The sequence below is a fragment of the Acinetobacter proteolyticus genome (assembly GCF_000367945.1).
GTDB classification, from domain to species: domain Bacteria; phylum Pseudomonadota; class Gammaproteobacteria; order Pseudomonadales; family Moraxellaceae; genus Acinetobacter; species Acinetobacter proteolyticus.
In genome coordinates this window covers 2,663,592-2,894,277 of record NZ_KB849179.1, presented here as the reverse complement: position 1 = coordinate 2,894,277, position 230,686 = coordinate 2,663,592, and the positions used below count along the sequence as shown (strand labels likewise).

General features: G+C 43.0%; 210 protein-coding genes, 9 tRNA genes, 3 rRNA genes, 1 pseudogene and 1 riboswitch. Of the genes and pseudogenes, 150 read left to right on the top strand and 73 right to left on the bottom strand.

The genetic code is table 11. The features are described from left to right. Positions 1–212: 212 nt before the first annotated feature. Positions 213–632, top strand: a complete 420-nt coding sequence (locus F993_RS03610) for a DoxX family protein (protein ID WP_004656582.1) — start codon at positions 213–215, stop codon at positions 630–632. 132 nt (positions 633–764) lie between these two features. Next, positions 765–1,136, top strand: a complete 372-nt coding sequence (locus F993_RS03615; protein WP_004656580.1) for a NirD/YgiW/YdeI family stress tolerance protein — start codon at positions 765–767, stop codon at positions 1,134–1,136. A gap of 52 nt (positions 1,137–1,188) precedes the next feature. On the opposite strand, the gene F993_RS03620 is transcribed toward F993_RS03615, so the two are convergent. Further along, a complete protein-coding gene (locus F993_RS03620) occupies positions 1,189–2,415 on the bottom strand; it encodes a DUF445 family protein (RefSeq protein WP_171061146.1) in 1,227 nt (408 codons plus the stop codon). 443 nt (positions 2,416–2,858) lie between these two features. On the opposite strand from F993_RS03620, the gene guaA reads away from it, so the two are divergent. From guaA to F993_RS03640, 4 genes are all read left to right on the top strand, one after another. Beyond that, on the top strand, positions 2,859–4,427 hold the full coding sequence (gene guaA / locus F993_RS03625) for a glutamine-hydrolyzing GMP synthase (RefSeq protein ID WP_004656576.1): 1,569 nt from the start codon (positions 2,859–2,861) through the stop codon (positions 4,425–4,427). A 58-nt stretch (positions 4,428–4,485) separates the two neighbouring features. Then, positions 4,486–5,268, top strand: coding sequence for an ANT(3'')-II family aminoglycoside nucleotidyltransferase (locus F993_RS03630; protein ID WP_004656575.1), 783 nt, complete (start codon positions 4,486–4,488; stop codon positions 5,266–5,268). Between the two features lie 127 nt (positions 5,269–5,395). After that, on the top strand, positions 5,396–6,325 hold the full coding sequence (locus F993_RS03635) for a LysR family transcriptional regulator (protein WP_004656573.1): 930 nt from the start codon (positions 5,396–5,398) through the stop codon (positions 6,323–6,325). A 348-nt stretch (positions 6,326–6,673) separates the two neighbouring features. Beyond that, complete coding sequence (locus F993_RS03640; protein ID WP_004656572.1) at positions 6,674–8,131, top strand: aldehyde dehydrogenase family protein; 1,458 nt, start codon at positions 6,674–6,676, stop codon at positions 8,129–8,131. 79 nt (positions 8,132–8,210) lie between these two features. On the opposite strand, the gene F993_RS03645 is transcribed toward F993_RS03640, so the two are convergent. Further along, on the bottom strand, positions 8,211–9,104 hold the full coding sequence (locus tag F993_RS03645; protein WP_004656570.1) for a LysR family transcriptional regulator: 894 nt from the start codon (positions 9,102–9,104) through the stop codon (positions 8,211–8,213). A 154-nt stretch (positions 9,105–9,258) separates the two neighbouring features. Between F993_RS03645 and F993_RS03650 the strand changes: the two genes are divergently transcribed. The 12 genes from F993_RS03650 to F993_RS03705 all read left to right on the top strand — a co-directional run bounded on the left by F993_RS03650 (position 9,259) and on the right by F993_RS03705 (position 18,482). Next, positions 9,259–10,320, top strand: coding sequence for a cupin domain-containing protein (locus F993_RS03650; protein ID WP_004656568.1), 1,062 nt, complete (start codon positions 9,259–9,261; stop codon positions 10,318–10,320). Beyond that, positions 10,317–10,952: a maleylacetoacetate isomerase gene (maiA, locus tag F993_RS03655; protein ID WP_004656567.1), complete on the top strand. Its 636-nt coding sequence runs from the start codon at positions 10,317–10,319 to the stop codon at positions 10,950–10,952. The genes F993_RS03650 and maiA overlap by 4 nt, the downstream gene beginning before the upstream one ends. 36 nt (positions 10,953–10,988) lie before the next feature. Beyond that, positions 10,989–11,690: a fumarylacetoacetate hydrolase family protein gene (locus tag F993_RS03660; RefSeq protein WP_004656565.1), complete on the top strand. Its 702-nt coding sequence runs from the start codon at positions 10,989–10,991 to the stop codon at positions 11,688–11,690. Positions 11,691–11,798: 108 nt separating this feature from the next. Then, positions 11,799–13,142 carry an MFS transporter gene (locus tag F993_RS03665; RefSeq protein ID WP_004656564.1) on the top strand — a complete coding sequence of 448 codons (1,344 nt, stop codon included), beginning with the start codon at positions 11,799–11,801 and terminating at the stop codon, positions 13,140–13,142. 77 nt (positions 13,143–13,219) lie between these two features. Beyond that, the gene (locus tag F993_RS03670; protein WP_004656561.1) at positions 13,220–14,476 is read left to right on the top strand and encodes an OprD family outer membrane porin; all 1,257 of its coding nucleotides are present in this window, start codon (positions 13,220–13,222) and stop codon (positions 14,474–14,476) included. 197 nt (positions 14,477–14,673) lie between these two features. Continuing rightward, positions 14,674–15,207: a PadR family transcriptional regulator gene (locus F993_RS03675; RefSeq protein WP_004656560.1), complete on the top strand. Its 534-nt coding sequence runs from the start codon at positions 14,674–14,676 to the stop codon at positions 15,205–15,207. Between the two features lie 14 nt (positions 15,208–15,221). Continuing rightward, positions 15,222–15,611 carry a Fur family transcriptional regulator gene (locus tag F993_RS03680; protein ID WP_004656558.1) on the top strand — a complete coding sequence of 130 codons (390 nt, stop codon included), beginning with the start codon at positions 15,222–15,224 and terminating at the stop codon, positions 15,609–15,611. A 20-nt stretch (positions 15,612–15,631) separates the two neighbouring features. Further along, positions 15,632–15,928: a DUF3861 domain-containing protein gene (locus F993_RS03685; protein ID WP_004656556.1), complete on the top strand. Its 297-nt coding sequence runs from the start codon at positions 15,632–15,634 to the stop codon at positions 15,926–15,928. Between the two features lie 17 nt (positions 15,929–15,945). After that, positions 15,946–16,215, top strand: a complete 270-nt coding sequence (locus F993_RS03690; RefSeq protein ID WP_032812564.1) for a DUF2798 domain-containing protein — start codon at positions 15,946–15,948, stop codon at positions 16,213–16,215. A gap of 173 nt (positions 16,216–16,388) precedes the next feature. After that, on the top strand, positions 16,389–17,336 hold the full coding sequence (locus F993_RS03695; protein WP_004656553.1) for a pirin family protein: 948 nt from the start codon (positions 16,389–16,391) through the stop codon (positions 17,334–17,336). Further along, positions 17,333–17,731, top strand: a complete 399-nt coding sequence (locus F993_RS03700) for an OsmC family protein (RefSeq protein WP_004656551.1) — start codon at positions 17,333–17,335, stop codon at positions 17,729–17,731. Before F993_RS03695 ends, F993_RS03700 begins: the two co-directional genes overlap by 4 nt. Before the next feature lie 97 nt (positions 17,732–17,828). Then, positions 17,829–18,482: a glutathione S-transferase family protein gene (locus tag F993_RS03705; protein ID WP_004656549.1), complete on the top strand. Its 654-nt coding sequence runs from the start codon at positions 17,829–17,831 to the stop codon at positions 18,480–18,482. Positions 18,483–18,536: 54 nt separating this feature from the next. On the opposite strand, the gene F993_RS03710 is transcribed toward F993_RS03705, so the two are convergent. The 3 genes from F993_RS03710 to F993_RS03720 all read right to left on the bottom strand — a co-directional run bounded on the left by F993_RS03710 (position 18,537) and on the right by F993_RS03720 (position 22,310). Beyond that, entirely contained in the window at positions 18,537–19,148 is a 612-nt protein-coding gene (locus F993_RS03710; protein WP_004656547.1) for an SPOR domain-containing protein, read from the bottom strand. A gap of 278 nt (positions 19,149–19,426) precedes the next feature. Next, the gene (gene argS / locus F993_RS03715) at positions 19,427–21,217 is read right to left on the bottom strand and encodes an arginine--tRNA ligase (protein ID WP_004656545.1); all 1,791 of its coding nucleotides are present in this window, start codon (positions 21,215–21,217) and stop codon (positions 19,427–19,429) included. A 172-nt stretch (positions 21,218–21,389) separates the two neighbouring features. Further along, positions 21,390–22,310, bottom strand: a complete 921-nt coding sequence (locus F993_RS03720; protein ID WP_004656542.1) for a Dyp-type peroxidase — start codon at positions 22,308–22,310, stop codon at positions 21,390–21,392. A 158-nt stretch (positions 22,311–22,468) separates the two neighbouring features. Between F993_RS03720 and F993_RS03725 the strand changes: the two genes are divergently transcribed. Beyond that, positions 22,469–23,095, top strand: coding sequence for a LysE family transporter (locus F993_RS03725; protein ID WP_004656541.1), 627 nt, complete (start codon positions 22,469–22,471; stop codon positions 23,093–23,095). 6 nt (positions 23,096–23,101) lie between these two features. On the opposite strand, the gene znuB is transcribed toward F993_RS03725, so the two are convergent. The 3 genes from znuB to F993_RS03740 are packed head-to-tail and all read right to left on the bottom strand — an operon-like array spanning position 23,102 to position 25,173. After that, on the bottom strand, positions 23,102–23,911 hold the full coding sequence (gene znuB / locus F993_RS03730) for a zinc ABC transporter permease subunit ZnuB (RefSeq protein ID WP_004656539.1): 810 nt from the start codon (positions 23,909–23,911) through the stop codon (positions 23,102–23,104). A gap of 3 nt (positions 23,912–23,914) precedes the next feature. After that, positions 23,915–24,703 (bottom strand): zinc ABC transporter ATP-binding protein ZnuC, encoded by a 789-nt coding sequence (gene znuC / locus F993_RS03735; protein WP_004656536.1) that lies wholly within the window; start codon positions 24,701–24,703, stop codon positions 23,915–23,917. Further along, positions 24,676–25,173: a transcriptional repressor gene (locus tag F993_RS03740; protein WP_004656533.1), complete on the bottom strand. Its 498-nt coding sequence runs from the start codon at positions 25,171–25,173 to the stop codon at positions 24,676–24,678. Before F993_RS03740 ends, znuC begins: the two co-directional genes overlap by 28 nt. A 221-nt stretch (positions 25,174–25,394) precedes the next feature. Between F993_RS03740 and F993_RS03745 the strand changes: the two genes are divergently transcribed. The 10 genes from F993_RS03745 to F993_RS03790 all read left to right on the top strand — a co-directional run bounded on the left by F993_RS03745 (position 25,395) and on the right by F993_RS03790 (position 33,572). Next, positions 25,395–26,234, top strand: a complete 840-nt coding sequence (locus tag F993_RS03745) for a metal ABC transporter substrate-binding protein (protein WP_004656532.1) — start codon at positions 25,395–25,397, stop codon at positions 26,232–26,234. 170 nt (positions 26,235–26,404) lie between these two features. Next, on the top strand, positions 26,405–26,803 hold the full coding sequence (locus F993_RS03750) for an ATP synthase subunit I (RefSeq protein WP_004656529.1): 399 nt from the start codon (positions 26,405–26,407) through the stop codon (positions 26,801–26,803). Positions 26,804–26,903: 100 nt separating this feature from the next. Beyond that, the gene (atpB, locus tag F993_RS03755; RefSeq protein WP_004656527.1) at positions 26,904–27,779 is read left to right on the top strand and encodes a F0F1 ATP synthase subunit A; all 876 of its coding nucleotides are present in this window, start codon (positions 26,904–26,906) and stop codon (positions 27,777–27,779) included. Between the two features lie 82 nt (positions 27,780–27,861). Then, a complete protein-coding gene (gene atpE / locus F993_RS03760; protein ID WP_000424060.1) occupies positions 27,862–28,107 on the top strand; it encodes a F0F1 ATP synthase subunit C in 246 nt (81 codons plus the stop codon). A 39-nt stretch (positions 28,108–28,146) separates the two neighbouring features. Continuing rightward, positions 28,147–28,617, top strand: coding sequence for a F0F1 ATP synthase subunit B (locus tag F993_RS03765; protein ID WP_004656525.1), 471 nt, complete (start codon positions 28,147–28,149; stop codon positions 28,615–28,617). Positions 28,618–28,628: 11 nt separating this feature from the next. After that, on the top strand, positions 28,629–29,165 hold the full coding sequence (locus F993_RS03770) for a F0F1 ATP synthase subunit delta (protein WP_004656524.1): 537 nt from the start codon (positions 28,629–28,631) through the stop codon (positions 29,163–29,165). Between the two features lie 42 nt (positions 29,166–29,207). Further along, a complete protein-coding gene (gene atpA / locus F993_RS03775) occupies positions 29,208–30,752 on the top strand; it encodes a F0F1 ATP synthase subunit alpha (RefSeq protein ID WP_004656522.1) in 1,545 nt (514 codons plus the stop codon). Positions 30,753–30,829: 77 nt separating this feature from the next. Then, positions 30,830–31,699 carry a F0F1 ATP synthase subunit gamma gene (gene atpG / locus F993_RS03780; RefSeq protein ID WP_004656519.1) on the top strand — a complete coding sequence of 290 codons (870 nt, stop codon included), beginning with the start codon at positions 30,830–30,832 and terminating at the stop codon, positions 31,697–31,699. Positions 31,700–31,729: 30 nt separating this feature from the next. Next, positions 31,730–33,124 carry a F0F1 ATP synthase subunit beta gene (gene atpD / locus F993_RS03785; protein WP_004656517.1) on the top strand — a complete coding sequence of 465 codons (1,395 nt, stop codon included), beginning with the start codon at positions 31,730–31,732 and terminating at the stop codon, positions 33,122–33,124. Positions 33,125–33,152: 28 nt separating this feature from the next. Further along, positions 33,153–33,572 (top strand): F0F1 ATP synthase subunit epsilon, encoded by a 420-nt coding sequence (locus tag F993_RS03790; RefSeq protein WP_004656515.1) that lies wholly within the window; start codon positions 33,153–33,155, stop codon positions 33,570–33,572. An 80-nt stretch (positions 33,573–33,652) separates the two neighbouring features. On the opposite strand, the gene F993_RS03795 is transcribed toward F993_RS03790, so the two are convergent. The 5 genes from F993_RS03795 to F993_RS03815 form a co-directional block, all read right to left on the bottom strand. Further along, the gene (locus F993_RS03795) at positions 33,653–34,249 is read right to left on the bottom strand and encodes a hypothetical protein (RefSeq protein ID WP_004656512.1); all 597 of its coding nucleotides are present in this window, start codon (positions 34,247–34,249) and stop codon (positions 33,653–33,655) included. 172 nt (positions 34,250–34,421) lie between these two features. Further along, positions 34,422–34,967, bottom strand: coding sequence for a glutathione peroxidase (locus F993_RS03800; protein WP_004656511.1), 546 nt, complete (start codon positions 34,965–34,967; stop codon positions 34,422–34,424). Positions 34,968–35,085: 118 nt separating this feature from the next. Next, complete coding sequence (locus F993_RS03805) at positions 35,086–35,859, bottom strand: AraC family transcriptional regulator (protein ID WP_004656509.1); 774 nt, start codon at positions 35,857–35,859, stop codon at positions 35,086–35,088. 14 nt (positions 35,860–35,873) lie between these two features. After that, entirely contained in the window at positions 35,874–37,088 is a 1,215-nt protein-coding gene (locus tag F993_RS03810) for an MFS transporter (RefSeq protein ID WP_004656507.1), read from the bottom strand. Positions 37,089–37,385: 297 nt separating this feature from the next. Then, positions 37,386–38,609, bottom strand: coding sequence for an MFS transporter (locus F993_RS03815; protein WP_004656506.1), 1,224 nt, complete (start codon positions 38,607–38,609; stop codon positions 37,386–37,388). 137 nt (positions 38,610–38,746) lie between these two features. Between F993_RS03815 and F993_RS03820 the strand changes: the two genes are divergently transcribed. The 12 genes from F993_RS03820 (at position 38,747) to F993_RS03875 (ending at position 50,820) form a co-directional block, all read left to right on the top strand. Next, positions 38,747–39,400 carry a TetR/AcrR family transcriptional regulator gene (locus tag F993_RS03820; protein WP_407637354.1) on the top strand — a complete coding sequence of 218 codons (654 nt, stop codon included), beginning with the start codon at positions 38,747–38,749 and terminating at the stop codon, positions 39,398–39,400. A 103-nt stretch (positions 39,401–39,503) separates the two neighbouring features. Continuing rightward, the gene (locus F993_RS03825) at positions 39,504–40,418 is read left to right on the top strand and encodes a DMT family transporter (RefSeq protein WP_004656501.1); all 915 of its coding nucleotides are present in this window, start codon (positions 39,504–39,506) and stop codon (positions 40,416–40,418) included. Positions 40,419–40,770: 352 nt separating this feature from the next. Continuing rightward, positions 40,771–41,949, top strand: a complete 1,179-nt coding sequence (locus F993_RS03830; protein WP_004656499.1) for a BMP family ABC transporter substrate-binding protein — start codon at positions 40,771–40,773, stop codon at positions 41,947–41,949. 42 nt (positions 41,950–41,991) lie between these two features. Further along, the gene (locus tag F993_RS03835; RefSeq protein ID WP_004656497.1) at positions 41,992–42,645 is read left to right on the top strand and encodes a Rieske 2Fe-2S domain-containing protein; all 654 of its coding nucleotides are present in this window, start codon (positions 41,992–41,994) and stop codon (positions 42,643–42,645) included. Then, complete coding sequence (locus tag F993_RS03840; protein ID WP_004656496.1) at positions 42,638–43,552, top strand: hypothetical protein; 915 nt, start codon at positions 42,638–42,640, stop codon at positions 43,550–43,552. The genes F993_RS03835 and F993_RS03840 overlap by 8 nt, the downstream gene beginning before the upstream one ends. Next, on the top strand, positions 43,549–44,166 hold the full coding sequence (locus tag F993_RS03845; RefSeq protein ID WP_004656494.1) for a glutathione S-transferase family protein: 618 nt from the start codon (positions 43,549–43,551) through the stop codon (positions 44,164–44,166). The genes F993_RS03840 and F993_RS03845 overlap by 4 nt, the downstream gene beginning before the upstream one ends. A gap of 117 nt (positions 44,167–44,283) precedes the next feature. Beyond that, positions 44,284–45,225: a LysR substrate-binding domain-containing protein gene (locus F993_RS03850; protein WP_004656492.1), complete on the top strand. Its 942-nt coding sequence runs from the start codon at positions 44,284–44,286 to the stop codon at positions 45,223–45,225. A gap of 314 nt (positions 45,226–45,539) precedes the next feature. Next, positions 45,540–46,448, top strand: coding sequence for a hypothetical protein (locus tag F993_RS03855; protein WP_004656490.1), 909 nt, complete (start codon positions 45,540–45,542; stop codon positions 46,446–46,448). A gap of 97 nt (positions 46,449–46,545) precedes the next feature. Next, complete coding sequence (locus F993_RS03860; protein WP_004656488.1) at positions 46,546–47,040, top strand: nucleoside deaminase; 495 nt, start codon at positions 46,546–46,548, stop codon at positions 47,038–47,040. Positions 47,041–47,150: 110 nt separating this feature from the next. Next, a complete protein-coding gene (locus F993_RS03865) occupies positions 47,151–48,758 on the top strand; it encodes an ABC transporter ATP-binding protein (protein ID WP_004656486.1) in 1,608 nt (535 codons plus the stop codon). Positions 48,759–48,786: 28 nt separating this feature from the next. Further along, positions 48,787–49,893, top strand: a complete 1,107-nt coding sequence (locus F993_RS03870; RefSeq protein WP_004656485.1) for an ABC transporter permease — start codon at positions 48,787–48,789, stop codon at positions 49,891–49,893. A 9-nt stretch (positions 49,894–49,902) separates the two neighbouring features. After that, positions 49,903–50,820, top strand: a complete 918-nt coding sequence (locus tag F993_RS03875; RefSeq protein ID WP_004656483.1) for an ABC transporter permease — start codon at positions 49,903–49,905, stop codon at positions 50,818–50,820. A 420-nt stretch (positions 50,821–51,240) separates the two neighbouring features. Here the strand turns inward: F993_RS03875 and F993_RS03880 are convergent, their stop codons facing one another. The 3 genes from F993_RS03880 to F993_RS03890 are packed head-to-tail and all read right to left on the bottom strand — an operon-like array spanning position 51,241 to position 54,142. Further along, positions 51,241–51,810, bottom strand: a complete 570-nt coding sequence (locus tag F993_RS03880) for an L-threonylcarbamoyladenylate synthase type 1 TsaC (RefSeq protein WP_004656482.1) — start codon at positions 51,808–51,810, stop codon at positions 51,241–51,243. A 36-nt stretch (positions 51,811–51,846) separates the two neighbouring features. Then, the gene (dprA, locus tag F993_RS03885) at positions 51,847–52,980 is read right to left on the bottom strand and encodes a DNA-processing protein DprA (RefSeq protein ID WP_004656481.1); all 1,134 of its coding nucleotides are present in this window, start codon (positions 52,978–52,980) and stop codon (positions 51,847–51,849) included. 10 nt (positions 52,981–52,990) lie between these two features. After that, positions 52,991–54,142, bottom strand: a complete 1,152-nt coding sequence (locus F993_RS03890) for a LysM peptidoglycan-binding domain-containing protein (protein WP_004656479.1) — start codon at positions 54,140–54,142, stop codon at positions 52,991–52,993. A 122-nt stretch (positions 54,143–54,264) separates the two neighbouring features. Between F993_RS03890 and def the strand changes: the two genes are divergently transcribed. From def to F993_RS03910, 4 genes are all read left to right on the top strand, one after another. After that, complete coding sequence (def, locus tag F993_RS03895; protein ID WP_004656477.1) at positions 54,265–54,795, top strand: peptide deformylase; 531 nt, start codon at positions 54,265–54,267, stop codon at positions 54,793–54,795. A 20-nt stretch (positions 54,796–54,815) separates the two neighbouring features. Then, positions 54,816–55,253 carry a DUF2946 family protein gene (locus F993_RS03900; protein ID WP_004656476.1) on the top strand — a complete coding sequence of 146 codons (438 nt, stop codon included), beginning with the start codon at positions 54,816–54,818 and terminating at the stop codon, positions 55,251–55,253. A gap of 74 nt (positions 55,254–55,327) precedes the next feature. Continuing rightward, the gene (locus tag F993_RS03905) at positions 55,328–57,439 is read left to right on the top strand and encodes a TonB-dependent copper receptor (protein ID WP_032812758.1); all 2,112 of its coding nucleotides are present in this window, start codon (positions 55,328–55,330) and stop codon (positions 57,437–57,439) included. Between the two features lie 66 nt (positions 57,440–57,505). Next, positions 57,506–58,693: a hypothetical protein gene (locus F993_RS03910; protein ID WP_004656472.1), complete on the top strand. Its 1,188-nt coding sequence runs from the start codon at positions 57,506–57,508 to the stop codon at positions 58,691–58,693. A gap of 47 nt (positions 58,694–58,740) precedes the next feature. Here the strand turns inward: F993_RS03910 and F993_RS03915 are convergent, their stop codons facing one another. Together F993_RS03915 and F993_RS03920 are read right to left on the bottom strand one after the other, a co-directional pair. Next, positions 58,741–59,502 (bottom strand): hypothetical protein, encoded by a 762-nt coding sequence (locus tag F993_RS03915; protein ID WP_004656471.1) that lies wholly within the window; start codon positions 59,500–59,502, stop codon positions 58,741–58,743. Positions 59,503–59,817: 315 nt separating this feature from the next. After that, positions 59,818–63,312 (bottom strand): PAS domain-containing hybrid sensor histidine kinase/response regulator, encoded by a 3,495-nt coding sequence (locus F993_RS03920; RefSeq protein WP_167353103.1) that lies wholly within the window; start codon positions 63,310–63,312, stop codon positions 59,818–59,820. A gap of 185 nt (positions 63,313–63,497) precedes the next feature. On the opposite strand from F993_RS03920, the gene F993_RS03925 reads away from it, so the two are divergent. The 3 genes from F993_RS03925 to F993_RS03935 all read left to right on the top strand — a co-directional run bounded on the left by F993_RS03925 (position 63,498) and on the right by F993_RS03935 (position 66,406). Then, entirely contained in the window at positions 63,498–63,830 is a 333-nt protein-coding gene (locus F993_RS03925) for a DUF485 domain-containing protein (protein ID WP_004656466.1), read from the top strand. A gap of 1 nt (position 63,831) precedes the next feature. Next, positions 63,832–65,547: a cation acetate symporter gene (locus tag F993_RS03930; RefSeq protein ID WP_032812560.1), complete on the top strand. Its 1,716-nt coding sequence runs from the start codon at positions 63,832–63,834 to the stop codon at positions 65,545–65,547. 202 nt (positions 65,548–65,749) lie between these two features. Beyond that, complete coding sequence (locus F993_RS03935) at positions 65,750–66,406, top strand: tetratricopeptide repeat protein (RefSeq protein WP_004656464.1); 657 nt, start codon at positions 65,750–65,752, stop codon at positions 66,404–66,406. Between the two features lie 206 nt (positions 66,407–66,612). Here the strand turns inward: F993_RS03935 and F993_RS03940 are convergent, their stop codons facing one another. After that, positions 66,613–67,821 (bottom strand): oxygenase MpaB family protein, encoded by a 1,209-nt coding sequence (locus F993_RS03940; RefSeq protein ID WP_004656461.1) that lies wholly within the window; start codon positions 67,819–67,821, stop codon positions 66,613–66,615. An 85-nt stretch (positions 67,822–67,906) separates the two neighbouring features. Between F993_RS03940 and F993_RS03945 the strand changes: the two genes are divergently transcribed. The 10 genes from F993_RS03945 to cysK all read left to right on the top strand — a co-directional run bounded on the left by F993_RS03945 (position 67,907) and on the right by cysK (position 79,457). Beyond that, on the top strand, positions 67,907–68,503 hold the full coding sequence (locus F993_RS03945) for a TetR/AcrR family transcriptional regulator (protein ID WP_004656458.1): 597 nt from the start codon (positions 67,907–67,909) through the stop codon (positions 68,501–68,503). Positions 68,504–68,548: 45 nt separating this feature from the next. Continuing rightward, positions 68,549–69,244, top strand: coding sequence for an ion channel (locus tag F993_RS03950; RefSeq protein ID WP_004656456.1), 696 nt, complete (start codon positions 68,549–68,551; stop codon positions 69,242–69,244). 151 nt (positions 69,245–69,395) lie between these two features. Continuing rightward, positions 69,396–71,372, top strand: a complete 1,977-nt coding sequence (locus F993_RS03955; RefSeq protein ID WP_004656454.1) for a BCCT family transporter — start codon at positions 69,396–69,398, stop codon at positions 71,370–71,372. A 705-nt stretch (positions 71,373–72,077) separates the two neighbouring features. Further along, positions 72,078–73,615, top strand: a 16S ribosomal RNA gene (locus F993_RS03960). A 59-nt stretch (positions 73,616–73,674) separates the two neighbouring features. Further along, positions 73,675–73,751, top strand: a tRNA-Ile gene (locus F993_RS03965). A gap of 55 nt (positions 73,752–73,806) precedes the next feature. Then, positions 73,807–73,882: transfer RNA gene (locus F993_RS03970), tRNA-Ala, on the top strand. Between the two features lie 394 nt (positions 73,883–74,276). Then, positions 74,277–77,168: ribosomal RNA gene (locus F993_RS03975) — 23S ribosomal RNA — on the top strand. Between the two features lie 159 nt (positions 77,169–77,327). After that, a 5S ribosomal RNA gene (gene rrf / locus F993_RS03980) occupies positions 77,328–77,442 on the top strand. Together the 16S, 23S and 5S rRNA genes with 2 tRNA genes alongside form the textbook arrangement of a ribosomal RNA operon. Positions 77,443–77,605: 163 nt before the next feature. Beyond that, positions 77,606–78,328: an AAA family ATPase gene (locus F993_RS03985; RefSeq protein WP_004656452.1), complete on the top strand. Its 723-nt coding sequence runs from the start codon at positions 77,606–77,608 to the stop codon at positions 78,326–78,328. Positions 78,329–78,455: 127 nt separating this feature from the next. After that, entirely contained in the window at positions 78,456–79,457 is a 1,002-nt protein-coding gene (gene cysK, locus F993_RS03990) for a cysteine synthase A (RefSeq protein ID WP_004656450.1), read from the top strand. Positions 79,458–79,513: 56 nt separating this feature from the next. Here cysK and F993_RS03995 read toward each other — a convergent pair whose 3' ends face one another. From F993_RS03995 to F993_RS04015, 5 genes are all read right to left on the bottom strand, one after another. Continuing rightward, complete coding sequence (locus F993_RS03995; protein ID WP_004656449.1) at positions 79,514–80,056, bottom strand: lytic transglycosylase domain-containing protein; 543 nt, start codon at positions 80,054–80,056, stop codon at positions 79,514–79,516. Positions 80,057–80,394: 338 nt separating this feature from the next. After that, positions 80,395–80,958, bottom strand: a complete 564-nt coding sequence (locus F993_RS04000; protein ID WP_004656447.1) for a lytic transglycosylase domain-containing protein — start codon at positions 80,956–80,958, stop codon at positions 80,395–80,397. Between the two features lie 315 nt (positions 80,959–81,273). Then, a complete protein-coding gene (locus F993_RS04005) occupies positions 81,274–81,492 on the bottom strand; it encodes a DUF2798 domain-containing protein (RefSeq protein WP_004656444.1) in 219 nt (72 codons plus the stop codon). Then, on the bottom strand, positions 81,489–82,064 hold the full coding sequence (locus F993_RS04010) for a flavodoxin family protein (protein ID WP_004656443.1): 576 nt from the start codon (positions 82,062–82,064) through the stop codon (positions 81,489–81,491). Before F993_RS04010 ends, F993_RS04005 begins: the two co-directional genes overlap by 4 nt. Positions 82,065–82,075: 11 nt before the next feature. After that, complete coding sequence (locus F993_RS04015) at positions 82,076–82,567, bottom strand: DUF2938 family protein (protein WP_004656441.1); 492 nt, start codon at positions 82,565–82,567, stop codon at positions 82,076–82,078. 82 nt (positions 82,568–82,649) lie between these two features. Between F993_RS04015 and F993_RS04020 the strand changes: the two genes are divergently transcribed. From F993_RS04020 to F993_RS04045, 6 genes are all read left to right on the top strand, one after another. After that, on the top strand, positions 82,650–83,057 hold the full coding sequence (locus F993_RS04020) for a helix-turn-helix domain-containing protein (RefSeq protein ID WP_004656440.1): 408 nt from the start codon (positions 82,650–82,652) through the stop codon (positions 83,055–83,057). A gap of 150 nt (positions 83,058–83,207) precedes the next feature. Beyond that, entirely contained in the window at positions 83,208–84,464 is a 1,257-nt protein-coding gene (locus tag F993_RS04025) for an esterase-like activity of phytase family protein (RefSeq protein ID WP_171066014.1), read from the top strand. A 78-nt stretch (positions 84,465–84,542) separates the two neighbouring features. After that, positions 84,543–85,766, top strand: coding sequence for an MFS transporter (locus tag F993_RS04030; protein WP_004656436.1), 1,224 nt, complete (start codon positions 84,543–84,545; stop codon positions 85,764–85,766). A gap of 84 nt (positions 85,767–85,850) precedes the next feature. Then, on the top strand, positions 85,851–86,360 hold the full coding sequence (locus F993_RS04035) for a hypothetical protein (RefSeq protein WP_004656434.1): 510 nt from the start codon (positions 85,851–85,853) through the stop codon (positions 86,358–86,360). 192 nt (positions 86,361–86,552) lie between these two features. Next, positions 86,553–88,934: a YgiQ family radical SAM protein gene (locus F993_RS04040; protein ID WP_004656431.1), complete on the top strand. Its 2,382-nt coding sequence runs from the start codon at positions 86,553–86,555 to the stop codon at positions 88,932–88,934. A gap of 301 nt (positions 88,935–89,235) precedes the next feature. Then, positions 89,236–89,775: a DUF2726 domain-containing protein gene (locus F993_RS04045; RefSeq protein ID WP_004656429.1), complete on the top strand. Its 540-nt coding sequence runs from the start codon at positions 89,236–89,238 to the stop codon at positions 89,773–89,775. On the opposite strand, the gene F993_RS04050 is transcribed toward F993_RS04045, so the two are convergent. The 9 genes from F993_RS04050 to mdtD form a co-directional block, all read right to left on the bottom strand. After that, positions 89,772–90,125: a RidA family protein gene (locus tag F993_RS04050; RefSeq protein WP_004656427.1), complete on the bottom strand. Its 354-nt coding sequence runs from the start codon at positions 90,123–90,125 to the stop codon at positions 89,772–89,774. The genes F993_RS04045 and F993_RS04050 overlap by 4 nt on opposite strands. A 75-nt stretch (positions 90,126–90,200) precedes the next feature. Further along, complete coding sequence (locus tag F993_RS04055; protein ID WP_004656424.1) at positions 90,201–90,404, bottom strand: hypothetical protein; 204 nt, start codon at positions 90,402–90,404, stop codon at positions 90,201–90,203. 62 nt (positions 90,405–90,466) lie between these two features. Next, positions 90,467–91,855 (bottom strand): cell envelope integrity protein CreD, encoded by a 1,389-nt coding sequence (gene creD / locus F993_RS04060; RefSeq protein ID WP_004656422.1) that lies wholly within the window; start codon positions 91,853–91,855, stop codon positions 90,467–90,469. Positions 91,856–91,930: 75 nt separating this feature from the next. After that, positions 91,931–93,397, bottom strand: coding sequence for a two-component system sensor histidine kinase CreC (creC, locus tag F993_RS04065; protein ID WP_004656419.1), 1,467 nt, complete (start codon positions 93,395–93,397; stop codon positions 91,931–91,933). 3 nt (positions 93,398–93,400) lie between these two features. Next, positions 93,401–94,120, bottom strand: a complete 720-nt coding sequence (gene creB / locus F993_RS04070; protein WP_004656417.1) for a two-component system response regulator CreB — start codon at positions 94,118–94,120, stop codon at positions 93,401–93,403. 305 nt (positions 94,121–94,425) lie between these two features. Then, the gene (gene dinB, locus F993_RS04075) at positions 94,426–95,493 is read right to left on the bottom strand and encodes a DNA polymerase IV (protein ID WP_004656415.1); all 1,068 of its coding nucleotides are present in this window, start codon (positions 95,491–95,493) and stop codon (positions 94,426–94,428) included. Continuing rightward, positions 95,483–96,244 carry a glycoside hydrolase family 25 protein gene (locus F993_RS04080; RefSeq protein ID WP_004656413.1) on the bottom strand — a complete coding sequence of 254 codons (762 nt, stop codon included), beginning with the start codon at positions 96,242–96,244 and terminating at the stop codon, positions 95,483–95,485. Before F993_RS04080 ends, dinB begins: the two co-directional genes overlap by 11 nt. A gap of 10 nt (positions 96,245–96,254) precedes the next feature. After that, positions 96,255–97,223: a hypothetical protein gene (locus F993_RS04085; RefSeq protein ID WP_004656411.1), complete on the bottom strand. Its 969-nt coding sequence runs from the start codon at positions 97,221–97,223 to the stop codon at positions 96,255–96,257. 51 nt (positions 97,224–97,274) lie between these two features. Next, positions 97,275–98,663: a multidrug transporter subunit MdtD gene (mdtD, locus tag F993_RS04090; protein WP_004656409.1), complete on the bottom strand. Its 1,389-nt coding sequence runs from the start codon at positions 98,661–98,663 to the stop codon at positions 97,275–97,277. A 164-nt stretch (positions 98,664–98,827) separates the two neighbouring features. On the opposite strand from mdtD, the gene F993_RS04095 reads away from it, so the two are divergent. Continuing rightward, entirely contained in the window at positions 98,828–100,615 is a 1,788-nt protein-coding gene (locus tag F993_RS04095; protein WP_004656407.1) for a choice-of-anchor I family protein, read from the top strand. Positions 100,616–100,673: 58 nt separating this feature from the next. Here F993_RS04095 and F993_RS04100 read toward each other — a convergent pair whose 3' ends face one another. Continuing rightward, a complete protein-coding gene (locus F993_RS04100) occupies positions 100,674–101,297 on the bottom strand; it encodes an LOG family protein (RefSeq protein ID WP_004656405.1) in 624 nt (207 codons plus the stop codon). A gap of 66 nt (positions 101,298–101,363) precedes the next feature. Here F993_RS04100 and F993_RS0119790 point away from each other — a divergent pair, with 66 nt between their 5' ends. The 7 genes from F993_RS0119790 to F993_RS04130 all read left to right on the top strand — a co-directional run bounded on the left by F993_RS0119790 (position 101,364) and on the right by F993_RS04130 (position 109,367). Continuing rightward, entirely contained in the window at positions 101,364–101,627 is a 264-nt protein-coding gene (locus tag F993_RS0119790) for a hypothetical protein (protein ID WP_228254119.1), read from the top strand. Further along, on the top strand, positions 101,624–103,207 hold the full coding sequence (locus F993_RS04105) for a TerC family protein (protein ID WP_004656404.1): 1,584 nt from the start codon (positions 101,624–101,626) through the stop codon (positions 103,205–103,207). The genes F993_RS0119790 and F993_RS04105 overlap by 4 nt, the downstream gene beginning before the upstream one ends. Before the next feature lie 82 nt (positions 103,208–103,289). Continuing rightward, on the top strand, positions 103,290–103,760 hold the full coding sequence (locus tag F993_RS04110) for a YchJ family protein (protein WP_004656402.1): 471 nt from the start codon (positions 103,290–103,292) through the stop codon (positions 103,758–103,760). A 52-nt stretch (positions 103,761–103,812) separates the two neighbouring features. Beyond that, positions 103,813–104,457: a trimeric intracellular cation channel family protein gene (locus F993_RS04115; protein ID WP_004656399.1), complete on the top strand. Its 645-nt coding sequence runs from the start codon at positions 103,813–103,815 to the stop codon at positions 104,455–104,457. A 100-nt stretch (positions 104,458–104,557) separates the two neighbouring features. Beyond that, entirely contained in the window at positions 104,558–105,196 is a 639-nt protein-coding gene (locus F993_RS04120; RefSeq protein ID WP_004656397.1) for a tetratricopeptide repeat protein, read from the top strand. 115 nt (positions 105,197–105,311) lie between these two features. Further along, the gene (gene parC, locus F993_RS04125; protein ID WP_004656396.1) at positions 105,312–107,531 is read left to right on the top strand and encodes a DNA topoisomerase IV subunit A; all 2,220 of its coding nucleotides are present in this window, start codon (positions 105,312–105,314) and stop codon (positions 107,529–107,531) included. 156 nt (positions 107,532–107,687) lie between these two features. After that, positions 107,688–109,367: a long-chain-fatty-acid--CoA ligase gene (locus F993_RS04130; protein WP_004656394.1), complete on the top strand. Its 1,680-nt coding sequence runs from the start codon at positions 107,688–107,690 to the stop codon at positions 109,365–109,367. 52 nt (positions 109,368–109,419) lie between these two features. On the opposite strand, the gene F993_RS04135 is transcribed toward F993_RS04130, so the two are convergent. Beyond that, a complete protein-coding gene (locus tag F993_RS04135; protein WP_004656392.1) occupies positions 109,420–109,812 on the bottom strand; it encodes a hypothetical protein in 393 nt (130 codons plus the stop codon). Positions 109,813–109,962: 150 nt separating this feature from the next. Here F993_RS04135 and F993_RS04140 point away from each other — a divergent pair, with 150 nt between their 5' ends. After that, a complete protein-coding gene (locus F993_RS04140; RefSeq protein ID WP_004656391.1) occupies positions 109,963–110,361 on the top strand; it encodes an MAPEG family protein in 399 nt (132 codons plus the stop codon). Between the two features lie 115 nt (positions 110,362–110,476). Then, positions 110,477–111,004 (top strand): inorganic diphosphatase, encoded by a 528-nt coding sequence (ppa, locus tag F993_RS04145; protein WP_004656389.1) that lies wholly within the window; start codon positions 110,477–110,479, stop codon positions 111,002–111,004. A 99-nt stretch (positions 111,005–111,103) separates the two neighbouring features. Here ppa and F993_RS04150 read toward each other — a convergent pair whose 3' ends face one another. Then, entirely contained in the window at positions 111,104–112,378 is a 1,275-nt protein-coding gene (locus F993_RS04150) for an OprD family outer membrane porin (protein ID WP_004656387.1), read from the bottom strand. A gap of 740 nt (positions 112,379–113,118) precedes the next feature. Between F993_RS04150 and F993_RS04155 the strand changes: the two genes are divergently transcribed. Next, a complete protein-coding gene (locus F993_RS04155) occupies positions 113,119–113,889 on the top strand; it encodes a TorF family putative porin (protein WP_004656385.1) in 771 nt (256 codons plus the stop codon). 113 nt (positions 113,890–114,002) lie between these two features. Here F993_RS04155 and F993_RS04160 read toward each other — a convergent pair whose 3' ends face one another. After that, positions 114,003–114,767 carry a sulfite exporter TauE/SafE family protein gene (locus tag F993_RS04160; RefSeq protein ID WP_004656384.1) on the bottom strand — a complete coding sequence of 255 codons (765 nt, stop codon included), beginning with the start codon at positions 114,765–114,767 and terminating at the stop codon, positions 114,003–114,005. Between the two features lie 398 nt (positions 114,768–115,165). Between F993_RS04160 and F993_RS04165 the strand changes: the two genes are divergently transcribed. After that, entirely contained in the window at positions 115,166–115,954 is a 789-nt protein-coding gene (locus F993_RS04165; protein WP_004656383.1) for a TorF family putative porin, read from the top strand. Between the two features lie 40 nt (positions 115,955–115,994). Here F993_RS04165 and F993_RS04170 read toward each other — a convergent pair whose 3' ends face one another. Then, the gene (locus F993_RS04170) at positions 115,995–117,482 is read right to left on the bottom strand and encodes a YifB family Mg chelatase-like AAA ATPase (RefSeq protein WP_004656381.1); all 1,488 of its coding nucleotides are present in this window, start codon (positions 117,480–117,482) and stop codon (positions 115,995–115,997) included. 69 nt (positions 117,483–117,551) lie between these two features. Further along, positions 117,552–117,779, bottom strand: coding sequence for an accessory factor UbiK family protein (locus F993_RS04175; protein WP_004656380.1), 228 nt, complete (start codon positions 117,777–117,779; stop codon positions 117,552–117,554). Positions 117,780–118,054: 275 nt separating this feature from the next. Here F993_RS04175 and glnK point away from each other — a divergent pair, with 275 nt between their 5' ends. From glnK to F993_RS04210, 7 genes are all read left to right on the top strand, one after another. Then, a complete protein-coding gene (glnK, locus tag F993_RS04180) occupies positions 118,055–118,393 on the top strand; it encodes a P-II family nitrogen regulator (protein ID WP_004656379.1) in 339 nt (112 codons plus the stop codon). Between the two features lie 67 nt (positions 118,394–118,460). Beyond that, the gene (locus tag F993_RS04185) at positions 118,461–119,870 is read left to right on the top strand and encodes an ammonium transporter (RefSeq protein ID WP_004656378.1); all 1,410 of its coding nucleotides are present in this window, start codon (positions 118,461–118,463) and stop codon (positions 119,868–119,870) included. Positions 119,871–119,995: 125 nt separating this feature from the next. Then, complete coding sequence (gene nrdR, locus F993_RS04190; protein ID WP_004656377.1) at positions 119,996–120,460, top strand: transcriptional regulator NrdR; 465 nt, start codon at positions 119,996–119,998, stop codon at positions 120,458–120,460. 12 nt (positions 120,461–120,472) lie between these two features. Then, positions 120,473–121,573, top strand: coding sequence for a bifunctional diaminohydroxyphosphoribosylaminopyrimidine deaminase/5-amino-6-(5-phosphoribosylamino)uracil reductase RibD (gene ribD / locus F993_RS04195; RefSeq protein ID WP_004656376.1), 1,101 nt, complete (start codon positions 120,473–120,475; stop codon positions 121,571–121,573). Beyond that, positions 121,570–122,862, top strand: coding sequence for a DNA adenine methylase (locus tag F993_RS04200; protein WP_004656375.1), 1,293 nt, complete (start codon positions 121,570–121,572; stop codon positions 122,860–122,862). The genes ribD and F993_RS04200 overlap by 4 nt, the downstream gene beginning before the upstream one ends. Before the next feature lie 399 nt (positions 122,863–123,261). Next, entirely contained in the window at positions 123,262–124,101 is an 840-nt protein-coding gene (locus tag F993_RS04205; RefSeq protein ID WP_004656374.1) for an MIP/aquaporin family protein, read from the top strand. A gap of 151 nt (positions 124,102–124,252) precedes the next feature. After that, complete coding sequence (locus tag F993_RS04210; RefSeq protein WP_004656373.1) at positions 124,253–124,912, top strand: riboflavin synthase; 660 nt, start codon at positions 124,253–124,255, stop codon at positions 124,910–124,912. A 309-nt stretch (positions 124,913–125,221) separates the two neighbouring features. Here the strand turns inward: F993_RS04210 and blhA are convergent, their stop codons facing one another. The 3 genes from blhA to F993_RS04225 are packed head-to-tail and all read right to left on the bottom strand — an operon-like array spanning position 125,222 to position 127,743. Beyond that, positions 125,222–125,848 (bottom strand): cell division protein BlhA, encoded by a 627-nt coding sequence (gene blhA / locus F993_RS04215; RefSeq protein WP_004656372.1) that lies wholly within the window; start codon positions 125,846–125,848, stop codon positions 125,222–125,224. Between the two features lie 35 nt (positions 125,849–125,883). Continuing rightward, positions 125,884–126,291 carry a DNA polymerase III subunit chi gene (locus F993_RS04220; RefSeq protein ID WP_004656371.1) on the bottom strand — a complete coding sequence of 136 codons (408 nt, stop codon included), beginning with the start codon at positions 126,289–126,291 and terminating at the stop codon, positions 125,884–125,886. Positions 126,292–126,294: 3 nt separating this feature from the next. Further along, entirely contained in the window at positions 126,295–127,743 is a 1,449-nt protein-coding gene (locus F993_RS04225; RefSeq protein ID WP_004656370.1) for a leucyl aminopeptidase, read from the bottom strand. 154 nt (positions 127,744–127,897) lie between these two features. On the opposite strand from F993_RS04225, the gene lptF reads away from it, so the two are divergent. The 4 genes from lptF (at position 127,898) to F993_RS04245 (ending at position 132,912) form a co-directional block, all read left to right on the top strand. Next, positions 127,898–128,998, top strand: a complete 1,101-nt coding sequence (gene lptF / locus F993_RS04230; protein WP_004656369.1) for an LPS export ABC transporter permease LptF — start codon at positions 127,898–127,900, stop codon at positions 128,996–128,998. Beyond that, on the top strand, positions 128,998–130,068 hold the full coding sequence (gene lptG, locus F993_RS04235; RefSeq protein WP_004656367.1) for an LPS export ABC transporter permease LptG: 1,071 nt from the start codon (positions 128,998–129,000) through the stop codon (positions 130,066–130,068). The genes lptF and lptG overlap by 1 nt, the downstream gene beginning before the upstream one ends. 114 nt (positions 130,069–130,182) lie before the next feature. Further along, positions 130,183–131,727: a 2,3-bisphosphoglycerate-independent phosphoglycerate mutase gene (gene gpmI / locus F993_RS04240; protein WP_004656366.1), complete on the top strand. Its 1,545-nt coding sequence runs from the start codon at positions 130,183–130,185 to the stop codon at positions 131,725–131,727. 9 nt (positions 131,728–131,736) lie between these two features. Continuing rightward, positions 131,737–132,912, top strand: coding sequence for a S41 family peptidase (locus F993_RS04245; RefSeq protein WP_004656364.1), 1,176 nt, complete (start codon positions 131,737–131,739; stop codon positions 132,910–132,912). Between the two features lie 39 nt (positions 132,913–132,951). Here the strand turns inward: F993_RS04245 and F993_RS04250 are convergent, their stop codons facing one another. The 3 genes from F993_RS04250 to gacA are packed head-to-tail and all read right to left on the bottom strand — an operon-like array spanning position 132,952 to position 136,629. Further along, positions 132,952–134,388 carry a sigma-54-dependent transcriptional regulator gene (locus F993_RS04250; protein WP_004656362.1) on the bottom strand — a complete coding sequence of 479 codons (1,437 nt, stop codon included), beginning with the start codon at positions 134,386–134,388 and terminating at the stop codon, positions 132,952–132,954. Between the two features lie 22 nt (positions 134,389–134,410). Further along, the gene (locus F993_RS04255) at positions 134,411–135,976 is read right to left on the bottom strand and encodes a sensor histidine kinase (RefSeq protein WP_004656361.1); all 1,566 of its coding nucleotides are present in this window, start codon (positions 135,974–135,976) and stop codon (positions 134,411–134,413) included. Between the two features lie 17 nt (positions 135,977–135,993). Continuing rightward, positions 135,994–136,629 (bottom strand): response regulator transcription factor GacA, encoded by a 636-nt coding sequence (gacA, locus tag F993_RS04260; RefSeq protein ID WP_004656359.1) that lies wholly within the window; start codon positions 136,627–136,629, stop codon positions 135,994–135,996. 210 nt (positions 136,630–136,839) lie between these two features. On the opposite strand from gacA, the gene pbpG reads away from it, so the two are divergent. Further along, a complete protein-coding gene (gene pbpG, locus F993_RS04265) occupies positions 136,840–137,904 on the top strand; it encodes a D-alanyl-D-alanine endopeptidase PBP7/8 (RefSeq protein ID WP_141738467.1) in 1,065 nt (354 codons plus the stop codon). A gap of 126 nt (positions 137,905–138,030) precedes the next feature. Here the strand turns inward: pbpG and thrC are convergent, their stop codons facing one another. From thrC to xerD, 4 genes are all read right to left on the bottom strand, one after another. Then, positions 138,031–139,170, bottom strand: coding sequence for a threonine synthase (gene thrC, locus F993_RS04270; RefSeq protein ID WP_004656353.1), 1,140 nt, complete (start codon positions 139,168–139,170; stop codon positions 138,031–138,033). A gap of 108 nt (positions 139,171–139,278) precedes the next feature. Beyond that, positions 139,279–140,580: a homoserine dehydrogenase gene (locus tag F993_RS04275; protein WP_004656352.1), complete on the bottom strand. Its 1,302-nt coding sequence runs from the start codon at positions 140,578–140,580 to the stop codon at positions 139,279–139,281. A 333-nt stretch (positions 140,581–140,913) separates the two neighbouring features. Further along, positions 140,914–141,729, bottom strand: coding sequence for a DsbC family protein (locus F993_RS04280; RefSeq protein ID WP_004656350.1), 816 nt, complete (start codon positions 141,727–141,729; stop codon positions 140,914–140,916). 134 nt (positions 141,730–141,863) lie between these two features. Beyond that, positions 141,864–142,784, bottom strand: a complete 921-nt coding sequence (gene xerD / locus F993_RS04285; RefSeq protein WP_004656348.1) for a site-specific tyrosine recombinase XerD — start codon at positions 142,782–142,784, stop codon at positions 141,864–141,866. A 203-nt stretch (positions 142,785–142,987) separates the two neighbouring features. Between xerD and F993_RS04290 the strand changes: the two genes are divergently transcribed. From F993_RS04290 to ftsW, 6 genes and pseudogenes are all read left to right on the top strand, one after another. Further along, positions 142,988–143,248, top strand: coding sequence for a FeoA family protein (locus F993_RS04290; RefSeq protein ID WP_004656347.1), 261 nt, complete (start codon positions 142,988–142,990; stop codon positions 143,246–143,248). Continuing rightward, positions 143,245–145,098 carry a ferrous iron transporter B gene (gene feoB, locus F993_RS04295; RefSeq protein WP_004656345.1) on the top strand — a complete coding sequence of 618 codons (1,854 nt, stop codon included), beginning with the start codon at positions 143,245–143,247 and terminating at the stop codon, positions 145,096–145,098. Before F993_RS04290 ends, feoB begins: the two co-directional genes overlap by 4 nt. Positions 145,099–145,152: 54 nt before the next feature. After that, complete coding sequence (locus tag F993_RS04300) at positions 145,153–145,404, top strand: DUF6587 family protein (RefSeq protein WP_004656343.1); 252 nt, start codon at positions 145,153–145,155, stop codon at positions 145,402–145,404. A 55-nt stretch (positions 145,405–145,459) separates the two neighbouring features. Beyond that, positions 145,460–145,745: pseudogene (locus F993_RS04305) on the top strand (hypothetical protein). A gap of 114 nt (positions 145,746–145,859) precedes the next feature. Next, positions 145,860–147,218: a UDP-N-acetylmuramoyl-L-alanine--D-glutamate ligase gene (gene murD / locus F993_RS04310; RefSeq protein ID WP_004656340.1), complete on the top strand. Its 1,359-nt coding sequence runs from the start codon at positions 145,860–145,862 to the stop codon at positions 147,216–147,218. A 10-nt stretch (positions 147,219–147,228) separates the two neighbouring features. Further along, entirely contained in the window at positions 147,229–148,422 is a 1,194-nt protein-coding gene (gene ftsW / locus F993_RS04315; RefSeq protein ID WP_004656339.1) for a putative lipid II flippase FtsW, read from the top strand. 50 nt (positions 148,423–148,472) lie between these two features. Here ftsW and gluQRS read toward each other — a convergent pair whose 3' ends face one another. From gluQRS to thiC, 5 genes are all read right to left on the bottom strand, one after another. After that, the gene (gene gluQRS, locus F993_RS04320) at positions 148,473–149,336 is read right to left on the bottom strand and encodes a tRNA glutamyl-Q(34) synthetase GluQRS (protein ID WP_004656337.1); all 864 of its coding nucleotides are present in this window, start codon (positions 149,334–149,336) and stop codon (positions 148,473–148,475) included. Positions 149,337–149,467: 131 nt separating this feature from the next. Continuing rightward, positions 149,468–149,998, bottom strand: a complete 531-nt coding sequence (gene dksA, locus F993_RS04325; RefSeq protein WP_004656335.1) for an RNA polymerase-binding protein DksA — start codon at positions 149,996–149,998, stop codon at positions 149,468–149,470. Between the two features lie 458 nt (positions 149,999–150,456). Continuing rightward, positions 150,457–151,272 carry a 3',5'-cyclic-AMP phosphodiesterase gene (gene cpdA / locus F993_RS04330; RefSeq protein ID WP_004656334.1) on the bottom strand — a complete coding sequence of 272 codons (816 nt, stop codon included), beginning with the start codon at positions 151,270–151,272 and terminating at the stop codon, positions 150,457–150,459. Positions 151,273–151,294: 22 nt separating this feature from the next. Next, the gene (locus F993_RS04335; protein WP_004656332.1) at positions 151,295–151,906 is read right to left on the bottom strand and encodes an NUDIX domain-containing protein; all 612 of its coding nucleotides are present in this window, start codon (positions 151,904–151,906) and stop codon (positions 151,295–151,297) included. 75 nt (positions 151,907–151,981) lie between these two features. Further along, positions 151,982–153,877: a phosphomethylpyrimidine synthase ThiC gene (gene thiC, locus F993_RS04340; protein WP_004656330.1), complete on the bottom strand. Its 1,896-nt coding sequence runs from the start codon at positions 153,875–153,877 to the stop codon at positions 151,982–151,984. An 84-nt stretch (positions 153,878–153,961) separates the two neighbouring features. Then, positions 153,962–154,082: riboswitch (TPP riboswitch) on the bottom strand. Positions 154,083–154,228: 146 nt separating this feature from the next. Here thiC and phoU point away from each other — a divergent pair. Then, complete coding sequence (phoU, locus tag F993_RS04345; RefSeq protein WP_004656328.1) at positions 154,229–154,951, top strand: phosphate signaling complex protein PhoU; 723 nt, start codon at positions 154,229–154,231, stop codon at positions 154,949–154,951. A gap of 293 nt (positions 154,952–155,244) precedes the next feature. Here phoU and F993_RS04350 read toward each other — a convergent pair whose 3' ends face one another. Together F993_RS04350 and argH are read right to left on the bottom strand one after the other, a co-directional pair. Beyond that, positions 155,245–155,517, bottom strand: coding sequence for an oxidative damage protection protein (locus tag F993_RS04350; protein ID WP_032812553.1), 273 nt, complete (start codon positions 155,515–155,517; stop codon positions 155,245–155,247). A 49-nt stretch (positions 155,518–155,566) separates the two neighbouring features. Continuing rightward, a complete protein-coding gene (gene argH, locus F993_RS04355; protein WP_032812552.1) occupies positions 155,567–156,997 on the bottom strand; it encodes an argininosuccinate lyase in 1,431 nt (476 codons plus the stop codon). Between argH and F993_RS04360 the strand changes: the two genes are divergently transcribed. From F993_RS04360 to F993_RS04505, 30 genes are all read left to right on the top strand, one after another. Beyond that, positions 156,988–158,130: a sensor histidine kinase gene (locus F993_RS04360; protein WP_004656324.1), complete on the top strand. Its 1,143-nt coding sequence runs from the start codon at positions 156,988–156,990 to the stop codon at positions 158,128–158,130. The two genes, argH and F993_RS04360, sit on opposite strands and share 10 nt — an antisense overlap. A 57-nt stretch (positions 158,131–158,187) precedes the next feature. Continuing rightward, on the top strand, positions 158,188–158,928 hold the full coding sequence (locus F993_RS04365) for a LytR/AlgR family response regulator transcription factor (protein WP_004656322.1): 741 nt from the start codon (positions 158,188–158,190) through the stop codon (positions 158,926–158,928). Between the two features lie 111 nt (positions 158,929–159,039). Next, complete coding sequence (gene hemC, locus F993_RS04370) at positions 159,040–159,957, top strand: hydroxymethylbilane synthase (RefSeq protein ID WP_032812550.1); 918 nt, start codon at positions 159,040–159,042, stop codon at positions 159,955–159,957. Further along, positions 159,957–160,733: a uroporphyrinogen-III synthase gene (locus F993_RS04375; protein WP_004656319.1), complete on the top strand. Its 777-nt coding sequence runs from the start codon at positions 159,957–159,959 to the stop codon at positions 160,731–160,733. The genes hemC and F993_RS04375 overlap by 1 nt, the downstream gene beginning before the upstream one ends. Next, a complete protein-coding gene (locus F993_RS04380; protein ID WP_004656317.1) occupies positions 160,730–161,557 on the top strand; it encodes a hypothetical protein in 828 nt (275 codons plus the stop codon). The genes F993_RS04375 and F993_RS04380 overlap by 4 nt, the downstream gene beginning before the upstream one ends. A 6-nt stretch (positions 161,558–161,563) precedes the next feature. Further along, entirely contained in the window at positions 161,564–162,757 is a 1,194-nt protein-coding gene (locus F993_RS04385) for a hypothetical protein (protein ID WP_004656315.1), read from the top strand. Between the two features lie 8 nt (positions 162,758–162,765). Next, positions 162,766–163,197 carry an acyl-CoA thioesterase gene (locus F993_RS04390; protein WP_004656313.1) on the top strand — a complete coding sequence of 144 codons (432 nt, stop codon included), beginning with the start codon at positions 162,766–162,768 and terminating at the stop codon, positions 163,195–163,197. A gap of 394 nt (positions 163,198–163,591) precedes the next feature. After that, the gene (locus F993_RS04395; protein WP_004656310.1) at positions 163,592–163,918 is read left to right on the top strand and encodes an H-NS histone family protein; all 327 of its coding nucleotides are present in this window, start codon (positions 163,592–163,594) and stop codon (positions 163,916–163,918) included. A gap of 177 nt (positions 163,919–164,095) precedes the next feature. After that, positions 164,096–164,839 carry a type II secretion system protein N gene (gene gspN / locus F993_RS04400; RefSeq protein WP_004656309.1) on the top strand — a complete coding sequence of 248 codons (744 nt, stop codon included), beginning with the start codon at positions 164,096–164,098 and terminating at the stop codon, positions 164,837–164,839. Beyond that, positions 164,839–165,678, top strand: a complete 840-nt coding sequence (locus F993_RS04405) for a type II secretion system protein N (RefSeq protein ID WP_004656307.1) — start codon at positions 164,839–164,841, stop codon at positions 165,676–165,678. Before gspN ends, F993_RS04405 begins: the two co-directional genes overlap by 1 nt. Positions 165,679–165,718: 40 nt before the next feature. Further along, positions 165,719–167,995 carry a type II secretion system secretin GspD gene (gene gspD / locus F993_RS04410; protein WP_004656304.1) on the top strand — a complete coding sequence of 759 codons (2,277 nt, stop codon included), beginning with the start codon at positions 165,719–165,721 and terminating at the stop codon, positions 167,993–167,995. Between the two features lie 63 nt (positions 167,996–168,058). Next, positions 168,059–168,676, top strand: a complete 618-nt coding sequence (locus tag F993_RS04415) for an FHA domain-containing protein (protein WP_004656301.1) — start codon at positions 168,059–168,061, stop codon at positions 168,674–168,676. A 73-nt stretch (positions 168,677–168,749) separates the two neighbouring features. Then, positions 168,750–169,442: a phosphoglycolate phosphatase gene (locus F993_RS04420; protein WP_032812549.1), complete on the top strand. Its 693-nt coding sequence runs from the start codon at positions 168,750–168,752 to the stop codon at positions 169,440–169,442. Positions 169,443–169,525: 83 nt separating this feature from the next. Next, positions 169,526–171,019: an anthranilate synthase component I gene (gene trpE, locus F993_RS04425; RefSeq protein WP_004656298.1), complete on the top strand. Its 1,494-nt coding sequence runs from the start codon at positions 169,526–169,528 to the stop codon at positions 171,017–171,019. Positions 171,020–171,118: 99 nt separating this feature from the next. Then, positions 171,119–171,194 (top strand) — tRNA-Thr (locus F993_RS04430). Positions 171,195–171,248: 54 nt separating this feature from the next. Beyond that, positions 171,249–171,332, top strand: a tRNA-Tyr gene (locus F993_RS04435). Positions 171,333–171,365: 33 nt separating this feature from the next. Further along, a tRNA-Gly gene (locus F993_RS04440) sits at positions 171,366–171,441 on the top strand. A gap of 11 nt (positions 171,442–171,452) precedes the next feature. Then, positions 171,453–171,527: transfer RNA gene (locus tag F993_RS04445), tRNA-Thr, on the top strand. A gap of 164 nt (positions 171,528–171,691) precedes the next feature. Then, positions 171,692–172,882 carry an elongation factor Tu gene (tuf, locus tag F993_RS04450; RefSeq protein ID WP_004656295.1) on the top strand — a complete coding sequence of 397 codons (1,191 nt, stop codon included), beginning with the start codon at positions 171,692–171,694 and terminating at the stop codon, positions 172,880–172,882. Positions 172,883–172,936: 54 nt separating this feature from the next. Beyond that, positions 172,937–173,012 (top strand) — tRNA-Trp (locus F993_RS04455). 76 nt (positions 173,013–173,088) lie between these two features. After that, the gene (gene secE, locus F993_RS04460) at positions 173,089–173,529 is read left to right on the top strand and encodes a preprotein translocase subunit SecE (RefSeq protein WP_004656293.1); all 441 of its coding nucleotides are present in this window, start codon (positions 173,089–173,091) and stop codon (positions 173,527–173,529) included. Between the two features lie 7 nt (positions 173,530–173,536). Further along, a complete protein-coding gene (gene nusG, locus F993_RS04465; protein WP_004656291.1) occupies positions 173,537–174,070 on the top strand; it encodes a transcription termination/antitermination protein NusG in 534 nt (177 codons plus the stop codon). A 112-nt stretch (positions 174,071–174,182) separates the two neighbouring features. Further along, positions 174,183–174,611: a 50S ribosomal protein L11 gene (rplK, locus tag F993_RS04470; protein WP_004637639.1), complete on the top strand. Its 429-nt coding sequence runs from the start codon at positions 174,183–174,185 to the stop codon at positions 174,609–174,611. A 3-nt stretch (positions 174,612–174,614) separates the two neighbouring features. Further along, complete coding sequence (gene rplA, locus F993_RS04475; protein WP_004656290.1) at positions 174,615–175,310, top strand: 50S ribosomal protein L1; 696 nt, start codon at positions 174,615–174,617, stop codon at positions 175,308–175,310. A 312-nt stretch (positions 175,311–175,622) separates the two neighbouring features. Further along, positions 175,623–176,129 (top strand): 50S ribosomal protein L10, encoded by a 507-nt coding sequence (gene rplJ, locus F993_RS04480; protein ID WP_004656288.1) that lies wholly within the window; start codon positions 175,623–175,625, stop codon positions 176,127–176,129. A gap of 42 nt (positions 176,130–176,171) precedes the next feature. Next, the gene (gene rplL / locus F993_RS04485; RefSeq protein WP_004656287.1) at positions 176,172–176,540 is read left to right on the top strand and encodes a 50S ribosomal protein L7/L12; all 369 of its coding nucleotides are present in this window, start codon (positions 176,172–176,174) and stop codon (positions 176,538–176,540) included. A gap of 309 nt (positions 176,541–176,849) precedes the next feature. Further along, a complete protein-coding gene (gene rpoB / locus F993_RS04490; RefSeq protein ID WP_004656286.1) occupies positions 176,850–180,938 on the top strand; it encodes a DNA-directed RNA polymerase subunit beta in 4,089 nt (1,362 codons plus the stop codon). Between the two features lie 141 nt (positions 180,939–181,079). Continuing rightward, on the top strand, positions 181,080–185,273 hold the full coding sequence (rpoC, locus tag F993_RS04495) for a DNA-directed RNA polymerase subunit beta' (protein WP_004656284.1): 4,194 nt from the start codon (positions 181,080–181,082) through the stop codon (positions 185,271–185,273). Positions 185,274–185,437: 164 nt separating this feature from the next. Continuing rightward, the gene (locus tag F993_RS04500; RefSeq protein WP_004656280.1) at positions 185,438–185,803 is read left to right on the top strand and encodes a hypothetical protein; all 366 of its coding nucleotides are present in this window, start codon (positions 185,438–185,440) and stop codon (positions 185,801–185,803) included. A gap of 392 nt (positions 185,804–186,195) precedes the next feature. Beyond that, complete coding sequence (locus tag F993_RS04505) at positions 186,196–186,555, top strand: hypothetical protein (RefSeq protein WP_004656279.1); 360 nt, start codon at positions 186,196–186,198, stop codon at positions 186,553–186,555. A gap of 64 nt (positions 186,556–186,619) precedes the next feature. Here the strand turns inward: F993_RS04505 and F993_RS04510 are convergent, their stop codons facing one another. Then, entirely contained in the window at positions 186,620–187,105 is a 486-nt protein-coding gene (locus F993_RS04510; protein ID WP_004656278.1) for a DUF4442 domain-containing protein, read from the bottom strand. Positions 187,106–187,217: 112 nt separating this feature from the next. Here F993_RS04510 and F993_RS04515 point away from each other — a divergent pair, with 112 nt between their 5' ends. The 5 genes from F993_RS04515 (at position 187,218) to htpG (ending at position 193,158) form a co-directional block, all read left to right on the top strand. Then, positions 187,218–188,093: an alpha/beta fold hydrolase gene (locus F993_RS04515; protein WP_004656277.1), complete on the top strand. Its 876-nt coding sequence runs from the start codon at positions 187,218–187,220 to the stop codon at positions 188,091–188,093. A 121-nt stretch (positions 188,094–188,214) separates the two neighbouring features. Beyond that, on the top strand, positions 188,215–189,636 hold the full coding sequence (locus F993_RS04520) for a Na+/H+ antiporter family protein (protein WP_004656275.1): 1,422 nt from the start codon (positions 188,215–188,217) through the stop codon (positions 189,634–189,636). A gap of 418 nt (positions 189,637–190,054) precedes the next feature. Continuing rightward, positions 190,055–190,639, top strand: coding sequence for an OmpW/AlkL family protein (locus tag F993_RS04525; RefSeq protein ID WP_004656274.1), 585 nt, complete (start codon positions 190,055–190,057; stop codon positions 190,637–190,639). Positions 190,640–190,774: 135 nt separating this feature from the next. Then, on the top strand, positions 190,775–191,125 hold the full coding sequence (locus F993_RS04530; RefSeq protein ID WP_004656272.1) for a lysozyme inhibitor LprI family protein: 351 nt from the start codon (positions 190,775–190,777) through the stop codon (positions 191,123–191,125). A 113-nt stretch (positions 191,126–191,238) separates the two neighbouring features. Next, a complete protein-coding gene (htpG, locus tag F993_RS04535; protein WP_004656270.1) occupies positions 191,239–193,158 on the top strand; it encodes a molecular chaperone HtpG in 1,920 nt (639 codons plus the stop codon). A gap of 87 nt (positions 193,159–193,245) precedes the next feature. On the opposite strand, the gene F993_RS04540 is transcribed toward htpG, so the two are convergent. From F993_RS04540 to F993_RS04555, 4 genes are all read right to left on the bottom strand, one after another. After that, positions 193,246–194,142 (bottom strand): hypothetical protein, encoded by an 897-nt coding sequence (locus tag F993_RS04540; protein WP_004656268.1) that lies wholly within the window; start codon positions 194,140–194,142, stop codon positions 193,246–193,248. A gap of 132 nt (positions 194,143–194,274) precedes the next feature. Next, positions 194,275–195,408, bottom strand: coding sequence for a hypothetical protein (locus F993_RS04545; RefSeq protein ID WP_004656267.1), 1,134 nt, complete (start codon positions 195,406–195,408; stop codon positions 194,275–194,277). Between the two features lie 207 nt (positions 195,409–195,615). Then, on the bottom strand, positions 195,616–197,037 hold the full coding sequence (locus F993_RS04550) for a hypothetical protein (protein WP_004656266.1): 1,422 nt from the start codon (positions 197,035–197,037) through the stop codon (positions 195,616–195,618). A gap of 557 nt (positions 197,038–197,594) precedes the next feature. Then, entirely contained in the window at positions 197,595–198,290 is a 696-nt protein-coding gene (locus F993_RS04555; protein ID WP_004656264.1) for a DsbA family oxidoreductase, read from the bottom strand. 176 nt (positions 198,291–198,466) lie between these two features. Here F993_RS04555 and F993_RS04560 point away from each other — a divergent pair, with 176 nt between their 5' ends. Further along, positions 198,467–199,216: a hypothetical protein gene (locus tag F993_RS04560; protein WP_004656262.1), complete on the top strand. Its 750-nt coding sequence runs from the start codon at positions 198,467–198,469 to the stop codon at positions 199,214–199,216. 56 nt (positions 199,217–199,272) lie between these two features. Then, on the top strand, positions 199,273–201,078 hold the full coding sequence (locus F993_RS04565) for an ABC transporter ATP-binding protein (RefSeq protein ID WP_004656260.1): 1,806 nt from the start codon (positions 199,273–199,275) through the stop codon (positions 201,076–201,078). 41 nt (positions 201,079–201,119) lie between these two features. On the opposite strand, the gene F993_RS04570 is transcribed toward F993_RS04565, so the two are convergent. Continuing rightward, positions 201,120–201,818, bottom strand: coding sequence for a YidX family protein (locus F993_RS04570; protein WP_004656258.1), 699 nt, complete (start codon positions 201,816–201,818; stop codon positions 201,120–201,122). 410 nt (positions 201,819–202,228) lie between these two features. Between F993_RS04570 and F993_RS04575 the strand changes: the two genes are divergently transcribed. Both F993_RS04575 and F993_RS04580 read left to right on the top strand, forming a co-directional pair. Then, positions 202,229–202,651, top strand: coding sequence for a lipocalin-like domain-containing protein (locus tag F993_RS04575; protein WP_004656257.1), 423 nt, complete (start codon positions 202,229–202,231; stop codon positions 202,649–202,651). Positions 202,652–202,959: 308 nt separating this feature from the next. Further along, positions 202,960–203,466 carry a hypothetical protein gene (locus tag F993_RS04580; RefSeq protein WP_004656255.1) on the top strand — a complete coding sequence of 169 codons (507 nt, stop codon included), beginning with the start codon at positions 202,960–202,962 and terminating at the stop codon, positions 203,464–203,466. 50 nt (positions 203,467–203,516) lie between these two features. Here the strand turns inward: F993_RS04580 and F993_RS04585 are convergent, their stop codons facing one another. The 3 genes from F993_RS04585 to fadB form a co-directional block, all read right to left on the bottom strand. After that, positions 203,517–204,140 carry a PH domain-containing protein gene (locus tag F993_RS04585; RefSeq protein WP_004656254.1) on the bottom strand — a complete coding sequence of 208 codons (624 nt, stop codon included), beginning with the start codon at positions 204,138–204,140 and terminating at the stop codon, positions 203,517–203,519. Between the two features lie 165 nt (positions 204,141–204,305). Further along, positions 204,306–205,478 carry an acetyl-CoA C-acyltransferase FadA gene (gene fadA / locus F993_RS04590; protein ID WP_004656252.1) on the bottom strand — a complete coding sequence of 391 codons (1,173 nt, stop codon included), beginning with the start codon at positions 205,476–205,478 and terminating at the stop codon, positions 204,306–204,308. Between the two features lie 12 nt (positions 205,479–205,490). Next, a complete protein-coding gene (fadB, locus tag F993_RS04595) occupies positions 205,491–207,644 on the bottom strand; it encodes a fatty acid oxidation complex subunit alpha FadB (RefSeq protein ID WP_004656250.1) in 2,154 nt (717 codons plus the stop codon). Positions 207,645–208,038: 394 nt separating this feature from the next. Between fadB and lpxO the strand changes: the two genes are divergently transcribed. From lpxO to F993_RS04625, 6 genes are all read left to right on the top strand, one after another. Beyond that, a complete protein-coding gene (gene lpxO / locus F993_RS04600; RefSeq protein WP_004656248.1) occupies positions 208,039–208,953 on the top strand; it encodes a lipid A hydroxylase LpxO in 915 nt (304 codons plus the stop codon). A gap of 90 nt (positions 208,954–209,043) precedes the next feature. Beyond that, complete coding sequence (locus F993_RS04605) at positions 209,044–209,463, top strand: PH domain-containing protein (protein WP_004656246.1); 420 nt, start codon at positions 209,044–209,046, stop codon at positions 209,461–209,463. Between the two features lie 103 nt (positions 209,464–209,566). Next, on the top strand, positions 209,567–211,366 hold the full coding sequence (gene uvrC, locus F993_RS04610; protein WP_004656245.1) for an excinuclease ABC subunit UvrC: 1,800 nt from the start codon (positions 209,567–209,569) through the stop codon (positions 211,364–211,366). Between the two features lie 104 nt (positions 211,367–211,470). After that, positions 211,471–212,268 (top strand): thioesterase family protein, encoded by a 798-nt coding sequence (locus F993_RS04615; RefSeq protein WP_004656242.1) that lies wholly within the window; start codon positions 211,471–211,473, stop codon positions 212,266–212,268. A 103-nt stretch (positions 212,269–212,371) separates the two neighbouring features. Further along, complete coding sequence (pgsA, locus tag F993_RS04620) at positions 212,372–212,959, top strand: CDP-diacylglycerol--glycerol-3-phosphate 3-phosphatidyltransferase (RefSeq protein WP_004656241.1); 588 nt, start codon at positions 212,372–212,374, stop codon at positions 212,957–212,959. 114 nt (positions 212,960–213,073) lie between these two features. Beyond that, positions 213,074–214,234, top strand: a complete 1,161-nt coding sequence (locus F993_RS04625; protein ID WP_004656239.1) for a hypothetical protein — start codon at positions 213,074–213,076, stop codon at positions 214,232–214,234. 208 nt (positions 214,235–214,442) lie between these two features. Here the strand turns inward: F993_RS04625 and F993_RS04630 are convergent, their stop codons facing one another. Then, complete coding sequence (locus tag F993_RS04630) at positions 214,443–215,222, bottom strand: IclR family transcriptional regulator (RefSeq protein WP_004656238.1); 780 nt, start codon at positions 215,220–215,222, stop codon at positions 214,443–214,445. Between the two features lie 430 nt (positions 215,223–215,652). On the opposite strand from F993_RS04630, the gene F993_RS04635 reads away from it, so the two are divergent. The 3 genes from F993_RS04635 to F993_RS04645 all read left to right on the top strand — a co-directional run bounded on the left by F993_RS04635 (position 215,653) and on the right by F993_RS04645 (position 219,012). Further along, entirely contained in the window at positions 215,653–217,746 is a 2,094-nt protein-coding gene (locus F993_RS04635) for an FUSC family protein (protein WP_004656237.1), read from the top strand. Next, on the top strand, positions 217,739–217,945 hold the full coding sequence (locus F993_RS04640) for a DUF1656 domain-containing protein (RefSeq protein ID WP_004656235.1): 207 nt from the start codon (positions 217,739–217,741) through the stop codon (positions 217,943–217,945). Before F993_RS04635 ends, F993_RS04640 begins: the two co-directional genes overlap by 8 nt. Before the next feature lie 65 nt (positions 217,946–218,010). Further along, on the top strand, positions 218,011–219,012 hold the full coding sequence (locus F993_RS04645; RefSeq protein WP_004656233.1) for an HlyD family secretion protein: 1,002 nt from the start codon (positions 218,011–218,013) through the stop codon (positions 219,010–219,012). A 55-nt stretch (positions 219,013–219,067) separates the two neighbouring features. Here the strand turns inward: F993_RS04645 and ruvX are convergent, their stop codons facing one another. The 3 genes from ruvX to recN form a co-directional block, all read right to left on the bottom strand. Then, positions 219,068–219,511: a Holliday junction resolvase RuvX gene (gene ruvX / locus F993_RS04650; RefSeq protein WP_004656230.1), complete on the bottom strand. Its 444-nt coding sequence runs from the start codon at positions 219,509–219,511 to the stop codon at positions 219,068–219,070. Then, a complete protein-coding gene (locus tag F993_RS04655; protein WP_004656229.1) occupies positions 219,504–220,058 on the bottom strand; it encodes a YqgE/AlgH family protein in 555 nt (184 codons plus the stop codon). Before F993_RS04655 ends, ruvX begins: the two co-directional genes overlap by 8 nt. 114 nt (positions 220,059–220,172) lie before the next feature. Beyond that, positions 220,173–221,831, bottom strand: a complete 1,659-nt coding sequence (gene recN, locus F993_RS04660; RefSeq protein ID WP_004656226.1) for a DNA repair protein RecN — start codon at positions 221,829–221,831, stop codon at positions 220,173–220,175. Between the two features lie 491 nt (positions 221,832–222,322). Here recN and ppnP point away from each other — a divergent pair, with 491 nt between their 5' ends. The 3 genes from ppnP (at position 222,323) to F993_RS04675 (ending at position 224,471) form a co-directional block, all read left to right on the top strand. Further along, positions 222,323–222,649, top strand: coding sequence for a pyrimidine/purine nucleoside phosphorylase (gene ppnP / locus F993_RS04665; RefSeq protein ID WP_004656225.1), 327 nt, complete (start codon positions 222,323–222,325; stop codon positions 222,647–222,649). 134 nt (positions 222,650–222,783) lie between these two features. After that, positions 222,784–223,530 (top strand): 23S rRNA (guanosine(2251)-2'-O)-methyltransferase RlmB, encoded by a 747-nt coding sequence (rlmB, locus tag F993_RS04670; protein WP_004656224.1) that lies wholly within the window; start codon positions 222,784–222,786, stop codon positions 223,528–223,530. Positions 223,531–223,559: 29 nt separating this feature from the next. Beyond that, a complete protein-coding gene (locus F993_RS04675; protein ID WP_004656221.1) occupies positions 223,560–224,471 on the top strand; it encodes a DMT family transporter in 912 nt (303 codons plus the stop codon). Here the strand turns inward: F993_RS04675 and coaE are convergent. Genes coaE through pilB form a run of 4 tightly spaced genes read right to left on the bottom strand, consistent with a single transcriptional unit; the run spans position 224,468 to position 228,904 of the window. Next, positions 224,468–225,073 (bottom strand): dephospho-CoA kinase, encoded by a 606-nt coding sequence (gene coaE, locus F993_RS04680; RefSeq protein WP_004656219.1) that lies wholly within the window; start codon positions 225,071–225,073, stop codon positions 224,468–224,470. The two genes, F993_RS04675 and coaE, sit on opposite strands and share 4 nt — an antisense overlap. A gap of 1 nt (position 225,074) precedes the next feature. Continuing rightward, positions 225,075–225,935, bottom strand: coding sequence for a prepilin peptidase (locus F993_RS04685; protein ID WP_004656217.1), 861 nt, complete (start codon positions 225,933–225,935; stop codon positions 225,075–225,077). Positions 225,936–225,940: 5 nt separating this feature from the next. Next, positions 225,941–227,167 carry a type II secretion system F family protein gene (locus F993_RS04690; RefSeq protein ID WP_004656216.1) on the bottom strand — a complete coding sequence of 409 codons (1,227 nt, stop codon included), beginning with the start codon at positions 227,165–227,167 and terminating at the stop codon, positions 225,941–225,943. A gap of 24 nt (positions 227,168–227,191) precedes the next feature. After that, positions 227,192–228,904 carry a type IV-A pilus assembly ATPase PilB gene (gene pilB, locus F993_RS04695; protein WP_004656215.1) on the bottom strand — a complete coding sequence of 571 codons (1,713 nt, stop codon included), beginning with the start codon at positions 228,902–228,904 and terminating at the stop codon, positions 227,192–227,194. A 372-nt stretch (positions 228,905–229,276) separates the two neighbouring features. Between pilB and tpiA the strand changes: the two genes are divergently transcribed. The 4 genes from tpiA to F993_RS04715 all read left to right on the top strand — a co-directional run bounded on the left by tpiA (position 229,277) and on the right by F993_RS04715 (position 230,673). Next, positions 229,277–230,068: a triose-phosphate isomerase gene (tpiA, locus tag F993_RS04700; RefSeq protein ID WP_004656214.1), complete on the top strand. Its 792-nt coding sequence runs from the start codon at positions 229,277–229,279 to the stop codon at positions 230,066–230,068. A gap of 12 nt (positions 230,069–230,080) precedes the next feature. Beyond that, positions 230,081–230,410 carry a preprotein translocase subunit SecG gene (gene secG, locus F993_RS04705; protein ID WP_004656213.1) on the top strand — a complete coding sequence of 110 codons (330 nt, stop codon included), beginning with the start codon at positions 230,081–230,083 and terminating at the stop codon, positions 230,408–230,410. A 56-nt stretch (positions 230,411–230,466) separates the two neighbouring features. Further along, a tRNA-Leu gene (locus F993_RS04710) sits at positions 230,467–230,551 on the top strand. A gap of 45 nt (positions 230,552–230,596) precedes the next feature. After that, positions 230,597–230,673: transfer RNA gene (locus F993_RS04715), tRNA-Met, on the top strand. Positions 230,674–230,686 lie beyond the last annotated feature (13 nt).

Sequence of the window (230,686 nt, the reverse complement as noted above, 5' to 3'; positions counted from 1 at the left end):
ACTAAATCCTAGCAGTGCCTCTTTAGAAAGTCAGTATAAAAAGCAAATTAATTGGTAACTTTTAAGGACAGATGAGCAGGGGAATTAAGCCAGAAAAATACTGTTATTGTTGCAAATAAGGAACGATATGTTAACTAAATTGGTGTTTATTGCAAAATTAAACATACATAAACTGCTAGCATGTTAAAAAACAAACAGTGTGGAAATTGATTATGTTTAATCCGAATGTTGTTGTAAAAAATATCGTAACACAGTCTGGCGTGGCGAATGTTGTCACTTTGATTGCTCGTTTGTTATTGGCTTATATTTTTCTTGTTGCAGGTTGGGGCAAGATTGTCGGCTATGCAGGTACGGTGGGTTATATGGAATCCATGGGTGTTCCGGGTGCTCTGTTACCCTTAGTGATTCTGGTTGAGTTTGGTGGCGGTCTGGCATTACTGTTTGGCTTCCAGACCCGCTTTGCATCATTGGGCTTAGGTATCTTTAGCATTCTCACTGCATTCATCTTCCATGGTGGGCCAGATGATGCGATTAACTTTATGAAGAACTTTGCGATGGCGGGCGGTTTCTTTATGTTGATGCTCTATGGTGCAGGTCGTATTAGCCTCGATCATCTGATTGAAAAACAATAAGCTCATCAGAGCTTGCCCCGCGCCCAGTCGCGGGGAATTCGTATGCCTCACTCGCTTACTTACAAACGGAAGCCGACAGCCGTGCTTATTTCTGTTTAGATCATAATGGGTTAAAACAAATAGGACATGAAAATGAAAAAAATGTTGATCGGTTGTGGCTTGGTGGTCGTTACAGGTTTATCGAGCCTAGCATGGGCAGGTAAGGATGATCATGTATTGGTACAGGAAGCGGCAAAGAATGTGGTGACCGTAAGCCAAGTCGCGAAATTGGCCGATGAAACTGGTGTTACTCTGACTGGCCAGATTAGCAAACACTTGCAAAGCGACCATTATGAGTTTAAAGATTCGAGTGGTACGATCAGCGTCGAAATTGATGATGATCTTTGGCGTCAAGCAGGACTAAAAGTGGGTGATCATGTGCGTTTGGTGGGCGAGGTGGATACCCATCGCTATAAACCAACCGATATCGAAGTGATCAAAATTGAAAAATATGTGCATCGATAAGTGCATAAAAAAGGAAGCATCTGCTTCCTTTTTTCTTTTCTAGATGAGTAGCTTAGAGCATGAAATGAATCTGCATTTCCCCGACGAGGAAACCCAATACAGCACCGACAATAATCAATGACCATTCATCTTCTTTGAAGGCGGGACGGAGCATGCCTTCAAACTCTTCTGGACTCAGTTTCTGCATACGTTCAACCAAGGTGTTACGCACATTCATGGCATCTTCAGCATAGGATTCCACATAGCGCATGGTGTCTGGAAGTTGCTTGAGAATACGTTCTGCGACTTCGGCTTTCAGGTTTTGGTATTTCTCTCCGCCAATCGCATAGACCACCAATGGACGCACAATACCCGCTTGTAAATCAATTTCCTGTTTGACTTGGCGGCTGACCAATTCAATGACTTTGTCTGAATGTGTCCCTGAAAAAAGCTCTTCCATCATGTTGCGTGAAGTCAGTAACTGTTTGGAAATGAGTGCGGCATAATCCGCAGCAACTTCATTTTGACGTTTAATAAACAACCCTTGCCAGGTATAGCCCATGATCTTTTTTGGGTACAGCGGTCGGAACATCATTTGCAAGGCCATCCAGTCGCTGAAGAAGCCGACAAAGCCACCAAACATCGGCAACATCCATGGGTATTTACCTTGGGTCACGATCCAGCACAGCATTTGTACCACACCAATCGCAAAACCAAACACGAAACCGACATTACTAAAGAATTTGAATTCCTGTTTACCCACTTTCTTAAAGATTTCATTGAGCAGGCGTTTGTCTTTGAGCAGGTTGTTGACCACCATATGTTTGATGTCGAAGTACTTGGCAACATCCTTTTGTACTTCACTCATAATATGTTCAACAATCTCTGGTGCTTTGGCTTGGACACGCTTAATCAGTTTTTGTCGTGCAAACTCAGGCATGCCTTCCCATAGGCCAGGTTGGTATTGTTGTGCCACTTCTCGGGTAATGTCCTCAGCCGCTGCCATCAATGGTTTTTCAATTTCTTGGGCAATCCGTTTGGGATCAAGTCGGGCAAAAATTTCTTCGGGTTTAATCAGCTTGGAGGTCATCAACTCCACTGCTGTGGTGGCCATCTTCTCTGCTTTACGGGGAACAATCCCTTGCCATCCGAGTGGAAGACCAAATAATCGCAATCCTTTAAACTCAAGTGGTGAAAACATCATTTGAATGGCAATGACTTTGGTCACATAGCCAATAAAGCCACTGATAAAGGGGATTGAAATATATAACCAGAAATTCTGTTGAAAATCCGCAATCATTTCTTGAAACATTATTTTATTGGTCCTTCAAGTCCTAATTGTTGCTCGTGGTCGGGCAAGCGCTAGATGATAGTGAAATATTTTCGGTCATTGGTGAAGCACCAAGACCCTTAATTTTTTGAGTTACCCTTTTATTTTCCTTTGAATCAGGACATCACAATCGTATAAAAAGGCAACGATGCTGTCGATTGAATACCTTTCCATGGTAATGCAGATCTTGACTTGCCATCTTAGCACCAATTTTTGCTTTGTGTTGAGCAGAATGGGCAAGAATTGTTGATTTAACTCTCCTTATTTTGTGCTTTGCGATGAAATTTTAGTTTAAATATCAGTGTCGATTGCTCAATCCAATGAAAAAACAAGATAGATGATGAATTGCGATGCGTCAAAGCGTGAAAAATGTTAGAATATGGCGCTTAATTCATTTGCCTTTATGATGAACCATGACGACCAATACTCAAATTACTGAAGATCGTATCCTTATTTTGGATTTCGGCTCTCAATATAGCCAGCTCATTGCACGTCGTGTACGTGAAGCGGGTGTCTATTCTGAAATGTATGCATTCGATATGTCGGAAGAAGACATTCGTGCGTTTAATCCAAACGGGATTATTTTATCAGGTGGCCCTGAGAGCGTACATGAAGAAGGAAGCCCACGCGCGCCACAAGTTGTATTTGAATTAGGCGTACCAGTATTGGGTATTTGCTATGGTTTACAAACCATGTCTGAACAACTTGGCGGTAAAGTAGAGCCAGGTACAGTGCATGAATTTGGTTATGCGGAAGTTGATATCCTTGTTCGTGATCATTTGATTGGCAACTTGCAAGACCGTGAAAACCAATTGCATGTTTGGATGAGTCATGGCGATAAAGTAAGTGCGATTCCAGAAGGTTTTCAAGTCACAGCAAGCACACCAAGCTGCCCATTTGCTGCGGTGAGTGATGAAACACGTCGTTTCTATGGCGTTCAGTTCCATCCAGAAGTAACGCACACAGCAAAGGGTGCTGAATTACTGTCTAACTTCGTACATCAGATTTGTGGTTGCCGCGGTTTGTGGACGCCTGAACACATTATCGACTTACGTGTAGAACAGTTACGCGAACAAATTGGTGATGAAAAAGTTCTTTTAGGTTTATCTGGTGGTGTGGATTCATCTGTAGTTGCTGCGCTATTGCATAAAGCCATTGGCGACCAGTTAACCTGCGTATTTGTAGACAATGGTTTACTTCGTTTAAACGAAGGTGATCAAGTGATGCAAATGTTCGCAGAAAACATGGGGATTCGTGTCATCCGTGCTGATGCTGAACAACGCTTCTTGACCGCATTGGCAGGCGAAGTTGATCCTGAGAAAAAACGTAAAATCATTGGTCGTGAGTTTATTGAAGTTTTTGCAGAAGAAGCGCGTAAACTTGATGGCGTGAAATTCTTGGCGCAAGGTACGATTTATCCAGACGTGATCGAATCTGCAGCAAGCAAACAAGGTAAAGCACACGTGATTAAATCACACCACAACGTGGGTGGTTTGCCTGATGACCTAGAATTTGAATTGGTTGAACCATTACGTGACTTGTTCAAAGACGAAGTACGTAAATTAGGTACAACCATTGGTTTACCGCATAGCATGATTTACCGTCATCCGTTCCCAGGTCCAGGTTTGGGGGTGCGTATTTTGGGTGAAGTGAAAAAAGAATATGCAGATATTCTTCGTCTTGCTGACGACATCTTTATGCAAGAACTGCGTGACAGTGGTTGGTACGACAAAACTGCACAAGCATTTGCGGTATTCCAACCTGTAAAATCAGTGGGTGTGGTGGGTGATGGTCGCCGTTATGCATGGGTGATTGCACTTCGTGCCGTAGAAACCGTTGACTTTATGACAGCACGCTTTGCACATTTACCATATGAATTGGTTGATAAAATTTCAACCCGTATCATGAACGAAATTAAAGATGTTTCTCGCGTTGTCTACGACGTGTCATCTAAACCACCAGCAACGATTGAGTGGGAATAAGATGAAGGGCAGGATGAAAATCCTGCCTTTTTTTATGCGATTGAAAAAGAGGTCCAGCATGTCCGAAACCTTGCAACTCGAACAATTAACAGGGTCTTTACAGCAGCTTTTGGGTGAATCGCTCTTTGCCATTTATTTGTATGGATCAGCCGTTGATGGCGGGCTAGGTCCAGAAAGTGATCTGGATGTTTTGGTTGTGGTGAGTCAAGCACTGACACTCCAGCAACGACAGCAACTGGCAGAAACCTTATTAAAAATTTCGTATCCAATTGGGGCTACACAGCGTGCACTTGAAGTCACCATTGTACTGAAAGCACAAATTCTTTCGGGAAGTTACCCACTCAGCTACGAACTGCAATTTGGGGAGTGGTTACGGGAGGAATTAAACCAAGGTGCCTTGCTTCGCGGCCATACAGACCCCGATCTGAGTATTTTGCTGAAGAAAGCACAACTACATCATCGTTGTTTGTTGGGGCCAAGTTTGACACAGTGGTCAACGGCAATTCCTGAACAGCAACTCTGGCAGGCAATGGCAGACACCTATCCCTCAATTGTGGCGCATTGGGATGAGGATGCTGATGAACGTAATCAGATTTTAGCCTTATGCCGTATTTATTTTAGCTTGATGACGAATGAGATTGTGCCTAAAGATCAAGCCGCACACTGGATAATGACTCAGTTACCGCCGCAGCATCAACCCGTTTTGCAGCGCATGATCCAAGAATATAAAGGTGAGATAGGCAAGCAAAACTGGCAACAACAGCATCAGGCTTTAGGCCCTGTTGTTGACTTCCTCAGTATGAATATAAAAGTGCTTTTAGAACAAAAAAGACATAAATAATAAACATTAAGGGACGGTACTTGAATTGTTGCATAGATGAGACCGAGTATTGCAAGAACAGACTATTCAAGTCGGCGTGATTAGACCTAACATTCGTCTATGATCAAACCCAGATAGGGAGTGCCTTTTGAATCAGATTGTTGAAATGCAGACATTCATTGCAGTGGTTGAGGCCGGTAGTATTACTCACGCTGCGAAACGTTTGGGCATTACTAAATCGGTGGTGAGTCAACGGATTCAGCAATTGGAACAGCGTTTATCTGCCGCACTGATTCATCGTGGTCGAAGCATGTTGCTCACCGAGGTTGGGCAGGAATTTTATCAGCAGTCCAGCAAGATTCTGGCTGAATTAAGTGACTTGGAAGAATCCATCAGCGCTCGGCATGAGCATTTAAGTGGCAGTTTTCGTTTGTCGGTACCGCAGGCGTTTAATATTCAATATCTTGCGCCTTATTTAGCCGAATTTATGCAACTGTATCCTGAACTCAAGCTAGATATTGAGTCGAGTGATCATTTCGTCAATCTGAATAATGGTCATTATGATGCGGCGATTCGGATGGGGGAGTTACCCGATTCCAATCTAATCAGTCAAACCATAGCACCGAATCATCATTATATTTGTGCAAGTCCAGACTACTTACAAGTATATGGAAGACCAACACATCCCAATGAACTGTTGCGACACCGTGGTCTGTTGTATTTGTCCCGAGAACCACATGCTATGTGGCAACTCCCTGTCGATGGTAAGAAGGCATTTTTTCGCATTTTACCTTATCTACGTACAGATAGTGGTCACCAATTGTTGGAAGCTGCCAGGCTTGGCTTAGGGATTGCGATTTTACCTGGCTTTCTCGCCGCAGAAGCCATTTGCCAGCAGCAACTTAAAGTGATCTTGCCTGAGTTTTCGCCTTCGGGAGGCAATATTTCAGTGGTTTACCGTATGTCGAATCGAGCCTCTCCTAAAATTCAAGCTTTGGTCGATTTTCTATCCAGAAAAATAGGCCATCCTACGCCTTGGGATAGCCAGATTCAGCGCATTTTGCAGCAGTCATCATAAAATGCTGTTCGGAAAAATCGAATCATGGTTTTGCATTTTGTGGTCTAGTGAACAAAAAACTTCATTTGGTAGGGTGTTTGCCTCACTTTAACCCCTGTTGAATCGGGTGATCTCAGGAGATCGCATGTTCAATCCGTATTTATGTTACCGATGTATTGTCTTAATCAGTCGAACCCATGAATCCAAAGTTACTTGCAAGTGTGGTTTAGAAATAGCTTGGGTTGCAGTCTGGCAATTGCTTAGATCGTCAATCTTGATGATGAAATATGACAGTGAATAGGGTGGTAAATAGGTATTTGATTGAGGACTCAACCGATCTTCGCTTATTTTCATTTTTAGGATGTGCAGATGAATAGATTAGCTAAAAACTGGATTAATGGTGAGTGGGTGGACTCTCATCAGCATATACAATCGATTAATCCAGCAACATATGAAGTGATTGGGCAATATGCCAATGCGACGGTAGAGCAGGCGCAGAGTGCCATATGGGCCGCAAAGACTGCATTTAAAAAAACCGATTGGAAGCGCGACCGTCGTTTACGCGCAAAAGTACTCAATGAAATGGCCGATGCTTTTGAACGCCATGCAGATGAATTGATTGAGATTCTGGCCACTGAAAATGGAAAAATTAAAGCAGAAGCCAGCTTTGAAGTGACGATGGTTCCCGCCAAATTACGTTATTACGCAGCATTGACGTTAACCGAGTACGGCCGAGCATTGGAACCAAAGCCAGGTAGTTACTCGATGGTTTTGCGTGAACCGATGGGGGTATCTGGAATTATCGTACCGTGGAATTCTCCAGTAGTTTTAATGATTCGTTCACTGGCACCTGCATTAGCCGCGGGCACCACAACAGTCATTAAGATGCCGGGTCAAACCGCACAAACCAATGCCGTGATCTCCCGAATTTTTTCTGAGCTTCCTTCATTACCACAAGGAGTGATCAATCTCTTTAGTGAGTCGACTGGAGGTGGATCGCGTTTACTGGTTGAATCTCCAGATGTCCCTGTGATTAGCTTTACCGGCAGCACGGCAACTGGGAAGGCCATTTCGGCAACAGGTGCACAACATCTGAAACGATTTGGCTTAGAGCTAGGGGGTAAAACCCCGATGATCGTGTTTAAAGATGCGGATCTTGATCTGGTATTACCTAAACTGGAAAAAGCCTTGACCATCTTCGCGGGCCAGTTCTGTATGACTGGTTCACGTTTGTTGGTGCAGCGTGAGTTGGCAGATGAACTAAAACAGAAACTGGCTCAGCGTTTGGAAGCGGTTAAAGTTGGTCCTGCTGCTGATCCAAGCAGTGATATGGGACCCTTGATCGATAAGGATAATGTGGCACGTGTTGATGCGGTGGTTGAAAAAGCGATTGCCGAAGGAGCCAAGGTTATTGTTCGTGGTGGGCCGATCACTGAGGGTGAGTTGGCGAAAGGCGCTTTCTATCGCCCAACCTTGCTCGAAGTGAATGATAATGCGATGGAAATCATTCAGGAAGAAACGTTTGGACCAGTGCTGACCTTGCAAGTATTTGATACTGAAGCGGAAGCGATTGCACTCGCCAATGACAACCAATATGGTTTAGCGGCTTCAATCTGGAGTCGTGATGTGGATTTACCATTGCGTGTGGCGACAGAAATGGAAGCGGGTACGGTTTGGATCAATGATTGGGCCGTGGTGTATGACGAGTTTGAAGAAGGTGGGTTCAAAAATTCTGGACTCGGCCGAATGAATGGTATGGCGGCCATGGATGACTTTATTGAATATAAGCACATTAGCATTTCAACCGGTGTTTCTAGAACGGACTAGATGTTTTGTCAGCCATGGAATGAGATATCAAATAGCGCATCAATTTCGATGCGCTATTTTATTTTAACCTTGCTCAGCATTAAGCCGAGAACAGTTTAAAGCAGATCTGCCTTAACCACTGATTACTTGGGTTCTGATGCATACGTGAATGCCAGTGTTGCTTGACGCTGAATTGAGGGAATTTATAAGGTGGGTCGAAGCTTTTCAGTCCGCCCTGTGTCATTAACACCTGCGCCAGATAATTTGGAATAGTGGCAATGACATCGGTATCACGGACAATCAGGCCGACCCCTAAATAGCTGGGTAAACGCACCAGAATATTTCGGCTGACGCCGTGTTTTTGCAGTTCATGCTCCACCACATAATGTCCCCCCGTTGCCAAGATATCGACATGTAATTCTTGAGCGAACTCCAAAGCAGACAGGCTGGTTCCGGTCAGTCTTGGATGCTGTTGACTGGCAATACAGGTGTAATGTTGCTGAAACAGGGTTTGTTGATAAAAACCAGCTTCCAACTGAGGGAGAAATCCAATGGCGAGATCAATATCTCCATTTGACATCATCGGTGCGGTTTGGCTGTCAATCGGTAAAATTTCCAGTCGAATTGAGGGGGCATGCTGACGCATGTAATTCATCAGACGTGGTAAAAACACCAAATGACTGATGTCGGTCATGCTGATACGGAATTGATAAGTCGAAGTCTGTGGATCAAAGTCAATATTGTAATTCTGGACCAATTTCAAGCGGTTTAAGATTTCCACCACCATCGGATAGATCTGTTGGGCGAGCTCGGTGGGCTGCATTTTATTTTCAATACGTACAAACAGCGGGTCTCCAAAATGGGCCCTGAGTTTATTTAGTGCAATACTCAAAGTGGGTTGACCGATACCCAACTGTTCTGCAGCTTTAGAAATACTTTTGTGTTGATAAATTTCAAAGAAAATTTTCAGCAGCCGTGTATCCAGATCAAACATTAACATCAACCACCGTATTGATTTTATCAATACAGCCTATTGTTTTTTGTGCATAGATTCAACACATCCTGATTGCTACATTGAGTCAATACCGAATATTGATGAAATTATCGTCATTAGTATTGTGCTCCATGGGCAGTAAAAGGAATGACATATGGAACAGCTAGGCACGCTCGAAGAGCTACCAGAGCGTTATCGTGAAGAACTGAATGCATCCAATCTGGTGCCATTGTGGCCCAATTTAAGAAGCTTTATTCCACCTCATAAACCAAGACCGCAAACGGTTGCCACTGCTTGGTATTTTCAGCAGATTAAGCCTCTGTTGCTTGAAGCTGGGGAGTTAACACCGATTGAAAAGGCCGAGCGTCGTGTGTTGGCACTCGTCAACCCTGGGCATGGTTTGGAGAATATGAAAGTCAGCCCAGCCATGTATCTCGGCATGCAATTACTGCTTCCGCAAGAGTGGGCGCCTGCACATCGACATGCACCGAATGCGGTACGGCTCATTGTTGAAGGACAGGGGGCCTATACCACGGTCGAAGGGCAAAAATGTTTGATGGAACATGGTGACATGATCCTGACGCCATCTGGGTTGTGGCATGAGCATGGACATGATGGCGATCAACCTGTGATCTGGATGGATATCCTTGATTTACCATTGGTTTATTACATGGAAGCCTCTTTTGTTGAAGAGGGGCGTCGTCAGGAAGTCGAACGAATTAATCAGGGGACTACCCTTCAGTATGCGGCGGGTATTGTGCCAACACCACATTTTAGTCGTGAAGATGCCCCTTATCCGATGATGCGTTATGCCTGGAAAGACACCAAAAAAGTACTGGATGCTTTGGCCGAAAAAGCTGGCTATCAGGACCCGTTACAAGTGGCATATGTCAATCCTGAAACGGGTCAAGATTGTCAGAACATTCTGGGTTATTCAGCTTTACTCCTGCGTCCGAATGAAACGCTGTCTTTACCTTTGCGTTCCACTGCACAGGTCTTTCATGTGATTGAAGGAGCTCTGACCATCCAGATTGATCAACAGGACTTCCATTTAACCCAAGCGGATACCGCATGTGCACCGTGTTTTGCTGCTATTGATTTAATCAATACATCTGCGCAGCCATGCTATGTTTTTGTTGCCGATGAGGCACCTTTGCAACGCAAATTAGGCCTGTATTCGATACGTGACCGCCATGCTGAAGGAGTGAGCCCATGAAACTGTATGGTTTTTTCCGTAGTGGCACATCGCACCGTACCCGCATTGTCCTAAATCTCAAAGGTTTGGATTATGAGGCGAGCTATGTATCGTTGGCGAAAAATGAGCATCATCAAGCGGCTTTTCAAAGGCTTAGTCCACAAGGTTTTGTTCCAGTGTTGGAAACGGAAGCAGGCAGGTTATTACAAAGCCCCGCCATAATCGAATGGTTAGAACAGCAATACCCTGAACCAGCCCTGTTGCCAGCAGATGCGTTGGGTAAAGAGAGGGTACGCGCCATTGCGGCCTTGATCGGTTGTGATATTCATCCCTTAAACAATAAGCGGGTACTGGAATACTTACGCCAGCTTGGGCTGGATCAGAACCAGATCAATGCGTGGTGTGCTAAGTGGATTCAGGATGGTTTTTCAGCCTTAGAGCACCTATTGGCTGAAGATTCAACTCGGGAAAAGTTCTGCTATGGCAAGCAAGTCAGCATTGCCGATGCGTATTTGATTCCGCAAGTGGTATCGGCACAACGCTTTCAGGTCGACCTGTCGGCGTATCCTCAAATTAATGAAATTTATCAGCATTGTATGACCCTCGACGCGTTCCAGAAAGCTGCCCCTGAACAGCAGGCCGATGCGTTTTAAGACTCTGATTTAACCTATATCAACAAGGAATATGCCATGACTTTTATTTTCCAGCCAATGACACCCGCGGGCCTGTTTATTCATGGCTCAGATCAGCAATTTCCAGTACGCCGTGTCTATTGTGTCGGGCGTAACTACGCTGCCCACGCACGTGAAATGGGCTTTGATCCCGATCGCGAGCCGCCATTTTTCTTTTGTAAACCTAACGATCTTGAGTCGATCGTACCGGTTAATCAGGATGCAGTAGAGATTCCTTATCCAACTGAAACCTCAAACTATCACTATGAAATTGAGTTGGTGGTGGCAATAGGGCGCGATGCTAAAAATGTTTCGGTCGAAGATGCCGCAAATTACATTTATGGCTATGCCGTTGGTTTGGACATGACTCGCCGTGACTTGCAAATGAGTATGCGTGAAAAAGGTCGTCCATGGGAAATTGGCAAAGCATTCGATTTTTCTGCGCCGATTGGCCCTATTCATCCAATGACTGAAACTGGTGAAATCAATCAGGCCGAGATTCATTTGACCGTGAATGGTGAAACTGTACAGCGTAGTGATATCACTCATTTGATCTGGTCCGTTGCTGAAACCATTGCCAATCTGTCGACCTTATTTGAACTTAAAGCGGGCGACTTGATCTTTACCGGTACGCCTGAAGGAGTCGGTGCTGTGGTACGAGGTGATGTCATGCGTGCCGAGATTGCAGGCTTAACAGGCATCACCGTGAATGTGAAATAACTCACTTGATCTGAGTGGTTTAAACAGGTGCTCAAACTGAACAATAAATAGAGTTGAGCACCTTTGCTAAGGATTGCACTGGCCAAAGTATTGGCAAAAGGAGTCGTTATGTCTCAGAAAACCATAGACGTACAAAGTTTCATTGATGAAATACCACTGTCGGCTTTGCAAAAGCTAATCATGTGGTTGTGCTTTTTGATTGTTGCAATTGATGGTTTTGATACCGCAGCAGTGGGTTTTATTGCTCCTGCATTGAAAGCCGAGTGGGGCTTACAACCCACTGATCTGGCACCGTTATTTGGCGCAGGCTTATTTGGCTTGATGGCAGGTGCTCTGATTTTTGGCCCGTTGTCCGATAAACTTGGGCGTAAGCCGATTCTGATCGGCTCGGTGATCATGTTTGGCTGTGCCAGCCTATTTGCCGCCTTTTCATCGGACTTGCAAACGCTGATTATTTGGCGTTTTCTCACTGGGCTGGGTTTAGGTGGTGCTTTACCGAATGCCATTACCTTAACGTCAGAATATGCACCGACGTCCCGCCGTTCCAATTTGGTCACCATGATGTTTTGTGGTTTTACCATTGGCTCTGCGCTGGGTGGGGTTCTGTCGGCACAACTGCTACCGCATATCGGTTGGCATGGCATTTTATTGATCGGGGGAATTGCACCTTTATGTACAGTGCCTTTGTTATATTATCTCTTGCCTGAATCGCTGCGTTTTCTGGTTTTGAAACAAAAAAGTGCTGAACACATTGAAAGCATCATTCGTCGTATGGCACCGCATATCACGCAGATTCCAAGCTTAGTCCCACCTGCCAATGAAGTGGCAAAATCTAGACTCAAAGACCTATTTAGCAAGGGACTTGCTTTGGGTACTTTTTTGATTTGGTTTACATTTTTTATGAGTCTGCTGATCATTTATATGATCTCGAGCTGGATGCCGACCTTACTCACCAATGCGGGTTTTAACTTATCCAATGCCTCTTGGCTCACCTCGATCTTTCAGATTGGCGGAACGATCGGTGCCATCGTCTTAGGTTTGCTGATGGATAAAATGGATGCAACTAAAATTCTAAGTGCAGCCTATGTCTTTGGTGGTTTGTTCCTGATCTGTCTAGGTCTCGGGATCGAACAGTCTAATACCGTATTGCTGATGTTCGCCATGTTTGGTGTGGGTGTGGGGATTAGTGGCTCACAAGTTGGCGCAAATGCCTTTTCATCCAGTTTTTATCCAACGCATTGCCGTGCAACTGGTGTGAGTTGGGCCAATGCGATTGGACGTGTAGGTTCGGTTGTCGGCTCTATCATGGGCGGCTGGTTGATGTCATTGCATCTTTCTAGTTTTGCCATTCTCAGCATTCTTGCCATTCCTGCTTTCTGTGCAGCCATTTCATTATTGCTGATTAAACGCCTTAAAAAAGAACAGCCTGTCGTTGTGACAACGCTAGGCTGAAATTAAAGATATTCCGCATAAAAATAGATGGCTGTGCCAATGGATGGCACAGCACCCAGCAATGGATGATTCCTTCTATGAACCATTTAAATACACAAACTTTAACGCTTACTACACTGTTATTGATGTTTGGAAGTAGTTCGATATTGTGGGCAGCAGATCCAACCCAAGCCATTCAAGATGAATGGAAATTTAACCTAAAGAATGCCTATCTATATCGGGATTATGACAATCCGAATGCCAAAAACTTTGGCAGTTGGTCGCAAGGGTTATCCTTATTTTATACCTCGAATTTACATGACACCCCTTTAGTGATCGCAGACAAACCACTTCGGATTGGGGCGGATGCTTCGCTGCAATATGCCGTACGTTTAAGTGCAGATCGGCATGTCAGTGATATGGTGTTACCCTTTGACTCACAAACTCAATCCCAAGCTGCTGATTATTCCAAATATGGGGCAACCTTAAAACTGGCTTATGACAAAACCTTGCTGAGTATCGGGGAGTTATGGCTGGATTTACCCGTCACCACTTCAGATGCGAGTCGGCAGCTGATTACCTCGTACTGGGGAACGAATTTAAAGTCACAGATTTCGGATCAGCTTTATGCTGAAATTGGTCGGGTTGAAAAAGTATCTCCACGCAATGAGGAGGATTTTCATCGCTTTTCCTTTACTGCCAATGGCAAAACGGTCTATTCCGATGGCTTGAATTATCTTGACCTACGTTACCAACTGACACCCGCGCTGAAAGCTGAATATTACTTTGGTACTTTGGAAGATTTATATAACAAGCACTATCTCGGTTTAGAGCATACTTGGAAACAGCCAACTTTTTCACTCAATTCCAAGTTGAAATATTTTAATGCCAAGAATGATGGCAATAATTTTAAGATCGATGCGCAAAATATTGGTGTATTGGAAATGCTGAAAGTAAACAATCACAGCTTTGGCTTGGGCTATCAACAGATTGTTGGTGAATCGGCCTATCCTTTACCTGATGGTTTTTTGCCTGAGTTGTATTTTATTAACTGGAATGCCACAGGCTTCTTTAAGCAGAATGAAAAGTCCTACCATGTGATGTATGGCTATGATTTTAAAGATTATGTACCTGGGCTAAATGCCATGCTGAAGTATGTTTATGGTCATGATTTTAAAACCGCCAATGGTGAGAAAAATCATGAAACTGAATCCAATGTCTTGATCAATTATGCCTTTCAGCAGCCTTATTTAAAGGGTTTTGCTGTTCAATATCTACGTGTTGATTACAAGGTCAAACATGGCAATGACTTTGGTGAAGACCGTCTATTTGTGAACTATACGAAGCGGTTTTAATTGAGATCAATGTTGTTAAAAAAAGAGCGCCTAGGTGCTCTTTTTTATTACTTAACTTTTTTAAAGTCCTTCCTTGGAAAAATAATTCTTTCAATATCAGAACACTAAAATTTTAAGATATAACTTAACTTGATAAAAGATATATTAAGATATATCTTAATAAGCGTAAATTAAGCAAATATAGAGAAAAATAACAGATGAAACATCAATCCGAGCATCCCCATGATGAAGCCGAGGCGGCTTTATTACATCGAGAACATCACCGTTCAGGCCGTCGTGGTCGCTTATTTGAATCAGGTCGCATGAAACTGTTGGTGCTGCATTTGATTCAGAAAAGCCCCAAACATGGCTATGAAATTATTAAAGAAATTAGTGATCTGGTAGGGGATGGCTATACCCCAAGTGCAGGAACGATTTATCCAACACTCACTGCGTTGGAAGAAATGAATTTGATCCGCGTGCTGGATGCCGAACGTAAGCAATACCAGATTACCGACTATGGCGACAGCTATTTAAAAGAGCAGCAAGATATGCTGTTGGCGCTTCTACAAAAGCTGCGACTAAGACGTGAAATTCATAATAATGATCAGCTGATTGATATCCATCGCGCGATGGAAAATCTGAAAACCGCATTGCGTTTAAAGCTGAATATTGCAGATTTGCAACAAGAGCAGATCCATCAAATTGCGGAACAAATTGATCAGGCCGCCATCGCCATCGGACGTTTATAAGTTGGGAGCGAAACATGTTAGAGCTACAACAGAAAATCAAGCAGGCGGGTCTAAGGGTGACGCATCCGCGTATGGCGGTGCTGTCTGTGTTGGAACAACAGACAGATGATCTTACGGTAAAGCAGATTTATCAACGGCTGAATCAACAGAAACAACAGCTGAGTTTGGCCACGGTGTATCGAGTGGTCAGTGATCTGGTGCAGGTTGGCTTAATTGCCAGTTACCAGTTTCATCGGGCAGAGACCAAGTTTAATTTGCCGTCAATCCCTAACAATCAAATGCTGCATATTCGTTGCGCCGATTTAACCAAGGCTAAACAGACCGCATTTTTACAGTCGTTGGCTGCAGTATTTCATCAATTTCAAGTCGACCTGATGCAGGTTGAAATTAAAGAGAGTGCTTAAAAGCCTCTTGGAGCAGAATCATGAAACAACATCAATATCATGTCACGGTACAGCATTTAAAGGATGCGAAAGGGCAGGTTTCAACCTATACCGAGCGTTTAGAGTTTTATACGGGCAACCATGACGATATTTTCGAGATTGTTGAACGGTTGAAGAAGGCCGATTTTTTTGACGATCAAACCACCAAGTCCTTTGCAGTAGGTTTAAAGCTGTTTAGTGAAGTGATGTTGGAAAATAAAGATCATCCTTTATTTGAGGAGTTTCTTCCGCAATTTGGTCAATTTATGAAAAATTTAAAACAACAGGTAAAGAAATAGTGAAAAACTTCAACGAAATGGAGTTGGCAGCTAAAAAGTGGTCGGTGAAAAAACTACCTGCAAAATATGCGGCGTGGATATTGCCCTTAATTTTATCTTTTTTTATGAGTGGGACTTTATCACTGGTTAATCTATGGATGAGAACAGGCTTTATTTCAGGATTTACCATGATCTGGTTGGAAACATGGATGTTTTCTTGGTTGATTGCTTATCCATTGGTCTTGATGCTATTGCCTGTGGTACGGCGTTTAACAGGCTTGATTGTGGATATGCAAGCTCAGCCCTAGGCTTGATAGCATCATATTTTATCGGAGGATAATGCTTCTAAGTTGTGTTGTATCAAGATTGTCTCATGAATAACACTCTGTGTATTACTAAAAGACTATATTGCTGAATGATTGTATTGTTAAGATCAAACTATCAACTCATTGCAATAGCATAGGTAAAAGAGAGCAATATCATGAGCAATAATAACGAATACGATATTTCTGATTCAAAAGACTGCGAAACGTATATCAATCAATTTATTCAAGAATTTACCATTCGTTCTGCTGAAATTGGCAAGGGAACTGTGATTAAACGTGCCTTGCCAAGTCGACAAAAACGCTTGGTTGGGGCATGGTGTTTTCTCGATCATGCTGGGCCTGTGAGTTTTCCAGCGGGCGATGGTCTGGATGTAGGACCGCATCCGCATATTGGTTTGCAGACATTTACCTGGATGATTGAAGGCACCATGATGCATACCGATAGTTTGGGTTCAAAACAATTAATCCGTCCGAAGCAGGTCAATTTGATGACCGCAGGTCACGGGATTTCACATACCGAAGTTGCACCCGATACCGAAACCAAAATGCATGCTGCACAGCTTTGGATTGCTTTACCAGATGACAAACTGAATATGTCGCCTAAGTTTGAGCACTATCCAGAATTACCAATCGTGAATAAGGATCAAGTTGAATTTACGGTGCTGGTTGGAGATTTCCTTGACACAACTTCACCTGTGCAAGTGCATACGCCTTTGGTAGGGGTAGATCTCACGGCACAAGCTGATACCAAAACCCGTATTCCACTCAATCCAAAGTTTGAATATGCTTTCATGGCACTTGAAGGTACCGCTCGCGTTAATGGGCATGAATTGACTGCCGATAATATGGTTGTTTTAGAAACTGGTTTAACTGAAATTGAAGTTGAGTTAACCCAAGGTCATCGTCTGTTATTGATTGGGGGCGAACCGTTTGAATCGCCGATTTTACTGTGGTGGAATTTTGTAGGGCGCACCATGGAAGAGCTAAAGCAAGCGCGTGAAGACTGGATTAATCACGATGCTCGTTTTGGGGAAATTCCAGATTACCAAGGCAAACGTTTAGAAGCACCCGTGTTACCTGATCAAATGAGGGCATCAAAATGAGTATTATAGCCAGCGCAACTGTCCAGACTTTGCCAGAACCTTGGAAGGGTGAGGTGAAGAGCGGTACACATCAATTCCTCACCGATAAGCCAGAGCAGTTTGGTGGACACGATACGGGTCCTGCACCTTATGATTTCCTCACTGCGAGTTTGGCATCCTGTACTATGATTACCTTACGTATGTACGCACAGCATAAGGAAATGGATTTAGGTGAATTTACAGTTGAAGTAGATTTTCATACCAATCGTGAACAGCAGGAACGGATCGAGCGCCGTGTAATATTTAAACAACCTGTTTCACAAGATTTAAAAGAAAAGCTTCTTAATGTCTGTAGCAAAACCCCTGTTACTAAAACTTTGTTACGTAGTTTAGACATTCAGACCATGATTCTTTAAGACTAAAGTGCTATTGTGCTTGGGCAAAACATAATTCTAAGCGTAACTATGAGAGGGACTAAAACCATAGTTACGCAGCTAAAAAGCAGGCACAAAAATGATTACCTTACATTACCTACAATGTTCACGTTCTTTCCGTATCTTGTGGGCATTAGAAGAACTTGGTGTGGATTGCCAAGTTGAGTATTATCAAAGGTTAGCCAATTTCTCAGCACCAGACAGCCTCAAACAGATTCACCCGCTCGGTAAAGCGCCGATTTTGGTGGATGGTGAAGATGTCATTGTTGAATCTGCTGTCATCCTTGATTACTTGCAACAACAGTATGATCTTCAACACCAGTTTAAACCGCAACAACCTGCTGAGCAGCGTCAATATTCGTATTGGATGCATTATGCCGAGGGCTCATTGATGCCTTTATTGGTCATGACCTTGGTGATGAATAATGTCAGCAAACACGTTCCATGGGTCATTCGCCCCATTGCTGAAAAAATTAGTGATGGTGTCAAAGCGGGTTTTGTACGTCCACGGGTGAAAGAACATATTTTGTATCTTGAAGATTATCTGGCAAAACATGATTATTTTGCAGGTGATTTTTCATTTGCCGATATTCAAATGGCTTTTCCACTTATTGCCATCCAAAATCGTTTACATGGTAAATATCCAAACATTCAAGCCTTTGTCCAACGGATTCAGCAACGCCCAGCCTTCCAACGTGCCGAGCAAAGAACTTTGCATTCTCAATGCGCATAAATTTTTGAGCATAAAAAAGGGAACAATCAGTTCCCTTTTTTATGCTGAATTGATTTAGCGCTTAATCACAATTGAATCAATACCACTGTGTTGCAGGGTTTGTTGTGCTGCCAATGCTGACTCTTGGCTGTCATAAGGGCCAGAGAATACACGATACCACGTTTGACCATTTTCAACACTTTTCACCACATCTGCAGATAAACCATTCAGGATGATTTCTGCACGACGTGCGTCGGCACTGTCTGGGTCAGGGTAGCTGCGTACTTGTAGAATATAAGTTGCATGTGCAGGTGCGGCAGCTTGTTCACTTGGGGTGATGTCACTTGGATCTTCTGTTGTGGTGGTCTCAGGTTTTGGTGACTCAATAATGACCACATTGCCTTGAGGTTTGGCCTCAGGCACGGCTTGCTCCGGAATAGGGGTCACTTGTTGCTGAGGAAGTAAGTCATAAAAACGATAGTCTTTATTGGTGTTTTCTTCTTCATAATGTTCAGAGGTGACCTGATTTTTCGCAGGCACAGGCTGCCAAGGTTGCCAAAGCATGAGCATCACGGCAGCACATAGGATCGCGAGAATTGCGACAAGCATTCCTAACCACTTTGGAATAAGCGGTTTTTTAGGCTTGTTTGGTCGTTCAGATACACCACGTTGCGTTTTTCCAAACACCGGAAAATTCCTCTTGATCCTATTAGGTTATTTGTAACTTGAATCTGCTTAAAAACAAAGCATTATGTTTAAAAATAATGCTTTGTTTACCATATTGTTTAACAATGATGGCTTAAGTTTACATGTGTTTAAGCTCTGATTTACTGGTTGCCGTTTTACCTCAGGCATAGCCTTCGGTCTTGCGACGATGTGCAAAGCGTTACTTTGCTGTTTTATAGCCCACCTCAAGCATAGCTTTCGGTCTTGCAGCCATGTGTGAAGCTTTCGCTTCACTTTTTTTACATGGTCTCAGGAGCGGATACACCGAGTAATTCTAAACCATTACGCAAAACTTGCTGTACGTTGATTGAAAGTAATAAACGTGCTTGTGTCAGTGCTACATCATCACCCAATACTTTATGTTCGTTGTACCAAGCGTGGAATAGGGCAGCCAACTCTTTCAGATAGTTACCAATTTGGTGTGGTTCATAGGCATTGGCTGCACGGACTAAAATATCTGGATAAGCAGCAAGCTTAGATAAGATCTCGGTTTCAGCATCAAGTTCTAAACGATTAGCTTGTTTACGCGCCGCAACTGCATCAAAATTGATCCCCGTAGAAGCTGCTTTTTCTAACATACGGCAAATACGTGCATGGGCATATTGAATGTAGTACACCGCATTGTCTTTGCTTTGTGAAACGGCAAGATCAAGGTCAAAGTCGATGTGCTGTTCAGACTTACGCATGACATAGTAGAAACGTGCAGCATCATTACCTACTTCTTTACGTAGATCACGTAAAGTCACGAATTGACCTGAACGAGATGACATTTGTACCATCTCGCCACCACGCCACAAGCTCACGAACTGAACCAAAAGCACGGTCAGTTTCTTCGAGTCGTAACCCATAGCATCAATCGCTGCTTTGACACGTGAAATATAACCGTGGTGGTCTGAACCCCAAATATCAATCAGGTCGGTATAGCCGCGTTGTAGTTTATTCAAGTGATAAGCAATGTCAGAAGCAAAGTAAGTGGTTTGACCATTACGACGTTTCACCACACGGTCTTTTTCGTCACCAAATTCAGTTGATTTAAACCAGATGTTACCGTCCTTTTCATAGAGGTAGCCACGTTGGTCCAGAGTCTCAAGTGCTTCGTCAATTTTGTCGGTCAAGGAGTCTTCACTAAACCATTTGTCAAAGGTCACGCCAAAGTCAGCCAAGTCATCTTTGATATCATCCAAGATGGCATGTAACGCTGCTTGATGGAAAACACGGTAGTCAGCACCCAAGTGTTGTTGTGAGTTTGCGATCAAACCATCAATGTGCTTTTCTTTGTCGCCAGAAAGGACAACTTTGTTACCTTCTGCATCGAGTTCTTCAGCATATTGAACATCTTCTGGTACATCTTTATAAATGTCAGCAACAGCACGAACATGTGCATTGCCATCTTTATCAATAATTTCTTGTGCGATTTCTTTAACGTAGTCGCCTTGGTACGCATTTTTAGGGAAAACTAAAGTTTGTCCCGTCAATTCTAAATAACGTAAGTAGGTTGAAGTCGCCAAAATGTCCATTTGACGGCCTGCGTCATTGACATAGTATTCGCGATCAACTGTTGCACCTGTTGCTTCTAATAGATTCGCAACCGTCATGCCATACGCTGCGCCACGCCCATGTCCGACATGCAGACTTGAGGTTGGGTTGGCAGAGACAAACTCGACTTGGATTTTCTTAGCTGCATTGGCTTGGCTACGACCATAGTCATTTTTTTGTGCTTGGATTTGATCAAGCACTGCAAAGCGTTGGTCTGCATTTAAAAAGAAGTTAATAAAACCTGGACCTGCAATTTCTGCTTTGGTAATGTCAGCCACTTCTGGGAGGGCTGCCAAGATTTTTTCAGCAAGATCGCGTGGTTTCATGCCAGCCGCTTTTGAGCCGATCATGGCAATATTTGAAGCAAAGTCTCCGTGACTTCGGTCTTTGGTACGGGTTAAATGGCTCGTGTTGGTCCAATCGGAAGGAAGTACATCTTGCTGTTGCAGGGTTTGTACCGCATGATCGAGAGCTGCTTGTATTGCCGTATTCATAGTTACCGAAAATAAATGTCGCGGAAAAACGAACAATATAGCAAACTTTATCGGCTTAGGGGGAGTGGGATTGATCTGGAATTAACATATTCCTATAAAACTTTTTAAGTTCACGCTTTGGAGTTGTGTATTGAAGATGCTATACCTTTGATAGATATAGCATCTTGTTGTTTCAGTCTTCTAAAATCTGTTCTAATAATTCATCACTTGGTGCAAAATAATAAGCACCATCAATTGCAGTGGTAAAGTGCAATAAACGGTCATGAATACCATCACCTGTGGTGCCAAACATGCGTTTCAGCATTTCATCGATAATGCTTAAATTGTTGGTGTAGGCAACAAAGAATAAGCCTTGCTCGCCTTTACCATCGCCATAAGGCAAGCTGTGGCGCAAGATTTCCATTTCCTCACCTTCATCATCTTCCACGACGGTACGGGCAACATGCGAGTTCTTTGGTTTGATGTCATCATCCAGTTCAATCGATTCCAGTTTGGTCCGACCAAACACATGCTCTTGCGCATCAACTTTGAGTTGCTGCCATTTTGCTAGATCATGGATATAGCGTTGGGCAAAGATAAAGCTGCCATCAGCAAACGCCTCTGCCTCTTCGGGGAGTAGAGCGGTTTCAGCACGGTCGTCAGGGAACTGTGGGTTTTCAGTGCCATCAATGAAGCCAGTCATATCACGGCCGTCAAAGAAACGGAAACATGCGCGTTCGTCCAAGACCTCTACTTTATTCTGGATACCACTAAAGAAGGCTTGGCTCATGGCAAAGCAGATATCAGCGCGGGCACTGGCAATATGAATAAATACATCAGCGGGTACCACGGGCATCTGAAACGCACCCTGTTGTGGGTCGAGTTGCTTAAAGCCCTCAGGGGTTTGGGTATAAAGTTGTGCCCACAGTTCAGGACCAAATGCGATCGCTGTTTTGATTTGGTCATTCGGGTGTTGCGTGATCAAGCGGTCACGCGTCGAAAGTAGTGATTCAATCTGTTGTTTTAATTCAGCAATGCTTAAATCTTTTAAACGTAAAACAATAAAGCGAGCATGGTCGGAAGGTAATGGAAGAATGACAGATTGCGCAGTCATTAAAATCTCCTTAGTTATTTTTAAGGGGCAAAAAGAATAATTGTGCCTGATGTTATGAGGGCTGAGTAGCTTATTTGTTAAATTTTCTTGCCTAAAATATCATCGCGAGGCATTGATAAAACGGTATAATTCACCTTTTATGGTTCGACGTTGTTGCTATGGCTGTGCAGGTTTGGTTTGCTTTTATGTTGGCGTGCTGGGTGATTAGTGTCTCACCAGGAGCTGGCGCAATTGCCTCAATGTCGAGTGGGCTGAACTATGGTTTTCGACATGGTTATTGGAATGCGATTGGTTTGCAAGTCGCGTTGATCATTCAAATCATGATTGTTGCAGCGGGTGTTGGCGTCCTGTTTGCGACCACCCCTTGGGCTTTTCAGGTGGTAAAATGGTTTGGGGTGATCTATTTACTGTACTTGGCTTATACACAGTGGAAAGCACCGATTCAGCACATTGAGCTTCAACAGGAGCAGAATGATAAATCTGCCTTGGCTTTGGTGTTTAAAGGCTTTGTGGTGAATATGAGCAACCCCAAAGCAATCGTGTTTTTATTGGCTGTTTTGCCACAGTTTTTGGACTTGAATCGACCGCAATGGCTGCAATACTTCATCATGGCGATGACGATGGTGACGATTGATCTGATTGTCATGGCGGGCTATACCGGACTGGCATCGAAAGTATTGAGGCTGCTTCGCTCGCCGACACAGCAAAAATACCTAAATCGTGGTTTTGCGGTGATGTTTAGTTGTGCAGCCTTATTATTGAGTGCGATTCAGCAATCGGCCTAAACCTCGTTAGGCAGATTGTGACTGGCTTTTGAGTTTCTGTACGATAAAAATGGCAGCAAAACACAGTGCCATGCATAACACAATGCTTAAGCCAGTTGAAATATTCAACGCAGCACTTGACCATAAACCAACCGTAACGCCGAATTGTGCCAACACAAATGCCCAAACCACCATCTGTTTGGGAGAGTGCGCCAATAAGCGTGCGCTGAGTGCTGGAATCACCAGTAAAGCGCCCATCAATAATGAACCCACCGCACGTAAAGCCAGTACCGTAAACAATGCCAACAACAACATAAAGATCAGGCGTTGCCAATTGGCACTGACACCCTCACTCATGGCGATATCTGGATCAATCGCAATTTGAATCTGTGCTGACCAAGAGCGATACAATACGATCAAGGCTGCAATGATGACCACGGCAAACATCGGTAAATCAGACCATTCGATACTGAGTAAATCACCGAATAAATAGCTGAGCAATTCTGGACGCAAACTTGGCACTTGTTGAATTAACAGCAAGCCTGAGCAGAGTAAGGTCGCTGAGCTTAACGCGAGCAGCGCATCATTGGGTAGCCTTGAATCATGCAGTACCCACAGCAGCGCCACCAATAACAGGGCCAGACAGGCAACACCCAACCAGAATGGCAAATTCAGAATACCTGCAACCGCGACACCGAGTAAGGTGCCGTGTGCCATGGTATCGGCAAAAAAAGACATTCTGCGCCACAACATCAGGCAACCGAGTGGAGCGGTCAGGAAAACCAGCAATGACCCCATGATCCAAGCAGGTAGGAGGAGTTGTAACCATTCCATCATGGCTTAGACCTTTGGCTCTGGGTGAATGTGTGGACGAGGATCGTGCGAACATGGTTCGGCATGATCACTATGCCCACAGTGGTTGTGATGGTGTTGATAGAACATCCGTTGGGTGCCAAAAATGGCTTGGTATTCGGGATGTTGTTGAATACTTTCAGGCAAACCGCTGCAACAGATATGTTTGTTGAGGCAAACCACACGATGCGTACCTTGCATGACCCATTGTAAATCATGAGATACCATCAGGACGGCACATCCATAGCGTTCAGGTAAGCTGCGTACATATTCATACAGCTCAGCTTCGGATTGGATGTCCAGACCTTGCATCGGTTCATCCAAGACTAAAATGTCAGGCTGACGTAATAAAGCACGTGCCAGTAAAACCCGTTGCCGTTCACCACCTGAGAGCTGCTGTACTTTGGATGCCTGTAATTTTTGGATGCCCGTGTCGCTGATAATCTCTGCACGTAAATCGGCGCTGCAGATTTCAAGATCCAGTAAATCTTGTACTCGTAGAGGCAGACTGGCAGAAGGATTAAATTTCTGCGGCACATAGGCCAGTTTTAATTTTTTTGAAAAATGCACCTTGCCTTTATTCGGTGACATGATGCCAAGTAATACTTTAATTAAGGTTGATTTGCCTGCACCATTGGGACCAATCAGCGTCACAATCTCTTTTGCCTGCAAAGCAAAATCTACATTTCTCAAAATATCCCGTTCGTCACGTCGAACCGAGATTTTCTCCAACTGTATAAGCGGAGTGTTTACTGGCGGGTGCTGCACTGATGACATTTTCCAGAAATTTCAATAATGCTGTGTTGCGCTAAAAACTGGTCTGAGGCGGCAAGTTGGTCGAGTTGTTGAATCAAGCCTTGCGCAGAAGCCTCTTTGACAGAATGACATTCCGTACAGATCAGAAAAGCAGCTTGATGTCCTTCACGTGGATGACAACAAGGAATATAGGCATTGATCGAGGTTAGTCTGTGAATGAGGCCTTTTTCTAATAAAAAGTCTAAACTGCGGTATACCGTCGGTGGGGCAGCAGGGCGGTCTGCTTGACCTTTGATTTTCGCCAATAAATCATAAGCACCCATCGGGCCAGAGGCATTTAAAATGAGTTCAAGCACTTCTTTACGCAAAGGTGTCAGACGAGCGCCAGTCGCAGTACATAATAGTTCTGCTTCAGCAAGTCGCGCTTTAATATCGTGATGACCGTGAACACCATGTAAAGCATTGTCATGTTCATGTGAACAAGAACTCATAGATTGACCTCATTGTTTTTGTAGAACCTATTGATCTTTTACCGCGTCATAAAGGCTTATGACCTTCCAATAGACTCGCTATCATAACACGCAATTCAGGATAACTATCTATATATAGTTAAAGCCACATCTGTTCAGGCGACGAATCTCAAAAAATAGACATAGGCATTTTTTAACTTTTGTTATATTATAACATGCTTCGCTTTTTGAGTAATGCTGTGATGTCTCGCCTAATTGTTTTTGTCTTGTTTTCGATGTTAAGCACATGGGGCTGGACACAAAGCTTGGTGGTTTCAACACATCCAATTTATTTGATTGCCAAACAAGTGACAGACGGGGTGGAACAGCCTGTTTTGTTATTGAAAGATCAAAGTGGGCATGATGTGCAACTCACACCCGCTCATCGTAAAGCGATTCAAGAGGCTTCCTTGGTGATTTGGCTGGGTAAAGCACATGAAGCACCCTTAGAAAAAATGCTGAGCCAAAACCGTAAAGCGATTGCTTTATTGGATTCAGGCATTTTAACCGCTTTGCCACTACGTAATTTACGTGGTGTATCTATGGCCAACACCGTAGATAGTCATGTGTGGTTAGATCCGAATAATGCGGTTCGGATTGCTTTCTTTATTGCAACTTTGCGTTCACAGCAATATCCAGAAAATAAAGCCAAATATATGGCCAACGCGAAAGAATTCTCACAGCAAATGTTGCAAGCTTCACAACAATATGAAAGCTCGAATAAAGCTAAAAACTATTGGTCTTATCATGATGCTTATCAGTATCTAGAACGTGCCTTAAACTTGAAATTTTCGGGCGCATTGACGGATGATCCACATATTGCCCCAACAGCAGCTCAAATTAAGTACTTAAGAGACAATCGTCCGCAAAATAAAATGTGTCTATTGGCCGAAACGACAGCAAGTGCCAGTCAGTACCAAAAAATGAACCCAGTAGTTTTCCAGTCGGTCGATGAAAGTATGCGTGGCGAAGACAATTTTGTAACAGCGTGGCAAAAATTGGCTTCAAAAACCGATAAATGCGTAATAAGTGCACAAAATTGATCAAAAAAATAAAAATCAATTGACTCTATCGTCAAAAAATATGGTAACGAAAAAAGCAGACTTAAGTCGAGAAAAGATTGCATGTTCAGGGGTGTAACTCTATAATGCCTGCGATTCGAAACGATCATGATTAAAACTTGTCAAGCAGTTCTGCTGTAAGTGGGTAAAAAATGAGCCAAACTAGTCGCATGATTGACCGACGATTAGCAAAAGCTTTGGTCTTCTTACAAGCATGTATGATTCCTGTTGCCGCTTTGCTGGCATGGGCAATGAAAGATACAACTGCTGCTTTGAGTGCTGCGCTTGGGGCTTTGGTATGTTGGTTGGCACATTGTTATTTTGCTTGGCAGTCGTTTAGAACGGCAGGCGCAAGAGCATCAAAACAAGTCATGCTGAATATGTACCGAGGAATGCTCGGTAAGTTTGCGATTGTGATCGTGGGTTTTATATTAATTTTGAGCAATGTTAAACCGTTGTCACCGGTTGCATTGTTTTGTGGATTTATTCTCGTACAAGCGATGTCGTGGGTCGCACCATTTTGGGTGGCGCGTCTACAAAAACGAGAATAAGGCACATTTTGAGATTTTTGGAAGTAGAGGCGGGATCTTTGCCATCCGCTTGATTCGTTTCTACTTCTTTTTAATGATTGACATTGACCAGGTGTGATTTATGGCTGCTGAAGAACATGCCCTGACTTCGACCGAGTATATCAAGCATCACTTGACCAATATGACCTATGGCAAAATGCCTGACGGTACATGGAAATTGGCTGAGACTGCTGAAGAAGCTCATTCGATGGGGTTCACTGCAATTCACTTGGATTCAATGGGTTGGTCTATCGGACTTGGTGTGATTTTCTGTTTGTTGTTTTGGACAGTTGCGAAAGCTGCGAATGCAGGTGTTCCAACTAAATTCCAATCAGCAATTGAAATGATTATCGAGTTTGTTGACTCAAGTGTTCGTGATACTTTCCACGGCAAATCACGCTTAATTGCACCCTTGGCATTAACCATTTTCGTGTGGATTTTCCTCATGAACGCAATGGACTTAATCCCAGTTGACTGGATTCCGTATACAGCTCAATTGATTGGTGCAAACGTATTTGGCATGGACCCTCACCACGTTTACTTCAAGGTTGTTCCTTCTACTGACCCGAACATTACCCTTGGTATGTCGTTGTCTGTATTTGTTCTCATCTTGTTCTATAGTATTCGCGAGAAAGGGATCGGCGGTTTCGTCGGTGAATTGGCACTTAACCCATTCAACCCAAGTAACCCAGTTGCAAAAGCGTTATTGATTCCAGTGAACTTAATTTTGGAATTAGTAACTTTCCTTGCTCGTCCAGTTTCGTTAGCTCTACGACTGTTCGGTAACATGTATGCGGGTGAGTTGATCTTCATCTTGATCGCATTATTGCCGTTCTGGATCCAGTGGGCGTTATCTGTGCCTTGGGCTATCTTCCACATTCTCGTAATCACGCTGCAAGCATTTATCTTTATGATGCTGACCATCGTTTACTTGAGCATGGCAAGCGAAAAGCATTAATGGTATTGCCTGATTGTCACCTGACAGTTGGGCTTAAATTTTAGTTTAATTTGGTAATAACCTAACCTCTGAGGAATTTTTCATGGAACTCACTTTAGGTCTAGTTGCAATTGCATCTGCTATCTTGATCGCTTTCGGTGCTTTAGGTACTGCGATTGGTTTCGGTCTTTTAGGCGGTCGCTTCTTAGAAGCTGTTGCTCGTCAACCAGAATTGGCTCCACAACTTCAAACTCGTATGTTCTTAATCGCGGGTCTTCTTGATGCTGTGCCTATGATCGGTGTTGGTATTGGCTTGTTCTTCATCTTCGCTAATCCATTTGTAGGTTAATAGCTTAATTCCTAAATCCACATATTGAGGAATAGCGAAATGAATATCAACCTCACATTGATTGGCCAAGCAATTGCATTTGCGATCTTTGTCGCATTCTGCATGAAGTTTGTATGGCCTCCACTAATCAATGCGATTAGTGAGCGTCAGCGTAAAATCGCTGATGGCTTAAATGCTGCTGAAAAAGCAAAAGCTGACCTTGCTGATGCGCAAGCACAAGTTAAGGCAGAATTAGATGCAGCAAAAGCACAAGCGGCTCAATTGATCGAACAAGCGAACCGTCGTGCAGCACAATTGATCGAAGAAGCGCGTACCCAAGCATCTGCTGAAGGTGAGCGTATTCGTCAACAGGCGAAAGAAACTGTTGATCAAGACATCAATTCTGCTCGCGAAGAATTACGTCAACAAGTTGCTGCTTTGGCAGTTGCTGGCGCAGAAAAAATTCTGAACCAACAAGTTGACGCAGAAGCTCATAATGCCATGCTGAATCAGCTGGCTGCTAAACTTTAAGCGAGGCGAATATGGCTGAACTCTTGACGTTAGCACGCCCGTACGCCAAAGCAGCATTTGCTTATGCATCTGAGCAGAATGCAACTGACGCTTGGTCAAATGCGTTACAACTGCTCAGTGCTGCGGTGCAAGACGAAGCATTTTCCGCTTATTTAAATCGCCCTGAGCTGACTCCTGCGGAACAAGTAGGTCTTTTTGCCAAGGTTTTAGGTGAAGATCAGTCTCAATCAGTGTCAAATTTCTTGACTTTGCTTGCAGACAACGATCGTTTGGTTTTATTGCCTGAAATCGCAGCAGAATACGAATTACTTAAATCGCAGAACAACAACACATTGGAAGTAGAGATTGAATCTGCTTTCCCAATGGATGCGACACAAGAGCATATTTTAGCTCACGCGCTTGAAAAGCGTTTTAACAGAACAGTTCATGTCTCTGTTAACGTTAATCCAGCGTTAATCGCAGGTGTTGTGATTCGTGCAGGCGACCAAGTGATAGATGACTCTGCGCTTAACAAGCTTGAAAAAATGCGGACTCGTCTTCTTGCCTAACAGCAATAAGACTGAACTTAAAAAAGATTGAGGAATAGCGCAATGCAACAACTGAATCCATCCGAGATCAGTGCGCTCATTAAACAGCGTATCGGCGATCTGGACACCAGCGCGACCGCGAAGAATGAAGGTACCATCGTCATGGTATCTGACGGTATCGTGCGTATTCACGGTCTTGCAGATGCAATGTACGGTGAAATGATCGAATTCGACGGCGGCTTATTTGGTATGGCACTGAACCTAGAACAGGATTCAGTGGGTGCCGTTGTTTTAGGTAACTACCTAAGCCTGCAAGAAGGTCAAAAAGCTCGTTGTACAGGTCGTGTATTAGAAGTTCCGGTTGGTCCTGAACTTCTTGGCCGTGTCGTAGATGCTTTGGGTAACCCAATTGATGGTAAAGGCCCGATTGATGCAAAACTAACTGATGCTGTTGAAAAAGTAGCACCAGGTGTAATTTGGCGTCAGTCTGTCGACGAACCTGTTCAAACTGGTTATAAATCAGTTGATACCATGATCCCTGTAGGTCGTGGTCAGCGTGAGTTGATTATTGGTGACCGTCAAACTGGTAAAACAGCAATGGCGATCGATGCGATCATCGCTCAGAAAAACTCTGGCATTAAATGTGTATATGTTGCGATTGGTCAAAAACAATCAACAATTGCAAACGTTGTACGTAAGCTAGAAGAAACTGGTGCTATGGCGTATACCACTGTTGTCGCAGCTGCGGCCGCTGATCCTGCAGCAATGCAGTATTTAGCTCCGTACTCTGGCTGTACAATGGGTGAATACTTCCGTGACCGCGGTGAAGATGCGTTAATCATTTATGATGATTTGTCTAAGCAAGCTGTTGCTTACCGTCAAATTTCATTATTGTTACGTCGTCCACCAGGTCGTGAAGCGTATCCAGGTGACGTATTCTATCTTCACTCGCGTCTTCTTGAACGTGCTTCGCGCGTTTCAGCTGATTATGTTGAGAAGTTCACGAACGGTGCAGTAACTGGTCAAACTGGTTCTTTAACTGCATTACCGATCATTGAAACTCAAGCTGGTGACGTATCTGCATTCGTACCAACCAACGTAATTTCGATTACTGACGGTCAGATCTTCTTAGAAACATCATTATTCAACGCAGGTATTCGTCCTGCTGTGAACGCGGGTATCTCGGTATCACGTGTTGGTGGTTCAGCTCAAACGAAGATCATCAAAAAATTGTCTGGTGGTATCCGTACCGCTCTAGCGCAATACCGTGAATTGGCTGCGTTTGCTCAGTTCGCTTCTGATCTTGATGAAGCAACGCGTAAGCAACTTGAGCATGGTCAACGTGTAACTGAGTTAATGAAGCAAAAACAATATGCTCCATACTCAATTGCTGACCAAGCTGTTTCTGTATATGCATCTAACGAAGGCTACATGGCTGACGTAGAAGTGAAGAAAATCGTAGACTTTGATGCTGCGTTAATCTCTTACTTCCGTTCTGAACATGCTGCGTTAATGCAACAGATCGATGAAACTGGTGATTACAACAAAGACATCGAAGCAGCGTTCAAAGCAGGTATTGAGAGCTTCAAAGCGACTCAAACTTACTAAGTTTATCTTTAGTTAAGTTTGGTTCACGGATCAACCTTCGGAAGCTCGAAAGAGCTTTCGAATACTAGGTTAAGCGTATGGCAAATTTAAAAGAAATTCGCGCCAAAGTAGCTAGTATCAAGAGCACGCAAAAGATTACTCGCGCGATGCAAATGGTAGCTGCTTCGAAAATGCGTCGTGCGCAAGAGCGCATGGCTCAGGGCCGTCCGTATGCCGATAATATGCGCCGTGTAATTGCTCACTTGGTCCAAGCAAACCCTGAATATAAACACCGTTATATGGTTGAACGCCCAGTTAAGCGCGTTGGCTATATCGTAGTGTCTTCAGATCGTGGTTTGGCAGGTGGCTTGAACATTAACTTGTTCAAGAAAGTTGTGCAGCATGTCAAAGCACAACAACAGCAGTCAATTGAAGTTGAATTTGCTTTGATTGGTCAAAAAGCGGTTTCGTTTTTTAAGAATTACGGCGGTAAAGTGCTTGGTGCAACGACCCAACTTGGCGATGCGCCGAGTTTGGAACAGTTAACAGGCTCAGTACAGGTTATGCTTGATGCATTTGATAAGGGCGAATTAGATCGTATCTACCTCGTGTCAAATGGCTTCGTCAATGCAATGACTCAGCAGCCTAAAGTTGAACAACTTGTTCCTTTAGCATCGGCAGAAGAAGGCGATGACCTCAACCGTACTTATGGTTGGGACTATCTCTACGAACCAGAAGCAGAAGAATTGTTAAATGGTTTGTTGGTTCGCTATATCGAGTCTATGGTTTATCAAGGTGTGATTGAAAACGTTGCATGTGAGCAGTCAGCTCGTATGGTCGCGATGAAAGCAGCGACAGACAACGCAGGACAATTGATTAAAGACCTACAGCTCATTTACAACAAGCTGCGTCAAGCCGCGATTACTCAGGAAATTTCCGAGATCGTTGGCGGTGCCGCTGCCGTTTAACATTATTAAGTTTGAATTGAGGAGACAGCAATGAGTAGCGGTCGTATCATTCAGATCATCGGCGCGGTTATCGACGTCGAGTTTGAGCGCAATAGCGTTCCTAAGATCTATGACGCTCTCCAAGTTGACGGTACTGAAACTACATTAGAAGTTCAGCAACAGCTTGGCGATGGTGTTGTTCGTACCATCGCAATGGGTTCTACAGAAGGTCTTAAACGTGGCCTAAATGTAACCAGCACAAATGCACCGATTTCTGTTCCAGTAGGTCCTGCTACGCTTGGTCGTATCATGGACGTTTTGGGTCGCCCAATTGATGAAGCGGGTCCTGTAGCGACTGAAGAGCGTTTGCCGATTCACCGTCAAGCACCTTCTTATGCTGAACAAGCAGCTTCGACTGATCTTTTAGAAACTGGTATTAAAGTCATCGACTTACTTTGCCCGTTCGCGAAAGGTGGTAAAGTTGGTCTGTTCGGTGGTGCCGGTGTTGGTAAAACCGTTAACATGATGGAGTTGATCAACAACATCGCGAAAGCTCACTCAGGTTTATCTGTGTTTGCTGGTGTTGGTGAGCGTACTCGTGAAGGTAACGACTTCTATCACGAAATGAAAGATTCTAACGTTCTTGACAAAGTAGCAATGGTCTACGGTCAGATGAACGAGCCACCAGGTAACCGTTTACGCGTAGCGTTGACTGGTTTGACCATGGCTGAATACTTCCGTGATCAAAAAGACGAAAATGGTAAAGGTCGTGACGTATTATTATTCGTCGACAACATCTACCGTTATACACTTGCAGGTACTGAAGTATCAGCATTGTTAGGTCGTATGCCATCTGCAGTAGGTTACCAACCGACACTTGCAGAGGAAATGGGTGTTCTTCAAGAGCGTATTACGTCGACTAAATCTGGTTCGATCACATCGATCCAAGCAGTATACGTACCTGCCGATGACTTAACAGATCCATCGCCTGCAACAACGTTTGCTCACTTAGATGCTACTGTTGTATTGAGCCGTGACATCGCATCTTCTGGTATTTATCCAGCGATCGATCCACTTGACTCAACTTCACGTCAGTTAGATCCATTGGTTGTTGGTGCTGAGCATTATGAAATTGCACGTTCTGTACAGAACGTATTGCAACGTTATAAAGAGCTTAAAGACATCATCGCAATCTTGGGTATGGACGAGTTAGCTGAAGAAGATAAATTGGTTGTTTACCGTGCGCGTAAAATCCAACGTTTCTTCTCTCAACCGTTCCACGTCGCTGAAGTATTTACGGGTGCGCCTGGTAAATTAGTACCACTTAAAGAAACGATTCGTGGCTTTAAAGGTCTATTAGCTGGTGAATACGACCACATTCCAGAACAAGCGTTCTATATGGTTGGTGGTATTGACGAAGTGATTGCTAAAGCCGAGAAACTTTAATTAGCAACTCTAATTTAAGGAGATTCTCATGGCGACGATGCAATGTGACGTTGTAAGTGTGAAAGAGTCGATTTACTCTGGACAAGTTACGATGTTAATCGCAAAAGGTGCGGGCGGTGAGCTTGGTATTTTACCAGGACATGCGCCACTCGTAACTTTACTCCAACCGGGTCCGATCCGTGTTCAGTTGGAAAATGGTACAGAAGAAATCGTGTATGTATCTGGCGGTGTGTTAGAAGTTCAGCCTCATGTTGTGACCGTGCTTGCAGATACTGCAATCCGTGCTGACAACTTAGATGAAGTGGCAATTATGGAAGCTCGTAAACAAGCTGAACAATTGCTCGCAAATCAAAAGAGTGATCTGGATTCTGCTGCTGCGCTTGCTTCGCTTGCAGAAACTGCAGCTCAGCTTGAAACGATTCGTAAAATCAAAAACCGCGCACTTTAATTATTGCAGGTTCGAGATTGAAAAAAGCCACCGTCAGGTGGCTTTTTTTATGATGAATCGAAAATTAGAATAAATGATCTTTAAGCATTTGAATCCGTTTTATCACCCAATACCAAGGTCGCCAGCTTGACCATATCCATTTGAATGCTATTAAACTGTTTCTCGATCTTGGCAAAATCAATTTTTGAAAGATCAGTTTGACCGTGTAATAAGGGCATATTTAACAGCTGTTGATTGGCAGCCAATAAGTTTTGACGAATTTGATCGACTTCATCACTTTTTAAATTCAAGGACAATAAAGCATCGTGCAGCTTATGCAGTTCTTGATTCAACTCACCCGTGGTGCTTTGTAGTTGTTGCACATTTTTATCTTGGATCGCCTGTTCCAAATTACTTTGTGATTGCTTGAGCAAGGTGACATAGTCATCGGTTTCAATCTGTAATTTGGCAATATCACGGGCGATATTCAACACATTGCCACGGCTTAGGGTTTGAGTGTCTGGAGGCGCTGCGGCTTCTAATTGCTCATCTTCGGTCTGGGTCAGGTTTTGTTCGACCTCAGCCGTTGATTCTGCTCCTTCATTGTCCTGAGGTGTTTGATCACAACCGGCCAGTATTAAAGCTGTGGCAAGTGTGGATACGGAAAGAATGGCTTTGATAGAGAATTTTTCCACCATGGCTGAACGACACCAGATTACAAGAAGAGGGTCACTATAATGAGAAACTATGGAGAAAAAACTGATTTTTGCAAATTAGCAACAGTTTGGATGAGGTACTGGAATTGAAAGCATTTTTTACTTTACATAGAAAAGAACAGATCAACTGCTCTTTTCTATTTGTTTAGCAAAATTATTTCGCTAATTCAGCTTCAATCGCATCGATGATACGTGCGTCATCGGCAGTGATATCCGGTGCAAAACGAGCAACAATTTCACCATTCTTATTCACCAAGAATTTTTCAAAATTCCATAACACTTCTGGTGGGTTATTTGGGGTTAAACCATAATCAACCAAGTCTTTCCACCATGGACCTTCACCAATACGCTCTGGAATAGCCTGCGTCAGGGTTTGATACAAGGCATGTTTGTCGTCGCCTGCAACCGAGATTTTGGCGAAAAGAGGGAAGTGCACATCATAATTCAGTGAACAGAACTGTTGAATCTCGTCATTGGTTCCTGGTTCTTGTTCTAAGAAGTTATTCGCTGGGAAGCCCAGAATTTCTAAGCCTTGGTCTTTCTTGGCTTGATACAGTTTTTCTAAACCTTCATATTGTGGTGTTAAACCACACTTTGATGCCACGTTAACGATAAGCAAAACTTTGCCTTGATATTGATCGAGATCGACTTCTTGACCTTGAATGTCCTTAACGGGAATGTGATAAACCGATTGGCTCATAAGATATGTCCTAATTTGTTGTTGTGACAAGACCTGTTTGTTTTAACTGCTATTGCGGTAGAGTGCAATGCTCTTGATATGAATCCATACAAATAATCAGAAAAACCAAGCCTTTATTTCAGAGAGAAGCATTTTTAAGTTGAATGGGGGTTTGTCCCGTATAGCGTTTAAAAAACTCAATAAAGCTGGAGCTGTGGTGATAGCCCAAAGCAAAAGACAACTGTTTAATGGTCATCCCTTGGCGGATTTGGTTGATGGCAAAAATAATCTTGGCGCGATTACGCCATTCTGACAGCGACAGTTGTAACTCTTGTTGACTCAGACGTAGAACGTGCCGCTCGCTCACCGTAAAATTCTGTAATACCTGCTGTAAACTGCTATTAAATAATTCAGGATCAGACAGCTTTTCTAAGATTGGCGCTAAAATCGGGTGGCTGCTTTGGGGCAAATAATGTGAATAGGCAGGTGCCTGCTTGAGTTGATCGAATAAAACTTGAAGCAGGTGTTCAAGGTATTCAGGTGCAGTAACCTGTTTTTGCTGCTCTAAGATTTGCAGCACTAAGACCCGAAAAAACGGTTCAATACTAAAACAGCGACAACTATCCCCTAAAAAATCACCAAACTTAGGATGCAGACGAATACAGATATAGTGAATTTCGTGCTCAACGGGCAATGATTGATGTTCGGTTCGTGGCGGTAACCACAACCCATAACTCGGTGGTGAGAGGTAGTATTGACCTTCAATATCAAATTCTAAAGTCCCATTCAAACTAAAATTGAAATCACCCCAAAGTGAAGAATGCGGTGTGACAATATCATCCTTTTGATATAGAAATTCATGGACTTCTATACCGTGTAAAAAGGGAAATTGTTCAGCAACATCATGCTTCATTTGAGGGGCCCATTTTAGTTTTCGTAGGTCACTTTAGGATTGTTTAGGCCTTTGGCCAAAGTAAAGATACTAATCAATGCCAAGGCAACAAAACTGATTACACCATAAATTAAGATATTTTCATTGAAATGATCAACCACATAACCACCGAGTAGTGAACCTGTGGCAATCATCACTTGGAACATCCCCACGAATAGAGGCATGCCTTTTTCCACCGCGTGAGGTGCATGCACAAACATCCAAATATTGGCTGAGGTCGGGAAAGCACCAAAAGCGAAGCCCCATAAAGCAGTCAATACAATTGCCCCAAACTGGTGAGTCGCGAAAATTGGGAAGCCGAAGAATACGATGGCAAAACAGATCCCAACAAAGGCGAGGGTATAGCGCACATTTAAATTGCCGCTATAGCCAGCAAAGGCATTACCAAAAATACCTGCAATACCATACAGTAACAGTAATGAACCAATGGTGGTGCCATCAAAGCCAGCAATATTCTTAAAGAACGGTGCTAAATAGCTATAGGCACAGAAGTGAGCAAGACCAATTAACAGAACAATCAGCATCCCACTACGTGCTTTGGGGGTACGGAGTAAGGCCGGTAGGTCACGTAAATGAATGGCTGACTCAGGTTTCAGCGCAGGTAAGAAAATCAGTTGCAGCACCAACACGACCAAACCGATTGCAGCGGTAATTCCAAAGGCACTGCGCCAACCATAGAATTCACTGAGCCAAGTGCCGATTGGAACCCCTAAAACAGTGGCAAAGGTCACCCCAGCCATCACAATGGCGGTCGCTTTGGCAATGGGTAAATGTGCTGGTGCAAGTTTGCCACTGAGCGCGATGGCGGTGGCCCAGAAACCACCAATTGAAATCCCGAGTACCAAACGGCTGAGCAATAATACATTGAAGCTATCTGCAAAAGCGGTAATGGTATTGGCAATCACCATAATTGCAGTCAACAGGATCAACACATAGCGACGATCCAGCTGTTTCACGGAAATTGGTAGTAAGGGTGCGGCAATCGCAGCCATCACCCCAGGTAGGGTAATGATTAAGCCTGCAGTCCCGACGGAAATATTTAAGTCCGCCGCGACACTATTGAGGACGCCCACAGGTAAGAATTCACTGGTAACTAATGCAAAGGCAGCAACAGCGACAGCTAAAATTGCATACCAGCTTCCTTGTGTGGTTTCAGTGGGTCGTGTGTCTGAAGAGGTGGATTGTTCCATAAGAATTTCCTTATTTGTCAGTTGGATGACAAAAGGGTGGAGAATAAATTAAATTTTTATAACGATCGCTATAAAATAAAATAGTAGATAAATATAACGCCGTCAAATATTTTTATAGTGATCATTATGAAAATATCTGTAAGGCTTATTATAAATTTGTATGGTTGGGATCATTGGTACTGGAACAGAAAGCGATCCATACGGTCGCCTTAACTTGTTGTTGTATAGCAGCGACCATTGATCACAGATGAAGCCCATCTCAACCTAAAATAGCTGTGTCGGTCATCTCGACTTGTATCATTGCTTTTGATCATGGCTTTTGGGATTGTTCAGACCGCGTGCCAGTGTAAAGATCAACACCAGAGAACAGAGGACCAATGGCAGCATGGCGAAAAATAACACCGTACCATTAAAATAATCCACGATAATGCCGCCAAACATACTGCCCAACGCAATCAGGATTAAAAAGGTCAATGTCACCATTGGCATACCTTTTTCAACAGCTTCAGGGGCATGGGTAAACATCCAGATGTTGACTGCGGTTGGGATAATGCCATAAGCGAAGCCCCATAAAGCCGTCAATATGATTGCAGAGCTGACCTGTGCTCCAGACAGCGGCAGGAACAAAAAAGCAAAGAAGAAGGTAATACCACTGACTGCGAAGGTATAACGAATATTCTTCTGACCCAGATAGCCTGCAAAAATATTGCCAAAAATCCCTGCAATCCCATAGACCAGCAGTAAGCGACTAATCAAACCGTCAGAGAAGTCCAATTGATGCTTAAAAAAGGCAGAAAAATAACTATACGCCGCAAAATGTGCAAAACCCATAAAAATAAAGATGATCAAGCCTTTACGTGCAGCAGGATGTTGCAATAGGATCGGGAGTTCTTTCCAGCGTAGCGAAGAAGCTGGCTTGAGCTGAGGCAGATATAGATACTGGAAGATAAACAGAACTATCCCCATCAATGAAATCGCCGTGAAAGAGGTTTGCCAACCATTATACTGAGCCAACCATGTGCCCATCGGAACACCCAATACACTGGCCAAGGTGACGCCGAAGGCCACCCAAGCCGTTGCCTTGGCAATCGGTAAATGAGGTGGCGCAAGACGACCGCTTAAGGCAACCGCAGTGGCCCAGAATCCGCCAACGGCAACGCCCAAAATGATACGTCCGACTAACAGCAGGATAAAGTTAGGCGCAAATGCTGTAAGCAGATTGGCAACAATCATCAGCAGCGTGAGCATCAGTAATAGAGTACGCCGATCCAGTGTCTTTGCCGAAATTGGAATCAGCACTGCAGCAAACATGCCGACGATTGCGGTCAATGAAACGGTTAGACCTGCTGTTCCTACAGAGACTTGAAAGTCCCGTGCGATGTCATTGAGTACACCAATCGCAAGAAACTCACCTGTGACCAAGGCAAAGGCGCTGAAGGTAACAGAGAGCAATGCGAGCCAGTTTCCTTGCGAACGGTTTGACTCCAGTGAGCTGATGTCAGTTGCAGATGGATTTTCCATAAAAATTCCCTTTATTGTTAGTTAGATAACAATAAAATTGAAAAATATTAATTTTTTATAACGATCGATATAAAATAAAATAGTTGATTAATGTTGCTGCGTCAATTAATTTGATAGTGATCGTTATGAAAATACCTGTGACTATTATGACAAATGCACCTGATCCTCTGCCAACACCCTGTGATGACAGCTTGAAAAAGAAGCGTGGTCGTCCGAAGTGTTTTGACGAGCAGCAGGCTTTGGAAAAAGCCATGTTGTTATTTTGGGAGCATGGTTATGAAGCCACGTCGATCAGTGATTTAACACAAGCGTTAGAGCTGACTGCGCCAAGCTTATATAGTAGCTTTGGTGATAAAGCGGGGCTGTTTTATAAATGCATCGATTATTATTTGGCGCATGAAGCTTGTCCGATTGTGCCTATTTTTTTAGAAGCCAAAACCGCCAAAGTTGCATTTGAGCTTTATTTATATGACAACGTCAAACGTTTAGCGCAACCCAATAAACCAGCAGGCTGTATGTTGGTGGTTGCCACCATGAACTGCTCGGACAATGCACAGGCGGTGCAACACAACATTCTGGAAAAGCGTTTGCAGACCAAGAAAAAACTGTTTGAGCGTTTAGAGCAGGGGGTTGCCAACGGGGATTTGCCAGCAACAGCGCCTTTACAAGAAATGACAGACTTCTATGCAACGGTTGTGCAAGGTTTGACTATTCAGGCACGAGATGGGGCAACGGTTGAACAATTGCATAAAGTGGTTGAACATGCGATGCGTGCTTGGGAGCTATTCTAAGCAGTGATGTCGTGACTGCGATATAAATGTCTGAAATACGATATTTCAATTATTTTGGACATCTACCACAATACTCCCATTGCTGAGATATGGTGAGGAAATGATGGGTCAGTTAAGTAAATACCAGAAATGGGCTTTTGTTTTGCCCTTGATTGCGGTATTGATTTGGTCGCTGAATATTGCCGTGACCCGCTATGTGGCGGACTATATTTCACCTGTTAGTATCAGTTTTTATCGCTGGTTTGTTGCCTTTCTTATTTTAACCCCGTTTATGCTACCGAAAGTATGGAAACAGCGCAGTTTAATTGTGCCATACCTGCCTAAATTAGCGGTGTTGAGTGCTTTTGGGATGGTGTTGTATCAAGGTCTTTCTTATACCGCAGCGCATTATACCACCGCAACCAATATGGGCATTGTGAATGCCTTTGTCCCGATATTTACCATTTTTATCTCTTATTTCATTTTAAAAGATGCACCAAACCGTTTTGCGATTTTTGGCAGTCTGTTGTCCTTTGCTGGCTTGATCTATGTCATGAGCCAAGGGCATATTTCCAGTTTGTTTGCACAGGGCGGACATTGGGGCGATGCGGTGATGGTACTCGCTGTCGGGTTCTATGCCTTTTATGGGGTTTTTCTAAAAAAATGGCAGCTGCAATTGCCATTGCTGACCAGTCTATATGTACAAATTGCGTTTGCATTGTTGTATCACCTCCCATTCTTGCTCTGGTTTGGCCTAGATGGGATTAATGCTGAAAATGCAGCCAGTGTTTTCTATGCAGGGGTGTTTCCATCGCTGATTGCACCTTTATTATGGATGGTGGCGGTACAGGCGATTGGCCCAAACCGTACCAGTATTTTTATGAATTTAATGCCTGTATTTACCGCAATTATTGCCAGCCTGTGGTTGTCGGAACATTGGACTGTTTATCACAGCATTGGTGGGATCATGATTCTGATCGGTATTGTCATGGCACAGAAGAAAACTCCTGCAAAGGTAGCGCAGTTACTTCGGAATTAGAAATACGATTTTGAAGCAGGTGTGGGTCCTAGATGTTCCACACTTGTGCAAAATAATTATCACGATCAAGAAATTACTTTTTGGAGCGATTATTGCGCCGTAAGAGAAAGTAGCGGTTGCTAAAAAATTTTATTTTAACAATTTGATTATTATGAATTTTATTTTTAATTTAAAGAATGATCTATTTTAATTTTTGTATAACCTTTATTTAAAAATGATCAATTAAAAATATTAAACTGAATGTTGGCGCAAACGTTGCATTTTACCTCTATGTATTCTGGAAAATAGATCATTGTGATTCGAGCAATTTTATTTTCTGGCGTTTATACCATAACAAAATTGGGGTAATGCGATGCCTATTGAAATGAACAAAAATCCAAATACGTTACACGATCAAAGCCCGCAGGGTTTATTTTCAAAATTATTCTCAAAATTTAAAAAGACCGCATTTTGTGCGGCTAGTAGTGGTTTACTCACCGTAGGGGCTCTATCGACAACAGCAACAATGGTGACTGCAGCTTATGCGGCTGATCCACTCAAAGCAGCTTTTGTTTATATTGGTCCGCCAGGTGATCATGGCTGGACATATGCACATGACCAATCTCGCATTCGCACCGAAAAAGATCTGAAAGGAGCAGTAAAAACGACCTTTGTTGCCAATGTGCCTGAAACAGGAGATGCGGAGCGAGTATTTCGTAATCTAGCACAGCAAGGCAATAAAGTGATCTTCGGAACGTCATTTGGCTATATGAATGCGATGGAAAAAGTTTCACGTACTTATCCGAATACCGTATTTATGCATGCGACGGGCTATAAGTCTGGTAAGAATATGGGTAACTACAATATCCGTACCTATCAAGGGGCGTATTTAATGGGTGTATTGGCGGGAAGCAAAAGTAAGACCAATAAAATTGGCTTTGTTGGTTCTTATCCCATTCCAGAAGTAGTGCGTAATATCAATGCATTTACCATTGGCGCGCGTAGTGTTAATCCAAAAATCACGACACAGGTGGTTTGGGTTAGTTCATGGTTTGATCCGGGTAAAGAACGTGATGCCGCATTGGCTTTGATTTCACAAGGCTGTGATGTGTTATTACAAAATACTGATTCGCCAGCAGTTGTTCAGGCAGCCAAACAAAAAGGTGTTTGGGGATTAGGTTGGAACTCAGATATGGGTAAATTTGGTGGCGATGCACAATTGGGTGCTGCGGTACTACATTGGGATCCGATTTACGACAAAGTGCTAAAAGATGTTGCTGCGAAAAAATGGAGAAATGCACCGATCTACTATGGTGTTAAAGAAGGTACGATCAATGTTGAAAATATTGGAACAGCGGTCTCTGCGGATGCCAAAAAGATGGTATTAGCTCGTCGTGATGCGATTAAAGCAGGCAAATTGAATCCATTTGCAGGCCCTTTATATACACAGGTAGGTAAAGAATTTGTCAAGGCGGGCAGTGTTTATACCGAAGCGCAACTCGACAAAATGAACTTCTATGTACAAGGTGTGCAAGGTGTATTGCCAAAATAAAAATTGGCTAAAGTGGTTTAAGTTATATTGAGGAAAATGGGCATGATTACAGGTCAATGGATTCCGTTAGTGCCTTCTATACTGATCGAAACAGGTGAGGTAGAGCAGGTTCTGGTGAGGGATAAAGATGTTGCTGTCTGGCGTTCCATGCAGGGTCATGTTCAAATCTGGGAAAACCGTTGTCCACATCGTAGTGTGCGTTTAAGTTTGGGGCAGGTACAGGGTGAAAGTCTGGTCTGTGCCTATCACGGTTGGCAGTTTGCCGCAGAAGATGGGCATTGTCAGCGTATTCCTGCTCAGCCTGAACAGCGCGCACCGAAAAGTGTATGTGCAAGATCTTATGCAGTCATGGAAAATTCAGGCCTGATTTGGTATGGCGAAGATGCTTTACCTGACATTGATCCTTTATTTGAGGAAATACAATTAGTCTATGCAGGGTCTGTCACTATCTCGGTCACACTGTCTCAAGTACAAGATTACTTATTGGCAGCGGGTTTGACTGAATGCGCTATGCACAATGGATTGAGTTGGCGAGATGATGCAGATCGTACATTGCGTATTTATCTCACGCCGACACAGACCAATGTTGTGACGGTACATGCCATGCTATTGCAAAGCGCAAAGCCTACTCAATGTCATCCTTTATTAAAACAGATGCGAGAAAATCTGGAGTCGGAGAAACTCAGCCATGCCTAATACACAGCAGTATTCTCAGATGATTTCATCTAGTTTGATGGGTGAATGGATCGTGGTTGCTTCAGAGCAGGAATTCCTTCAGTGCCAGCAGATAAAAACATGTCTGGATGGACAAACTTTAAATATCCATCGAGATATCATCGATGGTGTCCATGTTTATCAGGTGAAGTTCGATTCACTCGAGGCAGATATGTTGAATTTGGCTGTGCAAGTGGCTTTTGGTTTTGTATGGTTATGTGTCGGAACTGAGAAAAAACCATTATTTCAGCTTGATGAATATGAAATTGTAGAAGCACGCCGTGTGCCATGTGGTGCTTACGGGGTACGCACATCACCATTACGTGGCATAGAAAATTTTCTGGATATGGCACATTTCCCGTATGTGCATACAGGTATTTTGGGAGCTGAACCAGAAACTGCAGTCAAACCCTATCACGTTGAATGGCGTGAAGATGTCGATGAAATCTGGGCAACGGAATGTTTTTTTACTCAACCACTTGCCGCACCGAGTTCACCTCAGCCGCAGGAAACTGAATATATCTATCGCGTTGCTTCCCCCTTAAACGCAATTTTATATAAAGTGAATACTGCGGCTAAGGGGATTATTCCTGCTGATGTAGTGTGTCTTTTCATTCAACCCCTGAGTGAAACTCATATTCGGGCGCATTTACTGATGATTTTGGATGATCAGACGAGCAGCATGACCGATATGGTTTTATTTCAACAGAAAATTTTTACTCAGGACAAACCGATTCTGGAAAATCATCTGCCTTTAAAACTTCCTTTGGAAAAACTGGAAATTCCGACAAAAGCTGATGCACTAGCGACCGCATATCGCAAATGGCTGATCACCAAGAATTGGAGCTATGGAGTACATAAAAGCATGCAAACGGAGCAAGTGGTATGAATGTGAATCTATCAACATTGCCTCTAAATCTTGCCGATGATCCATTATCGACAGATTGCTATAGTGTACGTTTGTTACTTGAGTTTTTACAACTTCCTTACCAGTCTGTATATGCAGATGTTGAGCAATTCGATAATAAATTTGAATCGCCAGTTTTATTAGATTCTTCTTCAAACATATCTGGGCTGATGTTCATCTTTCAATATTTAATTGAATTAACAGGAACACAATCCCAATGGATACCAGTTTATTTGTCATCGCAAATACAGGATTGGCATGATTTTAATGAGAAACTCAAACTGAGTTTGGCACAATTACGTCAGGCCAGTCTGACAATGGATCAATTTTTGACAGATGAAAAAAGATTATTTAAGCAGGCAGCGCAGCAGCTCCGTGAGCTGGATGATCATTTATGTGAGCAAACCATTTGCGGACACCGTTATTTATTGGGTGGGCAACTGACGGCGGCTGACTTGATTGTATTTCCTCAAGTTGCATTGGCTTGGGATGCGGGTGTAAGTTTGCTGCCTTTTTTACACATCCGTCGTTGGATCAATCATATTCGCCATCAACCAAAATTTATTCCGATGGCTGGTTTATTGGCTATCAACTGAGATAAATCGTAAAACTGTTTTTATTTTAATCATTGTGAATTGTTATGTCTTATTGTAGGTCAGAGACGGTATAAATTTTGCGTATAGACTCGGGTCATCTTAGATAAGGACGAATTGGTGATTCATCCAACAAATAAATGGGAAGCATTAGACGCACATTTGCTGCAAGTTTTATATGTGCTTTTAACAGAAAAAAGTGTCTCTAATGCAGCCAAACGACTGAATCAATCACAACCTGCCATTAGTACCGCTTTAAAAAAATTAAGGGAAATCACAGGTGATCAGCTTTTGGTACGTAGCCGCAACGGCATGACCCCTACTGAACGTGGTTTATCCTTACTCGAGCCAGTGAGTCAGGTATTAAGTCAGCTTGAATTAATTGCCACCCAACAAGTTAATTTTGACCCAGCACAATCGCGTCAGGTATTTAATCTAGCAGCATCAGATTATTTAAACCCCATCGCGATTGGTGAAATTCTTCGTAGGATTCATGTAGAAGCACCCCATTGCACGGTTATTATGCATTCCATGGGACATAATGTAGATTATGCACACGCATTGGAAAGTGGTATGTACGATGCGGTGATTGGGAACTGGCCACAGCCTCCTGAATACTTACGTCTTGCTCCATTGTTCGAGGATGAAGTGGTCTGTTTGCTGCGTAAGTCGCATCCTCTGGCGCATAAGACTCTGTCGGTGGATGATTATCTTAATGCTGATCATATTGCTCCAACACCTTATACCGTAGGACAACGTGGAGTCATCGATTTACATTTATCCAAAGAGCGCTTAAAACGTAATATTGTGGCATTTATTCCGTACTTTGGAATGATTCCTTATATGCTGCTACAACTTGACGCGATTTTTTCTGCTCCGCGCTCATTTTCTCGCCATTATAGTGCATTATTGCCTTTGACTATTTCCGATGTGCCAATCCAGTTTCCCAAAATTTCTTATTATCTACTTTGGCATGAACGTCAGCATCGTTCTCCGGAGTTTCGCTGGTTCAGAGAACTGGTGATTTCTGTTCTGAGAAACGATAGTCATGTGGTCAATTAACGAATATCTAACCTCATTCTCTCAATCACTTAAGCTTAAGCATAGGAAGATAACATTCATTTTCCTGCGCTGAATTCTGTCTGTGATTTCATGACATCGGTTCAAAAACAATCATTTTATTGTTTATATCTGTTTTAACATAAGCAACATTGCACTTTTTTAATATGCCAATCTTTGGTAGGAAATTTGCCTTTATCACAGGGTCAGATCGTTTTGCATTGGGGCAAACGTGATTTTTGAAAAGCCATCATTATGAGTCTTGAGATGAATATTGTGAGCTTTGATCTTGAGAAAATGATAAGGGGAAATGTGCAATGAACGTATTACAACAAGGTAATGCATTAAAAACGCTAATGACTGCTATGGCGACTATTCTGGGGGGAATTGGAGTCATGCAATCTGCACAGGCTGCCACATGGAGCGATACGTCTATTGGGTGGCGTTACGGATCACAATTTGCAGAACCGTATAAAAACGATTCAGATGACAGTCGTACGGATATCACCAAACAAATTTTTAACCTGACCTATGCTAGTGGTGATAAGTACGGTTCAAACTTCTTTAATGTCGATTTACTTCAGTCAGATGATGAACCGAATAGCACTCAATCCAATGATAAAGGGACTCAGGAAGCTTATGTGGTCATTCGTCGTTATCTGGATGCTGGCGCCATTACTAAGACAAATTTATCTGTACCGGGCTACATTCGTGGTGCAGGTTTAACGTTGGGGCTGGACTGGAACACTAAAAATGATAGTTATGGTTCAAAAAAACGTATGTGGGTAGTAGGGCCAACTATTCAATTTGATGTGCCGGGTTTTCTAGATTTTAGCGTATTGGCATTATTTGAAAGTAATGATCCTTCATCAGATACCCCGCGATTTGGGTATTCTTCGGGGCGTTACACCTATGACACTCATGCTGCTGCACAGTTTACATGGGGCATTCCAATTGGAAAAACACCGCTATCTTTTGAGGGATATGCACTTTGGATTGATTCAAAAGGAAAAAATGAGTCTGGTGGTGATACAAAAGCTGAAACCCATATTGATGCACGTGTGATGTATGACTTGAGCCCAGTTATTGGGTTAAAAGGCAGCAAGTTACGCGCAGGTGCAGGCTATGAGTATTGGAAAAATAAATTTGGCAATGACACCGATGGTTTTGCAGGAAAAGGTGCCACGGCCAGCACACCAATGGTTCGGGTTGACTATCATTTTTAAAAATATCGTGAATGATGCAGATAGAGCATAAATAGAAAATTTTACTTACGCTCCGTCTTTATGATCAATCGTTATTAAATTAAAAGAGACATCAAAAATGACATTAAATGATCAGGCAACAGCACAAGATCTGTTTTTCCTAAGAAGAACGTTTGAATTGGCAGAACAAACTAAATTGCAAGGCCGACATCCCTTTGCTGCAATTGTGGTGAATGCACAAGGCGAGATTGTCACTCAGGCAGGCAATAATTCATTACCTCCGACAGGTGATCCCACCCGTCATGCTGAAACTGTTGCAGCAGGGCAGGCCGCACGACTTTTGTCATTGGAACAGTTGCGTAATTGTACTTTATATACCAATGCTGAACCCTGTGCGATGTGTTCTGGTGCGATTTATTGGACTGGCATTGGTCGGGTCGTCTATGGCATGAGTGAAACACAACTCCTAGAAATTACAGGGAATCACCCAGAAAACCCGACGTTATCTTTACCTTGTCGTCAGGTATTTGCTAGTGGACAACGAGAAATAAGGGTCATTGGGCCGTGTTTGAGTGAAGAAGCAGCGCAAGCACATCAAGCGTTTTGGACTTAATTAAGTCACTAAACAGATTTTTTATTTAAATATTATTCACAAAATAAAGTGATTGCAGCATGGCATGTCCCTTGCTTCTCTCTAATCACATGAGCTAAAGAGATGACCTGATGGCTTTACCTACCGATAAAATCTCTGTTGATCCAGACTTGAATATGAGCACCAGCAGACCTGCACCTATCTTGCAGAAAAATCGTCTGGAGTTGATCAATATAACGAAACAGTATGGCAGTTTAGTGGCCAATGACCATATTAATTTACAGGTCGCACCCGGTGAAATCCATGCAGTATTGGGTGAAAACGGCGCAGGCAAAAGTACTCTGATGAAAATTATTTATGGGGCAGTCAAGGCCGATGAAGGAGAAATTGTTTGGAATGGTCGCTCTGTCGCTATTGAAAGTCCTGCTGCGGCCCGACATTTGGGAATCGGTATGGTGTATCAACATTTTTCTTTATTTGAAACATTGACGGTAGTGGAAAATATTGCACTGGGCTTGGATGAAAAATTTGATTTAAACGTATTATCCAAACGCGTCATTGAAGTCTCTGAAAAGTATGGATTACCCATTGATCCGAAAAGAACCGTTTATAGTTTATCGGTTGGAGAGCGACAACGTGTTGAAATTGTACGTTGTTTATTGCAAAACCCATCATTGTTAATTTTAGATGAACCCACTTCGGTACTCACACCTCAAGCAGTATTAATCTTGTTTGAAACGTTACGCCGTTTAGCCAGTGAAGGGGTATCAATTTTATATATCAGCCATAAACTCAATGAGATACAGAGCTTATGCGATTGCGCTACTATTTTACGGGGTGGAACCGTGACAGGAACTGCCATTCCTAAACAGGAAAGTACCGCAAGTCTGGCTAAGATGATGATTGGGCGTGATCTTCCTGCTTATCAACATCCTGTTTATGTGGGCGAGAGTAAGCCTATATTTGAAGTGAAACAGCTCAATGTTCAGGCACCTGATCTTTTTGGAACCTCGCTCGAACATATTCAGCTTAGTGTGAAAACAGGAGAGATTCTGGGTATTGCAGGTATTTCTGGAAATGGTCAAGCCGAACTGTTGATGGCCTTATCTGGTGAAATTACGACTGCAAAAGGCTGCGTAATGTTAGAGGGACGGGCGATCGGCCATTTAAATGCGGGGCAGCGCCGCGCACTGGGTTTTGGTTTTGTGCCTGAAGAGCGTTTGGGACGTGGTGCTATTCCCGCGATGAGTTTAACTCAAAATGCTTTACTGACCGCATTTCGGCAAGGTTTTGTGCGTTATGGATTGGTCAATTACGAAAAAGCGCGTCATTTTGCACAAGACTGTATTCAGAAATTTGCGGTAAAAGCCTCTGGAACGGCGACTGTCGCGCGTTCTTTGTCGGGTGGCAACCTACAAAAATTCATCGTAGGCCGTGAAATCCTGCAACAGCCTAAAGTTATGGTGGTGGCCCAACCCACTTGGGGGGTCGATGTCGGTGCAGCCGCCTTTATTCGTCAAACACTAATTGATCTGTCGCGTCAGGGTGCCGCCATTATTGTAATTTCTGAAGAATTGGAAGAATTATTTGAGATCAGTGATCGAATTGCTGTTCTGGCCGCAGGTCGCCTAAGTGAAGCTCAATCTGTGAATGAAACCAATGCTGAAACAATTGGTTTGATGATGTCCGGATTGTATCGGCAATCGCAAAGCCCATGCGTTTTAGACGCATCTGCTTAGGTCTATATCATTTGAACTGGGGTTACATATGCATTTACTCGAACCGCGTGATCATCCATCGATTTTAATGAAGTGGATCTCTCCCTTAATTGCTTTGGTGGCAACGTTCTCTATTGGCGGCCTATTATTTATGATTTTAGGGAAAAATCCGCTTGAAGCTTTTCAGGTGTTTTTTATTGAACCCTTATCCAGTTGGTATGGCTGGAGTGAGTTGATTATTAAAGCTAGCCCCTTAATTTTAATTGCATTAGGACTATCTATTGGATTTAAAGCCCGTATTTTTAATATCGGTGCTGAAGGTCAGCTTATTATGGGGGCAATTTTTGGGGGTGGTTTAGCCATTGCCTGTCAGGGAATCTCCGCATTTTGGATATTACCTTCTATGGTGATTGCTGGTGCAATTGGCGGAGCCTTATGGGGGGCTATTCCTGCATTACTAAAAACCCATTTTAATGCGCAAGAAACTCTAACCACATTAATGCTGAATTATATTGCGACATTTATTTTACTGTATTTGATTAACGGGCCGTGGAAAGATCCCGAAGGCATGAATTTTCCACAATCGGTTATGTTCGACGATGGAACTTTATTTCCTATTTTATTTGAAGGCACACGAATCAATACTGTGATTGGGGTGACCATTTTTGCAGTGTTGGCATTCTGGCTGTTTAGTAAACGCAGTTTTCTTGCATATAAGCTCGAAGTCGGTGGTCAAGCACCTGATGCTGCACGTTACGCGGGGTTTTCTGCAAAGCAGGCTATCTGGTTTAGTCTTATGATCTCAGGTTTTATGGCAGGTATTGCAGGCATTGGTGAGGTTGCAGGTCCGGTTGGACAACTCAATCCAAATATTTCTCCAGGTTATGGTTATGCCGCAATTATTGTGGCGTATTTGGGACGATTAAACCCGATCGGGATTGTTTTGTCAGGATTTTTGATGGCCTTGCTCTACATTGGCGGAGAAACCGCACAGCTAAATCTACAACTTCCTGCGGCAATTACAGGATTATTTCAGGGAATGTTGTTGTTTTTCTTATTGGCTGCGGATGCTTTCATCGAAAATCGCTATCGGTTTGGTCGGTCTAAAACAATGAAAAAGCATACCTTTCCCATTGTATCCACTGAAACAGCTTAGGAGTTAGACATGATTGATTTAGTTCCAATTTTGGCGGGTACTCTGGCCGCGGGCACACCCCTGATTTTTGCAGGAATGGGTGAGTTGGTTGCAGAGCGAACAGGGGTGATTAATCTGGGTGTTGAAGGCATGATGTTGATTGGTGCCGTTGCGGGTTTTGCTTTTTGTGCAAGCACAGGTCTAGGGCCTGCGGCAGGACTTTTGGCAGGGGCCATTGCTGGTGCGGGTGCTGCACTCATTTTTGCAATTTTGGCACTTTCGCTCGCAGCTAATCAGGCCGCTTGTGGGCTTGCGTTAACCATTTTCGGTGTGGGGTTATCCGCTTTCGTGGGGCAACATTTTGTCAGTAACAGTTTGGAGGGTTTAAAGGCACTGGATATTCCCGTCCTGTCGGAGATCCCTTTTATTGGACCGATTTTATTTCACCAAAATTATGTGGTGTATTTATCGATTTTATCTTTTTTTGTCATTTGGTGGATTTTGGCACAAACCAAGCTGGGTTTATTGCTTAAAGCGGTGGGCGAGTCACCAGAGTCAGCACATGCCATGGGTTATCCAGTATTGTTGATTCGTTACGGTGCCGTGTTGTTCGGTGGAGCAATGGCTGGAATAGGTGGGGCATTTTTATCTACGATATATACGCCATTATGGGTTGAAAATATGGTCGCAGGCCGTGGTTGGATTGCCATTGCACTAGTGGTATTTGCAGTCTGGAAACCTGCACGATTGATGGTCGGCGCGTATTTATTTGGTGGTGTCACCATTTTACAATTCCATGCGCAAGCGTTGGGTCTTGATCTGCCTGTTGAATTACAGGCTGCGTTGCCGTATGTGGCTACGATTTTAGTTCTGGTCTTGATTTCACGTGATAAAAAACTATTGCAAATGAACTTACCTGCATCATTGGGGAAATCCTTTATTCCTTAATGTTTTTATGATGATGAATAGATGAATCAGGTTGGATCATCTATTTATCATCAGAGTTTAAGCATCTAAAATTAAGATTTTAATTTTTTTTGCCGTGTCTTCTATATGATTTGCAAATATATTTTTAAGATTTATTAAATTTATGATCAAAAAAAAGCTGAATAAAAATATAAATATAATTTTATTGAAAATGCAGAACTGACAAAATTGGTACGCTTTTCACACTTTTTGTTAGATAAATATTATATTTGTATAAATGTGATTATTCCCTCATAATAGCAAACATAGCGAGATGATTCATTTGAGAATGAATAAGTTGCTTATCAAATTTGCGAACCCTCTGGATGTGATTATACACATCCTTTTTATGCTCAGTTATCCCTATATAACTGAGCTTTTTTTTGTCCGCTATTCACCTAATTAGGCGCGAACCACTTCACCCGTGAAGGCATTTAAAATGCGACTTGGTTCGCTACTCAACCCTAAATCTCCTTGTAGGTAATTTAAGTTATTACCAAAATAAGCCTGAGCATCTTGCAATCGTTGCGCGGGTGCAAGACCTGCTGGGTTGGCGCTGGTCGAAACAATAAAGCCGCCAAAGTGCTGACATAATGCCATGCATAGTGGATGCGTGGTGACTCGAACTGCGACCAAGGGATGTTGGCCTTTGATCCATGTTGGAATACTTTGATCAGCGGGAAGTAGCCACGTTGTGGCACGTTCTGTTTCAAGGCGATTCGACCACGTCGCAATCACTTGCTGACGGATTGTTGTGTCTAAGTCCTGCAATAAATGTTGTACTTGTTGTATATGGCCAGCCAATAAAATCACCCCTTTTTCAACTGGGCGATGTTTCAGTTCCAGAATTTCCTGAAATGCCTGCTCATTGAAGGGATCACAACCCAATCCCCAAACTGCTTCTGTCGGATAAGCTAGAACTTGTCCTTGTTTTAAAAGTTGAGCTGCTTCAGAAATAGAGGAAGTAATCATGGGATGTATGTGAAAACAGGAGAGAGTATGACTAGTTTAATGCATTGGGCGACAACGTAAATAGCGTCCTGCTTGTTGTAGACATAAACCCAGTAATTCCAATTCCATTAATTGGGCGGTTAGCTCTGCAATCGTGATTGGATGGCGCAGCGCCAGTTGATCCAAATCTTGTCCAATCCAGTCCAGACTCTGATACAACGCAATCAAATGTGCGGGCAGGCTTGGTGGAGGAGCAGTACTGGCTTCATCCGTTGGGTGTTGTTGGGCTTGCCATTGCGTCGGTAGCGCTAAATCTTCGATGACCTGTTCGGGATGATCGACCAGAATCGCACCTTCACGAATCAGTTGATGACAGCCTTGATGGTGTTCACTATAAATATGCCCTGGAATCGCAAAGACCATTTTACCTTGATTGGCTGCTTCATTCGCGGTGATGAGAGAACCACTTTTCAGTGCTGCCTCAACCACCAATACACCCAGACTCAGACCACTGACAATTCGATTGCGTCTGGGGAAGTGTTGTTGTAGGGGCATCGTGGTTGGTAGAAACTCAGTCACGATGGCCCCAGATTGGGTAATTTGCTGTGCCAGTTGTTTGTGCTGAGCAGGGTAGACGCTATCTAGACCTGTACCTGTCACTGCAATGGTTCGTTGATGTGCCAATCCACCTTGATGTGCGGCTTGATCAATCCCATGTGCCAAACCACTGCTGATATAAAAGCCTTTTTCACTTAAATAATAGGCAAAATCATAAGCGACTTGGCGTCCATGTGGACTCGGTTTACGGCTGCCGACCATAGCAATCTGTGGTTGTAATAAGGCCTGTGCCTGACCTTGTCCAAATAAAATGGGTGGACGATCTGCATATGGCAAGAGCTGAGTGGGATAACCCAGATCTTCTGGCGTTAAAATAAAATCACTATATTTACAGACTAGATCAAGCAATTGTTGGAATTGGTGTTGACCCTGAGGGCTTTGAAATTCGGCTAAACGTTTTAAGTGATTGGCGTGTAAGCCCAATTGTGACCATTCTGGGAAACGATGTGGTTGTATTGCTTGTTCACAGCCACCAAAGTGCTGCTGAATTTTGCTGAAACTCGACAACGAATGCTGAACCAAGTACCACACCAACACAGTGTGATAGTGATGAGGTGATAATTGATTCAACATAGGCATTTACTTAATCATCTAAACGAGGTGGCTTAATATCCGAACCAAGCTTGATCGGTAGCTCGCTTTCAAGGATATAGGCATAGCTGATACGATCAAAGCTCTTAAAGATCATGGCGCTACCTAGATATTGTCCAGGGAGTTTCACTTTCTCTTTGGTCTTCGGATCTCGGACCACTTCACCATCTTGATAGACACTGAACACTTGACCAATTTCAACGCCGTCTGCGGTGCCACGATCAACGGTGACCACGCCATTTTTGGCTGCTGTGCCAATTGAACCCATCACACGAATGATTTTACCGCCGTCTTTTACCTGATTAGCATCAATTGGGTAGAATAAGGTTGGTAGCATGGCATCCTGTTCAGCCATAACCCGATCGCCACGACGAACTTCACCGTTGTAACTATCGGTGAGTTCAACTGTAGTGATGTCATTTTCATTGCGAATGGCAACAGCCGAAGCCACTTGCGTCAGCTCAACCCCAAGATTCTGTTTCTTGCCATTTTGATCCAATACGATGTACGGTTCACCTTCACGGAATACGCCATAACGTTGACCGTTTTCAAGGCCTTTACCACGTACGTAAACACTTTGGCCTTTACCTGCAAGTACGCGGTTGTCTGTTGTACCCAAGATATAAGGGGTATTGGCAATCGCATCTGCGGGTAGAACTGAAGTACGTTCTAGCCATTGCTGAATATGAGCCAAGGGAATCACAGGAACGCTATTATTCAAGGCCTCAACACGTACTTGAGGACGTAAATTAGAAGTATTGCCTGTATAGCGGCGAATGATACCGTCACAACCATCACCTTCATCTTTACCGATTAAAGGTTTACCGTTCAAACTACAAAGTAGTAAGCGATCTCCAGGATAAATCCAGTGCGGATTTTTCACATGTTTATTGCTTGCCCAAATTTCTGGCCAGCGCCAAGGCTTACTTAAAAACTTCCCTGAGATATCCCAAAGCGTATCGCCTTTTTTCACCACATAAACATGTGGCGCACCGACTTTCACTGAAGGAGGACTGACATTTGGGCTTGCTGCATGGGCGAAATTCACGCTCATCCCCAAACCTGCACAAATTGCTGCAGCAATCAGTTGTTTTTTTAACCCCAAGGCATGAAATGAGTGTATGCCGTTTAAAACCTTTTTCATTATCATAATTCCTAAAAATTATGTGTGTAGTTGCGCTATAATAACGACTTTACACACAATTTTTTGATCAAGCATTCCCTTCAGTTGGTTTTTTGATCAATGGCATAAGTGAGGACGACAGTATGGCCTTATTACCTATTTTAAGTTTTCCTGATCCCCGCCTTCGTACCATTGCCAAGCCAGTCGAAGAAGTCACTGATGATATTCGTCAGCTTGCAGCAGATATGTTTGAAACCATGTACGAGGCACCGGGTATAGGCTTAGCGGCAACTCAGGTTGATCATCATATTCAGCTTATTGTTATGGACATCTCTGAAGAGAAAAACCAACCGATGGTGTTCATTAACCCCAAAGTCATTCCACTGACCGAAGATACGCAGCCTTATGAAGAAGGCTGTCTCTCTGTGCCTCAAATATACGACAAAGTTGAGCGTCCGTCACGCGTAAAAATCGAGGCAATTAACCTTGAAGGTCAAGCATTTGAGTTAGAAGCTGACGAACTTCTCGCTGTTTGTATCCAACATGAAATGGATCACTTAAATGGCAAACTTTTTGTCGACTATTTATCGCCATTAAAGCGTCAACGTGCACGTGAGAAAGTGGAAAAAGTGGTTCGCCAACGTGAAAAAGAAAAAGTAAGCGTCAAACGTTAAGCGATAGACACTTTTTAAAGATGCTCTCTTTGTTTCGTTGTGGCTTGCTGCTGGCTTTAACCGCGGTCTGTTTGCAGATTGCGGTTTTCTTGCAGCCGCTACTTCCGAAGCAATATCAAATCGCGCCTGTCTGTGAAACTATTACTCAGGCGTTGCTGTTGCCTAAGCTACAAGCTTCGCATAGCCATTCGGTCCATGCATCTCAGCATCACGAGCATCAGCTTGAACATGTTCAAGTATCGATGCCACAACATGATCATCACGATCCTAACCACCAATGTCAGTACTGTACGGTCTATGCCAATCTGGTCTTGCCGCCTGAATTGGGGGTGAAAGAGGTTCTGGTCCGTATCCAAATCCGTTTAGTTGCGTATCAACAAGCCTTTAAGCATGTTTATTTTGCACTGCAACGGTTATTCTTGTTGCCTCAAGGGCGGGCTCCGCCACTCTTTGCATAAATTAAAACTTTCTTTTCGTTAGGGTTTTTTGGAACTCTGACTCTGTTTTATCTATGTTTTAAGAGAGACCGATGATGGCTCAACCTAAATTTTTATTACAACCGCTGACGGTTGCGATCTTGGCTGCTTCAAATACCGCAATGGCGTGGGCAGAACCTGTTCAGCATGAGCAGGCACATGTCTCAATGGCACCGATTGTGGTCACTGCACAACAACCGAATGAGAGCAATGGTTTGGTGGTACAAGCTGATCCTAAGAAACCGATTCAACCCATCCCTGCGACAGATGGTGCCGACTATCTACAAAGTATTATGGGTTTTAACTCAATACAAAGTGGTGGCACCAATGGAGATGTGACCTTTCGTGGTATGTTTGGTTCCCGCATCAAGATTTTAACCGATGGTACGGAGAACCTTGGTGCATGTCCTGCTCGTATGGATGCACCGACCTCTTATATCTCTCCTGAAAGCTATGATCGTATTTCAGTGATCAAAGGGCCACAAACGGTTCAATATGCCAATACTGGTTCAGCAGCAACGGTGATCTTTGAACGTGAACCTGAAAAACTCACCCAAGACAAACCCTATCGTGGACAGGCGAGTGTATTGTGGGGTTCATTTGGGCGCTTAGATCAGAATGTTGAAGCGGCGATTGGAGACGAGAAAAAATATATCCGCTTAAATGCCAACCGCTCTGAATCGAATAGTTATCAAGACGGCGATGGCAATACCATCCCGTCTTCATGGGAACGTTGGAATGCCGATGTTGCATTGGGCTGGACCCCAGATGAAAATACTTGGTTGGAATTGACCGGTGGTAAAGCGGATGGTGAAGCTGAATATGCTGGGCGTGGTATGGATGGGGCACAATTTGCCCGTGAAAGTTTAGGTTTACGGTTTGAAAAGAAAAATGTCACTGATGTAATCAAGAAAATTGAAGCTCAGGTGAACTATAGCTATAACGACCATATTATGGATAACTATAGTTTGCGTACACCGCCATTGGTTGAAATGAGCCATGATGGCATGACCATGCTGATGCCAAACCCGATGGCCATGCAAGTGACACGCCGTACCTTGAACTCGCGTTTGGCCATGACGTCTGAATGGAATCAATGGAGTTTAATTACTGGAGTTGATTCTCAGTTCAATAAACATGGTGGCAGTATGTCATCGCCGACCATGCCATCGATGAATGTACCCTTCCGTCAGGATATGCGCTTCCAGTCTTATGGTGCTTTCGGTGAGTTGACTTATCAATTGAACCCGCAGAATAAGATTGTGACAGGTGCTCGCGTAGACCAAGTCACTGTTGATGATGAGCGTGTTGATTCGAAAGCCAAAGGTTTTAACACTCAACTTGAAAAAACCTTACCTAGTGCTTTTGTTCGTTTGGAAAATCAAAATACCGAGCATGGCGTGAACAGTTATGTAGGCTTGGGTTATGTCGAACGTATGCCAGATTATTGGGAATTGTTTAGTCCTGAACATGGTAATGCTGGTTCAAGCAATACCTTTAATGGGGTACGCCCAGAGAAAACTTTGCAGTTAGATCTTGGTTTTACTCAGCAGCAGGGGGCATTTAACTCATGGGTGTCGGCATACGCAGGGCTAATTGATGACTATATTCTGATGAATTATCATGATCATAGCCATATGCATGCAGGTGGACATGGCGGGCATGGCAGTAGTGGCATTACCGCGGGTGCGAAGAATGTGGATGCAACCATTGCCGGTGCTGAGGCAGGCATTGGCTATCAGTTTACTGACCATATCCAAGCAGATGTGAGTGCGATGTATGCGTGGGGTAAAAATACCACGGACAATACACCCTTGCCACAAATTGCACCTTTGGAAGGACGTGTGAATCTACGTTATGTTGCTGATAAATATACACTTGGTATGTTGTGGCGTGTGGTGGATCAGCAAAATCGCATTAGCTTGCATCAAGGGAACATCGTGGGGTATGACTTGAAACCAAGTGCAGGTTTCTCAACGATTTCATTGAATGGTAGCTATAGTCTGAATCAAGATATTGATCTTTCGGTGGGAGTTGATAACGTCTTGGACAAGACTTATACCGAACACCTGAATAAAGCAGGCAGTTCAGGTTTTGGTTTTGCCAGCGAGGAGCAATTCAATAATACTGGCCGCAATTACTGGATGCGTATGAGCATGAAGTTCTAAGCTAGGTTAGAATCAATCAGCTCAATGACCTGCATTGGGCTGATTGAGATTTGAATCGAGGCCGGCATGCATTATCTTCAGGATCCAAAAACAATTATTCAGGAATTACAACAACAGGGTTATGCCCGTATCCAAGTCATAGAATGGACGGAACAGACCCGTGACAGTCTGGCCAAAATGTTGTTGCAGGCAGGTGTCCAAGATTATCAATTTCATAAAATCAAGAATGAGCCACACGATTATCTGGTCGTACTCAAAGGGAACACTTCTAAGCTTCCTTATCAGTTGGAAAAAGATTATCCCTCCAGAACTTCTTTTTTAAAGGTGTTACCTTTAATTTTGGCGGTGGGCCTGATCGCAGTGACAGTCCTTTTTAGCAGTTATTCTCAAGATCTGATGTCCTTTGTGATTGTCTTGATGATTCCCGCAATACTCGGAGCATTATTCGAATACTTTATGATTCGAAAACAGCCCAATCCTATTTTCCTCTCTAAGCTTTTCAAAATTCAACCGCTTGTTTTGGTGATCGTGATAGTGTTCTGTGTGATCGTGTTAAGAGAAGGTATTATTTGTCTGATCATGCTCTTGCCCATTCTACTGATCGGTTTACTGCTGGGCGCAGGTTTGATGCGATTGATTTGTCATTATCTATGGAAGCCCAGCGCCAAAATCTATTCTTTTGCACTTCTACCTTTGATTTTATGGTTGTTATTACCTGATTTTAGCCGTACTGAATATGGACAAACCCAGCGCTCGGTCGTGATTCATGCGCCCGCACAGCAAGTATTTCAGGCCATTAACCAGATTGGCAAGATTCAACCAGAGGAAGTCAAAGACAGCTTTATTTTTACCATGGGCTTTCCTAAACCTGTTTTTGGTATGACCGAGCAGCATGAGGGTGAGTTGATACGCACCATCCAGTGGGAGCGTGGTATTAAGTTTGAGGAAAAGGTGACTGCATCGCATGCGCCGTATTTATTGTCCTGGAAATATCAGTTTGCTCCAGATTCTTTTCCGAAGGGATCATTAGATGACCATCTGGAAATGGGCGGCAAGTATTTCGATTTGCTGAAAACAGATTATCAATTAGAACAAATCGATGCGCATACCACCAAGTTGATTCTAAGCATTGATTATCGTTTATCCACTGAATATAACTGGTATAGCCGTTTATGGGTCAATTATGTTTTAAATGAGTTTAGTGATGTGGTGATGCAGATTCATAAACAGCGTTTAGAAAAAGATCTTTCTTGAACTGAAAATCAAAGCGAAGCCACAATCTTGATTGTGGCTTCTGCTAGTTAAGCCAAGCAATCCTGTTTTGGCATTAAGCTATCGCAATACAATGGGTTTAACGCACATTGTAAATCATCAATCTGCTCTTGGGTCACATAGCCTTTGGCTTTGAGATATTCAGCCACGCGATCATCACGCAGACTTAAAAATGCAGCATCATACACGCCTAAATCAACAAATAAAGCCGCAGTTTCCAAGCTGTTAAAATGGTCTAAAAACACATCATTTTCATACATTAAGAAGATATGCGTCAAATCGGCATTGGCATCGACTTTTAAACGTTGGGCTAATTGTTCAGGACGTGTTTTGATAAACAATAAATCAGAAAGCTCATCAAATTGGGTTTTATCCAATTGGTTTTCGCCACCTTTAACATGACCTAGCCATGCTTTGAATACCAGTACCGCACCACCGCGTAGTAACATACTCCAGATTTGATGGCGGCTGTCATGGTCGAGATGAGCCGATTCGGTTTCGAGAGCGTCTAAAAATTTTTCTTCCTGCTGCGCCAGTTTTTCAAATAGACCCAAGCCTTGTGGGTGATAAGCGGCGGGTGCAAACACATCAAAATTGAGCTCATCAAATACATTAAGTGCTAGTGGAACAGCAGCTTGATAAAGCGTGTTCAGTGCACGTAAATGGGTGTCATCCAGTTTGCTGTGTACAAAGATGGTTTGCCAATCCAATTCTGGTAGCAGTGCATTGGCACTGTACTGGCGATAAAGCTGTTGTGAGCTATGGTCAGTTGTCGGGTTACTGTGATTCATGATCAATGTCCTTTTTGACAATTTGTGCTGAGAAACCCAACAAACATGGCGCTAGGCTTCGATTCAATTGATCAATTTATGCGGGATAGAGAAAGCAAGTAGAATACGACTAAAGTTGTAGATATGTTTTTTACCCTAAAATTAATTATTAAAAACAGTGATTTATTTAATTGTAAGTAAGTGTACAAACGTTCACTAATGTAAGTGAACGTTTTTGCCATAGCCAATAATGATTTGAGCACTTTGGTCAATTGATCATCGATAAAAGTGCTCCTTTTTGATGGTTTCTGCATGTGTTGCAAAATATTTTGCTAGTTATTGCATCGGCATGATTTTTAAACCCGATAACCATGCCCGTAATCCCGCAGGTTTAAGCGGTTTTTTCAGCAACACAATATTCTGCTGTTTTAAGTATTGGGGCAGTTCTGGGTCAGAATCTGCGGTAATCAGGGCCACTGGAATATGCGCCAGTCGATGCTGTTCGATAAAGTCTAGACCACGTTGATCATGGTTTAAGTGCTGGTCGATCAGCCAGACCTGAATGTCTTCTTGCTCAATCAATTGCAAGGCTTGCTCAGGTTCAGTCGCGGTGAAAATCTGATAGCCCCACTTGCTCAGTAAAGTACGCATCCCTTCCAAAATGGTTTCATCATTGTCTAAACACAATACTTTATAAGCCGTATGTTGTAAGGCCGTCACATGCGGGAGGGGTATTTGAATTTTGGGCGCTTCGGCAAGTGGTACTTCAATCATGAAGCAAGAGCCTTTGCCCAATTCCGAATAGACATGCACAGGAAAATCCAACAGGCTGGTCATACGTTGTACGATGGCCAGTCCGAGACCCAGACCCTGTTCACCCCAAGGCGAGGTGTGCCCACAGCGCTCAAACTCTTGGAACAGTTTCAGGCGTTGTTGTTCATGAATGCCGGGGCCAGTATCCCAAACCCCGATCCGAATATGGTTCGGGCGTTGTGCCGAACGTAACACGCCAACCACCACACGACCTTGTGCCGTATAGCGCAATGCATTGCTGACAAAGTTTTGAATAATCCGTCGCATCCATTGTGGGTCGGTATCGACCCAAAATTTAGTGTCGTGAACAGACAGTTGAATATTGCGTTGTGCCGCAATTGATTTAAATTGCAGCTCAAGATCATTTAACAGGTCATGCAGAGAATAGGCTTGACGTTTCGGTTGAATGGTACCACCTTCCAAACGGGCAATATCCAGGAGTGCCGAGAGCATACTTTCAGCCCCATACAGAGCACGATCCAACTGTTGCAAGGTTTGCTGATCTTCTGCTGAATGCACACTTTGCTCTAGCGCGGTACTAAATAAGCGAGCCGCATGCATCGGCTGTAATAGGTCATGACTGGCGGCTGCCAAGAAACGACTTTTCGATTGATTGGCTTTATCGGCTTGTTCCAGTGCGAGTTGTTGCTCGGTCAAGGCATTGGCAAGCTGTTGGGTGCGATCACTGACGCGTTCTTCCAACACCGCTTCGTTTTCACGGAAGGCAGTAATATCAGCGAAAGTGGTCACGAAGCCACCGCCTTCAATGGGATTACCGCGCATCTGAATCACCAGACCATCTTTACGAATGCGCTCGAACTCATGCGCGCTACCGACTTTCATCCAGTGCAGTCGTTTACGTACATGTTCTTCAACAGGACCAGGACCACATTCACCACGTTCGGCATTATAGCGAATCAAATCGGCAATCGGGCAGCCGACGTAGACCAGATCCTTAGGATAATCAAATAGTTTTAGGTATTGGTTGTTCCATGCCACCAGACACATATTTTTATCCACCACACTGACCCCTTGAGTCATATGGTCGATCATGGTCATGAGTAGGTTTTGGTTAAAACGTTGCCACTGTGAGGCTTGGTCAAGGATATTGGCCACTTGTCCTAAAGCGAGACCATTGTTAATCATGGCAGTGGTCAATAAGGTACGGGCAGAAGCGGCACCAATAATCCCTGCCAGATACTGCTCGGTAAAACGCCACCACATGCCATTGGCGACGTGATTTTCATTTAACACCACATGGTTTTGTTCACAAAACTGTTGGAAGGCTTGAAGGGTGGGCTTATCGCCTGTGACGCGTTTGGCTAAAGCCAGTAAGTCACCAACTTTCAGGCGTGCAGCATTCAGGTGTAGATCAGTGAGATCGGTATTGGATTGAGCTGATGGCAACGGTTTGCTTTCATAATAGAAAAAGCTTTCCGCCTGAATTTGCTCAGCAACACTTGGACGATACAGACGGGATACCCAGATATACAGCACCGCGTTAAGGCCGAGTGACCACAACACACCGTGGGTGAGAGGAGCAAAGGATTCAAATCCGAGTAGGGCCTCAGGACGTAGACCATTAATATCGAAAGGCCCAAACAATAATAGATGTTGTGCAAATTCTTGATAATGATCTGGCAGGCTGCGCAATACCGTTGGAAATAGAAGCGTATAGCTCCACATGGCAAAGCCCATGAGTAAGCCAACATAGACTCCTTGACGGCTTGCACCACGCCAATACAATCCCCCGATGAGAGCAGGGGCGAATTGAGCCACCGCGCTAAAGGCCAATAAGCCAAAAACTGAAAGCTGATTAATATCATTAAAAAAATGGAAGAATAAAAAACCGAGTAACATCACACTGATGATGCTAATGCGACGCGTCAATTTGAGCACACGAGGTAGGTGCTGATCATGGCGAGAAATGATTTTAAAGCGCCATAATGCAGGCATAATCAAGTCATTACTGAGCATGATCGACAGGGCCACCGAAGCCACCAACAGCATGCCCGTCGAAGCTGAAAAGCCTCCTAAAAAGGCCAATAAGGCAAGCCATTCTTGTTGATAGCTTAAAGGTAGCGCTAAGACCGCAATATCAGGGGTGCCGAGAGTCTCAGGCAGGGAGTGTAAAGCCCAACTGGCAATCGGAATGATCGCGATAACCGTTAAGATCAGATAGGCCGCGAACCAGCGTCGTGCACCGCGAATATGTTTTTCATCCCGTAATTCAACCACAGCCACATGAAATTGACGTGGCAAGCAAATCATGGCTAAACCTGCCAATAGCGTCTGTACCCAGAAGGTCTCGGGCACCCCCAGTTGTTGCAGGTCATGAAAATGTTGATTGACGTCGCTGCTGACCTGTTTGATATTGTCTGGCGATTGTAATAAGAAAAATGCCGCCACGCAGAGCAGTGCAAACAGTTTAACAAAGGACTCAAACGCCACTGCTAACATCAACCCGCCGTGCTGTTCGGTATGCGCAATATGACGGGTACCAAAAATCATCGCCAAAATCGCCAGCACCGCAGTCAGCACTAACACACTATTGGTGGTGGTATGAATATGTGCGTTTTGCTCAAGAATCACCGAGGCACTCAAAGCAATCGCGCGTAACTGCAAAGCCAGATAGGGCACAATGGCAATCACAGCAAGGATGGTCACCAGTGCTGCCAAGCTACCACTTTTGCCATAACGCGCCGCGACAAAATCGGCAATTGATGAAATGGCGTGATGTTGGCGAATCCGCCCTAAGCGCTTCCAGATGTCATAGCCAAACCAGATAAACAGCAAAGGACCCAAATAAATAGGCAGGAAAATGACGCCTTGGCGTACCGCAGCGCCGGTCGCGCCATAAAAGGTCCAAGATGAGCAATAAACCCCTAATGTCAAACTAAACAGCAGCATACGGCCGCGCGTACTTAATCGGCTAGCATGCTTTTCACCAAAAAAAGCACAGCCGAATAACAGTACGATATACAGGGCAAGCACACCAAGAATAAGCCAACTGTTCATATTGCTCACGGGATCAAATTCCATTTTTTATCATACCCGAAGCACGGGTAGAGCAAGGAGTAGAGATTGTCATTTAGAGACCAAAGTCTAAGTTACGAGTCAAGCCTAATCTTGTTACTTTGGATAATGAAAAATCCCATGTGAAAAAGGGGTCCACGGTTGGACACAAAAATAAGGAGTCAATTATGGATGATTCACAGGTAGATCGAATTCTACGAAATCCAAAGTTTCAAGAGATGGTCAGCAAAAAGCGCACATTAAGTTGGACATTAACAGCAATCATGCTGTTTATCTACGTTGGGTTCATGCTTTTGGTTGGCTATAACAAAGAATTTTTAGCAAGTTCATTTAGCGGTGGTGTGACCACATGGGGAATTCCCCTTGGTTTAGGCATTATCGTATTGTCATTTATCTTATGTGGTGTGTATTCCTATATTGCCAATACGAAACTTGATCAACTGAATGAAGCAGCCCTCAAGGAAGTTGAGGCTATTGCACATGAAAAAGGGATGCACTGAGATGAAAGGGACATCATTCAAAGCGATATTGTTCACGCTGCTAAGCTTTTGTTGCTCAAGTATTGCATTCGCGGGTCCAGACCTAGGTGCGGCTGAGCAGCAGGCGACCAACTGGCATGCGATCATTATGTTTACGATCTTTGTCGGTTTTACCTTGTTCATTACCAAATGGGCGGCAAAGCAAACGCAATCTGCGCAAGACTTTTATACCGCAGGTGGCGGAATCAGTGGTTTCCAAAATGGTTTGGCGATTGCAGGTGACTATATGTCAGCGGCATCGTTTCTCGGTATTTCGGCACTCGTATTCAGCTCGGGCTTCGATGGTTTACTCTATTCACTGGGTTTTATGGTAGGTTGGCCAATCGTACTTTTCCTGGTTGCGGAACGTTTACGTAACTTGGGTAAATATAATTTGTCCGACGTGGTGTCATTCCGTCTGGAAGAAAAGCCAGTGCGTACCTTGGCAGCTTTCAGCTCATTGGTTGTGGTTGCGTTCTACCTGATTGCACAGATGGTCGGTGCGGGTCAGTTGATCAAATTACTATTCGGTTTGAACTACAACATCGCAGTTGTGATCGTCGGTCTGTTGATGATGGCTTATGTGATCTTCGGTGGTATGTTGGCAACGACTTGGGTACAGATCATCAAAGCGGTAATGTTACTCAGTGGCGCAACTTTTATGGCCTTTATGGTGATGAAAGCGGTTGGCTTTAGCTTCACCAATATGTTTAACCAAGCCATTGGTGTATATAGCCAAGCGCACAACATGAGTTGGGAAGAAGCAGCCAAAATCATGGGGCCAGGTAAACTCGCGGCAAATCCAATCGATGCACTATCACTTGGTCTTGCGTTAATGTTTGGTACGGCAGGTTTACCGCATATCCTCATGCGTTTCTTTACCGTGAAAGATGCCAAAGAAGCACGTAAATCAGTTGTGGTGGCTACAGGCTTTATTGGCTACTTCTATCTGCTCACCTTCATTATCGGTTTCGGTGCAATCCTATTTGTTGCCAATAACCCGCAGTTCCTTGATGTTGCTAAAGCAGCAGTAACAGGCAAATTAGAGTTGGTCGGTGGTAACAATATGGCTGCCGTGCATTTAAGTGATGCTGTGGGTGGCGACCTGTTCATGGGCTTCATTTCAGCAGTCGCATTCGCAACAATTCTTGCCGTGGTTGCTGGTTTGACCCTGTCAGGTGCTTCAGCGATTTCACATGACCTTTATGCCAACGTATTCAAAAAAGGCAAAACGACCCCTGAATCTGAATTAAAGATGTCAAAAATTGCAACTTTAGGTTTAGCCATCTTTGCCATGATTTTGGGTATCTTGTTTGAGAAGCAAAATGTTGCCTTTATGGTCGGTTTAGCATTCTCTGTGGCATGTTGTGCAAACTTCCCAATCCTCGTGTTATCAATGTTCTGGAAAGGCTTGACTACACGTGGTGCAGTGATTGGTGGTGTGGTTGGTTTGGTTGGTGCGGTGAGCCTAATCATTCTGTCTAAAGCCGTTTGGGTCGATACTTTGGCAATTTCTGAAACTGCGCCAAACCCATTCAATGGTCCAGCACTGTTTGCAATGCCTTTATCATTCCTTTGCTGCTGGTTCTTCTCTGTAACTGATAAATCAGCACGCGCAGAGAAAGAGCGTAAAGCTTTTGATGCTCAGTTTGTTCGTTCAATGACAGGGATTGGTGCATCTGGCGCGTCAGATCACTAATGACCTTAAGCTAAAAGAAAGCCCTTATCTTTTGATAAGGGCTTTCTTTATTGGCAGTACATAAAAAAGGATTGTCGTATTGAGTGAGGGTAAAATAAGTTTTGAGTTGGTTTTTATTGTTTAGATTGCATTATAATTTTGAAAAATTTAAGAAACTTCTACCATTGCTTTGTTTGTTGTCAAATTTATATGAAATAGCCTTATGTATTTAATAAAGAATATTTTAATTTTCTTAACTCTTGTATTTTCAACTATGGCATGTAGCGAAAGCTCAGATCTTCCTAAAACTCAACTTGCTCAAATAGACGCAATGTTAGATGAAGATTTTGTGAAAAAAGATATCAATCTTGCTTATGCAAAATATTTAGAAGAAGCCAAACAAGGGGATCCAAATGCTCAACTTAGCCTTGGGATGATCTATAAACGTGGTTCATACGGCCCTGAAAGAGATTTTACTAAAGCTGTAGATTGGTTTCGCAAGTCTGCCCAATCTGGCAATCCTTATGCTCAATACAATCTTGGTTTAGCTTACTTGTTTGGACAAGGGGTTGATGAAAATTTTGAAGAATCATATGCATGGTTTATGAAAGCTGCGATACAGGGGCATGCAAATTCACAATATGAAATTGCATCAATGTATCGTGCTGGTGAAGGTGTAGCCAAAAATGAGATCAAGGCCATGGAATGGATGACAAAGGCTGCTGATCAGGAAATGGCTATTGCAGCATATGCACTTGGAGAAATGTATGAAGATGGTTCTGCTGGAGCAGTAAATATTAAGTTGGCAAAAAAATGGTATAAAAAGGCTGCTGAATATGGACTATCATGGGGTGAAGATAAGCTCGTGGAATTACAATAGAAGAGGAGAAATGCAAAGCTCCCGATGGAATATCATTGGCATTTAAAAGAAAAAGAGTCGAGGCGTAATTCAGTGAGCTACAAGAAGCTCGTATCTCAACAGCATGATCAATTGCTATTTAAAGGTATTGATATAGTGAATAAACAGTGTTGATGGATCTGATTATTAATCGGTATATAAAGATAAAGCCCGCATTGATTGAGGGCTTATTGATGCATACTGGCCAGTTGTTGCCCTTGGTTGCGATATAAAGACAAGCCCATGCGTTGTAAGTGTCGGCCATTTTGCTCAAGCAAACGGTTTAACTTCGGAATATGTTTAGCCCCTGTATACAGAGCTAGATTACGACCAATCAGATAATAAGCAAACCATGATGCCGATTGTGGAGCTAAACCGAGTTTGTGCATTTTGTTACGGCCAATAAAAAATTGAGTAATTTCTAGATGCTGCTTATAGGCCAATTTTTGCTGGAAAGAACGTAGATAGCGATATTTACGTTCAAAGGGTTCTTTGGAAAGGCTGGAACCCAGTGAAATGCTGCTGGCATCAGATTGAGGATGCGCGAAGTGCATCCAGTATATCAGTTTCCAGCCATCCGACTCTTTATCGACCAGCCATTTTTCATCCACACCCATTAACCAGCCTGCATATTTCCAAAAATGTAAAAAGCTATCGACATCTTGTTTACTGGGAAAAATGCCTAAAGCCCGTATTCCAATCAAGACGACACCGCTAAAAGCGATATTGGTCATGGCCTGATCATATTGATTGATCGGCATTCCCCAAGTTTCGGCATCCCATTTTTCTGATTTTTGCAGTTGATGACGCACGAGTGAATGAATAAAACGCACAAAAATGGTGGAGGTAAAACCTTTGCTAAAGCGTTCAAAACCACCTTGTTCAGTGATATCGACCCACCATTTGGTGGTTTCGGCCAAACGTGTACCTGCCTGTTTTTTTAATGCGCCTGTCAGGACCAAGGGTTGGTTAAAACCAGGGTACATATAGCCTGTCATTAGGGATAAATCTCGGAGGATAAGACCGTTATTGATTCCCAAGCGATAGGTAAATTTTAGTGCATCATCAATTTTGTTTTGATCATACCAAGCAGGTTTTTGTTCAACGAATTGGAAGAAAGCAGTGAGTTCAGGAATTTCATGTGGCAGTTTATCGAGACCTTGATATAGCGCCGTTTCAAAGTATTTACGATGCTGTTTCGGATTCTGTAGTACCCATAGCAGCAGTTGATCCATCGGCGCATCACCACTTTGCAGGGCGGTATTCAGCGCTTGATACTCTGCATAACTGGGTTGTACCTGCTGATGGGTCATATAACTCAGAATTTTGGTTTTAAGATTGGATTGATTCATATCTTCAAACGCGGCCAAGCGTTTAGGTTTAACGATGCTTTGCATTGCATAAAGCCTGTGATTGTTATTTAATCAAAGCTTAATATGAATATTTATTCGCATTCAATTCGCATTTCTATTGAGGCTGAGCATGAGAAAACGACCACAGCAACAGCGTGCCAAAATGATTGTCGAAAGTATTTTGGAAGGGGCGCAGAAATGCATTTCTGAATATGGGGTGTTACAGGTAACCACACCTAAAATCTCTGAAAAATCAGGTGTGAGTGTTGGATCGATTTATCAGTATTTTGAAAATAAAGAGCAGATTATCGCGGAACTATTGTTACGCAAAAGTGAACACTTGGGGCAAGCAGTCAAGCAGTTGGTGATGTTGCAACAACAAACGGCTATTCAAGACATTATCGCATTAAGTATTGTCTTTGGCTTTGAATCTTTGAAATCTGATCAAGGTTTTTTTATCGAAATTCTAAAAAACTGGCATGCTTATAGTGATTCAGAGGCGGCACAGGTACTCGAGCAACATTTTCTAGAAGTTGGGATGTACTTATTTGGGCGTTATTATCCACATTGGGATTTTGAAACTTTAAAGCATAAGTCTTTTGTGATTATTAACAGTACTTTGTTTACCATGATGCGCTATGCCAGTAAGAATACCTTTTTGATTGAAGAGCAACGCTTGCAACAAGAACTGTGCAAAATGATCGTTGCCTTTTTAGATACAATATGATGCGATTAACACAATGAAAATCATAACAATAGCAAGGAAAACAACATGCAAAGCCTGAAACAATTCTGGAGCAGCTTTCGTTTATTACCCTCTGCATGGTTGTTGCTGGTTCAATTGGCCTTGTTGATTTTATATATGTTGACCACAGGCGATAGTGAATTCCGTGCTTTAACTTGGTCGCTGGGCGTATTGGCCTTGTTGATCATCGCTAAAGTGATTCGGCAAAGCCCTGTGTTTACGTTCTGGGGTTTGGTCTTTGTCAGCGGTGCGTTCTTATTTTCGATTTTAATTTTTCTTGGCTATGGCAATCGGACCATACAAATTATTGCACATAGTTTTGAAGCATTAGCTTACTTTTATGCGGCTTATGGCTTGTTGCGCTATATGTTTGCGGATCGCTATCTCACCAGAGATGAGTTGTTTGCAGCAGGGGCCGTATTTACCCTCATCGCTTGGGCCTTTGCCTTCTTATATAGTATCTGTCAGTTAATCCTGCCCAATAGTTTTCAAAATCCCAATCAACCACAAGCCTTACAACATTGGCTGGATTTATTGTTCTTGAGTTTTAGCCTACAGTCCGCAACTGGATTGTCGGATTTGATGCCAATTAGCCCTGCAGCCAGAGTACTTGCGATGCTGCAAATGTTTGGTGGGGTGATGTATCTGGCGGTAGTGGTGTCTCGTCTCATCGCGTTGCAGTATATCGCGCACGTACCTAAACGATTGGGCGATAAAGAATAGCTCTGTTACAGCATTACAACTGCTTTATTTTTCACATTTTTTATAATCAGTATCGAGTTTTACATCGCTGAACTCGCTTTTATTCACTGTGTGAATGTCTTATTTGACCCTTAAGGTCTGTCCATTATCATTAGAATAACGTGGGGGAATTATGCCTTCCAAGCCATCTTCGCAGTTTGCGAATGTGAATCCAAACGTGTTTTTAAGCACGGTGGTTATCATTGCGATTTTTATCGCAATCGTCATTATCGCACCTAGTTCATTTGAATTTTTGACCCAGCAGCTCAAGCAGTGGATTACGGACTCGTTTAGTTGGTTCTATGTCTTATCTGTTGCCGTTTTTCTGATCATACTAATTTACATCGCCTGTTCCGCCAGTGGCAAAATCAAATTAGGACCCGATCACAGCCAGCCTGAGTATAGCAATGGCTCTTGGTTTGCCATGCTGTTTACCGCAGGGATGGGCATCGGTTTGATGTTCTTTGGTGTCGCGGAACCCGTGATGCACTATGTCAGCCCACCCAGTGGTGACCCTGAAAGTGTAGATGCTGCACAACAAGCCTTGAGGATTACCTTTTTCCATTGGGGCTTGCATGCATGGGCAATTTACGCCGTGGTTGGATTAGCCTTGGCCTATTTTGCTTATCGGCATAATCTGCCATTAAAAACCCGTTCCGCCTTATATCCAATTATTGGTAAGAAAATCTATGGTCCTTGGGGTGATGGGATTGATACCTTTGCCACCATTGGTACGGTTTTTGGGGTAGCGACCTCTTTAGGTTTTGGTGTGACGCAAATCAATTCAGGTTTGCATTATCTGTTTGGTATTGAACAAAGCAGCAATGTTCAGGTGATCCTGATTATTTTTGTCAGTGCCTTGGCATCCATGTCGGTATTTTTAGGTCTGGATAAAGGGGTAAAACGTCTTTCCGAACTCAATCTGATTTTGGCTTTGGTGTTATTGGCCTTTGTATTTATTGCGGGTCCAAGTATCTATCTGCTGCAAACCACCATTCAAAACATGGGTTCGTATATGTCGAACCTATTTGGTATGACCTTTAATCTCTACGCCTATCAACCGAATGGCTGGATTGGCGGTTGGACCATTATGTATTGGGCATGGTGGATTTCATGGTCGCCGTTTGTAGGCATGTTTATTGCCCGTGTATCGCGTGGCCGAACCATCCGTGAGTTTATTGTCGGTGTGTTACTGATTCCGACAGGTTTTACCATCATCTGGATGGGGTTCCTGGGTAATGCCGCGCTGTTTAACATTATGCAAGAACATAATGTCAGTCTCATTCACGCCGTACAAAGCGATTCATCAGTTGCGTTATTTGAGTTTTTGAATCATTTGCCATTTTCAGGGGTGATGAGTTTACTGGCGACGGTATTGGTGATGCTCTTTTTCGTCACCTCTGCGGATTCAGGTGCTTTGGTTACGGATTATCTCACCGCTAAAACTGAAAACTCTCCAACATGGCAACGTTTGTTTTGGACCGTGTTGATGGCAGCATTGGCCATTATTCTATTGTTGGTGGGTGGTCTATCGGCATTGCAATCCTCCATCATTATGAGTGCATTGCCTTTTACTTTTATTATGTTGTTGATGAGCTGGGGGCTGTTAAAAGCCTTAAAGCTGGATGTCACCAAGATGAAAGCGATTCAGGAAGCACGCATTACACCGCGAGCGATTCATAATCCACGTAGTTGGCAGCAGCGTTTAGGTTTAATCATGCATTATCCGCATACTGAAACTGAAGTTCAGCACTACATTGAGACACAGGTGCGTAAAGCCTTTGAAAGTATTCAACGTGAATTTAAGCGCCGTCACTTGGAAGTGGAGATACGTGAAATTGAAAATGGTCTGCAATTGCATGTCGATCATCATCATGAAATTAACTTCACGTATAAAGTGATCTCACATGCCACTGTTCCACCAAGCTTCATGTTGGGACGAGCAGAGGAAGATGAGGCCAATTACTTCCAAGCAGAAGTCTTCTTAAGAGAGGGTGGGCAAAACTACGATGTGATGGATTGGACGCAAGAAGATTTAATCCAAGACATTATTGATCAATATGAACGTCATCTTTACTTCTTGAATATTGTAAGAGGCACAACTTCTTAATCAAACATTCTGACTGCAATATTGAAAACAACGGTTTTGAACTTATCAAAGCCGTTGTTTTTATTTCGAGTGATGGGATTTTAAACATCAATTGAATAGGAGACAGATTTTTGAATAGAGTGAGGTGTTTAAAATAAAAGCTAAATATAAAAATAAAGCTGCTTTATTGCTGATAATAAAAACATATTTTCAACAAACCATTTAAATTTCAATCAGTTAGTCTATTTAAATTTACTTTTAAGATAATTAATAAATTTTAAATTATATAAATCAGTAAATTAGATGCGTTAAAGTTTAAAAATAAAACAACCGAATAATTTAATTTTTAAAAGTGCTTGCAACGGGTCTGAAATGCTGTAGAATGCACATCCATCGGCGGTGATGCAGATAAAAACTTGTTGAGAAACAAGGATTTGGCTGGAAAGGTTGGATTCTTGGGTTGATTGATAAGTTTGCTAAATATCTAAATTACCTGTTGACTTTTAAGAAATTGAGAGTAATATAGCCGACCTAGCTTGATGATGACGAATCATCGAGAAGATCATTAAGAGAATAGAAGAACAACTTGTGTGGATTTTTACTAGTTAATCAATCGAAAATATTTCATTGATTGAAGAGTAGAAATTTCTCGAAGTTTATTTGAGCGAATTTTTAGTCAGAAAATTGATGAGCCAAGATTTGTAGCCATAAGCTACTAATGATTTTAAACTGAAGAGTTTGATCATGGCTCAGATTGAACGCTGGCGGCAGGCTTAACACATGCAAGTCGAGCGGAGTGATGGTGCTTGCACTATCACTTAGCGGCGGACGGGTGAGTAATGCTTAGGAATCTGCCATTTAGTGGGGGACAACATTCCGAAAGGAATGCTAATACCGCATACGTCCTACGGGAGAAAGCAGGGGATCTTCGGACCTTGCGCTAAATGATGAGCCTAAGTCGGATTAGCTAGTTGGTGGGGTAAAGGCCTACCAAGGCGACGATCTGTAGCGGGTCTGAGAGGATGATCCGCCACACTGGGACTGAGACACGGCCCAGACTCCTACGGGAGGCAGCAGTGGGGAATATTGGACAATGGGCGGAAGCCTGATCCAGCCATGCCGCGTGTGTGAAGAAGGCCTTTTGGTTGTAAAGCACTTTAAGCGAGGAGGAGGCTACCTGGATTAATACTCTAGGATAGTGGACGTTACTCGCAGAATAAGCACCGGCTAACTCTGTGCCAGCAGCCGCGGTAATACAGAGGGTGCGAGCGTTAATCGGATTTACTGGGCGTAAAGCGTGCGTAGGCGGCTTTTTAAGTCGGATGTGAAATCCCCGAGCTTAACTTGGGAATTGCATTCGATACTGGGAAGCTAGAGTATGGGAGAGGATGGTAGAATTCCAGGTGTAGCGGTGAAATGCGTAGAGATCTGGAGGAATACCGATGGCGAAGGCAGCCATCTGGCCTAATACTGACGCTGAGGTACGAAAGCATGGGGAGCAAACAGGATTAGATACCCTGGTAGTCCATGCCGTAAACGATGTCTACTAGCCGTTGGGGCCTTTGAGGCTTTAGTGGCGCAGCTAACGCGATAAGTAGACCGCCTGGGGAGTACGGTCGCAAGACTAAAACTCAAATGAATTGACGGGGGCCCGCACAAGCGGTGGAGCATGTGGTTTAATTCGATGCAACGCGAAGAACCTTACCTGGTCTTGACATAGTAAGAACTTTCCAGAGATGGATTGGTGCCTTCGGGAACTTACATACAGGTGCTGCATGGCTGTCGTCAGCTCGTGTCGTGAGATGTTGGGTTAAGTCCCGCAACGAGCGCAACCCTTTTCCTTATTTGCCAGCGGGTTAAGCCGGGAACTTTAAGGATACTGCCAGTGACAAACTGGAGGAAGGCGGGGACGACGTCAAGTCATCATGGCCCTTACGACCAGGGCTACACACGTGCTACAATGGTCGGTACAAAGGGTTGCTACCTAGCGATAGGATGCTAATCTCAAAAAGCCGATCGTAGTCCGGATTGGAGTCTGCAACTCGACTCCATGAAGTCGGAATCGCTAGTAATCGCGGATCAGAATGCCGCGGTGAATACGTTCCCGGGCCTTGTACACACCGCCCGTCACACCATGGGAGTTTGTTGCACCAGAAGTAGGTAGTCTAACCGTAAGGAGGACGCTTACCACGGTGTGGCCGATGACTGGGGTGAAGTCGTAACAAGGTAGCCGTAGGGGAACCTGCGGCTGGATCACCTCCTTAACGAAAGATTGGTGACTGGTAAGAATCCACAACAAGTTGTTCTTCGAAGATGTATCTGAGGGTCTGTAGCTCAGTTGGTTAGAGCACACGCTTGATAAGCGTGGGGTCACAAGTTCAAGTCTTGTCAGACCCACCAAATCTGATTGCAGTAGCTTGGATTGAAAGATATGTCGTTCATTAAGTGATAAGCTGGGGACTTAGCTTAGTTGGTAGAGCGCCTGCTTTGCACGCAGGAGGTCAGGAGTTCGACTCTCCTAGTCTCCACCAAATTCGAGGAAAAACAAAGCAACGCTTTGACCGAGAATTTAAGCTAAGAAGATTATAGAGTTTAGTGAATACAGTCCAAGTTGACTGGTTTATTAATCTCTGTGATTTATCACAGTTTACTACGCACCGACGAGGTGGTAGTTAATCATTAACAGATTAGTAGAATTGAGTCTGAAATAAATTGTTCACTCATTCTTTGATTTAAACATTTCGATGTTTAAGTTGAATGAAATGAGAACTAGCAAAAACACTGAATCAAGCGTTTTGGTATATGAATTTAGATTGAAGCTGTACGGTGATTAAGTTCACGAAACAACAAGCTGTATGAATTAATGTTTACATTGATTCTGTTGCTACACCCACTTGTAGGTGTAACGACTGTTTGGGGTTGTATAGTCAAGTAATTAAGTGCATGTGGTGGATGCCTTGGCAGTCAGAGGCGATGAAAGACGTGATAGCCTGCGAAAAGCTCCGGGGAGGCGGCAAATATCCTTTGATCCGGAGATTTCTGAATGGGGGAACCCACCCGCTATAAGGCGGGTATCATAAGCTGAATACATAGGCTTATGAAGCGAACGAGGGGAAGTGAAACATCTCAGTACCCTTAGGAAAAGAAATCAATTGAGATTCCCTTAGTAGCGGCGAGCGAACGGGGATCAGCCCATTAAGTTATGTGTGTTCTAGTGGAACGCTCTGGGAAGTGCGAACGTAGAGGGTGATATTCCCGTACACGAAAGGGCACACATAATGATGACGAGTAGGGCGAGGCACGTGAAACCTTGTCTGAATATGGGGGGACCATCCTCCAAGGCTAAATACTCCTGACTGACCGATAGTGAACCAGTACCGTGAGGGAAAGGCGAAAAGAACCCCTGTGAGGGGAGTGAAATAGATCCTGAAACCGCATGCATACAAGCAGTGGGAGCCGACTTGTTCGGTGACTGCGTACCTTTTGTATAATGGGTCAGCGACTTATATTCAGTAGCAAGGTTAACCGCATAGGGGAGCCGTAGAGAAATCGAGTCTTAATAGGGCGTTTAGTTGCTGGGTATAGACCCGAAACCAGGCGATCTATCCATGAGCAGGTTGAAGGTTGGGTAACACTAACTGGAGGACCGAACCCACTGTCGTTGAAAAGCCAGGGGATGACTTGTGGATAGGGGTGAAAGGCTAATCAAGCCTGGTGATAGCTGGTTCTCCCCGAAAGCTATTTAGGTAGCGCCTCGGACGAATACCATTGGGGGTAGAGCACTGTTTCGGCTAGGGGGTCATCCCGACTTACCAAACCGATGCAAACTCCGAATACCAATGAGTACTATCCGGGAGACAGACTGCGGGTGCTAACGTCCGTAGTCAAGAGGAAAACAATCCAGACCGCCAGCTAAGGCCCCAAAATCATAGTTAAGTGGGAAACGATGTGGGAAGGCATAGACAGCTAGGAGGTTGGCTTAGAAGCAGCCACCCTTTAAAGAAAGCGTAATAGCTCACTAGTCGAGTCGGCCTGCGCGGAAGATGTAACGGGGCTAAAACTATGTGCCGAAGCTGCGGATTTGACTTTAAGTCAAGTGGTAGGGGAGCGTTCTGTAAGCCGATGAAGGTGTATTGAGAAGTATGCTGGAGGTATCAGAAGTGCGAATGCTGACGTGAGTAACGACAAAACGGGTGAAAAACCCGTTCGCTGAAAGACCAAGGGTTCCAGTCCAACGTTAATCGGGGCTGGGTGAGTCGACCCCTAAGGCGAGGCCGAGAGGCGTAGTCGATGGGAAATTGGTTAATATTCCAATACTTCTGTGTAATGCGATGAGAGGACGGAGAAGGTTAAGTCAGCCTGGCGTTGGTTGTCCAGGTGGAAGGTTGTAGGCATGTATCTTAGGCAAATCCGGGGTACTCTATGCTGAGAACTGATAGCAAGCTGTACTTGTACAGTGAAGTGGCTGATACCATGCTTCCAGGAAAAGTCTCTAAGCTTCAGTTACACAGGAATCGTACCCGAAACCGACACAGGTGGTCAGGTCGAGTAGACCAAAGCGCTTGAGAGAACTCTGCTGAAGGAACTAGGCAAAATGGTACCGTAACTTCGGGAGAAGGTACGCTGCTGACGGTGATGGGACTTGCTCCCTGAGCTATTGGCAGCCACAGAAACCAGGCCGCTGCAACTGTTTATTAAAAACATAGCACTCTGCAAACACGAAAGTGGACGTATAGGGTGTGATGCCTGCCCGGTGCTGGAAGGTTAATTGATGGGGTTAGCGTAAGCGAAGCTCTTGATCGAAGCCCCAGTAAACGGCGGCCGTAACTATAACGGTCCTAAGGTAGCGAAATTCCTTGTCGGGTAAGTTCCGACCTGCACGAATGGCATAATGATGGCGGCGCTGTCTCCAGCAGAGGCTCAGTGAAATCGAAATCGCTGTGAAGATGCAGTGTACCCGCGGCTAGACGGAAAGACCCCGTGAACCTTTACTGCAGCTTGACATTGAACTTTGACCTTACTTGTGTAGGATAGGTGGGAGGCTTTGAAGTACGAACGCTAGTTTGTATGGAGCCGTCCTTGAAATACCACCCTGGTAATGTTGAGGTTCTAACTCTGCCCCGTAATCCGGGGCGAGGACCATGTCTGGTGGGTAGTTTGACTGGGGCGGTCTCCTCCTAAAGAGTAACGGAGGAGTACGAAGGTGCGCTCAGCGTGGTCGGAAATCACGCGTAGAGTATAAAGGCAAAAGCGCGCTTAACTGCGAGACCCACAAGTCGAGCAGGTACGAAAGTAGGTCTTAGTGATCCGGTGGTTCTGTATGGAAGGGCCATCGCTCAACGGATAAAAGGTACTCTGGGGATAACAGGCTGATACCGCCCAAGAGTTCATATCGACGGCGGTGTTTGGCACCTCGATGTCGGCTCATCTCATCCTGGGGCTGAAGCAGGTCCCAAGGGTATGGCTGTTCGCCATTTAAAGAGGTACGCGAGCTGGGTTTAGAACGTCGTGAGACAGTTCGGTCCCTATCTACCGTGGGCGCTGGAAATTTGAGAGGATCTGCTCCTAGTACGAGAGGACCAGAGTGGACGAACCTCTGGTGTACCGGTTGTGACGCCAGTCGCATCGCCGGGTAGCTATGTTCGGAAGGGATAACCGCTGAAAGCATCTAAGCGGGAAGCCTACCTCAAGATAAGATTTCCCTAGGAATTTATTCCTCTAAAGAGCCGTTCGAGACTAGGACGTTGATAGGTTGGGTGTGGAAGCACGGTGACGTGTGAAGCTGACCAATACTAATTGCTCGTGAGGCTTGACTATACAACACCCAAACAGTTGTTGTATTCAAGATAAATTCAATACATAACTTGATTTAGTGTCAAAACTAGTTACAATACGACTCGATTAAACTAATCCGTTAATAACTCTTTCGGTACTAAGTGGCAAAAAACGTAAGACCACCCAAAACCAAAACAGTTTGCTGGCGACAATAGCAAGAGTGAACCACCTGATCCCTTCCCGAACTCAGAAGTGAAACCTCTTAGCGCTGATGGTAGTGTGGCACTTGCCATGTGAGAGTAAGTCATCGCCAGCTTTTAAATTAGAAACACCCCCAACCTAACCGTTGGGGGTGTTTTTTATTGGGTAAAATTTTTATAAATAAGAAAAGCGTCAAACCAAGACGTTAAGATCCGAATGAGTCTGTTATTGTTACTCAAAATCCAGCATGCTATAGAAAAGAGATTTTTAATGGCATTATGCAAGAAAGACCCTATATCAGATCTGTAAAGCTGAAATCACCAGAAAGTTTAGACTGGGCCAGTTATCCCTATGTTATTCCAGCAGTCAGTGATTTGGAAAATATTGAATTTCATCCTGACGTTACATTTTTTGTTGGGGAAAATGGTTCGGGAAAGTCCACGATTCTCGAAGCGTTGGCACTGGCATTAGGTTTTTCGGAAGAAGGAGGGACACGCAATGTTCAACTGAATACGGCGGCCACCAGCTCGGTTTTGTATCAATCCCTACGCACAATAAAAAGTTATAAAAAGCCTCAGGATTATTATTTTTTGCGCGCTGAAAGTTTTTATAACGTGGCGACTTATATGAAAGAACTGGATTATCTGACAGGTTACGGTGGAGACATACACGCACGCTCTCATGGAGAGGGGTTTTTAAAGTTATTAACCATGAAGTTAAAAGGACAAGGCTTATATCTTTTGGATGAACCGGAAGCTGCTTTATCTCCAACCATGCTGATGACCACGTTATCGGTGTTAGATCGTTTATGTCAGGCACAATCCCAATTTATTATTGCAACCCATTCACCTATTCTTCTGGCGTTTCCAAATGCAAAAATTTACCAGTTTTCGGAATCAGGTATCAAACAAGTAAGCTATGAAGAAACGGAACATTTTCGGGTAACAAAGGATTTTCTCAATAATTATCAAAAGAGAATAACGCAAATTTTGGAGCAGTAGTTAAGATTTTCCTATTTAACTTTTTGAAAAATATTTCTTTTTTATAATTTATATGTTTTCTACTTTCCTCCTTAGCTGATAAGCCTATAATGACTGAGAATCATTCCAAATCTAATAAGGAAATAACATGTCAACCGATCAGCAATTTCCAACACCTGCCAACCTCGGTATCGCAGTCTATTCAAATAATGCCGAAGCGATTGGTAACACGCCTTTAGTTCGGATCAATCGTCTCATCAAAACAGGTGCAACGGTACTGGCAAAAGTAGAAAGCCGTAATCCAGCATTCTCAGTGAAATGCCGTATTGGTGCAGCGTTGATTGCAGATGCGGAAAAACGTGGTGTACTTAAAACAGGTATGCAGATTGTTGAGCCAACCAGTGGCAATACAGGCATCGCTTTGGCATTCGTTGCGGCAGCAAAAGGTTATCCAATTACCTTAACCATGCCTGCAAGTATGAGCTTAGAGCGTAGAAAAGTACTGAAAGCTTTAGGTGCGGATCTGGTTCTGACTGATCCAGCTAAAGGCATGAAAGGTGCGGTAGATGAAGCAGTTCGTTTGGCCACTGAAAATCCAGAACAATACTTCTTACCACAACAATTTGAGAATCCAGCTAATCCACAAATTCATACAGACACCACTGGCCCTGAAATTTGGCAGGCAACCAATGGTCAAGTGGATATCTTAGTTGCTGGTGTAGGAACTGGTGGTACTATTACGGGTATTTCACGTTATTTTGAGCAAGTTCAAAATAAACCATTGTATTCAGTTGCAGTTGAACCTGCTGAATCACCAATCATCACGCAAACCAAACGTGGTGAAAGCATCACACCAGCACCACATAAAATTCAGGGGATTGGTGCGAACTTTATTCCTAAAAACTTAGATCTAGACTTGGTTGATGAAGTTTTACCCGTGAATAGCACAGATGCAATTGAGTGGGCAAGAAAGTGTGCAACCCAAGAAGGCATTTTAGTCGGTATTTCAAGTGGTGCAGCATTAGCGGCAGCAGCGCAAATTGCTGAACGTCCTGAAAATGCAGGCAAAACCATTGTGGTAATCTTACCGGATAGCGGTGAGCGTTATTTATCTTCAGTCTTATTTGAAGGTTTGTTTGACGAAGCGTAATTTCGTGATTCAGCCAATAAAAAAACCATGCTTGAGGCATGGTTTTTTTATTGATTTTAAAGTGCTTTCTTTAAGGTTTTTTCGTGGCGTTTGACCGAGCGAGCATATTTCTTGGCTTTATGCCGTGTCCAGAAACTGCGTTCGTAGCCTGTTGGTCCAACATTGTAATAAGCTACCGCTTTAGACCAACTGCCAGCAGATCGATAGTAGGTCGAGAGCACATGCGCACCACAGTTAATATTGACATTCTCATCATAGAGATTGCCCGGACAAGCCTGACGCCAATGGCTGGAAATAATCTGGGTTAAACCGATTGCACCCGTTGGCGAACGGGCTGAACTGTTGTAATTAGACTCTTGCCGGATCAGGGCAGCAAGTAAAGTCGGAGATACATCATAACGTTCAGCACTTTGAATGATCATCGGCGATAAGCGATTGGCCGTAGACGGAGAAACCGAATACGCATTTTGCAAACCTGAGGAAAGCTGATTCGAGCGATTGGCAAAGGACCCGCTTAAACTGCTACATGCAGATAAACTGATTGCAAGCACAACAAGGCTGATCTTTAAAATGATTGCGGCAAACGGTTTAAAAGCCATATGTTGATCAGAAGAAGTTGATGTGATGTGCAAAACCAGAACCCGATACCAAACAGAAGTATAAGGATGGTATGCACTCAGTTTAGGTGAGTCAATAGTAGTTATTTTACGGTAATGATTGGACTTGAGTGAGTCATAAAAAAGCCCCGACATCCTGTCGAGGCTTTCTCATATTTGGTTTCTTGCCGCCAACTCCTGTCAACAACCACATCCTGTGTTTCTTGTTATTGTGAATGAGACATCCTGTCTCTCTGTAATGAATAGATTAAGGCAATTCTGTTATTCGGTATATTCGGCAATCACCGCAGTTGTTGTAGGTTTTTGCTTACGATAGGACTTTATAGCGCTTCTTTTAAGCTTTGTTCATGGCGTTTGACCGAGCTGGCATAACGTTCAGCTTGCTGACGCATATAGGGACTTCTTCTGTAACCTGTGGGGCCAACATTGTAATAGCCGAGGGCTTTGGACCAATCACCTGTGGATTGATAGTAGTTTGCCAGAATATAGGCACCACAATTGATGTTGACGTGTTCATCATATAAATCACCAGGGCAGTACTGTTGCCAGAATTTTGGGCGTACTTGGGTTAAACCGACGGCATCTGCTGAAGAGCGTGCGCGAGTTCTATAGCTAGATTCTTGACGGATCAGTGCAGCCAATAAATGGGGTGAAATATTATGACGCTCGGCTGTTTGCAGAATGATGGGAGCAACACGATTCGCAGTCGTTGGCGAAACTGAAAAAGCACTTTGAATGCCTGAGGCAAGTTTTTGCGAGTGGTTAATACTCGGTCCTTTAGTGCTGGTACAAGCAACAGTGAGGTACGTACTGAAAAGAATGATCGTTAATTTGGCAAAAGAGATTTGGAAGCGGGAAAAAGAAAATTTTTTGTGAATTATCATCGTGGAAAAATTTGACCGTCATTTATAAAACATGCGGATGGTAGGGAGCAAGTCGATGACAGTCAATGCAATCTATAGAGGTAAATCGTTTAGTTTTAGATATTAAGCTGAATAAAAAAGCCCCGACATCCTGTCGAGGCTTTCTCATATTTGGTTTCTTGCCGCCAACTCCTGTCAACGACCACATCCTGTGTTTCTTGTTGTTCTGAATGAGACATCCTGTCTCTCTATGCTTGATATATTAGCGAATTGATCTCATCAGGGATATTCGCCAATCACCACAGTCACTGTAGGCTTTTACTTACAAAGTGCAAATTAGCGTTTCTTTAGAATCCAGCCGACCAACCTTTGTGCAATTGGCGCGCAGACCAATACGCTAGGAAAGGCAAACATCCACGCCACGATCCATGCAGACATCCACATGGCAAAGAAATGATCAATAAAACCGACTGCCTTTAATGTGGTGATGCCCGAGATTAGAAAAGACATCATGCAGGATAAAATCAATGGAAATAAAAGACTTGCTGCTTTCACGTATTCATCACTCCTTGATATGCACTTAAGCTCAATGCAAAATTTTGTCCAAATAACTGAGCGGTTTTGATATCACCAAAATCAAAAGCATTTGCCGCACTGGCATGTTCAGCTTGTGCCATAAGGCCAGACCATGACCCGAGACGATTGGCGGCATGCGTATACGAAACACCTTCATGTTGCTCAGGTAAAATAGGATTGCCCACCCATATCATACCGTGTTGCATTGCAAAGGTGAAAAGTGAAATCAGGGTAGATTGCTTATCGCCTGCGGGTAGTGAGGAAACGGTAAATCCAGCGGCTAACTTTCCTCTAAATGCTTGTGTCTTCCATAATGGGCCAGTGGCGTCCATCAACTGTTTCAATGTACCTGACACACCACCCAAATAGGTCGGTGAACCCCAAATCAGTCCATCATAGTGACAGAGTAATTCAGGTTGCGACATTAACTGCTCAGCGGTGAATAAATCAATTTTAATCTGTCCAACTTGTGCGGCACCGAGTTGAATCTGTTGGGCAATAAATTGGGTATGCCCCTGGCGACTATGATAAACAATGGCAAGGGATTTCATGCTTGGACTCCTCAGTGAAACAGTGCAAGCAATTGAGCGCTGAGATATAAACCGCAGCCGAAAATAGCGTGGTTAATCAGACTTCGTAGGCAGTTGTACAAAGGTTGTGCTGTTTTCGTTGAGGCAATACCTGCGCCCATGGCTGGTTGCATGATGAAAAAAGGAATGAGCACCGTAATCACCCCGAAAATAAAAGCAGCGCTGAATTGAGGGTGTCGTAACCATACATCTCCTACAATCAGGACAAAGCTGAAGGCAAAGAGGATGCCGACACTGTAATGTGCTAGCCAACCCAATACATATTCCTGTCGAATGGCAGGACTTTGTGCAATCGATGCATGGATGAACTTGCCCCGAAACATCCAGCTCACCCAACGACCCAGTAAGGCAAAATTTAAGCTTGGGAGGTTGAGTCTTTTTAACAGCAATAGCCACATATCCATCATCATTGTGGCCCCTACACCTAAGCAGAGGATTTGAAATAACAGTTCCGCAGTTTTCATTTTTTTCACCTTGATCTTTTTTGCATAAAACGCGATAAAGAGAGTATGCAAGTTCAAGTCAACTTGAAGTCAAGGGGGATTTATGGATATTGGTGATGTGGCTAAACGGGCCAATGTGAGTACCTCAACCTTACGCTTTTATGAAGAAAAAGGCTTAATCAAATCAATAGGTCGTCATGGCTTACGTCGTCAATATGGCAAGCAGGTCTTGGATCAATTGGCATTGATTGCTTTGGGGCGGGCGGCAGGTTTTTCCCTCAATGAAATGGCGCATATGTTTGGGCAAAATGGTCAGCCTGAATTGGATCGAGCCATGCTCAATCAGAAAGCAGAACAACTAGAGCAGATGACCCGGCGTTTGCATTTTATCAGTCAAGGGCTGAGACATGCGGCGGTGTGCCCTGCAGAAAATCATATGCAATGTCCAACCTTTCAAAACTTTTTAAAAGCGGCGATTGCCGGTGAGTATCAGCCGACCAAATTTGAGTAAGATGGACTCGATGGCAGTGGGTCTGATTGCTAAGATAAAGTATTGTGTTACATTGTCATGTTTTCGCCATAAAGACTTCATTTTATTGCAGTAAAAGCGTCATAAAAACTTGTTTTAATTTGCCTAATTTTTTACCAAATGTATAAAACCATGAACAAGAAAACTTTATTGGCCTTATTCTGCTGTAGCACTTTGGGTTTAACGGCCTGTAATAATGATGACAATAATCAAGATCAGAATACATCGACAGACAAAGTCACAGAACCCACGCTGATCTCATTCGCCAAGCTTCCTGTCGCAACCTATGCCGCTGGACCAGATTCAGGTAAAGCGGTGAGTGGGGCCAATGGTATCTATCCACCTTTTAAAGGACAACCCGTACAGGGCTTTTCTGCTGCCTTAAAAAATGAGGATGGCAGTTATATGGCCATGGCCGATAATGGTTTTGGCACGCAGGAGAATTCAGCAGATTTTTTATTACGTATTTATAAAATCAAAGCCGACTTTAAAACCAAGAGCAAAGGTTCGGGGCAGGTCTCTGTACAAAGCTTTATTCAATTACGTGATCCGAATAAACGAATTCCTTTTGAGATTGTGAATGGCAGTACGGCAGAACGTTTATTGACAGGGGCAGACTTTGACCCTGAATCAATGCAACGTGCGCCAGATGGTACCTATTGGATTGGTGATGAATTTGGCCCATTCTTACTACATTTTTCAGCAGATGGGGTGTTACTCGATGCACCAATTGCTTTGCCTAATCCATTTAATCCGAGTCAAGAATTGCGCTCACCGCAAAACCAGCTGAATAAAGCCAATATCAATTATGTTGAGCCATTGGTGGGGCGCAGTAGTGGTTTTGAAGGCATGGCGATTTCACCAGATGGAAAATACCTGTATCCGCTACTGGAAAAACCATTGCTGAATGACTCGACAGGTAGACTGCTGATCTCTCAATTTGATCTGCAGAAGAAAGCCTATACGGGTGTTTATTATTGGTTCGTACTGGACAGTAAAGCCACCAATATTGGTGACTTCCAGCTATTTAATGACAAAGAGGGCATCATTATTGAACGCGATGTGAGTCAAAATAATCTCGGTGGACATAAGAAACTGATTCGGATCAAATTCAATGAACCGAAGCAGGTGGTGGCACGCGAAGACTTGGTCGATTTAATGACGATTGCCAACCCTAATGGGTTGTATGGCACAGCACGTGAAGGAGATATTGGTATAGGCAAGGTGTTTGCCTTCCCATTTGAAACCATTGAAGATGTGATTATTGAAAATGACACGACTTTGACGGTATTGAATGACAATAATTTCCCAGGTTCATCGGGTAGAAATGCCAAACTTGCCGATGATAATGAGATCATTCAGATCCGTTTGCCTAAAGCATTATTTTAAACATTTGATAAAAATGGCCGAAATGATCATTCCGCATTTCGGTCGAAGGCGTATACTGATCGGGCATAAGGAGTCCTCATGTCTGAATCAGTGCTACGCCCAACCCATATCGAGTATGGTTCAAAATCGTTTACGGCGATTTTATGGTCATTGTTCTTTGCTGGTTTTGCATCGTTTTCCTCGTTGTATTGTGTACAGCCAATGATGCCGATTTTTGCAGAATTCTTTCATGTCACTCCGACCCACAGTAGTTTTCCACTGTCTTTTTCCACCATTGCATTGGCCATCGGTCTGCTGTTCACGGGCTTTATTTCTGATCGTTTTGGGCGTAAGCCAATTATGGTATTTGCCTTATTCTTGGTCTCGATTTTATTGTTGATTAGTGCTTCTTTTCCAATCTGGGAAATCTTTCTAAGTACCCGTGTTTTGATTGGTCTGGCGGTCAGTGGGGTTGCCGCTGTGGCAATGACTTATATCGGAGAGGAGATTGCGCAGCAGGATATCGGTTTTGCCATGGGGCTGTATATCTCAGGTACAGCGATTGGCGGTATGGGTGGACGTCTGATTGCAGGGGTGTTGGTCGATTTTATTTCTTGGCAATCGGCAACCTATATTATTGGTTTTCTGAATTTTGTGATTGCCTGCTTATTCTATCTGTTATTACCCAAATCACAGCATTTCAAACCATTTCCATTCCGATTTTCACGTTTTAAAGCCGCGTTTGAGCAAAATTTAAAAGATCCTAAACTACGCATTTTATTTGCCCAAGGTTTTATTCTGATGGGCTGTCTGGTTACGGTCTTTAACTATATCAGTTATCACTTATTAGAAGCCCCGTTTCATCTATCGCAAACATGGATTGGTCTGATTTCGATTGCCTATCTGGCAGGAATTTATAGCTCACCCAAAGCCGCACAATGGGGCTTTAAGTATGGACGCGATAAAGTACTCCCTGTGTTACTGGTGATGATGATTATCGGTCTATTGATTACCTTGATTCCATCGCTTTGGACCATCTTACTGGGTCTCATAATTTTCACATTTTCATTTTTTGCGGCACATTCGACGGCCAGCAGTTGGGTTTCTGTTCAAGCTGTTCAGTATCGAGCAGTCGCGTCTTCACTCTATTTATTCTGCTATTACATCGGCTCAAGTTTACTTGGCAGTAGTGGCGGGTTGGTCTGGGAGCGTTTTGGATGGGGTGGAATTAATTTGAGTGTCGCTGTGGTCTTAGTGATCGGTTTTGTGCTCGCGATACACTTAATGAAGAATGAAAATAAAACGACAAATAAAGTCGCATAAACTTGATAAAAGTTCTGAAGATTTAGTAACTTAAATAAGCATCTATTTGGGTGTAGAGATAATATTAAAATTGGGGAAAATAATATGGAATTACATAGTCGCGTTTATTATAAACATCCTGATTCAACAATCATGGGGCAATTAGAAGTTTTATTTACCACACATCATGGAGATGAAGAAAAGTTCATTCAGACAGCTTTACTAATTAATCCGCAAGCAGATGAGATTACTCAAGAGCTGGTTGATTTGATCGATTCGATTGAACATGATCTTACACCAGAGGCACTGCACTATGTTGATGGGTTTGCTGTGCTAGATTTTACCCATGGCTCAAATGGTGATGAAAACATTGAAAATATTTTATTATTCTTAAAAAGAGTATTACCTGATATTCATGCACAAGCTTGGGGCTGTGGTGATGATGATCCTTGGGAGTTTTGGTTCAAATTTAATGGCGATGAGCTTATCCGTGAAGATGATGAACCTTTTAATGATCCTGATGAAGATGAAGAAATTAAAGCTTCTATTTATATATGGTGGCATCAAAATTTACCTTCTGAAATTAAAGAAGGTTTCTTGAACGAAAAAGAATAATTATCATCATCTTATGACGCTGTTTCCTCAATAAGTTACAAATACTTTTTGGGGAAACACTATTGTTTGTTTTTTGAGCTATAAAAATGAATGAAATTCATGTTAAAATGATCGGCTTTCATTTTAGGGGTTAAAATACCAGCAACCCCGATAAATGTCTCTCCTTCATCTGCTAGCCGAGATTCGCAAGCTATGTCTACTGCCTATACCATGCAGACTGCGCCTAAAGCGTTGTTTGATTACGACAAATATTGGGCGTCGTGTTTTGAACCCGCACCATTTTTGCCGATGTCACGAGAAGAAATGGATCTACTCGGCTGGGATGCATGTGACTTTATTTTAGTTTGTGGCGATGCTTATATTGACCATCCATCTTTTGTATCAGGTGTGATTGGGCGTGTACTTGAAGCACAAGGCTTCCGTGTCGGAATCATTGCACAACCTGATTGGACCAATGTAGAGAGCTTTCGTGTTCTCGGTAAACCGACAATAGCATGGGGTGTGACCGCAGGGAATATGGATTCGATGATCAACCGTTATACGGCAGATCGTAAAATCCGTTCTGATGATGCCTATTCGCCAAATAATGAAGCAAATAAGCGTCCAGATCGTGCAGCAACAGTTTACTGTCAGCGTTGCCGTGAAGCCTTTCCTGACGTTCCAGTCTTACTTGGTGGTATTGAAGGCAGTTTACGTCGTATCGCACATTATGACTATTGGTCAGATAAAGTCCGCCGTTCTATTTTGATGGACTCTAAAGCTGATTTATTGATGTATGGCAATGGTGAGCGTGCCATTATCGATGTGATGCATCGTTTAGCCAAGGGTGAGAAAATCCACGAAATTACGGATGTTCGTGGTACTGCATTTATTATTAATAAGCACAATAAAGCATCGAAAGCGAAATTCGTTGAAATTGCCAGTAATGACATTGATACCATTGGACGTGTTGATCCAATTATCAACCCCTATGTCATGACTGAAGATATTGATGGCTGTGAAGTTGAAAAAGAAAAAGGCAACTCATTGGCTCAGTATCAAAACTTCCAAAAAGAAGTGGTTGCCAATCCAATCGTACGTGAGGGCGATCAGCTCGATCCAGATACCCAAATTGTGCAGTTAAAGCCTGCGCCATCAAAAGCGATTAAACATAAATTACCGCCACGTGAATTGGCAGTGATTCGTTTGCCTTCTTTTGAAGAAGTTGCGGATGATCAGGTACTTTATGCCCATGCCAACCGTATTTTGCATCTGGAAACCAATCCCGGTAATGCACGTGCTTTGGTACAGCGTCATGGTGAACGTGATGTTTGGATCAACCCGCCACCAATTCCTCTGACCACGGAGGAAATGGACTATGTATTTGATTTACCATATGCACGTTTACCGCATCCGTCATATGCGAATGCACGTTTCCCAGCCTTTGATATGATCAAATTCTCGGTCAATATCATGCGCGGTTGTTTTGGTGGTTGTACTTTCTGTTCGATCACTGAACATGAAGGCCGTATTATTCAAAACCGTTCTGAAGATTCAATTTTACGTGAAATTGAAAAAATCCGTGATACTGCACCTAATTTCACAGGCATTATTTCGGATTTAGGTGGACCAACGGCAAACATGTACCGTTTGCACTGTAACGATCCTGAAATTGAAAAGAATTGCCGTAAACCATCTTGTGTCTATCCAGGTGTGTGTCAAAACCTACATACCGATCATGCCCCCTTGGTTCAGCTTTATCGTAAAGCCCGTGAAATCAAAGGCGTGAAGAAAATTCTGATTGGTTCAGGTCTACGTTACGATCTTGCGGTCTTAAACCCTGAATATGTGAAAGAATTGGTTCAGCACCATGTTGGTGGTTATCTAAAAATTGCGCCTGAGCATACTGAAAATGGTCCATTATCCAAGATGATGAAACCAGGAATTGGGACGTATGATCGCTTTAAGCAAATGTTTGAGCGTTTCAGTAAGGAAGCAGGTAAGGAACAGTATTTAATTCCATACTTTATTGCTGCGCATCCAGGTACCACTGATTACGACATGATGAATTTGGCGATTTGGTTGAAGAAAAATGGTTTCCGTGCCGATCAGGTACAGACCTTCTATCCATCGCCAATGGCAACTGCAACCACAATGTATTATTCAGGCAAAAATCCATTGTCTAAAGTGGCACGTTATACTGAAAATGTCGATATCGTGAAAGGTGAAAAGCGTCGTCGTTTGCATAAGGCATTCTTACGCTATCATGATCCAAACAACTGGCCTTTATTGCGTGAAGCCTTGAAAGAGATGGGGCGTGTAGATTTAATTGGAAACTCAAAGCAGCATTTGATTCCAACTTATCAGCCACAAGGGACTGCTGAAGGTGAATATAAATCGGCACGTAAGAAGAATTCATCTGTGGCAGGGGATTCCGCAAAACGTGGTCAAGGACAGTCTCGTTCACAGTCAGGTCAACAGCGTCCGCAAAAAGGGCAGGTTTTGACCCAACACAATGGTTTACCCCCACGCGAAACCGGTGAGAAAAGACCGTTCTCAGGGAAAGCAAAACCAAAAGCCAAAGGACATCGTTAATTCGAGATCCATAAAAAGGCATGGGAAATCCCATGCTTTTTTATTTAAATGACGAGTGGTCACAAATTCACCGTAAAACTCGGGGGAGTAGAAACATAAACTGACAATAACGACTTGAATCTTGAATGACGAATGATTATAAATAAAGAGCAGAGGGTGGTTACGACTTTGGTCGTCTAGGAAAACACGATTAAAAAACTTAAGTTTGCACTGCAAAATGATTTTGCTATCACTGTTATTGATTAAAAAAATTGGCTTAAAGCCAAAATGATTATAAAAAATCTAAAGGGATTAGTTAGAAATGTATTATTTTATAACAATAGTTGGGTTGCTGTTAATCACAGCGCTTGCACTTCGCCGCCTACAACAAAATAGGCGTCAGGACAGTCCGTTAAAGCGTCGCGGTATCTTGAATATTGCAGAGCAAATTACCTTGATGCGTTTACAAGCCGTTTTACCACGTCATACCGTGTTGGCGCATGTGTCTTTTGATGCCTTGCTGACCACTAAATTTGCGCATACGCGTCTTAAGTATCAAGGTTTGGTTGCGGATTTTGTCGTTTTAGATCAACAACATCAAGTGCTTGCAGTGATTGAGATTGCAGACGAATCCTATGTCAATCGCTTACATCAAAAGCATTATCAAGACAGCTTACTCGAATTGGCAGGCTATCGTGTGCTACGTTATAGCAGCATTCCAACTGAACAAGAACTCCGAGAAGATTTAGTTCCAGATCTGTTTGAAGCTGCACCAGTAGCAGCTTCAGCAACGAGTTCAATGTCGATGCCTAAAGCAGATCGCATGATGAAATATAATGATTTCGCGGTAAAATCTTATTAAGGCAGAACCGCAGTTACGGTCATTTCAACCAGTACATCTGGTGTATAGAGCCTAGATTCGACACAGGTACGTGCTGGAGGATGGCCTTCAGCAATCCATGCATCCCAGACTGCATTCATGGCTGCATAATCTTTTTCAATGTCTTTTAAAAAGATAATGACTGATAAAATATGGGTTTTATCTGTGCCTGCTTCTGCCAATAGACGGTCAATATTGTCTAGTGTCTGCTGTGTCTGTGCTGTTACATCAACGCTGGTATCATCCGCCAATTGGCCTGCTAAATGAACGAGATTTCCCGCAATGGCAACTTCGCAATAACGTGATGTGACATGAAGGCGTTGCACAGACATAGTGATTCCCTAATCGAAAAAGTAGAGTCGCAATTGTACTTGATGCAATTCGACAGCAATGTAATTTTCTATAAATCAGGCTAAAAAAGTTTCTATTTCCATTAAGTTGCGCTGTTGGAAAAATAGAATGCAGCGTTGTTGTGGGCAGATAATGATATTTCCCAGATTTAAAAACTGAATTTTGGCCTGTCTTAATTGATTCAGACAGCTTGCAATCGAGCTATGTAAAGGGCATAGCTGTTTGAGTTGCTTTAACGCTAAATAAGTCGTTTGGTACATGGTTTTATTCCTCATCCATACAATCAAAAGGGGCGAATACATTGCTTCGCCCATATATGTGTTTATTGGCTTTGTGGTTCGGATTGATACCAATTGACATGACGGGTGATGAACATGACGCAGGCAATCAAGATGAAGGAAAGGATCGAACCGAATAAGAAGGTTTTACCGCTGGATTGCAGCAAGAGATACATCATGCCGTAGAGTACACCCAATAAAATCCCGAATAACAGCGCCGGTTTAATCCCTTTGACCACGAAGTATAAGTACCATGTAATCAGTCCAACGCAGGCACTGGCCGCAACCAGATAAGCCAACGCAAAAGCATAATATTCACTGATTGAAAGTAGCAGCACGAAGAACACACCTTGTGCCATCGCAACCAAGGCATATTGCACAGGATGGATTTTAAGTTGTTTTAAAACTTCAAACAGGAAGAAGCAACCAAAGGTAATGATGATCACCATCACGCCGTATTTAATGGCACGATCGGTTTGGGTATAGATATTGACAGGCTCTAGGAATTGAGCCGAAATGCCTGAAATATTGGAGGGAGTACGGCTATCATAAGCGGCTTCTGCGGGTGCATTTTGTGAGTTTAGGACCTGATAAAAGCACTGGCTATTTTCGCACAATGACACATTTTCTAAATTGCGTTTACCCAGTGCGATATTTTTCCAGTCCGCTTGGAATTGATGTTTTTCACTGGATTTTTTGAACGGAAGACTTTGCCTATCGTATTTTACATCGCCCCAGTTGCCTTTGGCCTGATAGGTCATTTCATAACTGGTGGGAATAAAACTGAATTCACTGAGTCCTTCAAGTTCAAATTCTAAGCCAAACTTAAACCCTTGCTGAAATTTTTGTACCAATTCAGGATATTGTTTTGCTGTCAGATGCATCAGATCAAAACCACGTTGCCCTTGGCTTTGCTCAGAAAAGTCGAACTTATAGGCCTTACCATCAATATTGAAGATCGGTTTGGCATTCAGCCCACGCGCATCTTGGATTGGGAAAATAATTTCAGCCTGTTCCCATCGATAATCACGTTTTGCTTCGTTATCGATGGCCTTGAATGTACCTTTGCCTGACATCGAGTTCTGATAGCTGATTGCTTTATAGTTATTGCGCTTATAAGTGCTGTCCGAAACCTTAAATTGTGCATTCCAGTCGGTCGTTTCAGCCCCGATAGCGACAAAGAGGGTTTGTATACAGGGATAACTCTTCTTCTGCTCATCGGTGCAGGTGGTTTGCACTTGGTAGGGCAGTTTTAAATAAGGTGCAACGATTTGTTGTGGACGAATTTGTTCGTTAGCGATGTCATGAATGACTTGTTGTTGATAGCTTTGGCGTTCTGAGACCAAGCTCGAAATAAAAAACAAACCAATATAAAAAATCAAAATCAGGAACAGAATGGCTCCGATTTTAAGATTGATAAAATTGCGACGCATATGAAATTCCATGGTCATTAGGATATGACCAGTATCTCTATGCGAGATGCGCTTCGGATGAGTTCAGTTTGAAGCTTAAGTGAAGTTTGTGTGAAGAATGAGGGTTAAGAGCACACCAGATTGATGGGTTGCTAAGAAGTCGAGGCGATTCGCTTCAATATTCTGGATGCTAATCTGACCATGGTGCTGCTGGATAATCTGCTTGACGATACTGAGCCCAATGCCGGTACTGCGTTGCTGATTATGCGGACGCGGTAGAGAAAAATAGGTCTCGAATACACGGTTTAAGGCGTATTCAGGAATCGCATCGCCCTCATTAAAAAACAGCAAAGTGATGCTGTGATGGCTCGGGTCTTGCTGAACTTGAACCGCAATTTTTCCTTGTGGCGGGCAGAAATCTCTGGCGTTGTCCAAGAGGTTATTCAGCGCTTGTTTCAGCCAAAATGGATCGGCATGGATTAAGCCGTGTTTGGGGAGATCAAGTTGTGTTTGGATTTGTTTCAGTTGTAGCGCACTTTGCTGTTGCTGAAAGCATTGTTGAATCAGGTGATTCAGATCGACCGATTGAAACTCTAAAACATGCTGATTTTTTTCGAGTCGTGTTAATAACAACATCCGTTCAATCAAGGATTGCAACCGCTGGCTTTGTTCAACAATATGCAGCGCAAATTGTTGCTGATCGGTCAGTGGTAGATCATCCTGTAGCAATTCAGCGCTGGCTTGAATCGCGGTGAGGGGGCTTTTGAGTTCATGGGTCAATGTATTGACATAGTTTTCCACATAACCACGGTCTTCTAGTTTTTCCCGCATCTCACTCAGTGCCTGAGTCACCTGATTGAGTTCTTTGGCGGAATAGAAGAAGGGCGCTTGATTCACTGGTGCCAATGCCTGTGCATAGCGTCGTACACGATCAATGCTATGTCTGAGCCAATAGGCCACCATACTGGCCAAAAGCAGACTGAGTGCTGCAATCCAGAGAGCTTGATAAATCAGTTGCTGTTCAGCGCGCTCAATATAGGGTTGTACCGACTGATTGGGTTTACCAATACTGACCACACCGAGCAATTGCTGTTGATAAATAATCGGTGCTGCAATATGCATGACACTGCTATTGCGGTCATCGGGATTGGTTGCTGTCGAACGTGCGCCGTATTTGCCACGCAGTGTTAAGTAGACATCATTCCATTTGGAATAGTCTTGCCCAACGGCTTGCCCTTCAGAATCATAAATCACGATGCCTTTGGGATCGGTAATGTACAGTTGCTGGTTAATCTGTTCTTTGCGATGCTGCCAAATGGTGGCATTCAGTTGACGGGATAACGCTGCCTGAATTTTTTGGTCAAATTCTGGGGTATCCACCTGATGTTGATAGACATCTTCCGCAATCAGTTGAGCAATGATATTGGCGTTTTCAGCGAGGGTATCTTCAACCACTTGCCGTACATTGGGTTTGACTTGTTGGGTCAGGGTGTAGGCGATAAAGCCTAGACTGAGTACCACCACCAAGTTAAAGAAAAACCAGATACGGACGAAAATGGACATATTTTAGCTCAACTTCATCAAGCTATAGCCAAAGCCACGATGGGTACGAATTGGGTCATCATCTGGGGTAATCTGTTTGAGCTTTTGCCTTAAACTTTTAATATGCGTATCGACAGTACGTTCCAAACTATGTTCAGGATGTTCCCAAATATGATCCATCAGTTGTTGGCGGCTAAACACCTGTTCTGGATGCTGAATCAGTAAAAATAACAAGCGGTATTCATAGCGAGTCAATTGTAGCGCTTGTTGATGATAATAAATCTGCAAGGATTGCGGGTGACATGACCAGATTGCCGATTGCACAATAACTTCAGTTTTCGTCGTTGCTACAGAGGTTGTAACAGGCTGAGCTTGCGCTTCCATTCTGCGCCAAATCGCTTTGATTCTGGCCACAATTTCGCGTGCGCTAAAGGGTTTGCTGCAATAATCATCCGCTCCAATTTCGAGACCTACCACTCGATCAATTTCATCATCACGGGCTGTTAAAAATAACAATGGTGTTTGATCTTTCTGGCGCAGTTGTTTGCAGACTTCAAAGCCGTTCAAATCCGGTAGTCCGACATCTAAAATAATAAAGTCAAAAGATTGTTGCACCAGTAATTGTAATGCTTGTGTGCCAGTATTGGCCCAACTGACTGACCAGCCTTCACGCTCAAGCGCATAACGTAGCGGCAGGACGATGGCGGCTTCATCTTCAACACAGAGAATTTGTTTTTGCTTCATAAGGCATATACATACAGAATTTTCTAGTTTTATCTGCCGAGTTTAACTGAAGTTATGACGGTGCGTAGTGGAAAATATTGATTTTTTGATAGCAGGAAGAGGATAGAAAAAGAAGACCTAAAGTGCCCTGTAATCTTCGGATTTGATCGTCACGCCAACCACAGGAGCAGATGCTAAAAGTGAGGTTTTCTTTAGCAAAGCAAATAACAAGGATAATGTTACTGCGTTGCTAAGAGTACTGAAAACTGGATAAAAAGCAAACATAATTTTCAGTACGGATTGTGCTTTTGTGTAAAAAATCAGCACTACCACAAAGAAAGTTGTGATTCTTCTTCTAGCGCCTGTAACTGATATACCCCGACGCCGACCAGACGGAATTGGAGTTCTGGGTCAATATGCATTTCATCCAGCAGTTGTAACAGTACTTGAGCTAAATCCTGTTGCGATTGCAGCGCCTGTTTAAAGCTCTTACTGTGCTGTAAAACTTGGAAATTTTTAAGCTTGAGTTTGACGGTCACACCGCGAGCCGTTAGCTGTTTTTTATTTAAACTGCGCCAGACTTGTTCGGTCAAGGGCTGCCACGCATGGCTGCATTGAGCAAGGGTGTAATCATCGTCAAAAGTAATTTCCTTGGAAATCTGCTGGCGTTCCCGTTCTGCTTTGACTGGTCGATGATCAATGCCTTGCGCATATAAATACAGCTGTTTGCCGTATTTACCAAAATGATGAATCAGTACATTTTCGTCGATTTTTTGCAGATCGCCCAAGGTATGTAAATTCAGTTGCTGTAGCCGTTCTTGAGTGACTTTGCCCACCCCGGGAATTTTATTCAAGGCTAAATCTTGAATAAAACGTAGTACCTGATTCGGTTTAATCACAAATAAACCATTGGGTTTGTTCCAATCCGAGGCAATTTTCGCCAAGAACTTATTTGGTGCTACGCCCGCAGAGGCGGTTAGTCCTGTGACCGCAAAAATATCAGCACGGATTTGTGCTGCGACTTCGGTGGCACTGGCGATATTCTTTAAGTTCTCAGTGACATCCAGATAGGCTTCATCTAAAGACAGCGGTTCAATCAAGGGGGTGTATTGCTGAAAAATCTGATGAATTTGCGCTGAAACTTCGCGGTATTTTTCAAAATTGGGTTCGATCACGATGACCTGTGGACAGAGTTTTTTGGCTTGTCCCATCGACATGGCAGAACGGAGTCCAAAAACACGGGCAGGATAAGACGCTGCGGCAATGACGGCTCTCGGATGATGAGAGGAAATTACCACTGGTAAATCTTTTAGCTCTGGGCGGTCTTTGAGCTCGACTGAGGCATAAAAGGCATCCATGTCGATATGGATGATTTTGCGTAACTCATTTGGCATCTTCAATGCCTTGTGCTTTCAGAAAAAAGCGCCATTGTTTTGGGGATTGGGCATAGACATTTAAATCCACGGCTTTGGGAATGCCGTCGATTTTGCCTTGGCTGCTATGCTGCCAAAACAGCCATTGTCGACCATCTTTGAGCTCGGGTTTACCTTCATAGTCTCTGACCCATAATGGAGTGTTGTTAAAGTTCCCCATCAACACAATGTGATAAAAGCTTTTAGAAATATAAAAAATCGGTTGTTTGCCATAATGCTGTTGCAGTTGGTCATGCATGACCTGAATTTCTTTCAGTAATTGTTCTTTGGTATAGGCGTTAATGCAGTTACTGTCATATTCCAAATCAATCACAGGCGGTAGAGCATCGGCTTTTTTGGGAACGGTCGCAATAAAATTTTCGGCTTGTATGGCGCCATCACGACACAGCCGATAAAAATGGTAAGCACCGACATGCAGGCCACGTTCACGTGCTCTGAGCCAGTTTTCCTGAAAGTTACGATCTTTAAAATCACCGCCTTCGGTTGCTTTGAGATAGACGAATTGATATTGCATCGGCGAGATTTTTTTCCAGTTAATCTCACCTTGATGGTGGGATACATCAAAGCCGCGAATGGCATAATCCTGTGCCGAGGCTTTCTGTTGATAGAACAAGCCAAAGTAGCTAACTACACCCAGCATGAGCGCTAAACCGATACTGGCGTAAGTCGGATAATGTTGTGTCGATGGAAATTTTGCAGATTTTTTTGCCATATCGATTGTGTTATGCGATGTCTAAGCGAGTGTCAGATTGACAGTATTGGTCATGTAGCGATTGTACTCGCTTCGCCTTGATGTGGGTGACCTGACTGCCTAATTGTGCCACAAATTTGCATGATGCATAGTTCTCGGCTTGTTTCTGATAGTCTCGAACCCAGTTTTCACGGATCGCTAAACGTGCTTCACTCACTGGCCAAACGCCTAGCGCTAAGCGATTCACACCAATTCGCCAAGGCTTTGGGCTGATTCTGGCTCGGAAACAATTTTGATTTTTACACATTCGGACGTAGTTAGAATCCGCATGAATGGCATTGAATAATAATTGAGCTTCATCACTTTTAGGTTCAAAGGTTTGATGCATTGCCAAAACACGATAACCTTTTGGCGTGAGATAAACGCGTAAATGCCATGTGGGGTATTGTTGAGAGAAATCTTGAATTGATGCAAATGCACGCTGTTCTGGTGTTCCAAACAACTTGCTTTGTAAATAGAACAATCCTTTACCAACAAGCCCTGTCAAGATGAGGGAAACAATCACTCCGACTCCCAAGATCATCCATGAACCTAAGTAAACAGCCCCAATACTTGCGAGCAGCATTAACAATAAAAAAGCCAATAGATACAGTCTAAATCGAGGTGTGTATTCGAAATCGATATCTGCAAATAACACATCTGGGGTATTTAAGCATAATGCGCCGTAGGAATTTCGCGTGATAATGACATCGTCATGCTGAGCAATAATCTGTTCTCTGATTGGTACGCCTTCGGCACCATTGTAGGGAACTTTATGGTCGATTCTTCGAATATTTTCACCAGCCTTGATCCTTTCAATTGCCTCGGCAACACGTTGCTCAGCATGTGATTGTGCTGCTTCAATGTTTTGATCTGACCAACCAAAGCGTTTAATGGTGTATTGTCGCCCTGCAATCTTGGTTTTTGTTTTAGCTTCTGCCCAATGCTGTGGAACGATCATTTTATTTTTCCTTATTTTGTTTATTGGATGACGAACTTTAGGTCCGTAAATTTAATCTGTGGTTTGTTTGGGAATTTGCCAGAACACCAAGGCGGTAATGATATTAATACAGCCGAGGGTAATCAGAGTCGCGTGGAAGGCGGTGCTAATTGAGGCACTGGAAAACTGTTGCCCAAACAGATTGATTAACGTTCCGGCCAAGGCCACCCCGATACTCATTGAAAGCATCATAATCATCGACAAGAAGCTATTGCCACTACTGGCATCCTGTTGTGCTAAGTCTTTCAAAGTCAGTGTATTCATGCCAACAAATTGCAACGAGTTCAACGTACCAAAGATAAACAGGTGCAGAACTTTCAACCATAAAGGTGTTGCGGCGGTCATCAGTGAAAAACTGGCGATGCATAGACCGACCAAAACGGTATTGGTGAGTAGAAAACGACGATAACCGACCCGTTGAATCAAGGGGCGAATAATCGGTTTGGAGAATAATGAACCGAGTACCATTGGAATCATCATTAAACCGGTATAGAAAGGTTCAAAGCCAAAAGCGACTTGCAACATCAGCGGTAAAATGAAGGGAATCGCATTACTGCCGAGACGGGCAAAGAAATTGCCCAGTACGCCGATTGAAAAGATTTTGTAGCGAAATAAGCGACCATGAAACAGAGCATTTTGATGCGTATGCGCATGGTAGGCATAAGCGGTGGCTGCCAACAGTCCCGAAATCAATAACACCACGCTGATCCAGCGGGAATATTGCGATGCAGCAATATTCTCAATGCCTAAAGACAAGCCCACCATGGCCACCATCAATAGAATAAAACCGCTTAAATCGAAAGATTTGACGCTTGGCTCTTTTTGGTTCGGCATGACTTTGAAGGTCATGATCATTCCTAAGATTCCCATCGGAATATTAATTAAAAAGATCCAGTGCCAAGTCGTCACTTCGACGAGCCAACCACCCAAAGTCGGCCCCATTAACGGGCCAACTAAGCCTGCAAGGCTCATCAGGCTCATTGCAGAAAGGAACTGTGAGCGTGGAATCAGTTTTAACAGTGCCAAACGGCCCACGGGCATCAGCAAGGCACCGCCAACACCTTGAATAACCCGGAAAAATAATAATTGTTCTAGGTTTTGTGACAAGCCACAGCCCAGCGAGGCCAAGCTGAAAATCACCATGGAACTCAGATAAATATTACGGATGCCAAAACGATCGGCTAACCAGCCACTGAGCGGAATACAGGCCGCAACCGACAGCACATAGGCCACAATGACGCCATGCATTTGCAGGGGATTTTCATTGAGTTGTACTGCCATGGCAGGAATTGCCGTGTTGACGATGGTAGTGTCCAAGGCTTGCATAAAAAAGCCAATCGAGACCAAGAGCACCAACATTCGGAATTCAGGCTGTACCGCTTGATGTGTTGTCGTTGTCATGAGCCATGATGGATAAAAAGGCAGTTTTAGTTTAATGCAACTGTGTGTGAAATAAAGCCTAAAATTGTCAAAGAGTGGTCATGAAACTGACATTAAAGTGTCATCGAACTTGCATCACCAACGACTAGATTAGCCATACAGAATAAATTGTATGGAATTTGATCATGAAATTTAAGATTTCAGTATTACTGACAGCGTTACTGTCGGTGGGGTTAGTGGCGTGTAATGATGATAACGACAATAATAAAACAAACACGCCAGCAGAAGTAGTTGAAACAACCCCTGAAACGATTAAGTTAAGCTTATTAGGGCACTATGAAACCAATGTTTTTGCCAAAAGTGCTGCTGAAATTCCCGCTTATGATGCTGCAAGCAAACGTCTTTTTGTGGTTAATGCCCAGAAGGGGCTCGTCGATGTTTTAGATGCATCTAAACCTGAAAAGCCTGTGCATGTTGCAGAACTTTCTGCCCGTACCTATTTAGCCAACTCGGAAGTGAACAGCGTTGCAGTTAAAAATGGCATTGTTGCAATTGCAGTTCAAGCCGAGAAGAAAACCGATACAGGGATCGTGGTGTTTTTTAATGCCAAGGACTTGAGTTTTATTAGTAAAGTTGCTGTGGGTTCATTGCCCGATATGTTGACTTTTAGTCCTGATGGCAAAACTGTTTTGGTGGCCAATGAAGGTGAGCCAAACGATGACTATTCGGTTGATCCTGAAGGTTCAGTCAGCATTATTGATATCAGCAATATTCAACAACCCAAAGCCAGTGTCGCGGATTTTAAGGCATGGAATACGCAAAAGACGGATTTAATCGCCAAAGGGGTACGTATTTTTGGGCCAAATGCGAGTGTGGCTCAGGATCTAGAACCTGAATATATAACCATTTCTGCAGATAGCAAAACGGCTTGGGTGACATTGCAGGAAAATAATGCGATTGCTCGGATCGATATTACACAGCAGAAAGTGACGGATATTTATCCATTGGGCTATAAAGATCATGGGCAAATTGGCAATGAACTAGATGTCAGTGATAAAGACAAGAAGATTGATATCAAAACATGGGCTGGCTTGGTCGGGATGTATCAACCAGACTCGATTGCCAATTATCAAGCCAACGGTCAAACCTATCTGGTCACTGCCAATGAAGGTGATAGCCGTGAATGGTTGAAGGATTCCAAAGCCTATTATGCGGGCGATGCCAGTAAAGGTTTTGTTGAAAATATCCGAATGAAGCATCTGTTTAACAGCAAAGGCTTTAATCAGGATGGCGATTATCCAGCACATTTACAGCAACTGGCTGCAGGGGTGAAAGGGGCAAAACTCAATCCAGTGACCTTTGCATATTGTGGCGCCACTGCGACGACTGCGGGTGCATGCCGTGATGATGCAGCATTGGGTCGTCTCAATATTGCATGGAACATGGGATATCAAACCAATGCCGATGGTTCAGCCAAACTGGATGCCAATGGTTTGCTCACTTATGACAAGCTCTATGCTTATGGTGCGCGTTCATTCAGTATCTGGAATACTCAAGGACAGTTGGTTTGGGACTCTGGCAGCGAGTTTGAAAAGAAAACCGCTGAATTATTCCCGAACTATTTTAATAGTGACCACGAAGCAGTGGCCTTTGATGACCGTAGTGATAATAAAGGTCCTGAGCCTGAGGGTATTGCTATCGGCACGATTGGTCAGAAAACTTTTGCTTTTATTGGTTTGGAGCGAATGAGTGGAGTGATGGTGTATGACATCACCACACCGAATAAACCGAAGTTTATTGAATATTTTACGACACGTAATTTTGTTGAAACCGATGCTGAAAAACAGGGCGATTTAGGACCTGAAGGTTTGATTTTCATTACGGCAAAAGACTCACCAAATGGCAAGCCTTTACTGGTGGTGGGAAATGAAGTCAGTGGCTCAACTGCTGTCTATCAAGTGAATATGCAATAAGTTCTCAATATAAAAAAAGCGGATCGATGTGATCCGCTTTTTTTTATATTGGGCAGTTTTAGACTTCGATATGGCTAGGTGTATTTAAGTTTTTAATCACACTTGAAATCTGTTCCAGTGTTTCACAAATAATCACTTTGGCGCGATGCTGTGGTGGTAAAAAGCCTTCTTCTACCGCATGATCAAGCTGTGCAATCAGGGCATCATAAAAACGATTGACGTTATAAATGATCATGGGTTTCTGATGCTGATTGAGCTGTCCCCAAGTGGCAATTTCCAGAATTTCTTCAAATGTGCCCAAGCCACCTGGTAGAGCAATAAAGGCACTGGCACGCTCGGCCATCAGGGCTTTACGTTCATGCATGCTGTTGACGATATGGAGTTCGGTCAGTTTATGGTGGGCAATTTCATAATCCAGCATAAATTCTGGAATCACACCGACCACTTCGCCACTATGTTCCAGTACAGTATCTGCAACTTGGCCCATCAGACCAATACTGGCGCCGCCGTAAACAATACCAAAGCCTTGATTGGCAATATGCTGGGCAAGTTCAATGGCTTTATCTCGATAAATCGGTTTGTTGCCTGTACGCGAACCGCAATATAAGGCAATCAGAGATTGGGTGGTAATGGGAGTTGGGTTAATGCTTTTTTTCTCTGTCATTCTTAATACACTATTCATTCGTTTATTTTCACCTTATCATTTTCGCTGTGCTTGTCTAGGCTAAATCAGGTTTGTGACAGTTTTATGCACACTTTACATACAATGGGCTTTTGTCGAGCCTCGAAAGAATTTGAAAACATCCTCAACACAAAAAAAGATGAATTTCACTGCAATCTTGCCTATACTGAAAATCCTTTTATTAATCTTTGTCCCTCTATGAGTAGTGGTTGTTGTCGCTCCGTATTGTTCTTATTTCCTAAAAAAAATGTTTTGGCTGTTTGTGCCGACCTTTTAAAATCTCAACTTCATAACAATATTGCTGATTTTGCAGAGGAGTCACCTCAATGATTCTGGAATGGATGTCAGATCCAGCTGCATGGGTTGGTTTAGCCACCTTGGTGGTGCTTGAAATTGTATTGGGTATTGATAACCTTGTTTTTATTGCAATTTTGGCAGAAAAATTACCACCCGAACAACGTAATGCTGCGCGTAAAATTGGTTTGATTCTCGCCCTGATCATGCGTTTGATCTTGTTGGCCTCGATCGCATGGGTGGTGACATTAACCACGCCATTGTTCCATATTTTTGATCATCCATTTTCTGGACGTGACTTGATTCTACTGTTTGGTGGTGTGTTCTTGTTATTTAAAGGCACCATGGAACTGCATGAACGAATTGAAGGAAAACAAGCACATAAAGAAGAAAATCCAGTGCATGCTGTGTTCTGGATGGTGGTGGTACAGATTGTCGTCCTCGATGCGGTATTCTCGCTCGACAGTGTGATCACTGCAGTGGGGATGGTGAAAGAGCTTTCGGTGATGATGATCGCGGTAACCATTGCGATTGGTATCATGTTACTGGCTTCTCGCCCATTGATGGATTTCGTCAATAAGCATCCAACCGTGGTGATTCTGTGTCTTGGCTTCCTGATGATGATTGGTTTCTCATTGGTGGTCGAAGGCTTTGGTTTCCATATTCCAAAAGGTTATTTATATGCTGCGATTGGTTTCTCAGTGTTGGTGGAAATGGTCAACCAAACCATGCGCCGTAACCAAGAGAAATTGGTCACCACGACTGATCTGCGTTACCGTACCGCTTCTGCCGTACTGCGTATGCTCGGCAATAAGAGCAATGGTAATGAAAGTCAGAATAAGGAAGCTGAAGATGTGTTGGCGACACAGGCCTATGCCAAAGAAGTCTTTGATGAAGACAATGGGGTATATCATAGCGTCTTGGTTCAAGGGGTATTGGGTTTATCTGAGCGTCCAGTCAAGTCGGTGATGACACCACGTCCTGAGTTGGAGTGGTTAGATTTGGATGATGATCCTGCTGAGTTAAAAGAACGTTTAATGGCAATGACCCATTCTCGTTTGATCATTGCCCGTGGTGAGTTAGACAATATCGAAGGGATTGTGTTAACTCATAAAGTGTTGAATGAATATATCGAAACAGGTGCGATTGATTTCACTAAGCACTTACGTGAACCTGTGATTGTGCATGAGAATGCACAAGTCCTGATGGTGATGGAACAGTTACGTCAAGCACCGTTACAAATGGCAATCGTATTGAATGAATATGGTTCGATTGAGGGGATTGCCACGCCGATTGATATGCTAGAAGCGATTGCAGGTGAATTCCCTGATGAAGATGAATTGGAAGCAACCGCGGAAAGTCTGGATGACGGTTCGATGTTGTTAGAAGGTTCAACCGATATTCGTCATGTTTCTTTGTTATTGGGCAAAGATTTGGTCGATGAAAGCGAAGAATACTCCACTTTGTCGGGCTATATCTTATTCCATTTGGGTCGTTTACCTGAAAATGGTGACATGATTGAAGTCGATGGCTATCGTTTTGAAGTGGTCACCATGGATGGGCACAAGATTGAAAAAGTGCGCATTCTTGCGAAAGAAAAAACGGTAGAGAAATAATTTAGTCGTTCCCGAATAGCCCTGAGTTTGACCTTTGTTTCGCAATGGTCTGGTTCAGGGCTATTTTATTCGAGAGTTGAAAATGACGTTGTCACAACACTGTCCTTGCGGACAGGGGCAATATGCTGAGTGCTGTCAGCCCTTACATTTAAAACAGCAGGTCGCGCAAACTGCAGAGCAATTGATGCGCTCGCGTTATAGTGCCTTTGCCTTGCAGCAGATCGACTATATTCTGCAAACCACCGCTTTGGGCCAACAAGCCGCTTTAGATCGAGCTGCGATTGCAGACTGGAGTCAATCGAATCAATGGCTCAAACTGGACGTGGTGCAACATCAGCCCAAGCTGGATAAAACCCATGCGCTGGTTGAGTTCAAGGCACATTATCATGATGGCAAGCAAGCGCATATTCATCATGAGATTTCACATTTTGTATTACACCAACAGCAGTGGTATTTCCTTGATCCGACGCTGGATCTGCAGATCACCATGAAACAACCCTGCATTTGTGGCTCGGGGAAAAAATTTAAACAATGTTGTGCACAATTCATCTAAGTTTGTCTTAGAATAGCGCACACTTTTACGCCTGATTTAGGGATGTAGGCAGATGTTACTCACCGTAATTTATATTATTGCCATTACTGCGGAAGCAATGACGGGCGCACTGTCAGCGGGTCGACGCAGTATGGACTGGTTTGGTGTGGTGCTGATTGCCTGCGTAACAGCATTGGGTGGTGGCTCAGTACGTGATGTGCTGCTCGGGCATTATCCTTTAACCTGGGTCAAACATCCTGAATATTTGGTGCTGACCTGTATCGCTGCCTTTGTCACCATTATTATTGCCAAATGGATGCGCCATCTGCGTAACATCTTCTTGGTCCTCGATGCCTTGGGGTTAATCGGCTTTACCATCATTGGTTGCCAGATTGCCTTATCGATGGGACATGGTTTTGTGGTGTCTGCAGTCGCAGGAGTATTAACCGGAGTGTCGGGTGGTATTCTGCGCGATATTCTGTGTAATGACGTACCTTTGGTGTTCCGTCGTGAGTTGTATGCCAGTATTTCTTTTGTGGCCGTGATTTGTTATTGGGTGTGTTTGGAAGTCGGTTTACCACACGATCTCACCGTTATTTTGACGCTGGTATTTGGTTTTACTTTACGTTTAATCGCGATTTATTTTGGTCTGGAAATGCCGAAATTTATCTATAAAGAGGATGATGCAGAATCTGCTTCTTCCACAGATGAGCATTGATTGGAAAGCATACCTGCAATTTAGTTTATTGCAGGTTTAATGCCTACTTAGAATTATTGGTCTTAAATATGATCACTTTTATACGATTATTAAATTAAAAATGAATCTTTTATCTGTGCAAGAAATGGCTCCTGAAGTGATGGAGTTAGATGTAAGTGAGCAAATAAAAACAGGACTTAATTATTGTCTAGGGCGCAATGGGGCCGTTCAGAATCTCTTGTTGGGTAGAAATTGGTTATGGATTGCTGCTACTTATAATCAATCACTTGTTGCTGAATATAATTGGGCTTCAACTTGGATGGCGCAACCCATCTATAATGAAAATGATATGATTTATACTGAAGAGCTTGAGGCACTTGCTGAACAAGGTAATGCTGCGGCTTTATATCTGTTAGGTGTTTACTATTCAGGTTCGAATGAAGATGAACATTTGGATATTGATCTTGCATTAAAATATTATGAGAAAGCCGTACAGCAGCAGTTTCCGCCTGCGATTAATAATCTTGCAGATAAATATGAAAATGGCACTGGCGTTGCAAAAAATTTAAAAATAGCCTTTGAGTTTTATTCTGCCGCAGCCAATCACGCAATTGCAGCATCTCAGTTTAGCTTGGGTCTTTTTTATTTAAAGGGACTTTATGTTGAGAAAGATGACGAAGTCGCTAGAGAGTGGTTAAAAAAGGCGGAGAAAAATGGCTGGTTTCCAGCATCAGAAATTCTATTGAATATGTTGCATTAAGCTTAACAAGACACCATTTGACGTTTAAACAACAACAAGGGCTTGTCACAACGCCTTCATCCACATAGCATACAAAACATTGACGATAATAAATGATTTTGGATGACTCGCTGAAATGACCAGCCTTGCACATCATGCAACAGAAAACCGTTCCGTAGCCGAATTCACTGAGCAGGCTTACTTGAACTATGCCATGTACGTGATTATGGATCGTGCATTGCCCCATATCAGTGATGGTTTAAAGCCTGTACAGCGCCGTATTGTCTATGCGATGAGCGAGCTCGGCTTGAAATCGACAGGCAAACCGAAAAAATCGGCACGTACCGTGGGTGACGTATTGGGTAAATACCATCCACATGGTGACTCAGCCTGTTATGAAGCGATGGTGTTGATGGCACAGCCATTTAGCTATCGCTATCCACTGGTTGAAGGTCAGGGCAACTGGGGTTCGCCAGATGATCCAAAATCATTTGCGGCCATGCGTTATACCGAAGCTAAACTTTCGGCTTATAGTGAATTATTGCTGAGCGAACTCGGGCAGGGCACCAGCGAATGGCAGGATAACTTTGACGGTTCAATGAAAGAACCCATCACGCTGCCTGCACGTGTGCCGAATATCTTGCTGAACGGTACGACGGGGATTGCGGTGGGGATGGCAACCGATATCCCGCCGCATAACTTGCGTGAAGTGGTGAAAGGCACGATTGCGCTGATTCGTAACCCTGAAACCACAGATGAAAAATTAGCAGAATATATTCCTGCACCAGATTTACCGACCAAAGCAGAAATTATTACGCCGCCTGAAGAATTACTGAAAATTCAAACCACAGGCCGTGGTAGTTATCGTATGCGTGCCGTGTATACGGTCGACAAAAATGAGATTGTGATTACTGAACTGCCTTATCAGGTTTCGGGTTCCAAAGTGATTACCCAGATCGCAGACCAGATGATTGCCAAGAAATTGCCTTTGGTCAGTGATGTTCGTGATGAATCCGATCATGCCAATCCCACCCGTTTGGTGATTGTGCTGCGTTCTAATCGTGTCGATGCTGAAACAGTGATGAGTCACTTATTTGCCACTACAGATTTAGAATCTAGCTACCGTGTCAACCTGAACATGATTGGGGCCGACGGCCGCCCACAGGTGAAATCGATTCGCCGTATTCTTCTCGAGTGGATTGAGATTCGTAAGCAAACCGTGACCCGTCGTTTGCAATATCATTTAACCAAAATTGAAAAGCGTTTACATATCTTGGCAGGTCTTTTAATTGCCTACTTAGATATTGATACCGTGATTCGGATTATTCGTGAAGAAGACCAGCCAAAACCTGTATTGATGCAGCATTTTGGTATTGATGAAATTCAAGCCGAAGCCATTTTAGAACTCAAGCTTCGCCATTTAGCCAAACTTGAAGAAATGGAAATTCGCCGTGAGCAAGAAGAACTGGAAGCCAAAGCTGCCATTATTCGTGAGCAATTGGCAAATCCTGAATCATTGAAAAATCTTATTATCGGCGAGTTAAAAGAAGACGCGAAAAAGTTCGGTGATGATCGCCGTTCACCAATCGTTGCCCGTGCAGATGCGGTTCAGATTAAAGAACAAGATTTGATGCCAGCCGAAGCGGTGACCGTGGTGCTATCGGAAGCAGGTTGGGTCCGCGCTGCCAAGGGTGCAGAAGTGGATGCTGCTAATCTCAACTTCCGAGCGGGCGACCAGTATTTAAGTCATGCTGTGGGTAAAACCAATCAGCGGGTGTACTTCTTGGATGAAACAGGGCGTAGTTATGCCTTGCCAATTAGTAGCTTACCGTCAGCGCGTGGCTTAGGTGAACCGCTTAGTTCAAAACTGTCTCCAGCCAGTGGTGTTTCATTTATCCAAGTCTTTATTGATGACGATAATAATGAATTACTTGCGGTCAGTTCTAAAGGTTATGGCTTTAAAACCCAAGCTGCACAATTGGATACCAATGCCAAAGCTGGTAAGGCATTCTTGACGGTTGCAGATAAAGGAACGGCTTTACCATTGCTGCCAATTCAGCAAGCAACCCATGTTGCGATCCTCAGTTCATCAGGGCGTTTACTGATTATTGATTTAGCAGAACTTCCTGTTCTGAATAAAGGTAAAGGTAACAAGTTGATACAACTTGATGAAAAAGAGCAAATTTTATCCATGACAACCCTGAGTTTAGATGAAATAATCCAAGTCGCTGCAGGACAACAGCATCTAAAACTGAAAGGGGACGATCTCCAAAAATATCTAGGAAAAAGAGCAACAAAGGGGCAACTTTTACCACGTGGATATCAAAAAGCAAATAGACTCTTCATTCAGAGATAAGGCTAGTATTCTGTGATACAAATACGTTATATATGGCAATGTATTCATATTGTTTGAATAGATTGACAGGGCAATTCAAAAAGTTAAAAAAAATGTTTTGTCATGGACGTAACGTTGTTACATTTTTAAGGATTACCACTCGGAGATAATGGCATTATGGAAAAGATTTGGTTTGCTGAATACCAAAAGACAGGAATTCCAGAAACAGTTGAACTGCCTGCTGAAAACACCTCACTTGTTGATATTTTTGAACGCAATTTCCAAAAATTTGGTTCACGCGATGCCTTTATCTTCATGGATAAAGTTTTAACATTTAATGAATTAGAAGTCGCTAGCCGTAAATTCGCTGCTTATTTACAAAGCTTAGGTTTAGCAAAAGGAACACGTGTTGCGGTGATGATGCCGAACGTTTTCCAATATCCAGTGGTGGCTTTAGGTGTGTTCCGTGCAGGTTTAGTGCTTGTAAACGTGAACCCACTGTATACAGCGCGTGAGCTTGAGCATCAATTGAATGACTCTGGTGCTGAAGCGTTGGTGATCATTGAAAACTTTGCCAGCGTTTATCAAAGCATTATTGGTAAAACACCTGTGAAGCATGTTGTGGTGGCTTCTGTGGGTGATATGTTAGGTACCTTAAAAGGGACACTGGTCAACTTTGTTTTACGTAAAGTACGTAAGCAAATTCCTGCATGGAATATCCCAGGCCATACCAAATTTAATGCTGCATTAAATAAAGCCAATCCAAGCAATTATAAACGTCCAAGCTTAACTTTAAGCGATACTGCAGTACTGCAATATACGGGTGGCACCACAGGTGTTTCTAAAGGTGCTGAATTGACGCATCGTAACCTTGTCGCGAACTTACTGCAGTGTGAAGCGATTTTCTCAAGTAAATTTGGTGCTTCTGATAGTGCTAAAGGTGATCGCATCGTTTGTGCATTACCGCTGTATCACATCTTTGCATTCATGGTGTGTGCGCTTTACGGTATGTATAAAGGTCAAGCCAATATCTTGATCCCAAATCCGCGTGACTTACCAGCAGTTGTAGGTGAATTACGTAAATATCAACCTTCATTCTTCCCAGCCGTAAACACCTTGTTTAATGCTTTGGTGAATAATGAAGAATTCAAACAGCTTGACCATAGCAATCTGAAGATGGCGATGGGTGGTGGTATGGCAGTATTGCCATCGACTGCAGCAGCATGGAAAAAGATCACAGGCACAACCATTATCGAAGGTTATGGCTTATCTGAAACGTCTCCAGTTGCAACAGCGAATCCACCTGCAACAACTGAATTCAGTGGCACCATTGGTATTCCATTGCCATTAACCGAAGTTGCGATTTTGGATGATGACGGTAACGAAGTTGCATTGGGTGAACAAGGCGAAATCTCGATCCGTGGCCCACAAGTGATGAAGGGTTATTGGAACCGTCCAGATGAAACTGCGAAAGTGATGACGGCTGACAATTACTTCCGCACTGGTGATATCGGTGTGATGGATTCACGTGGTTATGTGAAGATTGTTGACCGTAAGAAAGACATGATCTTGGTGTCTGGTTTTAACGTTTACCCAAGCGAAATTGAAGAAGTCATTGCCAAACATCCAAAAGTATTGGAAGTGGCTGCGATTGGTGTACCTGATGAAAAATCAGGTGAAGTGCCAAAATTATTCATCGTGAAAAAAGATCCATCTTTAACCACTGAAGAAATTATTGTTTATGCAAAACAAAACCTAACAGGTTACAAGTGCCCACGTTATGTTGAGTTTATGGAAGAATTACCGAAATCTAACGTAGGTAAAATCTTACGTAAAGATTTACGTAAACCCGCTTAAGCATAAATCCAAATAAAAAAGCGCCGCAATTGCGGCGCTTTTTTATTTGGATTTATTTAGTACGATTTGATTTCATTAACCAGCGATCGATATAAGGACGACCTATGCCTACAATACCGACAAACACCACCATAGTTGCCAGTTGGAAACGTAAACGGGTTGGATCAATGCCATTAAAGCTAAAATAATTATCAGCAACTGCATACAGCACAATCACTGCGAGCCAGTGCCACAGGGTCAAACGGTAAATACCGACCGCATAAAAGGCAATGCTGAGGATCACAAAAGTACCCAAGGTCGACTGCCAATTCAGATTTGCACAAATCACACTGAGTAAAAATGCCATGATTGGAAGCACGACTTTCAATACACGATCAACCAAAAGCTGATGTTGTCGTTGCTGTGCCAGAACATCAAACATTTCTTTTTGATCTTGTTGCTGCATAGATTGACCTTAAAACTGTATGAAAAAACACAACTTTTACACAAAAACGCGGTGTAAAAGAAACGCTTGTTGAACAAGCACAAATGAAAGTTCAATAAATTATAGATTATGATAGCATGATCAGAAGAACTTCAAATGATGGATCTCAGCATGCAAGGTATTAGCGGCATTATATTGATGATTATAGTCGCATGTTTGTTGCCGTATGTATTTACCTTGATTGCGAAATCAAAAGGTGGTTTTCAAGCAAAAGATAATCGGAACCCACGTGAGTTTCTCGCCAAAACCACCGGTTTGTCGGCACGCGCCAATGCAGTACAGCAAAACAGTTTTGAAAGCTTACCTTTGTTTATTGCTGCGATCTTGATGGCTGAATATATGGTGGTACCAGAACGCTTTATTCTGACCCTGGGCTGGGCCTATATTGTATTTCGCGTTATTTATGGCATTTGCTATTTAGCCAATCTTGCGACATTACGTTCAATCATCTGGTTTTTCTCTCTGCTTTGTCCAATTTTACTGTTCGTGATTACCATCAAAATGACTTAAGCGCTGCTAGATAGAAAATTCGCCAGCTTGGTGTATATCTAGCATCATTTTCATTGTATTCACGTTATAATCTGTCCGATTTACATCTGACTTCACAATATAAACGAGTGTTGATATGAGTTATAGCAATATTCCTGCGGGTAAAGACGCACCAAATGACATCTATGTCATTATCGAAATTCCTGCAAATGCAGCGCCAATCAAATATGAAATCGATAAAGATTCAGATGCGTTATTTGTAGACCGTTTCATGGGTACAGCAATGTTCTACCCAGCAAACTACGGTTATGTACCAAATACATTGTCTGAAGATGGTGACCCATTAGACGTGCTTGTTGTAACTCCACATCCAGTTGCTGCGGGTTCTGTGATTCGTTGCCGTCCAGTCGGTAAATTGAAAATGGAAGATGACGGTGGTATCGATGCGAAATTGATCGCTGTTCCACACGAAAAATTATCTCCGCTTTATAAAGATGTTCAAGAATATACGGATCTTCCCCCGTTATTGATCAGCCAAGTTGAGCATTTCTTTGCTCACTATAAAGATTTAGAGCCTGGTAAGTGGGTAAAAATCAGTGGCTGGGAAGGTGCGGATGTTGCGAAAGCAGAAGTACTAAAAGCGATTGAAGCAGCTAAAAAATAATTTTAGTCGGTGTGATCAGCTCCTATTCGTTTAGTGGCTGATCATAAAAAAACCTCCATTCAATTGGATGGAGGTTTTTTTAACTTGATGAACTGTGAATTAGAATAATTTCACAGGAATATCAAGCCAGATACGCCATTCATTGGTATCACCAATGTAGGCATTAGTTTGATATTCATCGCTTGCACGGTAGTAAGAATGACGTAAGCGTAAGCTTGCATCTTTGGCAAAACCAGATTGAACAGTGTATTTCACTTGGTTAAAGAATTCACGTTCTTTGGCATTGTCAGTCAAGTTCTTAACTTTGATGTCCCAACCGTAAACATACGCAGTGGTCCAGCTTAAACCTGGAACGCCATAGCTACCAAAATCAACGTTATATTGAAGCTGTGCAGATTTTTCACTGTTACCAATGAAGTCAGACAGGTAAGAGTTTGGCAAATAGATACTTTGTGCACCATCTGCATTCTCACCATAGTCATAACCAGTATTGCCATTGTTTTGTTGGTAAGCCAACATCACACTGTGTGGACCTGTGTTATAGGTCGTAGAAAGTGCCCAAATGGTATTCTTGCGATTAGACAAATCATCAGTTGTACTTGAATACGTACTGCCTTTTTCATCCCATTTGGTGTGGTAAGCGCTCAAATCATAAGTAAGAGCACTGCCTTGATTCAATGGTTGTCTATAGTTGGCATTCACATAATGACGATCAAGTTTATCTTTGCTATCTAAGCCAAAATAAGATGCGCTCAAGTTATCATCAAATTTGTATTTCGCACCCCAAACCACAGCACGATCAAGACGACGGCCGTCAGTATTGATTTGATCTGAATACTGATCCTTGGTGAATTTACCCGCAGTTAACTCTAAACCATCAATTTCACGGCTAGTTGCTAATACACCTTCAAAGTATTCAGGAACCAAACGCGTGGTATTACTTGCTAAGACAGGGATATCTAAAACTTGGGTACCATAAGTTACGGTTGTATTTGAAATACGTGCTTTTACAAAACCGCCACCACGTGCCCAGTGATCATAAGCTGAGCCGTCTGGATGCTTCGGAATCATACCATTGCCCGAGTTATTGTTTGAGCCTAATTTAAAAGAGCCGTCACCAATAACACCTGCACCAAAGCCAACTAAACCTTGAGTAAAACCAGTTTCCAGTTTCACCATTGCCGTTTGAGCATATGAGCTTGTGTCTTTGACACCATTCTTTTTGTCACGATTTAAATAACCAGTACGGAATAAAATATCCCCTTTGGCATCTTCAACAAGTCCTTTTGCTTCGCTTTGTTCGCTTGCATATGTTGAGGTAATTAACGCGGCATTAATCAAAACCGCTAAAGTAAGTTTATTTGCCTTTGGCATAGCTCGCCTCATTAAAAAAAGTAAATTTGGGATAAGACCGAAATTTTGACCAATTGTATAAGTTATGCGTAAAAAAGATAGATTTTTATTAAAATAATTTAATTATTATTAAATAAAATACTTATAAAATTTTATGATTTGTTTCTCGTTTAAAAAATCATCAAATTAAATTTAAGCATATGATTTTATTTTATAATTTATTTTATTTTGGATGCAAAATAGACGCAATATTTTGCGGTTTGTTTTTATAAAAATATGTGATTTATTGCTGTATTTTTTCTTTTTATTGAAAGAGTTATTTTTTCTTTGTTTAAAAAATAATCGAGTCGATTTGCAAAAAATGACATCCCGACGAATGACAGTGACTGACCAATCCAATAGTTACAGCGCTTCAGCCTGATTTAAGTTTTTTGTTAATGCACCTTTATAGAACATTGTTATTTTTTACGGCATAACGCCGATCTTTTAAGCATTTCGAATGATTTTGTTTTTATGGGCATGCCTCTTTTTTGTGCGAAAAAAGTACTGAAAATTTCTGTTGCCTTGAAATCGGTCAAAAAATAAAAAGATTTCCTGATAAAGCGCAATTCGGAGGCATTGATGTTGTTATATCGGCACTTTTATAGAACGGAATCGAGAGTTGACACACTTTTTCTAAAGTTGGCACAGCAATTGCTATTTATTTTGCGATGCAATTTAAAACATAAATCAGTCGAATATCCATCATGGGGGAAATCAATATGATGAAATTTGCATGTAAAGCGATCGCGTTGAGTATTTGTGCAGTGACTTCGACTTTTGCTATGGCGGAAGAAACAAATACATTATCTCAATATGGCCTTAGCTTTTCTGGAACCGCTGCTTTAACGACAGATTATCGTTATCGTGGTATTACTCAAACTCAAAGTGATCCTGCGGTGCAAGGTGGTTTTGCATTAACGCATTCATCTGGTTTATATGCAGGCGTATGGGGTTCAAACGTTAACTTTGGCGCTCCAGATCCACATTTGGAGTTAGATCCATATGTGGGTTATGCGACTGAACTTCCATTTGCTGGTAAGCCAACTTTAGATGTAGGTTTATGGTATTACGGCTATCCAAGTGCATCTGATCTGAACTGGTTAGAACTCTATGCAAAATTAGGCTTTAAAAATGTCTTGGCATCTGGTGATAGTCTATTGGGTAGTTTGAACTATACCAATGATTTTGCTGGTACTGATGAAAATGGTTGGTATGTCAATGCCACTTATAACATTCCTTTTGCAGATACAGGATTTGGTGGTGTTGCGAGTGTCGGTTATACCAAAGTGGATAACTACGACTTTAGCGATACAGGTGGTGAAGATGACAACTATGTTGATTGGAAAGTGGGTGTGACTTATAGCGTTAAATCAGTATCGGGTTTAACCGCTGAGCTTGCTGCGGTAGGCACTAATATTGATGCAGATTTCCAACCGTATAAACGTGGTACAGAAACCGGCGCAGTATTTACCTTAACCAAAGCTTTCTAAGTTTCGGTCTGTCAAAGCAACATAAAAGCCAGTCATCATACTGGCTTTTTTATTTTTATCGTCTAGGTAGGATACTGGATGAAGAGAGCCACGGTCTACTTTTTATGATGTCTTTAAAAGAGAGACAATCCCATTCTTAGAATGAGAAAAACAAGTAGGATCAGAAAAAACCATCGGATAAATTGGCTGCCATAGCGTAGTGCCAGAAAAACACCAACGAAGGAACCCAGTACATTGCAGAAGGCAACGATTAAACCGATTTGCCATAACACATGACCTGTAGGAATAAAAAATAAAAGTGCTGAACTAAAAGTGCCAATATTCACGATTTTGGCCGATGCAGAGGCATTGAGAAAATCAAAACCGAAAACCTTTACAAACAGAAAAAGCAGGAAACTACCGCTGCCTGGCCCAAAAACACCATCATAGAAGCCAATCAACCCGCCAAAAAGGATGCCAAGGGAGATTTCTTTAGGCCCGCATCTCACATAGGTACTGCGCGCACCTAAGTCTTTCTTTAAAAAAGTATAGATGGCCATCAGGATGAGTAAATAGAAAACCACATGGCTCATGAGCTGCTTTGGAACATGGGCTGTTGTCATTGCACCCGCAAATGCACATATAAATGCCGCAAGCATGGTGGGAATTAGTAGCTTCCAGACAAAAGTAATTTTATGAACATATCTAAAAAATGAGGCGGTGGTTCCAGCCCAAACCGCTAATTTGTTGGTGCCAAAAACAGTTGCAATATTGTGCTGAGGCAAAGCATGTAACAGCGCTGGAATTTGGATTAAACCTCCACCACCTACTGCGGCATCGATCAGACCACCACAGAAGGCAAAGAGTCCTAAAGTCAGCAGGGCGGTTTGATCAATCATAAAAATCAGCCAATCTGAGGAAAAAAATAATCTTGTTGTATAAGCTTTATGCAGTGTTTTAAATAAGAATCTAACCGAATAATGAAAACATCATTTGCTTAGTTTTGTTGTTTTTTTATCCATATTAAAAATAAAGGTTTGAATGAATGAAAGTTCTTTGCTTGGCTAAAACAGTGCTTTTTGTGCGCTATGTCGAGCATCAATAGCCCATTTTGGTTGCAAGATTTACAGTTCAAATGTCGTTATAAACTAAAGGACTCAGCTTATGTTTTTCTAAGTATTGATTTTATTGGTGTTTATTTTTTATTTGAGTTTGGCACAGCATTTGCTAAATAGCTTTTGATGCAATTTAAAGCTTAAAAATCAATTGAGTATCTAAAATATAGGGGGAGACCAATATGATGAAATTTGCATGCAAGGCTGCTGTACTGGGAATGCTGACCACAGCATCAACATTAAGTTTGGCTGAGGAGAGCAAACTACCTTTTCCCGGTACCGTTACGGGAAATGTAAATGTGGTATCAAGCTACAATTTACGTGGGATGACCAACTCACCAGAAAGTGATACGCCGGCAGTTCAAGGTGGGCTGGATTATAGTCATGACAGTGGCTTTTATTTGGGGTATTGGTTTTCGACTTTAACCGCAGCCTATGCTGATTTTAATACTTCGCCTACTGATGTGAAGGAAGAGAAAAAATCCTTCGAAAACGATTTTTATGCGGGCTATAAAGGCAAAATTACCGAAGATCTTGGTTATCAAATTGGGGGAACGATTTATTACTATTATCCAGGTTGGGAATCGACAGGTTATGAAACCATCTTGGGGCTCAGTTATAAAGATTTCAGCATTACCGCACAGACTTTATTAAATAACGTCACCTTCGGAAACAAGGGTGATACCTATTTCTTGGCGACCTATGCACCAAAACTGGCAGGGGGCTTTACCGGTAAAGCGCAAGTTGCAGCCTATTATTATGGCGACGACGATGAATATTTGGCTTATCAAGCCAAAGCTGGCGATGTGACCAAAACTGATTTTGCCTTCCGTCATGCAACGCTAGGTTTATCGCACCCATTGGGCAATACCGGCGCAACGTGGAGTCTGGATTATATTTTTGGTGGTTACACCCGTGATGAAACCAAACAAAAGAATAAAGTGGTCCTAGCTTTAGGTTATGCCTTCTAACTGAGCCTGAGTCATAAAAAGCGACCTTAAGGTCGCTTTTTTAACTTTGCTGACCGCGATAGGACAAGGCTTCAGTGATATGACTGCTACAGATGAGTTCACTTTCGGCTAAATCTGCAATGGTTCGAGCCACTCTTAAGACTCGATGATAGGCACGCGCAGAAAGGTTGAGCCGCTGTTGTGCCATTTCAATAATTTTGGTCGAGCTGTCATCTAACAAAGCATGCTGTTCCAATAATTTGGGAGAGAGCGCCTGATTTAAACACCGTTGTCTTTGGATCTGTTTTTCATAGGCATGGATGACGCGTTGTCGTACCGTTTCAGAGTTTTCGGTTGGGCTTCGATCCTGTAATTCTTGTGCCTGTAAGGGTGGCACATCAATGTGCAAATCAATACGGTCTAATAAAGGCCCTGAAATTCGGTTTTGATAACGTTGAATGCTGTCTGGCGAACATTGGCAACGGCTATCCTGATTAAAGGCATAACCACATGGGCAGGGGTTCATTGCTGCAATAAACTGAAAGTTTGCAGGGAACGTCATTTGTCGTGCAGCACGTGAAATCACAATCTCTTTGGATTCCAGTGGTTGGCGCAGTACTTCAAGCACCTTGCGATCAAATTCGGGTAATTCATCCAAAAATAGAACCCCTAAATGCGCTAAGGTGATTTCGCCAGGTTTAGGTTGAGAACCACCACCCACCAAGGCAATTGCAGATGCGGTATGGTGCGGCGCTCGGAAGGGTCGTTGTCCAAAAGTATGTGGTGCATTGGCAACCGAGTAAATACTGGCGACTTCAAGATTCTCACCTGCATTGAGCGGGGGCAAAATAGAGGGTAGCCGTGAAGCCAACAGGGTCTTTCCAGTACCAGGCGGCCCTTTAAATAATAAAGAGTGCCCGCCTGCGGCAGCAATTTCCAAAGCACGACGCGGGCGGAGTTGTCCTTTTACATCGGCAAGATCAAATTGATAATAGGAGGCGGCTGTGGTTGTTCTTTGTGGTGCAGCTGGAATCTGGGAATTGCCCGAAAAATGTGCACAAACCGCTTGTAGATGATTGGCTGCATAGACTTCAAATTCTGGCAACTGATTGGCTTCATCTAAATTTGCGGTCGGCAGTAATAAGCGATGTTGTGCCTGTTGGCAGGCCATCGCAATGGTTAAGGCTCCTGAAATCGGGCGTAAATGACCATCTAATGCAAGTTCCCCAATAAATTCAAAACCTTCAGTACTATTTTCAGGAAGTTGTCCAGAGGCAATCAAGATACCTAAGGCAATTGGGAGGTCGAGTCGTGAACCATCCTTAGGGAGATCTGCAGGTGCTAAATTAATGGTTAAGCGCTTGGTTGGAAACTGAAAACCGCTATTAATGATGGCTGAACGGACACGATCTTTACTTTCGCGTACTGCTGCTTCGGGTAAACCGACAATTGTGAGTGAAGGCAAGCCGGAACTGATGTGGACTTCAACTTCAATTTGCGGGGCATGTAGCCCCAATAAGCCTCGTGTATAAATCTTGGCAAAAGACATCTTATTATTGTTCCATTGTGGTGCTTTATTTTTAATCATTTTTCGGTGCTGATTGCACCGAATTGGTGCTTATTTCTTGTTCTGAACGATTTCTTCTAAAATTTTCATCTGCTGTTGCAGCTCAGAGAGGCGCTGATTGGCTGTATTCAGTGCAGTTCTTTGACGGTCGAGTTCTTGTTTAGAGACAAGGTCTAGTTTTTCGATGCTTTCATTCAATAAGGCACGTAAGTTTTTTTCTAAATCTTTTTTAGGTTGATCAACTTGCTGCAAAATTGCCTGTAAAAGAGTCTCAATCATAAAGTGCTCAATAGGTTATGTATATTTGCTGCCCAGTGTATCACTGCTGCAGGCAATCCTCTAGCACAGTTCGGGACAGAAGGATGAGTGACTCTCTGATTTCATTCAATATAGCGAAATGAAACTTATTTTCGATGCACTATCTACATCTTGAAGGCTAAATAGGTTATAAAGAAAGCTTGTGCTCAATATTTAAAAACCCCCAACCTTTAAATATTGGCATGAAAATTGAACATAAAACCTTACTGGTGAAAATAAGCCGAAGGAAAACAAACATGAAGCTTGTAACTGCAATTGTAAAACCATTCAAATTGGATGATGTGCGCGAAGCACTCTCTGAAATTGGTGTTCAAGGGATTACCGTAACCGAAGTCAAAGGTTTCGGACGTCAAAAAGGGCATACAGAACTGTATCGTGGTGCAGAGTATGTGGTTGATTTCTTACCGAAAGTGAAGATTGAGATTGCAATTAGTGATGAAATGGTTGATGCCGTCATTGAATCGATTACTCGTGTCGCAAGCACAGGCAAAATTGGTGATGGAAAAATCTTTGTCACGAATTTAGAGCAAGTAATCCGTATCCGTACGGGTGAAACTGGGCCAGATGCTGTCTAAATTGGCACAAACTTTGCTGAGTTAGAAATAAGAGATATAGCTCACAAAATAAGGTTGGGGGACACGAATGAAAAAAATGCTTATGGCGCTCAGTCTATCTGGCGCACTCTTAGGTGGTTCAGCGGTGGTTTGGGCAGAAGATGCTGCATCAACCCCGGCAACTGAACAAACTGTAGCCGTAGTTGCAGATACTGGTGCTGCAACAACCGAAGTTGTTGCCGTTGAAGCACCTGCTGCTGAAGAGGCTGCTCCAGCTGCTACTGCGACAGTCGATACCGGCGATACTGCTTGGGTTCTTGTTTCAACAGCACTGGTTCTGTTGATGACTATTCCTGGTTTAGCGCTGTTCTATGGGGGTATGGTTCGTAAGAAAAACGTCCTCAGCACCATGATGTTCAGCCTTTCTGCTGCAATTTTAGTTAGCTTAATCTGGGTGATTGCAGGATACTCCTTAGCTTTCTCTGGTACAGGCGCTTATGTCGGCGACTTGGGCAAAGCACTGCTGAATGGCGTTGCATTTGATGCCTTGAGTGGCACTATTCCTGAAAGCTTATTTGTTGTTTTCCAAATGACCTTTGCCATCATTACCGTTGCAATTATCAGTGGTTCGATTGCGGATCGTATGAAATATTCAGCATTCATGGCATTTATCGCAGTTTGGGTGATCTTGGTGTATGCGCCAATCACTCACTGGGTCTGGGCAGCTGATGGCTGGTTATTCAAAGCAGGCGCATTAGACTTTGCTGGTGGTACCGTTGTGCATATCAACGCAGGTGTTGCAGGTTTGGTTGCAGCATACATGTTAGGCAAACGTACTGGCCTTGGCCGTGAATCGATGGCACCACATAACCTGACTTTAACTGTGATCGGTGCAAGCTTGATTTGGGTGGGTTGGTTCGGCTTTAACGGTGGTAGTGCTTTAGGTGCGGGTGCGCGTGCAAGTATGGCGATTTTGGTAACTCAAGTTGCTGCTGCCGCTGCTGCATTCTCTTGGCTGATTGTAGAACGTCTAATTCGTGGTAAAGCATCAGTACTCGGTGGTGCATCAGGTGCGGTTGCTGGTTTGGTTGTAATCACACCTGCAGCTGGTTTCGTTGGTGTTAGTGGTGCCCTAATCATGGGGCTTGTCGGTGGTGTGGTGTGTTTCTGGGGGATTACTGCACTGAAACGCCTGCTTAAAGCGGACGATGCCTTGGATGCATTTGGTTTACACGCAGTCGGTGGTATTGTTGGTGCGATTCTGACTGGAATCTTCTATAGCGATGAAATCATCAAAGCAGCGAATGTTGCACTAGCTCCGACTTTTGCTGGCCAATTGTGGGTACAAATTGAAGGTGTATTAGCAACAATCGCCTATAGTGCAATTGTGACCTTCATCATCCTGAAAGTGATTGATTTGGTGATTGGTATCCGTGTCAGCGCTGATGATGAACGTATGGGTCTTGACCTGAGCCAACATGGCGAACGTATCGAATAATCGACACAACATGCGATTTAAAAAACAGCCTTATCGGGCTGTTTTTTTATGCCTTTAGACGACTGGTTCTGCAATTGCAGAAACTTTGCTACACTTAGGCAAAGAGAGTAAATAATCACGCCACTATGCATTGTCCATTTTGTAACGCCGCTGATAGTAAAGTCATAGACTCGCGTTTGGCTGCCGAAGGCTGTCAGATTCGTCGTCGTCGTGAGTGTGTCATTTGTGGAGAGCGTTTTACCACCTTTGAAAGTTATGATGTGGTAATGCCACGGGTGATCAAATCTGACGGTAAAAATGAGCCGTTTGATGAGGCCAAACTGCGCCGTTCTCTGATGCATGCCTTGCAAAAACGCCCAGTAACGCAAGAACAAATTGAAACTGTACTCAGTGATATTCAATCGCAGATTCGCCGACTGGGCGAACGTGACGTCAAGTCCAGAACTATTGGTGAAATTGTGATGCAGGCTTTATTTGCACTGGATCATGTTGCCTATGTTCGATTTGCCTCGGTGTATCAAGATTTCCAAGACGTAGAAGCATTTCGCCATCAAATTGAGCAAATGCAACAACGTGAAAACGAAGCTTAAATTAGAGAAATCATGTCTGAACTCACCCAAGATCACTTATCTGAACAGCAGTACTGGATGCAACAAGCGATTGCCTTAGCTCGACGAGGACAGTATTCGACCAAGCCGAATCCGAATGTCGGTTGCGTGATTGTCAAAGAGGGGCAATTGATTGGCGAGGGCTATCATCCCAAAGCAGGTCAACCACATGCCGAAGTCTTTGCTTTGCGTCAAGCAGGTGACAATGCACAAGGAGCTACTGCTTATGTGACGCTGGAACCTTGTGCACACTATGGTCGAACGCCACCTTGTGCTGAGGCTTTGGTTAAAGCTCAAGTCAAAAAAGTAGTGGTGGCTTGTTCAGATCCAAATCCGTTGGTGGCAGGTAAAGGCGTCCAGATTTTACAAGCTGCGGGCATAGAAGTTGAAACGGGTGTTTGTGCCGAAACTGCAAAAACGCTCAACTTGGGTTTTTTAAAAGCCATGTCGACGGGTTTGCCTTATATACGTTTAAAAATCGCCTCTAGCTTGGATGGTCGTACCGCGATGGCATCTGGGGAGTCCAAATGGATTACGGGTACAGCAGCTCGACAAGATGTGCAGCACTGGCGTGCCATTTCAGGTGCAGTCATTACTGGTATCCAAACGGTTTTGGCCGATGATTGTGAATTGAACGTACGTGCCTTAGACGGGATTGAACTGAGCACCGTGGTTCAACCCAAACGTATTGTGCTGGACCGCCAAGGACGACTTCCACTTTCAGCTAAGATTTTACAAAATCCCGAAACTGTCATGGTGATGACACCATTTCGTCAAGAACTTGCAGATTTAGGCGTGATACAATTGCCACCGCAAGCTTTAAATCAACTATTGCAGACCTTAACTCAACAGTACCAAATTTATGATGTATTGGTTGAGGCTGGCGCAACTTTATCGACCGCCTTTTTACAGCAAGGTTTGGTTGATGAAATGATCAGTTATGTTGCACCCACTTTACTCGGCCAATCTGCTCGTGCGATGTTTAATGCTGAATTTAGCAAAATGGCAGAGCAACTCCGTTTTGAGTTGGTCGATGTAACCCAACTTGGGCAAGACATTCGCCTAAGATTGCTCCCTATCCAAGAGATGATATGAATCCAGAACCATCGGTTTATCACAAACGTCGTCATGCCGCACGTACGACTGACGAATATCTTTTTCATCAGTTAGTGCCTTATCTGGGCAATAAGCGTCGACTGCTTCATTTGATTTTAGAAGCACTTGAGATTACAGGCACACTGAACAGCAAGAAAAAGAACCCACCGATTTTTGCGGATTTTTTTGCTGGGAGTGGCGTTGTCTCGCGTTTGGCACGTCAGAATGGTTATCGTGTGATTGCCAATGACTGGGAACCGTATAGCCATGCACTCAACCATGCCATTTTGGCTTGTGTAGATGCACCTGCTTTTAAAGAATTAGGCGGGTATCAAAAAGCCATTGATTACCTGAACCGTTTGCCAGAGGTTAAAGGCTGGGTTACACACAACTTATGTCCGCGTAATGATGATGTTTATGATCCTGCCCGTGACCGTTTGTTCTTTAAACGCCGTAACGGCATGCGTATTGATGCAATCCGTCAGCAGATTGCAACATGGCAAGCACAGGGCGCAATCAATGATGTGGAAATGAGTGCGTTATTGGCGCCACTGCTGTATTCGGCAAGCTTTGTCAGCAATACCAGTGGGGTCTTTAAAAGCTTCCATCAAGGATGGGGTGGGCGTACTCAAACGGCTTTAGAACGAATTGAATCGCTATTGTGGCTGACACCGAGTCGCTTCTGTGAGATTGGTGATCCTAAACGTCCTGCTGCTGAAATGTGGTGTGTGGATGCGCAGCATCTTGCCAATCAAATGAGTGGTTTTGAGGTCGATGTGGCCTATCTAGACCCGCCGTATAACCAACATGCGTATAGCAGTAATTATCATGTCTTAAATGCGCTGACTCTATGGGATCAGGTGGATTTGCCTTCACCCGATACCAAAGGCTTTAAGAGCGGGATTGATCGGGCATGGCGTAAAGAGCGACCAAGCCCTTATAACTCGTCAAAATATGCCAAAGAAGCCTATGAGAAGTTATTAGAAACCATTAATGCGCGCTATATTTTGACCAGTTATTCAACCGATGGAAATATTGAGCCGAAAGACTTGCTGACCGCCAATTTAAAGCGTGGCAAAGTGACTTTATTGACTCAAGATGTTCCGCGTTATCGGGTGAGTAAACAGCGTCAATCAGATCGCGCACGAGTACTTGAGTTCATCGTTATTACCGATACTCATGCCAAGTCTGGTCCGCCATTACGACAGTTACTTGGGCAGTTATATCACTTTGCCGAATTGGGCGGCGTCGATACTACCGGCAACAGTACCCAACTGGCCCTCTGGTAGGCTCAATCAAACGCCACTTTACATCACAGAGTGGCGTTTTTGTATCCAGCTTTAGTGCTGTATCGGATAAATAGATGGTGAAAATCGGTTTTCGGGATAACTACTTGTTTTTATAATAAAAATACAGCAAATTTTGACACTTTTAGCTGTGCTTTAGCATCTCATTTGATCGCTAGCTTTTTGTTTTATAATTTAAGAATATCCATATGAAACAATATATTGCATTATTTTTTATTGGGGGTTTTTAAGGTCTTAATACTCTTGTTTTAAGCTGATATTATTTTTATCAATCGTTCAAAAAATTACCAAAAAATATTGACCGGTTTTAAAAATAACTATAGTTTGCCGAGCTTAATTTAGGGTCTTGCCTATTTGCAGCGATGACCAAGAGAGGTTGTTATGAGTCGCTCGGAACCCACCTTATTGGGGCAATGTGTAGCTGAATTTTTTGCTACCGCAATTTTTTTATCATTTGGTATTGGTGTGGTGGCTGCACTTAAACTTGCAGGGGCGAGTTTAGGTTTGTGGGAAATCAGTATTGTGTGGGGTTTGGCTGTTGCCTTGGCGGTGTATTTATCGGCAGGTATCTCAGGTGCTCATCTCAACCCTGCGGTGACCATCGCATTGGCACTTTTTGCTGGTTTCGATAAGCGTAAAGTCCCATTCTATATTATTGCTCAAGTGGCTGGCGCAGCAACAGGTGCACTGCTGGTATACGGGTTATATAGCAATTTATTTGTGGATTATGAACAGACTCATCACATGGTACGTGGCAGTGTCGAAAGCCTGGAACTAGCAGGGATTTTCTCGACCTATCCACATCATTTGCTTTCGATCGGACAGGCTTTTATGGTGGAAATGTTTATCACCATGTTGTTGCTCTGGTTGATTATGGCGATTGGGGATGATAGCAATGGCTTGCCACGCGGTCCTTTGGCACCGATCTTGGTGGGTTTGTTGGTGGCCGTGATTGGTGCTTCTTTTGGTCCATTGACTGGCTTTGCTATGAATCCTGCACGTGATTTTGGCCCTAAAATTGTGGCTTATTTCTCTGGCTGGGGACCTGTTGCATTTACAGGTGGTCGGGATATCCCGTATTTTATTGTCCCGATTATTGCACCGATCGTTGGCGCTTGCTTAGGCGTACTTGGCTATAAACTGTTCTTTAGCCATTTCTTGGTGAATCAAACAGTTGAAGTCAAAGCGACGACTGAAAAACAAGTGTCTGAAATGCAATAAAGACCAGTTCAATATTAAGAAGGGCGATCAGTAGATGGCCCTTTTTATTTGCCTATGTTTGCACTACACATGCCTTGTTATCTCTAGTTCTTTGCTTTAAGGTATCTTCTTTACCGTGCGATATACGGCATAAAGATAGGTTGAAACTCCCATGTTTACAGGCATTATTGAAAGTTTAGGTAAAGTTGAGAGCCTACAAAGTGTAGGTGGCGACGTTCGTTTGCGTATTCAAACTGATTTGGATATGTCTGATGTACATTTGGGTGATTCGATTGCCACCAACGGGATTTGTCTGACCGTGATTGAATGGGGCGAGAATTGGTACGCAGCTGATGTTTCGCGGGAGAGTTTAAACCGAACGACGTTGGGTCAGTGGAAAGTTGGTCAAGCCGTCAATGTTGAAAAAGCGATGTTGCCAACTACACGATTTGGTGGGCATATTGTCAGTGGCCATGTCGATGGTTTAGGTGAAATTACTTTAGTGCGTCATGATGCCCGTTCACTCTACTTTGAAGTGACGGCACCTGTTGAGTTAGCCAAATATTTAGCTGAAAAAGGCTCAGTCACGGTCGATGGGATTAGTCTGACCATTAACCATTTGCGTGGCAATATTTTAAGCTTGAATTTAATTCCCCATACTGCGGAACGTACCAATATCGGCACATGGCAAGTCGGCAGCAAAGTCAATTTGGAAGTGGATGTACTGGCACGTTATATCGAGCGTTTGTTGCTCGGTGATAAGGCGGCTGAGCAAAAAACCGAATCCAATATCAGTATGGCTTTTTTAGCTGAAAACGGTTTTTTAAAATAAAACAGCAAGCATAAAAAAGCCCAGTTGAAACTGGGCTTTTTATTAGGGGCTGTTAATATTTCAGCCATGCATTGCGTTATCGACTAAAACGGCATAAAAATTCATGAAAGACCGTCAAGGGTGATGCTCTTGTTAAATTTTATAATATGAATTAGGGAAGTTTTAGACATAACCTTACGGGACAGGAAAATTTTTTGTCATTACGGCGTTATATCTTATTCGTTTAGAATGACTAAACTGCATAAGACATGCCTTGTACCGTCTAAAAATATCCTCTGTCACAAGCATCTGTGAAATATCAACAACCCCCTATTTTTCGTCTGAAAATTCACTGTTTTTCAAGATGTAATCAATCTCATCTTGCGCGAGGGCATGCAGTTTGGCTCTAAACACCGTGACTGCTTGCTCAATTAAGCCTTCAGCTTCAAGTTCGAGTCGGACACGCACACTTTCCAGCTCAGACAGAATTTTCTGATCATCAATCACCACACTTTGGCCTCGTGCATAATCCACACTTGGCTGTTCGGGATTGGTCTGATAACGCTCAGTCTGTTGGGCAATTTCCTGATCAATATGACCGCGTAGCGCCAGTAGATTCTCGGTTTGTTGCTGGAACTGACGGGCTTCATCGGCTTGTAGTTGTGCGGCATAGGCGGCTTCGGCAGCACGTTTCTCTTGCAATGCTTTTTCCAAAGCTAACTGTTTGCGAATCCGCGCTTGTTCAATCAGCTCGGCTTTGAGGTCTGCATAAGCTTGCTCAATCCGTTGTTGGGAGCGCTGCTGGGCATTCTCTTCATGCTGGGTCCATGTTTGAATTGGGGTTTGTGGTAACAGCAGATCGCAGATACGTGCTAAATCATCCTGATAGGTCTGACGGACAGCCTCAGGTGCATTTAACCAACGTTTTTTAAAGTCCTGACCTACATTTAATGCCACAACACACTCCTCAAATAATGTTCTTGATTGCCGATTTATAATTTAAAGGTTCGAGGTTCAATGCCTAAACGACGATACATTTTAAATTTTTCCCGCCCGATTTGTTTCGCAGCTTCATTATTTTCAATAATCTCGATAATGTGGCGAAAATCTTGAGTTTGTTCAAGTGCATGATTGTTAAAATTAAACACGATCCAATCATTGGATGGGGGGAGTTCTGCCGAAATACAGACTGGACTTGTCACTTGATCGATCCCATGTGGGATAAAACTGGCGGGATCAAATTTCCAAAGCATCTCGTCCAGTTCAGTTTGCAAGTCTGAATCTGCACAATACCACCAGATGTGTGGATGCTGATTCAGAATTTTCCGGCATAAACGGCAAGCACTTTCGACTTGCCGTTCGGTACTGTTTTCAAATAAATAAAAGCTGATTTTCGCCATGTTTTAGTGTTTCGTTGCAACACGATTGGCTAAAAATTGCATCAATAATGGTACTGGACGACCCGTTGCACCTTTGGCGGTACCGGATAACCACGCTGTTCCTGCTACATCGAGGTGTGCCCAACGATAATCACGGGTAAAACGCTCTAGGAAACATGCGGCTGTAATCGCACCACCATAAGGACCGCCAATATTGGCAATATCAGCAAAAGGTGAGTCGAGTAATTCTTGATACTCTTCCATTACAGGCATACGCCATACGCGATCAAGCGACTGTTCGCCTGCGTGTTGCAATTCTTGCGCCAGTTCATCGTCAGGTGTGAATAAACCGCTGACCACTTTGCCTAAGGCAACTACACAGGCCCCAGTTAAGGTTGCAATGTCAATCACCAGTGCAGGATTGAAGCGTTTGATATAGGTCAATGTGTCACACAATACCAAACGACCTTCGGCATCGGTATTCAGAATCTCAATGGTTTGACCGCTCATGCTGGTGACAATATCACCTGGACGAGTGGCATGCCCTGAAGGCATATTCTCAGCAGCTGCAATCGCTCCCACCACATGAATCGCAAGTCGAGCTTCACACAGAGCTTGCATGGTGCCCAACACTGAGGCTGCACCACACATATCAAATTTCATCTCATCCATGCCTAAGCCAGGTTTTAATGAAATACCACCAGTATCAAAGGTCACGCCTTTACCGACAAGCACCACAGGAGCCTGCTCAATTTGGGCATTGTATTCCAGTGTGACAATACGGCCTGGACGATCAGAACCTTTGCTGACGGCAAGGAAAGCATACATGCCCAAGTCGGCCATTTGCTGTTCATCAAGCACGGTCACTTTTAACAAGTCTGGATATTGTGCCGCGAGGGCAAGTGCTTGATCGGCCAAATATTCAGGGAAACAGATATTGCCAGGGCGGTTACCCAAATCACGGGCATAGCTTTGACCCGATTGTACGGCTTGAAGCAGGTTTAACTGTGCATCATCCAAGTTTGTCTGATTGGCAATCAGATGGATGGTGTCCAGCGAAAATTCATTCTTTTTCGATTTAAATTCGTCATAGCCATAAGCCGCTTGAGTCAGGCTTAAGACAAACAGTGAATGTAAATCGGTTGGGAGTGCTGAAAGATCGACACTAATTTGTTTAAATTTATTTTGTGATGATTTGATAATGCTTTGTGCGAGTTTTGCTAATTTTGTCGCTTTCAACTCGGCACTTTTTCCAAGTCCGAGTAGTTGGGCATTGGCTTGAACGGCAATATTTGCAATCAGGGGCAAGTTTTCGTTAAACCCAGCTTTGAATTGGGTCGCATTGAGTGCTTCTTCTAGATGATTGATTTGATAAGTATTTAAGTTCTGTTGTAATTGTTCTGAATCAACCAAAATCCACAAAGATTCGCTAGACGCCTGAGCTGGGAATGCGTTTTGAAGTGTAAATTTCATTGTTTGTATAGAACCTAGTGAGCGAAAAAGAAAGATAAGTCCATTAAACACTTTCGGATATGAGGTTGCAATCCGCAACAAGCGATAGGTTTTATATTTTTAACATTCGGGTAAACTAGCGTTACCTTCAATTGGTCTTTTTGGAAGTATTGCTTTGATTATTCGGCGTTATCTCGTCAAACAAGTGGTTTCGACATCTCTCGTGGTCATTGGTTTATTGACCTTGATTATGATGGGTGGTCGTCTAATCAAGTATTTTGGCGTTGCAGCTCAAGGTCGTTTAGATGCCGGGATTTTGTTTAGCATCATCGGTTATCGCTTGCCTGAATTTTTAACCTTGATCCTTCCATTGGGTTTTTTTATTGCCTTGATGCTGGTATTTGGTCGTCTCTATGTTGACCATGAAATGGCGGTATTAAATGGCAGTGGCGTAAGTCGTAACCAATTGGCACGTCTGTTGTTACCGATGACGGTGATCTATTTGGTGGTTCAAACCAGTTTAATGGTGTGGATGGGGCCGTGGGGCTTACGTGAATTTGAAAAGCTAACCAGCACGCAGGCAGTTCGTACCGGTTTCGATTTGGTTCGTCCGAAGGAGTTTATTTCTTCGGGGCCGTATACCATTTATGCCGGTTCACTGTCCGAAGACCGAAAGAATTTAAAAGATATTTTCTTCTATCAAAAAGCGACTGAGGATGATAAACCTGATGTCATGATTCTGGCCAAAGAAGCCACCCGCGTTGAAGTTGCCAATGATACGGCCAATGTGGTGGACTTGGTGCTTGGACGCCGTTACGAGATTTATCCGAATCAGCCGCGCTATACCCAAGCGGAATTTCAATCTTATCGATTGCGCTTGGAAAATGATAAAGATGTGAAATTTGAAAGTGATGATGTTGCAGCCTTGTCGATGTCCAAGCTATGGCAGAAACGCGATGATTCCGTGGTTCGCAGTGAACTGGGATGGCGGATCTTTGGTCCCTTTATTATTATTGTCGGTTTGATGCTTGCGGTAGCACTGTCAGAGGTGAGTCCACGTCAGGGTCGTTATTACCGCCTGATTCCTGCGATTTTTATCTTTGCCAGCTTAATTGTATTAATGATTGCCATTAAAACCCGAATCAGTAAAGACGAATTGGATCTTTGGGCTTATCCTGCCGTGTTGTTGGTCTATGCCATTGCCGCTGCAATTTTTGCACGTAAACAAAAATTGGCACCCAAAATTAAGAAAAGTATTCAGCGAGTGGGGTTGTGATGTTAGCACGTCGAATAGTCGCCAAACATGTGACAAAAACCACGGTTCTGGCCATGCTCGGAACAACGCTGGTGTTATCTTTCCTGCAAGTTCTATTCACCTATTTGGGCGAGTTGGGCTCACTCAAGCCAAACTATAATGCGTGGCAAGCGTTTCTGTTTGTGATGTGGGGCGCACCGCGTTATTTATACGAAATTTTACCTGTCGCTGCTTTGATTGGTTCAGTACTCGGATTGGGTGCATTGGCTTCAAATAGTGAGCTGATTGTCATGCGTTCGGTTGGCATCAGTCTGTGGCGGATTGTCGGTTGGGTGATGCGTTCAGCATTATTGTTGATTGTGTTGTCCTTTGTATTGAGTGAATGGGTGATTCCATATACCAATGAACAAGCACAAAGTATTAAAAAGCAACGCAGTGTCGCATCTTTAGGTGAGGTCAAAGGCTATTGGTCGCGTGAAGGACAGCGCTTTATCTATATTGATTATGCCAATTCACAAGGTCAGTTACGCAATATTCAAACCATTGATTTTGATCAAGACTATCGCTTGCAGTCCTTTGTGACCGCTGAAAAAGGGCAATTCGTCAAAGATGGTGAGTGGCAACTCTCACAATCGCATCAAGTCGATTTATTGGCGCAAGGCAATGCCATTAAGACTGATCATGCACAGCAATCGTTGGGTCTCGCCTTACAGCCGAAATATGTGCATATGGTGACGCTGGATCCTGAGGATTTATCGCCGAGTCAATTGATTAGCTTTATGCGTTATATGGAAGAGTATAGTCAGGTACCAAAGACGTATGAATTGGCCTTCTGGCAAAAAGTCACGGCACCATTTTCTTTGATTACGTTGGTATTGATTGCCTGTTCCTTTATTTTTGGCCCATTGCGCCAACAATCGATGGGCTTCCGTTTGGTCATCGCATTGTTTACGGGCTTAGGTTTCTTCTATCTGCAAGATTTCTTGGGCTATGCAAGCTTGGTGTATGCGCCTTCACCTGCATGGTTTGTGCTGTTACCTGTGGTGCTGATCTTTATGGTCGGTAGTTATCTGCTCTATCGAGCACGTTAATCTTGATGGAGAGGCTCTATGACCAGGATTGATGAAAGCCATGAGTCAGGTCATAGAGAATTCGATTAAATTTCGGTAAAATAGACCGATCAAATGACAAACAGAGAGTCCATTATGACGGATGCAAATGCTGGCAAAATTCCTCACGTTCTCGTAATCATGGATGGCGTGGGGCATCGTGAAGCAGTTGAAGACAATGCTTTTTTAGCAGCAAAAACACCAAACCTCACTGCGATGAAGGCCAAGCATCCAAATAGTTTAATCTCAGGTTCTGGTGAAGATGTAGGCCTACCTGATGGTCAAATGGGCAACTCTGAAGTGGGTCATATGAATCTCGGTGCAGGTCGTGTGCTGTATCAAGATTTTACCCGTATTACCAAAGATATCCGTACAGGTGCTTTTTTTGAGCATGAAGTATTAGTCGATGCGGTGGAAAAAGCCAAAGCAGCAAACGGTGCTGTGCATGTGATGGGCTTATTGTCAGAAGGTGGCGTGCACTCGCATGAAGACCATATTGTGGCGATGTGTGAGCTGGCGCTAAAACGTGGTGCAACCGTGTATTTACATGCCTTCCTTGATGGTCGTGATACTCCGCCTCGCAGTGCCAAACCTTCTTTAGAAAAACTGGATGCCTTATTCGCACAATATCCAAATCAAGGCCGTATTGTGTCGATGATTGGTCGTTATTTTGCCATGGATCGCGACAATCGTTGGGATCGTGTTGAGCAAGCCTATCGTCTGATGACTGAAGGGGAAGCGCTACGTGTTGCGAACTCTGCCGTTGAAGGTTTAGAACTGGCCTATGCGGCAGAAGAAAATGATGAGTTTGTCAAAGCAACGCGTATTGGTGAAATTGCCAAAGTGCAAGATGGCGACAGCATTGTCTTCATGAACTTCCGTGCCGACCGTGCGCGTGAAATTACCCGTGCCTTTGTTGAAAAAGATTTCACTGGATTCACGCGCAAAGTTGTTCCAAATTTATCTAAGTTTGTGATGTTGACCCGTTATCAAGCCAGTATTGATGCGCCTGTTGCCTATATGCCAGAAGGTTTGAAAAACTCGATTGGTGAATATCTATCAAGTTTAGGTAAGACCCAATTGCGGATTGCCGAAACTGAAAAATATGCGCACGTGACTTTCTTCTTTAGTGGTGGTCGTGAAGATGAATATGAAGGTGAGAAACGTATCCTGATTCCATCGCCGAATGTTGCCACCTATGACTTAAAGCCAGAAATGAGTGCCTATGAAGTCACAGATGAATTGGTGAATGCCATTAATTCAGGTGAGTTTGACCTGTTGGTGGTGAACTATGCCAATGGTGACATGGTTGGCCATACCGGTGTGTTTGATGCTGCGGTAAAAGCAGTTGAAACGGTCGATATCTGTCTGGGTCGAGTCTATGATGCGGTCATGGCCAACAAAGGTCATATGTTAATTACAGCGGATCATGGTAATGTAGAGCAAATGCAAGACTATGACAGCGGTCAGGTGCATACCCAACATACCACTGAACTGGTGCCATTTATTTATGTGGGCCCAACACAGGCCACAATTGCCGACGGTGGTGTATTGGCAGATGTAGCGCCAACACTCCTGCATTTAATGCACCTTCCTGTACCTGCTGAAATGCAAGGCAAGAATTTAATTACTTTAAAATAAGGTGAAGCAATGACCCAACACAACAACATTTACCGAGCGATCTGTGCAAGTTTGTTGATGTGTTGGGGAGTGAATCTCTCTGCTGCACCGGTGACGCATAACTCAGGATGGACTGAGGATGCGCCTAGCCAGAGCGCGGAAGTCCCAATCGAATCGATTCAGCAATTTGTGCAGATCTATGGCATTGTCAAAGATAACTATGTCGATAAAAAATCGGATGATGCACTGTTTCAACAATCGATTAAAGGTTTGGTCAGTGGCTTAGACCGCTATTCACGTTATTTATCGGCAGAAGAATATCGCCAACTGATTCAATATACGGAAGGTGATCTGGCTTCTGTCGATTTCAATTTAAATTATGATGCTCATGCCAAGTCTTGGCAGATTCAAGATTTAAAGGCAGGTTCGGATTCAAGTAAGTTGGGCCTACGCAATGGTCAGGTGATTCTCAAAGTTGATAATCAGGAACTGAAAAGTCTGAACCAAGATCAAGTGCAAGGTTTGCTCTACGGTTCAATTGGCAGTACGGTGCAGATCCAACCTGAGAATAATAACAGTACCGTGATTTTGGTTCGTAATAAAAAAGTTGAAACCGATATTGAACCCGTGCTGTTACATAATCAGGTACTGGTGCTGAAAATACGCGTTTTTCAACAAGATACCGCCAATGAAATTAAACGTTTAATTGAAGAATATAGTTCCACTAAGTTGAAAGCGGTGGTGTTTGATCTGCGCAATAACCCAGGTGGCTTACTCTCGGCTTCAGTTGAAGCGGCTGATTTATTTTTAAATCAAGGCATTATTGTCACCACCAAAAGTCGTTCAGAAGGTGATCAACAATTTCAGGCGCTGCCGTCGAATGAATTTCAAAATATGAAATTAGGGATTTTGATCAATCGACGTTCTGCTTCCGCAGCTGAGGTCTTTACCGCAGCGATGAAGGAACACAAACGTGCTTGGGTGGTGGGTGAAACCAGTTATGGCAAAGGTGTGGTACAGAAGTTGTTCCCTTTACCGAGTGGTGCTGCGCTACAGATGACGGTTTCGCATTATTACACCCCCAATGGCAATATGATTGAAGGTCAGGGGATTCAACCCAATCAAATTTCACCTTTAACGGCAGAAATGAAAGAAGATACCTACTTGGAACATGTCACCGATCTGGTGTTAAAAAGTCGCTATTAAAAATAAAGCCCCTCTATTGAGGGGCTTTATTTTTAAGCATTATTCATCGTCTTCGGTATCTAAACCAAATTTCTTCAAACGATAGCGCAAAGAGCGGAAGGTCATGCCTAATTTCTTCGCAGCTAAAGTTCGATTCCAATGGGTGAGATTCAGCGCATTCAGAAGAATCTCTTTTTCGATATTCTCTAAATAACGCTCTAAGCCTTCCGGTGGAAGTTTCTTCGAACTCATGCTTGGACTAGCTGAGTGTTGTACCGGTTCGGCTTCTTCTGATGTCGTATTTGAAAAAGAAGGCGTTGGATTAGCCAGAGAACTACGCAAAGGAGCGGTCTGTAAATGTGCCAAATCGATATTGTCGTCATCACTTAAGGTAATAGCCCGCTCAATAATATTGCGTAATTCCCGTACGTTGCCTGGGAAATATTGCTGCAATAAGAATTGCTCTGCACGTGAAGACAGAGACTTCGCTGGTAGATCCCACTCTTGGCTAATCTTTTGGATAAAATGATTGGCCAATAACAAAATATCCTGACCGCGCTCACGTAAAGGCGGCAGTACAATATCCATGACATGGATACGGAAGAATAAATCTTGACGGAAGCGCCCCTGCTGTACCAACAGTTCCAAGTCTTGGTGGCTGGCACTAATCACTCGGAAATCCACATCAATTTCTTGATCTGAACCTACTGGACGAATTTTCTTTTCCTGTACCGCCCGCAGTAATTTGACCTGCATATTCAAAGGCAGTTCGGCAATTTCATCCAAGAATAGACTACCGCCGTGTGCAGAGAGAATTAAGCCTTGCTTGTCTTGAGTTGCACCAGTAAAGCTGCCTTTTTTATGCCCGAACAGCTCGCTTTCCATCAATTCAGTCGGAATTGCACCACAGTTGATGGCAATAAATGGGCCTTCGCTACGGTTACTCAAGCGATGGACCAGATTCGCGACCACTTCTTTGCCGGTTCCTGATTCACCCGTAATAAATACAGGGGCTTGGGAACGTGCAATTTTCTTTAAGGCGATGCGGAGCTGTTGAATGGGTGTAGAACGTCCAATTAACAGCTTATTTTCTAATGCAGTTTCAGCAGCCTCTTGTTCAGGCTGTGGACGGTTCAACGCTTTCTGGATTAATTGATCCAAATGCATCTGGTTAACAGGCTTACTGACAAAGTCAAATGCGCCTGCTTTTAAGGCTGCAATGGCAATATCCATATTGCCATATGCGGTCAGTACCGCAATAGGTGTATTAGGATAGTTCTGTGTCACGTGTTTGACCAGATCCAAACCATTACCATCTGGAAGATTTAAATCTGTTAAGCAAGCATCGTACTGGAACTCAGTAAAGAACTTTTTTGCCTGTTCGACCCGATAGGCGAGATGTGTCTTGATGCCCATACGCGCTAGCGTCATCTGCATTAAAAGACATAAATCTTCTTCGTCGTCTACCAATAAGACGAGTGGTTGTTTTGTTGCCATTTCCCCGAGAAACCTAATCTAATCAATGAATTTTTGAGCATTCAATCCTGAAGCATGCTCCTTGTTGTCGCTCTATATAGGTGAGCTTTGCATGATTTGCCTCACAAAAGGTATGAGACAGATACAATCCTAAACCAGTTCCTTTAATTTCGGTACTAAAAAATGGTTTGAACAGCTGAGAAATATCTCGTTTTGAGACACCCGTCCCAAAATCGATGACATCAATGCAGGTTCGTCCATCGTTGAGCTGTACATTCACTTCAATAAAGGGTGCATCGGTCGCATTATGTCGCAGTGCATTTCGAATTAAGTTAATCAGCACTTGGCGTAATTGTTTTTCGTCAAACAGGATATTGAGCTGTTCGGTTTGAGTCAGCTGAATACGTTGTTTTGCATCGGAGAGGTCTTCATTGAGCAGGCTTTCAAAGAAAGGACTCAGCTCAATGATTTGTGGCTCTGTTGGCTTATTCCGTGCCATCGCTAAAGTGTCTTGTATAATACTATCAATGCGTTTGGCTTGTTTGCTGATCATGTGTGAAAGCATGCTCAGTTGATGTGGATCGCTATCTTTTAATAATTCATTGGCTTGTACAATAGCAGCCAATGGGTTGCGAATTTCATGGGCAATACTGGCTGAAAGCTGCCCTAGTGCTGCGAGCTTCAGTTGTTGCACTTGTTGGGTGAGTTTCTGTGCATCTTTTAGAATCAATAAGACCAAAGCTTGTTCAGGCACAATCAAGTGTTTAACCCGAACATTGATGGTATAAGGGCTTTGTTGCGATTCAAAACTGAATTCTTCGCCATCTTCAAGATTACTGAATTGGATCAGTTCAAATAGATCGGGCTGTAACTTAATCAGTGGCGTTTTTTCTAGAGAAACAGCCAAATGAATGCCTAACAAGGTATTGGCGGCAGGATTGGTTAAGACAATATGATTGCTTTCATCCAGTACCAAATAACCATCCTCAATTTGTTCGAGAATATAACGGTTAATATTTTGCAGTTGATGAATTTCAATCGACTGATGAAAGGTTAAGGTTTCTAGAATCTTAAAACGCTGCACCGCAATACGACCAATCGCATGTACCACGAAAAACAGAAAGGCCAGAAAAACACTATTGCCGAGATGGGTTAAATTATTGACATCAAAGAAGTCACCTAAAAAGCGTTGGTAAACCACCATGATGACTGCAAACAAAGTAATGATCAGCGAAAGATGGGCATTGAGTAAAATCGCCGAGGAGAAAATAATAATCACATAGAGCAAGCTGAGCTGCAGATTTGGGCCGCCTGCCGAGAAGGTGATTAAGCTGAGGCAAATAACATCAACAATAAAGATAAAAATCAGCTGCTTGGAGGTTTGTATTGGAACGAGTTGCAGTAAAGCAAGCTGGAAAATATTGAATGTGATATAGCAAATCAGTGTATAAAAATAGAGAAAGGGATAAATATAGTTACTTGAAAGTTGTTCAGCAGTCAGTAAATAAATTAATAGCAGGCTAATCGAAATGATCAGTCGATAGCCGCTATACCACACTCCAAGCCGATAGACCGTCTGTGAAACTGACGACGCAATTTTCCCTAACATAGGCGCTTACTGTTATTTTAAGGTTTAATGAGTCCATAGCGAATCGCAAGATGGGTCAATTTGACATCGCTATCAATTGCCAGCTTTTCAAAAATACGATAACGATAGGTGTTGACCGTCTTTACGCTAACAAACAATTTGTCTGCGATTTCTTGGGCGCTAATACAGTTGACTACCATCATGGCCACTTGCATCTCACGCTCTGACAAGGCATCAAATGGAGATTGTTGCGTATCCGAAAGATAGGAGCTGGCCAATTGCTCGGCAATATCCGCACTAAAGTATTTACCACCTTGCATGACTTTATTGATCGCTCGAACCATTTCTGCAATCGGCGCACCTTTGGTGATATAGCCTTTAGCACCTGCTTTTAATAACAGTGAGGGATAAGGTTCTTCAGCCAGACCACTGACCGCAATGACTTTGGTTTCAGGTACGCTTTGTAATAAGCGGCGGGTCGTTTCCACCCCACCAATGCCTGGCATATTCACATCCAGCAACACCACTTGCGGGTGTTTTTGACGGACCAAAGCAATCGCTTCTTCACCCGATTCAGCTTGTCCAATGACTTCTACATCGGGGTGGTCTTCCAACATACGACAAATCCCTGTGCGCACGAGTTCATGATCATCAACAACGAGAACAGTGATCAAGAAGACCTCCTTTTTTCAAAAAAACTGGTTTTTTGTTACATAAAGCAAAATTAGCTTGCAATGAAACGACAAAATTAGCAATCCTATTCTTCGTTTTTAGCGAATAGTTGTACACAATTGTGTCTATAAAAGCTTTACCCGATTTGTTCAAATGTAAGGCATAATGGTATTAAGCGCAAATGTGCAGCGTCCTGAGTTGAGTATTGTGTCGTGAAAAATTCTAAAAAATCTATCATGCATGTTTTAAGCATGTCTATCTTGTTGGCCTGGAGTTCAACAAGTTTTGCTGAACTGGTTGTGAATAACAATCCAGCTTCTTCGCGTGTGAGCGGTTCAGCTTCGATGAATTGGTCTGCAAGTGATGCAAGTCAGTTTATGGAAGATGATGATCCTGTAGAAATTAGCCCACAAGGTTCAACCTCTGTTACGACAACATTGCGTAATGGTGGTTCAGCCACAATTACATCTTCAGCGGCGCCACAGTCGTCGACACAGATTCGCGATACCTTCGGCTATAGCAGTCAGCCTTCAGTCAATGCACGCGCTGCTTTGGTGATGGATGCGCAGACAGGCGAGGTGCTGTACAGTAAAAACAGTAACATGTCTGTTCCGATTGCTTCGATTACCAAATTGATGACGGCTGTGGTGACTGCTGATGCACGTTTAAACATGTCAGAACAGATTACTTTGGAATCGATTGATTTCGCAGGTGCGGGCGGTAAGAACTCAAGTTCAACCTTACGCGCAGGCGATACCATGAATCGTGCAGAAGCGCTTTTGTTTGCTTTGATGAAGTCTGAGAATCCAGCTGCCGCTGCTTTGGCACGCACTTATCCAGGCGGTCGTTCGGCTTTTATTGCTGCGATGAACGCAAAAGCGAGACAATTGGGGATGACGTCTACACGTTATGCTGAATCTACTGGTTTAGATCCGCACAATGTCTCATCGGCACGTGATTTAGGTATTTTGGTCAGTACTGCGTCGCAATATGGCTTGATTCGTCAATTCTCAACCACGCCGACTTATGACTTTAATTTAGGTTACCGTGTGCTGAAATCCAATAATACCAATGCGTTGGTACGTAATGGTGGCTGGAACATTAACTTGTCAAAAACAGGCTATATCAATGAAGCAGGTCGTTGTGTAGTGATGCATACCACTGTGAATTCACGCCCAGCCGTTGTGGTGTTATTAGGCGCACCAAGTTCGCAAGCACGTAATAGTGATGCAACCAATTTATTAAGCTGGTTAAGCACTTTGCCAAAACGCGTTTAGTTCTTTTAAGTTAAAAAACTCCTCTTTATGGGGAGTTTTTTATGGCTGCTGTAAAGAGCAATTTCTATATTCAGACCATAAAAAAACCAGTTGCAGGCAACTGGTTTTTTATTGCAAAGGTTATGCTTACATATTTGAAAGAATAGAATCTTTCACTTGATCCATGGTCGCGTCAATTGACAACATCACGGCATCAGCACATTGTTTGATTGCAGTGTCAGGATCTTTTAAGCCATTGCCTGTAACCGTACATACAATCACAGAACCTTCAGCAATTTTACCTGCTTTGATATCACGGATTGCGCCACCGATTGAGGCAGCAGAAGCGGGTTCAACAAAGACACCTTCATACATTGAAAGTAAACGTTGCGCTTCTAAGATCTCGCTATCTTGAAGCTCATCGAACCAGCCTTTAGAGTCACGTACTACTGCTTTAGCATGGTTCCAGCTTTGTGGATTACCAATACGAATTGCTGTTGCAACTGTTTCTGGGTTCTCTACTGGCGCACCACGTAAGAATGGCGCAGCACCAGATGCTTGGTAACCCACCATGGTTGGTAAACCTTCTGGTTTAGGGCCAGTAAATTGATCAGTAGCCGCATCATAAATCACTTGCTCAAACTGATCAGCAGGTTGATTGGCAACTGCTTCGGTATAACCCATCCAGTGTGCTGTGATGTTACCCGCGTTACCGACAGGCAAGCAGTGATAATCAGGTGCACGACCTAATGCTTCCACAATTTCATAAGCAATGGTTTTTTGACCTTGCAGGCGATATGGGTTGATTGAGTTTACAATCGTTACAGGTGCCTGATCTGCAACTTCTTTGACTAAACGCATACCATCGTCGAAGTTGCCACGAATTTGCATAGTGATTGCGCCGTACATCATGGCTTGCGCCATTTTACCCATAGCAATTTTGCCTTCTGGGATTAATACGAACGCTTTGATACCTGCACGTGCTGCATAAGCTGCTGCCGCTGCAGAAGTATTGCCTGTAGAGGCACAGATAATCGCTTTAGAGCCTTCTTCAACTGCTTTGGTCACCGCCATGGTCATACCACGGTCTTTAAAAGAACCTGTCGGGTTCAGACCTTCGTATTTCACATAGATTTCGACGTTTTTGCCAATAATACGTGGAATGTTCTCTAGTTTAATCAGTGGAGTATTACCTTCACCTAAAGAAATTGCGCGTGTAGTTGCAGACACAGGTAAACGGTCACGATAACGATCTACAAGACCAGTATAACGATTGGCATTCGACATGATGGTGTTCCAATATGAGGTAGAGAGAAAATCCCTCCCAACCTCCCTTTTCCAAAGGGAGGAGTTCCACCTCTTTATAAAAGAGGGGTGAGGGGAGATTTAAACTGATTAACTATCGAGCGATTCTAAACGAATTCTTACGATTTCGCCACGAATTGCAGGTAATGCTTGAATTTGAGCCAGCGCTTCATCCATTTTTGATTCAACAATCGGATCGGTTAAAATCACGATCGGAATCAAGTCTTTTAAGCGTGATTGCTGCATGATGGCATCAATACTAATGCCTGCACGGCTGAGAATGGTGGTGACATCAGCCAATACACCAGTTTGGTCTTCAGCGTTGAGACGGATGTAGTAACCTGTGGTCATTTCTTCACGGCTCAAGATTGGCACATTAGTTAGCGCTTCAAAAGCAAGCTGAGGAATGGTACCTGCGCCATCTTCGGTATATGAAATATCACGGACGATATCAATCACGTCAGCAACCACCGCAGAAGCGGTTGGGCCAGCACCAGCACCGGCACCGTAATACAACGTAGGACCAACTGCATTGGCCTGTACTAAGACTGCATTCTTCACACCATTGACGTTAGCAATCAATTCTTCAGCAGGAATTAAAGTTGGATGTACACGTAACTCAATGCCTTTGTCCGCACGACGTGCAATACCTAAGTGCTTGATACGGAAACCAAGTTCTTCTGCATATTTCACATCTTGAGCAGTGATTTTGCTAATGCCTTCGGTATAGACCTTATTAAATTGTAATGGAATACCAAAAGCACATGAGGCCAAAATCGTGAGCTTATGTGCAGCATCAATGCCTTCAACATCAAAGGTTGGGTCAGCTTCGGCATAGCCGAGTTCTTGCGCTTCTTTTAAAACATCTTCAAAGGCACGGCCTTTTTCACGCATTTCAGTCAGAATGAAGTTACCTGTACCATTAATGATGCCTGCAAGCCATTCGATATGGTTCGCAGCAAGACCTTCACGGATCACTTTAATGATTGGGATCCCACCAGCAACCGCTGCTTCATAGGCAATCTGAACAGCATTGTCTTCTGCGGCTTTGAACAATTCATTGCCATGTTCAGCAAGTAAGGCTTTATTGGCAGTGACGACTTGTTTGCCATGTTTGATGGCTTCCATGATGACTTCATAAGCAGGATGAATCCCACCCATGACTTCAACCACAACATCAACATCAGCTTGACGTACGATTTCCATCAAGTCATCGCTTTGTTTAATGCCTTCGAGTTGTAAATCTGGACGTGGACGGCGTGTGCCTACGTGTGTAATTTGAATTTCTCGACCGGTACGGCGTTTAATTTCCGCAGCATTTTCTTGTAGTAATTTAAGGGCTCCACCACCTACAGTACCAAGACCGAGTATCGCCAGACGAACTGGTTTCACGTCACACTCCATTATATTCAATCATTTTAATGAAGCTTGATCATAGCTAAAAAAATGCGCAGACACTAGGGTCTGTTGTCACTTTATAAATGAATTGCTTTGATCGCAGCGCAAGGCGAAGCTCAAGGGCAGGGAGATTTTTGGCGCTTCTGCGTTATCTTGCGCAACTTTAGCCATTGCTCATTATTTAGAATGACTAAATTTCACAATCCATGCCTTGTATCGCCTAAAAATCTCCTCTGCCGCAATCATAGATAAAGTGGTAACAGACCCTATTCCGATCATCTTTAATCTGTCGCCCGAGTCTTTGCGAATGTGTGGTGTAGTTTGAACTTATTTGTTTAAGCGTTGCACGATTTCTTCAGGTGTCATATAACCCCCTAAATATTCGCCATCGACGTTATAAATAGCAGGCGTACCGTTCACGCCCATATTTAAACCCAGTTGATACTGGTCACGAACAGGGTTCTTACATTCAGCAGCTGAGACTGGTAAGCCTTTGGTCGCTTGATCGAAGGCAGCTTTACGGTCTTCACTACACCAAATTGCTTGCATGGTTGGCATGAACTGTTCGCCACGTGGCCATGCGATATAACGGACTTCAATGCCTTTGGCATTAATCTCGGCTAAGTGTTCATGCAGTTTATGACAATATGGGCAGCTTGAATCGGTGAATACATAGATCACATGCTTGGCTTTGCCGCCTTGTGCAGGATAAACAATCAAATCCTCAGCTTTCAGTGCTGCCAGATGCTTTTTATTCTCGGTGGCTTGTAAGGCATCACTGACATTATGCAGTTGCTTATCGCCTAAACGCACCACATCGCCTTGAATAATGTATTGGCCGTCAGCGGTGGCATAGACTGATCCCATACCTTCCAGACTCACCCAATATAGATTAGGCACTTCGGTTTTCTTCACCGCAAGAATTTTGGCGTTGATATTGGCTGTTTTAAAGTTTTTTTCTAAGGTCGAGACCAAACGCTGTTGTGCATTGCGTTCATTCAATGTTGATGCTTCACCTGTCGCGGGTGCGCTTGCTGTGAGTGCATCTTGTTTTTGTGCTGAATTTTCTTTTGAGCAAGCACTGACGAATAATGTTGATGCTAATGTACAAGCAATTACAAGTTGAGAGCGAGTAAACAACATATAGAACCTTTTTTGTACGAATTCATTTGTATAAGGGGCCTAGCATAACAAAAAAAATGAATCACTTCGTTAAATCTTGCATAGGCTCTGTGAATGGCATCAAGTTTTGGCTAAATCCTAGATAAGAGGTGGTTTTAGCCGCGTGGATGGTATTTGCCATGCAACTCTTGCATTCGCTGTTGCGCGACATGGGTGTAAATTTGTGTGGTGGAAAGGTCGCTGTGTCCAAGCAGCATTTGTACCACGCGTAAATCTGCACCGTGATTGAGTAAATGAGTGGCAAAAGCATGACGTAGGGTATGAGGAGAGAGTTCAGCTTGGATATTGGCTTGCAATGCATAGCGTTTAATCGCATACCAAAAATTCTGTCGACTCATGATGCCGCCATGTTGAGTGAGAAACAGATAGTCCGTGCTGCTTTTATACAGTTGCGGGCGTGACTCAACTAAATATTTTTCAATCCAATCACATGCAAATTGCCCCAGTGGGACCAGACGCTCTTTATTGCCCTTACCGGTGATCCGCACAAAACCCTGTTTTAGGTTGATTAGTTCTAAACGTAAATTTAGTAATTCTGAAACACGCAGACCACAGGCATACAGGACTTCAAACATGGCACGGTCACGTAGGCCTAATGCTGTATTGATATCAGGTGCATTGATTAAGGCCTCGACATCTTGTTCGGATAAATCCTTGGGTAAGGCGCGTCCAATTTTAGGGGAATGGTGGGTGGCAACAGGATTATCATCCCGTAACTTTTGTTCTCTTAAAAACTTATAAAACTGTCTTAATGCAGACAGACAACGTGCAATCGAACGAGGGCTTTTACCGGCCTTGGTGAGCGCGATCAGCACATCAGCAATGTCATCACTGGACCATTGTGGTAATGCCGCTGTTTGATGTAATTCAGCACATTGTATCAGGTCAGATAAATAGGCATTGCGGGTATGTGGACTCACGGTTTGAGCTACCAGATAATCCCGAAAACCTTGTAAAAAACTCAAATGTTCGGGGATGTTAACCGCAGTAGGAATACGAGGCTTTTTATTTAGCATAAGGCGTTGAACATATTTCTCGGTGAAAGCGGGGCGTGTATTTAGGGAGCATGGTGCCCTGATTTATTTTTGGTTGAATTGCACTGTAAAAGAAAAATGAATTGTTGTCGATCTGTCACAGAAGCAAATGCCACTGAGATTGGTTTTGGTAATTATTCTCATTTGCTTGTATACTAGCAAAAAAGGGTTAAGGGTTAGAAGCGGTGCGATTGTCAGCATTAAAAGTCAAGCAAACAGCGATGATTACGAAAGTAAATCGCGTGGTCGATGAGACAGAACAGCCAGATTTAGTTGCAGTTCGTTTAGAAAGTTTAGGCTTTGTGCCAGGTACACAAGTACAGGTGATTACCAAAGGCATTTTTGGTGGAGATCCGATTCTAATCCAGCTCGGTTTTACGCGTTTTGCGTTACGAAAAGCGGAAGCGGATAAAATTGAAATTCAACTTGAAGGAGCACCTGCATGAGTGATGCGTTACGTGTTGCCCTTGTGGGAAATCCAAACTGCGGTAAGACATCTTTATTTAACCATTTAACGGGTACACGCCAAAAAGTTGCCAACTATGCGGGTGTGACAGTTGAACGTAAAGTTGGGCATTTTCAGCTTCCTTCTGGGAAAGCGGTACGTGTCTTGGATTTACCAGGAACTTATAGTTTACAGGCAACCAGCCCAGACGAAGAAATTACCCGTGATGTTTGCCAAGGCAAAATTGCGGAAGAAGGGCAACAAGATGCCTTCTTGTGTGTGGTTGATGCAACGAACTTAAAGCTACATCTTGGTTTGGTGTTGGAAATTATTGAGTTGGGTCGTCCAATCCTTGTCGTGTTGAACATGATGGATGAAGCACGTCGCCGTGGTATTCAGATCAACACGCAAAAGCTTTCTGAGCGTTTGGGGGTCCCTGTGGTTGAAACGGTTGCGGTACGCAATTCAGGTATCGAAAACCTACTGCATGCACTTGATCAAGACAAGTATTCAATTCCACAAACGGAACTGAGTGGCTTGAAAGGGGATCATCACCAGAAAATTGAAGTGATTTTCAAAGATGTGGTGAACTTTGTTGATCAGGAAGATAAACGTACTGATTTTCTGGATAAGATTTTCTTACATCCAGTGCTTGGCTTACTTAGCCTTGCCATCATGATGTTCATTGTATTCCAAGCTGTATTTGCTTGGGCTGCGCCATTTATGGATGGGATTGAAACCTTCTTTGCATGGTTTGGTGAGAAGCTCGGTGAGTATATCTCGCAGCCTTTACTGCACAGTTTAGTGGTCGACGGTATTATTGCCGGTGCGGGGAGTGTGGTGGTGTTCTTGCCGCAGATTTTAATTTTATTTTTCTTTATTTTGGTATTAGAAGAATCAGGCTACCTCCCACGTGCCGCGTTCTTGCTGGATAAACTCATGTTTAAGGCAGGTTTAAGTGGACGTGCCTTTATTCCTTTGCTGTCGAGCTTTGCCTGTGCAGTGCCTGGAATCATGGCCACTCGTAGTATCAGTGATCCACGTGATCGTTTTACCACGATCATGGTGGCACCATTGATGACCTGTTCTGCACGATTACCCGTCTATGCTTTATTGATTGCCGCTTTCATTCCAAGTCAAACGGTGTGGGGCATTTTCAACTTACAAGGTTTGGTGCTGTTTGGCTTGTACATGTCAGGAATTGTCAGTGCACTCTGTGTTTCGATTGTGATGAAGTTTCTGCAAAAAGATAAATCACAACATGCATTATTACTTGAGTTGCCAAGTTACCGTATTCCTGATTTAAGAAGTGTTGGGATTGGCTTGCTTGATCGCGGCAAAATCTTCTTAAAACGTGTGGGTGGCATTATCTTCGCTCTATCCATTTTACTTTGGTTCTTGTGTACCTTCCCGCAAGCACCAGAAGGAGCGACTTTACCTGATATTGATTACAGTTTTGCTGGAATGTTAGGGCATTTGCTGCAACCGATTTTTGCACCTGTTGGTTTCAACTGGCAGATCGTGGTTGCGCTTATTCCGGCAATGGCGGCGCGTGAGGTTGTGGTTGCTGCTTTGGGTACAGTCTATGCCTTGTCTGGGGCTGATGACGATGCGATTGCTCAGGGTTTGTCGCATTTAATTAGTGCTGATGGAACAGGTTGGTCGCTGGCAACAGGGTTGTCATTATTGGTCTGGTTTATCTATGCACCACATTGTTTGGCCACTTTGGCCACGGTACGTCGTGAAACGGGTTCATGGAAGCATGTGGCAGTGATGACGGCATATTTATTTGGTTTGGCGTATTTAATGTCGTTCTTGACCTACCAAATTGCATCCAGCATTTGGGGCTAAGAAATCCCATCTCACCTCCCTTTAAAAGGGGAGGAAATTATTGGAGAGACGCTTATGTTTGAGTACTTGATTGTTGCTGTATTGGTGCTGTGGAGTGCTGTTGTCGTGTTTAAGAAGGTATTCCCTCAAACAGCAAGTTCAGCATTTCTGGCATTATCAAATCAATGTCAGCGCCTAGGTTGGCAACGTTTGGCAGTATGGTTAAAACCGAAAATGGCGGTCGGTTGTGGTGGTGGCTGTGGTTGTTCGACCGATGACGCGGAGAGCAAGAAAACAGAAACCGTACAAACAGTGAAATGGCGTTAAGTGCAATCTTGAAATTGCCCATCTTAAGATGGGCAATTTTTTTGGAAAAGAAAAAATAAATCAGACGGATATGAGTGAGAAGAGATCATTGCGCTTAAAACATAAATTGATTTTATTGGGTTTTATGCTATTGATGACTTTGCTTTATCTTTCTGCTTTGGCAAAAAATCTGAATATTTATAAAGAAACGGCTTCATGGCTACTTTCATGTTCCATCTTGATTTATCTAGGGTTAAGACCCGAATTGATTGAGCTTAAATTCAAGCACTATGTATTTAAATCAGTCGATTGGCTGGGGGGGCTTGGTTTTATTGGGAATTAGCTTTTTTATCCCTGCCTAAGCTTTTACGCACTGACACAAAAAAGATTGAATAAAACCAAAACTGAAAAAGCATTTAAAACAGTAAAGTGCTAACATTTTTGCCATTCTGTAATCTGCAAAAAATGGGGCAAAAATGTTAATACAACGCGGTGGTTTAAAAGTTGTGGCTGGCTTAGGTATTTCGGGGGTATCAGCAGTCAACTTTTTACATGAACAAGGCTACCAAGTTGCAGTAACAGACTCTCGAGCAACCCCTCCAGGACATGATCAAATTCCCGCAGCTGTGCGGACCAGTTTTGGTCAATTAGATACAGAACTGCTGTTACAGGCAGAAGAAATTATTCTCAGCCCAGGACTTGCACCGCAACTACCAGAAATTCAGCAAGCGATTGAAAAAGGTATTCCCGTTGTTGGTGATATCCAATTGCTGCGCCGTGCCACAGAAGTTCCTATTGTTGCGATTACAGGCTCAAATGCAAAAAGCACGGTCACCACTTTGATCGGCTTAATGGCACAAGATGCAGGCAAAAAAGTTGCGGTTGGGGGCAATCTGGGGCGTCCTGCACTGGATTTACTCAAAGATAAACCTGAACTGTTGATTCTTGAACTTTCGAGCTTTCAACTTGAAACTACGTCACATCTGAATGCAGAGGTGGCTGTGGTGCTGAACATGAGTGAAGATCATCTTGATCGTCATGGCGATATGCTGGGTTATCACAAAGCTAAACACCGTATTTTCCAAGGCGTGAAAAAAGTGGTGTATAACCGTGATGACAATCTGAGCCGTCCTTTGGTTCCTGATGTTACGCCGATACAAAGCTTTGGTTTGAATGCACCGGATTTAAATCAATATGGTGTGCTACGTGATGCAGATGGCACCATGTGGTTAGCACGTGGTCGTGAGCGTCTGCTGAAAACTTCTGACATGTATATTCAAGGTATGCATAACGTTGCCAATGCTTTGGCATGTTTGGCATTGGGTGAAGCGATTGGTTTGCCAACGGCCTCTATGTTAGAAACCTTGAAGCATTTTAAAGGCTTGGAACATCGTTGTGAATATGTGCAGAGTATTGATGGTGTGCGTTATTACAATGATTCCAAAGGCACTAATGTCGGTGCAACCCTTGCCGCGATTGATGGCTTAGGGGCTGCAATTGAAGTCAACAAGGGTAAGCTGGCTTTGATCTTGGGTGGTCAGGGCAAAGGTCAGGATTTTAAACCATTACGTGATGCGATTCAGAAATATGTGAAATCAGTGATCTTGATTGGTGAAGATGCAGCAGTCATCGAACAAGCGATTCAAGGCAGCAGTGTGATCCAACATGCACAGAGTTTAGAAGAAGCGGTGCGATTGGCACAGAAAAATACACAAGCTGAGGATGTGGTCTTGCTTTCACCCGCTTGTGCAAGCTTTGATATGTTTAAAAGCTATAATGATCGTGGACAGCAATTCGTGGCATGTGTAAATGCCTTGAATGACGAGAAGAACTAGGAACAGAACTATGGCGGATTTAGCCCAAAATACGGTGCAAAAGATTTCGCAATTGCTCAATCGTTTGCCGAAGTTGCCTGCAGAAATGACGGCACGAAATATTCTGATCTTTTGTGTGATTGCATTACTGTGTTTCGGTTCGGTGATGGTGGCATCAGCCTCAATGCCTTATGCGGAATATATTCACGAAAGCCCATTTTATTTCTTGATTCGTCATGGCATTTCAATTGTCGTGGCTGCGGTGGTGGCGTTTCTGACTTATCGGGTGTCATTAAATCTGTGGTTTAAAAATGCCTTTCCTTTATGGCTCATTACCATCGTGTTGCTGTTAGCCGTGTTGGTGGTGGGCTCTGAAGTGAATGGTGCGCATCGCTGGATTAAGGTCGGTGGCTTTACCTTACAGCCAACCGAGATTGCCAAAATTGTCATGGCGATTTTCACCGCTGACTATGTAGTACGCCGTGCCAAAGAAGTGCGTACCCACTGGAAAGGTTTATTGCGTTTAAGTGGTGTGATGGCTTTAACGGTCGGTTTCATTGTCGCTGAGCCTGACTTGGGGGCAACTGTCGTTATCGTGTTAATGATGGTCGGGGTATTCTTCTTGGCAGGCGCACCGGCAACGCAGTTCTTGATCATGCTGGGTGCGATCTTTGCGGGTGTCAGTGCGCTGATCATCTTCGAGCCATTCCGTTTTCAGCGTTTGATCTCGTTTACCAACCCTTGGGCAGATCCATTGGGTGTGGGCTATCAGCTTTCCAACGCTCTAATGGCCTTTGGTCGTGGTGAGTGGTTTGGTACGGGCTTGGGCCACAGCGTACAGAAGCTTTCTTATCTGCCAGAAGCACATACCGACTTTATGTTGGCAGTGTTAGGTGAAGAATTTGGTTTCTTTGGCGTGTCGATCGTGATGATGCTGTCGTTTACCATGCTGGCGTGTTGTATCCGTATTGGTCATCGTGCCTTGCAACATAACTATTTGCGTGCAGGTTATTTGGCTTACGGGATTAGCATCATCTTCCTGATGCAGATTCTGGTCAATGCGGGCATGAACATGGGCCTCATGCCAACCAAAGGTTTGACCTTACCGTTTATTAGTTATGGTGGTACATCACTCATGATGTGTGCGGCGATGATTAGTTTGATTCTAAAAATTGATGCGTCAACACAAGAGTTGAACCCTGTAAAAGAAGAATCTAATTTCTAGCGCATGTAAATAAACAAAAGCCCTGTGGTTATACAGGGCTTTTTTATTGTTTATAAATAGGTTCCAGTTAAATGAACCCCTTTGGGAATCAGATTGACATCCCATTGTTGCACGGCTTGTTGCAACATAATACGGGGTTGATCCAGTTCCACAGCAGGTTGGCCTAAAGCCAAGATGGCTTGCTGTAACAGTTTGGGAGCTTGAGTGATATCCAGTGCTTGTGCAAGATTCTGTTTAGATAGTTTTTGCCCTTGATCGTTCATGGCAAGCGGTAAATGCATATAGCTTAAATTGGGAAAACCCAGTAAAGAACCTAACCAGATTTGTCGAGCCGTGTTATCGAGTAAGTCTGCACCGCGAACCACATGGCTGATACCTTGTAGATAATCATCGACTACCACCGCCAATTGATAGCTGATAATGCCATCACGACGCTTTAATACAAAATCACCAAGCTCATGCAGTAAGTTAGAACATTGTCGACCTTGTAAACGGTCTTCAAAACAAATCTGTTGATCTGTAACCTTTAAACGAATGGCTTGATCAGCAAACTCTAAATTTAAATCTCGACAAGTTCCTGCATAGATATGATTGGAGCCCAGCATTTTACGGGTACATTGGCAGGCATAAATCGCATCGAATTGCTTGAGTTGCTCAAGCACCTGTTCATAGATCTCGAAACGATCTTTTTGAAAAATAATCTCTGTATCAGGCTCAAATTGAAAAGCATCAATGCATGAGAGAATATGTGTTTCGCTATTGGGGAAAATACGGGGGATATCAGTATCTTCAATCCGAACCAACCATTGGCCGTGATTGGCTTTGGCATCGCAATAACTGGCAACTGCGGTGAGCAGGGAACCAAAATGCAATGGGCCGGTTGGCGATGGCGCAAATCGTCCTTTATAAGACATAAAGATTAAATGGTCGTGGGTTTTTAATCCTCCCCAGACCCCTCCTTTAGAAAGGAGGGGAGTACTCGAACATTATAAGTTTCTAAATTCTCAGTACTCCTCCCTTTTTAAAGGGAGGTTGGGAGGGACTATTAACCGTTATTTTGCTTTTCTTTGATTTCAGCCAAAGTTTTGCAATCGATACATAAAGTCGCCGTTGGGCGAGCTTCTAAACGACGTAAGCCAATCTCGATACCACAAGTTTCACAGAAACCATAGTCTTCGTTTTGAATAGCTTCAATCGATTGTTCGATTTTACGAATGAGTTTGCGTTCACGATCACGTGTACGTAGCTCAATTGCAAATTCTTCTTCTTGCGTCGCACGGTCATTGACGTCAGGAAGTGCACTTGATTCGTCTTGCATCGTATTTAAAGTACGATCAACTTCAGACATTAACTCCGCTTTCCATGCATTTAAGATTTGGCGGAAATGCTCAAGTTGTCCTTCAGACATGTATTCTTCATTTTTCTTCGGCTGATAAGGCGCAATTCCAAACAGACTAGCAGTTGTACCACCTTCTGAAGCCTTCGGTTTGGTTTTACGTACACGTTTCGCCGATTTCAGATCATCAATCACTTCTGTCGGTTCGTCCAAGACTTGATTTTGGTTGTCATTCGCCATATAGGGCATTCCTCATCTTACACGTACTATCTATACGCAAAAAATATGGTGATATGCAAGTGTTTTTATAGAAACCTGAGATGGTTTTTCCCATCAAGGGTCGACATCATATAGAGTTTTTGAGCAAGATGGTAGTCATTCCCGTCCAGATTTTGTGTCAAATCGACAATGTAATTTGTAATCAAAAGTTTTAGGGACTGCTGCTATTTCAGCCATGCATTGTGTTATAGGCTAAAACGACATAAACAAGGCATGAAATGCAGACAATGGCGATTCCCTTGTCAAGTTTCATAACGCAGTTTAGGGATGTTTTAGCCATAACCCTGCGGGGCAGGGAGATTTTTTGCCGCTACGATGTTAGGTTTTGTTTACTGAGAATGACTAAGTTTCACAAAACCTGCCTTGTACCATCTAAAAAATATCCTCTGCCACAAGCATCTGTGAAATGTCAGCAGTCCCTAATCGTAGCCCAGAACTTCGGAACTATTCATCCGCTGTGAAGTGGGTAAGCGATAGACCTGCGTTTCCAGTTCACCATTGGCTTTAAGACGAATAAAGCGATAGCCAGGATGCTCTTCATCCAGAGCAAACTTATCGCTTTTTGGCTTGAATTGGATACAAGTTGATGGCGTGGATAAAAACTCAATCCCTTGCCACGTATTGATTGAATCCTGATGCACGTGACCACAGACGATGGCTTTGACGTTGGAAAAGGGTTGAATCGTTTCCAGTAGATCAGATGAGTTTTTGAGTTTGTGCTGATCAATCCAAGCCGATTGCATGGCAAAAGGGTGATGATGGCAGGCAATAATCACATGACGATCGTGCAGTTGTGTCAATAACTGAGTGAGTTGTTGCAATTGCACCTCAGCAATTTTGCCATCAATACGTTCTGGTTGTGCACTGTTCAGCAAGATAATGCACCATTGACCTAATTCAATCACCGTAGGCTGCGTGTGGTCTACTTCGTGAAATGGGAAATGTGTTGCATCATCATGGTTGCCTGGCGTATGAAAAAAAGGAATCCCCAAGCTTTGCATGTGCTGTACATAACGTTTATACGTTAACGGTGTAGGCGATTGTGCCAAATCACCCGTGTGTACAATAAGGTCAATATGAGGATGTTGCTGGCGCATCAAGTCGATTACAGCATGAAAACTTTGCTCGGGTTGCATCCCGACAAATTCTAAATGTGGGTACTCGAGCAAATGTGTATCGGTAATCTGTATCATCACAAAATCTTGTTGCGATAATGATGAGACTTGGAAAGTCACCGTCTTTAGCCCCTTCAGATTTTTATCTTTGTTGTATATGTCGAGACAGCCACTGTAATGCCATGATTACAGGTGCGTTTCTCAACCGCCCGTTATTTAATAATGCTTCTAATGCGGAATAAGCAAATAGATGGAGTTGAATATTTTCACCTTCATCTGGCATTCCAAAAATGCCCCCGTCCTTTGGCAAATCAACTTCTGCAACATATAAATGAAAAAATTCAGAACATGCGCCAGCAGAAGGGTAGAAGCTAAATAAATGTTTTAATTCCGTAATCTCGCAGCCTGATTCTTCCAGACTTTCACGACGGATACAGCTTTCTGGAGATTCATCGCCATCAAGTACGCCCGCAATCACTTCGAGTTGCCAAGGCGAAACTGGATCATTCACTGCACCGACACGAAATTGTTCAATCAGTGCAAAGCGTTGTTGTTGGTCATTATAAAGTAAAACGCCCGCAGCTTCTGGACGATGAACCAATTCACGCTGAATTATAGGTGAATAATCTTCTCGATCAAATAATCGATGCTTTAAGCTCACTTTCTCAACTTGGATGAACCCTCGAAATAAGGTCTCTCGAGATTCTATCGTAACGTCGGTTGCTGAGTAGCTGGCGTGTTCAAGAATAGTCATCTTCAATCAGGATGAGATTGTACATATCTCATCCTAACCGAGAATGATTCGCAGGAAAATCTTTTTTTAGTCGATTTACACTTTGTGGTACAATTTTTGACCATGTTCCTGATAAGCGGTTTTCATGGCATTGAGACCTGCTTCAACTTCTATTTCGGCATCATTTGACTGCTTGGCATTGTGTTGATTTTGCGCATAATCTCGCACATTTTGCGTGATTTTCATTGAACAGAACTTGGGTCCGCACATCGAACAAAAATGTGCTGACTTATGCGCTTCTTTCGGAAGCGTTTCATCATGCATACTGCGTGCTGTATCAGGGTCTAAGCTTAAATTGAACTGGTCATCCCAACGGAATTCAAAACGTGCTTTAGATAAGGCATTGTCACGGACTTGAGCCCCTGGGTGACCTTTGGCTAAGTCCGCCGCATGCGCTGCAATTTTGTAGGTGATGATCCCGTCTTTGACGTCTTTCTTGTTGGGTAAACCTAAGTGTTCTTTTGGCGTGACATAGCACAGCATGGCTGTACCGTACCAACCAATCATCGCAGCGCCAATCGCAGAAGTAATATGATCATAACCTGGCGCGATGTCAGTGGTCAGTGGTCCAAGCGTATAGAATGGTGCTTCTTTACAGACTTCAAGCTGTAGATCCATATTTTCTTTAATCATATGCATTGGCACATGACCAGGACCTTCAATCATCACCTGTACATCATGTTCCCAAGCGCGATGGGTCAGTTCACCCAGTGTTTTTAGTTCGCTAAACTGCGCTTCATCATTGGCATCCTGAACACAGCCTGGACGTAAGCCATCGCCCAAACTGAAGGACACGTCATAGGCTTTCATGATCTCGCAGATTTCATCAAAATGCGTATACAGGAAGTTTTCTTCATGATGCGCCAAGCACCATTGCGCCATGATTGAACCACCACGAGAGACAATGCCTGTGAGACGATTCGCCGTCATTGGGACATAGCGCAGCAATACCCCCGCGTGAATGGTGAAATAGTCAACGCCTTGTTCAGCTTGTTCAATCAAGGTGTCTTTAAAGATTTCCCAAGTGAGGTCTTCCGCCACACCATCGACTTTTTCCAGTGCTTGGTAGATTGGTACGGTACCGATAGGAACAGGTGAGTTGCGGATAATCCACTCACGGGTTTCATGGATATTTTTACCGGTTGATAAGTCCATGATGGTGTCTGCGCCCCAACGGGTGGCCCACGTCATTTTGGCGACTTCTTCATCAATCGATGAACCGAGTGCAGAGTTCCCAATATTGGCATTAATCTTAACCAAGAAATTACGTCCGATAATCATCGGTTCGCATTCAGGATGATTGATATTGGCAGGGATAATGGCACGCCCAGAAGCAACTTCTTGGCGTACAAATTCTGGGGTAATTTCTTTTAGATTCTGTGCGCCGAAATTTTGGCCTGCATGTTGGCGCATATCGACATGTTCAAGCTGGCGCTGATTTTCACGGATCGCAATATATTCCATTTCAGGGGTAATAATGCCCTGTTTGGCATAATGCATTTGCGTAACATTTTTATCTGCCTGCGCACGGCGAGGGTTTTGAATATGGGCGAAGCGGATTTCAGCAGTACGAATATCTTTTAAACGGGCTTGTCCGAACTCAGAACTGAGACCTGAAAGCACATCGGTATCTTGGCGCTCTTCAATCCAAGTTTGACGGACTAAAGGTAAACCTTTGTTTAAATCAATCTGTACATTTGGATCGGTATACGCTCCAGAAGTGTCATAGACCATAACCGGTGGGTTGTGTTCACCACCTAAGCCTGTCGGGGTTTCAGTCAAGCTGATTTCACGAAACGGGACTTGGATATCGGGGCGAGAACCTTCGACATAAACCTTGCGTGAAGCAGGTAAAATACGGGTTAAATCTTTAGCGTCTTGCTCATGTTGAGCAGAAATATCGGCAGGGGAAAGATTCGTTAATTGGTTCATGGCATGATCCTTATGTATGGCATTAACGAATCAAGCACGACCAAAAACAATGGCGGATTTATCTCTATGATAAATAAAGGCTAAGTTTTTGCTGGGCTTGATTCCTACGCAGGTTTTAACCTGATCAGGTTCAACGGTACTTGTCTTTAAATTGGATGATTAAGACAATCTCAGCAGTTTGTTAACTGCGCTCCGTCAAGCGACGCATTTAGGGTAACAGATTTTTAAATTTTTGTTGTGTCAATTCACACCAATTTACAAAGTGCAAATCCATGCTATTGTCATAAAACTTTCATCAATTCTATGTTTTAATCACCAATCATTTTTCCATGTGTCTAGTGGAGGCATACTGTGAGCCCAAGCAATCCTGTGTTAAGTCATCATATTTCTTCACAATTTAATGAAGACTTGCAAGATGTGCATACCAAGTTTATGACCATGGGTGGATTAGTGGAGCAACAAGTTGCCAACGCAATTCATGCTTTATTAGACACAGATGCTAACTTAGCGATTGATGTGCAGTTTAAAGACAATGCAGTGAACCAATTCGAACGCGATATCGATGAAGGTTTAACCTTGATTCTCGCGCGTCGTCACCCTGCTGCGATTGATTTGCGTATGGTGATTGCAATGAGTAAGGCCAATACTGACTTAGAGCGTATTGGTGATGAGGCTGCAAAAATTGCCCGTATTGCACAAACCTTGTGTGAAGAGGGTGAGTCGCCACGCGGCTATATGGAAACCCGTCATATTGGTAACCAAGTACGTGTCATGATACATGATGCCTTGGATGCATTTGCGCGTTTAGATGTCGAGCAAGCACTTAAAGTGGTGATGGCAGATGTGGATATTGATCGTGAATATCAGTCGGCGACACGTACCTTAATGACCTATATGATTGAAGATCCGCGTCATATCTCACGCGTGATTAATGTGATGTGGGTCTTGCGCTCATTGGAACGCATTGGTGATCACGCACGTAATATCTCAGAACAAGTGATTTATATGGCGAAAGGGACGGATGTGCGCCATACCAGTATCGAAGAAATTGAACAGAAAGTTCATCAGAAATAATAGTAAAAATAAAATAACTAGAAGCCGCTTAAAATAAGCGGTTTTTTTATTTTTAAAGATAATCAATAAAAAAATCCCAGACTTCGGGGGAAAAGTCTGGGAGAGAAATTTCATGCGTTACGTGAGATATCAACGTATCTCTTTGTCCTTCTGAATCTAAATATAAGGTGTAGGAAGTAAGGTGTCATGTAGACAACTGTGTATACTCTGTAAGGCTTTATTACTTATGTAAATATCACGTAAAAAGAGAGCTGTTTTTAGCTCTCTTTTTACAGTAGGGTTTACCAAGTAACTTATTTTTGTTCGGTCCAACCTTCTGCTTTTTCTACGCTTTCATCGTTGTTGAAGAATTTCTCACGTTGTTCTTCAAGGAACTTTTTTGCATCAGGTTCAAATACATTCAAGCGTTTTTCATTAATCAGCGTGGTTTGGTGTTTTAACCATTCCTGCCATGCTTGTTTTGAAACCGTTTCAAAGAACTCTTGACCTTTCGGGCCAGGGAATGGGGCAAAGTCCAAACCTTCAAGCTCTTGTTTATATTTACGGCAAAGTACTTGTCTAGTCATTATGGCATCCATTAAAAGTCCCTCTTTGTAAAAGAGGGATATAGGGAGATTAATATAACTGTTCTAGGCGACTGTGCGCACGGGCAATTGCAGCTTCAACCTGTTTTGGTGAAGTACCACCAATATGATCACGTGCATTGACAGACGCTTCTAAAGTGAGGGCTTTGTCAAATACATCTGCGGTAATCAAATCAGAGAATTGTTGTAACTGTTCCAGCGTCAATTCTGATAAATCTTTTTCTTCAGCCACACCTAAAGCCACAGCCTTACCGACAATTTCATGGGCATCACGGAATGCTACGCCTTTTTTCACCAGATAGTCGGCAAGATCGGTTGCGGTAGAGAAGCCACGAAGTGCTGCTTCGCGCATAATTTCGATATTTGGAACAAGCGCTGGAACCATGTCTGCGAAAGCCATGAGTGAACCGCGCACAGTATCAATCGCATCAAATAATGGCTCTTTATCTTCTTGGTTGTCTTTGTTATAGGCCAATGGCTGACCTTTCATCAGGGTCAATAGGCTAATTAAGTCACCAAAGACACGGCCTGATTTACCACGCACCAGTTCAGGCACATCTGGATTTTTCTTCTGCGGCATGATGGAAGAGCCTGTGCAGAAGCGGTCTGGAATGTTGACGAATTTAAATTGTGCTGAAGTCCATAAAATCAGTTCTTCTGACATACGGGATAAATGCATCATGATCAAAGACGCAGCTGCATTAAATTCAATGGCAAAGTCACGATCTGAAACGGCATCTAACGAGTTTTCTGAAACAGCTTCGAAACCTAAGAGTTCAGCCGTATAAGCACGATCAATCGGATAGGTTGTGCCTGCCAAAGCTGCTGAACCGAGAGGCATGCGGTTGACACGTTTACGGCAATCTTGCAGACGCTCTGTATCGCGCACTAACATTTCAAACCATGCCAATAAGTGGTGCCCAAAGGTCACAGGCTGAGCCGTTTGTAGATGGGTAAAACCTGGCATAATGGTATTGGTATTGTTGCTTGCCAGACTGAGTAAGCCTTTTTGTAAGCGTAATAATAGACCTAAAATGTCATCAATCTCATCACGCAAATATAAGCGGATATCGGTTGCAACTTGGTCATTACGACTACGACCCGTATGTAATTTTTTTCCGGTAATGCCAATTCGTTGAGTCAAACGAGACTCAATGTTCATATGTACATCTTCTAAATCAATGCGCCATTCAAAGTTGCCTGCCTCAATCTCAGCTTTAATGGTGTTCAGACCTTGAATAATGTCATCACGTTCAGCTTCAGTCAGGACACCTACTTTGGCAAGCATGGTGGCATGCGCAATTGAACCTGCAATATCTTGTTTATAAAAACGTTGGTCAAATTGCACAGATGCGGTAAATTCTGCAACAAAAGCATCTGTTGCTTCAGAGAAGCGACCGCCCCACATTCCAGAGGTTTGATTCGGGTTGGCTGAAGAAGAGGATTGAGAAGATGTGGTCATGGCGGCTCAGCAAAATAAAAAAGAGTATAGCAAATCCAAACGCAGTTGCCGAAACTCGACGTAAGAAGTTATCGCAAACTCGTCAGGGGAATCCATCAGGCTCCTATTTTTTTACGAAAATTGGCCAATGGCAATACTTATTGGAATTAATTGTTGCAAGTAATGTCTTGGCGATGGTACTGGCATTGGCTGAAGCGCGGTCATGGCAAGCCTTGGAGAGCTTTCGTGTACTGCAATATATGTTTTTTATTAATTGGGTGATTTTATCATTCGCGACAGTTGTTGATTATTTTAAGGATTTTTTTGCTAAGTTTAGTCAGAAAATTGCCTTGATAATGGGCTTTGTGTTGTTGCAACTGATTGTGCTGTTGACCACCTGTGCGATCAATCTGATTCAATATTGGGCTGCGCGTTCGGGTTCATTCTCGGATGAGATCCTATTTCATGGTACCAGCTTGCATTTGGGTTATGGTGTTTTGCTGGGGGCGTTCTGCTTGCGTTACTTATATATGCGTGAGCAATGGATGAATCAGCAATATAGCGAACTCAATGCGCGGATTCAGGCGATGCAGGCACGGATTCATCCACATTTTTTATTTAATAGTATGAATAGTGTGGTGAGTTTAATTGCGATTGACCCTGAAAAAGCTGAAAATATGTTGATTAATCTGTCGCGCTTATTCAGAGCCAGCTTTCAAGAGCTGAAACTGGTGAGTCTGGCCGAAGAAATTGACCTGTGTCAGCACTATTTAAGTATTGAAAAGATGCGCTTAGGTGCGCGTTTGAATGTAGAATGGAACATACAGGCAACGCCGATTGAATTAAAACGGGTGACGATTCCGTTATTAACGTTGCAACCTTTGCTGGAGAATAGTATTTTTCATGGGGTAGAAAAAGTTTTACAACCTTCAACCGTGAGCGTATTGGTTGAAATATTGCAAAATCAAGTCAGTATAGTCATTACTAACCCTTATTCTCACGATACAATAAAATCGAGACAGGGAAATGGTATTGCGATAGACAATGTGAAGCAGCGCTTGAAAGCCTATTATGGGCAAACGGTTAAGTTTCAGATTTATGGGGGAACGTCGTTATATACGACCGTGGTGAGCTACCACTATCGAGTAAAATAATAAGTCAAGTTAACCATAAAAAATATGGATGAAGTTAACGGTGACAAGGAGGAGAGGATGAGAGTTCTGATTGCTGATGATGAGCCTCTCGCAGTAGAGCGTTTGTCACGTTTAGTGACCCAAATGGGACACGAAGTCATTGCGACGGCGCATCATGGTCAGGATGTGTTAAATCATATTGAAAACGACTCACCCGATGTCGTTTTATTGGATATTCAAATGCCTGGGATGAATGGTTTGGAATGTGCTGAACAACTCAGCCAGCTCAATCCACGTCCTGCCATCATTTTTTGCACGGCATATGATCAACATGCATTGGAAGCATTTAAATTTCAAGCACAAGGATATTTGCTTAAACCTGTTGCACAACAAGATCTACAGCAGGTGTTTAATCATTTAACTCAACTCACACAAGCACAAATGACGGGCTTACAACAACAAGACGATATGTACGATACCAAAGCACAACGCCATCAAATTGCTGCGAAAACTTATCGCGGAGTGGAACTGATTCCCTTAGAAAATGTGTATTATTTTTTAGCAGATCAGAAATATGTCACTGTTCGCCATAAAAATGGCAGTGTACTGATTGATGAAACTCTCAAGGATCTCGAACTGGAATTTGCCGATCGCTTTATCCGCATCCATCGTAATGCACTGGTCTCACTCGACTATCTTGAAGGTTTGGAGTTGGTGACTGCGGGGCAATATCAGGTGCGCTTACGTGAGCTGGATGAGCGTTTGTCGGTCAGTCGCCGTCACTTGCCGAGTTTAAGAGAATGTATGCATCAATTATAAAACCAGACTTTTCAGTCGAAGGATTGATCACTTTGTGAATTTTTACTTGCAATTTCAGGTGATCAAGTTAAGTTTGGAGCAATTGCTTTGATCAATACTTCACTTGAATTTATGAAAACCTTAAAAATTGCGACTCGACAAAGCCCGCTTGCCCTCTGGCAGGCGGAACATATTCGTTCTCGTTTAAATGCGCTTTATCCAGATTTAACGGTTGAATTACTTAAGTTTGTAACGCAAGGCGACAAGATTCTGGATACACCTCTGGCAAAAATTGGGGGTAAAGGTTTATTCGTAAAAGAGCTGGAAGCAGCATTGCTGGACGGGCGTGCAGATTTGGCGGTGCACTCGATGAAAGATGTGCCCATGCATCTGCCTGAAGGTTTGAGTTTGGCTGTCATTTGTGAACGTGAAGATCCTTTGGATGCTTTTGTTTCGAATCACTACTCTCATTTTGACCAATTGCCGCAAGGTGCAAAAGTGGGCACCTCAAGCTTGCGCCGTAAATGTCAGATTTTACAGCAACGTCCTGACCTAGAAATTATTGATTTGCGTGGTAATGTGGGAACGCGTTTATCCAAGCTGGATGATGATTTGTATGATGCGATTATTTTAGCCAGCGCAGGGCTAAAGCGTTTAGGTTTAGCTGATCGTATCCGTCATTGTTTAGCGCCTGTATTGAGCTTACCTGCCGTAGGTCAAGGGGCACTAGGTCTAGAGTGCCGCAGCGATGATGTCGAATTATTAAAATTAATTCAGCCACTGCAACACGAAGAAACATCGATTTGTGTTCGTGCAGAACGTGCGTTCAATGCCTATCTCGAAGGGGGCTGCCAAGTACCGATTGCCGGTTATGCAATCTTGGCTAATGATCAACTGCAAATAGAAGGCCGTGTCGGTAGCGTCGATGGTAAGACTTTACTCAAAGAACAGTTGATCGGTGCAACAGCAGAAGCTGAACAACTTGGTGAACAACTTGCACAGCGCTTGCTTGCACAAGGTGCAGGCGAATTGCTCAAAGCATTGTATTAATGCTGTTTATCAATACACGACCTGATGATCGTGCCTTGGTTCTAACCCAAGCTTTGGAAGCGGCGGGTTATCAGGTTGAGGCACTGCCATTACTTGAATTGGTTGCAATGCCATTTTCTGAAAGTTTGCAGCAACTGTATACTGAATTGCGACAGGTTCAAGCAGTTGTAGTGGTGAGTCCAACCGCTGTTGATGTTGGGATGCGCTATTTACAGCAAGCAGGTGTGCAACTTGATCAACTTAAGTCTATTCAATGGATTGCAGTTGGGCAAACCACGGCACAAGCTTTGGCAAAGTTTCAAATAGAAAGTCATGTTCCTGAGGTGGAGACATCGGAGGGAATGCTGCAACTACCAATTTTGAAACAACAAAAAAAATTAACTAAAATTGCCTTCTGGCGAGGTCTTGGCGGACGACAATTTATGATGCAGCAATTGCAGCAACAAGGTGTCGAGATCCTGAATTTTGTCCTCTATCAACGTCAGTGTCCTGAGCAAAGTTTGATTGCATTTCCTGAAATTGTAAAAAAAATAAGTTTCAATCAGCCGGTCGCTGTGCTGATGAGTAGTGAGGCGAGTTGGAATTATTGGCAGCAACTTAGCAACCAATATCCATGTTCAGCGCAGTGTGTCTATCTGGTTTTGGGCTCGCGTTTGGCTCAACTCCTGCACAGTACCCAATCACAGGCGGTCAAAGGATTTAACATTATTCAGCTTGAAAATTTATCTGCATCAGAGATCATTCAACGCATGAGTGACTGGCAAGGACATGTATGAGAAAAATTGGTTATCTAATATTAGGATTGAGTTTATTGTGGTTGATTAAACTCAGTTACGATGTTGCGCAATATTCTCAAACTGTACCCCAATTACAACAGCAGCTTGATCAAACCGAGCAGCGTTATGCTTTATTGAATGATCAATTTGTTGCAGTACAACGTCAGTTGCAAAATAGCAGTGCGGTCGAGCCTGCGGATCATGTTGCGATACCGACCACGGTGATGGGAATCGCGCCTGTTATTTTGATTAAACAACAGATGCAATTGGTTCAGTTTGCCTTGGATCAACAGCAGTTTATTTACGCTTTAGATCAGCTTAATCAAGTTCAGCAACATATCGTTCAATATGCAGTTTCACCTGCATTGCAGCACAGTTTGATGAACGCGATTGAGCAGGACAAGCAAAGCATTCAGCAATATGTCCTTAGTCAGACACAGCAACAGCAGCAACTGGATAACCTGTTACAACAGCTGGATCAGAAGATTCAACAAGAAATTCACAATCCAAGTATAAGCATGGCAAAAAGTGACAGCAACGCTTGGTGGCATTGGTTTAAATTGGAGAAAGTACAGCGCCACTCACCAGATTTAATGAGCCGCCATATTATTTTAAAAGAAGCACAATTACGTCTTTTACTTGCTTCCCAAGCATTACAACAAGGGCAGTTGACTGAGTATCGCAAATCAACCTTGGAAGTGATGCAGTTGCTGGCGGAATTACCCGATCAGAATAGCCAGCAGATGAAACAGCGTTTAGAGAAAATTTTAAATCTACCTGCAGTACCCACACCGAAATTAACCACATTGGGTTTGTTGGGGTAAGGCATTATGAAACATTTACTATGGATCTATCTGCTTGCAAGCTTGGTGCTATTTGCCCTGTTTGCCATCTTGAGTTATGGCTATGGGAATGGCTATGTTTATATTTATTGGCGAGACTGGCAGTTCCAGAGTGGGGTATGGGGGCTGATTACGCTATTTTTGGTCATTAGTTTGTTGGCACAATTGGCTTGGGTATTCGGCAAACGTTATTTCGCCCGAGAACAACGTAAAAAAGAAACCATTCTACATTTTAAAGATCTGCATCCTTATGAGCAGCTCGGCATTGTCTGGTTGTTGGAAGCGGCAAAAGATCAGCAAGTGTTTATTGAACGTGTTTATACTCAGTCAGGCTTACTGAATCATATTATTGACGCGCAATTTGATTATAAAAATGGCGATTATGAGACTGCATTGCAGAGTTTGGAAAAATCAGCACCGATGGCATTTGAACTGGCTGAATTGCAACGCATAGATATTTATCTTGAGCAGCAGGAAACACAAAAAGCACTCAGCCATTTAGAGTTTTTGGCTCAGCATCAGCTTTCACCTTGGTTGATTGAAATTGAAACGGCTTATCAGCAACGGATTACTGCACTATGGGGTAAACTTGCCTTACAAGAACCATGGTTATTTTTGCAAACAACCCAATATGGTTTGCTGGATGCTGAACACCGTGATTTGTGGTTGCAACAGCTACTGATTCGATTTGATCAGGCATCTGTAGATGATCTTGCGGCATTGCAACAACGCTATCTGGTTTTACAGGATGAGATTCAAACTCGTCCGTACAGTAGTAAAGTATTCTGGTTGAAACTATTGGCACGTATGCCAGAAATGAGTGTGCAGCATGAAGATCTGGCGTTGCATTTATTACAAGATCAGTTTGATCCAGAGGTGTTTTATCTCTGGTTCCAGCAACAATTATTAAAGCAGATTCCTGATTATACTTATGTTGAACAGCGCATTATGCAGCTTGAGCAGCGTTACACCAGCGTGCCGATGCTCAGCTTTGCAAAATGGCATATTTATGTTGCAACGCAACGTCAGGCAGACGCAGAGCAATTATTAACTTTATATCCCGATAATATTTTAATGAGCTATTTGAGGATTAAATCCACCTTAGGTGATAATCCTGATTTAATCAGGCAGTTAAATTTAATATTTGAAAATGATGTAAATTTTCTTAATTTTAAGATATGAGTGAAAACATGAAAGAATTGTCTGTCTATCCTGTTGTGCTTCAACAAACCGTTGCGTGGGGGGATATGGATGCGTTTGGTCATGTAAATAATGTTCAGTATTATCGTTATATCGAGAGTGCACGCATTGCTTATTTAATGGCATTGAATATCTTCGATCAGGAGATATTGACCGTGGTTGCATCCAGTCAGTGTAAATATTTAAGTCCAGTATTCTATCCAGATGTGCTGCATATTGGTGCGCGGATTGAGGAGTTAAGAAATAGCGCTTTTCGTATGCATTATGTATTGTGGAGTGAAACACAACAGCAAACTGTAGCGATAGGTGAGGCAGTTATGGTGTGTGTTGATAAGGTTAGCTCAAAGAAATTAAATATTCCTGATGAGATTAGACAAAAAATAATTCAGTTAGAGCGAAGCGTAGGACATGCTTTAATATAATATGAATGATTATAAAGACGATTATGTCTATTTTGTTTGATTATATCATCATTTCATATAATAAGGTTCAAAGCGATCATTTGTAAGAAATAGAGTATTGGAACCAAAACGCTTAAAAGAAAATTAAAATTTTTTAGATAAAATTAAGAGTAATTTAATATAAAGCGGGTTTCTTTAGCTGTGCAGGTTGGCTTTATAAAATATGTTTTTATATAACACATCCACTTTTTTTGCTTTATTGTAAATAAAATGCCATTTTGCGCTGAATATACGATTAAGTGAGTTATTCTTATATTGATTATTTAATCATTTATAAACTAATATTGAATCGAATTTAAAATTCATTTTATTTTTTGAGTGATATATTTCCCCTATATACATTGGAGTGGTTCTAATGAAACCAGATATTAGCGATTTATCTGTAGAAGATTTAAAGCGTTTACAAGCAGAAGCAGAAGCTTTGATTGCAAGTAAAAAAGATCAAGCAATTGAAGATGCATATAATCAAATTATCGCGATTGCAGATGCGATTGGTTATAGCGTTGAAGAATTATTGGAAGTGGGTGAGCAAAAGCGTAAGAAAACCACGCGTAAAGCAGTAGAGCCACGCTACCGTAACAAGAGCAATGCTGAAGAAACTTGGACTGGCCGTGGTAAGCAACCACGTTGGTTAGTTGCTGAATTAGAAAAAGGTGCAAAACTTGAAGATTTCTTAATCTAAGCAAGTTTTAAAGTCATCGTTTTGTCATACGATGACTTTATCCTTTATCAAAAGCCAGGCTTAAAAAGCTTGGTTTTTTTATATGAGAGAATTGGCGATGTTGAAAAAGTATGCATAATGTCATTCAGGGGGCGATTGTCTCAAAAAGGATGATATTTGCATGTTGGTAAGGGTGGAATGAAGAAAAAAACCAAGCAATGGAGATGGTGGATTTTCGCCATTTTTGCATTTTTAATTTTTATTATTTTACAAATTCCAGCAACATGGTTAATTGCGAAATTTTCAAAAGATAATCAAATATTACATAATGTCAGCGGCAACATTTGGCAGGGGCAAGCAGACTGGCAACGTGGTCAGTTGCGGGGTTCTGTGCATTGGAAAACTCGTCCTCTGGATTTGCTATTACTGCGCGTTGGTGCAGATCTCGATATTCATAGTGGTAATACCCAATTCAATGGCGTTTTTGCTTACGGTCTAAGCAAGAAAATCATGATTAAAGACCTGCAAGGGAAAATCTCGCCTGAAACATTAAAATATTTTGCTAATTGGCAATGGCCTGAAAATGCAATCCAACTGAAAGACGTACAATTGAATTACCAAAAAGAAAAAGGCTTTAGTGCGGTAGAAGGGCAATTAAATTGGGGCGGTGGTGCATTGGCTTATACTTTTGGTCAGCGACAAGATCGTATGAATATGCCGTCTTTGGTGGCTGAACTTAAAGATGAAAATGGGCAATTACAAATTGATGTCCGTGATCAACGTAGCCAGAAAATGGCGAACCTAAGCTTAGATGCGAGCCTAATGCTGGATGTGCAGCTCACTCAGCGTATGTTGTTAAATATTCCCTCGTATGAAGGTAAGGCAGGCTTAGACACTTATGTGATCAGTTCGCGACAACCCTTGTTGCAAGGTGGTTTCTAATGAAAGCAATCACTCAAAAAATACAACAATTGCGTTGGCAAAAACTGGATAAGCTCAGTGGTCTGGTTTTAGCACTGCTGATTTTGTGGCTATGTTGGAAACTGGCTTCATTGTTCTGGTGGGTGGTTGCGCCACCACAACCCATGCAGTTTGACCGAGTTGAATTGGGGTCGCAGCAAGCTCAAGTCCCTAATATCAGTTCTTTTGCGTTATTCAATGAACCTCTAGCAACTTCGGCTGATGATAATGTCAATCTGGAGTTGCAAGGTGTGTTGTTGGGTCAGCCTAATTATTTGTCTTCGGCAGTGATTAAGTTGAATGATAGCGCTGAACGATACCGTGTGGGTGAAACGGTGGGATCAACGTCCTATCAACTGGCCGAAGTTTATTGGGATCATGTGGTTTTAAAACAGGGGAATGGTGCAACCCGAGAAGTTAAATTTAAGGGCTTGGATAAAGGTCTCTATCAACCAATCGATCCTGTGCTCAATAATACCAACAATGTACCGCCAGCCGCAGCTGCGCCCTCGCAAAACTCACCACAATCGGCTTTAGGTCAAGCGATCCAGCAAATGCAGGATAATCGTGAACAATACCTAAAAAATATGGGGGTTAGTAATGGCGGTGCGGACGGTTATGAAATATCAGACAAGACCCCATCGAATTTAAAAAATACCTTGGGTTTACGTTCGGGTGACCGTATTCTATCGATCAATGGTCAGACCGTCGGGCAGGGACTCAACGAAGTACAATTATTAGAGCAAGTACGTCGTGAAGGGCATGCCAAAATAGAAATAAAACGTGGTGATCAAGTGATGACCATACAACAAAGTTTTTAGTGATCACACGTCACACATCAGTTAGGAATAAGTGCAGGTTATGGCTTTTTTAAATCATCAACGACCACTTTGGGCATTACTTGCCGCAGCACCTTTGGTTGCGTCAGTGAGTACCCATGTGCAAGCACAAACATGGAAGATCAATCTACGTGATGCAGACTTAACCGCATTTATTAATGAAGTTGCGGATATTACAGGGAAGAACTTTGCGGTTGACCCTCGTGTGCGTGGTAATGTGACGGTTATTTCCAATAAGCCTCTAAATAAGGACGAGGTGTATGACCTATTTCTAGGCGTACTCAATGTCAATGGTGTGGTGGCGCTCCCTTCAGGCAATACGGTTAAACTTGTCCCTGACAGTAATGCGAAGAATTCTGGGATTCCTTACGATGCACGTAGCCGTGCGGGTGGTGATCAAATCGTAACGCGAGTGATTTGGTTGCAAAATACCAATCCGAATGACTTGATTCCAGCCCTACGTCCGTTAATGCCGCAATTTGCGCACTTGGCAGCGGTTGCGGGGACCAATGCTTTAATCGTTTCTGATCGTGCAACCAATATTTATCAGCTTGAAAATATCGTGCGTAATTTAGATGGCACGGGTCAAAATGACATTGAAGCGATTAGCTTGCAGTCGAGCCAAGCTGAAGAAGTGATTGGTTTGTTGGAGACCATGAGTGCAACAGGTGCTTCAAAAGATTTTATTGGTTCGCGGGTGCGGATCATTGCCGATAATCGAACCAACCGTATTTTGATCAAGGGCGATCCAGACTCTCGTAAGCGTTTGCGTCAAATGGTAGAAATGCTGGATGTCCCATCAGCAGATCGTTTGGGTGGGCTTAAAGTCTTCCGCTTGAAATATGCCAGTGCCAAGAACTTGGCTGAGATTTTACAGGGACTGGTCACAGGGCAATCTGCGTCGTCTTCATCATCGTCGTCCTCGTCAAATAGTAATAACCGATCTAACTCGATTAATAACCTGATCTCCAACAATCAAAACTCAAGCTCAACCACAGGTTCGTCGTCTTCCTCTTTTTCGACGCCTTCAATTAATCTAAATGGCAATTCAAGCAATAGTCAAAACTCCAGTATCACCAGCTTTAATGGTGCAGGTATTAGTATTATTGCTGACCCAACGCAAAATGCATTGGTGGTCAAAGCTGAACCACAATTAATGCGTGAAGTCGAAGCGGCTATTCAACAGCTGGATATTCGCCGTCAACAAGTACTCATTGAAGCTGCAATTATTGAAGTCTCAGGCGATGATGCAGATCAACTGGGGATTCAGTGGGCCTTGGGTGATTTAAGCAGTGGTGTTGGCCTGATTAGCTTTAGTAATGTGGGCGCGAGTCTGGCATCCATTGCCGCAGGTTATGCCACGGGCGGGGCGAGTGGCGCAGCTGCAGCGATTGCAGGTGATGCCAATAAAGGCAATGGTGCCACACTTGGGATTGGTAATTTTGAAAACTCACGTAAAGCCTATGGTGCGCTGATCCAAGCCTTGAAAACCAATACCAAATCCAACTTTTTGTCTACACCGTCGATTGTGACGATGGATAATGAAGAAGCTTATATTGTCGTAGGTCAAAACGTTCCGTTTGTGACGGGTTCGGTATCGACGGGAACTTCAGGTACAGTCAATCCTTATACAACGGTTGAGCGTAAGGATGTGGGTGTTACGCTAAAAGTGATTCCACATATTGGTGACAATGGTACGGTTCGTCTTGAAGTTGAACAGGAAGTTTCGGATGTTCAGAATAACAAAGGCCAAGCAACAGACTTGGTTACCAATAAGCGCGCCATTAAAACTGCTGTGCTTGCGGAACATGGGCAAACAGTGGTGTTGGGAGGCTTGATTGCAGATAATACGTCATTATCGCGCCAAGGTATTCCTGGTCTGAGTAGTATTCCTTATCTTGGGCGTTTATTCCGTGCCGATGCGAGGAGTAATATCAAGCGTAATCTATTGGTGTTTATCCATCCGACCATTGTGGGCGATGCCAATGATGTACGCCGTATTTCTCAACAGCGTTATAACCAGCTCTATAGTTTGCAACTTTCAATGGACAAAAATGGTAACTTTGCCAAACTGCCAGAAAATGTGGCCGATATTTATAACCCGCAAGCGCCAGTCGTGAATTCGCCTTATCAGAAGGTCCCAACGGCTACGCAGAACAAAGCCGTTGTGGTGACGACCCCCGTTGCTGTTGAAGCACCTCAAGTGCAACAAAAAACAGTACAACTGCCAGCAAAAGAAACTGAGCGGAGCAAAAATACGGTCACCACTACCACGATTCGACCAGCGTCTTCACAGTAGATGCACAGAAGCGCTTATGCCACAATGTTATGATTGCAAGAAATTCTATAAGGATATGCATCTATGACTTGGAAATTACAAGCCATTACAGGTGAATTTACGGGGCAAGAACTCAGTATCGAAAGTGACATGTTGGTGGGAAGACATCAAGATGCCGATATTTTGTTACAGTCAGCAGATATTTCACGTCGCCATGCGGCGTTATTGTTAAAAGATCAACAGCTTTGGGTGCAAGACCTGAATTCGTCGAACGGTACATTTATTAATGATGTACGTGTTGAGCAGGAGACTGAATTGCATGATGGCGATATTCTACAATTTGCCAGTTTTGTGTTTTCGGTACTTGCACCAGCGGTGTCTGAAATTGAATTGCCTGAAATCGAGATTGAACCTGTAGCGTCAAGCTCAACGGATCAGGGTATGCCAAGTATTGCTGAGCGCGCAGTTGAAACGCCGATCACGCGTGATGGGATGCCGCAGCAAGTGGCGATTCCAAAACCAGCGCCGATTCCTGAAGGAATCAATGTACAGGCGGTAGCAGAGCCACAAGCTGTTGCCATTGAAGAACCTGTTTCGCGTGTCGCTGCAGAAAAAGAGCAACAGAAGAATGCTACAGTTGGCCTCATTTCTATTATTGTATTGATCATTCTGGCGGTGATTGCTTGGCTGTTCTTTAAATAATCGGGCGAAGCTTTTACAATCAAGGCATGCCCATCTGGGTGTGCCTTTTTTCATTTCTGAAGGGGACGTGATGATGTCTGTTGCACAGCTACAACACCGTAGTCTGATTCTATTTGATCTTGACGGAACGCTGGTGGATTCCGCTGCTGATCTCTATCGGGCCATGAATCTGAGTTTGGAAAAACTAGGCTTGCCTCTGGTGACTGAAGCTCAGGTTCGGGTTTGGGTGGGGAAAGGTGCGGCCAAATTATGTGAGTCCGTTCTTGAGCACTTATTTGGACAGGTGGATGTCCAACAGCAACAACAATTGCTCAGTACTTTTGTTGAGGTGTATGCGCAAGAGCTTTGTGTGGATACTCAGGTATATACAGGTGTTTTGCCATTTTTAGAATATTGCCAGAACCATAATATTGCGATGGCCTGTGTGACCAATAAGCCAGAACAGCTGGCAAAAGGCATTCTTGATCTCTTGGCCTTGAGTCCATATTTTAAAATGGTGATTGGTGGTGATAGCCTGCCTGAGCGTAAACCACATCCTTTACCCTTGCTGTACTGTGCGCAGGCACAAAATACTACGACAGCGGCCACCTTGATGATTGGTGATTCAAGTAATGATGTTGAAGCAGCCAGACGAGCAGGTATTGATTGTATTGTGGTCAGCTATGGCTATAATCATGGAGAAAGTATTTACGACTGTCAGCCACAGCAAGTGGTCGATAGTTTGGCAGAATTGATAGAAGAAGATTTAGTAAGGAGACAAGCATGAAGATGATTATGGTTTTTCGATGGCGGGCTTGAGACAGCACTAAAGAAAAAACGCACAGAAATTAAAAACCATAGAGAAGATTCATGACGACCTTAGTACAATTTGAGCAATTAAAAGCAGCAGGCTATAACACCATTCCTGTTTATCGCCAGCGTTTGGCCGATACTGAAACCCCACTTTCTGTTTTTGCTCGCTTTAAACAACACAAGCAGGCCTATCTATTTGAGTCTGTTGAAGGTGGCGAGAACTGGGCACGCTATTCCATGATCGGCTTGGGCGAGTCCACTGTTTTTTCCTGTAATGCGGGTGTACTCACCATACAACAGGCGGATGGTACTGTGCTTCAGCAGGATTGTGCTGATCCTTTTGACTATATCCGTGAGTTTCAAAGCCAGTTTAAAGTCCCAACGCAAGTTGAACTACCTGCTTTGCCAAGCTTCACTGGCGGATTAGTGGGCTATTTGGGCTATGACGCTGTGCGTTATATTGAACCAAAACTGAAAAACGTGCCTGCTGCTGATCCTGTAACGCTACCCGACCTTTGGTTGATGCTCTCTCAAACCGTGATTGTGTTTGATAATTTAAAAGATACCTTGTTCCTCATCCATCATGCCGATGCGAACCAAGCTGATGCTTATGCACAGGCCCAGCAAAAGTTGGATCAGTTGGAGCAATTGTTGGCGACACCTGTGAGTTTGCAAGCGAAGCCGCACACAGCACCACATTTTGAATCGATCACAGGCAAAGCAAAATTTCTTGAAACGGTTGAAAAGGTCAAAGAATATATCCGTGCAGGGGATGTGATGCAGGTGGTGCCTGGGCAACGTATGGTGTCTGATTTTGATGGTGAAGCGCTGCAAGTGTATCGTGCGCTTCGCCATTTAAATCCATCGCCGTATTTATTTTTGGTGCAAGGGCAAACCCTGACGGACCAAAAGCCATTTCATATTGTCGGTTCATCGCCAGAAATTTTATCTCGTTTAGAAAATGGCATTGCAACGGTGCGTCCTTTGGCCGGAACGCGGCCACGTGGTAAAACCAAGGAAGAAGATATTGCCTTGGAACAGGATTTACTGGCAGATGAAAAAGAGATTGCTGAACATCTAATGCTGATTGATCTGGGGCGTAACGATGTCGGACGTGTATCTAAAATCGGTAAAGTGCAAGTGACTGATCGGATGGTGATCGAACGTTATTCCCATGTGATGCATATTGTCTCGAATGTACAGGGTGAGGTGCGGGATGATGTAGATGCTTTGGATGTGTTTAAAGCGACATTCCCTGCGGGAACACTTTCAGGTGCACCAAAAATCCGTGCCATGGAAATTATTGATGAAGTTGAGCCTGTGAAACGTGGTGTATTTGGCGGTGCTGTTGGATATTTAGGTTGGCATGGTGAAATGGACATGTCGATTGCAATTCGTACCTGCGTTATTCGCGATCAAAAGGTCTATGTACAGGCAGGAGCAGGGCTGGTTGCAGACTCAAATCCTGAATCTGAGTGGAATGAAACCCAAATAAAAGCTCGCGCAGTGATCAAAGCGGTTGAATTATCATCAAACGGATTGATTTTATGAGTTTTTAGCAGTTTTTTTAAAAAAAGCACTTGCATCGATTCAGAGTTTTGCTAAACTGCACACCGTTCCGATACGAAACGTACGAAACACTAAGAAAGAGCCGGCATAGCTCAGTTGGTAGAGCAACTGACTTGTAATCAGTAGGTCCACAGTTCGAATCCGTGTGCCGGCACCATCTTAAAAAGTGTGGTAGTATAAAGTAAAGAACAGCACTGTGTAAGTGTGATGTGGTGAGATTCCCGAGCGGCCAAAGGGGGCAGACTGTAACTCTGCTACGAAAGTTTCGAAGGTTCGAATCCTTCTCTCACCACCATTTAACTTCGATATAAGTGGTTAGTACCAACATGCGGGAGTAACTCAGTTGGTAGAGTGGCAGCCTTCCAAGCTGCATGTCGCGAGTTCGATCCTCGTCTCCCGCTCCATCGAAGATGTCGCTCTTATAGCTCAGTGGTAGAGCACTCCCTTGGTAAGGGAGAGGTCTCGAGTTCAAATCTCGATAAGAGCTCCAGATATACAGCTTAGTGGAATTTCCACAACATTTTAAAGAAGCAGGCTATTATAGTCTGCTTTTCAAGTATTAGGTGTCTAGTTTTTTAGGCGAATGTCGATAAAGAAGGTTTTTCAGGGTTGTTTTTCTCTAAACTGGCGTCGACGTAAACGAGGAAAATCAAAATGGCTAAGGCTAAGTTTGAACGTAACAAACCACACGTAAACGTGGGTACAATTGGTCACGTTGACCATGGTAAAACAACTTTAACTGCTGCGATTGCAACTATTTGTGCAAAAACTTACGGCGGTGAAGCGAAAGATTACTCACAAATCGACTCAGCTCCTGAAGAAAAAGCACGTGGTATTACAATTAATACTTCACACGTAGAATACGATTCTCCAATCCGTCACTACGCTCACGTAGACTGCCCGGGCCACGCCGATTATGTTAAAAACATGATTACTGGTGCTGCTCAGATGGACGGCGCGATCCTTGTATGTGCTGCGACTGATGGTCCAATGCCACAAACTCGTGAACACATCCTTCTTTCACGTCAGGTTGGTGTACCTTACATCATCGTATTCTTGAACAAGTGTGACCTTGTTGATGATGAAGAATTACTTGAATTAGTAGAAATGGAAGTTCGTGAACTTCTTTCTACTTATGACTTCCCAGGTGATGACACTCCTGTTATCCGTGGTTCAGCACTTGCTGCACTTAACGGTGACGCTGGTCAATATGGTGAGTCTTCAGTTCTTGCTCTTGTTGAAGCGCTTGACTCTTACATCCCAGAACCAGAACGTGCAATCGACAAAGCATTCTTGATGCCAATCGAAGACGTATTCTCTATCTCAGGCCGTGGTACAGTAGTAACTGGTCGTGTAGAAGCTGGTATCGTAAAAGTTGGTGAAGAAGTTGAAATCGTAGGTATCAAAGATACGGTTAAAACGACTGTAACTGGCGTAGAAATGTTCCGTAAATTGCTTGACGAAGGTCGTGCAGGCGAGAACTGTGGTGTTCTTCTTCGTGGTACTAAGCGTGAAGACGTACAACGTGGTCAAGTACTTGCTAAACCAGGTACAATCAAGCCGCACACTAAATTCGACGCAGAAGTATACGTACTTTCTAAAGAAGAAGGTGGTCGTCATACTCCATTCCTTAACGGTTACCGTCCACAGTTCTACTTCCGTACAACTGACGTAACTGGCGCGATCAAATTACAAGATGGCGTAGAAATGGTAATGCCTGGTGACAACGTTGAGATGTCGGTAGAGTTAATCCACCCGATCGCAATGGACCCAGGTCTACGTTTTGCGATCCGTGAAGGTGGTCGTACTGTAGGTGCTGGCGTTGTTGCTAAAGTAACTGCATAAGCCTAATACTGTGTTACACTCAAATCGGAAGCTTCGGCTTTCGATTTGCATAATAGGCTAGTAGTTCAATTGGTAGAGCGTCGGTCTCCAAAACCGAATGTTGGGGGTTCGAGTCCCTCCTGGCCTGCCACTTTTTTTTTATAAAAAAGCTTAATTCTGGCTGAGTTGTCATATAATAAGTCGCGAATTCTACGACGAGTAAAAAAATGTCGAATGATAAATCGCGTGACGCATTAAGCGACGCGCCAATCCCTCAAAGAAATAATGCCGCTGAAGTTGTAAACTCTGGCTCTCCACTTGATATAGTCTTGTGGTTGATTGCTATCGTTTTATTGATCGGTGCCGCATTGGTAAATCAACATTTACCGGCCTATTGGGCACCTGCAAATGATATTTGGGTGCGCGTTGGGGTAATTTTGGCTTGTATCGTCGTCGCTTTAGGTTTATTATACGCCACCCATCAAGGCAAAGGCTTTGTGCGTTTGTTGCAAGATGCGCGAATTGAACTGCGTCGAGTGACCTGGCCAACAAAACAAGAGACGATCACGACATCGTGGCAAGTGCTTTTGGTTGTACTCATTGCATCATTGGTTTTATGGTGTTTTGATTACGGGTTAGGTTGGTTTATTAAGTTAATTATCGGGTAAGAGTGCGATGAAACGTTGGTATATTATTCATGCCTATTCAGGTTTTGAAAAACAAGTGATGCGTTCACTTAATGACCGAATCCAGCGCAGCACTGTTGCTGATAGTTTTGGTGAAGTCCTCGTCCCTACTGAAGAAGTTGTGGAAATGAAGGATGGTAAGAAGCGTAAGTCTGAACGTAAATTCTTTCCAGGCTATGTGTTAGTCGAAATGGAAATGAATGATGATACTTGGCACATCGTTAAAGAGTGTCCAAAGGTTCTTGGTTTTATTGGTGGTACACCAGAAAAACCAGCGCCAATCTCACAACGTGAAGCTGATGCGATTCTTGCGCGTGTACGTAATACAGGTGAGGCACCTCGTCCTAAGACGATGTTTGAACCTGGTGAAGAATTGCTCGTTATTGATGGTCCGTTCACTGACTTTAAAGGGGTCGTGGAGGAAGTTCAATACGATAAGTCACGTTTAACGTTGACGATTAATGTATTTAATCGACCAACTCAGGTTGAACTCGAGTTTCGCCAAGTCGAAAAAACGATTTAATCTGCGAAGGTTGATAAGCGCCCGATCTGATCGGGCATTGTTGTTCTAACACTTCGGTGTTGTTTAATTTTTTGGGGAGCCTAACGGCGTCTGTACCCAGAGGTAATTTTCAATGGCTAAGAAGATTGACGGCTATATCAAGCTGCAAGTTCCAGCTGGTAAAGCAAATCCATCTCCACCAATTGGTCCTGCTTTAGGTCAACGTGGTGTAAACATCATGGCATTCTGTAAAGAATTCAATGCTGCTACACAAAAACTTGAAGTTGGTTTGCCAATTCCTGTCGTGATCACTGTGTACAACGATAAGTCGTTCACTTTTATCATGAAAACTCCACCTGCATCTATTCTTCTTAAGAAAGCTGCTGGTATCCAAAAGGGTTCTTCTGTACCTAACAAAACTAAAGTTGGTAAGTTGACTCGTGCTCAATTAGAAGAAATCGCGACTACTAAAGAACCGGATTTAACTGGTGCTGATTTAGACGCTCGTGTGCGTACCATTGCTGGTTCTGCACGTTCTATGGGCTTGGAAGTGGAGCTATAAGACATGGCAAAGTTAACTAAACGTCAAAAAGCCATTGCTGCTGCTGTAGAAGCAAACAAAGTTTATACTTTGGAAGAAGCAGTACAAGTTCTTAACAGCCTTCCAGCTGCGAAGTTCAAAGAATCTTTAGATATCGCTGTAAACCTTGGCGTAGACCCACGTAAATCTGATCAGGTTGTTCGTGGTGCGACGACTTTACCTGCGGGTACTGGTAAAACTGTACGTGTTGCAGTATTTGCTCAAGGTGCTGCTGCAGAAGCTGCGAAAGCTGCTGGTGCTGATATCGTTGGTTTTGATGACCTTGCTGAAAGCATTCAAGGTGGAAACCTTGACTTTGACGTAGTGATTGCTGCTCCTGATGCAATGCGCGTTGTTGGTAAGTTAGGTACGATTCTTGGTCCACGTGGCTTAATGCCAAACCCGAAAGTGGGTACAGTAACTCCTGATGTTGCTAACGCGGTTAAGAATGCTAAATCTGGTCAAGCACGTTACCGTGTAGACAAAGCGGGTATCATCCACGCTGCGATCGGCCAACTTGGCTTTAGCGAAGAAGCTGTACGTCAAAACGTTGAAACTTTAATTGCAGACTTGAAAAAGTTAAAGCCTGCAACTTCTAAAGGTGTATACGTTAAAAAGATCACTTTGAGCTCAACTATGGGCCCTGGTTTGATCGTTGACGTAAGCAACGTTTCTAAGTAATTAGTAAGAATTTTAAAGCCCTGAAAAGCTCCCTCTCTTTATAGGAGAGGGTTGGGGAGAGGTTTTATACCCTCATCCCTACCTTCTCCCTGAGGGAGAAGGAGTTTTTAGGCAAACTTTGAATTGATAAATGAATATTTATCAGCGTCAAAGACCTCAGGCGAGAAATATTTTCGAATATTTTTCTTAATCATCCAGTCTGAGTAGACGCGGTGGTGTGATTTATTCCTCCTCCGCGTGTAAGTCTGAAAGGACTTACGAATTGGGAGTGCATCCATATGGGTGCATAAATCACCGTTAGGAGGTTTTACAATGGCTCTTCTTATCGAAGACAAAAAACAGATCGTTGCAGAAGTAAGCGAAGTTGCTTCTAAAGCGTTTTCTGTTGTTGTGGCTAACTATCAAGGTTCAAGCGTAGAGCAATTAACGCAACTTCGTGTTGAAGCTCGTAAGCTAGGTGTTACTACACGTATCGTGCGTAATACTTTGGCTAAGCGTTCATTTGAAGGTACTCAATTTGATATCTTGAATGACGACCTTGTTGGCCCAACCATTCTCGGTTTCTCAACTTCTGAAGATGACATGGGTGCAGCTGCACGCTTGTTCGAAGAATTTGCGAAAACTAACAAAGCTTTTGAACTTAAAGCTGCTGCATTTGATGGCAAAGTTTATCAAGGCGCTGAAGTTAGTGTAATTGCAAATCTTCCGAACCAAGAAAAAGCGCTTACGATGCTTGCCTCTGTCCTTCAAGCTCCTATTTCGAAATTGGGTCGCCTTATTACGGCACTCAAAGAGAAAAACGAGTCAGAAGCGGCTTAATCCTACTTTCACACCATTCAATATCCATTTGGAGTTATTCTCATGGCTTTAACAAACGAAGAAATCTTAAACGCAGTTGCTGAAAAAACTGTTCTTGAACTTGTTGAATTAATCTCTGCTTTCGAAGAGAAATTTAACGTATCTGCTGCTGCTGTTGCTGTAGCTGCTGCTCCAGGCGCTGCTGCTGCTGCTGAAGAACAAACTGAATTCAACGTTGAGTTGACTTCTTTCGGTGCTAACAAAGTTGCTGTAATTAAAGCAGTTCGTGAAGCTACTGGCCTTGGTCTTAAAGAAGCTAAAGATCTTGTTGAAGGCGCTCCTGCAGTTCTTAAAGAAGGCGTTTCTAAAGAAGAAGGCGAAGAACTTAAGAAGAAGCTTGAAGAAGCTGGTGCTACAGTTACACTTAAGTAATACTGTAGGGAGTCGATTTTTTCAAAATCGGCTCCAAAAAATGGCTGATGGCTCTTGGGTCATCAGCCTTTTTGCGTTACAATAATCGGCTCGTTTTTTGTTAGTTTTACGTTTTTTGTGCGTATTATTTGGACAAAACACATAAAATCAAACGCTTACCAATATTTTTTTGCTTATAAAAATATTGTTAAGCGTTTTAATACCACTAAAAATTGCAGCATTTGTAAACAGTGGTGGCCATATCGGCCTGCGTAATTCCTTCTAGACCCGTTCTGCAGGCGGGTTTAGTTTACTTTCCGAGGACTCCAGATGGCATACTCATATACCGAAAAGAAACGGATCCGTAAGAATTTTGGTAAATTGCCCCACGTAATGGAAGCACCGTACTTACTTTCGATTCAGGTCGATTCGTACCGTACATTCTTACAAGGCGGTAAAACTCCAAAAAATCGCGAAGATATCGGTCTCCAAGCCGCATTTCGTTCAGTTTTTCCTATTGAAAGTTATTCTGGCAATGCTGCTTTAGAATTTGTTGAGTATAGCCTTGGTAAGCCTGAGTTTGACGTACGTGAATGTATTTTACGTGGTTCAACTTATGCAGCACCAATGCGCGTAAAAATTCGTTTGATCATTAAAGATCGTGAAACGAAATCAATTAAAGACGTTCGTGAACAAGAAGTTTACATGGGTGAAATGCCACTCATGACCGATAACGGTACTTTCGTTATTAACGGTACTGAGCGTGTAATCGTATCTCAATTACACCGTTCACCAGGCGTGTTCTTTGACCATGACAAGGGTAAAACCCACTCAAGCGGTAAAGTGTTGTATTCAGCACGTATTATCCCTTACCGTGGTTCATGGTTAGATTTTGAATTTGATGCTAAAGATTTAGTATTCGTACGTATTGACCGTCGTCGTAAGTTGCTTGCAACGGTGATCCTACGTGCCTTGAATTACAGCAATGAACAAATCTTGAATTTGTTCTACGAAAAAGTACCTGTATATCTTGATATGGGTAGCTATCAGATTGACCTCGTTCCAGATCGCTTACGTGGTGAAATGGCGCAATTTGATATCTTGGACAATGATGGTAAAGCGATCGTTGAACAAGGTAAACGTATTAATGCACGTCACGTACGTCAAATGGAAGCTGCGAACTTAGCTAAGCTTTCTGTACCTGATGAATATTTATATGAGCGTATTACAGCTGAAGATATCACTCTGAAAAGCGGTGATGTGATTCCTGCGAATACTGTGCTTAGCCATGAAACTTTGGTCAAGTTGGCAGAAGGTGGTGTTAAACAATTTAACATCCTATTCACGAACGACATCGATCGTGGTTCTTTCGTTGCAGATACATTACGTGCAGATACGACAACAGGCCGTGAAGAAGCGCTTGTTGAAATCTATAAAGTAATGCGTCCAGGTGAGCCACCAACAAAAGAAGCTGCTGAGAACTTATTTAACAACTTGTTCTTCTCTTCTGAGCGCTATGACCTTTCTCCAGTCGGTCGTATGAAGTTTAACCGTCGTTTGGGCCGTCCTTACGAAGTGGGTACTGATCAGAAGTCGCGTGAAGTTGAAGGTATTTTATCGCACGAAGATATCATCGATGTATTGCGTACATTGGTTGAAATCCGTAACGGTAAAGGTGAAGTCGATGATATCGATCACTTGGGTAACCGTCGTGTACGTTCTGTAGGTGAAATGACCGAAAACCAATTCCGTGTTGGTTTAGTTCGTGTTGAACGTGCTGTTAAAGAGCGTTTAAGCCAAGCAGAAACAGATAACTTGTCTCCGCAAGATTTGATCAACGCAAAACCAGTTGCTGCTGCAATCAAAGAATTCTTTGGTTCAAGCCAGTTGTCTCAGTTCATGGACCAAAACAACCCATTGTCTGAGATTACACACAAACGTCGTGTATCTGCGCTTGGTCCGGGTGGTTTGACACGTGAACGTGCAGGCTTCGAAGTACGTGACGTACATCAAACTCACTATGGTCGTGTTTGTCCAATTGAAACGCCTGAAGGTCCAAACATTGGTTTGATCAACTCGCTTTCTGTCTATGCAAAAGCGAATGACTTCGGTTTCTTGGAAACACCATACCGTAAAGTTGTTGATGGTCGTGTAACCGATGAAGTTGAATACTTATCTGCAATTGAAGAAGTAGGGACTGTGATTGCACAGGCCGATTCTGCAGTGGATAAAGATGGTACTTTAACTGAAGAAATGGTTTCTGTACGTCATCAAGGTGACTTCGTTCGTATGTCGCCTGAACGCGTAACCCATATGGACGTTTCTGCACAACAGGTTGTTTCTGTTGCAGCGTCATTGATTCCATTCCTTGAACACGATGATGCGAACCGTGCATTGATGGGTTCAAACATGCAACGTCAGGCTGTTCCTACCTTACGTGCTGACAAGCCGCTTGTTGGTACGGGTATGGAAGCAAACGTAGCACGTGACTCAGGTGTATGTGTGATCGCTGACCGTGGTGGTGCGATTGAATATGTAGATGCATCTCGTATCGTGATTCGTGTAAACGAAGATGAAATGATCGCGGGTGAAGCAGGTGTAGATATCTATAACCTGATCAAATATACACGTTCAAACCAAAATACTTGTATTAACCAAAATGTCATCGTGAACTTGGGCGACAAAGTTGCTCGTGGTGATATCTTGGCTGACGGTCCATCGACTGACATGGGTGAACTTGCGCTGGGTCAAAACATGCGCGTCGCGTTCATGACATGGAACGGTTATAACTACGAAGACTCGATCTTACTTTCTGAGCGTGTTCTTCAAGAAGACCGTTTAACGTCGATTCACATTCAAGAATTGTCATGTGTAGCACGTGATACCAAGTTAGGTGCAGAAGAAATTACTGCCGATATTCCTAACGTTGGTGAAGCTGCACTGTCTAAATTGGATGAGTCAGGTATTGTTTATATCGGTGCTGAAGTCACTGCAGGTGACATCCTTGTTGGTAAGGTAACGCCTAAAGGTGAAACTCAGTTAACACCTGAAGAAAAACTACTTCGCGCAATCTTTGGTGAAAAAGCAGCTGACGTTAAAGACTCTTCTTTACGCGTTCCATCTGGCACGAAAGGTACGGTGATTGACGTTCAAGTCTTCACACGTGATGGTTTAGAAAAAGATGAACGTGCGCAAGCAATTGAGAAAGCTCAGCTTGACGCATACCGTAAAGACTTGAAAGAAGAATACAAAATCTTCGAAGAAGCAGCACGTGAACGTATTGTTCGTTTGTTGAAAGGTCAAGAATCTAACGGTGGTGGTTCAACCAAACGTGGCGATAAACTTTCTGAAGACGTGTTGTCTGGTTTAGAGCTTGTTGATTTACTTGAAATCCAACCGACTGATGAAGCAATTGCAGAGCGTCTAACTCAAATTCAAGTGTTCTTGAAAGAGAAGAGCTATGAAATTGATGAGAAGTTTGCTGAGAAGAAACGTAAACTTTCTACAGGTGATGAATTAACCACTGGCGTATTGAAAGTTGTTAAGGTTTACCTTGCGGTTAAACGTCGTATCCAGCCTGGTGATAAGATGGCGGGTCGTCATGGTAACAAGGGTGTTGTATCAAACATCTTGCCAGTTGAAGACATGCCTCATGATGCCAATGGTGTACCAGTCGATATCGTATTGAACCCATTGGGTGTACCGTCACGTATGAACGTGGGTCAGATTCTTGAGACTCACTTGGGTATGGCGGCCAAAGGTTTGGGTGACAAACTCGAAAAAATGTTGAAAGAACAGCGTACAGTGTTAGAGCTACGCGACTTCTTAGACAAGATTTATAACAAGGTTGGTGGCGAACAAGAAGAGCTTGATAGCTTAACTGACGCAGAAATCTTGGCACTTTCAGGCAACTTGCGTGCTGGTGTTCCATTGGCAACACCTGTATTTGATGGTGCTGAAGAAAGCCAGATCAAAGACTTGCTTGAATTGGCAGACATCTCACGTACCGGTCAAACGGTATTGTTTGACGGACGTACAGGTGAACAGTTTGACCGTCCTGTAACTGTAGGTTACATGTACATGCTCAAATTGAACCACTTGGTTGATGACAAGATGCATGCGCGTTCAACGGGTTCTTACTCACTTGTAACCCAACAGCCGCTTGGTGGTAAAGCACAATTCGGTGGTCAGCGTTTCGGTGAGATGGAAGTATGGGCACTTGAAGCATACGGTGCAGCATATACCCTCCAAGAAATGCTCACTGTGAAGTCGGATGACGTCGAAGGTCGTACACGTATCTACAAGAATATTGTAGATGGAAACCATTATATGGATCCGGGTATGCCTGAATCGTTCAACGTATTGACCAAAGAGATCCGTTCTTTAGGTATCAACATTGAACTGAAAAATGGTGACTAAATCCCCCTCGATCCCCCTTTATTCAAGGGGGAAGTTCCCCTCTTTCTTAAAGAGGGGTTAGGGGAGATTCCAAATTTCAGTAAAAACAATATTTGTGACCCAGTCGGGACAGCGTAGCTCCTCGACACACGGAGAAAAAAATTGAAAGACTTGCTCGATATCATGCGTAAGAAAACGGATTCAGAAGGTCATGCACCCGTTGAATTTGACCGTATCCGTATTGGTCTTGCGTCACCAGAGATGATTAAGTCATGGTCTCACGGTGAAGTTAAAAAGCCTGAAACCATTAACTACCGTACTTTTAAACCTGAACGTGACGGTTTGTTCTGTGCCAAAATCTTTGGTCCAGTAAAAGATTACGAATGCTTGTGTGGTAAATACAAGCGTATGAAATACAAAGGCGTCATTTGTGAAAAATGTGGCGTTGAAGTAACGACTGCGAAAGTTCGTCGTGAACGTATGGGTCACATCGAACTTGCGTCTCCAGTTGCACACATCTGGTTCTTGAAATCATTACCGAGCCGTATCGGTTTACTTCTTGATATGACATTACGTGATATCGAGCGCGTATTGTATTTCGAATCTTATGTGGTTACTGATCCTGGTATGACTCCGTTTGAAAAGTATCAACTTTTAACAGACGAAGAATACTACAATGCACTTGAAGAACACGGTGATGAATTCACTGCGAAAATGGGTGCAGAAGCAGTTCAGGACTTATTAAAAGATATCGATCTTGAAGCCGAGATTGCACGTTTACGTGAAGAAATTCCACAAACAACCTCTGAGACGAAACTTAAAAAAGCGTCTAAGCGTTTGAAATTGATGGAAGCTTTCAAAGATTCAAACAACAAGCCTGAATGGATGGTGATGAATGTACTTCCAGTACTTCCACCAGACTTACGTCCGCTTGTACCACTTGAAGGTGGTCGTTTCGCGACTTCAGACTTGAACGATTTATATCGTCGTGTGATCAACCGTAACAACCGTTTGAAGCGTCTTCTTGACCTTGCTGCGCCAGACATCATCGTACGTAACGAAAAACGTATGTTACAAGAGTCTGTTGATGCGTTGCTTGATAACGGTCGTCGTGGTCGTGCGATTACAGGTTCGAACAAACGTCCATTGAAATCTTTGGCAGACATGATCAAAGGTAAACAAGGTCGTTTCCGTCAGAACTTGCTCGGTAAGCGTGTTGACTATTCTGGTCGTTCGGTGATTACAGTAGGTCCTACTTTACGTCTTCACCAATGTGGTCTTCCGAAGAAAATGGCACTTGAATTGTTCAAGCCATTCATTTTCGCAAAACTACAAGCCTCTGGCCAAGCAACAACCATTAAAGCTGCGAAGAAAATGGTTGAGCGCGAGACACCGGAAGTTTGGGACGTTCTTGCTTCTGTGATTCGTCAACATCCAGTCATGTTGAACCGTGCGCCAACACTTCACCGTCTAGGTCTTCAAGCATTTGAACCTATTCTGATCGAAGGTAAGGCAATCCGTCTTCACCCACTCGTTTGTGCTGCGTTTAACGCCGACTTCGATGGTGACCAAATGGCGGTACACGTTCCATTGACATTGGAAGCACAGCTTGAAGCACGTGCGTTGATGATGTCGACCAACAACATCTTGTCACCTGCAAACGGTGAGCCGATCATCGTTCCTTCTCAGGACGTTGTCTTGGGTCTTTACTACATCACACGTGATGCGGTAAATGCCAAAGGTGAAGGCATGGTGTTTGCGGATACGCACGAAGTTAACCGTGCGTTAGCGACGGGTAAAGTTGCAATCCATGCGCGCGTAAAAGTACGTGTACACCAAACTGTGATTGATGAAAACGGTAACCGTGAAAAGCAAACCATCATTGTTGATACGACACCTGGTCGTTGCTTGTTATGGGAAGTTGTTCCACAAGGTTTAAGCTTCGAATCGATCAACCTTGAGATGACCAAGAAAAACATCTCGAAGTTAATCAACTCTTGCTACCGTAAACTTGGTTTGAAAGATACGGTTATCTTCGCTGACCAATTGATGTATTTGGGCTTCCGTCAAGCGACGCGTTCAGGTGTATCTGTTGGTATGGAAGACATGTTGATTCCACCAACCAAGCATACGATTATCGATAAAGCTGAAACCGAAGTTCGTGAAATCGAACAACAGTTTGAGCAAGGTTTCGTAACTGCAGGTGAGCGTTATAACAAAGTTGTCGATATTTGGGCGCGTACTAACGACCAAGTTGCGAAAGCGATGATGGATAACTTGTCTTATACCCTTGTGAAAAACAAACAAGGTGAAGACGAGAAACAGAAATCATTCAACTCGATTTATATGATGTCTGACTCGGGTGCCCGTGGTAGTGCGGCGCAGATCCGTCAGCTTGCTGGTATGCGTGGTTTGATGGCGAAGCCGGATGGCTCGATCATTGAGACCCCGATTAAAGCAAACTTCCGTGAAGGTTTGACGGTACTTCAGTACTTCATCTCGACACACGGTGCGCGTAAAGGTTTGGCCGATACCGCATTGAAAACTGCGAACTCTGGTTACTTGACACGTCGTCTTGTAGACGTAGCACAAGATTTAGTGATTACTGAATCTGACTGTGGTACAGCCGGTGGCTTGGTGATGACTCCATTCATTCAAGGTGGTGACGTTATTGAACCATTACGTGATCGCGTATTGGGTCGTGTAACTGCTGAAGACGTACGTCGTGCATCTGATGATGAAGTGGTTCTTCCACGTGGTACTTTGATTGACGAGAAAATTGCTGCTCAGCTTGAAGAAGCGGGTGTCGATGAAGTTAAAGTACGTTCAGTTATCGCTTGTGAATCAACATTCGGTGTATGTGCGCGTTGTTATGGTCGTGACCTTGCACGTGGTCACTTGGTGAACCCAGGTGAATCAGTGGGTGTAATGGCTGCACAATCAATTGGTGAGCCAGGTACACAGTTAACGATGCGTACCTTCCACGTGGGTGGTGCTGCGAGCCGAACTTCTGCTGCAAACAGTGTTCAAGTACGTAACAAAGGTACTGTACGTTTCCACAACGTGAAAACTGTACAACATGCCAAAGGTCACTTGGTCTCTGTTTCACGTTCAGGTGAAATTGGTATTGCCGATGACTTAGGTCGTGAGCGCGAGCGTTATAAACTTCCTTACGGTGCAAGCATCTTGTTGAAAGATGGTGAAGCTGTAGAAGCGGGCGGTATCGTAGCGACTTGGGATCCGCATACACATCCATTGGTAACAGAAGTTGCGGGTAAAGCGCGTTTCAGCCAGATCGCTGATGGCGTAACTGCAACATCGAAAACTGATGATGCAACAGGTATGACCACTGTTGAAATCTTGCCTGTAACAGCTCGTCCTGCTTCTGGTAAAGATTTACGTCCTGCAATCGTGTTGGATACAACCGATGGCGGCGAACAGTTCTACTTCTTGCCACAAAACACAATCGTGACGGTTCGTGATGGCGAAACGATTGGTGTGGGTGACGTTATTGGTCGTGTACCACAAGAAACTTCACGTACTCGTGATATTACCGGTGGTCTTCCGCGTGTAGCTGACTTGTTCGAAGCACGTAAACCGAAAGAACATGCAATCCTTGCAGAAGTATCAGGTGTTGTCAGCTTCGGTAAAGAGACTAAAGGTAAGAACCGTTTAGTGATCACTCCAGATGACGGTTCAGAGATCTACGAAGAGTTGATTCCAAAATGGCGTCAAATCAACGTGTTTGAAGGTGAGCATGTCAACCGTGGTGAGACCATTTCTGATGGTCCACAAAACCCACATGACATCTTACGCTTGAAAGGCGAAGTGGCATTGACCAACTACATCGTGAACGAAGTTCAAGACGTTTACCGTCTCCAAGGTGTAAAAATCAATGATAAGCACATTGAAGTTGTTGTACGTCAAATGTTGCGTAAAGTTGATATCACTGATGGTGGTGACACTAGCTTCATCAAAGGCGAGCAAGTGGATTACATCCGCGTTGTTCAAGAGAACCAAGCGGTCTTGGCTCAGAACAAGTTCCCTGCGAAGTTTGAACGTCAATTGATGGGTATTACCAAAGCGTCGCTTTCTACTGACTCGTTTATCTCTGCTGCATCGTTCCAGGAAACCACACGTGTGTTAACTGAAGCGGCTGTAACAGGTAAAGAAGATGATTTACGTGGCTTGAAAGAAAACGTTGTTGTGGGTCGTTTGATCCCGGCAGGTACAGGTCTTGCGTATCATTTAGAGCGTCGTCGTCAAGAAGCGGAAGCTGCTGAATTTGAACTTCATAACGATTTCAGTGAAGTTGACCAAGCATTTAGTCAAGCGTTGAACTCGGACCAGTTCTAAGTTCTAGTGAATTGAAAAAGGCACCTTCGGGTGCCTTTTTTGTGGAAAAATGAAGCAGTTGTTACAAAAACACCTTAGAGCATCAGTATTTGATTACTTAATCAAAGTAAACAGTCCATTAAACAATATTATTCTATGCACATCTGAGGAGAGGAATAGTTCTAATGAAAAAAATGATGATGGTTGCGGGTGTTGCTTTAATGTCAACTACACTTTTTGTGGGTTGTCAAAATGCGAGCCCAGAAAGTAAGCGTATTGGTGCTGCTGCGATTGGTGGTGGCGCGGGTGGTGCTGTAGGTAAGCATGTTGGCGGTAATCTGGGTGCGGGTCTTGGTGCAGCTCTTGGCGCGGGTGTTGCTGCGAATGCTAAAGGCTCGAACAGTAAAAATACTCGAAACAGTGCGATCGGCGCTGGTTTAGGTGCGGTAATTGGTGGCGCAGTATTGGGTGGCGACTCAGGTGCTGCAGTCGGTGGTGCATTAGGTGGTAGTGCTGGCTCTGCTTATGGCGAGAAAAAAGGCAAGTACTAAGCCCTAGTTTAAACTTGCAGATAACAATCGTGATGATCTGAAGATTTAAATCAGATCATCACTTTAGTTATTAGCATGCAAATGTTCTTCATCACGGATAAAGAACATTGCTGAGAACGCTTTAATAAAACTACCTATAATTTATCAATTCTGTTTTTTGTATTTATTTGATTCTTCGAACAAACACTAAATTTTTAATTCGGTGTATACCGATCATTTCTGTCTTTATTTTGCTTTCCCGAACCTTAAGCCGTACAAGCTAGCTTGAACCTACCAAAATCTGCCTTTACAAAATATCAATCGATTGGGACACAGTGATAACACAATGTGATCAAATTCCCCATAAAAGAAGATTATGCTTTTCAATAGAACCTATAGAAGTGAGTATAGTCATGAAAAAAACAATCGGTTTAGTTTCTACTTTGCTGTTATCGGCGGTGATGTTTACGGGCTGTCAAAATATGAGTGCCTCTGACCAACGTATTGGTACCGCAGCGCTTGGCGGGGCTGTGGGCGGCGGACTAGGTAACCATGTGGGTGGTGGACTAGGTGCAGGTATTGGTGCTGCTGCGGGTGCAGGTGTGGGTGCCAATGCCAAAGGTGCGAATAGTAGTTCAACTACGAGTAGTGCGGTGGGTGCTGGTATTGGCTCGGTTGTTGGTAAAGCCATCTTCGGTGGTGACTCAGGTGCTGCAATTGGTGGTGCAATCGGTGGCGGCGCAGGTGCGGCCATTCAAGAGAAGAAAAGATAATTTCTTAAAGTTGAATAAAAAATGCCTGCAATTCATTGCGGGCATTTTTATTGGCATGGATGATTTAAGCACTGGCTTTGGGTTTTTTACGGCGGATATAGAGCACTTTTTCAACTTCTGCGATGCGCGTTCCTGCATCATCTACAATATTCAAGCTGTAATGCCTTAAAACAGGTTCATGATTTTCTGCCAGTTTTTTGATTTCAGTGATTTCATCGGCATTCAGCCTGATCTCGGCATAGACCGTGTTACGGCCAGGGGAAAGAAAGTTAATCGTAGCACTTTTATCCCAGACAATATATTTATGTCCTAGATGATGGATTAAGATCAGCATATAAAAGGGATCAACCATCGAATATAGACTGCCGCCAAAATGCGTTCCCACCAGATTACGATTTCGTCGGGTCAGTGGCATTTTAACGCGAATGTAATAATCATCCAGATCAATGGTTTCAATTGCGATTCCTGCTCCACGATAAGGGGAGTAATGATTCAGCATAAATTTGGATATCGCAGGAATGGTGCGAATTTTTTTGAAAAAGTCTTTCATGGTCAATTTTTTTTCTTGCAACTCTATTCATACTCCATAAGTATCATTTTTATTGCATCGCTGGCAATGGCTGTTTTATGAGCAGTCGATAGAAAACAAAATGGGAAAAATTATGCAAGCACAAGTCAAAACAGTCACAACATCTGATCAGCAAACATTGTGTGTCAAAACATGGGGGGATGAGAAAAAAACACCTTTGGTTTTAGTGCATGGCTATCCTGATAATCAGGAAGTTTGGGAACCGATCATTGAGAAATTGGTCAATGATTATTACGTGGTGACTTATGACGTGCGTGGAGCTGGACTTTCTTCGATTCCTAAGCGTATTAAGGATTACCGTTTGCCTCGTTTGTCTTTGGATTTGCAAGAGGTGGTGGATCAAGTTCTACCTAATCGTAATTTTCATATGGCAGCCCATGATTGGGGGTCTTTGCAGTCGTGGGAATCTGCAACTGAGCCTAAGCTAAAAGGCCGTTTATTGTCTTATACCACCATTTCAGGGCCTTGTTTAGATCATGCTTCTTTGTATCTACGTGAAAAATTCAAATCAGCACCAAGCAATGTATTGAAAATACTGACCAAATCTTGGTATATCGGTGCATTCCATTTACCTTTAGTTGCGCCAACGGTATGGACTTTCTTTAGTCCTGAAAAATGGGGCAAGATTTTAAGTGGTTTAGAAAAGAAGAAAGATCTACCATTGAATGCCAATATTGTTGCTGATGGTAAATATGGTATTAACCTGTATCGTGCCAATTTTATTCCATCATTGACTCAACCACGTCAACGTTATGCACAGTGTCCAGTGCAGGCCATTGTGTTAAAGCGCGATGCGTTTGTCAGCCCCGAGTACATTACTGAATCGATGCCAAAATGGGTGGAAAACTTTGAATATACTGAGCTGGATGCCAATCACTGGGCGGTACTAAGTCAGCCAGAAAAAATTGCTGAACTGATCCGTCAGTTCGTGCAACGTCAGGCTGCTTAAGGCTTTAGTGGATTTATTAAGCTAAAAATCACTTAAGTTGCGCTACAATTCGGCGATATTTTCAGCTAGGTTTTAATGAATCTGCTAGAATGTCGCCTTTTTATTGCTCCTGAATTTATTCATGAATGCTGTCGTAATTGCGATTGCCGTGATGTTTATCCTGTCACTGGCACGCGTTTCTGTTGTTCTTACTTTGGTGATTTCAGCCATTATTGGGGGCTTGGTCGCTGGTCTAAGTCTTTCTCAAACGGTAGAGGCATTTAATGCTGGCTTGGGGGATGGTGCTGAAGTTGCACTGGCCTATGCGGTATTAGGTGCTTTTGCATTGGCATTGTCCAAGTCTGGTTTACCTGATTTACTTGCGCATAAACTGATTGGTTTATTGGGGATGGAAGCGGGTAAAAATCAGCAAAAAAAGGTGAAATATCTGTTATTAACCATTTTGTTGATTGCTGCGATTTTCTCTCAAAACCTCATTCCAGTCCATATCGCCTTTATTCCAGTCTTGGTCCCACCTTTATTGAAAGTCATGAATCATTTAAAGCTGGATCGACGTGCGGCAGCCTGTGTCATGACACTGGGCTTGGTGGGAACCTATATTTTCCTGCCGGTTGGCTTTGGTGCGATCTTCCTTGAACAGATCTTGATGGGCAATATCAACAAGATTGGTGCAGCCTATGGTTTGCATGTGGAACGCGGCATGATGCCATTGGGCATGGCGATTCCTGTCTTGGGTATGGTGATCGGTACTTTAGTTGCGGTATTTATCAGCTATCGTAAGCCACGTATCTATGTGGATCGTTCGATTACGCCAGTCAAAACCATTGATTTGGACAAGCCACTGAAAGTCACTTCACAAGCAGATTATGACTTGAAAGCTGATGCTGAAGAGCTGAAACATGAAGCAGAAAACGTGCCTTATATATCCAAGAAAACTATGTTTATGGCGCTGCTTGCGATTGGTTTAACTTTGGTAGCTCAGTTGTACTCAGGTTCCATGATTCTCGGTGGTTTAGTCGGTTTTGCGGTGTTGTCAGCATCGGGGATCTTTAAATGGCAAGATGCAGATGACGTATTTGTGCAAGGCATGCGCATGATGGCCTTAGTGGGCTTTATCATGATCTCTGCGGCAGGTTTCGCTTCAGTGATGACACATACAGGTGACATTACTCATCTGGTCAATGGTGTAGTGCATATTATTGGTGATAATCATGCGCTTGCGGCATTCTTGATGCTATTTATCGGCCTGTTTGTCACAATTGGGATTGGTTCATCTTTCTCAAGTGTGCCTGTACTGGCGGTGATTTACGTACCTTTATGCGTGCAGTTTGGTTTCTCACCGTTGGCTACGATTGCACTCATCGGAACGGCGGCTGCGCTAGGAGATGCAGGTTCACCTGCATCTGATTCGACTTTGGGGCCTACAGCTGGTTTAGGAGTGGATGGTCAACATGATCACATTTGGGATACCGTTGTGCCGACTTTTATACACTTTAATATCCCACTACTTATTTTTGGCTGGATTGCAGCGATGGTTTTATAATAAAAATGGCTCATTAAGAGCCATTTTTTTTGCTTGTATAATTTCTGGAATTAAAATATAAAAATAATCAATATTTGACATTTTTTGTCTCTTTTTTAATCTTATTTTATAATGTGATTTTAATATTAAGTTTTATGTGACTATATTTTTAAATTCATCTAAATTGAATTTTTCTAAAAACTTTATCTAATATTTTAAATTGATGTATTCTGATTAAAATACTAGGTTTTATAGTGATTTAAGTGGACTAAAATGGTCTGGATTAATAAATATTACATATTTTAACAATTATATTTTATTAATATTCAATATATTACAAAATGGATTTAAATGGTCGGAATTAATAAGTATTGCATAATGTAAAAACCCGTGTTTATTATGTTGAACAAGAACATAAATTGTTAAAGAGGTTGTTTTAATGTTAAAGAAAGCATTGGTTGTAGCATTATTGGGGTTGTCTTCAACTGCATTTGCAGGGGGCTTTCAAGTTAAAGTGGGTGCGAGTTTAATTGACCCAACTGCGGATGTAACTTTAGCACCAGGTGCAACTGTAAAAGGGGACTACGAGTTTGCATTTACGCCATCAGTTGAATATTTCTTTGGTGAAACACCATTCTCAGCTGAAATTTTATTGGCGACACCTGTGAAGCATGATGTGTTATTAAATGGCGAATCAGTCGCGAGTGTCCGTCATTTGCCACCAACAATTACCGCAAAATATAACTTTAAAAATTCAACACGTTTTACTCCTTATATTGGTGTTGGTGGTACAGCTTTTATTCCATGGCATGAAAAGGGTGTGGCGAAAGATGTGAAAGAGGCATATGGTTTTGCTGGTCAGCTAGGTTTTAACTTCCAGCCTGCTGATGCTAAAAACTGGGGGGTGTATGTTGATGTTCGTTATGCAGACATTAGTCCAGAAGTGACATTGGTGGATGGGACTAAATTCGACTTAGACCTCAATCCAGTGGTATACACCTTAGGTTATAGCTACAAGTTCTAAGCCGTAGTTCGATAAAAAAGCCTCACATTGTGAGGCTTTTTTATTTTTGCAATTCCGATATAAAACAGATACAGGGCCTACACAGAGAGTTTTGTATGCTGAGACATCATCACAAATCAGAGTGAGCCATTGATAATGAAAAAATTAATCACCTCTATATTCCTCTTCATCCCCTTATTGTTTTGGTCACAAGCCCATGCCGCTAGCTATTCCTGTAAGGCGGCAAAATTAAAGGCAGAGCAACAGATTTGCAATGACCTCGTTTTAAATGATGCTGATGTCAAACTGGCAACGACCTATCAAATCATCTTGCATGCTTTACCCATGGGTGGACGTGATGCGGAGAAAGATCAACAATTTAAATGGTTAAAACAACGTAATTCTTGTGGTGCCAATACGCCATGTATCAAACGTGCTTATGCGCAACGACAACAGCAGCTTGATCAGCTGTTACAGGAGCGTGTATTGAGTCGTGGCCCATTCTAATGGCTATTTTGTGTATTTTTTGCCTGAAAAATACAGTTCAAGGATTGAAAAAATTAAGATATACACCATTCATAAATCATTCCAAAGAGATAAGCACAGATAAGGAGTGATTTATGAGTGAACAAGTGACCCAAAATTATAGTTTCCAAGCTGAAGTTGCTCAGTTATTACATTTAGTGACGCACTCGCTATATTCAAATCCTGAAATTTTCTTACGTGAATTGATTTCCAATGCTTCGGATGCCTGCGACAAGCTACGTTTTGAAGGGATTAATCACCCTGAATATTATGAAAATGATCCAGATTTACGTGTTCGCGTCACTTTAGATAAAGATCATAAAACCTTAACTATTTCTGATAACGGGATTGGTCTAAGCCAACAAGAAGCGATTGATAACTTGGGTACCATTGCCAAGTCTGGTACTAAGGACTTTATGTCTAAGCTGACAGGCGACCAAAAATCAGATGCTCAGTTAATTGGTCAGTTTGGTGTGGGTTTCTATTCAGGTTTTATTGTTGCTGACAAAATTACGGTGGAATCACGTCGTGCAGGTTTGGACACAGCAGAAGGCGTACGTTGGATTAGTGCTGGAACAGGCGAGTTTGAAGTTCAAAGCATTGATAAAGCTACACGTGGTACCGATATCATTTTGCATTTACGCGATGATGCACTAGATTATTTAGAGTCGTGGAAAGTTAAGCAAATCATCAATAAGTATTCTGACCACATCAGCTTGCCAATCGAAATGCAAAAAGAAATCTGGCAAGAGGAAGAGGTCGCTGAAGGTGAAGAGCCTAAAGGCGGTCAAATGGTCAAGACCGATGAATGGGAAGCGATTAACTCTGCGAGTGCATTATGGACACGTAACAAGAGCGAAATCACCGATGAACAATACATCGAGTTCTATAAAAACCTGAGTCATGACTTTGCTGAACCTTTGGCATGGGCCCATAACCGTGTTGAGGGTAGCACTGAATATACGCAATTATTGTATATCCCAAGTCAGGCCAAACAGGATCTGTTTACCCGTGAAGCGAAGGCGGGCATTAAGCTGTATGTAAAACGTGTATTTATCTTGGATGAAGCAGATAACCTAATTCCAAACTATTTACGTTTTGTTCAAGGCGTGGTGGATAGTGCCGATTTACCGTTGAATGTGAGCCGTGAATTACTTCAAGAAAGTCGTGATGTAAAAACCATTCGTGAAGGCAATGCACGTCGTGTATTGACGCTACTAGATGGTTTAGCCAAATCGGAAGATGAGAAAGACCAAGAAAAATTCAAGACTTTCTATACTGAATTCGGTTCAGTCTTGAAAGAAGGTTTGGGTGAAGACACGGGTAATCGTGAACGCATCTTGAAATTATTGCGTTATGCAACTTCAAATCATGATGAGATCAGCACTTCTTTTGCGGACTATAAAGTACGTATGAAAGAGGGACAGAAAGCGATTTATTATGTGACGGCTGATAACTTAACAGCAGCGAAAAACTCGCCGCAACTTGAAGTATTCAAGAAAAAAGGCATTGAAGTGTTGCTCATGGCGGATCGTGTTGATGAGTGGGCGATGAACTTTGTATTTGAGTTTGATGGTACGCCATTACAAAACGTATCGAAGGGTGCAGTTGACTTGGGCGACCTGCAAGATGCGGAAGAGAAGAAAGCATTGGAGCAGGCCGCAGAGCAGTTTAAACCTGTGGTTGATCGTTTAAGTACATCGTTAAAAGATAAAACCAAAGAAGTTCGCGTGACCACGCGCTTAGTGGATTCTCCTGCATGTTTAGTCACCAGTGAAGGGGAGCTTTCACCACAGCTGATTCGGATGTTGAAGCAGGCAGGTCAGGCAGTTCCTGAAATTAAACCAACCTTGGAAATCAATCCTGAGCATCCTTTGGTGAAAAAATTAGAGAACTCGGCGCAGTTCGATGATTTGGCCAATGTAATCTTTGATCAGGCTGTGATTGCAGAAGGTGGCTTACCAGAAGATCCAGCAGCCTATGTTAAACGGATTAATAGCTTGTTGTTAAAATAAGTGAGTTGATCAAAAAAAACCTCTGCTTTGGCAGAGGTTTTTTTATGGATAAGTTTCAAGTTATCCACAGTTGTGTTGTTATTTTCATCAGAAGTGAGCTTCAAAGCTCATTTGATAACTGAAATGGTTATCCTGCTTATCCGCAGGCACATTTAAATAATTTAGATCATTTTGCATATATAACCAGTTACGCCAAATAGGCCTTTTCCATGAAAAATAGGGTCCCCATTGATTGATCCGAAGTTCTTTATTCTCATAATCGCCCTCACTGACAATGCCATAGCTCAGGTTGTCCTTGGACAATAAATGTAGTTTCTGGAAAGTCCGATTACGCCAAATGTAGTCTTGGTCTTGAGTCTTAGACAGATTGAATTGTGTCGACAATAGTGCTTGTTGCTGAAACCTCTGGGTTAAATTTAAATTGGTTTCAGCATAGTTTTTACTGCTTGAGCCATAACGAAAAATTTGCGCCGTATCCAGATTCAGTCCTGAATGTAAGTTCCATTGCTTCTTGGCAAGAAATTGTACATAGATGTCCGTATTGGAGTTAGCACCTAGATCCAGATCATTGTTAAAAGGCAACCAACTTGAGATGGTACTCCAACTGGCACTGACTGGATTGGGTGTACTGATGTTTTTATACGATGGGAGTTTGCTGGTTTTACCGAGCTTTTTTAGGGGAGGAGGTTGTTGTGCACGTTGCCATAAAGAGTCATTACCAAAAACGGCCATCAATTCTTGGCTTAGTTGCGCATCACTGAGCTGATTTTCAGGTCTTTCTGTTGCAATATCGCAAGCAAGCGTTTTTGTGGCTTGTTTTTGAGTGAGAGGATGCCTAGTCTTTTGATCTAAAAATACATGTGATGCGCGGGTGAAATGCCTGCTGAGCGGTAAGAACATCGGAAAGAAGGGTGTAAGTAGCTCACCGAGGCAAAGATTGCCTACAATCAATAAATACACAGCCAAAGCGTATCGCTGATCCATGTTAAAGCGAAGAAAAATAAAAGAAAATTAGTTTAACAGTTTTAGCTTAAGCATTTATTTATTGGACTTCATTTTTTAAATTAAAATGCCCAATCGAGATTTTGATTGGGCATGCCGTGTATCCGTTTAGGGCTAGAATAACGTTTCGAGTCGGACAAAGGTACTGACATAATGATCGCGGTCTTCGCGATGATCATTAAAATAATTCAGATCGCCTTGTACATAGAACCATTCACGCCATAGGGGTTGACGCCAAGACACGAAAGGTCCCCAACTATTTAAACGGAGTTCATTTTTGTTGTAGTAGCCACCTGTATAAATGCCATAATTAAAGTTGTTATGCGCAAAGAACTGATGTTGGCGGAAAAGACGGTTATCCCACCATAGATCATCATCCTGCTTATCGGCATAGGTCAGGCTGAATTGGTTCGATAAAAAAGGTTGATTAGGACGCGCATGAATCAATTCTAAATTGGTTCTTAAGTAATTTTCACTTTTGCTGCCATAACGATAAATCTGTTCGGCGTTAAAGCGGAAATCATTGCGTAGATCCCAATGCTTTTCTGCTCTTAAGCGCGCATAAATATCGCTGCCTGAACGAATACCTAAGTCGGCATCAGTTTCAAAGGGAAGTTTCTTGGAGAAATTTGACCAACGTAAGGCCAATGAGCCATTACTATCTCGGGTTTGTTTGGAGTCAAATTTTTTATCAGGATCTGAATTAGGCTGGTTATTGGTATTGGCAACATTATTCTTAAACTCATCATCAAGCGAGTCATCACCAAAGACTACGCTGACTTTTTTCTCTAAGGTTGGTAGTTTAATTTTACCGCGAATACGTGGCTTAACTTCATAACCGTCATGCTCATTCCAGTAGTTATCCAGCATGACCCGAATAGTGGCTGAAGCTGGATTCTCAGGATCAACATCACCAAACCAATCGTCAATTTTGACCGAAGTGCGGTCAGCCCATTCCCGAATACTGCGCTGTTTTTTATCAGCCCAGGTTCTGTCTTCGGTTTCGGTGGTAGGTGGCACAGTCGATTGATCAGATTGCCCTGGAAATATCGTGGGTGCCGCATCGACCCAACGTGGAATATAGTCTAAGGCATTTTCAGCATTATCTGTTGCCGTTGAGTTTGCTGCAGCTTGGGGCTGCTGATTTTGAGCATGGGTTTCTGCATTTGCAACACTTAAAGAGCCAATTGACAGTGTGAGCAAAGCAAAAAAGATACGCGATGGCACCATTTGCTGTAAATTATTCATAATAAAGACTTATATATTGTTCTTGTGTTAACTTTTGATGATTAGTGCAATAAAATCAAGCACCAGAAACAAAAAGCAGCAATTTAACTGCGTAAAAAAATAGAGTGATCATAAGGGCTTAGCTTCATCTGTTCGGAAGCCGATTAATTGGGCGTAAGTAACTCATCCTTGAGTTAATGTATGGTGAAAATTTACTTTTTCTGATTTTTATATGGATTCAGACGCAGCGCTGTTTTCTAAAGCCTGATACAGGTCATGCACTGAAATAGGTTGCGGTAAACGGCTAATCACCTGACGAATCAGTTGCCAAGTATACCCATCAGCACGGTCAAGTAATAAGTATGGATAAGCCTGATCTTCATTGGACAGTTTGACGCGTTCTAGACCATGGATGATACGGATTTTTTGACGTTCTCTAAGCAAAATCACAGGTGTAAAAAAGGTCGCAGAGGTTTCATCAAAGGGAATAAATTTCTGGGTATTGATAAATGACGCAGGAATATAGGGATAGACGCGTTGATCTCGTTGCCAGACCAAAGTGCCATTCATAATACATTCATTAAACAAGCTTTCATGTTGATGATAGTGTTGTTTAAAGTTATTCCAGCTGGTTTGATGAATGGAACTGGTTCGGGTATGACGTTGATCGGTATAGGCTTGTAAAATGGTGGTTGCATATTCAACGCTATGGGTACCAACCAAAACTACATAATGTGAAAATTGGCCTTGGGCATAGAGTTGCTCAGCAATAAAAATTTGTGCCGATCCCCACAGTGGTTGTGCTTCATTCTCGGCTTTGAGATAGAGCCAATCAATTTTAATATTTTGATCAATCTCGTTATGCAGATCGACTCGATACAGGGATGGAAAGGTACGTGCATCGACCCGTTCCAAACGACAGAGCAGGCCATCTAAACTAAAATCATTCAAAGCCAAGGGTTTGGCCTTGTTGAGATTTGAAGAAGGGCTAAGATTTTGTCTAAAGCCAGGTTTTACACGGGGAGTGACTTGAGAGGTGGCTGTTACCGCTGCGGGTTGGATTTTTTCTTGAATAATGGCTTCAAGCTGTGATTGAAAGCTGGCACTCTGTTGCTTAATGATCGATAAACTATCTTTACGGTCAGTATGTTGATGATCTTCGACTGGAACCGGTTCTAGTACAGGAATCAAATTTTGAAGTTCATGGTCATTCTTAACATAGTCACGGGCATGCTGTTGTAGCCAGCGCAAAGCATCTTGTGATGAACTGAGCCATGGACTTTTCAGGAAAGAGAGAGCGGGACGAATCACCCAGACTTGCCAATGCTGACCCTGACGTAATGCGGCCCAACCCATATCGGCAGAAGCAAACAAGGCATTTTCAACACGACCCATAAAATTATAGGTACCGCGGTAGGTCATGGCATAACCATAATCGGCTAAGTCTGCTGCAGAAAACTCTTCATTTAGAATAAATTCTTTGAATGGCGTCAACTGATCCTGAAAGGCTGGATCGTCGCAAGATGCGCAAATGTCTTTAATCCGTTGTTTTGATTTGGCAATTTCAAAAAGTGATGTTTTATCATCATTCAGCCCGTTAACAAGCGTTTTAAGCTCATCAACCAAGAGTGCTTTCTCTAATACGTCCATCGATTGTTTCCTTAGAGATAGGCTTGAGCCTGTTTTAAATCATGAATCCGAAAAAGTGGCAGCAGTGCTAACAAGTTGTAATCAGTTATAGTCGATAAAGTATGCTGTTTTATCCATGTGACTGTTGCTGTTTTGCGCTGCGTTTAGCAGGGTATTTTGATCACAAAAGATTGTCACTTTATGACGATTATAGAAGAAAAGGAGGCAAAATCTATAGTGGTCGAGTTAGTAAAAAATCTCATTTGAGTATTCTAAATCGAGATATGCATCATGGTTTGTCTTTGAAAATAAAAACATTTTAAAAGAATGAATCGGATTAATAGATCAGAAGGTAAAAGATCATCTATAAATCTTTGAATGAATTGTGATCACTTTCACATATCTGCTGGTGAAAAGCTCAGCAAATAAAAATCCAGCAGCATTGAAATTATCATCAACATCGATAAACGGTATTTTTCCAAAGATAAAAGACTGAAACAAAAGGGGATTCTAAAAACTGAAAGATTAAAAAAACCGCAGCCATAAAGCGATGAATGCGGTTTTAGCCTAGATCAGGTTTAATGCTTAATTTCGCATTGATCATCATGACATTGAGCGGCATCGGTTTGCTCAATTTCGGCATTCGATGAGCTTTGCGCTTGCTGTAAGGCTTGCAAGAAAACTTCACGCGGTTGTGCACCTGAAAGTGCCAGCTTTTGCTCAAAGACAAAAAATGGAACGCCCGTTACTTTGAGCTGTTCATGTGCGATTTGCTCATCATGGCGCACAAAATCGGCTAATTCGTCCGAGTCCAGTACATATTCAACTTCGGCATTGTCTAAGCCAATCCGAGAAGCAATTTCTTCAACCACTTCACGCTCGCCAATCGCAAGACCTTCGGTCATATAAGCATGGAAGAATGCTTCTTCTGCTTCATTGCCCAAACCTTTGCTTTGGGCAAGGTGAATAATACGATGTGCATTAAAACTATTGCCTGAGTTGGCTTTTTGCCATTGGAAATCGATGCCTTCTGTCGCGGCCATGGCTGCAACATTACGCTCCATATCTTCCATCTCGGCATAGCTACGACCATATTTCTTTGCGAGTCGTTCGGTGTTCGACGTCTCATGTTTGGCTGGCGCATCCGGGTCCAATTCGAAACTATGCCAGTGAATTTCTAGTTCAATGCCTGCTTCTTCAGCAACATGTTCAAGACGTTTTTTACCGATATAACAAAACGGACAGACCACATCTGACCAAATATCTACACGCATGGAGGATCTCTACAATTCTTGTTAAACAGATAATAGGGGCGAACACGATCAATTTAAAGCGATGAAAATGTAATGCTCCGTTACGAGAAGTGAAATAAAAAGGGCTATAACTGCATGTGTTTTATCGATTAAACTGAATTCAGAACATAAAAAATATAATGAAATTTGGAGGCTGTATGCGCCGTTTTTTAATCTTTGTGATAGTTGTGGTGCTTTGTATTGGTTCTTTTTTCTTTTATCAGCATACGCTGAAACAACGTGCCATCGATAATCAGCAGATGTTTGAGGTGGTCATGTCTGAAAAAATGCGCGAACTCTATGATCAAGCGCAAGACTGGTCTACCCCAGTACAACTGGATATCCATGATGATCGTTTGGCGGGTGATTATAAGTTGATGTCCGAATTCTTATTGAACTATTGGATGCAAAATGTAGAAGCACGTAATCGTTATTTACGTGAACTCAAAGCCGCCAATTGGGATACTTTTTTAGATGTTGAGCGTCTGGATCAGGACCGCAAGCAGAACTATAAGGACACTGAGCAGATGTTTGTGCAGGTGCGTAAGGCATCCACTGAATATGAGCTGACACGGCAACAAATTCAGGCTAGTGCTATGCAGCAGGCAAAAAGTTTGGCGATTCAGAATGAAATGCGAAGTTCGCTCCAGGCCAAATTGGAGAATAATCTGAAAGCAGATAAAGCGCATGATATTTTCCCAATCGAGCAGCAAATCATCGAAAAGGCACAAGCCATGTTCGATATGCTGAAGCAATATCAGTGGCAAAGAAAAGACAAAATGATCTTGTTCCGCGAGACCGCTCAAGTGAAAAAATTCAACACACTCTATCAAGATGTGTTAAAGCTGAACGCCAAGATGGAGAAGATTAAACAGAATAATGCTGAGGTTTTAGAAGACGAACTGTAATCAAGATCGATCAGGTCACTGTCAGTGTAGGCATCGAAGAGGTAGAGCTCAACACTATGAATTTATGGCAGCTATTTCATAAAGTAAAACCATTTGTGCTCCCCTATAAGTGGCTGGTTGCAGTGACTTTGGTGCTGACCTTGATTGGTGCCTTAACCGCACAGGTGAATGCGCTGACTTTGCAATATGCAGTTGATCAGATCAATGCGGTGGTTGAGTCAGGGCAGGGCTTAAATGCAGGTTGGCATATTCTGCTCACCATCAGTGTGATTTTATTGAGCAAAGAAGTGCTGAATATTTTTCTTCAGTTTGGACAAAAGTTTTTTGGCGAGAAATTACGGATTTTGATTTCACAAGATGTAGCACAGTCGATCATCGTGAAATTTCTACAATATCGTCTGGCCTTCTTTACCCAAGATGATAACCAAGCAGGAAAATTACAGACTCGGATTGATCGGGGGATTGGTTCGATTACCCGACTGGTGCAAATCTTCTTTATTGATATTTTTCCGTTATTTAGCAGTGCCATCATTGCCCTGTGTCTGATGTTCTATGCCAACTTCTGGATTGGCTTGGTGGCGTTGAGCATTGTGCCAATTTATTTCTGGATTACCTTTAAGCAGGCGCAGAAACTCAGTGGCACACGACGTAATTTACGTGATGGTCGCGAGCGTAAAAGTCAGGGGACTTTAAGCATCATTCAGTCGATCACGGTGATTAAGTCATTTAATCGTGAGCAAATTGAGGCGGAAAAACAGCTGACCTTACAAAAACAACTGACTGATGATCAGATGAGAACCCGCCAACTCAGTTTTCTATTTGATGGCTTAAAAACCTTTATTGAACAGATTGGCGTGGTCTTTATTATCATTTTAACGGCCTATTTTGTTTTGGTCGGTGATATGAGCATCGGCATGATCATGTTTCATATTCTGTTATTCAATAATGTCTCTGCCCCAATTCGTTCCCTACATCGAATTTACGATGAAGTGAATGATGCGATGATCTATGCAGAAAGCTTTTTCAAAATCTTAGAAGCCGATGATGAAATAGAAACCTCTGGAGAACTGAAACCACAACCATTGACGGGTAAGTTTGAACTCAAGCAGGTGAACTTTTTTTATCCCAATGGTTTTCATGCACTGAAAGATATCAACCTCACCATACAACCCAATAAGATCACGGCTTTAGTAGGCTTGTCTGGTGCGGGGAAATCGACTTTGATCAGTCTATTAGATAAATTCTATTTACCACAGACAGGTGAAATTTTACTGAATGGAAGCGCATTGACCGAAATAGATACCCAATATCTACGTGATCATATAGGCTTAGTCCTGCAAAAGAATCATATTTTTCAGGGCACAATTGAGGAGAATATCCGCTACGGTAAGATGGATGCGACGCAGGCTGAAATCACCCTTGCGGCAAAGAAAGCCTCGATTCATGAGCAGATTCTCAAATTGCCGTTGGCCTATCAATCCGATGCACTCTTACTGTCAGGTGGACAGCAACAGCGTATTGCGATTGCTCGGATGTTCTTGAAAAATCCACCGATTATTTTTCTGGATGAACCAACAGCAAGTCTGGATGCGATTGCAACCGAACAGATCAAACATAGTTTGGATGAGATCAAACAGGGGCGTACCGTGATCATCATCTCACATAGCCTGTCACAGATTATTGATGCGGATTATACCTATGTGATGCAAGATGGCAGGATTGTGGAACATGGTGAGCATCATCAGCTTTATCAGCAGCAAGGGGTGTATAAAAATATTTTTGATGCGATGGCGAAGAGCTTAAATATCGAAAAAATTTCCAAGACCTTTGAAGGTGATGATGAAGAGGAAACCCATAGTTAGCAGCTCTTCATCATGCGATTTGAAAGGATTTTAGCTCAGGATTAATCAAAAATCTTGTCCGCAGCTTGGAATGGGAGGCTTACCACATCAATTGCCACAGCAAACGGTAGCAGCACCAGTTTTTCTAGCGGATTTAACCCTGATTTAGATTTATAGCTTTCTTCTTTCTGGGTATAAATGGTGACTTGATAAGCTTTGCTCAGCGCTTTTAATGTGCTGAGATTATTGGCCGCAGGATAGACCACACCCGCCAGTTTAATATCAAAGCAGAAGCGTTGTGCCTGCATGCGTTCATCACTTGAAGAAGAGCATTCTTTAGCACCATTTTCAATGAAAAACTCCAGGTCTTTCTTGCTTAAATCTTCTTTCAGCTTCACATAGGAAAGTGGCAAGGTGCCAGAAAAATGCCCGTCATTCTTTTCTGAATAGAAATTGAGGTCACGGGTGATCTGAATATTTTTCGGATCCAGTTTGCCAATTAACGTCACGAACTGAGCGCCACCTTGGGTCAGGATATAACTGTTCTTTTGCCCAGCAATCACAATACTGTCTTTCGGTAAATTTGCTGCTGCTTGAGCCGGACGGCCAAAAGCAACCACATTGTCTTCAATCAGGGTGACTTTGGCGGTACGGGTGTAGGAACGGTTATCTTTTTTGATCAGGGTGGAGGTCGCACAGCCTGTCGCAAGGACTGACACTATTGCTAAGCCGAGAAGAGTTCTGGTTGGTGATATGAACATCCGTATATGCCTTATGATATCTTGGGTCTTAAATTTTAAAATATTGGGTTTTGTATGAAAGTAATAAAAGACCCGAAAAAAAGCTAGTATCTTGGCTGTTTTATTCATCCTTAGATAAGTTTGGGGTTGGATCCTTACAAGATGGTGGCGCTGTTATCATGGTTAGGAAATTTACGTCATAAGAAATGAGGGAGAATAGTACTTCGATAAAATCAATTGATTTATTTAGTGCGGGAGGGAGGGCTGTACGAGATCATAATACGGCTAAATGCTTATCGGGCATGATGATGTAGAGTGTATTGATTCGGTGTATTTCTTGAACTAAGATGAAGCGGTCTGAACTGAAAACAGATTTGCTTCAGGGCATTGTAAATAACAGAAGCGTAGCGAGAGAAAACAAGAAGTTTATTATGAATAGATATATAACCGTTAAATTCTTTTCTATCTGTTTAATTTATTTTAGTACTTTGAGCACTGTTCAAGCCTATGAGCAGGCACAATTAATAGGTAACTGGGCAATGATACCGTTAAAAAACGGGGTTGCGAATGTTGCTACTTTTGATGATCAAGGCAATACAACACTTTACCCATTTGAATGTGACTTTAAGAATAAAACGTTTAAAGCAGAGCCAAAGAGAGAAGGTCGATACGTATTAAGCAATGATCTGATAAAGATATCTTTGGGTACGCAACCTACAATTAATTTAAAAATTATTAAGTTAACTGATACAGAAATGATACTCCAAGAAAGTTTGGATGGCAGTTCGTTATCCGCCTTGAATTTGCATGATATTAAGGTAAAAGAAATTCAACCACTTTGCGCTAATCATTAACCTGTTTCTTAAAGAGCAAGTTTAACCATCCCAACAGGATGGTTTTGTCTTTTTTTCAGAAGCGGGCATTAACACCCATATGATTTAGATGGACGCACTTGGGTATTTTCGTTCAATTCCTTGTTCCCATAAGCCATTTTGGACGGCAGTAAAAGAACGGCACAACCGATATGTTGCGTAAATTCGAGTGAAATTTACCGTTTATCTGACCTCTACTGAATCAAACATCACTTTGCTGTAGCCTATTTATCAGATGCTTTTATTTAACTCATTATCTTCTTATGGATGAGGGATGTTTGGAGCAAACGATGAATTTTCTAAAACGATCCGTCCTGATCACTGTATTGGCTTTTATAGGCATACCTGTCGTACAGGCAAATGATGAAGTGACCTCATTGCCGACCATTCGGGTCATGGCTGAATCTGAACTACGTGAAGAAGTTGGATTTGTTCCCTTTCAGGAAGACAAGCAAGTCCGTCAGGCGCTGCAACATTATGTCTATAAATTACATAATGATATGCAGAATGCTGGTGTGACTGAAAGTCCGACAACAGTGACTTATCAGCCTGTGGCAGCACAGCCAGATCTATCCCAATACTCGCCGGTTTTGCAGCAATACATTCTTGCTGTTGCGTCAGGTCTACAGTCTTCTGACCCAACCAATGGCATTTTTAAAATGCTGGAACCATTGAATATTAATCGAAATAATATTGATGGAATTCGTAATGGTACGATTAAGTTGAATGCCGATGATATTTTGCGATTACAGCAGCAAATTCAAGATGGACTAAGAGGCTTTAAACAGCCCTATTAAATTATCTGATTGAATAAAGAAAAATCCCCGCACATTACGGGGATTTTATATTATTGCTTTAGATAACGTTCAAAAATAGCAGAGAAATCATAGTCTTCAATTTGTTTTCGACGCTCGGTAAACTTGTTTTCAACTTGCAGGGTCGTTTGCGAAATAATATCAGGTAGATTCAGTAACACCTGTTCTGGCAACTCACGCAGCGAGAACATACCGTTTACGGCTTGCTGTGTTTGAACCAGAGTGGTGTATTGACGTTCAATTTCTTTACATGCTTCGCCAATACTAAATAGGGCCTTATATAAGTCACGTACTTTTTCGATTTGGGCTTTCTCAATATCAATTGAATAGGCTGCACCACCCAACTGGAACTTGATTTCAACATCGCGATCAATGGTTCCTGCGGTTTCAAGTAGCACTCGGCTGATTTGATAGTGCTTATAGGGATAACGGTTTAGGGTTCTCTTCTTGCTGACCGCACTGGTACCATCGAGATGGATAAATGCGGTGTTGGTAAAGCAGTATTCATCCGTTTTTGCTTTGATGAGGAAGAAGATTTTTTCATTGTCTTCATGGAAAATATAGTCATCAATATCCGTTTTATCATAATCTTGAGGTTCAATAATCTTACCGATATCACTGGTTCCCATTAAATCGGCTGCCATATTTTTAAACATTGTTAGAACCTTATTATTTGTTGGAATAGCAATCATAATTTGCCGTGTATTGTTCTGTCTACAGTGGGTATTTGTATTTTAAGAATTCGATACAACCATGAAACGAATTTTGATCGCATAAAAAAATCCCCGCAAAATGCGGGGATTTTTTTATCTCAGTGTTGATTAAACACGTTCGATAATGGTCGCGATACCTTGACCAAGACCGATACACATGGTCGCAAGACCGATTTGTGTATCTTGTTGTTCCATCACGTTCAACAAGGTTGTCGTGATACGTGCACCAGAACAGCCCAATGGGTGACCCAATGCAATCGCGCCACCATTCAAGTTGATGATGTCTTGTTTTTCATATACGCCTAGGCCTTTCATCACTGATAAGCCTTGAGCAGCAAATGCTTCGTTTAACTCGATGGTTTGGATATCCGCCATGGTTAAACCCGCACGCTTAAGCGCTTTTTGCGTTGCTGGTACTGGACCATAACCCATGATCGCAGCGTCACAGCCTGCAATTGCCATTGAACGAATCACCGCACGCGGTTTTAAACCCAATGCTTGAGCACGCTCAGCAGACATCAGCAACATTGCAGATGCACCGTCAGAAAGCGCAGAAGACGTTGCTGCTGTGACTGAACCACCTTTAGGATCAAACACTGGTTTCAATGCTTTGAATGCTTCAAGGTTGGCATCCGCACGAATGACTTCGTCGATGTCACAAAGGATTTTGAAGCCATTGGCATCATGGCCTTCAACACCCACGATTTCGTTTTTGAAACGACCTTCTTGAGTTGCAGCCCAAGCACGACGGTGAGATTCAACACCGAAAGCATCTTGTTCTTCACGAGAGATACCGTTCATACGACCTAACATTTCAGCGGTTAAGCCCATCATGTTCGATGCTTTCGCATAGTGTTTAGATGCTTCTGGGTTAAGGTCGATGCCGTGCATCATACCGACGTGGCCCATGTGCTCAACACCACCAATGATGAACACATCACCTTGGTTGGTTGCAATTTGTGCAGCAGCCGTGTGGATTGCTTGCATTGAAGAACCACAAAGACGGTTGACTGTTTGACCGCCAGCAGTTTTTGGAATGTCAGCCAATAAACCAATGTTACGAGCAATGTTCATCCCTTGCTCTAAAGTTTGGTTGACACAGCCCCAGATTACATCTTCAACTTCGTTGGTATCAAACTGGTTACGAGCAACAAGTGCACGTACTAATTCAGCAGATAAACTGTCGGCACGTACATTGCGGAACATACCGTTACGTGATTTGCCCATGGCAGAACGAACGCCATCAACAATCACAACGTCACGTGGATTTAAAGTAGCCATTCACGTCGCTCCTTAACCGTAGAATTTTGTGTTGTTAGCAGCCATGTCACGCAACATTTGTGGCGCTTCATAAGCCTTACCTAAGTGTGCATATTTGTCGCAAAGCGCAACGTATTCAGCAACACCTGTTTGGTCGATATAACGGCATGGACCACCACGGAATGGAGGGAAACCTACACCCATGATCATCGCCATATCTGCTTCAGATGCAGTGGCAACGATGTTGTCTTCTAAGCAACGAACAGTTTCGTTACAGAAAGCAAGCATCATACGGTCAATGATTTCTTGGTTGTCAAACTCGCGTTTTTCGCCAGTCACGAAAGGTGCAATAATTTCGTATGCTGTTGGATCAACAGTTTTCGCTTTCTTACCTTTCTTGTCTAACACGTATTTGTAGAAACCAACGTCATTCTTTTGACCAAGACGTTTTGCTTCGTACATCGCTTCGATTGAACCTTTGTAGTCTGGCTTCATACGGTCAGGGAAACCTTCAGCCATTACTTCTGCGCCATGAACACCTGTATCGATACCAACAACATCGATCAAGTATGCAGGACCCATCGGCCAGCCGAATTTCGCCATCACATTATCCACTTGTTGGAAATCTGCACCGTCTTTTACAAGTAGGTCAAATGCACCAAAGTAAGGGAACAATACACGGTTAACCAAGAAACCTGGGCAGTCGTTAACAACGATTGGTGTTTTACCCATTTTTTGAGCAAGAACCACAGTTGTTGCGATCGCTTCTTCAGACGTCTTTTCACCACGAATCACTTCTACCAGTGGCATCATGTGTACTGGGTTGAAGAAGTGCATACCTACAAAGTTTTCAGGGCGTTGTAATGCTTTCGCTAAACGTGTAATTGAAATCGTTGAAGTGTTAGATGCAATGATCGTGTTTTCACGAACATGCTTTTCAGTATCAGCAAGCACGATTTCTTTAACTTTTGGATTTTCAGTCACGGCTTCGATCACGATATCCACTTCTTTAAACTCGTCATAGCTTAAAGTTGGACGGATGCGAGCCAGTGTTTCACCCATTTGCGCAGGTTTCATTTTCTTGCGTTCAACTTGCTTGGTCAGTAAGCCATTCGCTTCTTTCATACCGAGAGCAAGTTGTGGGTTACCAATGTCTTTCATGATGATTGGTGTGCCTTTGCTTGCCGCTTGGTAAGCAATACCCCCACCCATGATACCCGCACCTAATACCGCTGCTTGGTTAACAGGGTGAGCACCTTTCTCATATTTTTTCGCAGTTTTCTTCACCACTTGGTCATTGATGAATAAACCGATCAATGCACCTGCTTGTGGCGTAATCGCTGCTTTTGCAAAACCTTGTGCTTCTGCTTTTAACGCGTCATCACGGGTTGAGCTTGCACCAGCTTGTAATGAATCAAGCAATAATTTTGGCGCAGGGTATTGAGCTGGGTTTGCTTTCGCAAGAACCGCACCTTTCGCCGTATTGAACGCCATCATTTGTTCTAGTGGGTTCAACTTGATTGCGTCTAATTTTTCTTGACGCTTTGCTTTCCAGTTCAAACGACCAGCAATCGCTTGTTTAACGAGGTCAACAGCAGCTTCTTGTAATTTGTCAGCAGCAACAACCGCATCTACAGCACCATCTTTCAATGCAGCAGCAGGTTTTTTCGGGTTCGCCATTGCCATCCATTCAACGGCATTGTCGATACCGATTAAACGGCTTAAACGTACGCTACCACCAAAACCAGGGTAGATACCCAATTTGATTTCTGGTAAGCCCACTTGCGCTTGTTCTGACATCACACGATAGTCACACACCAAGCACATTTCGAAACCACCACCCAGTGCTGTACCATTGATTGCAGCAACTTTAGGTAGATCTAAATCTTCAAAGCTGTTGAAGATTTCGTGTACAGGCATAAGCCAATCAACAATCGCTTGCTCACCTGCAGCGAAGTTATCGCCAAACTCTGTGATGTCAGCACCAACGATGAAGGTGGATTTGCCAGAGGTAACAACTAAGCCTTTAATATCGTTATTGGCTTTCACTGCAGCAATTGCTGCTTGGAAGTCTTCGATGGTTGCACGGTTAAATTTATTAACCGACTCACCTTGTAAGTCAAAGCGGAATTCTGCAATTCCGTCCGCAAGCATTTGGACGGTAATGGCATTGCCAGCGTGGATCATGCCTGATCTCCCTTGTTGTGGAGGATTCTGAGTTGATGTCATAAAGCGTATGTGCAGTTCAGCACACAAAAAAAGCTTCGCTAATCTTACGATAACTATATCCAAAAAGGACATAACAAGTTGTATCAAGCCGTGACGCTAGGGTCATCAATTTATTGTAAGCTTAGACGTGAAGTGTTAAATCATGAATAAAAATAAATTTTTCAAGCAAAATAGAGCGTTTACTCTTTGATTGTGATGGGAAAAATGAAAAAGGCTTTTGTCCGATTTAAGTAAAGCAAATTGGTATTTAAGTGGACAAATTTGCTAGAATAGCCAGCTTGTTTTGAGTGCGATTTTGAGATTTGGTTGTCAAATTGGCATTTGTTTTTCAGCTAAGAAGATAGAGTCATCTATGATTAAGTGGATCATATTAGCGATTTTTATCATTTCTGCGTTGTATATTCAGCGCCGTGGTAAAGTAAAGCATTCGTTTTATCGTCAGTTTTTTGACCATTCGACGATTCTCGCACCCATTAATTTTTTAATGTACATGTTTTCCAAAGTGCCGAATCAGCCGTATATTGATACCCAACATTTCAAGGACCTAAAGGTTCTGGATGAAAACTGGGAAATGATTCGTGATGAAGCCAAAGCACTGTATGAGAAAGGTGGCATTAAAGCATCCAGTAGCTATGATGACTTGGGCTTTAATTCCTTCTTTAAAACGGGCTGGAAACGTTTCTATCTGAAGTGGTACGACTCGGCACATCCATCAGCGGCCGAACTTTGTCCAAAAACAACCGCTTTGTTAAAGACCTTGCCAACGATTAAAGCCGCGATGTTTACGGAGCTGGCACCAGATAGCCGTTTGGTTCGTCACCGTGACCCGTACGCAGGTTCATTACGTTATCACTTGGGCTTAATCACACCGAATGATGACCGTTGTTTTATTGATGTTGATGGTGAGCGCTATTCTTGGCGTGATGGTGAAAGTGTCGTATTTGATGAAACCTATATTCACTATGCTGAAAATACCACAGACCAAAACCGTATTATTTTCTTCGCAGATGTAGAGCGTCCATTAAAGACCCGCTTTATGGAGAAGTTTAATCACTGGTTTGGAAAAAGTGTGATGACCGCTGCCAGTTCCCCCAATGAAGCGGGTGACCAAACAGGGGGGTTGAATAAAGCTTTTGGTTATATTTACCAGATTCGTATTAAAGCCAAAGCGTTGAAGAAGTCGAACCGTTCACTGTATTACTTCTTGAAATGGTTCATCATGCTTGGGCTATTTTTCCTGATTTTTGTACGCCCATATGTTTTTTAAGTTTGAATAAGATCAACGCCCGTCAGGGCGTTTTTATATGCGATTGAGCTAGAATGATAAGAACATATAAAAGAAATTTTAGGAAAAAACATGCAAAGTTTTCGCTCCAAAATTGATTGGTGGTTCTGGGGTGTCGTCATCGCGACCACAGGTTTATTGCTTCAATTTTTGTGGACCATGTATATCAAGGGAACAATGCAGCAATATCCTGAACATGCAGTACTTTATTTTTTGACGATTGTTGTTTTATGGTGGCCGATTTTCAATACCCGCTATATCGTGACAGAACAGTATTTAACAATTCATTCAATGTTATTTAAATGGCAGATCAATAAATCTGACATTATTAAAATCTCTTCGAGCCATAATTTAATTTCATCTCCTGCTTTATCTCTAGATCGTTTACGCATTGAATATCAGAAAGAGGGTATTGCAAGTTATATTCTGGTGTCACCTAAAGACCAGAAGGCATTTTGTAAGGCCTTAAATCAAACGCTTTCCGAGCATTAAATCACTTATATACTTGGCACTTACATGATATTCACATTTAAAGCTTGAAAAAAATTAAGCAAACATCACATCATGTGATGTAAATAGAGAGAATAGGCATGTCGTGAACCCAAACGCTCGAGAACACATTGAAAAAATATTGGCGCATATGACTCAGTTACCTGGCGTTTATAAAATGCTGGGTAAGGATGGGGAATTATTGTATGTCGGTAAAGCTAAGAATCTAAAAAACCGTGTGTCGAGCTATTTTGTTAAAACCATTGAGCATCCAAAAACACAGGCCTTAGTTGCCCGTATTTATGATATTGAAAGCTTGGTGGTACGTTCAGAAACTGAAGCCTTATTGCTTGAACAAAACCTGATTAAGCTGCACCGCCCGCCTTATAACATTATGTTGCGGGATGATAAATCTTATGTCTATATCTTTGTTTCATCAGACAAGCCCTATCCTCGGATTGCCAGTGGACGAGGTAAGGGCAAGCATCAAATTGGTAAGTTTTTTGGGCCGTACCCAAGTGCTTATAGCGCTCGGGATACCTTATTGGTATTACAAAAGCTGTTTAATGTACGCCAATGTGAAAATAGCTATTTTTCACAACGCAAACGTCCGTGTCTGCAATACCAGATTAAACGCTGTACCGCGCCGTGTGTCGGCCTGATTAGCCCAGAAGAATATAAAGAAGATGTTGATAACTCGATTCGTTTTCTGCAAGGAGATACCAAAGAGCTGAATCAAGAGCTCATCGGCAAAATGGAGCAGGCTGCAGAAGCACTGGAATTTGAGAAGGCAGTATTCTATCGCGATCGACTTGGCTTATTACGTGAAGTACAGGCACAGCAAGCCGTATTTAAAATCAAAGGTGAGGCAGATATTCTGGCGATTGCCTACCAAGCGGGGGTGACCTGCGTCCAGATTATGTATGTGCGCAATGGACGGATGCTGGGAGGAAAAAGCTATTTCCCCGATATGTTGGGTGATGATTTAGGACAAATGCTCAGTGACTTTATCGCGAACTTTTATTTCCAAGTCGCTGATGAAGTGCCGACAGAGTTGATTGTGAATGTTGATGTGCCCGACCAAAAACAACTAGAAGAAGCTTTACAGCAAACCTTTAATAAAAAGGTACAGATTAAACATAAAGTACGTGAGACTCGAGCCGAATGGTTAGAGCTAGCACAAATGAATGTACAGCATGCCATTAAAGGCAAACTCAGTAATCATCTGGAATTGAACGAACGCTTTTACCAGCTTGAACAAGTGGTTGGGCGTCCGATTGATCGGATTGAGTGTTTTGATATCAGTCATACCATGGGGGAAGCCCCGATTGCATCCTGCGTGGTGTTTGATCAGGGCGGCGCAAGAAAGCGCGATTATCGCCAATTCGCCATTCAGGATATTACTGGAGGAGATGACTATGCTGCGATGCGCCAAGCGCTGATCCGTCGCTATAAAAAGAATATGTTGCCTGATCTGCTGTTAATTGATGGAGGTAAAGGGCAATTGCATATGGCGATGGAAGTGATGCAGGAACTTGAATTGGATGCCTTTATGATCGGTGTCTCTAAAGGGGAAGGGCGTAAACCTGGACTGGAAACTTTGCACTTTACTGATGGTACCAAGATACAACTGCCTGAAGACCATAAAGCCTTGCATTTGATTCAACAGGTCCGTGATGAAGCACATCGTTTTGCCATTACCAAACACCGTGCTAAACGAGATAAACGTCGCAGTAGCTCTGTTCTAGAAGCGATTCCCGGCCTTGGACCAAAGCGCCGTCGTGATTTGTTGACGCATTTTGGTGGTATACAAGGGGTGTTGAAAGCATCGGAAAATGAACTGACCTTGGTTCCAGGGTTGGGTGGGGTGCTGGCCAGAACCATTTATAAAATTTTGCATGAATAATTTGACCGATTGACATAATCTTCCCAATATTGCCGTGTAAACGATCATTCACAAATGCTTCAAAACGTTCAAAGATAGGGTATTTCGATGATGAAGGAAAAATGATGTCCTTACTCCCGCTTTATCAACAGGTTGAACAACAGGAACGGATCGATATTCCATCAGGTTGGTTACAGGGGCGTACCGTATTCGGTGGTTTGATTGCCGGACTGATGATCCAAAAGGCGATTAGTACGGTACAAGATGTAGCAAAGCAATTGTTAAGCTGTAACGTCACCTTTGTCGGTCCTGTACAACAAGGACAAGCCAGACTCAGCGCCGAAGTATTGAGAGAAGGAAAATCTGTTACGACGCTGGAAGTTCGACTTTGGCAGGATGATGCGGTACAAAGCATTTTGGTGGCCAGTTTCGGTCTACAACGTGAATCGCGTATTCATGTCCAGAATTTGCCGCAAGTGCCTGATTATCCAATGCCTGAACAATTGGATAAAACTTTTTATATCGAAGGTTTAATGCCAGAGTGCTTACAGCAGTTTGAATTGTGTTGGGCTGAAGGCAGTTATCCAATGGCAGGCAGTAAAGTTCCTGACTTTGGTGGTTGGGGGCGGTTTGCAGCAAGTTTGCATCCTAATCGTGAGATGCAATTGGCTGATCTGTTTGCTTTAATGGATGTCTGGCCGCCTGGGGTACTACCGATGTTCAAGACGCCGGCACCTGCCAGTTCATTAACTTGGCAAATTACTTATTTGCAACCAGTTAACGGCCAAATTCAAGATTGGCTAAAATATAAAGTCATTACCGAATATGCAGAACATGGATATTCCACTGAATATGCCTATGTTTGGGATGCTGAAAACCGTTTAATTGCGGTGCTTAGACAGACAGTTGCCGTTTTTGCCTAGTCGACACTGCGGCGCATTTCGTATAAAGTTGCTTACACATGGATAATCTCAGCACATCCTTTGTGCAACATGCATATTTAGTGCAAACAACATGGCGGTGTTTATGAGTACAGGGCAAATCCTGAACATTCCCAATATTTTAACTTTGGCACGTATCGCCCTTATTCCTGTGTTTTTGGCCATCGCTTATTGGCCACCTGCAATTGGAATTGCCGAGCATCATGGGGGAATGATGCGCCATATGATACTGACTGCAATTTTTGTGCTTGCAGCGGTGACCGATTGGTTTGATGGCTATTTGGCAAGAACACTGAATCAGACCTCTGCTTTTGGACGTTTTTTAGATCCGGTTGCAGACAAATTGATGGTTGCAGCTGCACTGATTGTGTTGGTGCAATGGCAACCGACGATTTCAATGGCCTTTGCTGCAATTGTGATTATTTCCCGTGAGATTACGGTTTCTGCGCTACGTGAATGGATGGCAGAATTAGGCGCACGTACCAGTGTGGCGGTGTCGACCGTTGGTAAATATAAAACCGCGTTTCAAATGATCGCAATTAGTGTTTTCTTATTGAACTGGAAACCATTGGAAATCTGGGCCTATGCCTTACTCTATGCCGCTGTGATTCTAACGCTATGGTCGATGTTTATTTATATGAAAGCCGCTTGGCCGTATTTGAAACAGCCTTAGAGTTTAAGTCTATAGTTAATGCAAATTTAAATAAAAATTAGAGAATAACAGCACTCACGATGCTTGATTGGACAAGGGTGAGTGCTTAAAACGATAAGTTGGGAACACACATCAATGTCATCAGTATTATATTTATCCGACCAAGTCTTACACCACTTGCACGACCAAAAAACACAAACGATTGATTGTCATGCGGTGAGTCAGTACAAGAAAAATTTACAAGAAATCAAGCAGCGCAAGCAATGGAAAACCTCAGGCACGGGGGCACAATTCATGGGTGTTGCGAACTATAACGAGCAAGATGAGTTGGGGCATGTTTATCCTGTCGATGCAGTTTTAATGGATGATCAGCATGTAATTTATGCCGCGCAATTGCAGGATGGTTGTGCGATTTACATCAAATCACTCTTAGAACCACAACAACCTGAGGCGTTGGTATTAAGAAATAACGAGTTCATTATTCATCACATGGATTATGATGCACAGCATAAACGGCTGATTTTATCAGCCAGTCAAGGTTATGCTTTTGAGCAACATCTATGTGTATTAGGCTTGGATTCCAATCGGATTCAATATATTACAGAAGGTGATTGTCAGGATCAGCATCCATGTTTTGATCCACAAAACCCGGACATTATTTATTATGATAGCTGTGGCTTTGCTTATGACCAACAAGGGGGAATTAGCATTGGTCCGAAAGAAATTTGTCGTTTAAATCTGAAAACAGGTGATTTGGAAACGATTATTGCTGACCCGCGTTACGATTACTATAAACCGCAGATTGATGCGGCTGGGCAGTTGTATTTTTTGAAAAGACCTTATAAGAATCAAAACTATAGTGGCAACTCCTTGAAAGATATCGTATTGGCGCCATTTAAAATTATTCGGGCCGTGTTTGGTTGGTTGGATTTCTTTACCCAGCGCTATACTGGTGAATCCTTGAAGTCAACCTCTGGCAGTAACCCCGCGAAGTCGAAACAAAAGTCAGAAGAAGAACTGTTTGTGGAAGGAAATTTGATTAAGGCGCAAAAGGCATTACAGCAAAATCAGAGTGCAGGAGAAAAATTTGCAGGCGTTATTCCACGCAGTTGGGAGTTGATCCAATGTTCAAGCACAGGCGAGCAAAAAGTACTCAAGCGCGGTGTGTTGGGCTATCGCTTGAATACTCAGGGTTTAATTCTCTATTCGAATGGAAAGCATCTGGTATCTATCGCGGCTGATCAGACTGAGCAGATGTTGGTAGAAGCCAAACTGATTCAAAAAATCATGTGTTAATACATTTTTAACCGTAAAAGCCTTCTCTCTAGAGGGCTTTTTTATTGACTGATGAACGGTTAGACAAGAAAAAAGCCCATACAACGATGAGCTTAGTTCTCTGAGGAAAGCCATGCTCTTTTGGGAGAGTATGCTGAAGAACATAATCATAATATGAGAATTTAATTGGATTTACAACCGTGAAAAATGTAAATGTTTTTTAATATTCTCAAATCGGGTTGCCTTGGCTCTCAGGCAGCGTTGCAAATTTATGTTCAATTTGAGTCGCATTATTTTGCAAGATTTCAATCAACTTTTGAATGTTGATGAAGTCAAAACGATTCTTGGATGCCACTAATGTGAGTGCAATCGGGGCTTCTTTGCTGGAGAAACGGATCGGCACAGATAAACTGCAAAGTTGAGGATCGATTTCACCTTGTGATAGGTAGAATCCCTGTTTTTTAATTTTCCGCATCTGTTGAATAAATTCATCTTGAGTCTGTGCAAATCCGACTTGCGCTAATTCTTTTGAAAACTGCTGATAATAGGCTTGAATGCGTTGCTTGCTTAAATGCGCAATCACAATCTTGGGTGAAGCACCGACGTAGACGGGTCGTGGACAACCTCGGCCAAAAGAGAGCAGTTCAGCATCTTTAAAGGTTTCATGATGTAGGTCGATACAATAATCATGATTTAAATAGGTTAATAAGCAGCACAGTTCGGTACGTTCCACGATATCGCGCATAAAGGGAATACTGATTTGAATCAGTGGATCAGTGCTGTGAGAAATATAATCTAAAACCGCAATTTTAGAGCCGAGCGTATAGTCACCCGATGTGCCACTAATCCGTTTTAAGATGTCCGTCGAAACCAGTTCTTTGAGATAACGATAGGCGGTAGGTTTGGATAGCGCCAGCTCATCACAAATGATATCGACATTGATAATCGGACGTGAAACTGAAAATAAATCCAGCACAGTAAGAATTTTACCAAAACTCGAAATTGCCATGATGGGACGCCTACTCCTTACAAAATAACGTGAAAACCGAACTTTTATTGCTTTATAACAGAAAAGCGAAAGGTCGTGTATGTACTTTTAAATCTGATCATCCGAGATCAAACGTTTAGGGTGAATACTGAGAAAAATGATAAGTTTTATCGCGATTATTTTAAATTAAAATGAAAAATTATCAAATGGTGATAATTTATGTTGACTAATTTACTCTATTTTGAAAAAATAAGCTACGCAATGTCTTATGTGGATAATTATTTTTAGGTGAAAACACCTAAAAATACGAAGCATTGCAGATCACTCCTTATATCCAGTTTCATTCATCGTACTTGCCCTGATCTGAATAGTTTCATATCAGTGTAGATAGCTTGTCACTTTTTTAGTGATGGGATGAGTGATCAAACTGACGCTGAACAGAGATACATTCATGCTATTTAAACAGTTGTTGGCTTTTAGACCGAGTCGACTTGACCTCATCTTTGCGTGCAAAACATTTGTAGCAGGCATGCTGGCACTGTTTATTTCATTTGAATTGGATTTGATTAATCCGATGTGGTCGATTGGTACGGTGTTGATTATTGCCAGTCCCTATTCGGGTATGGTGTCTTCAAAATGTGTCTATCGCTTGGTGGGGACTGTCGCAGGCGCCATGATTGCCTTGTTGCTGACGCCTCATTTTATTAATACCCCTTGGTTATTTACCATTATTTTGTCGTTGTGGGTCGGTTTTGCACTTTATGTTTCGTTGCTCGATCGTACGCCACGCAGTTATGTCTTTATGTTGGCTGGTTACTCCACTGCCATGATTGTGTATAACGCGATTACCTATATTGATACCTATAATATTTTTGATATTGCTTTGGCCCGTGTGCTTGAGATTTCTGTGGGGGTAATTTCAACTGCCGTGGTTTCAGCAACCTTTTTCCCTGTGCATGTCGGTGCAATGATTAAACAGCGGGTCAATAAAACCCTGAATGATCTGGAAAGTACGTTTGAAAAGCTGATTACTGTTCAAGAAACACCAGAAAATTATACGCAAATTTTGTCAGTGATTACCCGTGATACAGCAGATATTCATGCCTTGGCAGTGCATTTGGCTTATGAAAAAGGTGAGCTCAAGGGCATGACCAAAACTTTGCAGGAAATGCTGCATCAGGTGTCTTTAGTGGTGGCCAATCTGGTGGCTTTATCACAACGAGTCAAACAACTTGAACAAATGCAACTGAGTAACCTTAGACCGCATTTAAATCGTATCCGTCAAGATACATTGGCTTTTTTAAAGCAAGAACGCATTGTCCAACCCAGTGATTTGCAGAGTTTACCCATAAGATTCGAAGACGATTTTGCCGAGCTGATTGCGCAAGCCACAGTTGAACAGCAAGTTGTATTGGGGGCTTTGAAGATGGATGTGCGCCATTTTATTGCCAATATGCTGGCGGTAAAATTGATTTGGCAGCAGATTCAGCAAGGTAAGAAAGAGATTCCAACTGAAATTACCGCAATCACCACCAAGTATCCGAGTTTGCATCGGGATCATGGCATCGCCGTTCGTGGTGGAATCAGTGCCGTGTTAATTACCTTTATTGTGACCGCTGCTTGGATTCTTTCGGGCTGGAAAGCGGGCTTTATGATGGCGCAGATGGGGGCGATTACGGCCTGTATCTTAACGGCCCTAGATAATCCGGTGCCCGTATTACGTATTTTTATTTGGGGCAGTATTGTCTCGGCAGGTCTGGTCTTTATTTATGCTTTCGGGATCTTTCCGCATGTGATGCATTTCTGGCAATTGGCCTTAGTCTTATTGCCTGTATTTCTGGTTGCGGTCACCATGATGGCCAATCAAATGTTGATGCCGATTGGTATGGTACTGGGGATTAATACCATGATGGGCTTAAATTTGCATAACAAATACACCATGGATGCCGTGTCTTATCTGGATAGTTCTTTTGCCATGGTCTTGGGCGTGCTGGTGTCACTGATTGTGATTGATTTGGTGCGTGCTGTTTCACCTGATACCAGTGCGACTCGAATCCTCGCTTTGCATTATCAAGCGATGCGCCAAGCCTTACATTTGTCTTATGGCAGTGATTTTAAAATTCACTTACGCAGTATGTTAGACCGAGTTGGGGTGTTAAATACCAAGATGGTGCAAAACCCTGAAGTGAAAACGGCGATTCAAAATGCATTGATTGAAAGCAGCTCAATTGTTGATTTGGTGCGTTTGCAGGAAATTAGTCAGAAGTTACCGCAATTACAGCAACTACAACATGAGTTGAATCAATTGCAGCAACAACTTACCGCCTATTTTCAAGCGCAAGAAAAGCAACTGTCCATTCGTCATTTTCCTGCGCAAACTGTGCAACAAATTGAAGTTTTGCAAGACATCTCTCAACAGATTGAAGATGTGCAATTACGGCAGCGATTGTTAATTTCACTGAATAATATTTGTGAAAGCATTGGTCATGTCTCTATACAAGAGATGGATGTAGATAGATCTGGTTTAGGGGTATCTCATGGGTGAAATGAATCTGTATGGGATTTATATCCCGATCCTTCTGGTACAAGCCATTATTGCCTATGTGCTGTTTAAATTACTCAGTCCCTTGATTGATCGCTTGGTCATCAAAGGCTGGATTGCGTTGCCCAGCATTTTCAACCTGTGTTTTTACTTAGGTTTGATGTTGTTGGTGCATTGCCTGTTTGTTTGGTTGTGGGCCTGAGGTCTTGGGCAAGATGCTGATGCTAAAATTTAATGATGTAAAGAAATGTGGTCGAGGTCATAAACATGAATGCATTTGATGTGCGAAAAGTCATACGTCCTATGGTATTGCTCGTTGCGGTTTTGATTGCCGTTTATACCATCGTGCATTTATGGAATTACTACAATGCCGCCCCATGGACGCGGGATGGACGTATCCGTGGCGATGTGATTCAGGTTGCTTCCGATGTCAATGGTTTGGTGACAGAGGTGTTGGTGCAAGACAACCAAACTGTGAAAAAAGGGCAGGTGCTGTTCAAGATTGATGTTGCACGCCAAGCTTTAGATGTTGAACAAGCCAAATCCGACCTGGCCAAAGCTAAAGCGGGTTTAGCACAAGCCCATGCCAATCTGGCAGGTTCAAAAGCGAGTTTAGTCAAAACTGAAGCCAACATGAAACTGGCTGAGAAAAATGCAGCGCGTTATGCCAGTTTGATGGATGGTGCGATTTCCAAGCAAGAACAAGATCAGGTCTTTGCCACCCGTGATCAAGCTGTTGCTGAGCGTGAACAGCTCACGGCCAGTATTGAGCAAGCGACTGCTGCCATTCAACAGCAGCAAGCATTAATTGATGTCGCAACCAGTAATCTTCATTTGGCTGAGTTGAACTTGAATCGTTCTGAAGTGGTTGCACCTGCGGATGGCACCTTGTCGAATTTTGACTTACGCGTTGGTAATTACGTAAAGGTCGGACAAGCCGTTGCCGCTTTATTAGACCGTCATCAGCTCTATGTGGTGGGTTATTTTGAAGAGACCAAACTGAACCGTATTCATGTGGGTGATGCTGCAACAGTTCAGTTAATGGGTGATAAGCAACGCATTCGCGGTCATGTACAAGGTATTGCTAGCGGGATTGAAGATCGTGAGCGTTCTGGTAGCTCGAATTTATTGGCCAATGTGAATCCAACCTTTAGTTGGGTACGTTTGGCACAACGTGTGCCTGTGAAAATTGTATTGGATGAGCAACCGCAAAATCCTTTGGCCTTTGTTTCTGGCCGTACGGCTACTGTCAGAATTATTGAAAAATGATGTAGTACTAGGCGGCACGGATGCCGCAATACTGAAAAATTGTCATGCGATTGTGTTAAGGCATAATCCCAGTAGGATCACGATACCAACTCTGAATTAATAGCGCTGCTGCAAAGCTATCTGCCGATAAGCGTTTTGCCTGTCCCTTACTTTGATAAGACTCCAGTTCTTCTCTGGCTTCACGCGTGGTTAGACGTTCATCCACCATCCAAGTTTCAATATTGGTTTGATGACGTAAACGACGGGCAAATTTTCGTGCTCGGGCAGACAGTTCCGATTCACTATCATCCATATTCAGCGGTAAGCCCACGATAAATAAATTCGGCTGCCATTCTTTGACGATCTTTAATAACTTCTCCCAATCTGGAATACCATCTTTCATCGGGAATAATGGTAGGGGATTGCTACTTTCAATACTGGATTGGCCTATCGCCATCCCCATTTTTTGGGTACCAAAATCAAAAGCCATAATCGATTGCGGATTTTGCATATCAGGCATGACCAATCTCAGAAGCAAACCAAGTCCGGTCTACGCCGATCTTCTTATAGGCCGCATCCCAGCGGTCGTGATAAGGCAGATTAAAAATCAGATCCATATCTGATTCACAGATCAGCCAATCGCCCCGTGCAATTTCTTCTTCGAGTTGGTTTTTGCTCCAACTGGCATAGCCCAAAGCGATTTGATAGCGTCCCACACCTTCATTATGTGCAATTGCATCTAAAATATCTTTACTGGTGGTGATACAGACATTTTCACCAACCGCAATAGATGAATGCCAAGTCGGCTGGCCTGTATGTAATACAAAGCCTGCTTCTGGACGTAATGGACCACCTTGCAAAACGGCATGGGGATGGACATTGTCGGCATCAATCTCTAAATCATTGAGTAATTCTTTGATTTGTAAATCTGAAGGGCGGTTGATAATGATGCCCTGAGCGCCGTCTTCGTCATGGCGAGCAATATAGATGACTGTATTGGCAAAGAAGTCATCTGCCATGTCTGGTGGAGCGATGAGACAACGGTGAGTTAAGTATTGTTTCGTCACCTAGGCGGTTCTCCATCAATGTATTGTGCTGATCTATCTATATAGGTTCTTTTTATCAACATACAAGAGTTAATCGGATTTCGCCAATCTTTTTCTGAAATTTTATCGCTTTAATTAGGTCGTTTGGAATTTAAGCTGACGCAGTTGTCGAGCATGCTGCAAAGTCGTTTCACTAATTTCGACCCCGCCTGACATACGCGCCAATTCTAAAATGCGTTGTTCTTCATCCAGTTCGATGATGGTACTGCTGGCAGGATCGGTTTGTTGTTTTTTCACCAATAAATGTTGGTCGGATTGTCCAGCAACTTGGGCTTGGTGGGTAATACACAGCAATTGCACATGTTGAGCGAGATCAGCCAGTAATCGACCCACCACTTCAGCGGTGCCACCACTGATGCCGACATCAATTTCATCGAACACCAGCACTTCAGATTCGGTTTTCTCCGCATTCATCACTTGCATCACTAAGGCGATACGGGATAACTCACCGCCTGAGGCGACGCGTGCCAATGGTTGCGGTGGAATGCCTTTATTCGCGGTAAATAACAGCTGAATAAAGCTAAGTCCTTCGGCATTGGGTTCCTGTGGCTCAAATTTAAACTCAAAATGTGCTTCTGGCAGGGCCAATGGTTTGACTTGTTCTGTCAGTTGTTTTGCTAAGGGAATTGCGGCAGCACGACGGATTTGATCCAAGTGTTGTGCTGCTTGTAGAAAGGTCTGATAGGACACTTCAACTTGTTCAGCTAGCGTTTCAGGATCTTCCAGTTGATGCAGTTGTTCTAATTCCTGCTGCCATGTTTCATATTCTTGTTTCAGTAACTCGGGTTGGGTGCGATGTTTACGCGCCAGACGATGGAAGACTTCGAGGGTGGCATTCAGTTGTTCCATACGCTCTGGGTCAAAACTTTGACGGTCGATAAACTGGCGTAAACTTGCAGTTGCATCATCGATTTCGCTTTGTGCATTTAACAAGGAGTTATAAATGTTGGCGAGTTGTTCGCTACGACCTGCATGAGATTCTAGGCGACGAATAATTGAGGCGACTTCTTGGGTGATATTCTGCTCTGCTTCATCCAAGACATTGAGGCTATAACTGCAGTCCTGCATGATATGTTCATGATGGCTGAGTCGATCAAATTCTTGTTCTGTTTCACGATAATCGGTTTGAACAACCTCTTCAAGTTCTTCTATTTGGGATTCTAGGCTTTGTATTTTTTGAATGCGTGTGGCTTGCGCATCTAAAGCGGCTTGATGTTGACGAATATTTCGTTGCCATGTGCTATAGGCATCACGAACTGCTTGCGAAGGTTCAGCAAAATTATGATAACGATCGAGCCAATGTTTAGGATAAGGCGGTTCGAGTAATTGTTGCTGGCTGTGTTGGCTATAGAGTTGAACCAATAAACGACCAATTTCTTTGAGTTCGGCCAAGCTGCTTGGGCGGCCATTAATCCATGCCTTACTGCGGCCGGTGGCAAATATTACACGTCTTAAATGGATTTCGCCTGAATCATCATCCAGTTCATGTTCGGTGAGCCAGTATGCTTCGGCACTTTCAGCTTGATAGCTAAATACGGCGGTGACATCGGCTTTATCTGCCCCATAACGAACATAATTGGTATCAGTTCGTTCACCTAAGCAGGCAGAAAGCGCATCTAACAATAATGATTTGCCTGCGCCAGTTTCACCAGTCAGCACATTGAAGCCTTGTTCAATATCTAAAGCCAAATGGTCAGCGAGTGCAAAATTAATTAAAGTTAAATGGGTGAGCATAAACGCATCCAATGCACGGAATCTTTTGCTTAAAGATAGAGAAGTTTTAAAGTGACGACAAGAGCGGAATTCAGGATTTTCCTGATTTACTGAGGAATTGCTGATAGTTTGTGAGTTTAAGACAATCTTTTGCTTTGTATTTCTTGATCATGGGGAGAAAACGGTTGGTGCCGTGCTTAGGCAGAGTCTTGCGCTCAGGCAAAGATTATTGATATTTGCTGATCTTCGCACTCGCAGCATATGAGCCATATATAGCGCAGGGTCTTGCGCTCGGACCTTACGAAGCGATGCTTCTCATGCTTTGTTTTTTCTCGCCACTCACAGCATAGCTGTTCGACTTGCGCTCGGACAAAGCTTCGCTTTGTTAATCCTCGCTCAGGTATGAAAATTGCTATGTTTAGCCCAGAAAATGGATTGATTAGTTGTCACGGCACAATTAAACTACGTCCAGCATAACCTAATATAAATGCGGCATTATTTGGAGAGTACGCATGAGTTCAGTGCAATTTGATCATGTAACGGTCATTAAGAAATCGAATGTGTATTTTGGTGGGGCATGTATTAGCCATACAGTACAATTTGAAGATGGTACAAAAAAGACTTTAGGGGTTATTTTACCTACTGAACAGCCTTTAACTTTCGAAACACATGTTCCAGAGCGTATGGAAATTATTTCTGGCGAATGTCGTGTTAAAATTGCAGATAGCACTGAAAGTGAATTATTCCGTGCGGGCCAATCTTTCTATGTGCCTGGAAATAGTACCTTTCATATTGAAGCAGACGAAGTACTCGATTATGTTTGCCATTTAGAAGGTTAACCTATTCCTGTCTAAATCGAGTACACTATATTTAATGGAAATCCTGTAAAAGTCATTTTGCAGGATTTTTATTTTTTAAAATCCCCCTAATTCTCCTTCTTTTATATCTGAGGGAATACAACAAGAGGTCGTTCATGGCAAAACCTGAATATTATTATGGCGTTCATTCAGTGGAGTCATTGTTGGAGTTAGAGCCTGAACGCGTTTTGACTTTATTTACCTTGAAAGGACGTGATGATCAGCGTTTGCAGAAAATTTTGCAGCTTGCTGAACCGTTTGGGATTAGTGTTCAAAAAGCCAGCCGTGACAGCTTGGAAAAGCTTGCAGGATTACCCTTCCATCAAGGAGTCGTGGCTGCCGTACGCCCACATCCGACTCTCAATGAAAAAGATTTAGATGAATTGATGCAGCAATCACCAGATGCATTGTTGTTGGCACTTGATCAGGTCACAGACCCGCATAATCTGGGTGCATGTATTCGTACTGCGGCTGCGATGGGCGTTCAAGCTGTGATTGTACCGCGTGATCGTTCTGCGAGTTTAACTCCGACCGCACGCAAGGTGGCTGCTGGTGGTGCTGAAAAAGTGAAGTTTATTCAGGTGACGAATCTCGCACGAACACTTGCACATTTAAAAGACACCACCCATACACGTGTTATTGGAACCATGTTGGATGAGAAGGCTTTGCCGATTCATCAATGTGATTTCAATGGGCCTGTGGTGATTGTGATGGGTGCAGAAGATACGGGTTTAAGACCGATTACCCAGTCACAATGTGATCATACCGTTTATATTCCAATGTCTGGTGATTTGCAGAGCTTGAATGTCAGCGTGGCAACAGGAATGGCGCTTTATGAAGCTTGCCGTCAGCGTGGTGTATAATCCGCTTATCACGATTCGTGTGATTTAAAATGACGGCGCGTACGCAAGGCTACTTTTTTGTCTTTATGACCATGTGTATTTGGGGCGGATTTACCATTTTTTCCCGTCTCAATGCGCATTGGCATGTCAGTGTCTGGGATCTGGTCGCCATGCGTTTTGCGATCGCTTCTCTGATTCTAATACCTGTCTTGATTTATAAAAAAGATTTTGCCTTCTTATGGCACCCACGTCCTGTTATTTTGGCGCTTATTGGCGGTTTGATTTACTGTTTAACGGTCTATACCGCCTTTTTACATGCGCCTGCAGCGCACGCCGCTATTTTTCTCAATGGTTGTATTCCTTTGTGTACTGCTGTAGCGGCTTATCTGTTGTTTAGACAGCCTTTTGATAAGCACACTTGGTTCAGTCTATTGATCATGATGACGGCTTTGATACTGATGAGCTATTTGATGCTACATGAGCAAGCTTCGGCATTGGGTGTTGGTGATCTACTGCTTTTTATCAGTGCGATATGGTGGGGGATTTTCACGGTCCTGTTGAAGCAGTGGAAACTATCCGCCTGGCATGCAACTGCTGGCGTGGTGATTTGGTCTGCAATCATTTATTTACCGATTTATCTTTTATTTATTCCCAAGCATTTTCAGGATGCTGCACCGATCCATCTGCTGATTCAAGGGCTGTTTCATGGCATCTTGGTGGTGATTGTGGCCACTTTAAGCTATGTGGCAGCGATTGAACGTTTAGGTGCATTTAAGACGGGAAGTATTGTGACCTTGGCACCGTTTATTGCCGCTGTGGTGGCTGTACCGTTATTGAATGAGCCACTCAATGCTGCAATAGTTTGTGGTTTGATTGGGATGGGAGTTGGTGCTTTGCAGCCATGGCGATGGTTACGTAAAGATAGCTTGAGCGTACAATTAGAAAAACAGAAACAAGGTTAACTACTGTGTTCCGCACGTTGTAAATAACTGAAGTGCAGCGGTTTGAGTTGTTGGTGCAAATGTTCTAACAGACCGTCATTGAGGACAATATCGTCGGCCAATTGCTGTTTTTGGGCACGCGGCATTTGCGCTGCAATGATTTTTCGGATTTGTTGTTCGCTTTGTCCATCACGTTGGCTGGCACGTTCTAGTTGTGTTTGCTCATCAGCATCAACCAGTAAGGTATGCTGAACCAGTTCATGTTGATTGGTTTCAAAAAGTAGGGGAGAAACCAAGATCACATATGGGCTTTCAGCGTGCTGTAATTGTTGAATAATGGATTGACGGATGGCAGGGTGGGTAATTTTTTCTAAGCTTTGACGTGCTTCTGGAAATTGGAAAATATGTTCACGCAGGGCACGGCGGTCAAGGTTGCCATCGGCTAATAATACCCAGTCACCAAAAGCGTCTTGAATCGACTTCAAAGCAGGTTGGCCGGGTTCAACCACTTCTCGTGCCACCACATCTGCATCGACCACAGTAATACCTTGGGATTCAAACCATTGGGTTGCAGCAGATTTACCACTCCCGATACCACCTGTGATTCCCAAGATAAAACGCATATTAACCACCTAGATAAACTTTCATAATTTGATCACCCCATAAAAAGGCAATCCAGCCCGCAATCGCGATATAAGGTCCAAATGCAAAGGGTTGATTTTCACCGCGCATTTTTATCAAGATAATACCAATGATCGCACCCAACATGGACGAGAGTAGCACAATTAACGGTAGCATGAGAGGTCCCATCCAAGCGCCTAAGGCGGCGAGGAGTTTGAAGTCACCGTAGCCCATGCCTTCTTTACCGGTGATTAGTTTAAAAATGTAATACACAATCCACAAGCACAGAAAACCGATTAAATAACCCCAAATCGCAGCGCTAGCTGTCGTATAGATCGCATAGCTATTTATTCCCAAACCTAAAGCAGCCAACGGCAGGGTAAAGCGATCAGGCAGTAATTGGGTATCAAAATCAATGAACGTTAAGGCAATCAGTACCCAAGTGAGGATTAAGCCAAACAGCATTTGTACTGTGGCACCGAAGACAGCCACGACAACCAGTGAACAGAACATGGTCAGTAGTTCAATCAATGGATAACGGATACTGATCGGATTCTGGCAAGTCCCACATTTGCCACGAAGTATTAACCAACTAAACACTGGAATATTTTGATACCAGCGAATGCTTGAATCACATTTAGGGCAGGTTGAAGCCGGTTGGCTTAGGCTGAGTTTGGCCTGATCAATAATCGGTTGTTCAGGGTGTAACAGCATTTGGCATTCTTGCTGCCATTCCTGTTCCATCATGCGGGGAGTGCGGAAAATGACAACATTTAAAAAGCTGCCAATGCATAAACTAAAAAGCCCAACTGCAACATAAAGTGCAGTTGGGTTTTCAATAAAGTAAGAAAAAAATTGTTGCATAAGGATTAGACCACAGAACCCATTTGGAAAATTGGTAAGTACATGGCAATCACCAGACCACCGACCAATACCCCAAGAATTGCCATGATTAAAGGTTCCATCATCGAGGTTAAGCCATCAACGGCATTGTCAACTTCATTTTCATAATGTGTCGCGACTTTATCGAGCATACTGTCTAAAGCACCGGATTCCTCGCCAATCGCCACCATCTGAATCGCCATAGAAGGGAAGCGGTTTGAAACTCGCATTGCGAACTGTAGCTGTTGACCCGTTGCGACATCTTCTCGGATTTTCATCACGGCTTCTTCATAAATAACATTATTGGTTGCGCCAGCAGTAGATTCCAGTGCATCAATCAGTGGGACACCTGCGGCAAAGGTTGTCGCCAAGGTGCGACTATAACGCGCGATAATCGCTTTATAAACCAAATCCCCGAAAATAGGTGCTTTGAGTGCCATTTTATCTAATAAGTCACGGAATTTTTTACTCCGTTTTTTGGCTTCAAGAAAGGATGCAATAATGGCACCAATCACAATAATCAGAATAAACCAGTATTCCTGCATCCATTTGGACATCTCTACAACCATTTTAGTAAATGCGGGTAGATCTGCACCAAAAGAGCTAAATAGATCTTGGAAAACGGGAACCACTTTGACCATCAAAATAATTGTCACAATCACAGCAACCACAACAACTGTGATTGGGTATTTCATGGCTTTTTTAATTTTTTGTTTCAGTAATTCACTCTTCTCTTTATAAATCGCGACCCGATCAAGCATGGTTTCAAGCGCACCAGATTGTTCACCTGACTCCACCAGAGAGCAAAAAAGGTTATCAAAATATTGTGGATATTTTTTCAGCGCCCCAGCAAAGGTATTACCGCCTTCGACTTCACCTTTAATCCCTAGTACCACTTCACGCATAGCAGGGTTTTCAAGTCCTTCAGCCACAATTTCAAAGCCTTGAACCAAGGGGACACCTGCTTTCATCATCGTCGCCAATTGGCGAGTGAAGATCGTGATATCCAGTGTGGTGACTTTTTTCTTCATCAAGCCTTCGAGAATGTTTTTACGCTTTTCCCGAATGTTCTTGATAGTTACCCCTTGTTTACGCAGGGTAACTTTAGCCAAAGCCATATTACGTGCTGGTAATTCCCCTTTAATTTTTGCCCCTTTCCGGTCGACCCCTTCATAAGCAAAAGTTGGCATCATTTGCGCTTTTTTAGCTGCCATGATTATTAATCCTTTTTATTGATTTTATTCACTTGTTACTCGGTTGACTTCTTGCAAAGAGGTAATTCCTTGCATGACTTTTTTCAGACCTGAACGACGTAGATTATTAAATCCTGCTTGTTCTGATGCGGCTGCAATCTGTAAGGCATTGCCATCTTCCATAATTAGTCTGGAAATTTCTGGCGTGACCTTCATGACTTCGTAAATCCCCACACGACCTTTATAGCCTTCACGGCATTCAGCACAACCTACAGGTTGAAAAATTTTGAATTCAGGGTCATTTAAATCTTGTTCAGTAAAGCCAAGTTCCAACAAGCTTTGTTTGGGGATATTAATCTCTTCTTTACATTGACCACAGAGGCGACGCGCCAAGCGTTGTGCAATCACCAGATTGACGGAGGTTGCAATGTTGAAAGAAGGCACTCCCATGTTGCGTAGACGCGTCAAGGTTTCTGGTGCGCTGTTGGTATGCAGGGTTGACATCACCATATGACCCGTTTGTGCGGCTTTAATGGCAATTTCAGCCGTTTCCAGATCACGAATCTCCCCGACCATGATCACATCAGGATCTTGACGTAAGAAGGCTTTCAGCGCTGCAGAGAAGGTAAGTCCTGTTTTCGGATTGACGTTAACCTGATTGATGCCTTCCAGGTTAATTTCGACAGGGTCTTCGGCGGTCGAAATGTTGGTATCTTCAGTATTGAGGATGTTTAAACCCGTATACAAAGACACGGTTTTACCTGAACCTGTTGGGCCAGTGATGAGCAGCATACCTTGTGGTTTATCCAGTGCATCCATAAATAAGGCTTTTTGCTCATCCTCATAACCGAGTGCTTCAATCCCTAACATGGCGCTGGACGGATCGAGAATACGCAGAACTAACTTTTCACCAAATAATGTTGGCAGAGAGTTGACACGGAAATCAATCGCCTTGGTTTTTGATAATTTGAGTTTAATACGTCCATCTTGTGGCATCCGTTTTTCAGAAATGTCCATTTGCGACATGACTTTTAAACGGGAGGCAAGACGGGTTGCCATTTGTAAGGGTGGATTGGCAATCTGACGCAATACACCATCGACACGGTAACGTACTCGATACATTTTTTCATAGGGTTCAAAATGCAGGTCAGATGCACCCATACGAATCGCATCAATCAACAGTTTATTAATATATTTGACAATCGGAGACTCATCGCCTTGTGGCGCGTCGTCCTCTTCTTTGCTTGGATCTTGACTTACATCAATGTCGAGATCAAAGTCTTCACTTTCACCAAAGTCAAAACTGCCAGAGTCCCCAAACTGCTGTTCAATCAGTTTTTCAAGTTTAGTGTGCTCAACAATAATCGGTTCAATATTCAGTTTGGTATTGAAGCGAATCGCATCCAACGCTTCGATATTGGTGGGGTTGCTGGTCGCCACATATAAAATTTGACCACGTTGTAGCAGCGGAGCAACTTTATGCTTTTGAATGAGTTTGTTATCCGCCAGATCTCGAGGCAGTAAGGCTGTATCGTATACGGCCAGATCGAAAAGTGGTTCACCAAATTCAGCAGCAATAGTTTCCGCAATGGTCAGCGGTGATAAGCGATGCTGTTCAATCAAATGTGCAACGATATCTTGTTGTGATTTTTTAGCCGTATCAATTGCGGTCTGCATCGTTGTCGTGGACATGTGTCCATCTTCAACTAACCGTCGAATAAACCCCGAAAACTTTGGAGACGTATGTAATCCTGACATCTGTCCGCCTTATGACAATAAATGTTTATAATATGTATTCTAAAAATTATACTTTTGTTATGCAAAAATACCACTACAGAAAGTGTTGTTTTTGCCTTGGTTCATGCTTAAAACTTTGAACTGATCGAGTTTTTTGTCAATTAATTTTCTTTGATTGAAATAAATCCTGCAAAGAATCAAATAAATTCAGTTGAAACTACCTTTTAATTTGAATGTGAAGCACCATCATATCATCAGGGCAGCAGAGAGGCTTTTACTGATCATGATGATTTTTGGGTCATTTATAGCTCAGTAAAAGAAAAAACTGAATTTTATAAAAATCCGTGTAAAATATGCAGCATTTTTGAGAAATTAACAGTAGGCGGGCGAAGTATGTCGAACTCGAGCATTACTCCTTGGGTTGTTGGCAATTGGAAAATGAATCCAATGCATGCGAATGCTTTCCAATTAGTAGAAGAATTTAAACAGTTATTACAACAGGAAAATATTGCAGCAGCGCAATGTCATATTGGTGTTGCGCCGACTGCAATCGCGTTAAGCGGCATTCAGACACAATTTAAAGATGCAGCGAGAACGATTTATACCGTTGCTCAAGATGTTTCACGTGTTGCAGGTACAGGTGCCTATACGGGTGAAGTGAGCGCCGAACTGTTAAAGGATAGTGGCATTGAGTTTGTTTTAATTGGACATTCCGAGCGCCGTGAATTATTCGGTGACAATGTCGACATTTTAAAAGCAAAATTACAAAATGCGTTAAGTGCAGGTCTGACCATTATTTATTGCGTGGGTGAGAGTCTGGAACAACGTGAACAGGGCGCAGCAGAGCAAGTGGTATTACAACAAATTTGTGATATTGCAGCAGTAGTGAAAGCCGAACAATGGCAAAATATTGTGGTAGCGTATGAGCCGATTTGGGCAATCGGGACAGGCAAGACAGCTTCACCAGCTGATGCTCAGGCGATGCATGCAAAAATTCGTGAAGGTTTGAAGCAAATCACCACATTCGGTGCCGAGATGGCTATCCTCTATGGAGGCAGTGTCAAAGCTGAGAATGCAGTTGAATTAGCGGCATGTCCAGATATTAATGGCGCTTTGGTCGGTGGTGCATCTTTAAATGCACAATCGTTTTACCAAATCGCAAAAGCATTTGCACAAAGCAAATAACGAGGAATTGAAATGTATAGTTTTATACTCGTTGTACATATCATTTTGGCAATTTTAATTATTGCTTTGGTCTTGGTACAACAAGGTAAAGGTGCAGAAGCTGGCGCATCGTTTGGTGGTGGCGGTGCTGCAACTGTATTTGGTGCTTCTGGTGCGGGTAACTTTTTAACGCGTTTAACTGCGATTTTTACTGCATTGTTTTTTGTCACCAGTTTGACTTTGGCTGTTTTTGCCAAGAAGCAAACAACGGATGCATATAGTTTGAAAACTGTTCAAACAACCACATCTGCACCAGCAACATCGCCTGAAACTTCATCAAACGCACCAAAAACAACTGAATAAGTTGAATTAGTTCTTTCCTTTTTGTACTTTAAGGACTAGAATGCGTCCCACAAACTGCGGTGGTGGTGGAATTGGTAGACACGCTACCTTGAGGTGGTAGTGCTTTCGGGCGTGGGGGTTCAAGTCCCCCCTTCCGCACCAAACTTAATAACCAGTTAAGTTCGGTGTATGCAGTGTTTGTGTTGATGCGGGATGGAGCAGTCTGGTAGCTCGTCGGGCTCATAACCCGAAGGTCGTTGGTTCAAATCCAGCTCCCGCTACCATTTGATTAAGGTG

Bases quoted from the DNA above. Each gene is read 5' to 3' on its own strand.
- murD (WP_004656340.1), top strand. From the start codon at position 145,860: ATGTTAATACAACGCGGTGGTTTAAAAGTTGTGGCTGGCTTAGGTATT.
- F993_RS03705 (WP_004656549.1), top strand. From the start codon at position 17,829: ATGATTACCTTACATTACCTACAATGTTCACGTTCTTTCCGTATCTTG.
- F993_RS04300 (WP_004656343.1), top strand. From the start codon at position 145,153: ATGTTTGAGTACTTGATTGTTGCTGTATTGGTGCTGTGGAGTGCTGTT.
- F993_RS04525 (WP_004656274.1), top strand. From the start codon at position 190,055: ATGTTAAAGAAAGCATTGGTTGTAGCATTATTGGGGTTGTCTTCAACT.
- htpG (WP_004656270.1), top strand. From the start codon at position 191,239: ATGAGTGAACAAGTGACCCAAAATTATAGTTTCCAAGCTGAAGTTGCT.
- fadA (WP_004656252.1), bottom strand. From the start codon at position 205,478: ATGGCTACTTTAAATCCACGTGACGTTGTGATTGTTGATGGCGTTCGT.
- F993_RS04365 (WP_004656322.1), top strand. From the start codon at position 158,188: ATGAGAGTTCTGATTGCTGATGATGAGCCTCTCGCAGTAGAGCGTTTG.
- F993_RS03955 (WP_004656454.1), top strand. From the start codon at position 69,396: ATGCCTTCCAAGCCATCTTCGCAGTTTGCGAATGTGAATCCAAACGTG.
- F993_RS03925 (WP_004656466.1), top strand. From the start codon at position 63,498: ATGGATGATTCACAGGTAGATCGAATTCTACGAAATCCAAAGTTTCAA.
- F993_RS04055 (WP_004656424.1), bottom strand. From the start codon at position 90,404: ATGTACCAAACGACTTATTTAGCGTTAAAGCAACTCAAACAGCTATGC.
- F993_RS04550 (WP_004656266.1), bottom strand. From the start codon at position 197,037: ATGGACGTATTAGAGAAAGCACTCTTGGTTGATGAGCTTAAAACGCTT.
- F993_RS04570 (WP_004656258.1), bottom strand. From the start codon at position 201,818: ATGTTCATATCACCAACCAGAACTCTTCTCGGCTTAGCAATAGTGTCA.
- F993_RS04685 (WP_004656217.1), bottom strand. From the start codon at position 225,935: ATGCAACAATTTTTTTCTTACTTTATTGAAAACCCAACTGCACTTTAT.
- F993_RS03815 (WP_004656506.1), bottom strand. From the start codon at position 38,609: ATGGAAAATCCATCTGCAACTGACATCAGCTCACTGGAGTCAAACCGT.
- F993_RS03825 (WP_004656501.1), top strand. From the start codon at position 39,504: ATGGGTCAGTTAAGTAAATACCAGAAATGGGCTTTTGTTTTGCCCTTG.
- tuf (WP_004656295.1), top strand. From the start codon at position 171,692: ATGGCTAAGGCTAAGTTTGAACGTAACAAACCACACGTAAACGTGGGT.
- F993_RS04510 (WP_004656278.1), bottom strand. From the start codon at position 187,105: ATGAAAGACTTTTTCAAAAAAATTCGCACCATTCCTGCGATATCCAAA.
- gspD (WP_004656304.1), top strand. From the start codon at position 165,719: ATGGCTTTTTTAAATCATCAACGACCACTTTGGGCATTACTTGCCGCA.
- F993_RS03920 (WP_167353103.1), bottom strand. From the start codon at position 63,312: ATGAACAGTTGGCTTATTCTTGGTGTGCTTGCCCTGTATATCGTACTG.
- mdtD (WP_004656409.1), bottom strand. From the start codon at position 98,663: ATGACAACGACAACACATCAAGCGGTACAGCCTGAATTCCGAATGTTG.
- F993_RS03950 (WP_004656456.1), top strand. From the start codon at position 68,549: ATGCAAAGCCTGAAACAATTCTGGAGCAGCTTTCGTTTATTACCCTCT.
- F993_RS03765 (WP_004656525.1), top strand. From the start codon at position 28,147: ATGAATATCAACCTCACATTGATTGGCCAAGCAATTGCATTTGCGATC.
- F993_RS04110 (WP_004656402.1), top strand. From the start codon at position 103,290: ATGACGTTGTCACAACACTGTCCTTGCGGACAGGGGCAATATGCTGAG.
- F993_RS04225 (WP_004656370.1), bottom strand. From the start codon at position 127,743: ATGAAATTTACACTTCAAAACGCATTCCCAGCTCAGGCGTCTAGCGAA.
- parC (WP_004656396.1), top strand. From the start codon at position 105,312: ATGACCAGCCTTGCACATCATGCAACAGAAAACCGTTCCGTAGCCGAA.
- F993_RS03845 (WP_004656494.1), top strand. From the start codon at position 43,549: ATGAATGTGAATCTATCAACATTGCCTCTAAATCTTGCCGATGATCCA.
- F993_RS03680 (WP_004656558.1), top strand. From the start codon at position 15,222: ATGTTAGAGCTACAACAGAAAATCAAGCAGGCGGGTCTAAGGGTGACG.
- F993_RS03660 (WP_004656565.1), top strand. From the start codon at position 10,989: ATGACTTTTATTTTCCAGCCAATGACACCCGCGGGCCTGTTTATTCAT.
- F993_RS04380 (WP_004656317.1), top strand. From the start codon at position 160,730: ATGAGAAAAATTGGTTATCTAATATTAGGATTGAGTTTATTGTGGTTG.
- lpxO (WP_004656248.1), top strand. From the start codon at position 208,039: ATGATTAAGTGGATCATATTAGCGATTTTTATCATTTCTGCGTTGTAT.
- F993_RS04135 (WP_004656392.1), bottom strand. From the start codon at position 109,812: ATGCAGCAACAAGATCAAAAAGAAATGTTTGATGTTCTGGCACAGCAA.
- F993_RS03720 (WP_004656542.1), bottom strand. From the start codon at position 22,310: ATGACTGCGCAATCTGTCATTCTTCCATTACCTTCCGACCATGCTCGC.
- F993_RS04255 (WP_004656361.1), bottom strand. From the start codon at position 135,976: ATGTTAGGGAAAATTGCGTCGTCAGTTTCACAGACGGTCTATCGGCTT.
- F993_RS04530 (WP_004656272.1), top strand. From the start codon at position 190,775: ATGAAAAAATTAATCACCTCTATATTCCTCTTCATCCCCTTATTGTTT.
- F993_RS03910 (WP_004656472.1), top strand. From the start codon at position 57,506: ATGCATTATCTTCAGGATCCAAAAACAATTATTCAGGAATTACAACAA.
- F993_RS04220 (WP_004656371.1), bottom strand. From the start codon at position 126,291: ATGGCGAAAATCAGCTTTTATTTATTTGAAAACAGTACCGAACGGCAA.
- F993_RS03835 (WP_004656497.1), top strand. From the start codon at position 41,992: ATGATTACAGGTCAATGGATTCCGTTAGTGCCTTCTATACTGATCGAA.
- ruvX (WP_004656230.1), bottom strand. From the start codon at position 219,511: ATGCCTGATATGCAAAATCCGCAATCGATTATGGCTTTTGATTTTGGT.
- def (WP_004656477.1), top strand. From the start codon at position 54,265: ATGGCCTTATTACCTATTTTAAGTTTTCCTGATCCCCGCCTTCGTACC.
- F993_RS04040 (WP_004656431.1), top strand. From the start codon at position 86,553: ATGTCTACTGCCTATACCATGCAGACTGCGCCTAAAGCGTTGTTTGAT.
- F993_RS04375 (WP_004656319.1), top strand. From the start codon at position 159,957: ATGCTGTTTATCAATACACGACCTGATGATCGTGCCTTGGTTCTAACC.
- F993_RS04335 (WP_004656332.1), bottom strand. From the start codon at position 151,906: ATGACTATTCTTGAACACGCCAGCTACTCAGCAACCGACGTTACGATA.
- F993_RS04420 (WP_032812549.1), top strand. From the start codon at position 168,750: ATGTCTGTTGCACAGCTACAACACCGTAGTCTGATTCTATTTGATCTT.
- F993_RS03890 (WP_004656479.1), bottom strand. From the start codon at position 54,142: ATGAAAAAGGTTTTAAACGGCATACACTCATTTCATGCCTTGGGGTTA.
- atpE (WP_000424060.1), top strand. From the start codon at position 27,862: ATGGAACTCACTTTAGGTCTAGTTGCAATTGCATCTGCTATCTTGATC.
- F993_RS03880 (WP_004656482.1), bottom strand. From the start codon at position 51,810: ATGATTACTTCCTCTATTTCTGAAGCAGCTCAACTTTTAAAACAAGGA.
- F993_RS04120 (WP_004656397.1), top strand. From the start codon at position 104,558: ATGAATCTTTTATCTGTGCAAGAAATGGCTCCTGAAGTGATGGAGTTA.
- F993_RS03985 (WP_004656452.1), top strand. From the start codon at position 77,606: ATGCAAGAAAGACCCTATATCAGATCTGTAAAGCTGAAATCACCAGAA.
- F993_RS03830 (WP_004656499.1), top strand. From the start codon at position 40,771: ATGCCTATTGAAATGAACAAAAATCCAAATACGTTACACGATCAAAGC.
- guaA (WP_004656576.1), top strand. From the start codon at position 2,859: ATGACGACCAATACTCAAATTACTGAAGATCGTATCCTTATTTTGGAT.
- F993_RS04280 (WP_004656350.1), bottom strand. From the start codon at position 141,729: ATGTTGTTTACTCGCTCTCAACTTGTAATTGCTTGTACATTAGCATCA.
- F993_RS04675 (WP_004656221.1), top strand. From the start codon at position 223,560: ATGACGGCGCGTACGCAAGGCTACTTTTTTGTCTTTATGACCATGTGT.
- fadB (WP_004656250.1), bottom strand. From the start codon at position 207,644: ATGATCCACGCTGGCAATGCCATTACCGTCCAAATGCTTGCGGACGGA.
- lptG (WP_004656367.1), top strand. From the start codon at position 128,998: ATGTTAGCACGTCGAATAGTCGCCAAACATGTGACAAAAACCACGGTT.
- F993_RS04025 (WP_171066014.1), top strand. From the start codon at position 83,208: ATGAACAAGAAAACTTTATTGGCCTTATTCTGCTGTAGCACTTTGGGT.
- F993_RS03930 (WP_032812560.1), top strand. From the start codon at position 63,832: ATGAAAGGGACATCATTCAAAGCGATATTGTTCACGCTGCTAAGCTTT.
- rplA (WP_004656290.1), top strand. From the start codon at position 174,615: ATGGCAAAGTTAACTAAACGTCAAAAAGCCATTGCTGCTGCTGTAGAA.
- F993_RS03860 (WP_004656488.1), top strand. From the start codon at position 46,546: ATGACATTAAATGATCAGGCAACAGCACAAGATCTGTTTTTCCTAAGA.
- F993_RS04250 (WP_004656362.1), bottom strand. From the start codon at position 134,388: ATGGCAACAAAACAACCACTCGTCTTATTGGTAGACGACGAAGAAGAT.
- F993_RS03870 (WP_004656485.1), top strand. From the start codon at position 48,787: ATGCATTTACTCGAACCGCGTGATCATCCATCGATTTTAATGAAGTGG.
- F993_RS03810 (WP_004656507.1), bottom strand. From the start codon at position 37,088: ATGGAACAATCCACCTCTTCAGACACACGACCCACTGAAACCACACAA.
- F993_RS04210 (WP_004656373.1), top strand. From the start codon at position 124,253: ATGTTTACAGGCATTATTGAAAGTTTAGGTAAAGTTGAGAGCCTACAA.
- F993_RS03610 (WP_004656582.1), top strand. From the start codon at position 213: ATGTTTAATCCGAATGTTGTTGTAAAAAATATCGTAACACAGTCTGGC.
- F993_RS04520 (WP_004656275.1), top strand. From the start codon at position 188,215: ATGAATGCTGTCGTAATTGCGATTGCCGTGATGTTTATCCTGTCACTG.
- F993_RS0119790 (WP_228254119.1), top strand. From the start codon at position 101,364: ATGCACACTTTACATACAATGGGCTTTTGTCGAGCCTCGAAAGAATTT.
- pgsA (WP_004656241.1), top strand. From the start codon at position 212,372: ATGAGTACAGGGCAAATCCTGAACATTCCCAATATTTTAACTTTGGCA.
- F993_RS04395 (WP_004656310.1), top strand. From the start codon at position 163,592: ATGAAACCAGATATTAGCGATTTATCTGTAGAAGATTTAAAGCGTTTA.
- secG (WP_004656213.1), top strand. From the start codon at position 230,081: ATGTATAGTTTTATACTCGTTGTACATATCATTTTGGCAATTTTAATT.
- xerD (WP_004656348.1), bottom strand. From the start codon at position 142,784: ATGCTAAATAAAAAGCCTCGTATTCCTACTGCGGTTAACATCCCCGAA.
- F993_RS04640 (WP_004656235.1), top strand. From the start codon at position 217,739: ATGGGTGAAATGAATCTGTATGGGATTTATATCCCGATCCTTCTGGTA.
- F993_RS04185 (WP_004656378.1), top strand. From the start codon at position 118,461: ATGAAAAAAATGCTTATGGCGCTCAGTCTATCTGGCGCACTCTTAGGT.
- thrC (WP_004656353.1), bottom strand. From the start codon at position 139,170: ATGTCGAATGCCAATCGTTATACTGGTCTTGTAGATCGTTATCGTGAC.
- recN (WP_004656226.1), bottom strand. From the start codon at position 221,831: ATGCTCACCCATTTAACTTTAATTAATTTTGCACTCGCTGACCATTTG.
- pilB (WP_004656215.1), bottom strand. From the start codon at position 228,904: ATGTCAGGATTACATACGTCTCCAAAGTTTTCGGGGTTTATTCGACGG.
- feoB (WP_004656345.1), top strand. From the start codon at position 143,245: ATGAGTGATGCGTTACGTGTTGCCCTTGTGGGAAATCCAAACTGCGGT.
- F993_RS03745 (WP_004656532.1), top strand. From the start codon at position 25,395: ATGTCTCGCCTAATTGTTTTTGTCTTGTTTTCGATGTTAAGCACATGG.
- F993_RS03935 (WP_004656464.1), top strand. From the start codon at position 65,750: ATGTATTTAATAAAGAATATTTTAATTTTCTTAACTCTTGTATTTTCA.
- F993_RS04625 (WP_004656239.1), top strand. From the start codon at position 213,074: ATGTCATCAGTATTATATTTATCCGACCAAGTCTTACACCACTTGCAC.
- F993_RS04200 (WP_004656375.1), top strand. From the start codon at position 121,570: ATGAATCCAGAACCATCGGTTTATCACAAACGTCGTCATGCCGCACGT.
- nusG (WP_004656291.1), top strand. From the start codon at position 173,537: ATGAAACGTTGGTATATTATTCATGCCTATTCAGGTTTTGAAAAACAA.
- F993_RS04540 (WP_004656268.1), bottom strand. From the start codon at position 194,142: ATGGATCAGCGATACGCTTTGGCTGTGTATTTATTGATTGTAGGCAAT.
- znuB (WP_004656539.1), bottom strand. From the start codon at position 23,911: ATGATGGAATGGTTACAACTCCTCCTACCTGCTTGGATCATGGGGTCA.
- F993_RS03805 (WP_004656509.1), bottom strand. From the start codon at position 35,859: ATGAAGCATGATGTTGCTGAACAATTTCCCTTTTTACACGGTATAGAA.
- gpmI (WP_004656366.1), top strand. From the start codon at position 130,183: ATGACGGATGCAAATGCTGGCAAAATTCCTCACGTTCTCGTAATCATG.
- F993_RS04010 (WP_004656443.1), bottom strand. From the start codon at position 82,064: ATGAAATCCCTTGCCATTGTTTATCATAGTCGCCAGGGGCATACCCAA.
- F993_RS03875 (WP_004656483.1), top strand. From the start codon at position 49,903: ATGATTGATTTAGTTCCAATTTTGGCGGGTACTCTGGCCGCGGGCACA.
- F993_RS03645 (WP_004656570.1), bottom strand. From the start codon at position 9,104: ATGTTTGATCTGGATACACGGCTGCTGAAAATTTTCTTTGAAATTTAT.
- F993_RS04690 (WP_004656216.1), bottom strand. From the start codon at position 227,167: ATGGCAGCTAAAAAAGCGCAAATGATGCCAACTTTTGCTTATGAAGGG.
- F993_RS04245 (WP_004656364.1), top strand. From the start codon at position 131,737: ATGACCCAACACAACAACATTTACCGAGCGATCTGTGCAAGTTTGTTG.
- atpD (WP_004656517.1), top strand. From the start codon at position 31,730: ATGAGTAGCGGTCGTATCATTCAGATCATCGGCGCGGTTATCGACGTC.
- F993_RS04130 (WP_004656394.1), top strand. From the start codon at position 107,688: ATGGAAAAGATTTGGTTTGCTGAATACCAAAAGACAGGAATTCCAGAA.
- F993_RS03630 (WP_004656575.1), top strand. From the start codon at position 4,486: ATGTCCGAAACCTTGCAACTCGAACAATTAACAGGGTCTTTACAGCAG.
- F993_RS03900 (WP_004656476.1), top strand. From the start codon at position 54,816: ATGCTCTCTTTGTTTCGTTGTGGCTTGCTGCTGGCTTTAACCGCGGTC.
- F993_RS04175 (WP_004656380.1), bottom strand. From the start codon at position 117,779: ATGATTGAGACTCTTTTACAGGCAATTTTGCAGCAAGTTGATCAACCT.
- F993_RS04155 (WP_004656385.1), top strand. From the start codon at position 113,119: ATGATGAAATTTGCATGTAAAGCGATCGCGTTGAGTATTTGTGCAGTG.
- F993_RS03995 (WP_004656449.1), bottom strand. From the start codon at position 80,056: ATGGCTTTTAAACCGTTTGCCGCAATCATTTTAAAGATCAGCCTTGTT.
- F993_RS03905 (WP_032812758.1), top strand. From the start codon at position 55,328: ATGGCTCAACCTAAATTTTTATTACAACCGCTGACGGTTGCGATCTTG.
- atpG (WP_004656519.1), top strand. From the start codon at position 30,830: ATGGCAAATTTAAAAGAAATTCGCGCCAAAGTAGCTAGTATCAAGAGC.
- F993_RS04015 (WP_004656441.1), bottom strand. From the start codon at position 82,567: ATGAAAACTGCGGAACTGTTATTTCAAATCCTCTGCTTAGGTGTAGGG.
- F993_RS04405 (WP_004656307.1), top strand. From the start codon at position 164,839: ATGAAAGCAATCACTCAAAAAATACAACAATTGCGTTGGCAAAAACTG.
- atpB (WP_004656527.1), top strand. From the start codon at position 26,904: ATGGCTGCTGAAGAACATGCCCTGACTTCGACCGAGTATATCAAGCAT.
- maiA (WP_004656567.1), top strand. From the start codon at position 10,317: ATGAAACTGTATGGTTTTTTCCGTAGTGGCACATCGCACCGTACCCGC.
- F993_RS04385 (WP_004656315.1), top strand. From the start codon at position 161,564: ATGAAACATTTACTATGGATCTATCTGCTTGCAAGCTTGGTGCTATTT.
- F993_RS04515 (WP_004656277.1), top strand. From the start codon at position 187,218: ATGCAAGCACAAGTCAAAACAGTCACAACATCTGATCAGCAAACATTG.
- secE (WP_004656293.1), top strand. From the start codon at position 173,089: ATGTCGAATGATAAATCGCGTGACGCATTAAGCGACGCGCCAATCCCT.
- F993_RS04095 (WP_004656407.1), top strand. From the start codon at position 98,828: ATGAAATTTAAGATTTCAGTATTACTGACAGCGTTACTGTCGGTGGGG.
- F993_RS04580 (WP_004656255.1), top strand. From the start codon at position 202,960: ATGAATTTTCTAAAACGATCCGTCCTGATCACTGTATTGGCTTTTATA.
- creB (WP_004656417.1), bottom strand. From the start codon at position 94,120: ATGAAGCAAAAACAAATTCTCTGTGTTGAAGATGAAGCCGCCATCGTC.
- F993_RS03695 (WP_004656553.1), top strand. From the start codon at position 16,389: ATGAGCAATAATAACGAATACGATATTTCTGATTCAAAAGACTGCGAA.
- F993_RS04100 (WP_004656405.1), bottom strand. From the start codon at position 101,297: ATGAATAGTGTATTAAGAATGACAGAGAAAAAAAGCATTAACCCAACT.
- gspN (WP_004656309.1), top strand. From the start codon at position 164,096: ATGAAGAAAAAAACCAAGCAATGGAGATGGTGGATTTTCGCCATTTTT.
- F993_RS03855 (WP_004656490.1), top strand. From the start codon at position 45,540: ATGAACGTATTACAACAAGGTAATGCATTAAAAACGCTAATGACTGCT.
- F993_RS04605 (WP_004656246.1), top strand. From the start codon at position 209,044: ATGCAAAGTTTTCGCTCCAAAATTGATTGGTGGTTCTGGGGTGTCGTC.
- F993_RS03915 (WP_004656471.1), bottom strand. From the start codon at position 59,502: ATGAATCACAGTAACCCGACAACTGACCATAGCTCACAACAGCTTTAT.
- rplJ (WP_004656288.1), top strand. From the start codon at position 175,623: ATGGCTCTTCTTATCGAAGACAAAAAACAGATCGTTGCAGAAGTAAGC.
- F993_RS03670 (WP_004656561.1), top strand. From the start codon at position 13,220: ATGAACCATTTAAATACACAAACTTTAACGCTTACTACACTGTTATTG.
- F993_RS03840 (WP_004656496.1), top strand. From the start codon at position 42,638: ATGCCTAATACACAGCAGTATTCTCAGATGATTTCATCTAGTTTGATG.
- F993_RS04035 (WP_004656434.1), top strand. From the start codon at position 85,851: ATGGAATTACATAGTCGCGTTTATTATAAACATCCTGATTCAACAATC.
- glnK (WP_004656379.1), top strand. From the start codon at position 118,055: ATGAAGCTTGTAACTGCAATTGTAAAACCATTCAAATTGGATGATGTG.
- F993_RS04160 (WP_004656384.1), bottom strand. From the start codon at position 114,767: ATGATTGATCAAACCGCCCTGCTGACTTTAGGACTCTTTGCCTTCTGT.
- F993_RS04085 (WP_004656411.1), bottom strand. From the start codon at position 97,223: ATGATCGTTCCACAGCATTGGGCAGAAGCTAAAACAAAAACCAAGATT.
- rlmB (WP_004656224.1), top strand. From the start codon at position 222,784: ATGGCAAAACCTGAATATTATTATGGCGTTCATTCAGTGGAGTCATTG.
- cysK (WP_004656450.1), top strand. From the start codon at position 78,456: ATGTCAACCGATCAGCAATTTCCAACACCTGCCAACCTCGGTATCGCA.
- F993_RS04205 (WP_004656374.1), top strand. From the start codon at position 123,262: ATGAGTCGCTCGGAACCCACCTTATTGGGGCAATGTGTAGCTGAATTT.
- dksA (WP_004656335.1), bottom strand. From the start codon at position 149,998: ATGGCGAATGACAACCAAAATCAAGTCTTGGACGAACCGACAGAAGTG.
- F993_RS04350 (WP_032812553.1), bottom strand. From the start codon at position 155,517: ATGACTAGACAAGTACTTTGCCGTAAATATAAACAAGAGCTTGAAGGT.
- tpiA (WP_004656214.1), top strand. From the start codon at position 229,277: ATGTCGAACTCGAGCATTACTCCTTGGGTTGTTGGCAATTGGAAAATG.
- znuC (WP_004656536.1), bottom strand. From the start codon at position 24,703: ATGTCATCAGTGCAGCACCCGCCAGTAAACACTCCGCTTATACAGTTG.
- F993_RS03740 (WP_004656533.1), bottom strand. From the start codon at position 25,173: ATGAGTTCTTGTTCACATGAACATGACAATGCTTTACATGGTGTTCAC.
- F993_RS04105 (WP_004656404.1), top strand. From the start codon at position 101,624: ATGATTCTGGAATGGATGTCAGATCCAGCTGCATGGGTTGGTTTAGCC.
- F993_RS03750 (WP_004656529.1), top strand. From the start codon at position 26,405: ATGAGCCAAACTAGTCGCATGATTGACCGACGATTAGCAAAAGCTTTG.
- F993_RS03725 (WP_004656541.1), top strand. From the start codon at position 22,469: ATGGCTGTGCAGGTTTGGTTTGCTTTTATGTTGGCGTGCTGGGTGATT.
- F993_RS03640 (WP_004656572.1), top strand. From the start codon at position 6,674: ATGAATAGATTAGCTAAAAACTGGATTAATGGTGAGTGGGTGGACTCT.
- F993_RS04565 (WP_004656260.1), top strand. From the start codon at position 199,273: ATGAATTTATGGCAGCTATTTCATAAAGTAAAACCATTTGTGCTCCCC.
- atpA (WP_004656522.1), top strand. From the start codon at position 29,208: ATGCAACAACTGAATCCATCCGAGATCAGTGCGCTCATTAAACAGCGT.
- F993_RS03940 (WP_004656461.1), bottom strand. From the start codon at position 67,821: ATGCAAAGCATCGTTAAACCTAAACGCTTGGCCGCGTTTGAAGATATG.
- rplK (WP_004637639.1), top strand. From the start codon at position 174,183: ATGGCTAAGAAGATTGACGGCTATATCAAGCTGCAAGTTCCAGCTGGT.
- nrdR (WP_004656377.1), top strand. From the start codon at position 119,996: ATGCATTGTCCATTTTGTAACGCCGCTGATAGTAAAGTCATAGACTCG.
- coaE (WP_004656219.1), bottom strand. From the start codon at position 225,073: ATGCGTTTTATCTTGGGAATCACAGGTGGTATCGGGAGTGGTAAATCT.
- F993_RS03685 (WP_004656556.1), top strand. From the start codon at position 15,632: ATGAAACAACATCAATATCATGTCACGGTACAGCATTTAAAGGATGCG.
- F993_RS03675 (WP_004656560.1), top strand. From the start codon at position 14,674: ATGAAACATCAATCCGAGCATCCCCATGATGAAGCCGAGGCGGCTTTA.
- F993_RS04390 (WP_004656313.1), top strand. From the start codon at position 162,766: ATGAAAGAATTGTCTGTCTATCCTGTTGTGCTTCAACAAACCGTTGCG.
- F993_RS03665 (WP_004656564.1), top strand. From the start codon at position 11,799: ATGTCTCAGAAAACCATAGACGTACAAAGTTTCATTGATGAAATACCA.
- F993_RS03770 (WP_004656524.1), top strand. From the start codon at position 28,629: ATGGCTGAACTCTTGACGTTAGCACGCCCGTACGCCAAAGCAGCATTT.
- F993_RS03865 (WP_004656486.1), top strand. From the start codon at position 47,151: ATGGCTTTACCTACCGATAAAATCTCTGTTGATCCAGACTTGAATATG.
- dprA (WP_004656481.1), bottom strand. From the start codon at position 52,980: ATGTTGAATCAATTATCACCTCATCACTATCACACTGTGTTGGTGTGG.
- F993_RS04505 (WP_004656279.1), top strand. From the start codon at position 186,196: ATGAAAAAAACAATCGGTTTAGTTTCTACTTTGCTGTTATCGGCGGTG.
- gluQRS (WP_004656337.1), bottom strand. From the start codon at position 149,336: ATGTCTTATAAAGGACGATTTGCGCCATCGCCAACCGGCCCATTGCAT.
- argS (WP_004656545.1), bottom strand. From the start codon at position 21,217: ATGAATACGGCAATACAAGCAGCTCTCGATCATGCGGTACAAACCCTG.
- ftsW (WP_004656339.1), top strand. From the start codon at position 147,229: ATGGCGGATTTAGCCCAAAATACGGTGCAAAAGATTTCGCAATTGCTC.
- F993_RS04000 (WP_004656447.1), bottom strand. From the start codon at position 80,958: ATGATAATTCACAAAAAATTTTCTTTTTCCCGCTTCCAAATCTCTTTT.
- F993_RS04360 (WP_004656324.1), top strand. From the start codon at position 156,988: ATGTGGTCATGGCGGCTCAGCAAAATAAAAAAGAGTATAGCAAATCCA.
- F993_RS04045 (WP_004656429.1), top strand. From the start codon at position 89,236: ATGTATTATTTTATAACAATAGTTGGGTTGCTGTTAATCACAGCGCTT.
- F993_RS03615 (WP_004656580.1), top strand. From the start codon at position 765: ATGAAAAAAATGTTGATCGGTTGTGGCTTGGTGGTCGTTACAGGTTTA.
- ribD (WP_004656376.1), top strand. From the start codon at position 120,473: ATGTCTGAACTCACCCAAGATCACTTATCTGAACAGCAGTACTGGATG.
- F993_RS03700 (WP_004656551.1), top strand. From the start codon at position 17,333: ATGAGTATTATAGCCAGCGCAACTGTCCAGACTTTGCCAGAACCTTGG.
- F993_RS04170 (WP_004656381.1), bottom strand. From the start codon at position 117,482: ATGTCTTTTGCCAAGATTTATACACGAGGCTTATTGGGGCTACATGCC.
- F993_RS04115 (WP_004656399.1), top strand. From the start codon at position 103,813: ATGTTACTCACCGTAATTTATATTATTGCCATTACTGCGGAAGCAATG.
- F993_RS04150 (WP_004656387.1), bottom strand. From the start codon at position 112,378: ATGCCAAAGGCAAATAAACTTACTTTAGCGGTTTTGATTAATGCCGCG.
- trpE (WP_004656298.1), top strand. From the start codon at position 169,526: ATGACGACCTTAGTACAATTTGAGCAATTAAAAGCAGCAGGCTATAAC.
- F993_RS04080 (WP_004656413.1), bottom strand. From the start codon at position 96,244: ATGGCAAAAAAATCTGCAAAATTTCCATCGACACAACATTATCCGACT.
- F993_RS03945 (WP_004656458.1), top strand. From the start codon at position 67,907: ATGAGAAAACGACCACAGCAACAGCGTGCCAAAATGATTGTCGAAAGT.
- creD (WP_004656422.1), bottom strand. From the start codon at position 91,855: ATGCGTCGCAATTTTATCAATCTTAAAATCGGAGCCATTCTGTTCCTG.
- F993_RS04020 (WP_004656440.1), top strand. From the start codon at position 82,650: ATGGATATTGGTGATGTGGCTAAACGGGCCAATGTGAGTACCTCAACC.
- F993_RS04555 (WP_004656264.1), bottom strand. From the start codon at position 198,290: ATGCGTGTAGATATTTGGTCAGATGTGGTCTGTCCGTTTTGTTATATC.
- F993_RS04140 (WP_004656391.1), top strand. From the start codon at position 109,963: ATGCAAGGTATTAGCGGCATTATATTGATGATTATAGTCGCATGTTTG.
- hemC (WP_032812550.1), top strand. From the start codon at position 159,040: ATGAAAACCTTAAAAATTGCGACTCGACAAAGCCCGCTTGCCCTCTGG.
- F993_RS04585 (WP_004656254.1), bottom strand. From the start codon at position 204,140: ATGTTTAAAAATATGGCAGCCGATTTAATGGGAACCAGTGATATCGGT.
- thiC (WP_004656330.1), bottom strand. From the start codon at position 153,877: ATGAACCAATTAACGAATCTTTCCCCTGCCGATATTTCTGCTCAACAT.
- F993_RS04050 (WP_004656427.1), bottom strand. From the start codon at position 90,125: ATGTCTGTGCAACGCCTTCATGTCACATCACGTTATTGCGAAGTTGCC.
- F993_RS03690 (WP_032812564.1), top strand. From the start codon at position 15,946: ATGGAGTTGGCAGCTAAAAAGTGGTCGGTGAAAAAACTACCTGCAAAA.
- ppa (WP_004656389.1), top strand. From the start codon at position 110,477: ATGAGTTATAGCAATATTCCTGCGGGTAAAGACGCACCAAATGACATC.
- F993_RS03650 (WP_004656568.1), top strand. From the start codon at position 9,259: ATGGAACAGCTAGGCACGCTCGAAGAGCTACCAGAGCGTTATCGTGAA.
- F993_RS04630 (WP_004656238.1), bottom strand. From the start codon at position 215,222: ATGGCAATTTCGAGTTTTGGTAAAATTCTTACTGTGCTGGATTTATTT.
- F993_RS03790 (WP_004656515.1), top strand. From the start codon at position 33,153: ATGGCGACGATGCAATGTGACGTTGTAAGTGTGAAAGAGTCGATTTAC.
- F993_RS03800 (WP_004656511.1), bottom strand. From the start codon at position 34,967: ATGAGCCAATCGGTTTATCACATTCCCGTTAAGGACATTCAAGGTCAA.
- F993_RS04500 (WP_004656280.1), top strand. From the start codon at position 185,438: ATGAAAAAAATGATGATGGTTGCGGGTGTTGCTTTAATGTCAACTACA.
- F993_RS04165 (WP_004656383.1), top strand. From the start codon at position 115,166: ATGATGAAATTTGCATGCAAGGCTGCTGTACTGGGAATGCTGACCACA.
- F993_RS04415 (WP_004656301.1), top strand. From the start codon at position 168,059: ATGACTTGGAAATTACAAGCCATTACAGGTGAATTTACGGGGCAAGAA.
- rplL (WP_004656287.1), top strand. From the start codon at position 176,172: ATGGCTTTAACAAACGAAGAAATCTTAAACGCAGTTGCTGAAAAAACT.
- argH (WP_032812552.1), bottom strand. From the start codon at position 156,997: ATGACCACATCTTCTCAATCCTCTTCTTCAGCCAACCCGAATCAAACC.
- ppnP (WP_004656225.1), top strand. From the start codon at position 222,323: ATGAGTTCAGTGCAATTTGATCATGTAACGGTCATTAAGAAATCGAAT.
- F993_RS04575 (WP_004656257.1), top strand. From the start codon at position 202,229: ATGAATAGATATATAACCGTTAAATTCTTTTCTATCTGTTTAATTTAT.
- F993_RS04030 (WP_004656436.1), top strand. From the start codon at position 84,543: ATGTCTGAATCAGTGCTACGCCCAACCCATATCGAGTATGGTTCAAAA.
- F993_RS04545 (WP_004656267.1), bottom strand. From the start codon at position 195,408: ATGAATAATTTACAGCAAATGGTGCCATCGCGTATCTTTTTTGCTTTG.
- F993_RS04645 (WP_004656233.1), top strand. From the start codon at position 218,011: ATGAATGCATTTGATGTGCGAAAAGTCATACGTCCTATGGTATTGCTC.
- F993_RS03620 (WP_171061146.1), bottom strand. From the start codon at position 2,415: ATGATTGCGGATTTTCAACAGAATTTCTGGTTATATATTTCAATCCCC.
- F993_RS03795 (WP_004656512.1), bottom strand. From the start codon at position 34,249: ATGGTGGAAAAATTCTCTATCAAAGCCATTCTTTCCGTATCCACACTT.
- F993_RS04560 (WP_004656262.1), top strand. From the start codon at position 198,467: ATGCGCCGTTTTTTAATCTTTGTGATAGTTGTGGTGCTTTGTATTGGT.
- dinB (WP_004656415.1), bottom strand. From the start codon at position 95,493: ATGCCAAATGAGTTACGCAAAATCATCCATATCGACATGGATGCCTTT.
- creC (WP_004656419.1), bottom strand. From the start codon at position 93,397: ATGTCCATTTTCGTCCGTATCTGGTTTTTCTTTAACTTGGTGGTGGTA.
- F993_RS04615 (WP_004656242.1), top strand. From the start codon at position 211,471: ATGTCCTTACTCCCGCTTTATCAACAGGTTGAACAACAGGAACGGATC.
- F993_RS04635 (WP_004656237.1), top strand. From the start codon at position 215,653: ATGCTATTTAAACAGTTGTTGGCTTTTAGACCGAGTCGACTTGACCTC.
- rpoB (WP_004656286.1), top strand. From the start codon at position 176,850: ATGGCATACTCATATACCGAAAAGAAACGGATCCGTAAGAATTTTGGT.